This window comes from Citrobacter sp. SX206 (assembly GCF_024181025.1).
Classification (GTDB): domain Bacteria; phylum Pseudomonadota; class Gammaproteobacteria; order Enterobacterales; family Enterobacteriaceae; genus Citrobacter; species Citrobacter youngae.
On the sequence record NZ_CP049738.1, the window covers coordinates 1324874 to 1555559 of the forward strand.

General features: G+C 52.8%; 210 protein-coding genes, 8 tRNA genes and 3 pseudogenes (2 of these 221 cut by a window edge). 134 read left to right on the forward strand and 87 right to left on the reverse strand.

The features are described from left to right. The 8 genes in view from eutG to eutR are tightly spaced (at most 48 nt apart) and all read left to right on the forward strand, a layout consistent with a single transcriptional unit that may run on beyond the window. On the forward strand, positions 1–224 hold the 3' portion of the coding sequence (gene eutG, locus G8S19_RS06385; RefSeq protein WP_253686337.1) for an ethanolamine utilization ethanol dehydrogenase EutG. Its footprint begins 964 nt before the window's first position; the window shows 224 of its 1188 coding nt (coding positions 965–1188); its start codon lies off the left edge, out of view; it ends in the stop codon at positions 222–224. Between the two features lie 27 nt (positions 225–251). Next, a complete protein-coding gene (gene eutH, locus G8S19_RS06390; protein WP_003038023.1) occupies positions 252–1484 on the forward strand; it encodes an ethanolamine utilization protein EutH in 1233 nt (410 codons plus the stop codon). Continuing rightward, the gene (eutA, locus tag G8S19_RS06395; protein WP_101742255.1) at positions 1481–2884 is read left to right on the forward strand and encodes an ethanolamine ammonia-lyase reactivating factor EutA; all 1404 of its coding nucleotides are present in this window, start codon (positions 1481–1483) and stop codon (positions 2882–2884) included. Before eutH ends, eutA begins: the two co-directional genes overlap by 4 nt. Before the next feature lie 11 nt (positions 2885–2895). Further along, positions 2896–4257 carry an ethanolamine ammonia-lyase subunit alpha gene (gene eutB, locus G8S19_RS06400; RefSeq protein WP_005121914.1) on the forward strand — a complete coding sequence of 454 codons (1362 nt, stop codon included), beginning with the start codon at positions 2896–2898 and terminating at the stop codon, positions 4255–4257. A gap of 20 nt (positions 4258–4277) precedes the next feature. Then, on the forward strand, positions 4278–5174 hold the full coding sequence (gene eutC, locus G8S19_RS06405) for an ethanolamine ammonia-lyase subunit EutC (protein WP_048210968.1): 897 nt from the start codon (positions 4278–4280) through the stop codon (positions 5172–5174). A gap of 9 nt (positions 5175–5183) precedes the next feature. After that, the gene (eutL, locus tag G8S19_RS06410; RefSeq protein ID WP_040233508.1) at positions 5184–5843 is read left to right on the forward strand and encodes an ethanolamine utilization microcompartment protein EutL; all 660 of its coding nucleotides are present in this window, start codon (positions 5184–5186) and stop codon (positions 5841–5843) included. Positions 5844–5854: 11 nt separating this feature from the next. After that, positions 5855–6385, forward strand: a complete 531-nt coding sequence (gene eutK / locus G8S19_RS06415; protein WP_048210969.1) for an ethanolamine utilization microcompartment protein EutK — start codon at positions 5855–5857, stop codon at positions 6383–6385. Positions 6386–6433: 48 nt separating this feature from the next. Then, positions 6434–7486 (forward strand): HTH-type transcriptional regulator EutR, encoded by a 1053-nt coding sequence (gene eutR / locus G8S19_RS06420; protein WP_061068308.1) that lies wholly within the window; start codon positions 6434–6436, stop codon positions 7484–7486. A 74-nt stretch (positions 7487–7560) separates the two neighbouring features. Here eutR and hemF read toward each other — a convergent pair whose 3' ends face one another. Further along, entirely contained in the window at positions 7561–8460 is a 900-nt protein-coding gene (gene hemF / locus G8S19_RS06425; protein ID WP_253686339.1) for an oxygen-dependent coproporphyrinogen oxidase, read from the reverse strand. Between the two features lie 2 nt (positions 8461–8462). After that, positions 8463–9332 carry an N-acetylmuramoyl-L-alanine amidase AmiA gene (gene amiA, locus G8S19_RS06430; RefSeq protein ID WP_005121924.1) on the reverse strand — a complete coding sequence of 290 codons (870 nt, stop codon included), beginning with the start codon at positions 9330–9332 and terminating at the stop codon, positions 8463–8465. A gap of 212 nt (positions 9333–9544) precedes the next feature. Between amiA and G8S19_RS06435 the strand changes: the two genes are divergently transcribed. From G8S19_RS06435 to cysM, 10 genes are all read left to right on the forward strand, one after another. Beyond that, on the forward strand, positions 9545–9970 hold the full coding sequence (locus G8S19_RS06435) for a GNAT family acetyltransferase (protein ID WP_048210972.1): 426 nt from the start codon (positions 9545–9547) through the stop codon (positions 9968–9970). Beyond that, positions 9957–10406 carry a DUF2919 domain-containing protein gene (locus G8S19_RS06440; protein ID WP_253686341.1) on the forward strand — a complete coding sequence of 150 codons (450 nt, stop codon included), beginning with the start codon at positions 9957–9959 and terminating at the stop codon, positions 10404–10406. The genes G8S19_RS06435 and G8S19_RS06440 overlap by 14 nt, the downstream gene beginning before the upstream one ends. Before the next feature lie 59 nt (positions 10407–10465). Further along, a complete protein-coding gene (locus G8S19_RS06445; RefSeq protein ID WP_253686343.1) occupies positions 10466–11041 on the forward strand; it encodes an RpoE-regulated lipoprotein in 576 nt (191 codons plus the stop codon). 92 nt (positions 11042–11133) lie between these two features. After that, the gene (gene yfeX, locus G8S19_RS06450; protein WP_048210975.1) at positions 11134–12033 is read left to right on the forward strand and encodes a porphyrinogen peroxidase; all 900 of its coding nucleotides are present in this window, start codon (positions 11134–11136) and stop codon (positions 12031–12033) included. A 205-nt stretch (positions 12034–12238) separates the two neighbouring features. After that, complete coding sequence (ucpA, locus tag G8S19_RS06455; protein ID WP_048210976.1) at positions 12239–13030, forward strand: SDR family oxidoreductase UcpA; 792 nt, start codon at positions 12239–12241, stop codon at positions 13028–13030. 159 nt (positions 13031–13189) lie between these two features. Beyond that, positions 13190–14206 (forward strand): thiosulfate/sulfate ABC transporter substrate-binding protein CysP, encoded by a 1017-nt coding sequence (gene cysP / locus G8S19_RS06460; protein WP_061068304.1) that lies wholly within the window; start codon positions 13190–13192, stop codon positions 14204–14206. Further along, positions 14207–15040, forward strand: coding sequence for a sulfate/thiosulfate ABC transporter permease CysT (gene cysT / locus G8S19_RS06465; RefSeq protein ID WP_003038061.1), 834 nt, complete (start codon positions 14207–14209; stop codon positions 15038–15040). It begins immediately after the preceding gene. Continuing rightward, positions 15040–15915 carry a sulfate/thiosulfate ABC transporter permease CysW gene (gene cysW / locus G8S19_RS06470; RefSeq protein WP_048210978.1) on the forward strand — a complete coding sequence of 292 codons (876 nt, stop codon included), beginning with the start codon at positions 15040–15042 and terminating at the stop codon, positions 15913–15915. The genes cysT and cysW overlap by 1 nt, the downstream gene beginning before the upstream one ends. Continuing rightward, on the forward strand, positions 15905–17002 hold the full coding sequence (cysA, locus tag G8S19_RS06475; protein ID WP_085049690.1) for a sulfate/thiosulfate ABC transporter ATP-binding protein CysA: 1098 nt from the start codon (positions 15905–15907) through the stop codon (positions 17000–17002). Before cysW ends, cysA begins: the two co-directional genes overlap by 11 nt. A 119-nt stretch (positions 17003–17121) precedes the next feature. Beyond that, complete coding sequence (gene cysM, locus G8S19_RS06480; protein ID WP_253686345.1) at positions 17122–18033, forward strand: cysteine synthase CysM; 912 nt, start codon at positions 17122–17124, stop codon at positions 18031–18033. Between the two features lie 91 nt (positions 18034–18124). Here the strand turns inward: cysM and G8S19_RS06485 are convergent, their stop codons facing one another. Then, positions 18125–18841, reverse strand: a complete 717-nt coding sequence (locus G8S19_RS06485; RefSeq protein ID WP_048210981.1) for a type 1 glutamine amidotransferase — start codon at positions 18839–18841, stop codon at positions 18125–18127. A gap of 13 nt (positions 18842–18854) precedes the next feature. After that, complete coding sequence (gene ptsJ, locus G8S19_RS06490; RefSeq protein WP_253686347.1) at positions 18855–20147, reverse strand: transcriptional regulator PtsJ; 1293 nt, start codon at positions 20145–20147, stop codon at positions 18855–18857. A gap of 82 nt (positions 20148–20229) precedes the next feature. Here ptsJ and pdxK point away from each other — a divergent pair, with 82 nt between their 5' ends. Both pdxK and G8S19_RS06500 read left to right on the forward strand, forming a co-directional pair. Continuing rightward, entirely contained in the window at positions 20230–21096 is an 867-nt protein-coding gene (gene pdxK, locus G8S19_RS06495; RefSeq protein WP_061068300.1) for a pyridoxine/pyridoxal/pyridoxamine kinase, read from the forward strand. Next, positions 21093–21332: a cytoplasmic protein gene (locus G8S19_RS06500; RefSeq protein WP_101742264.1), complete on the forward strand. Its 240-nt coding sequence runs from the start codon at positions 21093–21095 to the stop codon at positions 21330–21332. Before pdxK ends, G8S19_RS06500 begins: the two co-directional genes overlap by 4 nt. Positions 21333–21393: 61 nt before the next feature. Here the strand turns inward: G8S19_RS06500 and crr are convergent, their stop codons facing one another. From crr to cysZ, 5 genes are all read right to left on the reverse strand, one after another. Then, complete coding sequence (gene crr, locus G8S19_RS06505) at positions 21394–21903, reverse strand: PTS glucose transporter subunit IIA (RefSeq protein ID WP_000522253.1); 510 nt, start codon at positions 21901–21903, stop codon at positions 21394–21396. A gap of 40 nt (positions 21904–21943) precedes the next feature. Further along, the gene (gene ptsI / locus G8S19_RS06510; RefSeq protein WP_005121951.1) at positions 21944–23671 is read right to left on the reverse strand and encodes a phosphoenolpyruvate-protein phosphotransferase PtsI; all 1728 of its coding nucleotides are present in this window, start codon (positions 23669–23671) and stop codon (positions 21944–21946) included. 45 nt (positions 23672–23716) lie between these two features. Then, positions 23717–23974 (reverse strand): phosphocarrier protein Hpr, encoded by a 258-nt coding sequence (gene ptsH, locus G8S19_RS06515; RefSeq protein WP_002913505.1) that lies wholly within the window; start codon positions 23972–23974, stop codon positions 23717–23719. 383 nt (positions 23975–24357) lie between these two features. After that, on the reverse strand, positions 24358–25329 hold the full coding sequence (cysK, locus tag G8S19_RS06520; RefSeq protein ID WP_253686349.1) for a cysteine synthase A: 972 nt from the start codon (positions 25327–25329) through the stop codon (positions 24358–24360). Between the two features lie 163 nt (positions 25330–25492). Further along, a complete protein-coding gene (gene cysZ, locus G8S19_RS06525) occupies positions 25493–26254 on the reverse strand; it encodes a sulfate transporter CysZ (RefSeq protein WP_086523404.1) in 762 nt (253 codons plus the stop codon). A 230-nt stretch (positions 26255–26484) separates the two neighbouring features. On the opposite strand from cysZ, the gene zipA reads away from it, so the two are divergent. The 3 genes from zipA (at position 26485) to G8S19_RS06540 (ending at position 29778) form a co-directional block, all read left to right on the forward strand. Then, positions 26485–27471: a cell division protein ZipA gene (gene zipA / locus G8S19_RS06530; protein WP_253686351.1), complete on the forward strand. Its 987-nt coding sequence runs from the start codon at positions 26485–26487 to the stop codon at positions 27469–27471. Positions 27472–27542: 71 nt separating this feature from the next. Continuing rightward, positions 27543–29558 (forward strand): NAD-dependent DNA ligase LigA, encoded by a 2016-nt coding sequence (gene ligA / locus G8S19_RS06535; RefSeq protein WP_253686353.1) that lies wholly within the window; start codon positions 27543–27545, stop codon positions 29556–29558. Between the two features lies 1 nt (position 29559). Then, the gene (locus tag G8S19_RS06540) at positions 29560–29778 is read left to right on the forward strand and encodes a DUF3820 family protein (RefSeq protein WP_048210989.1); all 219 of its coding nucleotides are present in this window, start codon (positions 29560–29562) and stop codon (positions 29776–29778) included. Here G8S19_RS06540 and G8S19_RS06545 read toward each other — a convergent pair. Next, positions 29775–30773, reverse strand: coding sequence for a bile acid:sodium symporter family protein (locus tag G8S19_RS06545; RefSeq protein ID WP_061068297.1), 999 nt, complete (start codon positions 30771–30773; stop codon positions 29775–29777). The genes G8S19_RS06540 and G8S19_RS06545 overlap by 4 nt on opposite strands. Before the next feature lie 89 nt (positions 30774–30862). On the opposite strand from G8S19_RS06545, the gene G8S19_RS06550 reads away from it, so the two are divergent. Beyond that, positions 30863–31789 carry a LysR family transcriptional regulator gene (locus tag G8S19_RS06550; protein WP_253686355.1) on the forward strand — a complete coding sequence of 309 codons (927 nt, stop codon included), beginning with the start codon at positions 30863–30865 and terminating at the stop codon, positions 31787–31789. On the opposite strand, the gene G8S19_RS06555 is transcribed toward G8S19_RS06550, so the two are convergent. After that, positions 31780–32118: a FlxA-like family protein gene (locus G8S19_RS06555; protein WP_048210992.1), complete on the reverse strand. Its 339-nt coding sequence runs from the start codon at positions 32116–32118 to the stop codon at positions 31780–31782. The genes G8S19_RS06550 and G8S19_RS06555 overlap by 10 nt on opposite strands. 291 nt (positions 32119–32409) lie before the next feature. On the opposite strand from G8S19_RS06555, the gene xapA reads away from it, so the two are divergent. The 3 genes from xapA (at position 32410) to G8S19_RS06570 (ending at position 35540) form a co-directional block, all read left to right on the forward strand. After that, positions 32410–33243, forward strand: a complete 834-nt coding sequence (gene xapA, locus G8S19_RS06560) for a xanthosine phosphorylase (protein ID WP_253686357.1) — start codon at positions 32410–32412, stop codon at positions 33241–33243. A 57-nt stretch (positions 33244–33300) separates the two neighbouring features. Further along, positions 33301–34557 (forward strand): nucleoside permease, encoded by a 1257-nt coding sequence (locus G8S19_RS06565; protein ID WP_115643120.1) that lies wholly within the window; start codon positions 33301–33303, stop codon positions 34555–34557. A gap of 98 nt (positions 34558–34655) precedes the next feature. After that, on the forward strand, positions 34656–35540 hold the full coding sequence (locus G8S19_RS06570; RefSeq protein ID WP_115643121.1) for a LysR family transcriptional regulator: 885 nt from the start codon (positions 34656–34658) through the stop codon (positions 35538–35540). A gap of 152 nt (positions 35541–35692) precedes the next feature. Here G8S19_RS06570 and G8S19_RS06575 read toward each other — a convergent pair. From G8S19_RS06575 to G8S19_RS06590, 4 genes are all read right to left on the reverse strand, one after another. Next, positions 35693–35768 (reverse strand) — tRNA-Lys (locus G8S19_RS06575). A 4-nt stretch (positions 35769–35772) separates the two neighbouring features. Continuing rightward, positions 35773–35848: transfer RNA gene (locus tag G8S19_RS06580), tRNA-Val, on the reverse strand. A gap of 46 nt (positions 35849–35894) precedes the next feature. Further along, a tRNA-Val gene (locus tag G8S19_RS06585) sits at positions 35895–35970 on the reverse strand. 46 nt (positions 35971–36016) lie between these two features. After that, a tRNA-Val gene (locus G8S19_RS06590) sits at positions 36017–36092 on the reverse strand. A gap of 258 nt (positions 36093–36350) precedes the next feature. Between G8S19_RS06590 and gltX the strand changes: the two genes are divergently transcribed. Next, positions 36351–37766, forward strand: coding sequence for a glutamate--tRNA ligase (gene gltX, locus G8S19_RS06595; RefSeq protein ID WP_048210996.1), 1416 nt, complete (start codon positions 36351–36353; stop codon positions 37764–37766). A 56-nt stretch (positions 37767–37822) separates the two neighbouring features. Here the strand turns inward: gltX and G8S19_RS06600 are convergent, their stop codons facing one another. Continuing rightward, positions 37823–38215, reverse strand: a complete 393-nt coding sequence (locus G8S19_RS06600; RefSeq protein ID WP_061068253.1) for a YfeC-like transcriptional regulator — start codon at positions 38213–38215, stop codon at positions 37823–37825. Between the two features lies 1 nt (position 38216). Then, entirely contained in the window at positions 38217–38579 is a 363-nt protein-coding gene (locus G8S19_RS06605) for a YfeC-like transcriptional regulator (protein WP_003028277.1), read from the reverse strand. A 221-nt stretch (positions 38580–38800) separates the two neighbouring features. Here G8S19_RS06605 and G8S19_RS06610 point away from each other — a divergent pair. Together G8S19_RS06610 and G8S19_RS06615 are read left to right on the forward strand one after the other, a co-directional pair. Then, positions 38801–38876, forward strand: a tRNA-Ala gene (locus tag G8S19_RS06610). A 38-nt stretch (positions 38877–38914) separates the two neighbouring features. Next, positions 38915–38990: transfer RNA gene (locus G8S19_RS06615), tRNA-Ala, on the forward strand. Positions 38991–39137: 147 nt separating this feature from the next. Here G8S19_RS06615 and nupC read toward each other — a convergent pair. Next, positions 39138–40340 carry a nucleoside permease NupC gene (nupC, locus tag G8S19_RS06620; protein WP_048210997.1) on the reverse strand — a complete coding sequence of 401 codons (1203 nt, stop codon included), beginning with the start codon at positions 40338–40340 and terminating at the stop codon, positions 39138–39140. Between the two features lie 344 nt (positions 40341–40684). Between nupC and G8S19_RS06625 the strand changes: the two genes are divergently transcribed. After that, positions 40685–41923: an Nramp family divalent metal transporter gene (locus G8S19_RS06625; RefSeq protein WP_253686359.1), complete on the forward strand. Its 1239-nt coding sequence runs from the start codon at positions 40685–40687 to the stop codon at positions 41921–41923. A gap of 51 nt (positions 41924–41974) precedes the next feature. Here G8S19_RS06625 and G8S19_RS06630 read toward each other — a convergent pair whose 3' ends face one another. From G8S19_RS06630 to mgrA, 6 genes are all read right to left on the reverse strand, one after another. Then, a complete protein-coding gene (locus G8S19_RS06630; protein ID WP_061068251.1) occupies positions 41975–42967 on the reverse strand; it encodes an ABC transporter permease in 993 nt (330 codons plus the stop codon). Positions 42968–42980: 13 nt separating this feature from the next. Beyond that, on the reverse strand, positions 42981–44507 hold the full coding sequence (locus G8S19_RS06635; protein WP_124021357.1) for a sugar ABC transporter ATP-binding protein: 1527 nt from the start codon (positions 44505–44507) through the stop codon (positions 42981–42983). 73 nt (positions 44508–44580) lie between these two features. Further along, on the reverse strand, positions 44581–45543 hold the full coding sequence (locus G8S19_RS06640) for a sugar ABC transporter substrate-binding protein (protein ID WP_101742351.1): 963 nt from the start codon (positions 45541–45543) through the stop codon (positions 44581–44583). Between the two features lie 44 nt (positions 45544–45587). After that, positions 45588–46793: a PfkB family carbohydrate kinase gene (locus G8S19_RS06645; protein ID WP_048211002.1), complete on the reverse strand. Its 1206-nt coding sequence runs from the start codon at positions 46791–46793 to the stop codon at positions 45588–45590. 277 nt (positions 46794–47070) lie between these two features. Continuing rightward, positions 47071–47397, reverse strand: coding sequence for a DUF2502 domain-containing protein YpeC (gene ypeC / locus G8S19_RS06650; protein WP_048211003.1), 327 nt, complete (start codon positions 47395–47397; stop codon positions 47071–47073). A gap of 137 nt (positions 47398–47534) precedes the next feature. Next, the gene (gene mgrA / locus G8S19_RS06655) at positions 47535–48524 is read right to left on the reverse strand and encodes an L-glyceraldehyde 3-phosphate reductase (protein WP_048211004.1); all 990 of its coding nucleotides are present in this window, start codon (positions 48522–48524) and stop codon (positions 47535–47537) included. 183 nt (positions 48525–48707) lie between these two features. Here mgrA and G8S19_RS06660 point away from each other — a divergent pair, with 183 nt between their 5' ends. Further along, on the forward strand, positions 48708–50360 hold the full coding sequence (locus tag G8S19_RS06660) for an alpha-keto acid decarboxylase family protein (RefSeq protein WP_121584864.1): 1653 nt from the start codon (positions 48708–48710) through the stop codon (positions 50358–50360). On the opposite strand, the gene G8S19_RS06665 is transcribed toward G8S19_RS06660, so the two are convergent. Continuing rightward, positions 50361–51596, reverse strand: a complete 1236-nt coding sequence (locus G8S19_RS06665) for an ion channel protein (RefSeq protein ID WP_124021361.1) — start codon at positions 51594–51596, stop codon at positions 50361–50363. 204 nt (positions 51597–51800) lie between these two features. On the opposite strand from G8S19_RS06665, the gene glk reads away from it, so the two are divergent. Beyond that, positions 51801–52766, forward strand: a complete 966-nt coding sequence (glk, locus tag G8S19_RS06670; protein WP_137345529.1) for a glucokinase — start codon at positions 51801–51803, stop codon at positions 52764–52766. Between the two features lie 108 nt (positions 52767–52874). On the opposite strand, the gene G8S19_RS06675 is transcribed toward glk, so the two are convergent. The 3 genes from G8S19_RS06675 to G8S19_RS06685 form a co-directional block, all read right to left on the reverse strand. After that, on the reverse strand, positions 52875–53075 hold the full coding sequence (locus G8S19_RS06675) for a hypothetical protein (RefSeq protein ID WP_075551355.1): 201 nt from the start codon (positions 53073–53075) through the stop codon (positions 52875–52877). Positions 53076–53157: 82 nt separating this feature from the next. Then, positions 53158–53892 carry a two-component system response regulator YpdB gene (ypdB, locus tag G8S19_RS06680; RefSeq protein ID WP_048211008.1) on the reverse strand — a complete coding sequence of 245 codons (735 nt, stop codon included), beginning with the start codon at positions 53890–53892 and terminating at the stop codon, positions 53158–53160. Positions 53893–53906: 14 nt separating this feature from the next. Continuing rightward, on the reverse strand, positions 53907–55604 hold the full coding sequence (locus G8S19_RS06685; RefSeq protein ID WP_086523807.1) for a sensor histidine kinase: 1698 nt from the start codon (positions 55602–55604) through the stop codon (positions 53907–53909). Positions 55605–55991: 387 nt separating this feature from the next. On the opposite strand from G8S19_RS06685, the gene alaC reads away from it, so the two are divergent. Then, entirely contained in the window at positions 55992–57230 is a 1239-nt protein-coding gene (gene alaC, locus G8S19_RS06690) for an alanine transaminase (RefSeq protein ID WP_061068244.1), read from the forward strand. Between the two features lie 65 nt (positions 57231–57295). Here alaC and ypdK read toward each other — a convergent pair whose 3' ends face one another. After that, positions 57296–57367, reverse strand: a complete 72-nt coding sequence (ypdK, locus tag G8S19_RS06695; protein WP_010723117.1) for a membrane protein YpdK — start codon at positions 57365–57367, stop codon at positions 57296–57298. Between the two features lie 344 nt (positions 57368–57711). On the opposite strand from ypdK, the gene G8S19_RS06700 reads away from it, so the two are divergent. Beyond that, positions 57712–58329 carry a lysozyme inhibitor LprI family protein gene (locus G8S19_RS06700; RefSeq protein ID WP_061068243.1) on the forward strand — a complete coding sequence of 206 codons (618 nt, stop codon included), beginning with the start codon at positions 57712–57714 and terminating at the stop codon, positions 58327–58329. Positions 58330–58370: 41 nt separating this feature from the next. Here G8S19_RS06700 and lpxP read toward each other — a convergent pair whose 3' ends face one another. Next, positions 58371–59291, reverse strand: a complete 921-nt coding sequence (gene lpxP, locus G8S19_RS06705) for a kdo(2)-lipid IV(A) palmitoleoyltransferase (protein ID WP_124021364.1) — start codon at positions 59289–59291, stop codon at positions 58371–58373. Between the two features lie 440 nt (positions 59292–59731). On the opposite strand from lpxP, the gene G8S19_RS06710 reads away from it, so the two are divergent. Continuing rightward, complete coding sequence (locus tag G8S19_RS06710) at positions 59732–59974, forward strand: YfdY family protein (RefSeq protein WP_048211012.1); 243 nt, start codon at positions 59732–59734, stop codon at positions 59972–59974. 115 nt (positions 59975–60089) lie between these two features. On the opposite strand, the gene pgtP is transcribed toward G8S19_RS06710, so the two are convergent. After that, the gene (gene pgtP, locus G8S19_RS06715) at positions 60090–61481 is read right to left on the reverse strand and encodes a phosphoglycerate transporter PgtP (RefSeq protein WP_040231431.1); all 1392 of its coding nucleotides are present in this window, start codon (positions 61479–61481) and stop codon (positions 60090–60092) included. A gap of 415 nt (positions 61482–61896) precedes the next feature. Between pgtP and pgtC the strand changes: the two genes are divergently transcribed. Genes pgtC through pgtA form a run of 3 tightly spaced genes read left to right on the forward strand, consistent with a single transcriptional unit; the run spans position 61897 to position 66339 of the window. Further along, positions 61897–63096 (forward strand): phosphoglycerate transport regulator PgtC, encoded by a 1200-nt coding sequence (gene pgtC / locus G8S19_RS06720; protein ID WP_105242214.1) that lies wholly within the window; start codon positions 61897–61899, stop codon positions 63094–63096. Then, positions 63093–65102, forward strand: coding sequence for a two-component system sensor histidine kinase PgtB (gene pgtB / locus G8S19_RS06725; protein ID WP_101742343.1), 2010 nt, complete (start codon positions 63093–63095; stop codon positions 65100–65102). The genes pgtC and pgtB overlap by 4 nt, the downstream gene beginning before the upstream one ends. After that, positions 65092–66339 (forward strand): two-component system response regulator PgtA, encoded by a 1248-nt coding sequence (gene pgtA, locus G8S19_RS06730; RefSeq protein WP_061068241.1) that lies wholly within the window; start codon positions 65092–65094, stop codon positions 66337–66339. The genes pgtB and pgtA overlap by 11 nt, the downstream gene beginning before the upstream one ends. Before the next feature lie 100 nt (positions 66340–66439). Here the strand turns inward: pgtA and G8S19_RS06735 are convergent, their stop codons facing one another. From G8S19_RS06735 to G8S19_RS06745, 3 genes are all read right to left on the reverse strand, one after another. Continuing rightward, positions 66440–66979: a DUF2058 domain-containing protein gene (locus G8S19_RS06735; protein WP_061068240.1), complete on the reverse strand. Its 540-nt coding sequence runs from the start codon at positions 66977–66979 to the stop codon at positions 66440–66442. Between the two features lie 206 nt (positions 66980–67185). Further along, positions 67186–67260 (reverse strand) — tRNA-Arg (locus G8S19_RS06740). A 75-nt stretch (positions 67261–67335) separates the two neighbouring features. Further along, positions 67336–68277, reverse strand: coding sequence for a formate/nitrite transporter family protein (locus tag G8S19_RS06745; protein WP_061068239.1), 942 nt, complete (start codon positions 68275–68277; stop codon positions 67336–67338). A gap of 286 nt (positions 68278–68563) precedes the next feature. Here G8S19_RS06745 and mlaA point away from each other — a divergent pair, with 286 nt between their 5' ends. Then, complete coding sequence (gene mlaA, locus G8S19_RS06750; RefSeq protein ID WP_124022178.1) at positions 68564–69319, forward strand: phospholipid-binding lipoprotein MlaA; 756 nt, start codon at positions 68564–68566, stop codon at positions 69317–69319. A gap of 60 nt (positions 69320–69379) precedes the next feature. On the opposite strand, the gene fadL is transcribed toward mlaA, so the two are convergent. Further along, on the reverse strand, positions 69380–70711 hold the full coding sequence (fadL, locus tag G8S19_RS06755; protein ID WP_061068238.1) for a long-chain fatty acid transporter FadL: 1332 nt from the start codon (positions 70709–70711) through the stop codon (positions 69380–69382). A gap of 371 nt (positions 70712–71082) precedes the next feature. Here fadL and G8S19_RS06760 point away from each other — a divergent pair, with 371 nt between their 5' ends. The 4 genes from G8S19_RS06760 (at position 71083) to sixA (ending at position 75695) form a co-directional block, all read left to right on the forward strand. Continuing rightward, positions 71083–71367, forward strand: coding sequence for a YfcZ/YiiS family protein (locus G8S19_RS06760; RefSeq protein WP_005129756.1), 285 nt, complete (start codon positions 71083–71085; stop codon positions 71365–71367). Positions 71368–71543: 176 nt separating this feature from the next. After that, entirely contained in the window at positions 71544–72854 is a 1311-nt protein-coding gene (gene fadI, locus G8S19_RS06765; protein WP_124022179.1) for an acetyl-CoA C-acyltransferase FadI, read from the forward strand. Next, complete coding sequence (gene fadJ / locus G8S19_RS06770) at positions 72854–75001, forward strand: fatty acid oxidation complex subunit alpha FadJ (RefSeq protein WP_253686362.1); 2148 nt, start codon at positions 72854–72856, stop codon at positions 74999–75001. Before fadI ends, fadJ begins: the two co-directional genes overlap by 1 nt. Before the next feature lie 208 nt (positions 75002–75209). Then, positions 75210–75695: a phosphohistidine phosphatase SixA gene (gene sixA / locus G8S19_RS06775; protein ID WP_101742328.1), complete on the forward strand. Its 486-nt coding sequence runs from the start codon at positions 75210–75212 to the stop codon at positions 75693–75695. Positions 75696–75788: 93 nt separating this feature from the next. On the opposite strand, the gene smrB is transcribed toward sixA, so the two are convergent. Beyond that, positions 75789–76340, reverse strand: a complete 552-nt coding sequence (gene smrB / locus G8S19_RS06780) for an endonuclease SmrB (protein WP_048211042.1) — start codon at positions 76338–76340, stop codon at positions 75789–75791. Between the two features lie 166 nt (positions 76341–76506). Between smrB and prmB the strand changes: the two genes are divergently transcribed. Genes prmB through G8S19_RS06810 form a run of 6 tightly spaced genes read left to right on the forward strand, consistent with a single transcriptional unit; the run spans position 76507 to position 81056 of the window. After that, on the forward strand, positions 76507–77439 hold the full coding sequence (gene prmB / locus G8S19_RS06785; protein WP_003028173.1) for a 50S ribosomal protein L3 N(5)-glutamine methyltransferase: 933 nt from the start codon (positions 76507–76509) through the stop codon (positions 77437–77439). Positions 77440–77478: 39 nt separating this feature from the next. Next, entirely contained in the window at positions 77479–78564 is a 1086-nt protein-coding gene (gene aroC, locus G8S19_RS06790; RefSeq protein ID WP_124021818.1) for a chorismate synthase, read from the forward strand. A 2-nt stretch (positions 78565–78566) separates the two neighbouring features. Beyond that, complete coding sequence (gene mepA / locus G8S19_RS06795) at positions 78567–79391, forward strand: penicillin-insensitive murein endopeptidase (protein ID WP_061068236.1); 825 nt, start codon at positions 78567–78569, stop codon at positions 79389–79391. Next, entirely contained in the window at positions 79391–80200 is an 810-nt protein-coding gene (locus G8S19_RS06800; protein ID WP_048211044.1) for a sulfite exporter TauE/SafE family protein, read from the forward strand. The genes mepA and G8S19_RS06800 overlap by 1 nt, the downstream gene beginning before the upstream one ends. Further along, positions 80200–80748, forward strand: coding sequence for an elongation factor P hydroxylase (locus G8S19_RS06805; RefSeq protein ID WP_003834819.1), 549 nt, complete (start codon positions 80200–80202; stop codon positions 80746–80748). Before G8S19_RS06800 ends, G8S19_RS06805 begins: the two co-directional genes overlap by 1 nt. A gap of 32 nt (positions 80749–80780) precedes the next feature. Continuing rightward, complete coding sequence (locus G8S19_RS06810) at positions 80781–81056, forward strand: YfcL family protein (RefSeq protein WP_003028163.1); 276 nt, start codon at positions 80781–80783, stop codon at positions 81054–81056. Positions 81057–81170: 114 nt separating this feature from the next. Here G8S19_RS06810 and mnmC read toward each other — a convergent pair whose 3' ends face one another. Beyond that, on the reverse strand, positions 81171–83171 hold the full coding sequence (mnmC, locus tag G8S19_RS06815) for a bifunctional tRNA (5-methylaminomethyl-2-thiouridine)(34)-methyltransferase MnmD/FAD-dependent 5-carboxymethylaminomethyl-2-thiouridine(34) oxidoreductase MnmC (protein ID WP_253686364.1): 2001 nt from the start codon (positions 83169–83171) through the stop codon (positions 81171–81173). A 159-nt stretch (positions 83172–83330) separates the two neighbouring features. Between mnmC and fabB the strand changes: the two genes are divergently transcribed. Then, positions 83331–84545 (forward strand): beta-ketoacyl-ACP synthase I, encoded by a 1215-nt coding sequence (gene fabB, locus G8S19_RS06820; protein ID WP_003834815.1) that lies wholly within the window; start codon positions 83331–83333, stop codon positions 84543–84545. Positions 84546–84595: 50 nt separating this feature from the next. On the opposite strand, the gene G8S19_RS06825 is transcribed toward fabB, so the two are convergent. The 3 genes from G8S19_RS06825 to G8S19_RS06835 form a co-directional block, all read right to left on the reverse strand. Continuing rightward, on the reverse strand, positions 84596–85114 hold the full coding sequence (locus G8S19_RS06825; RefSeq protein ID WP_048218340.1) for a YbjP/YqhG family protein: 519 nt from the start codon (positions 85112–85114) through the stop codon (positions 84596–84598). Further along, the gene (locus tag G8S19_RS06830; RefSeq protein WP_048218339.1) at positions 85114–85482 is read right to left on the reverse strand and encodes a hypothetical protein; all 369 of its coding nucleotides are present in this window, start codon (positions 85480–85482) and stop codon (positions 85114–85116) included. The genes G8S19_RS06825 and G8S19_RS06830 overlap by 1 nt, the downstream gene beginning before the upstream one ends. A gap of 150 nt (positions 85483–85632) precedes the next feature. Beyond that, the gene (locus tag G8S19_RS06835) at positions 85633–85890 is read right to left on the reverse strand and encodes a helix-turn-helix domain-containing protein (protein ID WP_003028153.1); all 258 of its coding nucleotides are present in this window, start codon (positions 85888–85890) and stop codon (positions 85633–85635) included. A gap of 171 nt (positions 85891–86061) precedes the next feature. Here G8S19_RS06835 and G8S19_RS06840 point away from each other — a divergent pair, with 171 nt between their 5' ends. Together G8S19_RS06840 and G8S19_RS06845 are read left to right on the forward strand one after the other, a co-directional pair. Continuing rightward, complete coding sequence (locus tag G8S19_RS06840; RefSeq protein ID WP_032949704.1) at positions 86062–86436, forward strand: hypothetical protein; 375 nt, start codon at positions 86062–86064, stop codon at positions 86434–86436. A gap of 179 nt (positions 86437–86615) precedes the next feature. After that, positions 86616–87794, forward strand: a complete 1179-nt coding sequence (locus G8S19_RS06845) for an MFS transporter (protein WP_253686366.1) — start codon at positions 86616–86618, stop codon at positions 87792–87794. Here G8S19_RS06845 and flk read toward each other — a convergent pair. Beyond that, positions 87791–88798, reverse strand: a complete 1008-nt coding sequence (flk, locus tag G8S19_RS06850; RefSeq protein ID WP_253686612.1) for a flagella biosynthesis regulator Flk — start codon at positions 88796–88798, stop codon at positions 87791–87793. The genes G8S19_RS06845 and flk overlap by 4 nt on opposite strands. Before the next feature lie 108 nt (positions 88799–88906). On the opposite strand from flk, the gene pdxB reads away from it, so the two are divergent. From pdxB to hisP, 15 genes are all read left to right on the forward strand, one after another. Then, positions 88907–90043 (forward strand): 4-phosphoerythronate dehydrogenase PdxB, encoded by a 1137-nt coding sequence (pdxB, locus tag G8S19_RS06855; protein ID WP_101742322.1) that lies wholly within the window; start codon positions 88907–88909, stop codon positions 90041–90043. Between the two features lie 68 nt (positions 90044–90111). Next, positions 90112–91125 carry an aspartate-semialdehyde dehydrogenase gene (locus tag G8S19_RS06860; RefSeq protein WP_101742321.1) on the forward strand — a complete coding sequence of 338 codons (1014 nt, stop codon included), beginning with the start codon at positions 90112–90114 and terminating at the stop codon, positions 91123–91125. Continuing rightward, positions 91125–91937: a tRNA pseudouridine(38-40) synthase TruA gene (truA, locus tag G8S19_RS06865; RefSeq protein ID WP_003028142.1), complete on the forward strand. Its 813-nt coding sequence runs from the start codon at positions 91125–91127 to the stop codon at positions 91935–91937. Before G8S19_RS06860 ends, truA begins: the two co-directional genes overlap by 1 nt. A gap of 24 nt (positions 91938–91961) precedes the next feature. Then, the gene (locus tag G8S19_RS06870) at positions 91962–92621 is read left to right on the forward strand and encodes a DedA family protein (protein ID WP_003028140.1); all 660 of its coding nucleotides are present in this window, start codon (positions 91962–91964) and stop codon (positions 92619–92621) included. 149 nt (positions 92622–92770) lie between these two features. Next, positions 92771–93685: an acetyl-CoA carboxylase, carboxyltransferase subunit beta gene (accD, locus tag G8S19_RS06875; RefSeq protein WP_115601722.1), complete on the forward strand. Its 915-nt coding sequence runs from the start codon at positions 92771–92773 to the stop codon at positions 93683–93685. Positions 93686–93754: 69 nt separating this feature from the next. Then, positions 93755–95023 carry a bifunctional tetrahydrofolate synthase/dihydrofolate synthase gene (folC, locus tag G8S19_RS06880; protein WP_124021812.1) on the forward strand — a complete coding sequence of 423 codons (1269 nt, stop codon included), beginning with the start codon at positions 93755–93757 and terminating at the stop codon, positions 95021–95023. After that, on the forward strand, positions 95013–95681 hold the full coding sequence (gene dedD, locus G8S19_RS06885) for a cell division protein DedD (RefSeq protein ID WP_061068227.1): 669 nt from the start codon (positions 95013–95015) through the stop codon (positions 95679–95681). Before folC ends, dedD begins: the two co-directional genes overlap by 11 nt. Before the next feature lie 220 nt (positions 95682–95901). After that, entirely contained in the window at positions 95902–96390 is a 489-nt protein-coding gene (cvpA, locus tag G8S19_RS06890) for a colicin V production protein (RefSeq protein ID WP_005129678.1), read from the forward strand. 33 nt (positions 96391–96423) lie between these two features. Then, positions 96424–97941, forward strand: coding sequence for an amidophosphoribosyltransferase (gene purF / locus G8S19_RS06895; RefSeq protein ID WP_005129677.1), 1518 nt, complete (start codon positions 96424–96426; stop codon positions 97939–97941). 96 nt (positions 97942–98037) lie between these two features. After that, on the forward strand, positions 98038–98607 hold the full coding sequence (locus G8S19_RS06900) for a UbiX family flavin prenyltransferase (RefSeq protein WP_101742317.1): 570 nt from the start codon (positions 98038–98040) through the stop codon (positions 98605–98607). Positions 98608–98894: 287 nt separating this feature from the next. Next, the gene (argT, locus tag G8S19_RS06905) at positions 98895–99677 is read left to right on the forward strand and encodes a lysine/arginine/ornithine ABC transporter substrate-binding protein ArgT (RefSeq protein ID WP_003028123.1); all 783 of its coding nucleotides are present in this window, start codon (positions 98895–98897) and stop codon (positions 99675–99677) included. A 247-nt stretch (positions 99678–99924) separates the two neighbouring features. Beyond that, complete coding sequence (gene hisJ / locus G8S19_RS06910) at positions 99925–100707, forward strand: histidine ABC transporter substrate-binding protein HisJ (RefSeq protein ID WP_253686368.1); 783 nt, start codon at positions 99925–99927, stop codon at positions 100705–100707. Positions 100708–100893: 186 nt separating this feature from the next. Next, on the forward strand, positions 100894–101580 hold the full coding sequence (locus G8S19_RS06915; protein ID WP_003028118.1) for a histidine ABC transporter permease HisQ: 687 nt from the start codon (positions 100894–100896) through the stop codon (positions 101578–101580). After that, positions 101577–102284 carry a histidine ABC transporter permease HisM gene (gene hisM / locus G8S19_RS06920; protein WP_003028116.1) on the forward strand — a complete coding sequence of 236 codons (708 nt, stop codon included), beginning with the start codon at positions 101577–101579 and terminating at the stop codon, positions 102282–102284. Before G8S19_RS06915 ends, hisM begins: the two co-directional genes overlap by 4 nt. Positions 102285–102297: 13 nt before the next feature. Continuing rightward, a complete protein-coding gene (gene hisP / locus G8S19_RS06925; protein WP_061068225.1) occupies positions 102298–103071 on the forward strand; it encodes a histidine ABC transporter ATP-binding protein HisP in 774 nt (257 codons plus the stop codon). 33 nt (positions 103072–103104) lie between these two features. Here the strand turns inward: hisP and G8S19_RS06930 are convergent, their stop codons facing one another. The 4 genes from G8S19_RS06930 to yfcG all read right to left on the reverse strand — a co-directional run bounded on the left by G8S19_RS06930 (position 103105) and on the right by yfcG (position 105657). Next, entirely contained in the window at positions 103105–103620 is a 516-nt protein-coding gene (locus tag G8S19_RS06930) for a GNAT family N-acetyltransferase (protein ID WP_071887365.1), read from the reverse strand. Between the two features lie 71 nt (positions 103621–103691). Continuing rightward, positions 103692–104585 (reverse strand): TIGR01777 family oxidoreductase, encoded by an 894-nt coding sequence (locus tag G8S19_RS06935; RefSeq protein WP_124021811.1) that lies wholly within the window; start codon positions 104583–104585, stop codon positions 103692–103694. 19 nt (positions 104586–104604) lie between these two features. Continuing rightward, the gene (folX, locus tag G8S19_RS06940; RefSeq protein ID WP_005129505.1) at positions 104605–104967 is read right to left on the reverse strand and encodes a dihydroneopterin triphosphate 2'-epimerase; all 363 of its coding nucleotides are present in this window, start codon (positions 104965–104967) and stop codon (positions 104605–104607) included. Positions 104968–105021: 54 nt separating this feature from the next. After that, positions 105022–105657, reverse strand: a complete 636-nt coding sequence (gene yfcG, locus G8S19_RS06945; protein WP_048211061.1) for a GSH-dependent disulfide bond oxidoreductase — start codon at positions 105655–105657, stop codon at positions 105022–105024. 133 nt (positions 105658–105790) lie between these two features. Between yfcG and yfcF the strand changes: the two genes are divergently transcribed. The 3 genes from yfcF to yfcD are packed head-to-tail and all read left to right on the forward strand — an operon-like array spanning position 105791 to position 107653. Then, positions 105791–106435, forward strand: coding sequence for a glutathione transferase (yfcF, locus tag G8S19_RS06950; RefSeq protein ID WP_048211062.1), 645 nt, complete (start codon positions 105791–105793; stop codon positions 106433–106435). Positions 106436–106490: 55 nt separating this feature from the next. After that, complete coding sequence (gene yfcE, locus G8S19_RS06955; protein ID WP_124021810.1) at positions 106491–107042, forward strand: phosphodiesterase; 552 nt, start codon at positions 106491–106493, stop codon at positions 107040–107042. Between the two features lie 56 nt (positions 107043–107098). Beyond that, positions 107099–107653, forward strand: coding sequence for an NUDIX hydrolase YfcD (gene yfcD, locus G8S19_RS06960; protein ID WP_048211064.1), 555 nt, complete (start codon positions 107099–107101; stop codon positions 107651–107653). Positions 107654–107739: 86 nt separating this feature from the next. On the opposite strand, the gene yfcC is transcribed toward yfcD, so the two are convergent. From yfcC to ackA, 3 genes are all read right to left on the reverse strand, one after another. Then, the gene (gene yfcC / locus G8S19_RS06965; RefSeq protein ID WP_253686370.1) at positions 107740–109260 is read right to left on the reverse strand and encodes a putative basic amino acid antiporter YfcC; all 1521 of its coding nucleotides are present in this window, start codon (positions 109258–109260) and stop codon (positions 107740–107742) included. A 201-nt stretch (positions 109261–109461) separates the two neighbouring features. After that, the gene (gene pta / locus G8S19_RS06970) at positions 109462–111606 is read right to left on the reverse strand and encodes a phosphate acetyltransferase (RefSeq protein ID WP_101742312.1); all 2145 of its coding nucleotides are present in this window, start codon (positions 111604–111606) and stop codon (positions 109462–109464) included. 75 nt (positions 111607–111681) lie between these two features. Further along, entirely contained in the window at positions 111682–112884 is a 1203-nt protein-coding gene (ackA, locus tag G8S19_RS06975; RefSeq protein WP_048211067.1) for an acetate kinase, read from the reverse strand. Between the two features lie 339 nt (positions 112885–113223). On the opposite strand from ackA, the gene yfbV reads away from it, so the two are divergent. The 4 genes from yfbV (at position 113224) to G8S19_RS06995 (ending at position 116837) form a co-directional block, all read left to right on the forward strand. Beyond that, positions 113224–113679 carry a terminus macrodomain insulation protein YfbV gene (gene yfbV, locus G8S19_RS06980; protein WP_003028087.1) on the forward strand — a complete coding sequence of 152 codons (456 nt, stop codon included), beginning with the start codon at positions 113224–113226 and terminating at the stop codon, positions 113677–113679. 83 nt (positions 113680–113762) lie between these two features. Beyond that, positions 113763–114257 (forward strand): YfbU family protein, encoded by a 495-nt coding sequence (locus G8S19_RS06985; RefSeq protein ID WP_003028086.1) that lies wholly within the window; start codon positions 113763–113765, stop codon positions 114255–114257. Further along, positions 114250–114927, forward strand: coding sequence for a sugar phosphatase (locus G8S19_RS06990; protein WP_086523398.1), 678 nt, complete (start codon positions 114250–114252; stop codon positions 114925–114927). Before G8S19_RS06985 ends, G8S19_RS06990 begins: the two co-directional genes overlap by 8 nt. A gap of 77 nt (positions 114928–115004) precedes the next feature. Next, complete coding sequence (locus G8S19_RS06995; RefSeq protein ID WP_048211069.1) at positions 115005–116837, forward strand: SLC13 family permease; 1833 nt, start codon at positions 115005–115007, stop codon at positions 116835–116837. Positions 116838–116939: 102 nt separating this feature from the next. Here G8S19_RS06995 and yfbR read toward each other — a convergent pair whose 3' ends face one another. Then, positions 116940–117539, reverse strand: a complete 600-nt coding sequence (gene yfbR, locus G8S19_RS07000; protein WP_061068221.1) for a 5'-deoxynucleotidase — start codon at positions 117537–117539, stop codon at positions 116940–116942. Between the two features lie 97 nt (positions 117540–117636). Beyond that, entirely contained in the window at positions 117637–118854 is a 1218-nt protein-coding gene (gene alaA, locus G8S19_RS07005) for an alanine transaminase AlaA (protein WP_005129483.1), read from the reverse strand. Between the two features lie 926 nt (positions 118855–119780). On the opposite strand from alaA, the pseudogene G8S19_RS07010 reads away from it, so the two are divergent. From G8S19_RS07010 to nuoN, 14 genes and pseudogenes are all read left to right on the forward strand, one after another. Beyond that, a pseudogene (locus G8S19_RS07010) lies at positions 119781–119978 on the forward strand (LysR family transcriptional regulator); the annotation flags it as partial. A 697-nt stretch (positions 119979–120675) separates the two neighbouring features. Then, positions 120676–121119 carry an NADH-quinone oxidoreductase subunit NuoA gene (gene nuoA / locus G8S19_RS07015; protein WP_040230134.1) on the forward strand — a complete coding sequence of 148 codons (444 nt, stop codon included), beginning with the start codon at positions 120676–120678 and terminating at the stop codon, positions 121117–121119. Positions 121120–121134: 15 nt separating this feature from the next. Next, positions 121135–121797: an NADH-quinone oxidoreductase subunit NuoB gene (nuoB, locus tag G8S19_RS07020; RefSeq protein WP_003028075.1), complete on the forward strand. Its 663-nt coding sequence runs from the start codon at positions 121135–121137 to the stop codon at positions 121795–121797. An 85-nt stretch (positions 121798–121882) separates the two neighbouring features. After that, positions 121883–123685, forward strand: coding sequence for an NADH-quinone oxidoreductase subunit C/D (gene nuoC, locus G8S19_RS07025; protein WP_075551358.1), 1803 nt, complete (start codon positions 121883–121885; stop codon positions 123683–123685). Positions 123686–123687: 2 nt separating this feature from the next. After that, a complete protein-coding gene (gene nuoE / locus G8S19_RS07030; RefSeq protein WP_003028069.1) occupies positions 123688–124188 on the forward strand; it encodes an NADH-quinone oxidoreductase subunit NuoE in 501 nt (166 codons plus the stop codon). Then, complete coding sequence (gene nuoF, locus G8S19_RS07035) at positions 124185–125522, forward strand: NADH-quinone oxidoreductase subunit NuoF (protein WP_005129472.1); 1338 nt, start codon at positions 124185–124187, stop codon at positions 125520–125522. Before nuoE ends, nuoF begins: the two co-directional genes overlap by 4 nt. Before the next feature lie 81 nt (positions 125523–125603). Beyond that, the gene (nuoG, locus tag G8S19_RS07040; protein ID WP_253686372.1) at positions 125604–128330 is read left to right on the forward strand and encodes an NADH-quinone oxidoreductase subunit NuoG; all 2727 of its coding nucleotides are present in this window, start codon (positions 125604–125606) and stop codon (positions 128328–128330) included. Further along, positions 128327–129304, forward strand: coding sequence for an NADH-quinone oxidoreductase subunit NuoH (gene nuoH / locus G8S19_RS07045; RefSeq protein ID WP_003028063.1), 978 nt, complete (start codon positions 128327–128329; stop codon positions 129302–129304). The genes nuoG and nuoH overlap by 4 nt, the downstream gene beginning before the upstream one ends. Positions 129305–129318: 14 nt before the next feature. Further along, entirely contained in the window at positions 129319–129861 is a 543-nt protein-coding gene (gene nuoI, locus G8S19_RS07050) for an NADH-quinone oxidoreductase subunit NuoI (RefSeq protein ID WP_003028062.1), read from the forward strand. Positions 129862–129872: 11 nt separating this feature from the next. Next, positions 129873–130427, forward strand: coding sequence for an NADH-quinone oxidoreductase subunit J (gene nuoJ, locus G8S19_RS07055; RefSeq protein ID WP_137379134.1), 555 nt, complete (start codon positions 129873–129875; stop codon positions 130425–130427). Beyond that, complete coding sequence (gene nuoK / locus G8S19_RS07060; RefSeq protein ID WP_000612644.1) at positions 130424–130726, forward strand: NADH-quinone oxidoreductase subunit NuoK; 303 nt, start codon at positions 130424–130426, stop codon at positions 130724–130726. The genes nuoJ and nuoK overlap by 4 nt, the downstream gene beginning before the upstream one ends. Further along, positions 130723–132564, forward strand: coding sequence for an NADH-quinone oxidoreductase subunit L (gene nuoL / locus G8S19_RS07065; protein ID WP_253686373.1), 1842 nt, complete (start codon positions 130723–130725; stop codon positions 132562–132564). Before nuoK ends, nuoL begins: the two co-directional genes overlap by 4 nt. Positions 132565–132815: 251 nt before the next feature. Next, positions 132816–134345 carry an NADH-quinone oxidoreductase subunit M gene (gene nuoM / locus G8S19_RS07070; protein ID WP_253686375.1) on the forward strand — a complete coding sequence of 510 codons (1530 nt, stop codon included), beginning with the start codon at positions 132816–132818 and terminating at the stop codon, positions 134343–134345. A gap of 6 nt (positions 134346–134351) precedes the next feature. Further along, the gene (gene nuoN, locus G8S19_RS07075; protein WP_048211072.1) at positions 134352–135809 is read left to right on the forward strand and encodes an NADH-quinone oxidoreductase subunit NuoN; all 1458 of its coding nucleotides are present in this window, start codon (positions 134352–134354) and stop codon (positions 135807–135809) included. A gap of 58 nt (positions 135810–135867) precedes the next feature. Here nuoN and G8S19_RS07080 read toward each other — a convergent pair whose 3' ends face one another. Next, complete coding sequence (locus G8S19_RS07080; RefSeq protein WP_048211073.1) at positions 135868–136872, reverse strand: chemotaxis protein; 1005 nt, start codon at positions 136870–136872, stop codon at positions 135868–135870. A gap of 64 nt (positions 136873–136936) precedes the next feature. Beyond that, positions 136937–137854, reverse strand: coding sequence for a ribonuclease BN (rbn, locus tag G8S19_RS07085; RefSeq protein ID WP_115601729.1), 918 nt, complete (start codon positions 137852–137854; stop codon positions 136937–136939). A gap of 67 nt (positions 137855–137921) precedes the next feature. Here rbn and G8S19_RS07090 point away from each other — a divergent pair, with 67 nt between their 5' ends. The 9 genes from G8S19_RS07090 (at position 137922) to pmrD (ending at position 146279) form a co-directional block, all read left to right on the forward strand. Continuing rightward, positions 137922–138383: a GNAT family N-acetyltransferase gene (locus G8S19_RS07090; protein WP_048211075.1), complete on the forward strand. Its 462-nt coding sequence runs from the start codon at positions 137922–137924 to the stop codon at positions 138381–138383. A 53-nt stretch (positions 138384–138436) separates the two neighbouring features. Then, positions 138437–138742, forward strand: a complete 306-nt coding sequence (gene elaB, locus G8S19_RS07095; RefSeq protein ID WP_005129450.1) for a stress response protein ElaB — start codon at positions 138437–138439, stop codon at positions 138740–138742. 94 nt (positions 138743–138836) lie between these two features. Beyond that, positions 138837–140135, forward strand: coding sequence for an isochorismate synthase MenF (menF, locus tag G8S19_RS07100; protein WP_061068216.1), 1299 nt, complete (start codon positions 138837–138839; stop codon positions 140133–140135). A gap of 87 nt (positions 140136–140222) precedes the next feature. Further along, positions 140223–141893 carry a 2-succinyl-5-enolpyruvyl-6-hydroxy-3-cyclohexene-1-carboxylic-acid synthase gene (gene menD, locus G8S19_RS07105; RefSeq protein ID WP_124021806.1) on the forward strand — a complete coding sequence of 557 codons (1671 nt, stop codon included), beginning with the start codon at positions 140223–140225 and terminating at the stop codon, positions 141891–141893. Beyond that, a complete protein-coding gene (menH, locus tag G8S19_RS07110) occupies positions 141890–142648 on the forward strand; it encodes a 2-succinyl-6-hydroxy-2,4-cyclohexadiene-1-carboxylate synthase (RefSeq protein ID WP_124021805.1) in 759 nt (252 codons plus the stop codon). The genes menD and menH overlap by 4 nt, the downstream gene beginning before the upstream one ends. Before the next feature lie 14 nt (positions 142649–142662). Continuing rightward, positions 142663–143520 carry a 1,4-dihydroxy-2-naphthoyl-CoA synthase gene (gene menB, locus G8S19_RS07115; RefSeq protein WP_124021804.1) on the forward strand — a complete coding sequence of 286 codons (858 nt, stop codon included), beginning with the start codon at positions 142663–142665 and terminating at the stop codon, positions 143518–143520. Continuing rightward, positions 143520–144482 carry an o-succinylbenzoate synthase gene (menC, locus tag G8S19_RS07120; RefSeq protein WP_124021803.1) on the forward strand — a complete coding sequence of 321 codons (963 nt, stop codon included), beginning with the start codon at positions 143520–143522 and terminating at the stop codon, positions 144480–144482. The genes menB and menC overlap by 1 nt, the downstream gene beginning before the upstream one ends. After that, the gene (gene menE, locus G8S19_RS07125; protein ID WP_253686378.1) at positions 144479–145909 is read left to right on the forward strand and encodes an o-succinylbenzoate--CoA ligase; all 1431 of its coding nucleotides are present in this window, start codon (positions 144479–144481) and stop codon (positions 145907–145909) included. The genes menC and menE overlap by 4 nt, the downstream gene beginning before the upstream one ends. 106 nt (positions 145910–146015) lie before the next feature. Then, positions 146016–146279 carry a signal transduction protein PmrD gene (gene pmrD / locus G8S19_RS07130; RefSeq protein ID WP_101741524.1) on the forward strand — a complete coding sequence of 88 codons (264 nt, stop codon included), beginning with the start codon at positions 146016–146018 and terminating at the stop codon, positions 146277–146279. Between the two features lie 2 nt (positions 146280–146281). Here pmrD and arnF read toward each other — a convergent pair whose 3' ends face one another. From arnF to nudI, 8 genes are all read right to left on the reverse strand, one after another. Further along, entirely contained in the window at positions 146282–146668 is a 387-nt protein-coding gene (arnF, locus tag G8S19_RS07135; protein ID WP_048211084.1) for a 4-amino-4-deoxy-L-arabinose-phosphoundecaprenol flippase subunit ArnF, read from the reverse strand. Then, positions 146668–147003, reverse strand: a complete 336-nt coding sequence (gene arnE, locus G8S19_RS07140) for a 4-amino-4-deoxy-L-arabinose-phosphoundecaprenol flippase subunit ArnE (RefSeq protein WP_048211085.1) — start codon at positions 147001–147003, stop codon at positions 146668–146670. Before arnE ends, arnF begins: the two co-directional genes overlap by 1 nt. Beyond that, positions 147000–148655 (reverse strand): lipid IV(A) 4-amino-4-deoxy-L-arabinosyltransferase, encoded by a 1656-nt coding sequence (arnT, locus tag G8S19_RS07145; protein ID WP_101741525.1) that lies wholly within the window; start codon positions 148653–148655, stop codon positions 147000–147002. The genes arnE and arnT overlap by 4 nt, the downstream gene beginning before the upstream one ends. After that, on the reverse strand, positions 148652–149554 hold the full coding sequence (gene arnD / locus G8S19_RS07150; RefSeq protein WP_253686380.1) for a 4-deoxy-4-formamido-L-arabinose-phosphoundecaprenol deformylase: 903 nt from the start codon (positions 149552–149554) through the stop codon (positions 148652–148654). Before arnD ends, arnT begins: the two co-directional genes overlap by 4 nt. Beyond that, complete coding sequence (arnA, locus tag G8S19_RS07155) at positions 149551–151533, reverse strand: bifunctional UDP-4-amino-4-deoxy-L-arabinose formyltransferase/UDP-glucuronic acid oxidase ArnA (protein WP_124021801.1); 1983 nt, start codon at positions 151531–151533, stop codon at positions 149551–149553. The genes arnD and arnA overlap by 4 nt, the downstream gene beginning before the upstream one ends. Next, positions 151530–152513, reverse strand: coding sequence for an undecaprenyl-phosphate 4-deoxy-4-formamido-L-arabinose transferase (gene arnC, locus G8S19_RS07160; protein ID WP_101741528.1), 984 nt, complete (start codon positions 152511–152513; stop codon positions 151530–151532). The genes arnA and arnC overlap by 4 nt, the downstream gene beginning before the upstream one ends. 5 nt (positions 152514–152518) lie before the next feature. After that, positions 152519–153655, reverse strand: coding sequence for a UDP-4-amino-4-deoxy-L-arabinose aminotransferase (arnB, locus tag G8S19_RS07165; protein ID WP_253686382.1), 1137 nt, complete (start codon positions 153653–153655; stop codon positions 152519–152521). Between the two features lie 284 nt (positions 153656–153939). Then, complete coding sequence (gene nudI, locus G8S19_RS07170; RefSeq protein WP_101741530.1) at positions 153940–154365, reverse strand: nucleoside triphosphatase NudI; 426 nt, start codon at positions 154363–154365, stop codon at positions 153940–153942. 318 nt (positions 154366–154683) lie between these two features. Here nudI and G8S19_RS07175 point away from each other — a divergent pair, with 318 nt between their 5' ends. Continuing rightward, the gene (locus G8S19_RS07175) at positions 154684–155226 is read left to right on the forward strand and encodes a YfaZ family protein (RefSeq protein ID WP_048211092.1); all 543 of its coding nucleotides are present in this window, start codon (positions 154684–154686) and stop codon (positions 155224–155226) included. A 79-nt stretch (positions 155227–155305) separates the two neighbouring features. Beyond that, positions 155306–156502 carry a nicotinamide mononucleotide deamidase-related protein YfaY gene (locus G8S19_RS07180; RefSeq protein ID WP_048211093.1) on the forward strand — a complete coding sequence of 399 codons (1197 nt, stop codon included), beginning with the start codon at positions 155306–155308 and terminating at the stop codon, positions 156500–156502. Between the two features lie 38 nt (positions 156503–156540). Here G8S19_RS07180 and G8S19_RS07185 read toward each other — a convergent pair whose 3' ends face one another. From G8S19_RS07185 to glpA, 4 genes are all read right to left on the reverse strand, one after another. Next, complete coding sequence (locus G8S19_RS07185; protein WP_124021798.1) at positions 156541–157458, reverse strand: Rpn family recombination-promoting nuclease/putative transposase; 918 nt, start codon at positions 157456–157458, stop codon at positions 156541–156543. Between the two features lie 183 nt (positions 157459–157641). After that, a complete protein-coding gene (gene glpC, locus G8S19_RS07190; protein WP_048211095.1) occupies positions 157642–158832 on the reverse strand; it encodes an anaerobic glycerol-3-phosphate dehydrogenase subunit GlpC in 1191 nt (396 codons plus the stop codon). Continuing rightward, complete coding sequence (gene glpB / locus G8S19_RS07195) at positions 158829–160088, reverse strand: glycerol-3-phosphate dehydrogenase subunit GlpB (protein ID WP_253686384.1); 1260 nt, start codon at positions 160086–160088, stop codon at positions 158829–158831. The genes glpC and glpB overlap by 4 nt, the downstream gene beginning before the upstream one ends. Further along, a complete protein-coding gene (glpA, locus tag G8S19_RS07200; protein WP_124021796.1) occupies positions 160078–161706 on the reverse strand; it encodes an anaerobic glycerol-3-phosphate dehydrogenase subunit A in 1629 nt (542 codons plus the stop codon). The genes glpB and glpA overlap by 11 nt, the downstream gene beginning before the upstream one ends. 272 nt (positions 161707–161978) lie before the next feature. Here glpA and glpT point away from each other — a divergent pair, with 272 nt between their 5' ends. Then, positions 161979–163337, forward strand: coding sequence for a glycerol-3-phosphate transporter (gene glpT, locus G8S19_RS07205; RefSeq protein ID WP_115643141.1), 1359 nt, complete (start codon positions 161979–161981; stop codon positions 163335–163337). 3 nt (positions 163338–163340) lie between these two features. Further along, positions 163341–164408: a glycerophosphodiester phosphodiesterase gene (gene glpQ / locus G8S19_RS07210; protein WP_061068203.1), complete on the forward strand. Its 1068-nt coding sequence runs from the start codon at positions 163341–163343 to the stop codon at positions 164406–164408. Positions 164409–164470: 62 nt separating this feature from the next. On the opposite strand, the gene G8S19_RS07215 is transcribed toward glpQ, so the two are convergent. Then, positions 164471–165349: a LysR family transcriptional regulator gene (locus G8S19_RS07215; RefSeq protein ID WP_101741533.1), complete on the reverse strand. Its 879-nt coding sequence runs from the start codon at positions 165347–165349 to the stop codon at positions 164471–164473. Positions 165350–165511: 162 nt separating this feature from the next. Here G8S19_RS07215 and G8S19_RS07220 point away from each other — a divergent pair, with 162 nt between their 5' ends. Then, positions 165512–166702: an MFS transporter gene (locus G8S19_RS07220; protein WP_253686386.1), complete on the forward strand. Its 1191-nt coding sequence runs from the start codon at positions 165512–165514 to the stop codon at positions 166700–166702. A 3-nt stretch (positions 166703–166705) separates the two neighbouring features. On the opposite strand, the gene yfaE is transcribed toward G8S19_RS07220, so the two are convergent. From yfaE to ubiG, 4 genes are all read right to left on the reverse strand, one after another. Beyond that, entirely contained in the window at positions 166706–166960 is a 255-nt protein-coding gene (yfaE, locus tag G8S19_RS07225; RefSeq protein ID WP_115643144.1) for a ferredoxin-like diferric-tyrosyl radical cofactor maintenance protein YfaE, read from the reverse strand. Continuing rightward, positions 166960–168090 (reverse strand): class Ia ribonucleoside-diphosphate reductase subunit beta, encoded by a 1131-nt coding sequence (nrdB, locus tag G8S19_RS07230; RefSeq protein ID WP_003834668.1) that lies wholly within the window; start codon positions 168088–168090, stop codon positions 166960–166962. Before nrdB ends, yfaE begins: the two co-directional genes overlap by 1 nt. A gap of 110 nt (positions 168091–168200) precedes the next feature. Next, on the reverse strand, positions 168201–170486 hold the full coding sequence (gene nrdA / locus G8S19_RS07235) for a class 1a ribonucleoside-diphosphate reductase subunit alpha (RefSeq protein ID WP_048211103.1): 2286 nt from the start codon (positions 170484–170486) through the stop codon (positions 168201–168203). 487 nt (positions 170487–170973) lie between these two features. Further along, the gene (gene ubiG, locus G8S19_RS07240; protein WP_048211104.1) at positions 170974–171702 is read right to left on the reverse strand and encodes a bifunctional 2-polyprenyl-6-hydroxyphenol methylase/3-demethylubiquinol 3-O-methyltransferase UbiG; all 729 of its coding nucleotides are present in this window, start codon (positions 171700–171702) and stop codon (positions 170974–170976) included. Positions 171703–171860: 158 nt separating this feature from the next. Here ubiG and gyrA point away from each other — a divergent pair, with 158 nt between their 5' ends. Further along, positions 171861–174497: a DNA topoisomerase (ATP-hydrolyzing) subunit A gene (gyrA, locus tag G8S19_RS07245; RefSeq protein ID WP_048211105.1), complete on the forward strand. Its 2637-nt coding sequence runs from the start codon at positions 171861–171863 to the stop codon at positions 174495–174497. A gap of 43 nt (positions 174498–174540) precedes the next feature. Here the strand turns inward: gyrA and G8S19_RS07250 are convergent, their stop codons facing one another. The 6 genes from G8S19_RS07250 to atoS form a co-directional block, all read right to left on the reverse strand. Further along, positions 174541–175725: an acetyl-CoA C-acetyltransferase gene (locus tag G8S19_RS07250; protein ID WP_137364524.1), complete on the reverse strand. Its 1185-nt coding sequence runs from the start codon at positions 175723–175725 to the stop codon at positions 174541–174543. Between the two features lie 30 nt (positions 175726–175755). After that, entirely contained in the window at positions 175756–177078 is a 1323-nt protein-coding gene (locus tag G8S19_RS07255) for a TIGR00366 family protein (protein WP_048211107.1), read from the reverse strand. Beyond that, positions 177075–177725 (reverse strand): 3-oxoacid CoA-transferase subunit B, encoded by a 651-nt coding sequence (locus G8S19_RS07260; protein WP_253686388.1) that lies wholly within the window; start codon positions 177723–177725, stop codon positions 177075–177077. The genes G8S19_RS07255 and G8S19_RS07260 overlap by 4 nt, the downstream gene beginning before the upstream one ends. A 2-nt stretch (positions 177726–177727) precedes the next feature. Further along, positions 177728–178387, reverse strand: coding sequence for an acetate CoA-transferase subunit alpha (atoD, locus tag G8S19_RS07265; RefSeq protein WP_121584838.1), 660 nt, complete (start codon positions 178385–178387; stop codon positions 177728–177730). 196 nt (positions 178388–178583) lie between these two features. After that, on the reverse strand, positions 178584–179969 hold the full coding sequence (gene atoC / locus G8S19_RS07270; protein ID WP_048211110.1) for an acetoacetate metabolism transcriptional regulator AtoC: 1386 nt from the start codon (positions 179967–179969) through the stop codon (positions 178584–178586). Continuing rightward, positions 179966–181804 (reverse strand): two-component system sensor histidine kinase AtoS, encoded by a 1839-nt coding sequence (atoS, locus tag G8S19_RS07275; RefSeq protein ID WP_048211111.1) that lies wholly within the window; start codon positions 181802–181804, stop codon positions 179966–179968. Before atoS ends, atoC begins: the two co-directional genes overlap by 4 nt. Before the next feature lie 168 nt (positions 181805–181972). Here atoS and rcsC point away from each other — a divergent pair, with 168 nt between their 5' ends. After that, positions 181973–184819 (forward strand): two-component system sensor histidine kinase RcsC, encoded by a 2847-nt coding sequence (gene rcsC, locus G8S19_RS07280; protein WP_253686390.1) that lies wholly within the window; start codon positions 181973–181975, stop codon positions 184817–184819. Between the two features lie 112 nt (positions 184820–184931). Here rcsC and rcsB read toward each other — a convergent pair whose 3' ends face one another. Both rcsB and rcsD read right to left on the reverse strand, forming a co-directional pair. Next, positions 184932–185582 (reverse strand): response regulator transcription factor RcsB, encoded by a 651-nt coding sequence (rcsB, locus tag G8S19_RS07285; RefSeq protein WP_003027592.1) that lies wholly within the window; start codon positions 185580–185582, stop codon positions 184932–184934. 16 nt (positions 185583–185598) lie between these two features. Further along, positions 185599–188268, reverse strand: coding sequence for a phosphotransferase RcsD (gene rcsD / locus G8S19_RS07290; protein ID WP_101741539.1), 2670 nt, complete (start codon positions 188266–188268; stop codon positions 185599–185601). A 741-nt stretch (positions 188269–189009) separates the two neighbouring features. Between rcsD and G8S19_RS07295 the strand changes: the two genes are divergently transcribed. The 6 genes from G8S19_RS07295 to mgtE all read left to right on the forward strand — a co-directional run bounded on the left by G8S19_RS07295 (position 189010) and on the right by mgtE (position 196336). Continuing rightward, a complete protein-coding gene (locus G8S19_RS07295) occupies positions 189010–190110 on the forward strand; it encodes a porin OmpC (RefSeq protein WP_005129375.1) in 1101 nt (366 codons plus the stop codon). A gap of 115 nt (positions 190111–190225) precedes the next feature. After that, positions 190226–191281 carry an FAD:protein FMN transferase ApbE gene (apbE, locus tag G8S19_RS07300; protein WP_253686392.1) on the forward strand — a complete coding sequence of 352 codons (1056 nt, stop codon included), beginning with the start codon at positions 190226–190228 and terminating at the stop codon, positions 191279–191281. A gap of 79 nt (positions 191282–191360) precedes the next feature. Beyond that, positions 191361–192425: a bifunctional DNA-binding transcriptional regulator/O6-methylguanine-DNA methyltransferase Ada gene (gene ada, locus G8S19_RS07305; protein ID WP_048211116.1), complete on the forward strand. Its 1065-nt coding sequence runs from the start codon at positions 191361–191363 to the stop codon at positions 192423–192425. After that, positions 192425–193075: a DNA oxidative demethylase AlkB gene (gene alkB / locus G8S19_RS07310; RefSeq protein ID WP_124021790.1), complete on the forward strand. Its 651-nt coding sequence runs from the start codon at positions 192425–192427 to the stop codon at positions 193073–193075. Before ada ends, alkB begins: the two co-directional genes overlap by 1 nt. 75 nt (positions 193076–193150) lie before the next feature. Continuing rightward, positions 193151–194794, forward strand: coding sequence for a multidrug ABC transporter permease/ATP-binding protein (locus tag G8S19_RS07315; RefSeq protein WP_199985781.1), 1644 nt, complete (start codon positions 193151–193153; stop codon positions 194792–194794). Positions 194795–194899: 105 nt separating this feature from the next. Beyond that, complete coding sequence (gene mgtE / locus G8S19_RS07320; protein WP_048211119.1) at positions 194900–196336, forward strand: magnesium transporter; 1437 nt, start codon at positions 194900–194902, stop codon at positions 196334–196336. On the opposite strand, the gene G8S19_RS07325 is transcribed toward mgtE, so the two are convergent. Further along, positions 196299–197546, reverse strand: coding sequence for a SulP family inorganic anion transporter (locus G8S19_RS07325; protein WP_253686394.1), 1248 nt, complete (start codon positions 197544–197546; stop codon positions 196299–196301). The genes mgtE and G8S19_RS07325 overlap by 38 nt on opposite strands. A 278-nt stretch (positions 197547–197824) precedes the next feature. On the opposite strand from G8S19_RS07325, the gene mqo reads away from it, so the two are divergent. Then, on the forward strand, positions 197825–199486 hold the full coding sequence (gene mqo, locus G8S19_RS07330) for a malate dehydrogenase (quinone) (RefSeq protein ID WP_101741544.1): 1662 nt from the start codon (positions 197825–197827) through the stop codon (positions 199484–199486). 148 nt (positions 199487–199634) lie between these two features. Here the strand turns inward: mqo and eco are convergent, their stop codons facing one another. Continuing rightward, entirely contained in the window at positions 199635–200132 is a 498-nt protein-coding gene (eco, locus tag G8S19_RS07335; protein WP_048212557.1) for a serine protease inhibitor ecotin, read from the reverse strand. Positions 200133–200545: 413 nt separating this feature from the next. Here eco and napF point away from each other — a divergent pair, with 413 nt between their 5' ends. From napF to G8S19_RS07410, 15 genes are all read left to right on the forward strand, one after another. Next, positions 200546–201037 carry a ferredoxin-type protein NapF gene (napF, locus tag G8S19_RS07340; protein ID WP_219351686.1) on the forward strand — a complete coding sequence of 164 codons (492 nt, stop codon included), beginning with the start codon at positions 200546–200548 and terminating at the stop codon, positions 201035–201037. Further along, positions 201027–201290: a chaperone NapD gene (gene napD / locus G8S19_RS07345; protein WP_048211123.1), complete on the forward strand. Its 264-nt coding sequence runs from the start codon at positions 201027–201029 to the stop codon at positions 201288–201290. Before napF ends, napD begins: the two co-directional genes overlap by 11 nt. Beyond that, positions 201287–203773, forward strand: a complete 2487-nt coding sequence (gene napA, locus G8S19_RS07350) for a nitrate reductase catalytic subunit NapA (protein ID WP_048211124.1) — start codon at positions 201287–201289, stop codon at positions 203771–203773. The genes napD and napA overlap by 4 nt, the downstream gene beginning before the upstream one ends. 6 nt (positions 203774–203779) lie before the next feature. Next, on the forward strand, positions 203780–204475 hold the full coding sequence (napG, locus tag G8S19_RS07355) for a ferredoxin-type protein NapG (protein WP_048211125.1): 696 nt from the start codon (positions 203780–203782) through the stop codon (positions 204473–204475). Then, positions 204462–205313 (forward strand): quinol dehydrogenase ferredoxin subunit NapH, encoded by an 852-nt coding sequence (gene napH / locus G8S19_RS07360; protein ID WP_048211126.1) that lies wholly within the window; start codon positions 204462–204464, stop codon positions 205311–205313. The genes napG and napH overlap by 14 nt, the downstream gene beginning before the upstream one ends. Before the next feature lie 132 nt (positions 205314–205445). Next, positions 205446–205895, forward strand: coding sequence for a nitrate reductase cytochrome c-type subunit (gene napB, locus G8S19_RS07365; protein ID WP_048212558.1), 450 nt, complete (start codon positions 205446–205448; stop codon positions 205893–205895). 9 nt (positions 205896–205904) lie between these two features. Next, positions 205905–206507: a cytochrome c-type protein NapC gene (gene napC, locus G8S19_RS07370; protein WP_005129332.1), complete on the forward strand. Its 603-nt coding sequence runs from the start codon at positions 205905–205907 to the stop codon at positions 206505–206507. A 13-nt stretch (positions 206508–206520) separates the two neighbouring features. Beyond that, entirely contained in the window at positions 206521–207138 is a 618-nt protein-coding gene (ccmA, locus tag G8S19_RS07375; RefSeq protein WP_101741546.1) for a cytochrome c biogenesis heme-transporting ATPase CcmA, read from the forward strand. Next, entirely contained in the window at positions 207135–207794 is a 660-nt protein-coding gene (gene ccmB / locus G8S19_RS07380; RefSeq protein WP_005129323.1) for a heme exporter protein CcmB, read from the forward strand. The genes ccmA and ccmB overlap by 4 nt, the downstream gene beginning before the upstream one ends. Before the next feature lie 86 nt (positions 207795–207880). After that, entirely contained in the window at positions 207881–208618 is a 738-nt protein-coding gene (locus G8S19_RS07385) for a heme ABC transporter permease (RefSeq protein ID WP_061068190.1), read from the forward strand. Then, a complete protein-coding gene (gene ccmD, locus G8S19_RS07390) occupies positions 208615–208827 on the forward strand; it encodes a heme exporter protein CcmD (protein WP_005129320.1) in 213 nt (70 codons plus the stop codon). Before G8S19_RS07385 ends, ccmD begins: the two co-directional genes overlap by 4 nt. Then, positions 208824–209303 carry a cytochrome c maturation protein CcmE gene (gene ccmE, locus G8S19_RS07395; protein ID WP_005129319.1) on the forward strand — a complete coding sequence of 160 codons (480 nt, stop codon included), beginning with the start codon at positions 208824–208826 and terminating at the stop codon, positions 209301–209303. Before ccmD ends, ccmE begins: the two co-directional genes overlap by 4 nt. Then, the gene (locus tag G8S19_RS07400) at positions 209300–211255 is read left to right on the forward strand and encodes a heme lyase CcmF/NrfE family subunit (protein WP_253686396.1); all 1956 of its coding nucleotides are present in this window, start codon (positions 209300–209302) and stop codon (positions 211253–211255) included. Before ccmE ends, G8S19_RS07400 begins: the two co-directional genes overlap by 4 nt. Then, positions 211252–211809: a thiol:disulfide interchange protein DsbE gene (dsbE, locus tag G8S19_RS07405; RefSeq protein WP_121584831.1), complete on the forward strand. Its 558-nt coding sequence runs from the start codon at positions 211252–211254 to the stop codon at positions 211807–211809. Before G8S19_RS07400 ends, dsbE begins: the two co-directional genes overlap by 4 nt. Beyond that, positions 211806–212855, forward strand: coding sequence for a cytochrome c-type biogenesis protein CcmH (locus tag G8S19_RS07410; protein ID WP_061068187.1), 1050 nt, complete (start codon positions 211806–211808; stop codon positions 212853–212855). Before dsbE ends, G8S19_RS07410 begins: the two co-directional genes overlap by 4 nt. A 101-nt stretch (positions 212856–212956) precedes the next feature. Here the strand turns inward: G8S19_RS07410 and narP are convergent, their stop codons facing one another. After that, entirely contained in the window at positions 212957–213604 is a 648-nt protein-coding gene (narP, locus tag G8S19_RS07415; RefSeq protein WP_124021785.1) for a nitrate/nitrite response regulator protein NarP, read from the reverse strand. A gap of 593 nt (positions 213605–214197) precedes the next feature. Here narP and G8S19_RS07420 point away from each other — a divergent pair. The 3 genes and pseudogenes from G8S19_RS07420 to G8S19_RS07430 form a co-directional block, all read left to right on the forward strand. Further along, a pseudogene (locus G8S19_RS07420) lies at positions 214198–215715 on the forward strand (ShlB/FhaC/HecB family hemolysin secretion/activation protein); the annotation flags it as partial. A gap of 11 nt (positions 215716–215726) precedes the next feature. Then, a pseudogene (locus G8S19_RS07425) lies at positions 215727–219362 on the forward strand (hemagglutinin repeat-containing protein); the annotation flags it as partial. Further along, positions 219359–219577 carry a hypothetical protein gene (locus G8S19_RS07430; protein WP_253686398.1) on the forward strand — a complete coding sequence of 73 codons (219 nt, stop codon included), beginning with the start codon at positions 219359–219361 and terminating at the stop codon, positions 219575–219577. The pseudogene G8S19_RS07425 and the gene G8S19_RS07430, both read left to right, overlap by 4 nt. Before the next feature lie 275 nt (positions 219578–219852). Here G8S19_RS07430 and G8S19_RS07435 read toward each other — a convergent pair. From G8S19_RS07435 to G8S19_RS07445, 3 genes are all read right to left on the reverse strand, one after another. Beyond that, positions 219853–219929: transfer RNA gene (locus G8S19_RS07435), tRNA-Pro, on the reverse strand. Between the two features lie 75 nt (positions 219930–220004). Continuing rightward, positions 220005–221765 (reverse strand): LPS biosynthesis-modulating metalloenzyme YejM, encoded by a 1761-nt coding sequence (gene yejM, locus G8S19_RS07440; protein ID WP_061068183.1) that lies wholly within the window; start codon positions 221763–221765, stop codon positions 220005–220007. A 31-nt stretch (positions 221766–221796) separates the two neighbouring features. After that, positions 221797–222024 carry a YejL family protein gene (locus G8S19_RS07445; protein ID WP_003027506.1) on the reverse strand — a complete coding sequence of 76 codons (228 nt, stop codon included), beginning with the start codon at positions 222022–222024 and terminating at the stop codon, positions 221797–221799. A 134-nt stretch (positions 222025–222158) separates the two neighbouring features. On the opposite strand from G8S19_RS07445, the gene yejK reads away from it, so the two are divergent. Beyond that, on the forward strand, positions 222159–223166 hold the full coding sequence (gene yejK / locus G8S19_RS07450) for a nucleoid-associated protein YejK (RefSeq protein WP_005129293.1): 1008 nt from the start codon (positions 222159–222161) through the stop codon (positions 223164–223166). A gap of 120 nt (positions 223167–223286) precedes the next feature. Here the strand turns inward: yejK and rplY are convergent, their stop codons facing one another. Together rplY and G8S19_RS07460 are read right to left on the reverse strand one after the other, a co-directional pair. Next, positions 223287–223571 (reverse strand): 50S ribosomal protein L25, encoded by a 285-nt coding sequence (gene rplY, locus G8S19_RS07455; RefSeq protein ID WP_003027502.1) that lies wholly within the window; start codon positions 223569–223571, stop codon positions 223287–223289. 124 nt (positions 223572–223695) lie between these two features. Then, the gene (locus G8S19_RS07460) at positions 223696–225456 is read right to left on the reverse strand and encodes a DEAD/DEAH box helicase (RefSeq protein WP_061068182.1); all 1761 of its coding nucleotides are present in this window, start codon (positions 225454–225456) and stop codon (positions 223696–223698) included. 151 nt (positions 225457–225607) lie between these two features. Between G8S19_RS07460 and rsuA the strand changes: the two genes are divergently transcribed. From rsuA to G8S19_RS07475, 3 genes are all read left to right on the forward strand, one after another. Continuing rightward, a complete protein-coding gene (gene rsuA, locus G8S19_RS07465; RefSeq protein ID WP_061068181.1) occupies positions 225608–226315 on the forward strand; it encodes a 16S rRNA pseudouridine(516) synthase RsuA in 708 nt (235 codons plus the stop codon). A 15-nt stretch (positions 226316–226330) separates the two neighbouring features. Continuing rightward, positions 226331–227521, forward strand: coding sequence for a Bcr/CflA family multidrug efflux MFS transporter (locus G8S19_RS07470; RefSeq protein ID WP_253686400.1), 1191 nt, complete (start codon positions 226331–226333; stop codon positions 227519–227521). A 333-nt stretch (positions 227522–227854) separates the two neighbouring features. Continuing rightward, positions 227855–228199: a YejG family protein gene (locus G8S19_RS07475; protein ID WP_086523392.1), complete on the forward strand. Its 345-nt coding sequence runs from the start codon at positions 227855–227857 to the stop codon at positions 228197–228199. 3 nt (positions 228200–228202) lie between these two features. Here G8S19_RS07475 and yejF read toward each other — a convergent pair whose 3' ends face one another. Beyond that, positions 228203–229792 (reverse strand): microcin C ABC transporter ATP-binding protein YejF, encoded by a 1590-nt coding sequence (gene yejF, locus G8S19_RS07480; protein ID WP_048211140.1) that lies wholly within the window; start codon positions 229790–229792, stop codon positions 228203–228205. A gap of 1 nt (position 229793) precedes the next feature. Next, a protein-coding gene (locus G8S19_RS07485; RefSeq protein WP_048211141.1) for an ABC transporter permease crosses the window boundary here: on the reverse strand, positions 229794–230686 show its 3' portion. The gene runs 133 nt beyond the window's last position; only the last 893 of its 1026 coding nucleotides appear in the window; its start codon lies beyond the right edge, outside the window; the stop codon is at positions 229794–229796.

A 230686-nucleotide genomic window follows, 5' to 3' on the forward strand; every position in this document is an offset into this window, starting at 1 on the left:
GCAGGGCGTTAACCAATAAGAAATCAGACGATCGTGACGCCATCAGCGCGGTCAGCGAGCTGATCGCCGAAGTGGGCCAGACCAAACGGCTCGCTGACGTTGGGGCAAAACCCGAGCATTACAGCGCATGGGCACACGCCGCGCTGGAGGATATTTGTATTCGCAGTAACCCACGCACCGCCACGCAGGCCGAAATTATCGCGTTGTATGCGGCGGCACAATAAATACACATATGACAGGGAGTGAAGGCTATGGGAATTAACGAAATCATCATGTACATCATGATGTTCTTTATGCTGATTGCCGCCGTGGACAGGATCCTGTCGCAGTTCGGCGGTTCGGCGCGCTTCCTCGGTAAGTTCGGTAAGAGCATTGAGGGATCGGGCGGTCAGTTTGAAGAAGGCTTTATGGCAATGGGCGCGCTGGGCCTGGCGATGGTCGGTATGACCGCGCTGGCGCCGGTGCTGGCGCATGTGCTCGGGCCGGTAATTATTCCGCTGTATGAAATGCTGGGCGCGAACCCGTCGATGTTTGCCGGAACGCTGCTGGCGTGTGATATGGGCGGCTTCTTCCTGGCGAAAGAACTGGCGGGCGGCGACGTGGCGGCATGGTTGTACTCTGGCCTGATCCTTGGCGCGATGATGGGACCGACGCTGGTCTTCTCCATTCCGGTTGCGCTGGGAATTATTGAACCGTCTGACCGTCGTTATCTGGCGTTGGGCGTGCTGGCTGGTATCGTCACCATTCCGATTGGCTGTATTGCGGGTGGTCTGGTCGCGATGTACTCCGGCGTGGAAATCAACGGTCAGCCGGTGGAGTTCACCTTTGCGCTGATCCTGATGAACATGATCCCGGTGCTGATCGTGGCCGTGCTGGTGGCGCTGGGACTGAAATTCATCCCGGAAAAAATGATCAACGGCTTCCAGATCTTCGCCAAGTTCCTGGTAGCGCTGATCACCCTCGGTCTGGCTGCGGCAGTCATCAAGTTCCTGCTCGGCTGGGAGCTGATCCCAGGTCTTGATCCTATTTTCATGGCGCCAGGCGACAAGCCGGGTGAAGTGATGCGCGCCATCGAAGTTATCGGTTCTATCTCCTGTGTGCTGCTGGGTGCCTACCCAATGGTGCTGCTGCTGACCCGCTGGTTTGAAAAACCGCTGATGAGCGTCGGCAACCTGTTAAAAGTCAATAACATTGCGGCTGCGGGTATGGTGGCAACGCTTGCCAACAACATCCCAATGTTCGGCATGATGAAAAACATGGATACCCGCGGCAAAGTGATCAACTGCGCGTTCGCGGTCTCAGCGGCCTTCGCGCTGGGTGACCACTTAGGCTTCGCCGCTGCCAACATGAACGCCATGATCTTCCCGATGATTGTCGGCAAGCTGATTGGCGGCGTGACGGCGATTGGCGTGGCTATGCTGTTAGTACCGAAAGACGAAGATGTTCCGGCACCAGCAGAAACCAATCCGGAGGCGCAATCGTGAATACTCGCCAGCTACTGAGCGTCGGTATCGATATCGGCACCACCACCACTCAGGTGATCTTCTCGCGCCTTGAGCTGGTTAACCGTGCGGCAGTGTCGCAGGTGCCGCGCTACGAATTCATCAAACGCGAAATTAGCTGGCAAAGCCCGGTGTTCTTTACCCCCGTTGATAAGCAGGGCGGGTTGAAAGAGGCCGAACTGAAAGCCCTGATCCTCGCCCAGTATCAGGCGGCGGGGATTGCGCCAGAGACCGTCGATTCCGGCGCGATCATCATTACCGGGGAAAGTGCCAAAACGCGCAACGCGCGCCCGGCGGTGATGGCGCTCTCCCAGTCGCTGGGGGATTTCGTGGTTGCCAGCGCCGGTCCGCATCTGGAATCGGTGATTGCCGGTCACGGTGCGGGGGCGCAAACCCTGTCCGAACAGAAATTGTGCCGCGTACTGAATATCGACATCGGCGGCGGTACGTCGAATTACGTCCTGTTCGACGCGGGAAAAGTCAGCGGCTCGGCCTGCCTGAACGTCGGCGGGCGGCTACTGGAAACGGACGGCCAGGGGCGCGTAGTACATGCGCATCAGCCGGGGCAGATGATTGTTGATGACGTATTTGGTCCAGGCACTGATGCCCGAACCCTCAATGCGGCGCAGCTTGTTCAGGTGGCCCGACGGATGGCGGCGCTGATTGTGGAGGTGATTGACGGCACGCTTTCACCGCTGGCGCAGGCGCTGATGCAAACCGGTCTGCTGCCTGTTGGCGTGAAGCCTGAAGTGATTACGTTGTCCGGTGGGGTGGGCGAGTGCTACCGCAACCAACCTGCCGATCCGTTCTGTTTTTCCGACATTGGGCCGCTGTTAGCAACGGCGCTGCATGAACATCCGCGCCTGCGTGAGATGAACGTGCAGTTTCCGGCGCAAACCGTGCGCGCCACGGTGATTGGTGCCGGGGCGCATACGCTGTCGCTTTCGGGCAGCACCATCTGGCTGGAGGGTGTGGCGCTTCCGCTGCGCAATCTGCCGGTGGCGATTCCGGTTGATGAGGCTGATCTGGTGGCCGCCTGGCAGCAGGCGCTGCTGCAGCTCGACCTTGATCCGAAAACCGACGCCTACGTGCTGGCGCTGCCCGGTTCGCTACCGGTGCGCTACGCCGCGCTGTTAACGGTGATTGATGCGCTGCTGGCCTTTGTCGCGCGCTATCCGAATCCGCATCCCCTGCTGGTGGTAGCCGAGCAGGATTTTGGTAAAGCCCTGGGCATGCTGTTACGCCCACAGTTACAGCAACACCCGCTGGCGGTCATCGATGAGGTGGTTGTCCGGGCGGGGGACTATATCGACATTGGTACGCCTCTTTTTGGCGGATCGGTTGTGCCGGTGACGGTGAAATCACTCGCATTTCCTTCCTGAGGGAACGACTTATGAAACTAAAGACCACATTGTTCGGCAATGTTTATCAGTTTAAGGATGTAAAAGAGGTGCTGGCAAAAGCCAACGAACTGCGTTCGGGGGATGTGCTGGCAGGGGTAGCTGCAACCAGTTCGCAGGAGCGCGTGGCGGCCAAACAGGTGTTGTCGGAAATGACGGTGGCGGATATTCGCAACAACCCGGTGATTTCCTATGAAGAGGACTGCGTCACGCGTCTGATTCAGGATGACGTCAACGAAACGGCCTATAACCGCATCAAAAACTGGAGCATCAGTGAGCTGCGCGAGTACGTGTTGAGTGATGAAACCTCTGTCGATGACATTGCGTTTATGCGCAAAGGGTTAACGTCAGAAGTGGTCGCAGGCGTGGCTAAAATTTGCTCGAACGCGGATCTGATCTACGGTGGCAAAAAAATGCCGGTGATCAAAAAAGCTAACACCACCATCGGTTTGCCGGGCACCTTCAGCTGTCGTTTACAGCCGAACGACACCCGTGATGACGTGCAGAGTATTGCTGCACAAATCTATGAAGGGCTGTCCTTCGGTGCGGGCGATGCGGTAATTGGCGTCAACCCGGTCACGGATGACGTGGAAAACTTAAGCCGCGTGCTCGATACCGTGTATGGCGTTATCGACAAGTTCAATATTCCGACCCAGGGCTGTGTACTGGCGCACGTGACCACCCAGATCGAAGCGATTCGTCGCGGCGCACCGGGCGGGCTGATTTTCCAGAGTATCTGCGGCAGTGAGAAAGGTTTAAAAGAGTTTGGCGTTGAGCTGGCGATGCTGGATGAGGCGCGTGCAGTGGGCGCGGAGTTCAACCGCATCGCCGGGGAAAACTGCCTGTACTTTGAAACCGGGCAAGGGTCTGCGCTCTCCGCTGGCGCTAACTTTGGTGCCGATCAGGTGACGATGGAAGCGCGTAACTACGGGCTGGCGCGTCACTACGATCCGTTCCTGGTGAACACCGTGGTGGGCTTTATCGGGCCGGAATATCTCTACAACGACCGTCAGATTATTCGCGCGGGCTTAGAAGATCACTTCATGGGCAAGCTGAGCGGCATCTCAATGGGTTGCGACTGCTGTTACACCAACCATGCTGATGCTGACCAGAACCTCAACGAAAACCTGATGATTCTGCTCGCTACCGCTGGCTGCAACTACATCATGGGCATGCCGCTCGGTGACGACATCATGCTCAACTACCAGACCACCGCCTTCCACGACACCGCGACCGTGCGTCAGTTGCTGAACCTGCGCCCGTCGCCGGAGTTTGAACGCTGGCTGGAAACCATGGGCATTATGGCAAACGGTCGCCTGACCAAACGGGCGGGCGATCCGTCACTGTTCTTCTGATGACGCGGAGATGACATACGATGGATCAAAAACAGATTGAAGAAATTGTACGCAGTGTAATGGCGTCAATGGGGGAGTCACAGCCGCAGGCTCAAGCGCCGTCACCAGAAGCGAAATGCAGCACTACGCAGTGCGCCGCACCAACGGGTGAAAGCTGTGCGATGGACTTAGGTTCAGCCGAAGCGAAAGCGTGGATTGGCGTTGAGAACCCGCATCGTGCAGAAGTGCTGACCGAGCTGCGCCGCAGCACCGCCGCGCGTGTATGTACCGGTCGTGCCGGTCCGCGTCCGCGCACTCAGGCGCTACTGCGCTTCCTGGCCGACCACTCGCGTTCAAAAGACACAGTGTTGAAAGAAGTCCCGGAAGAGTGGGTGAAAGCGCAAGGCTTGCTGGAAGTGCGCTCGGAAATCAGCGACAAAAACCTGTATCTGACGCGCCCGGACATGGGGCGTCGTCTGAGCGCAGAAGCCATTGAAGCGCTGAAATCACAGTGTGTAATGAACCCGGATGTGCAGGTGATTATCTCTGATGGCCTGTCTACCGACGCCATCACCGCTAACTACGAAGAGATCCTGCCGCCGCTGTTGTCAGGCTTAAAACAGGCCGGATTAAAAGTCGGGACACCGTTCTTTGTTCGCTATGGCCGTGTGAAAATCGAAGATCAGATCGGTGAACTGCTCGGCGCGAAAGCGGTGATCCTGCTGGTTGGGGAACGTCCGGGCCTCGGCCAGTCGGAAAGTCTTTCTTGCTATGCCGTCTATTCGCCACGCGTGGCGACAACCGTTGAAGCTGACCGTACCTGTATCTCGAATATTCACCAGGGCGGTACGCCACCGGTTGAAGCGGCGGCGGTGATTGTGGATTTGGCCAAGCGCATGCTGGAGCAAAAAGCGTCCGGCATCAATATGACCCGTTAAGGAGGCATCATGCCAGCATTAGATTTGATTAGACCTTCAGTCACCGCAATGCGCGTGATTGCCTCGGTAAATGACGGTTTTGCCCGTGAACTTAAATTACCGCCACATATACGTAGTCTCGGACTCATCACAGCAGATTCTGATGACGTGGCGTATATTGCTGCAGACGAAGCGACAAAACAGGCGATGGTGGAAGTGGTTTATGGCCGCTCGCTGTATGCCGGCGCGGCGCACAGTCCCTCTCCAACCTCGGGCGAAGTGCTGATCATGCTCGGTGGACCTAACCCGGCCGAAGTCCGCGCCGGCCTGGACGCGATGGTCGCCAATATCGAAAGCGGCGCGGCGTTCCAGTGGGCCAATGACGCAGAAGATACCGCCTTCCTTGCGCACGTGGTTTCGCGTACCGGTTCGTATCTCTCGGCGACCGCAGGATGCCGACTTGGCGATCCGATGGCGTATCTGGTGGCTCCGCCGCTGGAAGCAACGTTTGGTATTGATGCTGCGCTCAAATCTGCCGATGTACAGATTGTCACCTACGTGCCGCCGCCGTCAGAAACCAACTACTCAGCGGCGTTTTTAACTGGTAGCCAGGCTGCCTGTAAAGCTGCCTGTAATGCTTTCGCTGATGCTGTTCTGGATATTGCCCGAAATCCGGTACAACGCGCGTAAGAGAGGTTGTGATGATCAATGCACTGGGATTACTGGAAGTGGATGGCATGGTGGCTGCCGTAGACGCGGCAGATGCCATGCTGAAAGCCGCGAACGTGCGTCTGCTCAGTCACCAGGTGCTGGATCCTGGCAGGCTGACTCTGGTGGTGGAAGGCGATCTGGCCGCGTGTCGTGCAGCGCTGGATGCCGGAAGCGCTGCTGCAGCGCGTACAGGACGTGTTGTCAGCCGCAAGGAGATAGGGCGGCCGGATGATGACACCCAGTGGCTGATCGGCGGTTTTACGCGCCAGCCGAAGAAACCCGCACCGAAGCCAGAAATGATGCCAGAAGACAAAGCGGAAAAGACGCAGGACACGCCTGTGACATCTGAATCTTCTGATGAACTCCTGGCGTTGTTGGCATCAACCCGTCAAGGAATGACGGCAGGGGAAGTGGCCGCGCACTTTGGCTGGTCACTTGATGAAGCCAGAAAGGCGCTGGAACAGCTCTTTTCTGACGGAGCGTTGCGTAAACGCAGTAGTCGCTATCGCTTAAAAAATTAACCTGTCGGAGGGCCGGGGGCTTCGTTGAAGCTTCCGGCTTAAAAGATCATGAAAAAGACCCGTACTGCAAACCTGCACCATCTTTATCATGAAGCATTACCCGAAGACGTTAAACTTACGCCGAAGGTCGAGGTGGACAACGTTCACCAACGGCGAACAACAGATGTGTATGAGCATGCCCTGACGATTACCGCCTGGCAGCAGATTTACGATCAACTGCATCCGGGAAAATTTCATGGCGAGTTCACGGAAATCCTGCTTGATGATATTCAGGTGTTCCGTGAATACACCGGTCTTGCGCTGCGCCAGTCATGCCTGGTCTGGCCGAACTCGTTCTGGTTTGGTATTCCGGCCACCCGCGGCGAGCAGGGATTTATTGGTACGCAATGCCTTGGCAGTGCTGAAATTGCGACCCGCCCAGGCGGAACGGAGTTTGAGCTGAGTACACCCGATGATTACACCATTCTTGGGGTCGTTATCTCTGAAGACACCATTGCGCGTCAGGCTAACTTCCTGCATAACCCGGAAAGGGTGCTGCATATGCTGCGCAACCAGTCGGCGCTGGAGGTAAAAGAACAGCATAAAGCCGCGCTATGGGGCTTTGTGCAACAGGCGCTGGCGACGTTTAGCGAGAATCCTGAGAACCTTCATCAGCCGGCGGTGCGCAAAGTGTTGGGTGATAACCTGCTGCTGGCGATGGGCACCATGCTGGAAGACGCTCAGCCGATTATGACCGCTGAAAGCATCAGCCATCAGAGCTATCGCCGCCTGCTGTCGCGGGCGCGCGAATATGTGCTGGAAAATATGTCAGAGCCGCTGACCGTACTCGACTTGTGCAACCAGCTACATGTGAGTCGTCGCACGCTGCAAAACGCGTTTCACGCAATCCTCGGTATCGGCCCCAATGCCTGGTTGAAACGTATTCGCCTGAACGCCGTGCGCCGGGAGCTTATTAGCCCGTGGTCGCAAAGTGCGACGGTGAAAGACGCTGCGATGCAGTGGGGATTCTGGCATTTAGGGCAGTTTGCTACCGATTACCAGCAGTTGTTTGCGGAGAAACCGTCGCTGACGCTGCATCAGCGCATGCGTCAGTGGGCGTGATGAGATTATTGTGCCGGATGCGACGCTAACACGTCTTATCCGGCCTACGGGTTTTGCCGTTGCTTATCCGGCCATTACACCCAGTCGCGGACCTGAATAAATTCGCTAAGGGCGGCTTCCGGGCTGTTCGCTTCCGGCTGCCAGCCATATTCCCAGCGTACCAGCGGCGGCATCGACATCAAAATCGATTCCGTGCGCCCGCCGGTCTGTAAACCGAATAACGTGCCGCGATCCCACACCAGGTTAAATTCCACATAGCGTCCGCGACGATAAAGCTGGAAGTTTCGCTCGCGCTCGCCCCAGCTCATCGCTTTGCGGCGTTCGACGATTGGCAGATACGCTTCGGTGTAACCTTGCCCGACCGCCTGCATAAAGGCGAAGCAGTGGTCGAAATCTGGCGTATTTAAATCATCGAAAAACAGTCCGCCGATGCCGCGCTGCTCGTTACGGTGCTTGAGAAAGAAGTAGTCATCGCACCACTTCTTGTAACGTGGGTAAACGTCATTGCCGAACGGCTGGCACAGATCACGCGCGGTGCGATGCCAGTGAATCGCATCCTCATCAAAGCCGTAGTAGGGCGTTAAATCAAAGCCGCCGCCAAACCACCACACCGGGTCGGCGCCCGGTTTTTCCGCGATAAAAAACCGTACGTTGGCATGGCTGGTCGGAATGTAAGGATTCTGCGGATGCACCACCAGCGAGACACCCATCGCCTCAAAGCTGCGCCCGGCAAGCTCCGGGCGATGTGCAGTAGCCGATGCTGGCATTGCATCGCCGTGGACGTGGGAGAAGTTGACGCCCGCTTGCTCGAAAATACCACCGTTACGCAGCACCCGGCTACGACCGCCGCCGCCCGCTTCACGCTGCCAGTTATCTTCAACAAACTCTGCGCCATCGACGGCGGATAACTGCTGGCAAATATTATCCTGCAGACTAAGCAGGAACTGTTTTACGCGCTGTGCATCGGGCTTCATGATTAACGTTTCTTCGAGTGTGCTTTCTGGTTATCAAACCAGTGGAAATAGCTAATGATGCCATTGGCGATAGCGGTAGCGATTTTTTGACGAAACGCCGTCGTGCCCAGCAGTCGCTCTTCTTCCGGGTTAGTAATGAACGAGGTTTCGACCAGTACCGACGGAATTGATGGTGATTTTAGCACCACGAAGGCGGCCTGTTCCGTGCTACGACTGTGCAGACGATGTACTGGCTTGATCTTCTTGAGAATATGCGAGCCTAAGGTCAGGCTGTTTTTAATGGTGTCGGTTTGCACCAGATCGAACAATACCTGCTGCAGCAAATGGTCTTTATCGGTGGTTTTCTTCCCGGCGACTTCATCGGCCCGGTTTTCACGGTCGGACAGATATTTCGCCATGGCGCTACTGGCACCGCGGTTAGACAGCGCAAAGACCGACGCACCTGCGGCGCTCGGATTGGTGAAACCGTCGGCGTGAATCGACATGAACAGATCGGCGCCATGCTTATGGGCTATCTCGACACGATCGTACAGTGGAATAAACGTATCGCCGGAGCGGGTCAGGCGTGCATCAATCCCCTGGTTGCGTAGAATCGAGCGCACGTTTTTGGCAATCGCCAGCACCACGTGCTTCTCCTTTGAACCGTTGCGACCAATGGCGCCGGTATCAATCCCGCCGTGACCCGGATCGAGGACAACTACGCGCTTAGCGCCGGCTTTTTTCGCTTTCGGTTTGCTGTGACCATTGCTGGTCTTAAGCGCTTCTTCTTTAGCGATGGCTTGCGACATGCCTGACAGCGTCAGGGCGGCCAGCCCGGCTTTCAACACCTGGCGGCGCGATGTGAGTGTTTTTAGTGGTTTAAAAGTGCTCATACGGCCTGAGTTGTAAAAAAAAGGTTCTAAACGTTATATCGTATCGCGTTGTCCGTTGCGACGGATCGGGATAAGAATTGTTTTACTTTTCATTTCAATACGTGACAATTCCGTATTATGCCATTTTTTCCGTCGCTTCGCGTCAGATATTGGCTAAATCAGTGGTTCGCGCCATAATCGCTTTTTAACGTCCTGAAAAGGAAACCAATACCATGGAAATACGCGTATTTCGCCAGGAAGATTTCGAAGAGGTGATCACCCTCTGGGAGCGCTGTGATCTGCTGCGTCCATGGAATGACCCGGAAATGGACATTGAACGCAAGGTCAATCATGACGTCAGCTTGTTTCTGGTCGCAGAAGTGAACGGCGAGGTGGTCGGCACAGTGATGGGGGGCTATGACGGTCATCGTGGCTCCGCCTATTACCTTGGCGTGCATCCTGAGTTCAGGGGGCGCGGTATTGCTAATGCGCTGCTGAACCGACTGGAGAAAAAGCTCATTGCCCGTGGTTGTCCAAAGATTCAAATCATGGTGCGTGACGATAATGACGTTGTGCTGGGTATGTATGAGCGTCTGGGCTATGAACATACCGATGTACTCCATCTGGGTAAACGTTTAATCGAAGATGAAGAGTACTGAGTTCCATCCCGCCGACTATGACGGTCATGGGCGTCTGCGCTTGCCTTTTCTCTTCTGGTGCGTACTGCTGTTGCAGGCACGCACCTGGGTTTTGTTTGTGATTGCCGGTTCTTCCCGTGAGCAGGGCAACACGTTGCTGAATCTGTTTTATCCCGATCATGACGCGTTCTGGCTGGGGTTACTTCCCGGTGTTCCGGCCGTGCTGGCGTTTTTACTCAGCGGGCGGCGTTTTGCGTTCCCCGTTTTGTGGCACAGGCTGCGCGGATTACTGATTCTGGCTCAACTGGCGCTGCTCTGCTGGCAGCCGATGCTGTGGTTGGGGGGCGATCCGGTCAACGGCGTTGGTCTGGCGCTGCTGGTGGCGGATATTGTCGCGCTGGTCTGGCTGTTAACCAATCAACGTCTGCGCGTCTGTTTTTCCCTTGAGAAAGAATAACGGCACTTTTTGGGGAAACCGGACTCCAAGCAACGTTGATAAATAAGGAAGGAAGTGAAATGAAATCACTGCGTTTGACTTTATGCGCGATGCCGCTGCTACTGACCGGGTGTTCAACGTTGTCCTCGGTGAACTGGTCTGCCGCCAATCCGTGGAACTGGTTTGGTTCTTCAACGCAGGTCACAGAGCAGGGCGTCGGAGCGTTAACGGGCACTACGCCGCTGGATGAAAAAGCCATTGCTGATGCGCTGGACGGTGATTACCGCCTGCGTAGCGGGATGAAGACTGATAACGGAAATGTGGTGCGCTTCTATGAAGCGATGAAAGACGACAAGCTGGCGATAGTCATCAATGGTAGCCAGGGAACCATCAGTCGTATTGATGTGTTAGACCACGATATTTCATCAGTCGCGGGTGTCGAAATCGGTACACCGTTTAGCGACCTTTACACTAAAGCTTTTGGTCATTGCCAGAAAGCAACCGGTGATGACAGCGCGGGCGTTGAGTGTAAAGCCGAAGGAAGTCAGCATATTAGCTATATTTTTTCCGGTGACTGGAGCGGCCCTGAAGGCATAATGCCGTCTGACGATACGCTACAAGAGTGGAAAGTAAGCAAAATTATCTGGCGGCGTTAATTTGCGTCTGAACAAATCGACTTACTAAAAAAACAGGTAGAATAACGCCCAGCAATGCCACGATGTCGTGGCAGCTTTTTTCAGGAGGAACAATGTCTCAGGTTCAGAGTGGCATTTTGCCAGAACATTGCCGTGCGGCGATTTGGATTGAAGCCAATGTAAAAGGTGATGTTGAGGCCCTGCGTGCGGCCAGCAAAACGTTTGCCGATAAGCTGGCGACCTTTGAAGCGAAATTTCCGGATGCGCATCTGGGCGCGGTAGTCGCTTTTGGCAACAACACCTGGCGCACACTGAGCGGCGGCGTGGGCGCGGAAGAGCTGAAGGACTTCATCCCTTACGGTAAAGGTCTGGCTCCGGCGACCCAGTATGACGTACTGATCCATATTCTCTCGCTGCGCCATGACGTGAATTTCTCCGTTGCGCAGGCGGCAATGGAAGCATTTGGCGATTGCATTGAGGTTAAAGAAGAGATCCACGGTTTCCGCTGGGTGGAAGAGCGTGACCTCAGCGGCTTTGTTGATGGCACTGAAAACCCGGCAGGCGAAGAAACGCGCCGTGAAGTCGCTGTTATTAAAGATGGCGTCGATGCTGGCGGCAGCTATGTATTCGTGCAGCGTTGGGAACATAACCTGAAGCAGCTTAACCGCATGAGCATTCACGACCAGGAAATGATGATTGGCCGTACCAAGGAAGCCAACGAAGAGATCGACGGTGACGACCGTCCGGTCACCTCTCACCTGAGCCGTGTGGATCTGAAAGAAGATGGCAAGGGGCTGAAAATTGTGCGCCAGAGCCTGCCATACGGTACAGCCAGCGGTACGCATGGTCTCTATTTCTGCGCGTACTGCGCGCGTCTGCACAATATTGAGCAGCAACTGCTGAGCATGTTTGGTGATACCGACGGTAAACGTGACGCGATGCTGCGCTTCACTAAACCGGTCACCGGTGGCTATTACTTTGCACCGTCGCTGGATCGACTGATGGCGCTGTAACCCCGGTGTTGCCTGGTAGCGCTCACGCTTACCAGGCCTACCGCGTTCTTATCTGTCATGAAATTGAAAATCCCCGCCCCGACGGGGATTTTTTTTACCTGAAATTAACCTGATTTAGTGAGCTATTCCTCAGCATGAATTTGTTAATGCTGTATCTTCTGCGTGAATGAAGTGAAGGCTTCATATTCAAAAGGAGAATATTGAAATGGGAAAACTCACGGGCAAAACAGCATTGATTACGGGCGCATCTCAGGGTATTGGCGAGGGGATCGCCAGAACGTTTGCCCGCCATGGCGCGAACTTAATCCTGCTGGATATCTCCGATGAGATTGAAAAGCTGGCGGATGAACTGGCAGGGCGCGGGCATCGCTGCACAGCGGTTCACGCAGACGTCAGAGATTTTGCGTCGGTTACGGAAGCGGTAAAACGCGCGAAGAAAATTGAAGGCAAAATCGACATTCTGGTCAACAATGCAGGCGTATGCCGCCTTGGCAACTTCCTTGAAATGAGCGATGAAGATCGCGACTTCCACATTGATGTCAACATTAAAGGCGTCTGGAACGTGACGAAGGCCGTTCTGCCGGAGATGATTGCGCGCAAAGACGGGCGCATCGTGATGATGTCATCGGTAACTGGCGATCTGGTGGCCGACCCGGGTGAAACGGCGTATGCGTTGTCGAAAGCCGCTATTATCGGCTTAACCAAGTCCCTGGCGGTTGAGTACGCGCAATCGGGGATTCGTGTAAATGCCATTTGCCCGGGCTACGTTCGTACGCCAATGGCGGAAAATATTGCACGTCAGTCTAACCCGGACGATCCTGAATCGGTATTAGTCGACATGGCGAAAGCGATCCCGATGCGCCGTCTGGCCTGTCCGCTTGAAGTGGGTGAACTGGCGGCGTTCCTGGCGTCGGATGAATCCAGCTACTTAACTGGCACGCAAAACGTGATTGATGGCGGCAGCACCCTGCCTGAAAGCGTCAGCGTCGGCATCTGATTGATGCCAGTCTCCTCCCCGGTGAACCTGGGGAGGGGTTTCCCCTTATTCTCTTTTCAACTTTCAAATCATCAAACGGTATATAAAACCGTTACTCCTTTAGTGCCGGTTATAAATATGATGACCATAAGAAAGTCATTAAATTTATAAGGGTGCGCAATGGCCGTTAACTTACTGAAAAAAAGAACTCTGACGCTGGCGGCGCTGCTGTTGCTGGTGGGTCAGGCGCAGGCAACGGAACTGCTGAACAGTTCATACGATGTTTCCCGTGAGCTGTTTGCCGCCCTTAATCCGCCGTTTGAACAGCAATGGGCGAAGGATAACGGCGGTGACAAACTGACGATAAAACAATCTCATGCCGGGTCATCAAAACAGGCGCTGGCGATTCTGCAAGGGCTGAAAGCCGATGTGGTAACCTATAACCAGGTCACCGATGTACAGATCCTGCACGACAAAGGCAAGCTGATCCCGGCCGACTGGCAATCTCGTCTGCCGAACAACAGTTCACCGTTCTATTCCACAATGGGATTCCTGGTGCGTAAAGGAAACCCTAAAAATATTCACGACTGGAATGACCTTGTGCGTTCTGATGTGAAACTGATTTTCCCGAACCCAAAAACCTCCGGTAACGCGCGCTATACCTATCTGGCGGCGTGGGGTGCTGCGGATAAAGCTGATGGTGGTGATAAAACCAAAACCGAACAGTTCATGACCCAGTTTCTGAAAAACGTCGAAGTGTTTGATACCGGCGGTCGCGGTGCTACCACCACCTTTGCAGAGCGCGGTCTGGGTGACGTATTGATCAGCTTCGAGTCAGAAGTGAATAACATTCGCAAGCAGTATGAAGCGCAGGGTTTTGAGGTTGTTATTCCGAAAACCAATATTCTTGCCGAGTTCCCGGTGGCCTGGGTAGATAAGAATGTGCAGGCCAACGGGACAGAGAAAGCGGCTAAAGCGTATCTGAACTGGCTGTACAGCCCGCAGGCGCAAACCATCATCACCGACTATTACTACCGTGTGAATAACCCCCAGGTGATGGACAAGCTGCAAGATAAATTCCCTCAGACTGAATTGTTCCGCGTAGAAGACAAGTTCGGCTCCTGGCCTGAAGTGATGAAAACACACTTTGTCAGCGGTGGTGAGCTGGACAAGTTGTTGGCGGCGGGGCGCAAGTAAATGTTTGCTGTTTCTTCCCGACGCGTACTGCCCGGCTTCACCTTAAGCCTGGGCACCAGCTTACTGTTTGTGTGCCTGATATTGCTGTTACCGCTCAGTGCGTTGGTAATGCAACTGGCGCAAATGAGCTGGGCGCAATACTGGGATGTGATTACCAATCCGCAGGTCGTGGCGGCCTATAAAGTCACGCTGCTGTCGGCGTTTGTGGCATCGATTTTTAACGGCGTTTTTGGTCTGTTAATGGCGTGGATCTTAACCCGCTATCGTTTTCCGGGCCGCACGCTGCTGGATGCGCTGATGGACCTGCCATTTGCGCTGCCTACGGCGGTAGCGGGTCTGACGCTGGCGTCGCTGTTTTCGGTTAATGGCTTCTACGGCGAGTGGCTGGCGAAGCTGGATATCAAGGTGACCTACACCTGGCTTGGTATCGCGGTGGCGATGGCGTTTACCAGCATTCCGTTTGTGGTACGTACCGTACAGCCGGTGCTGGAAGAGTTAGGTCCGGAGTATGAAGAAGCCGCAGAAACGCTCGGTGCCACGCGCTGGCAGAGTTTTCGTAAAGTGGTGCTGCCGGAGTTGTCTCCCGCGCTGGTGGCGGGCGTTGCGCTCTCGTTTACCCGAAGCCTCGGTGAGTTTGGCGCGGTTATCTTTATCGCTGGGAACATCGCATGGAAAACGGAAGTGACTTCGCTGATGATTTTTGTTCGCTTGCAGGAGTTTGACTATCCGGCTGCCAGTGCGATTGCCTCTGTGATCCTCGGGGCTTCGTTGTTGCTGCTGTTTTCAATTAACACCCTGCAAAGTCGCTTTGGTCGACGTGTGGTAGGTCACTGATGGCAGAGATTACCCAATTGAAACGCTATGGCGCGCCCCGCATTAACTGGGGGAAATGGTTTCTGATCGGCACAGGCATGCTGGTCTCCGCGTTTATTTTGCTGGTGCCGATGATTTACATCTTCGTGCAGGCGTTCAGCAAGGGATTAATGCCGGTATTACAGAACCTGGCCGACCCGGACATGCTGCATGCCATCTGGCTGACGGTGCTGATTGCGCTGATTGCGGTGCCGGTGAACCTGGTGTTTGGTGTGTTGCTGGCCTGGCTGGTAACCCGTTTTAACTTCCCTGGACGCCAGCTGTTGCTGACGTTACTGGATATTCCGTTTGCCGTCTCGCCGGTGGTCGCCGGCCTGGTTTATCTGCTGTTTTACGGCTCTAACGGTCCGCTGGGTGGATGGCTGGATGAGCATAACCTGCAAATTATGTTTGCCTGGCCGGGGATGGTGCTGGTGACGGTATTCGTCACCTGTCCGTTTGTGGTGCGTGAGCTGGTGCCAGTGATGTTAAGCCAGGGCAGCAATGAAGATGAAGCGGCTGTGTTGCTGGGCGCGTCCGGCTGGCAGATGTTCCGCCGCGTTACGCTGCCGAATATCCGTTGGGCGTTGCTGTACGGCGTGGTGCTGACTAACGCCCGTGCTATTGGCGAGTTTGGCGCGGTGTCGGTGGTTTCCGGCTCGATTCGCGGCGAAACCCTATCGCTACCGCTACAAATTGAATTACTGGAGCAGGACTACAACACGGTCGGCTCCTTTACCGCCGCGGCGCTATTAACGCTGATGGCGATTATTACCCTGTTTTTGAAGAGCATGTTGCAATGGCGTCTGGAGAACCAGGAGAAACGCGCGCAGCAGGAGGAAAATCATGAGCATTGAGATTGCCAATATTAAGAAGTCTTTTGGTCGCACCCAGGTGCTGAACGATATCTCGCTGGATATTCCTTCAGGTCAGATGGTCGCGCTGCTGGGGCCATCCGGCTCGGGCAAAACCACGCTGCTGCGCATTATTGCCGGGCTGGAGCATCAGTCCAGCGGGCATATCCGTTTTCACGGCACCGACGTCAGCCGTTTGCATGCTCGCGACCGTAAAGTGGGATTTGTATTCCAGCACTATGCGCTGTTTCGTCATATGACCGTTTTCGACAATATCGCCTTTGGCCTGACGGTTTTGCCACGGCGGGAGCGTCCGAATGCGGCGGCCATCAAAGCGAAAGTCACCAAATTGCTGGAGATGGTGCAGCTTGCCCATCTGGCGGATCGCTTTCCGGCGCAGCTTTCCGGTGGACAAAAACAGCGTGTGGCGTTGGCGCGTGCGCTGGCGGTAGAGCCGCAGATCCTGCTGCTCGATGAGCCATTTGGCGCGCTCGATGCGCAGGTGCGTAAAGAGCTGCGTCGCTGGCTGCGTCAGTTGCATGAAGAACTGAAATTCACCAGCGTGTTTGTTACCCACGATCAGGAAGAGGCGACAGAAGTGGCCGATCGCGTGGTGGTGATGAGTCAGGGTCATATCGAACAAGCCGATGCGCCGGACCAGGTCTGGCGTGAACCGGCTACCCGTTTTGTCCTGGAATTTATGGGGGAGGTTAACCGCCTGCAGGGGACGATTCGCGGCGGCCAATTCCACGTGGGCGCACACCGCTGGCCACTGGGTTATACGCCTGGTTATCAGGGGCCGGTGGATCTGTTTCTGCGTCCGTGGGAAGTGGATGTGAGCCGTCGTACCAGCCTGGATTCCCCGTTGCCGGTACAGGTGCTGGAAGCCAGCCCGAAAGGACACTACACCCAATTAGTTGTGCAACCGCTGGGGTGGTATAACGAACCGCTGACGGTCATCATGCAGGGCGATGATTCCCCAAACCGCGGCGAGCGGCTGTTTGTCGGGCTGCAAAATGCGCGTCTGTATAACGGTGACCAGCGTATTGAAACGCGTGAAGAGGAACTTGCTCTGGCGCAAAGTGCCTGATAGGTTAATTTGCAGGTTTATCGCCCGGTGGCGCTATGCTTACCGGGCCTACCGCATATGCCGTGATTTTGTAGGCCGGGTAAGCGCAGCGCCACCCGGCTTTTTATTGGACAGCACTCATGAACACATTAGAACAAACAATTGGCAATACGCCTCTGGTGAAATTACAACGTCTGACGCCGGATAACGGTAGTGAAATTTGGGTTAAGCTGGAAGGCAATAATCCCGCGGGTTCGGTGAAAGACCGGGCCGCGCTGTCGATGATTGTCGAAGCGGAAAAACGTGGAGAAATTAAGCTTGGTGATGTGTTGATCGAGGCAACCAGCGGTAATACCGGGATTGCGCTGGCGATGATCGCCGCGCTGAAAGGCTATCACATGAAGCTGCTGATGCCAGACAACATGAGTCAGGAACGCCGTGCGGCGATGCGGGCTTACGGGGCTGAACTGATACTGGTGACCAAAGAGCAGGGAATGGAAGGCGCGCGCGATTTAGCGCTGGAAATGGCGCAGCGCGGAGAAGGTAAACTTCTCGACCAATTTAATAATCCGGATAACCCGTACGCGCATTACACCACCACCGGACCGGAAATCTGGCAGCAGACGTCGGGTCGTATTACCCATTTTGTCTCCAGCATGGGCACGACCGGCACCATTACCGGCGTATCTCGTTTTCTGCGCGAGCAGGAAAAAGCGGTTACCATCGTTGGCCTGCAGCCGGAAGAGGGCAGCAGTATTCCGGGGATTCGTCGTTGGCCTGCGGAGTATATGCCGGGCATTTTTAACGCCTCGCTGGTGGATGAGGTGCTGGATATTCATCAGAATGATGCAGAAAACATCATGCGCGCGCTGGCGGTGAAAGAGGGTGTGTTTTGCGGCGTCAGTTCCGGCGGCGCGGTAGCCGGAGCGATTCGCGTGGCCGAACAAAATCCGGGAGCGGTGGTGGTGGCGATCATCTGCGATCGCGGCGATCGCTACCTTTCGACCGGCGTGTTTGGCGAAGAACACTTTAACCAGGGATTAGGGATTTAGTTTGTAGGCCTGATAAGCATAGCGCCATCAGGCAAACGTACGGCACGATCGCCGGATGACGACGTAAAGCGTCTTATCCGGCCTGCCATAATCAATCGTTACGTTTTTCCACAAGCTTATCCAGGAACTGCCACAGCTTCTCATTCATCTGCTGATAATCCCATGCGCGCATCTCTTCAACAGAACGGATGAAACGCTTCCCTTTGGCTTCGGCTAACTCCTGCTCAGAGTGCTGAATTAATCCTTCGACCGCTTCGGCGGTAAACTCCATATGGCACTGAAAGCCATAGACAAAATTACCGTATTGTACGATTTGTCGTGGGCAGCCAACGCTTGTGGCAAGAATTGTCGCCTGGTCGGTTAATCCTGGCATATCGTTGTGCCAGTGACCGACCATCAGCGGCGATCCAAAGTGGGCGATCAGCGGGTGCGCTTTACCTGCTTCAGTCAGTGTAATGGGAAAATGACCAATCTCTTTTTCCGGGCTTTGACATACTTTCGCGCCCAGCGCTTCGCCAATGAGCTGTGAACCTAAGCAGATCCCCACCACAATTTTGCGTGCCGCAATCGCCTGGTTGATCAGGTGCTGTTCGGCCTGAGAGTCAAAATACGGGCACTCCGCCAGCGTGGTGCGTGGAGACTGCGGACCGCCAAAGACGACCAGCATATCGAAGCCATCGGCATTGGCGGGAACCGATTCTCCGGCGTAAACCCGTGACCAGCTGATGGTATAGCCACGTGATTCGGCCCACGGCAGATACGCGCCAGCAGATTCAAAAGACTCATGAATAACAAAATGAACTCGCACTTTTTCTCTCCTGTTAGCGCTTTTGCGCCTGATGAATATCAGCCGCCAGCTTATGAATATCGTTGTCGTTTAAGGTCGACAGCGTAATGCGCAGACCGTGCGATGGTGTATTCACACCAAATACCTCGCCTTCGCGTACCAGCCAACCGGATTTTGCCAGGGCAAAAGCAAGTGATTGACTGTGGTGCGCCAGAGGCAGCCACAGATTCAGACCATCAGCGACGGGCAGATCAATGCCATATCCTCTGAGAGCGGTGGTCAGTTTTTGCTGCTGTGTTGCGTAAAACTGCTGAGTCTGCACCAGCTTATGTCGATACTCTTCGTCGCTCAGGCAGGCGCAGGCTAAATCCTGAAGCAGATGGCTGACCCACTGGCTACCGGAGTTGAGTCGTAACCGCAGTTTCGCTGAAGTGACCGGATCGCTGGCCACAATGGCCAGGCGTAAGTCCGGACCTAATGTTTTCGACATTGAACGGACGACTGCCCAGTGCGTGGTTTCCTTCGCAATCACCGGATACCAGTGGCAAGCAGATAGCAGCGCAAAGTGGTCGTCGACGATCACCAGCGTCTGCGGATAGCGGGCCAGAATTTCCTGCAATTGCGCCGCGCGTGGGGCACTCAGGCTACATCCCGTTGGGTTGTGAGCCCGCGGCGTCAGGATCACCGCCCGCGCACCTCTTTGTAACGCAGCCTCCAGCATGTCGGGTTGCATGCCTTCGTTGTCTACGGTGACCGGGCTCGCTGAGAATCCGGCATACCGCAGCATATTGATACTGCTCAAAAAGCACGGGTCTTCTACGACTACGCTATCGCCAGGCAGTAAATGGGCGCACAGCAGTCGCTCAATGGCGTCAATGGCGCCGCTGGTGATATCGATTTCTCCCTTGCCTGGCACTGCTTCTTGCATCCATTGCGCGGCCCACGCCTTAAGATCGGGTGATACGGCGGCATCGCCGTATAAACGCGGATTCTTATTTATTTGCACGAAATAACGGCTGAGGTCTGGAAGACGCGAAGGCGCTGGATTGCCGCTGGAAAGATCGACAAGCGCGGTATCCGGATTGCCACCTTCCAGCGCAACGGGGGCAGAAATTTCTTTGATCACCGTGCCATTGCGTCCGAGGCTCTGCGCCAGTCCGGAGGTGACCAGGCGTTTATAAGCCACCGCGACAGTATTACGGTTAACGTTCAATGCTGTTGCCAGTTCACGCACCGGTGGCAACGTTTCTCCTGCTGCCAACGTGCCTGTAGCGACATGTTGACGAATACTGTCAAAAATTTCGTTAGCGGTTTTTCCGTCGATCATTATTGACCTATGACAAAATGAATTTTAGCATATGACGATAATAGTGAGGCGTTAGCCCGCTGTCCAGCGAGAGGAGAGATTTATGGAGCAGGGGAGTGATATTCAGTCAGTGCTCTTCGACGACAAGCATCGGGCGTTACAAACCGATATTGTCGCCGTCCAGTCACAGGTGGTGTATGGCAGCGTAGGCAACAGTATCGCCGTCCCAGCTATCAAAGCGCAGGGATTACGCGTCACCGCGATCCCAACGGTGCTGTTCAGTAATACACCGCATTATGAGACCTTTTATGGTGGTGTTATCCCGGCCGACTGGTTTAGCGGCTATCTTCGCGCCTTAAATGAGCGCGATGCGTTACGTGAGCTAAAAGCGGTGACCACGGGGTATATGGGCAGTGCGGAACAAATCGCTCTGTTGGCACAGTGGCTGGAGACCGTTCGGGCTACCCACCCGGATCTGTGTATTCTGGTCGATCCGGTGATTGGCGATACGGACAGCGGCATGTACGTAAAGGCTGAAATACCGCAGGCGTATCGCAAACATCTGTTACCGCTGGCACAGGGACTGACGCCAAACGTGTTTGAGCTGCAGATATTGAGCGGTAAACCGTGTCGCACGCTGGATGAAGCGATATCGGCAGCCAAATCGCTGCTCACTGATACGCTGAAATGGGTGGTGATCACCAGCGCACCGGGAGAAACCGAGGAGGTCATTCAGGTTGCCGTTGTGACAGCTGAAACGGTTGAGGTGCTAGCCCATCCGCGGGTGAAAACGGACCTGAAGGGCACCGGCGATCTGTTCTGCGCCGAACTGGTGAGCGGTATCGTGCTGGGGAAACCACTCACTGCTGCCACGCATGACGCTGCACAGCGCGTACTGGACGTGATGACGTGGACGCACCAGTGCGGTTGTGATGAATTAATTCTGCCACCGGCAGGGGAGTCGCGATGAAGAGTTACCGGCTGGTGGTTCGCCAGAATGGGCGTATGGTTGGACATTTTGACACCAGCGGGAAAGAAGCGCTGGAAGATATCTGCGTGGCGCGGGCCATGTTTGGCATTGCGGGTGGTTACGACTGTGAGTTGTTGGTGGCGGATTCGGAACGACGGATGCTGGAAAGCGGGCCGGAGGGCATGAAAATCCTGATGCGCGAAGCGTATTATCGACCGATGACCGCGCACATTTAATGGCGGATGAAGTGTATAAAAAAATGGCGCCAATCGGCGCCATTTTTCTCTGCGGCAAGAATTACTTCTTGATGCGGATAACCGGGGTTTCACCCACGGTCACGCTACCGGACAGTTTGATCAGTTCTTTGATTTCGTCCATGTTGGAGATAACAACCGGAGTCAGGGTAGACTTGGCTTTTTCTTCCAGCAGCGGCAGATCGAATTCAATAACCGGGTCGCCCACTTTCACGCGCTGACCTTCTTCAGCGATACGCTTGAAACCTTCGCCTTTCAGTTCAACGGTATCAATACCGAAGTGAACAAACAGCTCAATGCCGCTATCAGATTCGATAGAGAACGCATGGTTGGTTTCAAAGATTTTGCCGATGGTGCCATCTACAGGAGCAACCATTTTGTTACCGGTTGGTTTGATAGCAATACCATCACCAACGATTTTTTCAGCAAAAACTACATCCGGCACGTCTTCGATGTTGACGATCTCGCCAGAGAGCGGAGCAACAATCTCAATAGTTCCGGTGTCTTTCTTATCATCAGAAACCAGAGATTTCAGTTTATCGAACAAACCCATGATCTTCTCCTAAGCAGTAAATTGGGCCGCATCTCGTGGATTAGCAGATTGTTTTTTCTTCAATGAACTTGTTAACCAGCGTCATTAACTCGTCCGTTGTCGGTTGAGCAAGAGCCTGCTCTGCTAACACCTTCGCATCTTCGAAGTTCGTGTTACGGATAATCTTCTTAATGCGCGGGATAGAAATGGCGCTCATAGAGAATTCGTCCAGACCCATCCCCAGCAACAGAAGTGTAGCACGTTCGTCGCCTGCAAGCTCACCACACATGCCGGTCCATTTGCCTTCAGCATGAGAAGCATCAATAACTTGCTTGATCAGCGTCAGAACAGATGGCGACATCGGTTGGTAAAGGTGTGAAATCATATCATTACCACGGTCAACTGCCAGGGTGTACTGCGTTAAATCATTGGTACCGATACTAAAGAAATCAACTTCTTTGGCTAAATGACGCGCAATGGTTGCCGCAGCCGGTGTTTCCACCATCACGCCAATCTCAATGCTTTCGTCGAATGCTTTACCTTCGTCGCGCAGTTCCTGTTTGTAGATTTCGATCTCTTTGCGCAGTGCGCGCACTTCTTCAACAGAGATAATCATCGGGAACATGATGCGCAGTTTGCCGAAAGCAGAGGCACGCAGAATAGCGCGAACCTGGTCACGCAGGATCTCTTTACGATCCATCGCGATACGCACGGCACGCCAGCCCAGGAACGGGTTCTCTTCTTTCGGGAAATTCATGTACGGCAGTTCTTTATCGCCGCCAATGTCCATGGTACGGACGATAACCGCCTGAGAGCCACACGCTTCAGCAACGGCTTTATACGCAGCAAACTGTTCTTCTTCAGTTGGCAGCGATTCACGGTCCATGAACAGGAATTCGGTACGATACAGACCCACGCCTTCAGCGCCATTACGCTCAGCGCCTTCAACGTCACGAACGGTACCAATGTTGGCACACACTTCAACCTGATGTCCGTCCAGCGTGATAGCCGGCAGATCTTTCAGCTTAGCGAGTTCCGCTTTCTCGGTAGCAACCTGCTCCTGAACGGCACGCAGTTGTTCGATAACGTCGTTAGTTGGGTTGACGTAAACCTGATTGTTTACGGCATCCAGAATCAGATAGTCGTCGTTTTTCACCTGAGAGGTGACGCTACCAGTACCGACGATGGCAGGCAGTTCCAAAGAACGCGCCATGATTGAGGTATGAGAGGTACGTCCACCTGCATCAGTGATGAAACCCAGCACCTTCTCGAGGTTCAGCTGTGCAGTTTCTGACGGGGTCAAGTCAGCGGCAACCAGGATAACTTCCTCCTGGATAGCGCTCAGGTCGATAATTGCCAGACCCAGGATGTTACGCAGCAGGCGTTTACCGATGTCACGTACGTCAGCCGCACGTTCTTTCAGGTATTCATCATCCAGCTCTTCCAGGGCTGTGGCCTGACCTTCGATAATCTCATGCGCAGCGGCGTCAGCCGTCATGTGCTTATCTTTAATCAGGGCTATGATTTCCTGCTCCAGCTCCTCATCTTCGAGCAGCATAATATGCCCTTCAAAGATGGCTTCTTTTTCTTCACCGAATGTTTCACCAGCTTTGGTTTTGATCGCTTCCAGTTGCGCAGATGCCTTGGCACGACCGCTCAGAAAACGTTCAACTTCCTGATCAACCTTGTCGGCAGAAATTTTTTTCCGGTCAATGACGATTTCGTCTTCTTTCAGCAGCAGTGCCTTGCCGAAAGCGATACCCGGGGATGCTAAAATGCCTGAAATCATAACCCTACCTTACTTGTGACTGATATTTAAAAGAACTCGTTGAACTTACTCGAGTTCAGCCATCAGTTTAACCAGATGCTCAACTGCTTTCTGCTCGTCTTCGCCTTCTGCGGAAAGGGTAACAACGGTGCCCTGAGTCAGGCCCAGAGTCTGCAGCTTAAACAGGCTTTTTGCGCTAGCGCTTTTGCCGTTGGAAGTCACAGTGATTTCAGACGTAAAGCCTTTTGCTTCTTTAACAAATTGAGCAGCAGGGCGAGTATGCAGACCGTTCGGAGCGGTAATGGTAACTTCTTGCTGGAACATTATATTTCCCCAACTTATAGGTTTAGTGTTGTGGAACTAAAGTCTAGCCTGGCGGTTCAACTTTAGCCTGTATTGTTAGCGTCGACGTAAACAGGACGCGACACAAAAGGAGTTCGGTGCAATCCGTTGCTGGCAACTTCTTGCCGCTGACGTTTCGTTCGTCATTAAACATTATGCCGCGAAAGGAAGAGTTGAACCAAATCATAAAATCGATTCAGCTAGCGCTTTTCCTGTAACGATTAATTTCGCGCATCAAAATAATTAGTTTGGTTAAATACCAGTTCCGGCGGGCTGAATCAATGCCAGGTGGGTTGAAACTTTGAAGCAGGCCACAAAAAAGCACCCAAAAGGGTGCTTTTTTACGCGTTTTTAACATGCTGGCATTACTGTTGCAGTTCTTTCTCAGTGAAGAGATCGGCAAACAGTGCGGTGCTCAGATAACGCTCACCCGATGACGGTAGAATAACCACTATATTCTTATTGGTAAAGGTTTCATCTTCCTGCAGCTTAAGCGCGGCAGCAACGGCAGCACCTGAAGAGATACCTGCCAGAATACCTTCTTCTTCCATCAGGCGACGCGCAGTAGAGATTGCTTCATCATTGGTGATGGCGACGACTTTATCGATAAGTTTCAGATCAAGGTTGCCTGGAATGAAGCCTGCACCGATGCCCTGAATTTTATGTGGACCTGGTTTAAGTTCTTCACCCGCCAGCGCCTGGGCGATAACTGGAGAGTCTGTCGGCTCAACGGCAACGGTGATGAGGTCCGTTTTGCCCTTGGTCCCTTTAATGTAGCGAGTCACCCCGGTCAGCGTACCGCCGGTACCTACGCCAGAGATAAACACATCAACCTGACCATCGGTATCTTCCCAGATTTCCGGGCCGGTAGTTTTCTCGTGGATTTCCGGGTTAGCCGGGTTGCTGAATTGCTGAAGCAGCAGGAATTTTTCTGGGGCGCTGGCAACAATCTCTTCTGCCTTTTGAATCGCGCCCTTCATGCCTTTCGCGCCTTCGGTCAGCACCAGGTTTGCACCCAATGCCTTCAGCAATTTGCGACGCTCAATGCTCATGGTTTCTGGCATCGTCAGGGTGAGTTTGTAACCACGGGCGGCAGCAACGTAGGCCAACGCGATCCCGGTGTTGCCGCTGGTTGGTTCGACCAACTCAACGCCCGGCTTCAGTACACCACGTTTTTCGGCATCCCAAATCATATTGGCACCGATACGGCATTTGACGCTGAAGCTCGGGTTACGTGACTCCACCTTCGCCAGAATGCGTCCGTTACCGATACGGTTCAGTCGAACCAGCGGCGTATGACCGATAGTCAGCGAGTTGTCTTCAAAAATCTTACTCATGGCCTGTCCTTAACTGTATGAAATTGGGATACCGCTTCAGCATACCTGTTGAGAAAGTATGGGGAAGTAAGGATTTAGCATATCTATATTCAGAAAGGAAATATTCGACGTCAGTATGGAATAAGGGACGGCATAAGCCCCCCCTGTTTTACACATTTTTGCATTACTTCCATAACGCGTGTTTAGCACGATAGCAGTCTACCCACATCGCTGTGGCACCACAAACCGCAACCGGCATGATGAACAGATTGAGCACCGGGATCATCGTAAACAGACTGGTTAGCGCACCGAACTGCATGTTGGTGACTTTGCGTGTGCGCAGGGCGATACGCATCTCTTTAAAGGGCACTTTGTGGTTGTCGAACGGATAATCACAATATTGAATAGCCAGCATCCACGCACTGAACAGGAACCACAGTACCGGGGCAACGGTCTGCCCCACGCCGGGGATAAAATAGAGGAGCAGTAACACAAAGGCGCGCGGGAGATACCACGCCAGCTTTTGCCATTCGCGCTTCATAATACGGGGCACATCTTTCATGATGCCAAGAACGCCAGTGTCAGGCGGTGTTGCACCTGTCAGGCGGGCTTCGAGTTGTTCCGCCAACAAGCCGTTAAACGGTGCGGCAATCCAGTTGGCGATGGTAGAGAACAGGTAGCCAAACACCAGTAGCACGGAGATCGTGACAATCGGCCATAGCAAATAGCTAAGCCACTGTAGCCAGTTCGGGACGTGGCTCATCAGCGCAGGGATCCAACTGTCCAGTTGCGTAAACAGCCACCAGAATGCGCCGCCCATTAGCAGAATATTCACCAGTAAAGGCAGGATAACAAAGCGACGAATTCCCGGTTGAGTGATGAGTTTCCATCCCTGAGAAAAGTAATAAAAACCGCTGCGAGGTACAACTGCAGATGATGAAACCATGGTCAGGACATACTCCTTGTTATATGAGCTCTGGTAAACTTTGCGTATCTTACCGGGTTGTTGAGCGTTAGGCTGTTCAGAAATGTTCGAAAAAACAGCAAAAAGCACGTTTTTATTCATCTTTATGCCGTGAAAGCCAAGAGTGCACTTGCACTTGGCGTAATCGGCAAATACTCTTAGTGAGTAAATGTTTGCCGTGGTGGCAAGGTGTTAGAACAACAGAGAATATAATGATGCAGGATTTGCGTCTGATATTAATCATTGTTGGCGCGATCGCCATAATCGCTTTACTGGTACATGGTTTCTGGACTAGCCGTAAAGAACGGTCTTCTATATTCCGCGATCGCCCACTGAAACGCATGAAGTCTAAACGTGATGACGAGGATTCCTACGACGACAACGTCGAGGAAGACGAAGGCGTGGGCGAAGTCCGCGTGCATCGTGTGAATCATGCTCCCGGCAGCGCTCAGGAACATGGTGTTCCTCCTCAGTCGCCGCAACACCAGTACCAGCCGCCTTATGCGTCTGCTCAGCCGCGTCAACACGCGCAGCAGCCTGCACAAGCGCCTGTACCGCCGCCGCATGTTCAGCAGCAGCCGCAGCCGGTGCAACATCAGCCTGTTCAGCAGCAACCTGCGCAGCAGCCGATGCAACATCAGCCCGTTGCGCCGCAGGTTCAGCAGCCCGCGCCACAACCTGCGCCACAGACCTTCCAGCCAGCAGAGCCTGTTGTTGAACAGCAACCGCAGCCTGAACCGGTTGTTGAAGAAGCGCCCGTTGCTGAAAAACCGCAGCGTAAAGAAGCGGTCATCATTATGAACGTTGCGGCGCATCACGGCAGCGAGCTCAACGGTGAAGTGTTGCTCAACAGCATTCAGCAGGCTGGTTTTAAATTTGGCGATATGAATATTTTCCATCGTCATCTCAGCCCGGATGGTAGTGGCCCGTCGCTGTTCAGTCTTGCCAATATGGTTAACCCAGGGACGTTTGACCCTGAGATGACCGGCGATTTCAGCACGCCGGGCGTCACTATCTTTATGCAGGTTCCGTCCTATGGTGACGAGCTGCAAAACTTCAAGCTGATGCTGCAGTCCGCACAGCACATTGCCGATGAAGTGGGCGGTGTGGTGCTCGACGATCAACGTCGCATGATGACGCCGCAGAAACTGCGCGAGTATCAGGACCGCATCCGCGAAGTTAAAGAATCTCACGCCTGATTTTCCTCTGGCGTGACCTCTCCTTTCTGAACCCCCGCCTGTCGGGGGTTTTTTATCATTGATGGTGCGATATGGAATCAATCGAACAACAACTGACAGAACTGCGAACCACGCTTCGCCATCATGAGTATCTCTACCATGTGATGGATGCGCCGGAAATTCCTGATGCGGAATACGATCGTCTGCTGCGCGAACTGCGTGAACTGGAAGCGCAGCATCCTGAACTTGTCACGCCCGATTCACCCACCCAGCGCGTAGGTGCCGCACCACTGGCGGCATTCAGCCAGATCCGTCATGAAGTGCCGATGCTGTCGCTGGATAACGTGTTTGATGAGGAGAGTTTTCTCGCTTTCAATAAGCGCGTTCAGGACAGACTGAAGAGCACGGATAAACTGACCTGGTGCTGCGAGCTTAAGCTGGACGGCCTGGCGGTCAGTATCCTGTATGAAAACGGTGTGCTGGTCAGCGCGGCAACGCGTGGTGATGGTACGACTGGCGAGGACATTACCTCGAACGTGCGCACCATCCGCGCGATCCCGTTAAAACTGCGTGGCGATAATATTCCGGCTCGCCTGGAAGTGCGCGGTGAAGTGTTTTTGCCGCAGGCCGGGTTTGAAAAAATCAACGAAGAAGCCCGCCGCACTGGCAACAAAGTGTTTGCTAACCCGCGTAACGCGGCGGCTGGGTCACTGCGTCAGCTCGATCCACGTATTACAGCGAAGCGACCGCTTACTTTCTTCTGCTATGGCGTCGGCGTGCTGGAAGGCGGCGAACTGCCCGATACCCATCTGGGTCGCCTGCTGCAGTTTAAAGCGTGGGGCCTCCCGGTCAGCAACAGGGTAACGTTGTGCGACTCTCCGGAGGAAGTACTCGCTTACTATCATAAGGTTGAAGAAGACCGGCCGACGCTTGGATTCGATATTGACGGCGTGGTTGTCAAAGTCGACTCCATGGCGCTGCAGGAGCAACTGGGCTTTGTTGCCCGCGCACCGCGCTGGGCGGTAGCTTTTAAGTTCCCGGCGCAGGAACAGATGACTTTTGTTCGCGACGTTGAGTTTCAGGTCGGTCGTACCGGCGCGATTACGCCTGTCGCTCGCCTCGAGCCAGTGCAGGTGGCTGGTGTGCTGGTGAGTAACGCAACGCTGCATAACGCTGACGAAATCGAGCGGCTGGGTTTGCGTATTGGCGACAAAGTTGTTATTCGCCGTGCGGGCGATGTCATCCCACAGGTGGTGAACGTCGTACTCTCCGAACGCCCGGAAGATACGCGCGAAATCGAGTTTCCCACCCACTGTCCGGTATGCAACTCTGACGTTGAGCGTGTGGAAGGAGAAGCGGTTACTCGTTGTACCGGAGGTTTAATCTGCGGGGCACAGCGGAAGGAATCATTGAAACACTTCGTTTCCCGCCGTGCGCTGGATGTTGACGGTATGGGCGACAAAATTATCGATCAACTGGTCGAGAAAGAGTACGTGCACACACCAGCGGATCTGTTCACGCTGACCGCCGGTAAGCTGACCGGCCTCGATCGTATGGGGCCGAAGTCTGCGCAAAACGTGGTGAATGCGCTGGAAAAAGCGAAAGAGACCACGTTTGCCCGTTTCCTCTACGCGCTGGGTATTCGTGAAGTCGGCGAAGCGACGGCTGCGGGTCTGGCCGCGTATTTCGGTACGCTGGATGCGCTGGAGGCGGCTTCCATTGAAGAGCTGCAAAAAGTACCGGATGTGGGCATTGTGGTGGCCACTCACGTGTTTAACTTCTTTGCCGAAGAGAGTAACCGCGAGGTGATCGTGCAACTTCTGGCGCAGGGGATCCACTGGCCAGCGCCGGTGGTTATCAACGCTGAAGAAATCGACAGCCCGTTTGCCGGTAAAACGATTGTGCTGACCGGTAGCCTGAGCCTGATGTCACGCGATGACGCCAAATCGCGTCTGACCGAGCTGGGCGCAAAAGTGGCGGGGAGCGTGTCGAAGAAAACCGATCTGGTGATTGCGGGGGAAGCGGCGGGCTCTAAACTGGCAAAAGCGCAGGAGTTGGGCATTGCCGTTATCGACGAAGCTGAAATGATCCGCTTGCTGGGTGCCTGAGATGGAAAAAGAGCAGCTGATAGAGATCGCCAATACCGTCATGCCCTTTGGCAAATATAAAGGGCGTCGGCTGATTGACGTTCCGGAAGAGTATCTGCTGTGGTTTGCCCGTAAGGATGAATTTCCGCCGGGCAAACTGGGTGAGCTGATGCAAATCACGCTGCTGATTAAAACTGAGGGGCTGACGCAGCTGGTTCAGCCCCTGAAACGCCCGCTTTAGGCCTTCGCGGCGCGGCTCTTCTGCTGCGCCTGCAGCGCGTCCGTCTGTTGTTTGTAGCGACGCGCCAGCACGGCGCACACCATCAGCTGAATTTGGTGGAAAATCATCAATGGCAGCACCATCATACCAATTACCGATGTCGGAAACAGGATGTTTGCCATGGGGATCCCGTTGGCCAGACTTTTCTTCGATCCGCAGAAGACAATAGTGATTTCATCAGCTTTGCTGAAACCGCATTTCCTCGCGACAAAGACGTTGATAGCAATCACGATTGCCAGCAATATGATGCTAACAACCACGATAAACAGCAGTGAACCGACCCCCACTTTGTGCCAGATCCCATTAACCACGGCCTCACTGAAGGCGGAGTAAACCACCAGTAAAATGGAAGATTGATCCGTTTTTGCGATCCATTTTTTATGTTTTGACACCCAGTTGCCAATCCACGGTCGGGAGAGATGCCCCAGCACGAACGGCAGCAGCAGCTGCAGCATGATTTTCCCCACCTGTTCCAGGCTGCCTTCTGCGCCATGCATATTCATGACCAGGCCTACCAGCAGCGGCGAAAGAAAGATACCCAACAGGCTGGAGGCCGAAGCGGAACACACGGCGGCGGCAACGTTACCGCCTGCCATTGAGGTAAAGGCGATAGCCGACTGCACCGTGGCGGGCAAAATACACAGGTACAGGAATCCGGTGTACAGCATCGGGTCAACGTTGACGGGCGCCCACCAGGCGAACAGGACGCCCAGCACCGGGAAGACAACGAACGTGCTGCACATCACCCACAGATGCAAACGCCAGTGGCTACCGCCGGCAATAATCGCCTCACGAGAGAGTTTGGCGCCGTGCATAAAAAACAGCAGCGCAATGGCGGCGGTGGTTAAGCCTTCAAAGAAAGGCACAAAGCCACCTTCGGCCGGGAAAAACGACGCCAATAAAACAACGGTAATCAGCGTTATCGTGAACGGATCAAGAATACGAAAAAGTTTCATAAAGACTCCTGAAATTCGGTAGCAACATTTTGCGTTTTTCCATTTGAGAAATAAAATTGATTTATTGCATCTATATATGAATAGAATCGATGAATTATTCTTTGCGTCAATTACGTATCTTTGTCACCGTCGCTCAGGCCAAAAGTTTTAGCCGGGCGGGGGATATCATCGGCTTAAGCCAGTCGGCGGTTAGTCATAGTGTAAAAGAGCTGGAAGGGCAGACGGGTGTCCGGCTACTGGATCGTACAACGCGCGAGGTGGTGCTGACGGAAGCCGGACACCAGTTGGCGGCACGGCTGGAACGCATTCTGGATGAACTGCATAGTACGCTGCGTGAAGCCGGGCAGGTGGGTACGCAGTTAACCGGTACGGTGCGGGTTGCTGCCAGCCAGACGATTTCCGCGCATCTCATTCCGCAGTGTATTGCGCAGAGCAACCTGCTTTATCCGGCAATCGATTTTGTCCTGCACGACAGGCCACAACAATGGGTACTGGAGAGTATTCGTCAGGGAGAGGTGGATTTTGGCATTGTGATTGACCCAGGCGCCGTGACCGATCTGCAGTGTGAAGCCGTACTGTCCGAACCGTTCCTGCTGCTGTGTCGCCATGATCATCCGTTAGCCCAACGTGAGTGGGTAAACTGGCAGGATTTGTACCACGAACGTCTGGTGTTACAGGATTACGCTTCCGGCAGCCGACCGCTTATCGATGCGGCGTTGGCCCATTTTTCCATTGATGCCAATATTGTTCAGGAGATTGGACACCCGGCAACGCTGTTCCCGATGGTGGAAGCGGGGATTGGCATCAGCGTGCTGCCCGCACTGGCGCTCCCCTTACCGCAGGGTAGCCACTTGCAGGTTAAGCGCCTGACGCCTGTTGTGGAACGACAACTGATGTTGGCGCGGCGCAAAAATCGCGCTCTCTCAACCGCCGCTCAGGCATTGTGGGACGTGGTGCGAATGCAGGCCAGTGAATTAACCGCCGGTCGTGCCCGCGATCCGTTGTATCAGATATAAATATCGACCTGATGTTGGTCGGAAGCCGTGTTGATGCCTTCAGCTTTTCTCTGATCGGCGCTTTGCTTTTGCTGCGACTCCTCGGCCTGCCGACGCAACAATTGATCCAACTGGGCTTGTAACATCTTGATTTGGGTCTGAATAAGTTCCTGCTGCTCGCGTTTCTGCTCAATAGTGCCACTGCTGTTGGGGATATCTTTGAGCTGCTGGGTTAGCTTGGTTATCTTTTGGGTGATTTGCGCAATCTGTGCGGAGATATCATTCCCGGCTGGTGCTTTTCCGCCGCTACTGCTTTGAACAGTTGGGGTGGAAACGTTGATAGTTGTCATACGGATTCCTCACGCCATAAAACATGAGTATCGGCATTAGTGAACAGAACTTCAGCGACAATACGGCCGAGCAGAGTTTAATAATAAAAATCCCAAATCTGCATGTATCTCTATTTCTGTGCCATTTCTGGCCCGAAAAAAATGTGATTTCAGGCTGGTTTAGTGCGACTCATCCATACCGATTTACTATCGGTTGTCGGGATAAACGGTATTGGTAATCGATTGCGTAGTCTCGCTATAACAGTGCGGTACGCGACATTATTTTCGACTACTCAGTATTAAGGACATCTCATGAGTCACTCTCTTTTCTCGCAAAATCCCTGGTACAGCGCCGACATCATTCGTAGTTGCAAACCCGATTTCACGCCGCGCGTAGCCTTTATTCTTGGCTCAGGCCTCGGCGCGTTGGCGGATCAAATCGAGGATGCAGTGGCCATCTCTTACGAGAAATTGCCGGGATTCCCTGTCAGTACCGTACATGGTCATGCCGGTGAGGTGGTGCTGGGAAATCTGGCCGGTATTCCAGTGGCCTGTATGAAAGGGCGTGGGCATTTTTATGAAGGTCGCGGCATGACGGTGATGACCGATGCCATTCGCACACTGAAGCTGCTGGGCTGTGAACTGTTATTTTGTACCAATGCCGCAGGCTCCCTCCGCCCTGAAGTTGGGCCGGGTAGTCTGGTTGCGCTTAGCGATCACATCAATACGATGCCGGGTACACCGATGGTGGGACTTAACGATGAGCGTTTTGGCGAGCGATTCTTTTCGCTGGCGAATGCCTATGATGCTGACTATCGTGCAATCCTGCAAACCGTTGCCGCAGAAGAAGGTTTCCCGCTGAGCGAAGGCGTATTTGTCTCTTATCCGGGGCCAAACTTTGAAACCGCGGCAGAAATCCGCATGATGCAAATCATTGGTGGCGATGTGGTGGGGATGTCGGTGGTGCCTGAGGTTATCTCTGCGCGCCACTGCGGTCTGAAAGTGGTTGCGGTGGCTGCCATCACCAACCTGGCGGAAGGTTTGGGGGATGTGAAGTTATCTCACGCGCAGACGCTGGCGGCAGCGGAACTCTCACAGCAGAATTTTATCAATCTGATCTGCGGCTTTTTGCGCAAACTGGCCTGAATAATTAAAACATGACCCCGCTTGCGGGGTCTTACTTTTTTGGCAAGGAACGGAAAAATGGGTATCGCATCTCGCTTAAAGCTCATGTCGTTTTTGCAATATTTTATCTGGGGTAGCTGGCTGGTTACCCTGGGTTCTTACATGATTAACACCCTGGATTTTACCGGCGCGAATGTGGGTATGGTCTACAGCTCGAAAGGGCTGGCAGCGATTATTATGCCGGGCATTATGGGGATCATCGCCGATAAGTGGCTGCGTGCCGAGCGCGCCTACATGCTGTGCCATCTGGTGTGTGCTGGCGTGCTGTTGTACGCCACAACCGTTACCGATCCCCAGACCATGTTCTGGGTGATGTTGGTTAACGCGATGGCGTATATGCCGACGATTGCGTTATCGAACAGCGTCTCATATTCATGCCTTGCGCAGGCGGGTCAGGATCCGGTCACCGCGTTCCCGCCAATTCGTGTATTTGGCACGATTGGCTTTATTGTGGCGATGTGGACGGTCAGCTTAATGGGGCTGGAGCTGAGCAGCGCGCAGCTGTATATCGCTTCAGGCGCATCGCTGCTGCTGGCTCTGTATGCGCTGACGTTGCCGAAAATACCGGTTGCGGAGAAAAAAGAATCCGCCACGCTGGCCAGTAAGCTGGGGCTGGATGCGTTTGTTTTGTTTAAAAATCCGCGCATGGCAATTTTCTTTTTGTTTGCCATGATGCTGGGGGCGGTGCTGCAAATTACCAACGTCTTTGGTAATCCGTTCCTGCATGATTTCGCCCGTAACCCTGAGTTTGCCAACAGCTTTGTGGTGAAATATCCCTCCATTTTGCTGTCGGTTTCTCAGATGGCGGAAGTGGGCTTTATCCTCACTATCCCGTTCTTCCTCAAACGTTTTGGCATCAAAACGGTGATGCTGATGAGCATGCTGGCGTGGACGCTGCGCTTTGGCTTCTTTGCCTTTGGCGATCCGTCCCCGTTTGGCTTTGTGTTGCTGCTTATGTCGATGATCGTTTACGGCTGCGCGTTTGATTTCTTCAACATCTCCGGGTCGGTATTTGTCGAGCAGGAAGTTGACTCAAGCATTCGCGCCAGCGCCCAGGGGCTGTTTATGACGATGGTAAATGGCATTGGCGCGTGGGTGGGTTCAATCCTGAGCGGGATGGCAGTGGACTACTTTTCTGTCGATGGCGTCAAGGATTGGCAAACTATCTGGCTGGTGTTTGCCGCTTACGCGCTGGTCCTGGCGGTTATTTTTGCATTGTTCTTTAAATATAAGCATGAGCCTGAACGACTGGCGCAGAAATCACCGGCACATTAATGCTCCTTTAGCGGCGGGGTCTGATACCCGCCGTTTCATTTTCTGCGATGCAATGTGGTAACTTTGCGCATTATTCTTCACTCAGGAGCGCATTATCCATGGAACGCACGCACCGCATCGATCTGAAGCTACTGCGTTATTTTCTTGCCGTCGCAGAAGAACTGCATTTTGGACGCGCTGCTGCTCGCCTGAATATGTCGCAACCGCCGCTCAGTACGCATATCAAAGAGCTGGAACAGCAGCTCGGCACGTTGCTATTTATCCGTCATTCCCGCAGCGTGGCGTTAACCCACGCCGGAAAAATTTTGATGGAAGAATCGCGCAGACTGTTATCCAGTGCTAATCAGGCGCTGGCACGAGTGGAACAGATTGGTCGCGGTGAGGCAGGGCGAATTGAGCTTGGCGTCATTGGTACCGCAATGTGGGGAAAAATGCGTCCGGTGATGCGGCGTTTTCTGAAGGAAAATCCCAACGTTGAGGTGCAGTTTCGCGAGAACATGCCTGCCATGCAGATGACGATGCTGGAAAGACGTGAACTGGATGCGGGAATTTGGCGCATGGCTACTGAACCTTCTCCCGGATTTACCAGCCTGCGCTTACATGAATCCTCATTTTTGGTGGCCATGCCGGAAGAACATGCTCTTACCGCCTGTGAATCCGTACCGCTGGAAGCGTTGAGAAATGAATATTTTGTCACGATGCCCTCCATTCATACCGACTGGGCATTTTTACAGCGCGTTTGCCTGAGCGCCGGATTTTCACCGATGATTATTCGTGAGGTGAGGGAGCCGCAAACGGTGCTGGCGATGATTAGCATGGGGATTGGGATTACGCTGATTGCCGATAGCTATGCCCAGATGAGCTGGCCTGGCGTGGTATTCCGGCCGTTAGAAGAACGTATTCCGGCGGATTTGTATATTGTCTATGAACAGCAGCAGGCCACGCCAGCGCTGGAAAAACTGGTGGCGGCTTTGACGGTATGATGTCTGTGCCGGATGACTCGCTTCGCTCGCCCTTCGGGCCGTCGCCGTAAACGGCTCCGTTGTTTCGCTGCGCTCAACACCGAACCTGCGGCAGATTCGAATCTTATAAATCGCAGATAGCAAAAAAGCGCCTTTAGGGCGCTTTTTTACATTGGTGGGTCGTGCAGGATTCGAACCTGCGACCAATTGATTAAAAGTCAACTGCTCTACCAACTGAGCTAACGACCCGAAGTGGTGGGTGATGACGGGATCGAACCGCCGACCCCCTCCTTGTAAGGGAGGTGCTCTCCCAGCTGAGCTAATCACCCACTTCGGTACTTCACATTTTAACAAGAAATCCAGCTGGCGAGAAAGTGGTGGGTGATGACGGGATCGAACCGCCGACCCCCTCCTTGTAAGGGAGGTGCTCTCCCAGCTGAGCTAATCACCCACTTCTCAATTTCTTGTTCTACACGGCGGAGACTACGTAAAGTAGTTGGTGGGTGATGACGGGTTCGAACCGCCGACCCCCTCCTTGTAAGGGAGGTGCTCTCCCAGCTGAGCTAATCACCCCCGCTGTGTGGAGTCGCATTATAGGGAGAGTTGAAAATGAGTCAACGCATTTTCTAAAGAAATTGTTCGTTCGTCGTAAATTTAAACAAAACGATCGCAAAACAATCCATGTCGCATGATTTGTATACGAAAATGGCAAAGCGTGATGTTCCAACCCGATGAACATTGAGGAATCAGACCACAGTGATAGAATACCAGCCTGATAATCTTCCCTGGATTTGCCGGTTGTCGGCATCTTTATAAACGTAAGGCCATTTCATGAAAATCAAAACTCGCTTCGCGCCAAGCCCGACAGGTTACCTGCACGTCGGCGGTGCGCGTACTGCTCTTTATTCCTGGCTTTTTGCACGTAACCATGGCGGTGAGTTTGTGCTGCGTATTGAAGACACCGATCTCGAACGCTCCACGCCGGAAGCTATTGAAGCCATTATGGATGGCATGAACTGGCTGAATCTGGAGTGGGATGAAGGCCCGTATTTCCAGACTAAACGTTTTGACCGTTACAATGCTGTCATCGATGAGATGCTGGAAGCGGGGACGGCATATAAATGCTACTGCTCCAAAGAGCGTCTGGAACAGCTGCGTGAAGAACAGATGGCAAAAGGTGAAAAACCACGTTACGACGGTCGCTGCCGTCACGGTCACGAACATCACGCTGCTGATGAACCTTGCGTGGTGCGTTTTGCTAACCCGCAGGATGGGTCCGTTATTTTTGATGATCAGATCCGTGGGCCGATCGAATTCAGCAACCAGGAGCTGGACGACCTGATTATCCGCCGTACAGATGGTTCCCCGACCTATAACTTCTGCGTCGTTGTTGATGACTGGGATATGGAAATCACCCACGTCATTCGTGGTGAAGACCATATCAACAACACCCCGCGTCAGATCAACATCCTGAAAGCGCTGAACGCGCCGGTGCCGGTTTACGCGCACGTGTCGATGATCAACGGCGACGACGGCAAAAAACTCTCTAAACGTCACGGTGCGGTCAGCGTGATGCAGTATCGCGACGACGGCTACCTGCCGGAAGCGTTGCTGAACTATCTGGTACGTCTGGGTTGGTCCAGCGGCGATCAGGAGATCTTCACCCGTGAAGAAATGATCAAGCTGTTCTCTCTTGGTGCGGTGAGCAAGTCTGCGAGCGCATTTAACACTGAAAAACTGCAGTGGCTGAACCACCACTACATTAATGCACTGGCGCCAGAATATGTGGCGACGCATCTGCAGTGGCACATTGAGCAGGAAAATATCGATACGCGCGTCGGCCCGCAGTTGTCTGAGCTGGTAAAACTGCTGGGTGAACGCTGCAAGACTCTGAAAGAGATGGCGCAGAGCTGCCGCTATTTCTATGAAGACTTTGCTGAGTTCGATGCCGATGCGGCGAAGAAACACCTGCGTCCGGTTGCGCGTCAGCCACTGGAAGTGGTTCGCGACAAACTGGCTGCTATCAGTGAATGGACCGCGGAAAACGTGCACCACGCGATTCAGGCAACCGCTGATGAGCTGGAAGTGGGCATGGGTAAAGTCGGGATGCCGCTGCGCGTAGCCGTAACCGGTGCGGGTCAGTCTCCGGCGTTAGACGTTACGGTGCATGCGATTGGTAAATCTCGCAGCATTGAACGTATTAACAAGGCGCTCGCGTTTATTGCTGAGCGTGAAAGTCAGCAGTAAGGCAGAGTGATCGATAAAAAAACGGCAGGAGTGCATCCTGCCGTTTTTTTTGCCTGTTATTCAGACTCATCAATGCCCAGACGGGTCAGGAAAGTGCGAATACCTTCGCGCGAAATATACATCGCCAGCTTTTCCTGTTCCGTTGGCGACATGTTATCCAGTGCGCTGATTATCTGACGGCAGGCGTGACTGCGAACCACGTGTGTATACTCGGCAAGCGGTTCTTCTGCCTGATAAAATTCCGGTGCCTTGCGAAAAGCTGGAATATTGAGAAGAAACTCTCGGACGCCGGCATCAATATGAATAAGCCTTGCGCGACCACCTTTAACACCGGGAAACTTTTCGGTTGTCCAGTTTTGCTCTCTGATCCAACGATTGACGGTTTGTTTGGCGACACCGAGACATTCAGCCAGCTCTTCGGTGGTCATTTTACTGCGTAATTTTTTCATATTATTTGTTGTCGCGAATCCCTAAGCGTTGTAACAAACCCGTAATGCCTTCACGCAGGATCAGCGACGTAAACATTTTCTGTTCTGATGGCGTCATTTCTTTGGCGAGTCTTATCAGTAGAGCTTCGATGGAGGTGTCACCGGATAAAGATAAATTATCTGATAAGCCTTCCGCTGAACGCTCAGCGCTGCGAATGTATTCACGAACTTGTTCGGTAACATGAACCAGACGGGCTTTACCGCCCTGAACACCGGGTTTGGGTGAGGTAGCCCAACCTTCCTTGCGCACCCATTTATTGATGGTCTGTCGGCTGTATCCGGTCAGATTAGCAAGTTCTTCTGGCGTCATCCGTTCCTTGAACATAACGATTCCCTGAATGGTCGTGGGGTTAATTAGTGGCTCATTTTATAGCACCATTTTAGTAGAAACCGTGACGCGTTTAACTACTGAATGCGAGTTGTTGCGCAATGTTCTCCATTTGCCTGCTTTTTCAGCGATTGAATTCTATGAGTTAATTTTGCCGTTGACACACGCGAAGGGAATTCATATGATGCCGCCCGTCAACTCGACAAGCTTTACGTGACGGGGCTATAGCTCAGCTGGGAGAGCGCTTGCATGGCATGCAAGAGGTCAGCGGTTCGATCCCGCTTAGCTCCACCAAATTTAATCCCAATGAATTTGGTACGTAAACGCATCGTGGGGCTATAGCTCAGCTGGGAGAGCGCTTGCATGGCATGCAAGAGGTCAGCGGTTCGATCCCGCTTAGCTCCACCAAAATTGAAACCCTCGCTGAAAAGCGGGGGTTTTTTGCATTTGATTCCTGCCTGCGTTTCTCGTTTATTTGCTTATATTGCTGGATAACAGACATAAAAAAACCGGGGAGAATCTCCCCGGTTTGGTAACGGCTGTATTGATGTCGTCTTACAGCACCAGTGCTGCAATGGAAGCAGACAGTACGCTGACCAGCGTAGAACCGTATACCAGTTTCAGACCAAAGCGGGAAACCACGTTACCTTGCTCTTCGTTCAGGCCTTTAATTGCGCCTGCAATGATACCGATAGAAGAGAAGTTCGCGAAGGAAACCAGGAACACAGAGATAATGCCTTCAGCGCGCGGAGAGAGCGTAGAGGCGATTTTCTGTAGGTCCATCATTGCGACGAATTCGTTGGAAACCAGTTTGGTTGCCATGATACTGCCCACCTGCAGTGCTTCGCTGGACGGCACACCCATCACCCACGCAATCGGGTAGAAGATGTAACCCAGGATGCCCTGGAAGGAGATGCTGTAGCCAAACCAACCGGTCACGGTAGCGAACAGGGCGTTCAGGGCAGCGATCAGCGCGATGAAACCAATCAGCATTGCTGCAACGATAATCGCAACTTTAAAGCCTGCCAGAATGTATTCGCCCAACATTTCGAAGAAGCTCTGACCTTCGTGCAGATTGGACATCTGAATATTTTCTTCGCTGGCATCAACGGTATAAGGGTTGATCAGTGACAGAACGATAAAGGTGCTGAACATGTTCAGAACCAGCGCAGCAACAACGTATTTTGGTTCCAGCATGGTCATGTACGCGCCGACGATAGACATGGAAACGGTAGACATCGCCGTTGCTGCCATGGTGTACATGCGGTTGCGAGACATTTTACCGAGGATATCTTTATAGGCGATAAAGTTCTCGGATTGACCCAGGATCAGGGAGCTGACGGCGTTGAAGGATTCCAGCTTGCCCATACCGTTCACTTTGGATAACAGGAAACCAATCGCGCGGATGATAACCGGCAGAACACGGATATGCTGCAAAATACCGATCAGGGCGGAGATAAAGACGATAGGGCACAGCACTTTCAGGAAGAAGAATGCCAGGCCTTTATCGTTCATGCTGCCGAAGACAAAGTTAGTCCCTTCATTAGCGAATCCGAGCAGTTTCTCAAACATCTCGGAGAAGCCTCTTACAAAGCCCAGGCCGACATCAGAGTTCAGGAAGAACCATGCCAGTAACACTTCGATAACAAGCAATTGAATAACATAACGAATGCGGATTTTTTTACGGTCACTGCTTACCAGCAGTGCGAGTACCGCAACCACGGCAAGGGCCAGGACAAAGTGAAGAACGCGGTCCATATTTGCTCCAAATTTGAGGCAGATTTAGTTTTCGTGCACATTCTATGTAACAACAGTAAAGAAAACGAGATCAAACACACACTATAATAAGGACCTGTGACGAGATTCAAAATTAGTGATCGATGATACACTTCTGTTATGTTTAGTATGGAAGTGAAAAGTTATGTCACTGTGCTAATCTCATAACAATAATCAAACATCTTACCGGCATTTCTAAATTTCTTACCGTTCCATAGACAAACGCTATCAGAGAAATCAACTTCACCCATTAAAATGAATTTGATAATCATTCTCAATAGGCGTAGCTTGAAACATAGCAAAGGCTATGTTTCTGAGGCACTAAAATGACTAACGATCGCGTTGAGAGTAGCAGTGGGCGGGCAGCGCGCAAGTTGAAGCTCGCATTAATGGGACCTGCGTTCATCGCGGCGATCGGCTATATCGATCCAGGTAACTTTGCTACCAATATCCAGGCAGGGGCTAGCTTTGGCTACAAACTGTTGTGGGTTGTGGTCTGGGCAAACCTGATGGCGATGCTGATTCAGGTGCTATCGGCCAAGCTTGGCATTGCCACCGGCAAAAATCTGGCGGAACAGATCCGTGATCATTATCCTCGTCCAGTGGTTTGGTTTTACTGGGTACAGGCCGAAATTATTGCGATGGCGACCGATCTTGCAGAATTTATTGGCGCTGCGATTGGCTTTAAACTCATCCTTGGCGTTTCGCTGCTGCAGGGGGCTGCGCTCACGGGTATTGCGACATTTTTAATTCTGATGCTGCAGCGCCGCGGGCAGAAACCCCTGGAAAAAGTGATCGGCGGTTTGTTGTTGTTCGTGGCTGCGGCATATATTGTCGAGCTGATCTTTTCCCAACCGAACCTTGCGCAGCTGAGCAAAGGGATGGTTATACCGAGCCTGCCTAATTCTGAAGCGGTGTTCCTGGCGGCCGGTGTGCTTGGCGCCACCATCATGCCGCACGTCATTTATCTGCACTCCTCCTTAACCCAGCATTTGCATGGTGGTACGCGCCTGCAGCGTTACGCAGCGACGAAATGGGATGTGGCTATCGCCATGACGATTGCCGGATTTGTCAATCTGGCGATGATGGCGACTGCAGCAGCCGCGTTTCACTTTAGCGGGCATACTGGTATCGCAGACCTGGACCAGGCCTATCTGACGCTTGAACCGCTGTTAAGTCATGCTGCGGCAACCGTGTTTGGTTTAAGTCTGGTGGCGGCAGGGCTTTCCTCTACCGTGGTTGGCACGCTGGCGGGGCAGGTGGTTATGCAAGGGTTTATCCGCTTTCATATCCCGCTCTGGGTGCGCCGTAGCGTCACCATGATGCCGTCATTTATTGTGATTTTAATGGGGCTTGATCCCACCCGGATACTGGTGATGAGTCAGGTATTACTCAGTTTTGGTATCGCTCTGGCGCTGGTACCGCTACTGATTTTTACCAGCAATAGCCAACTGATGGGGGATTTAGTTAATAGCCGTTGGGTGAAACAGGTTGGCTGGGTGATTGTGGTGCTGGTCGTGGCACTGAATATCTGGTTGCTGGTCGGGACCGCGCTCGGATTGTAGCAGGGCTTTCATCCGCTGTGGTTACCCGGTCAAGCCGGGTAACCCTCATGATTATTTTTTATTTAAGTGGCTACGGTAGGTATCAAGTACCACTGCAACGATTATCACGGCTCCTGTTATAAAACGTTTTGTCGGTTCGCTTGCGCCAACTTGCGCCAGTCCCGCAGCCAGAACGGAAATGATCAGCGCGCCAAGAAACGTACAGATAATAGAGCCACGTCCTCCCATCAGGCTTGTGCCACCAATCACAACTGCGGCAATCACCTGTAGTTCCATGCCAACGCCGCTATTGGGGTCGGCGGCTTCAAGGCGGGCAACCTGAAACAGCGAGGCCAGACCGGATAATCCCCCCATCAAGGCAAAGACTGCAATCTTATAGGGACCTGGATTTATACCTGATAATCGAACGGCTTCTTCATTGGTGCCAATACCGATCAAATGGCGACCAAATACGGTTCGCGTCAGCACCAGATGCCCGGCAACAATGACAACGATCGCGATAATAAAAGAAGGGGAGACGCCAAAGAGAATGGGGTCGGCTAAATAATCATAAATAGAACCGAGATACGCGGTCCGCGAGTCAGTTAACTGATACGCTGCTCCGCGGGCCATTTCCAGAACGCCCAGTGAGACGATAAACGCCGGAATACGCCAGGCAACGGTAATCAGGCCCGTTAGCGCCCCAACGAATGTGGCGAGTGCTACGCCTGAAAGTGCGGCCAGCCAGGGCGTCCAATGAAAATTTAAATAGGTGACGCTGACGACTGCAGCAGCAAGCGCCAGCAACGATCCAACGGAAAGATCGATGCCGGCAATGATTAAGATAAATGTCATCCCCACCGACATGACGATTAAATCGGGGATCTGATTTGCAATAGTGCTGAAAGTGTTCATGCTCCAGAAATGAGAACTGAGGCATGAAAATAGGACGATCATTGCGGCTAACGCCCCGAGCAACCCGATATAGCTACTTAGGCCTTTCCATGACGTCGGTGTATTTCTTTTCTCTGCTGCCGCTTGTTTTGTCGCAAAATTGTTTTTCATTTTTTATCCCCGGCTACTCGCTGACAGTCTCTTCTGAATGCTGATAGGCCGAAAATGCAGCCGCTAAAATGCGATCCTGGCTCCAGTTATCACGTGTAAATGTGTTCACTAACTTGCCATCGGAAATGACCGCAATACGATCGCAAACCAGCATCAGTTCGCGTAGGTCACTGGAAACGACAACAACGCCTTTTCCCTTAGCCGTTAACGTATTCAGCAATTGATAAATATCTTGCTTGGCACCCACATCAATACCGCGAGTCGGCTCATCAAATAAGACGACTTCACAGTCTCGTTCCAGCCACCGGCTAATGAGAACTTTCTGCTGATTACCACCTGACAGGCTTTCCACGGCCTGTGAAGTGTTCGTTGTACGAACGCCTAAGCTTTTAATGTGTTTATTCGCTAATGTGGTTTCACTCAATGTGTTAACGACCGACAAATGGCTAATTTTGTCGCTGTTACCCAACGAGATATTTGCGGCAACCGACTGTGGTAACAGAAGCCCTTCACCTTTACGATCCTCCGTGACTAATGCAATACCATGTCGGATAGCCTGTGCAGGCGAACGGATCACCACCGGTTTAAGTGGCGTACCAATCAGTAATGTGCCACTGTCTATTTTGTCTGCGCCAAAAATAGCGCGTAGCAGCTCTGTCCTGCCAGAGCCGACAAGGCCACTAATGCCGAGCACTTCGCCACTGTGCAAGGTAAACGACGTGTCCCGAATGATTTTTCCACGCTTAAAATTTTCCACTTTCAGAATGGGTTGACCTGCCTGGCGTCCACTTAAATCAAATGAACTTTCTAAATCGCGGCCGACCATCAACGAAACAAGTTGATCGCGGGTATAGCGTTTAATATCGTCCACGCAAACCAAATGACCATCACGTAGCACCGCGATGTCATCAGCAATCATCGCAAGCTCATCCAGTCGGTGAGAAATATAAATTATTGAAACGCCCCGGGCTTTGAAGAGCGCTATTTGTTTAAACAGCAGTTCGACCTCACGGCTACTGAGCATGGCTGTCGGTTCATCCAGAATCAGTACCCGGCTTTCACCAATCAGGTTTCTGGCGATTTCGATCATCTGTTGGTGACCAATACCCAATTCGCCCACCAGCGTAGTTGGATCGACCGATTGCAGCCCAACCATTGCCATCACCGGACGGGCCATTTCTGCTAGCTTTTTTCGATCGATCCAGCCGAATCGATGCGGAAGTTGTTCGAGAAATAAGTTTTCTGCAACCGACAACGTAGGCAGTAAATTGAGTTCTTGCATAACCATACGAACACCCAGCGTTTCCGCCTCTTTTCGGTTCGCAGGTGCGTAAGGCTGCCCCTGATAAACCATTTTTCCGGTCGTTGCGTTGGTTAACCCGCCAATAATTTTTGATAACGTACTTTTCCCGGCACCGTTTTCTCCCGTCAGGGCCAGTACTTTTCCTGGATATAATGCTAGCGTTACATCCACCAGAACAGGTTCACTGTAGGTTTTACCTACCCCCTGTATTGAGAGGATTTCTTGCCCACTTTTCATATTCTGGCCTTATCCGGTAAGCCGCTCTGATACTCAATTGATGGCAGTACCACAGCGGCGCACTGTTTTCCGCTTATTGTTTGACGATCAGTTTTATTGGTGTTTCTACGTTGCTAGAGAGCTCATTCTGTTTTTTGCCATTTTTTAAGGCATCAAGGGCGGCATCAATACCAAATACAGCTTGTTGAGAGGCAAATTGGTCCGCAGTTGCTAAAACACGACCGTCATTTAACATGGGCTTAATCGCTTCGATATTGTCATAGCCGACAACCAGAACCTGTCCTTTTTTCCCGGCAGAGCGGATGGCAGAAACGGCACCTAATGCCATATTATCGTTATCGGCTAACAGTGCTTTGATATCAGGATACTCACTTAACATTGCCGCCGCGACCGCATTGGCGTTGTTAATTTCCCATTGGCCAGATTGCACAGAAACGACTTTCATGCCGCCCTGCGCCATTGCATTTTGGAAGCCCAGCGTACGTTGCTGAGAGTTGCTGGAGGTAGGGATGCCTTCAATAATACCAACTTGATCACCGGCCTTAAGATGCTTCGCTAAATAATCGCCAATTTCTTTTGCACCTTTTTGGTTATCCGGGCCAACAAAAGGAATATTCAGGTTTTTATCTTTAAGCACACTGTCATCAAATTTGTTATCAATGTTGATGACAATAATACCTGCATCAATTGCTTTCTTAATGACCGGTACAAGGGCTTTCGAGTCTGATGGCGCAATGATAATCGCGTCGGCTTTCGAGACAATCATTTGTTCAACGATCTGGATTTGATTTGCCGTATCCGTTTCGTTTTTGATGCCGTTAGAAATCAAATCAAACTTGTCGGCATTTTTTTTCTGATACTCTTTTGCTCCGGTTTCCATGGTCAGGAAAAACTCATTTGCCAGTGACTTCATCACCAGCGCGACTTTAGGTTTATGCGTCTGAGTATCGGCGGCAAAAGCGGGGACGGTGAAAGTGGCGGAAAGCGCTAAACCGACTGTGGCACCGATAACACGATAAAACATTTTATTTTTCATGAAATTATCCTATAGGTGTAGGGGCTGAATGATGCTCTAAACAGCTACTGCATACGATGATAAACGAGTGAATTGTTGGGCATATTTGATGCACCTTTACGTTCAACTTTCAACGAGGCAAACGCAGAAGCGTACTGCGCTGCATTGATGAGTCCTTTACCGTTTGCAATGCATGCAGCCAGTGCCCCGGTAAAGGCATCGCCTGCTCCACTGGTATCGACGACGGCTGATTTATAGGCAGGAATATGAGTGAAAACTGTGCCATCAAAGATCAGACAACCGTCGCTACCTAACGTGATAATGACGCATTTTGCGCCTTGCACATAAATGCTCCTGGCGGCATTTTTGGCCGAATAGATATCAACAATGTTGATACCAGATAACGCTTCAGCTTCAATTTTGTTCGGCGTAATAATGTCAATTAAATGCAATATTTCTTTGATCTCTGAAACATAAGGTGCCGGATTCAGGACAACCAGCGATTTTCCGAGTTTTGCCTGCATGATAGCGAAACGTGTGATCGGAAAATTATTCTCCAGCTGAGTTAAAAAAACTTTGCAATTACGAATGGTATCAATATCCAATAGAATATCTTCCTGGGTAAATGTTTCATTGGCCCCAAGATCGATACTGATCATATTGTCACCTGTGGCACCTGAAACCCATACCATTGCAATGCCCGTGGATGACATTTCATTTTCAAAAAAAGAAAAAGAAGAAATTTCAGTATTGGTTAAATATCTTTTGGCTTTTTTTGAAAACTCATCGGCTCCTAACTTAACGGTAAGATGAACATTATTATTGATTTTAGCTGCGGCAACTGCCTGGTTTGTGCCTTTGCCTCCGGCATAAAAACGGGTTGCAGACGCTCGGATAGTCTGGCCAATCTGAGGAAATGTCGTCGTTTCAGAAACAATATCTATATTAAATGAACCAAGTATGTAAATGCTATCATCAATATAGCTATTTTGCTTGGCATGAGCAGAAACCGATGTAATTTCTTTGTGGCTTTTGAACCCATTCAATATGGTGTTGGTGAAAGACTGCTCAAATAATGATTCATCAGGTGCGCTTTTTATTTGTGCACCACCATGAAATAACGAGAAAAGACTATTCTGACTTAATTCATTTAAGTCATTACGGATCGTGCGAGTTGTGACAGATAATTCCTTTGCTAATTCGCTAACATAAACCTTCTTATCGGTTACTAACTTAACCCGAATGGCCTTTTGTCTTTCTTGTTTTTTCATTAGCGCTCACCCCAGGTTTTATAATATTAAATTAATGTTAATATTTATCGCGCAAAGTTCAAAAAAAACACGATAAATCGGAATTTTTTTTTCCGATTTTGCGAATTTGTGAAATGAACAGGAAATTTACGGGAAAACAGGGGGGAGCGGATGTGACTGCTCGTCATCTGGCGATTGGCGAAGCGTGATGCAAAAAGGGCCTGGGTATAGACACAGGCCCTGGGTAACTCGATGATTTTTGTGAGCAGTACTCCCCGCATGATGGGGATTTGTTACATTAATGGCGGTGCCCGTGGCCATGTCCACGCCCGCGATGGTCATCGCGATCGTTCCAGCCTTCACGATAGCCACGCTCATAAGCTTTGCGCTTATCCCAGCCGCGATGATAGCCGTTGTCATGACGCCACCAACGATTTTTACGCCATTCATAATTATGGTGCCAGTAATCCCGGTCACGCCAGCGCCCACCGTCCCAGTAGTTGCCGTAGTTATCGCGATCGCCAATTTGTAATTTAATCGACGGCAGCAGGGTGATTTCGCCAGCGTTTGCGGCCAGCGGTGCAAAAGCCAATAACACTGCCGCCAGAATCAGTGACCTGAACATTCTTTCTCTCCTTCACGATCGAGCCGTAGCCGGCCTGTTAACGCAATATTACGGGGCAGTAAAGCCCCGTTTCATCGCCTTAACTCTTAAATCGTCAGAGAGCGCACTTTTTGTTAATAAATGTGTCTTTATTTCCATCAACCCAGGATGGCGTCGATCTCCGCACACTCTTCGGGAGATAAATGACGGTTTGCCAGCATGCCAACGGCATCTTCAATTTGCGCAGGTTTGCTGGCACCAATCAGTACTGACGTCACCTTATCATCGCGGAGAACCCAGGCTAACGCCATTTGGGACAGCTTTTGTCCCCGGCGCTCGGCCAGCGCATTAAGAGCACGGACTTTTTCCAGTTTTTGTGGGGTGATTTGGTCTGGGTTGAGAAAACGACTGGCGCTCGCTGCCCGGGAATCCGCCGGAATACCGTTCAGATAGCGGTCAGTTAATTGCCCGCCAGCCAGCGGGGAAAAGGCGATACTGCCCACACCTTTCTCCTGTAAGAGTGATAGCAGTCCCCTCTCAACCTCGCGCTCAAACATGGAATATTTCGGCTGGTGGATGAGACATGGCGTCCCTAAATCATCGAGTATTTCGATCGCCTGTCTGGCGAGATCAGTCGGATAGTTAGAGAGTCCTACGTACAACGCTTTCCCCTGACGCACAATATGATCCAGCGCGTTCATGGTTTCTCTGAGCGGAGTTTGGGGATCAGGGCGGTGATGATAGAAGATATCAACATACTCCAGTCCCATACGTTTCAGGCTTTGATCGAGGCTGGCAATCAGGTACTTGCGCGATCCCCAATCACCGTAGGGACCTTCCCACATGGTATAGCCCGCTTTGGTCGAGATTATCAGTTCATCCCGGTACGATAAAAAATCTTCCTGCAGGATGCGGCCGAAGTTTCGTTCAGCAGAACCCGGCGGCGGGCCGTAATTATTCGCCAGATCAAAATGGCTGATCCCCAGATCGAAGGCGCGCTGTAATAAGGTCCGGCTGTTTTCGACCTGAGTGGTATCACCAAAATTGTGCCACAAACCCAGAGAGACAATCGGCAGTTTGAGCCCGCTCTGACCGCAGCGGCGGTATTCCATTGTGTGATAGCGATTTTCGTTAGCCTGATAAACCATGTCGCCTCCTTCCAGAACATATGTGTCTTTCAGTGTATACGGTTACACAATCGATTCTTCAAGGAAATTTAAATCGCCAAAACTGTACATCCTGCTTTCCACCTCCTTCGCAGCGACATTCCTGGACAGTCATCGCAGTTCTTCGATACTCAACATGAGGTTACCGTCAGAAGGATAGCTGTCATGCAAACCCCGTATTCCGTTGCTGATTATCTGCTGGACAGGCTGGCAGGCTGTGGCATTGACCATCTGTTTGGTGTGCCGGGCGATTACAATTTACAGTTTCTTGACCACGTCATTGAGCACTCAAGCGTGCGTTGGGTCGGGTGTGCGAATGAATTGAATGCGGCGTATGCCGCGGATGGCTATGCCCGGGTAGTCGGAGCGGGAGCGCTGCTTACCACTTTTGGTGTGGGCGAGTTAAGCGCAATTAATGGTATTGCAGGAAGTTACGCGGAATACGTTCCTGTCCTGCATATTGTCGGGGCCCCATGTCGCAGCGCTCAGCGTCGTGGCGAGTTAATGCATCACACTCTCGGCGACGGTGACTTTCAGCATTTCTACCGTATGCAACAGTCAGTGACGGTCGCCAGTGCAGTGCTGGATGAACAAAATGCCTGCTATGAAATTGACCGCGTGTTGCAAGCGATGTTAACCGAAAGACGACCGGGTTACCTGATGCTACCTGCTGATGTTGCGAAACAACCTGCTACACCACCGAGTGACATACTCATTGTTCCCTTGAGCGAGCCGGAAAGTAGTGTAGCTGCTGCGTTTCGCTATCATGCACGTGAGCAGTTGCTGGACAGTTCACGCGTGTCGCTATTAGCCGATTTTCTCGCGCTACGATTTGGCTTGCAGCCCGTTTTACAACGCTGGATGACGGAAACGCCGATGGCTCATGCCACGCTGTTGATGGGCAAAGGATTGTTTGATGAGCGGCATCCTGCGTTTGTGGGCACATACAGTGCGGGGGCCAGCAGTGATTATGTGCGTAAGGCGATAGAAGATGCTGATACGATTATTTGCGTCGGTACCCGGTTTGTTGACACGCTGACCGCCGGGTTTACGCAAAACTTACCTCGCGAGCGCACTATTGAGGTTCAACCCCATGCGTCGCGGGTTGGGGGAAGCTGGTTTAACATCCCGATGGAACAGGCGGTTACTACGCTACGGGAACTGTGCCTGGAAATGTCGTTTTCGCTTCCGCCTGAACGTCCTTGTGCCGGGCGTCTGCAGGTTGAGAAAGGCCCTCTGACGCAGGAAAATTTCTGGCATACGGTGCAACAGTATCTGGCCCCCGACGACATTATCCTTGTCGATCAGGGGACCGCAGCATTTGGCGCAGCTGCGCTGTCACTTCCTGCCGGGGCGGAGGTTCTGGTCCAGCCGCTATGGGGGTCAATCGGTTACGCTTTGCCTGCTGCATTTGGGGCGCAAACAGCCTTCCCGCACCGTAGGGTGATCCTGATTATTGGCGATGGTGCGGCACAGCTCACCATTCAGGAATTGGGAACCATGCTTAGAGACGGGCAAACTCCTGTTATTTTACTGCTCAATAATGACGGTTATACCGTGGAACGTGCCATTCATGGTGCGAACCAGCGATACAATGATATAGCCGGATGGAGCTGGACGCTGGTGCCACAGGCGCTAAGTCGTGAATGTCAGGCGGAATGCTGGCGCGTGAAGCAGGCTGTCCAACTGGAAGAGGTTCTGGCTCGTCTGGCAAAACCGCAACGCCTCTCGTTGATAGAAGTGGTGTTGCCGAAGGCTGACCTTCCAGAACTCTTGCGCACGGTGACCCGTGCGCTGGAATCCCGCAACGGGGGATAGCTACTTATCGGGGTGGTCAGCAATCATCATTGGTTTTCCGGCTAAGAGCAGCCAGGCCGGAAGCATAACGATGCACAACAGCGGTAGTAGGGTGGTGTCCGGCACCACCACTGCCGCCATAAACAGGCTCAGCCATGCATCACGAGTGACGACCAGTACCAATCCCAGAATGGCGCAGGAGACCGTAATCGCGGCAGGAACGGCTTCGACATGGGCGTGCAGCATCAGCCCCAGCGCGACGCCAACGAATACCGCAGGGAAAATCCGCCCACCGCGAAAACCACTCGCTGCAGCCACAACCAGTGCAGCCAGCTTTATCACCGCCAGCATGAAATAGTCCGAGGCTCCCAGTGTCTGGCTAAATGCCATTTGCTGCATCTCATCCAGGCCCTTAAACAGGGTTAGTGGTCCTCCGATAACACCCAGAATACCGAGGATAAAGCCTCCAACGCCGAGGATCAGCACCGGGTGTTTCAGGCGATGCATCAGATGGTGCAAACGAGGCAGGCACCACACGGCCACCATCCCCGCCGCGATAGCAATGGCAGCAACGACCGCGCCGCTGAAGATATCGACCAGATGCATCTGCGTATAGTGCGCGATAGGCAATGAAAAGTGGGGATGAAAGAACAGGCTGGTGGTGAGTGAACCTGCCGCGGCGGCCATTAACGGTGCGAACAGACGATCCCATAGGGGGACATCGTTGGAGCTGTTCAGCGTTTGCGAAAAGACCAGCGCAGCGGCAACCGGGGTACCAAATAGCGCCCCGATGGTGCCAGCAGAGGCGAGGATGGTCCAGTCCAGCTTTGCAATTCGCGGAAACATGCGGCTACCAATCGCCACTGCCAGCGCAATGTTAACGGTCATGATGGGGTGCTCTGGACCCAAACTGACGCCACCCGCGAGGCCAATTATCAGGGCGACCAGCAGTCCGGGCAATGCAGACGTCGAAACGGGCATACCGATTAAGGGTTCGCAGGCTGGGTCAGGGCCAGCATGACCATGACTGTAGCGGATGATGAGCCCGACCATCACCCCGGTAAGCGTCAGCATAGTAATAATCCAGAATGGAGAATCCTGGGCAATACCGATGCTTATGGGCAGACGTTCCCACAAAAATTGCTGTAAAACGGAAGCCACTTTCATCACAGCAATCAGCACCAGGCTGGACGCTACACCAATCAGCAACGCAGGCGTTGATAGCAAGAGCATCGTTCTGGCTCGCGGATGGAGCATTTTCTATTCCTTAATGCAGAGTCATAGACGTAGTTTGCACAGCCTGCCCAACGGCATCGCTGCAAAAGGTGCTGAAACGATAAAGTAATTCTGTGACCTGGATCGATATTCCACGGGCATCAGCCTTCAGGGCGTTGTTGTTATGCCCCCATGAATTTACAGTGTGACAAAGATGTATTCTGACTTTAGCGGAGCCGTGGAAGAATGACAAAATATGCTTTAGTGGGTGATGTTGGCGGCACCAATGCGCGTCTTGCTCTGTGCGATATTGCCAGTGGCGAGATTTCGCAGGCGAAAACCTATTCCGGGCTGGATTACCCAAGCCTTGAAGCCGTTGTGCGCGTGTACCTGGATGAGCATAGCGTTAGCGTCAAAGATGGCTGTATCGCTATTGCCTGCCCAATAACCGGCGACTGGGTGGCCATGACCAACCATACCTGGGCATTTTCTATTGCCGAGATGAAAAAGAGTCTGGGTTTTAGCCATCTGGAAATCATCAATGATTTCACAGCCGTATCAATGGCAATCCCAATGCTGAAAAAAGAGCATTTGATCCAGTTTGGCGGCGCTGAGCCTGTCGAGGGCAAACCTATTGCGGTCTATGGCGCAGGCACCGGTCTCGGCGTGGCGCATCTGGTTCATGTGGATAAACGCTGGGTGAGCCTGCCAGGCGAGGGGGGGCATGTAGATTTTGCGCCGAACAGCGAGGAAGAAGCGATTATCCTGGAAGTGCTGCGGGCTGAGATTGGTCACGTTTCTGCGGAGCGCGTGCTTTCTGGTCCTGGGCTGGTAAATCTGTATCGTGCGATTGTGAAATCCGACGGACGTTTGCCGGAAAATCTGCAACCGAAAGACATTACGGAACGCGCCCTGGCCGACTCCTGTATTGACTGTCGCCGTGCACTGTCGCTGTTTTGCGTCATCATGGGCCGGTTTGGCGGCGATCTGGCATTAACGCTGGGGACGTTTGGCGGGGTGTACATTGCCGGAGGCATAGTGCCGCGCTTCCTGGAATTCTTTAAAGCGTCGGGTTTTCGCGGTGGTTTTGAGGATAAAGGGCGTTTTAAAGCCTATGTGCAGGATATCCCGGTATATCTGATTGTGCATGATAATCCAGGTCTGCTTGGTTCCGGCGCGCACTTACGCCAGACGCTGGGGCACATTCTGTAAGACTCGTGCCGGAAGGTTGCTCTTAGTTAATTCAGTTTAGCCTGTAGCATGCTCTGTACGCGAAGTGGTCGCGAGTTAATGGTTTAGTTAGCTCGCGACCTGTTATTGTCAGTGAGATGTCGTGCTTGTTGCGTTTTGTATCGGCAGTTTCCCGGCTCTCAGTAGCACCATCTCTTGCTTGCACAGCAGTACGACAGCCTGACGAGCCTTCATTCGACGGGAGGTGAGGGCTTTTTTCACCGTACGGCGATCCGCACCCATTTCCAGCATCTGAAAACATAACTGGGATAGCGCATGTCTGTATTTCATTGAAAATTCACTTTATTACGTTTTATAGCACCGGCAGTAGATCGCCATTTTACAACGATCCGCACGATCATGACTAATCGCACTATAAATGCATTAATTGCCTGAATTCTTTTACTTTGCTCCGGCTAACCGGGATTTCAAATTCCAGATCTTTTAATCGCAAAATATAGGTGTTGTTAAACCACGGTTCGATCTCGCGGATTTTGTTCAGGTTTACGCAGAATGAGCGGTGGCAGCGGAAAAAATGTGAAGCAGGCAGTTTGCTGCAAAATTCGGTGATGTTCATCGGCATGACATACGATTCGCGTCGCGTGTAGACGAAGGTCATCTTTTCATGGGCTTCAGCGTAGTAAATATCGTTGATTGGCGTAACGATGATCCGCTCGTCTTTGATCAGGTTGATCGTATCGTTTTCACGCATCACCGGGCTGGTAAGGGGGGTTCCTGTTTGCTGTTGCTGCCAGGCTGCCTCCAGTTTTTGCAACATGCCGACAATCCGTGATTCCTGGTACGGTTTCAGAATGTAGTCAAACGCTTCCAGTTCAAAGGCTTCAACAGCGTGTTCTTTCCAGGCAGTAATAAACACAATAAAGGGTTTATGCGCGAACTGACTGATGTTTTGCGCCAGCAGCACACCATCCAGTGACGGAATATTAATATCCAGAAAAATAGCGTCAACGCGGTTGTGCTGTAGGTATTTAAGCACATCCAGACCGTCGTCAAATGTGCCGACAATCTCCATCTGGCTGTGCTCTTTTATCAGCCAACTAAGTTCCTGTTGGGCCAGGAATTCATCTTCAACAATGATGACTTTCACAACTTAACTCCTGGTTAAAGCAATAATGTGGCCGGGGCTGCTGCAGGTGAGTGCTGGTTTGGCACGTAAAAAGCAATCTCTGTGCCAGGCTCAAGACGGCGGATATGTAGCCCTTCGCCGTACAGGAGTTTAACGCGGTGATGCACATTCAACAGGCCAATTTTATTGCCCGGCATTTCATTGGACTCAACGCGTTCAATGACTTTTGGATCGATACCATGACCGGTATCTCTGACGGCAATGCGCACCCGATTACCACATTCCGCCACGCTGATAGTGACCACACCTTTCCCTTTGCAGGGTTGGATCCCATGAACGATGGCATTTTCAACCAATGGCTGAATCAGCAGGCTGGGAATAAAACAGCTGACCTCTTCATCAATATCATAAATAACCGTCAACTTATCGCCAAAACGGGCCTGCTCAATGGCAATGTAATCCTTAATTTGATACAGCTCTTTCTTGATGTCGATCTGCTCATCATCTTTTAATTCAATATTATAGCGAAGATAGCGAGATAAATTAAAAATGAGCTGGCGTGCAGTGTCCGGGTTAAGCCGCACTGACGATGAGATCGCGTTTAACGCATTAAACAGGAAATGGGGATTTATTTTACTTTGTAGTGCCCGCAACTCTGCCTTATTTGCCATTTCACGTAGCTGCTCGGCACGGGAAACCTCAAGCTGAGTTGAGATAATTTGTGACAGGCCGATAGCCATTTCTTGTAATGAGGAGGTGATCTGGTGGGCATGGCAGTAGTAGATTTTCAGCGTACCGGTGACCACACCTTTTTCCCACAACGGTATTACCAGCATGGAGTGTATTTCCGGTGTGCGATGTGCTTCATCATTGTTCTTGATGATGATTTTTCCGTAATTTATCGCCTGCTGGGTGGTAGGGCTAACGAAATCATCGTTATCGCGGTAGTTCAGTTCGCCCACGCCGACATAGGCCAGAACGTGCTGGGTATTGGTGATCGCGACGGCATCTGCATGAATATCATGGCGAATAATCTCGCACACCTGGCGTAGCGACTCGCTATTGACCTGACGAAAAAGCGGCAGGGTTTTGTTAGCGATATCCAGCGCCAGTTTAGCCTGTTTTGCCGCACTGGCTTCTTTCTCTCCTTCCACGCTTTGTACCAGCATGACGATAAAGCCGATACAGACGCTGCCAAGGATCATTGGGATACCGATTTTCGAGACAATATCCAGCCCCAGTTCGGTAGTGGGGGCCCAGGCGACCACCAGAATCATGGTCAATGACTCGCAAAGCATCCCGCCTAAAATACCGGCGCGCCAGTGTTGCGCCTTAGGGATTTTTCGGTTGATCCAACCTGCAATACAGCCAGCAAGGATACTGGTAATAAAACAGGGAAGGGCGGTAACACCTCCAATATCAATCAGATAACGGTGTGTACCCGCGATGAGTCCGGTAATGATACCGACCCATGGGCCGAACAGAATTCCTCCTGACATCACGGCAATAATACGCACGTTCACCAGTGAGCCTTCTACCGGTACACCAGACCAGGTGCTGAACAGTGCAAACATGGAGAAAATGGCAGTAACGGCGAGCAGCTCTTTCACCGAGTGGGCTGACTTGTGCAACAGTTCGCGGAACAGGCGGATACGAATCAGGAAAAACAGACAGAACAGCATCAGCGCTGCCCGATCAAAGACCGCCAGCAGCATATTGAATATTTCGTGCACAGGTGACTCTTGCGAAGGGGTTAAACCTCTATGATAGGTAACCTGAGGCAGGATGACCAGCATCCCTGTCAGCATGGACTAATGAGGAAAAACCACAATATTAAAAGGGGATTGTTGCATGATTGTTGTATTTACAATATCTCGCCAGAGAAGGTGGACCTCAACGTAATGTATTTAACAACAAAATGTTAATAATTGGTGATTTCATAAGGGTTGGATATTCATGAATTTCCCGTTTTAGAAATGTTGTTCCTCTTTTATGCCGATAAAAAATATTTTGCTGTACCTCTCGACAGAAGGAAATTAATCAGGCTATTTTCTAAACGTGCCACCATCGTGGCAGCGTCGCTCGGACGGTCCGGGCGCTAACGTACATCTGAGGATATTATGGCTGATTCCCGCCCTGAACGTCGTTTTACGCGTATTGATCGTCTTCCCCCTTACGTTTTTAACATTACCGCTGAACTGAAGATGGCTGCGCGTCGGCGCGGCGAAGATATTATCGATTTCAGCATGGGGAACCCGGATGGGGCCACGCCTCCTCATATTGTCGAAAAATTGTGTACCGTGGCGCAGCGCCCGGATACCCACGGTTATTCAACATCGCGCGGTATTCCTCGTTTACGTCGGGCGATTTCTCGCTGGTATCAGGAACGCTATGACGTCGAGATCGATCCTGAATCCGAAGCTATTGTAACAATTGGCTCCAAAGAGGGGCTGGCTCACCTGATGTTGGCTACATTGGATCACGGCGACACGGTTCTGGTGCCTAATCCCAGTTACCCCATCCATATTTATGGTGCCGTTATCGCCGGAGCACAGGTGCGTTCCGTGCCGCTGGTGGAAGGGGTCGACTTCTTTAATGAACTGGAGCGCGCGATTCGCGAAAGCTACCCGAAACCGAAGATGATGATCTTAGGCTTCCCGTCCAACCCGACGGCGCAGTGTGTCGAGCTGGAGTTTTTCGAAAAGGTCGTCGCACTGGCTAAACGCTACGACGTGCTGGTGGTTCATGACCTGGCCTATGCCGATATTGTCTACGACGGCTGGAAAGCGCCATCGATTATGCAGGTTCCGGGGGCCCGTGATGTTGCCGTTGAATTTTTCACCTTGTCGAAAAGCTATAACATGGCGGGGTGGCGCATTGGCTTTATGGTTGGCAATAAAACGCTGGTAAACGCACTGGCGCGCATTAAGAGCTATCACGATTACGGAACGTTTACACCGCTGCAGGTAGCCGCTATTGCCGCGCTGGAAGGCGATCAGCAGTGCGTACGGGATATCGCTGAGCAATATAAGCGTCGTCGCGATGTGCTGGTCAAAGGGCTGCATGAAGCGGGCTGGATGGTTGAAATGCCAAAAGCGTCGATGTACGTGTGGGCGAAAATTCCAGAGCAATACGCCGCAATGGGGTCGCTTGAATTTGCCAAAAAATTGCTGAATGAGGCGAAGGTTTGTGTTTCGCCGGGGATTGGCTTTGGGGACTATGGTGATACACACGTGCGCTTTGCGTTGATTGAAAACCGTGACCGTACCCGCCAGGCAATTCGCGGCATCAAAGCAATGTTTCGCGCGGATGGTTTGCTGCCTGCCAGTGCGAAATCGACCACGGAAAGTACCGACTGATAACACGATTCCCCAAACGCAAACAGGAGCCAAATGGCTCCTGTTTTTTTGCTGCGTCTTTTTATTTAGATCATCAGGGCGAAAGTACCGGCCCAAACGATGACCATAAAAGAAATGCCCATAAAGAAATATTTCACTTTTCATCTCTCCGCGTACCTGGGGTACGTCTCAATGAACATATGCTTACCTGACAGAGAGCTGATGCGAGCATAAACGAAAGGGAGAATACCCCGCGCTTACTTGGCTGCATCACCTCAGAATTCTGAGCTTTAATGCTCCAGACGGCGCTAATGTACGCCTAAAAATGAGGTGAAACAAGAGGCATTTTTTTATTTAATTTTAGTAACTTACAAGTGTCGTGATTCGGCGACAGTTTAATTTCTGACGGTAATAAATTGCTATTGAGCGACGTGACTGTTACTCAGAGAATTCTCATATCACCTTGAGGTTAATGCGGTTAATTTTTTCGCGGAATTTGATAATGAAAAGGTTAAAAATGACCAGATTAATGATGTTAGCACTTGTTCTTGCGCCATTGACGTCAATGGCGGCTGCACCGCAAGCGTTCAATTTCAGCTGCGCAAGTATTGGTGGTGTGAATAGTGATGGTAAAGGCAATGTATGGATTAATGGCGCAAAAGCGACCATTAAAAGCTTCAATGAAAATTACTGGGAGGCGAAGAGCGGTAAAAATACCGTCTCAATTTCCAGAAAAGATGACGGAAACCCGGAAGTATCCTGGGCTGGCCCAAACCGCAAGCATGGGATTTGTCAGCCTGAGGATAATGTTGATTATTCTCCAGCGAAAAAATCGGCCAACGCCGGTCCGTCTTACTCTTGCTCTGCGGTTCAAAAGGGAAGTGCGGAAGATATTATTTGCCAGAGCCCGTCGCTTTCTGCAATGGACATGAAATTGAACGGGATTTTTAAACAGGCACTGGCTAAATCGAAGAATGACCCGATGCTTAAAGCGGAACAGCGCGGGTGGATCAAAGGACGCAACGAGTGCTGGAAGGAGAAGGATGATGAGCCAGCCTGCATTGCCCGAAGCTATAATGAGCGAATGACTGAACTCCAGAACAAGTGGGGCGTTAAGTAATTTAGCCGTAGAAAAGAAGAAAGGCCTTGCGGCCTTTCTTTTTAGATATACAACGAGGCTTCACCCATCGGGCGCGTTTTGAAGCGACGGTGGATCCAGAGATACTGCTCGGGGGCGCGCATGATCTCTTTTTCGATAATTTTGTTCATATAGGCCGCGGCCAGGTTTTCATCTTCCGGGTAACCTTCCATTTCTGGCGTGATAAACAGACGGTAGCCGGAGTTATCAGATTTTCTCACCATGGTGACGGTCAGCATTTTCGCCCCCGACAAACGTGACAGCACGTAGGTACCGTTGGTTGTCGCAACATCTTTGACGGCGAAGAATGGCGCAAATGAACTGCCTTTACGGCCATAATCCTGATCGGGCGCAAACCATACGGCTTCCCCTTTTTTCAGTGCGCCGACAATGCCGCGCAGATTATTTCTGCCGATCATGGCTTTGTTCGAGCGCATACGGCCGCGGGTTTGTATCCACTCCATTAATTTGTTGTTGTGCGGGCGGTAGGTTGCCATCATTGGCTGGCAAAGCCCCATCACGCGGCCCCCCAGTTCCAGCGACATAAAATGCACGCCTACTACCATTACGCCACGGTTATGCGCCTGAGCGCGTTGCAGGTTGTCCAGACCTTCAACATCAAACCATTTACGCACCCGGCGATCTGGCCAGAACCAGGCCATACCGGTTTCAAGCAGTGCCATGCCGAGTGAGCGGAAGTTTTCGTCGACCAGTTTGTTCCTTTCTTCTTGCGACAGATTCGGGAAACAGAGTTCGAGATTTTTATGGGCAATGGATTCCCGGCGCTTTAAAAATGGGCGCGCCAGCGTACCTGTACGGGTGCCCAGAAAACATAAAACAGGATAAGGGAGTTGCACCAGTAACCAGAGCACACCGACACCGAACCATGTGAGCCAGTAGCGCGGATGCAAAAACGCGCGCGAAAATTTACATTGGGGGAACATAAGCACCTGTTGTTGGTACGAAAATAATGTATCGCGAAGATTCTTTGTCTACAGCGTTACTCTCTGTCACTGAACAGTTAGGTCACTATGAGCGACAATGGTTCCTGTAAAGAGTGTAAAACTGAGTCAGGACAAACCACGAGGGGTATGAATGATCGGACGCACAATGTACACCCGAAGATTAATGTCATCCAGAAATAATTCCTCAAGTTTCGTAAATGTTTTTTGGTCGATAAAAAGCAAGAATAGACTTATAGATAATATGTTGTTTTTATGACGATTAAATAAAGGTCAATGGAGAATGCCCGGTTCAGAAAATGAACAGTTATTGTAGCGAAAATGTTGCTCGAATTGCGAACGGATAGGAATTGTCTTAGACTATAAACTCAAGGATGTGTAAGGACTTACGTCGATTTTTACGGCAGACAGGAGGTAACGCTATGTTCTATTTTTGGACTTTCCTCGCATTGAGCATTCTGTGCGTTAGTTGCTATATTTGGCAGGTAATGGGCGCTGCCGCGTCAATTAGTTCTTTTTTCGGCATGGCTATCCTTACGGCATTAATTTATTTCTTTACCATACGGTTGACTGACGGAAACGAAATGGTAACGGGACTGTTTCTTTTTCTTGCCCCGACATGCGGATTGATCATTCGCTTTATGGTGGGGGACAATAAGCATTAAATCGCAGGTTCATAACTGAAAACGCAATTGTGTACCACATTGACTGATTTTCTGGCTTCCATTTGAGCAAACTAAAGTGCCAGCATCGCTGGCACTTTTTTCTCTCTAAAGCCGATTACCTGGCATCAGCAAGCTGCAACTCCGTGTCCTGTTGTTGGGCATTTTTTCGTTGTTGTTCGAGTTCCAGCGCCCCGCGGTGAGACAGATAGCAGAACAGAATGCAGCAGACAATCCCGCCCATCAACAGATAGAAACCGCCATGCCATCCCATTTTATCGACCATGACACCAAACAGACTGGTTCCCAGCGATGCACCAAAAATGTAGCTCATAAAACCGCGTAATCCGACCGCCGAACCGACAGCAAAGCTGGGGACGATTTCCATGGTCTGAACAGACGCAAGGAACTGGGGCACATAGATCAGGCACCCGACGATGGCGGCAAAAATAGTGACCATCAGCAGGGATTCACTTTTCCAGTAACCGATCAGGCAGACGAAGATCAGCGCCATACAAATCATGGCCAACGGCATGCGACGACCTTTAAACAGTTTATCGGTCAGCCAGCCCGCCAGCAGTGTGGATGGAATTGCGGCCCATTCGAAAAACAGGAACGCCACACTCATTTGTTCTTTCGAGAAATGTTTTTCAGTTAACAGATAAATCGGTAACCAACTGATCATGCCAAAACGCACCATATAGACAAAAACATCTACCAATGAAACATACCAGGCATTTTTGTTACGCAGCACGTAGGTGCAAAAAATTTGAAAGGCGCTCATGTTTTCCGGTGCCTGGGTTACGTGCCGGGCATTTAACACGACTTTTTCTTCCGGCATCATCTGTTCCAGAGCAGGCAAGCCTTCTTCGCGCGGTGAGCCTTTGCCCAACATCAGAACAATAAAAGCAAACAGCACCGCGACACAGGCTGGGACAATATAGCTGGCGCTTTGCCAGTGTTCGCTGCCGAGAATGGCAAAAGCGGCGCCAACAATGGGGGCTACAATACCGCCACCGACGTTGTGTGAGATATTCCAGAATGCGCCAACGCGTCCGCGCTCTTTGCGTGGGAACCAGTTGGCGATGGTAATAAACGAGGGACCGACGCCCATCCCCTGGAACAGTCCGTTGAAGACGACCAGTGCGGCAAAAATCCAGAATCCGGTGCTGAACCCTAAGCCAACGTTGACAATGGCGCACAGGATCAGGCCGCAAGCCATAAAGACTTTCGGGCTGGCTTTGTCTGCCAGGCTACTCATGATGCCTTTACTGATCCCATAGGCAATTAGCATACAACTGCTGAGTAAACCAATCTGTGTTGCGCTGAGATCCAGATGTTCTTTCAGGTACGGGGTAGAGAGGGTGAAGTTATTGCGTACAATATAATACGCAAGATAGCCAAGAAATACGCTAAGTAACGCCTGAATGCGGTATCGACCATAAGTCTCCTGAATTTTCTCTTCCGGGACTTTATTTGCCGATGGCCCTGTCTTAAATATTGATAACATATCATCACCTAAATTTATATTGATGTGAATATCAGGATTTTTCGCAGTGAAGAGTGAAATAGATGGCTAAGAAATTCAAATTGAAGAAATGTGTCACTATTGACTCAATTTGCTGAAAGTGGGACTGATTTTGACCTTTTTGAATTGTGGTGAGGCCAGAGCTATTATTCTTAATGCATTTTTATCATCAGCATGTGCGGGTATTAACAAATTCAAACGACATTTTCAGGTATTCTTTATCTCTGTTATCGCATTCCGTCTGGTTATTTTGATAGCAGTTTTATCTTTTCCATGTGTCGTGATAAACGGGTAAATTTTGTCTCAATATTATTTTTCGAAGATGTTGGTATTTATGAGCAGGATCACAAACAGACTTTTCTGTCGGGGTAGTTTGTTGGCGCTCTCACTGTGTTTTATGTCGCTGTCGGCGACCTGTCTGGCACAGGGGAAGGAGCTGGTGATGGCGACGACGTTTTCCCCGGGGGCAACGGCCTGGATTATTCAGCGCTGGCAAACGGAGCCGGGGTCAGTGATGATCCGCACGCTAAACCGGACCAGTTCTTCTCTCGAACAACTGCTCGATACCGCGAATGCGGAGAACGTTGACCTGATTTTGACCTCTTCGCCGATGCTACTGCAGCATCTTCAGGAGCATCAGAAACTTGCTCCTTTTGATAATGCATTGCCGGAAAGCCAGCGTCTGGTGCCAGAGTCAATACGGTCGACGTCTGTAGCCGTGGCTCTCTCGGGATTTGGTCTGCTGATTAATCGTTCAGCACTGACGGCGCGACATCTGCCACCACCGACGGACTGGGGTGATTTAACGCATCCTAAATATCAAAATGCCCTGCTGATGAGTAGCCCATCGCGCTCCGATACCAATCACCTGATGGTTGAATCACTGCTGCAACAAAAAGGGTGGCAAGAAGGTTGGGCGACATTGCTGGCCAGTGCCGGGAACCTGGTGACCATCTCATCACGCAGCTTTGGTGTTGCGGACAAAATTAAGAGCGGATTGGGCGTTGCGGGACCGGTTATTGATAACTATGCCAATCTGCTGCTCAATGACCCCAATCTGACTTTTACTTACTTCCCACACTCGGCGGTCTCGCCGACCTACGTAGCCGTGCTGAAAAACAGCCCGCGTGCCAATGAAGCACAACGTTTTATCCGCTATTTATTGAGCCCGGAAGGGCAGCGGATCCTTGCAGATGCGAATACCGGTAAATATCCGGTAACGTCGCTGGCAGCAGATAACCCGCGTGCAGCCCAACAGGCCATTTTGATGAAACAGCCACCGCTTAATTACCGTCTGATCCTGAAGCGTCAACAACTGGTCCAGAGGATGTTTGATACGGCCATCAGTTTCCGCCTCGCGCAGCTTAAGGATGCCTGGCGAGCGCTGTACAGTGCGGAAGCTCGTCTGAAACACCCGTTACCCGAAATCAGAGCGCTGTTAACCCAGGTCCCAATCGACGCCAGGAACAGCGAAGATGAAGCCTGGCTTGCTCAATTCGATAATAAAAGCTTTGCTGAACAGCAAATGATGGAGTGGCAACTCTGGTTTCTTAAAAACCAGCGCCTGGCGATATCAAAACTGGAAGAACTACAATGAAAGGCGGTTCGCTATGGCAACGTCTTCGTCAGCTCAGCATCAGCAGCAGTTTGCGGGGGGCTTTTTTGACGGGGGCTTTACTGACGCTGAGCGTGAGCTGTGTCAGTTTGTATTCCTGGCATGAGCAAAGCTCGCAAATCCGCTATTCGCTCGATGACTATTTCCCGCGCGTACATTCCGCTTTTTTGATTGAAGGGAATCTTAACCTGGTTGTCGATCAGCTTAATGAATTCCTGCTTGCCCCCAATACGACCGTACGGCTGCAACTGCGCAATCAGATCATCGAACATCTGGACAAAATTGAACTGCTGAGCCGGGGATTGCAACCCGCGGAACAGCAACAGCTGGCGGTGATTTTGCAAGATAGCCGGGCATTGATGACCGAGCTGGACAGGGTGCTCTACAACATGTTCCTGGTACGCGAAAAAGTCAGCGAACTTTCCGCGCGAATCGACTGGTTACATGATGATTTCACGACCGAACTGAACTCTCTGGTGCAGGATTTCACCTGGCAGCAGGGAACGTTGTTGGATCAAATTGAAGCGAAAAATGGCGACGCGGCGTTGTACCTGAAACGCGCCAGGGAGGTGCAGAATGAGCAGCAACAGGTGTACACGCTGGCAAGAATTGAAAACCAGATTGTCGATGATTTACGCGACAGGTTGAATGAACTGAAGTCAGGTAGCGACGACGGCATGCTGGTCGAGAACCATATTCGCTATCTGGAAAATCTGAAGAAAACGGCGGATGAAAATATTCGTACCCTGGACGACTGGCCCAGTACTATCACGTTGCGGCAAACCATCGACGAATTGCTGGAAATCGGGATGATGAAAAATAAAATGCCCGATACGATGCGCGATTATGTCGCGGCGCAAAAAGCGCTGGTTGATGCCAGTCATGCCAGAGAAGCTACACTTGGTCGTTTTCGAACATTGCTTGAGGCTCAGTTGGGAAGTAGCCATCAACAAATGCAGATGTTTAACCAGCGACTGGAGCAGATTGTTCGCGTTAGCGGCGGGCTTATTTTGCTGGCGACGCTGTTGGCGCTGCTTCTTGCCTGGGGACTAAACCACTACTTTATCCGTTCACGGTTGGTGAAGCGTTTTACCGCGCTCAACCAGGCCGTGGTGCAAATTGGTCTTGGCAGAACCGATGCCTCGATCCCGGTTTATGGTCGTGATGAGCTAGGGCGCATTGCGGGGTTACTGCGCCATACGCTGGGTCAGCTCAATACGCAAAAAAGTCAGCTTGAACAGGAAGTGGCAGAGCGTAAGGAGATTGAAGCCGATCTGCGAGCGACCCAGGGCGAATTGATTCAGACGGCGAAACTGGCGGTGGTCGGACAGACCATGACCACGCTGGCCCACGAAATCAATCAACCACTGAATGCATTGTCGATGTATCTGTTTACTGCGGGCAGGGCAATTGAACAGGAGCAGTTGGCGCAGGCCAGAAGCACGTTAACCAAAGCCGAAGGACTCATTACCCGTATCGATGCCATTATCCGCTCATTGCGACAGTTTGCGCGCCGGGCCGAGCCGGGGGCACCGCTGCATCCGGTCGATTTACGGCAAACCTTCAGCGCGGCCTGGGAGTTATTGTCTATGCGGCATAAACCGCAGCAGGGTACGCTTTCGCTGCCGGTTGAGCGCGTGTGGGTTATGGGCGATGAGGTGAGAATTCAGCAAGTTCTGGTAAACATACTGGCAAATGCGCTGGATGCCTGTCCGGTTGCCGCGAAGATTGACGTTCACTGGCAGGTCGAGGGCCGCACGGTGTGTGTATTTGTCAGCGATAATGGCCCCGGCTGGCCTGGTGCGCTGCTACCGTCGCTATTAAAACCGTTTACCACCAGTAAGGATGTTGGTCTCGGTATTGGGCTATCAATTTGTGTCTCGTTAATGACGCAGATGAACGGCGAGCTACGCCTGGCATCGACACTGGGGCGCAATGCCTGCGTGGTACTGCAATTCAACCTGACGGATGTAGAAGATGTTGAGTGATGAATATTCTGTTCTGCTGATTGATGATGATGCCGATGTCCTTGATGCTTACACCTTGTTGCTTGAGCAGGCAGGCTATCGGGTATGCGCGTGCAATAACCCCTACGATGCCCGAAATTGGCTACAGGCTGACTGGCCCGGTATCGTCCTGAGTGACGTGTGTATGCCCGGCTGTAACGGTATCGAACTGATGGCTCTTTTTCATCAGGATGATAACCAACTGCCGATCCTGCTGATTACCGGACATGGTGATGTGCCGATGGCGGTGGATGCGGTGAAAAAAGGGGCATGGGATTTTCTGCAAAAACCGGTCGATCCCGGTAAGCTGCTGTTGCTGGTTGCACAGGCGTTGCAGCAGCGAAAATCTGTGATTGCCCGTCGTCATTACTGCCAGCAAAAGCTGCAGGTTGAACTGGTTGGCTACAGCGACTGGATAAATCAGTACCGTCAACGGCTGCAGCAACTGGCAGAAACGGATCTTGCCGTCTGGTTTTATGGGGAACCCGGGACGGGACGTATGACGGGAGCCCGTTATTTGCATCAGTTGGGGCGTAGCGCCCAGGGGCCGTTTATCCGCGCAGAACTCACCGCCGGGAACACCGCTCAGCTCGGTGAGCTGATTGCTCAAGCGCAAGGTGGGACGCTGGTATTAAGCCATATAGCGTGTCTGACGCGCGAGCAGCAGCACCATTTGGTTCACCTGCAAAGTCAGGAGCGGCGCCCTTTTCGGCTAATTGGTGTTGGCACGACATCGCTGGTGGAACTGGCGGCAACAAACCAGATCGTGGCCGAACTCTATTACTGTTTCGCCATGACGCAAATCGCCTGCCAGCCTCTATCCCTGCGCCCGGACGATATTGAACCGCTATTTCGCCATTACCTGCAAAAAGCCTGTCTGCGTCTGAACCACCCCATTCCGGAGGTCGACGGGGAATTGCTAAAAGGGATGCGACGTCGTGTGTGGTTAAGTAATGTGCGAGAGCTGGCAAACGCCGCAGAGCTTTTTGCCGTTGGGTTGCTGCCATTGGCGGAAACCGCTAATCCGCAGTTGCATATGCCGGAACCGACACCGTTGGATCGCCGGGTTGAAGAGTATGAGCGGCAAATCATTACCGAAGCGCTAAATATTCATCAAGGGCGTATTAATGAAGTAGCAGAATATCTGCAAATCCCGCGCAAAAAACTGTATTTGCGGATGAGAAAATACGGGCTAAGTAAAGAGCATTATAAGTTCTAGAGAGAAGATGTGCGGTTATGATAAGGGCAATTGAATGAACATCTGAGTCGTCACCTCATTATTAGAAAAAATGCCGGACTCATTATCCGGCATTTTTCACTTACCACATTAAATCGTCAGGTACGACGAAGTCAGCATACGGATCGTCTTCGTCTTTCGCTTCCTGACTCAGCTCGCAATTTAAGACGATGTAGCTGTCGTCGCGCTGCGCAATTTTATCGGCAACTACGGCCGGGATAATAGCATATTCGCTGTCACGCTCGCTTTCAGCAGTCAGCCGGGCAATAGCCAGACGTCCTTTAATCAATTGCGCCTGTGTCACCTTATCCACGTAGATTTTTTTAATCAGATTATTATCGGTGAAGTTATACCCAATATCACCTTTGGAAATGGTGATTTTGTTCATTTCAATAAGCTGCTTAATCTGCGCTTTGTATTCTTTCGATAGCGTCGCTTGTTTCTGTTGATCGCTTAACTGCTTATCCCGTTCAATTTGTGCTTTTTTATTCTCTTCAACCGCTTCTCTGGCTTCACGGGCCTGAACGCGTGATTTTTTCGCCGTTCTCTGCACTTTCGCCATTTTTTTGCTGGAAACTAAGCCAGCTTTCAGCATCTGTTCTTGTAGGGTGAGTTTTGTCATTTTTGCATCTGATCCAATAAAATCGTTGTCAGGATTATAACCTTAACGTCCAACGGGATGCCAGAATACGGGGTTTGCCAAACCGGTCTGGCTCCTGTCTGGCATCGCGAAATGCTCAGGCGCTAAACGGCGGAGGAGAAACTGTGTGGAGCTATGGCAAGTACCGTGATGGTGAAATAAAACAGAGCGTTGCGTTCTAGATGTGATGGTGTCCCCTGCAGGAATCGAACCTGCAACTAGCCCTTAGGAGGGGCTCGTTATATCCATTTAACTAAGGGGACGAAGCGGCATGAGTATAGCGTTTTTTACTCTCAACGGTAAGTCTCAGGCTGCCTGACTGCTCAAACAGTCGCCATTCAGGTCTGTTTTTTCTGGTTTTTCTGCGGTTGTGCTTCCCGCTTTGCTTGCAACCTGGCTTCTTCCTTGCGTTTATTGCTCATATCGTTGCGGATCTGCGCGTGGCTCATCAGCGCGAAGATAAACGTCCCGCCACAGATATTCCCGGCCAGTGTCGGTAAGGCAAAAGGCCAGAAAAAGTCGCCCCAGTGCAGTGTGCCAGTAAAGACCAGATAGAGAATTTCAACGGAACCCACGACGATATGTGTGGTATCGCCTAAGGCAATCAGCCAGGTCATCAGGACAATGACGACAATCTTTGCGGCTCCGGCGGCGGGAAACATCCAGACCATCGTGGCAATCAACCAGCCGGAGATAATGGCATTGGCAAACATCTCCGTCGGGCTATTTTTCATTACATCCATGCCTATTTTGACGAAGGCGTCGCGGGTCGCCTCATCAAAAATCGGCATGTATTCAAACGCCCATGCCGCAACCCCGGTGCCCAGAATATTACCCAGTAGTACTACGCTCCACAGACGCATCAACAAACCAAAATTGCCGAGGGTAGGGTTTTGCATAACGGGTAAGACGGCGGTGACGGTATTTTCCGTAAAGAGCTGTTGGCGGGCCATAATCACAATAATAAAGCCGAAGGTATAACCGAGATTCTCCAGCAAAAATCCGCCGGGAACCCCCTCCAGTTGTACGTGAAAAATTCCCTTTGCCAACAACGATGCTCCCATTGACAGTCCGGCTGCGATGGCTGACCACAATAGCGCCATCGCGTCGCGTTCCATCTCTTTTTCTCCGTCCTGGCGGATATGCTCGTGGATCGCCATTGCACGTGAGGGGAGCCTGTCCTCATTGAGCTCTATCTTTTTTCCGCTCCGCTTTTCTTCGCTTTCCACCTGGAGCTCGTCGCTGTGGCGATCAATCTTCTCTTTTTCGATGTCATTCATACCAGGATCCTGAATAAGCACGTATTGCTAAAGCGTAGCGGTTTTTATTTGAAGGCTGGTGGATAAAGTCTGAAATCGCAAAAATGGTAACGCATGTTTTTATTGGCTTCGTTAAAATGAACCATCACTGTGTCTGTATTACCAGGCTATGATCAAATCAGTAAGTTAGGGCATATAGACATCGATTGACGTGCTGTTACAATCGCTCACATCTAATCAGGCGGATACATCATCGTTCCGTCATGGATGGCAATCAGCGATAGCCATAATACACAGGGAGACACTTATGAAGCTTCGCCTGTCGGCGCTTGCGCTGGGAACCACACTTTTGGTGGGGTGTGCGAGCTCCGGTACTGAACAGCAGGGGCGTTCGGACCCATTTGAAGGGTTCAACCGTACCATGTACAACTTCAACTTTAATGTGTTGGATCCATACGTTGTTCGCCCGGTGGCTGTAGCCTGGCGTGATTATGTTCCGCAGCCGGCCCGTAATGGTTTGAGCAACTTTACTGGCAACCTTGAAGAACCGGCTGTCATGGTTAACTATTTCCTGCAAGGCGACCCCTATCAGGGGATGGTGCATTTTACCCGTTTCTTCCTCAACACCTTGTTAGGTATGGGCGGGTTTATTGATGTGGCGGGGATGGCGAATCCGAAGTTGCAGCGTGTTGAACCACACCGCTTCGGCAGCACATTAGGCCATTATGATGTCGGTTACGGTCCATATGTGCAGCTTCCGTTCTACGGCAGTTTCACGCTGCGTGATGATGGCGGCGATATGGTGGATACGCTGTATCCGGTTCTCTCCTGGTTAACCTGGCCGTTGTCGATAGGTAAATGGACGGTTGAAGGAATTGAAACGCGTGCGCAACTGCTCGATTCTGACGGTCTGCTGCGTCAATCTTCAGATCCTTACATCATGGTGCGTGAAGCTTACTTCCAGCGTCATGACTTTATTGCGAATGGCGGTAAACTCAAACCAGAAGAAAACCCGAACGCAAAAGATATTCAGGATGAGTTAAAAGAGATCGATTCTGAGTAAGGAATTGAGGCAAATAAAAAGGTGAGCTAAAAAGCTCACCTTTTTTACGTCTGATGGAAATCAGAATGCGTAGTTCAGATTCATGCCGTACAGCCAGGCTTTCCCTTCTGATTCGAAGGAGTACGGGCCTTCTTCGAATTTCACTTTCTGACCGTGCATATAAGAAATGCCGACATCCAATGAAGCATCCTTATTAAACGCATAGGTTGTACCCGCACTCAGCCAGAAGCGATCCTGATCCGGAATAGAGATGGAACGGCGGTTAGCTGGAACTGGGCTATCATCGAAGGCGATACCAGTACGGAAGGTCCAGGTATCATCGTAGTAGTAGGTCGTACCCAGCGCGATGCGGTAAGAATCTTTGAAACCTTCTTCTTTATAGAACAGAGTCTGGCCGTTGTTGCCTTTCGCTTTAAGCTCCTGGAACTGACTCCAACTGGTATATGCCATGCTGTAGTGAACCGCCCACTGTGGCGCAACGCGGTTATAACCTGAGAACTCCCACATTTCTGGCAGATTCAGATCAAGTGATCCGTCGATTGTGTTGCCGTTAGTGCCAGCAGGCAGGCTGGCAAACACCGGGCGCAACTGCGCGGGAATACGGTCCATTGATGGCAGGCTGCTGCGGTAATCACCGTCGAAGTCAACTTTTACTTCCGAACGGTAGGTGAAACCGTAACGGTTATCTTTATCCACTTCATAAAGAATACCGGCGTTCCAGCCGAAGCCCCATTCGTCACCCTTCAGGCGCGCAATCTGCGTATCTGCCGGGTATTGTGCGGCCAGGGCGGGAGGAACCCTGCCACCAGAGCCTGCAACGATCTGCTGCGGCAGATCGCCTGCATAACGCTCAAGCTTCGCTTTGGCATAGACGGCGTTAAAACCGAGACCGAAGCTAAAATGATTATTCAGACGGTAGGCGCCGCTCAGGTTTAAGTTCAGCGTTTCCAGATCGGTTTTTCCGCCCATCGAGCCGGCTGCGTAATTATTGTTAAACTCCGTTGCCAGACCATAATTAGAGGTAACTGACGCCCCCCAACCAAACTGATCGTTAATCGGGGCAACAAAATGCACGTTCGGTATCCAGGCGGTTGGGGCGATATTATCCTGGCTGGCGTCATTACCAATGCGCGAACGTCCGGAAATATCGACATCCGGGTCAACGAAAATCGCACCCGCAGAGAAAGTAGGGCGATCAAACATCATGATCAGCGCGGGGTTACGACTGGCGTTACCAGCATCATCTGCAATAGCGCCTTCACCCGAATATGCCCGGCCAAGGCCAGAGGAAGAAAATTCGTTTAACTGAAAGCCTGCAGACCAGGCCTGTGTGGAGATAATTGCCACTGCGACTGCGAGAGCAGACTTTGTAAACAGGGTTTTCTGGCTCATGACCATAACCTCATAGATTTATTTTTATACAAACTATGTTACATGCCGTAACAGGAGCGCGAAGTGTAGGGTCTGAGGTACCACATAGAAATCAGACCAGTGGCGAGAGTATAGGTCTGACCAGCTGGAATGTTGCAAGTATGTTTATAAATATTTTCAATTCTGATCTAAGAAACGCGATCCAGCTGGCAAAATTGCAGGTGCGCGCACTCACCTGTTTGGGCGATTTTTGTTTTAGATCATTTTTAAGTGTGATTTCGGTCACTTATCGCATTTCGCACAATTAACGACTGGAGAGGCGAATAATGGGAGCGTAAAATGTCCCTATCGTTTATCTGGCACCTCGGGTGCGAATACAGAGGAAATCTACAATGAGTAAATGCAGTGCTGATGAAACCCCGGTTTGCTGCTGTATGGATGTTGGCACCATCATGGACAACTCCGATTGCACCGCTTCCTACAGCCGCGTGTTCGCGAATCGCGCAGAGGCAGAAGAAACGCTGGCCGCTCTGACTGAGAAGGCACGTAGCGTAGAGTCTGAACCTTGCAAAATCACCCCGACTTTCACTGAAGAGTCAGAGGGTGTGCGTCTGGATATCGATTTTGTTTTTGCCTGTGAAGCTGAAACGCTGATTTTCCAGCTGGGCCTGCGTTAATCCCTTCTGCTCATGCCCTTGCCACCCGGTGGCAAGGGCATTTTCGTAACAGTCAGTGACTATTCACTGTGTCATAGCTCTCACTTTCTTTTCTCCCCGCTTGGCTAAATGTAAAAAATTGGTTAAGACTGTGATCAGGTCAGACCACTTATTTTTATTTTTTACAGGGGAGTGTTATGAGTCAGGCTTTATCGCTGGTTACCCGCCAGGGCGACCGTATCGCCATCGTGAGCGGATTGCGTACGCCATTTGCCCGTCAGGCTACCGCGTTTCATGGCATTCCCGCCGTTGATTTGGGAAAAATGGTTGTTGGTGAATTGCTGGCCCGCAGCGAAATACCTGCTGATGTGATTGAACAGCTGGTTTTTGGCCAGGTGGTGCAAATGCCAGAAGCCCCCAACATTGCTCGGGAAATCGTTCTGGGAACCGGAATGAATGTGCATACAGATGCTTACAGCGTAAGCCGGGCTTGTGCAACCAGCTTTCAGGCCGTGGCAAATGTCGCGGAAAGCCTGATGGCCGGAACTATTCGTGCTGGGATTGCCGGTGGTGCAGACTCCTCTTCCGTTCTGCCTATTGGTGTCAGCAAAAAGCTGGCGCGAGTACTGGTGGATGTTAATAAAGCCCGCACAACCGGGCAACGTCTGAAGCTCTTTTCCCGACTACGCTTGCGAGACCTGATGCCTGTGCCACCTGCAGTGGCTGAATATTCCACTGGTTTACGCATGGGAGATACCGCCGAGCAAATGGCCAAAACCTATGGCATCACGCGTGAGCAGCAGGATGCGCTGGCGCACCGCTCTCATCAGCGCGCAGCTCAGGCCTGGTCTGAAGGAAAACTCGCAGATGAGGTGATGACGACCTACACTCCCCCCTTTAAAGATCCTTTTTCAGAAGATAACAATATTCGCGGTAACTCGACGATGGCGGATTACGCGAGGTTGCGTCCGGCATTTGACAGAAAACACGGTACCGTTACGGCGGCTAACAGCACTCCGCTGACGGATGGCGCAGCCGCCGTGATTATGATGACGGAGTCGCGTGCGCAAGAGTTAGGGCTGGTACCGCTGGGATATCTGCGTAGTTTTGCCTTTACCGCCATTGATGTCTGGCAGGACATGCTGTTGGGGCCGGCGTGGTCAACGCCGCTTGCCCTGGAGCGTGCAGGCTTAACCATGGCGGATTTAACGCTTATTGATATGCATGAAGCCTTTGCCGCACAAACGCTGGCGAACCTCCAGTTGCTGGGCAGCGAGCGTTTTGCCCGCGAAGTGCTGGGGCGCTCCCACGCCACTGGCGAAGTCGATGACAGTAAATTTAACGTGCTGGGTGGCTCAATTGCCTATGGGCACCCCTTCGCCGCCACCGGTGCACGTATGATCACCCAAACCCTCCATGAACTACGCCGCCGTGGCGGTGGGTTTGGTTTAGTCACCGCATGTGCGGCAGGTGGTCTGGGTGCGGCAATGGTTCTGGAGGCAGAATAATGGAAATGACATCGGCTTTTACGCTCAACGTGCGTCTGGATAACGTCGCCGTTGTCTCCATTGATGTGCCCGGAGAGAAAATGAACACCCTGAAAGCGGAGTTCGCTTCTCAGGTGAGGGCCATTCTGAAACAAATCCGCGATAACAAAGCATTGCGTGGTGTGGTGTTTATTTCGGCTAAACCCGATAACTTCATTGCCGGGGCGGATATCAACATGATTGGTAGCTGTCGCAGCGCGCAGGAAGCCGAAACGCTGGCCCGTCAGGGGCAGCAGATCATGGCGGAAATTAATGCATTGCCGATCCCGGTTGTTGCCGCTATTCATGGTGCCTGTTTGGGCGGTGGGCTGGAGATGGCGCTGGCGTGCCACAACCGTATTTGTACCGATGATGCTAAAACCGTACTGGGGTTGCCGGAAGTACAGTTGGGCCTGCTTCCGGGCTCCGGGGGCACCCAGCGATTGCCCCGTCTTATTGGTGTCAGTACTGCGCTGGATATGATCCTGACAGGAAAACAGCTCCGGGCAAAACAGGCGCTAAAAGTGGGGTTGGTGGATGAAGTTGTACCACAGACCATTTTGCTGGAAGCCGCGGTTGAACTGGCCAAAAAAGACAGCTCGGCACACCGGGTTCTGCCCGTACGTGAACGCGTGCTGGCGGGGCCGCTGGGACGTGCGCTGCTGTTTCGTATGGTCAGCAAAAAGACGGCGCAAAAAACGCAGGGCAACTACCCTGCGACGGACCGCATTCTTGAGGTGAACGAAACCGGTCTCGCGCAGGGCAGCAGCAGCGGCTATGAGGCGGAAGCCCGCGCGTTTGGCGAGCTGGCGATGACTTCGCAGTCTAAGGCGCTACGGAACATCTTTTTTGCCAATACCGATGTAAAAAAAGATCCCGGTAGTGAAGCGAAGCCCGGCCCGCTGAATAGCGTCGGTATTTTGGGCGGTGGCCTGATGGGCGGCGGTATTGCTTACGTCACAGCCTGTAAAGGTGGCTTGCCGGTGCGCATCAAAGATATTAATGCTAAGGGAATCAACCACGCGCTGAAGTACAGTTGGGAGCAGCTTGAAACGAAGGTTCGCCGCCGTCATATCAAAGCCAGCGAGCGTGATAAACAGCTGGCGTTGATTTCGGGAACCACCGATTATCGCGGTTTTGCGCATCGCGATCTGATTATTGAAGCGGTATTCGAAGATCTGTCGTTAAAACAACAGATGGTGGCAGAAGTTGAGCAGAATTGTGCCCCTCATACTATTTTTGCGTCAAACACCTCATCTTTACCGATTGGCGATATTGCGGCTAATGCTACCAGACCTGAACAGGTAATTGGTCTGCACTTCTTTAGCCCGGTAGAAAAAATGCCACTGGTGGAAGTGATTCCGCATGCAACAACCTCTGAGCAGACGATTGCCACAACCGTTAAGTTAGCGAAAAAGCAGGGCAAAACGCCGATTGTTGTCCAGGATAAGGCTGGCTTTTACGTTAACCGTATTTTAGCGCCTTACATCAACGAAGCGATTCGTATGCTGACCGAAGGCGAGCGCGTCGAGACGATTGATGCCGCGCTGGTTAAGTTTGGTTTTCCGGTAGGGCCAATCCAACTTTTGGATGAGGTCGGAATTGATACGGGCACTAAAATTATACCAGTGCTTGAGGCCGCCTATGGAGAACGTTTTAGCGCACCTGCAAATGTTGTTGCTTCAATTTTGAATGATGATCGCAAAGGTAGAAAAAATGGTCGGGGTTTCTATCTTTATGGCGCGAAAGGGCGTAAAAGCAAAAAACAGGTCGACCCTGCAATTTATACGCTTATTGGCGTCCAGGGTCAGGGCCAACTCACAGCCCCGCAAATTGCAGAGCGGTGTGTCATGTTAATGCTTAACGAAGCAGCACGCTGTTTTGGTGAGCAGGTCGTCCGTAGCGCACGTGATGGCGATATCGGCGCTGTATTTGGTATTGGTTTTCCGCCATTCCTCGGCGGCCCGTTCCGGTATATGGATTCTCTCGGTACGGGTGAAGTGGTTGCGGTTCTGCAACGACTGTCCACGCAATATGGTTCACGGTTTACGCCGTGTGAACAGTTATTGCAGATGGCGGAACGTGGTGAAAGATTCTGGAATATCGGGGAAACTGACCTGAATTCATGAGGTCAAAGGTAGGATGAATCCGCACCGAATGTATGGGTCGCGCTCAAAATGTAAACAGAGATTGACTATACTTACGCCGTTGAGGTAAAAAACAGCGTTTCATTCGGTGAATGGATAAGGCACAATGCCGGCCACCACATCGTTACCACGGTCAATAGGGGCGGTGAATAAAGGTGTTGGTGATCCTGGTTAACAAAAGCGGTGCAATATGCAAGTTTTTATCATGCGTCACGGCGACGCGGCCCTCGATGCCGCCAGTGATTCGGTTCGTCCTTTAACCTCTTGTGGTTGTGACGAATCTCGCCTGATGGCGAACTGGCTTAAAGGTCAAAAAGTGGATATCGAACGTGTTCTGGTGAGCCCGTTCCTACGAGCCGAACAGACGCTGGATGTGGTGGGAGAGTGTATGAACCTGCCAGCCGGTGTGGATGTTTTGCCGGAGCTGACTCCCTGCGGCGATGTCGGTCTGGTCAGCGCCTATTTACAGGCTCTGGCCAATGAAGGTATCGCCACGGCACTGGTAATTTCTCACTTACCGTTAGTGGGATATCTGGTGTCTGAGCTTTGCCCGGGTGAAACGCCGCCGATGTTTACCACATCTGCGATTGCCAGCGTAACGCTTGATGAGAGCGGAAAGGGCATTTTCAACTGGCAGATAAGCCCGTGTAATTTGAAAATGGCAAAGGCGATTTAATCGAACCCGTGCCACGTTTCATCGTCCGGATAAGGCACAGCCGCTATCCGGAAAATCAAAGAGCCGCAAATGCGGCTCTTTCTGTTTTCTGCATCAGGGAAGTTCGGGCGGCAGCCACTCTTCCACTTCAATCAGCACCAGCAGCGCGGCGTCACCACCGTACTCTTTCGGCGCCTGATGAAAGGCCATCACATGCGGATGTTGTGCCAGCCAGAGCGGCGTTTGCTGCTTAAGAATATGCTTCCCGTGGCCATGCATCACGCAGGCGCAAAACACATGCTCACGACGGCAGGCGGCGATCAGCGCGCCTAACTCCTGTTTGGCCTGCTGCTGGGTCAGCCCGTGCAGATCGAGAAACAGCTCCGGGGAGTAATCGCCACGGCGCATTTTCTTCAGTTCGAAATGGCTGACGTCGGCACGCAGGTATCTTACCGGGCCGTCCGTATTCAGTAGCGGCTGAAATTCGTCCGAGAAATAGTGGCTGGCATCCGCCTGTTCCTGCAGCAGCTTTTTAACCGGAACCTCGGTGATTTTTTTACGTGGCGGTCGGTGAACAATGGTGTCCTGTTTAATTTTACGCGTGCCGGTCATCAGCTGGCGAAACAGCGTCTGATCCTCCTCGCTGAGCGATGTTTTCTTTTTCATTCGAGCATCTCATCTTTTAATTTCCGTTAGTTTAACCCGACTCGGCGGGTATCCGATCGCTTAAAACGCAATTTTCGCGCTCAGGCTCCGCGTGAATGCTGATTTATCGCCGTCTTCGTGGCAAACTAGCCGCCGAAATTAATACGAGCATGCCCTGGAGAAATACGTGGATAAAATTTTCGTCGATGAAGCCGTGAGTGAACTGCATACCATTCAGGACATGTTGCGTTGGGCGGTCAGCCGTTTTAGCGCGGCGAATATCTGGTATGGCCATGGCACGGATAACCCATGGGACGAGGCCGTACAGCTGGTGCTGCCGTCGCTTTATTTGCCGCTGGATATCCCAGAAGATATGCGCACTGCGCGTCTGACTTCCAGCGAACGCCATCGTATTGTTGAACGCGTGATTCGCCGCGTCAACGAGCGCATTCCGGTGGCTTATCTGACTAACAAAGCCTGGTTCTGCGGGCATGAATTTTATGTCGATGAACGCGTGCTGGTTCCACGTTCACCGATCGGCGAGCTTATCAATAACCGCTTTGCGGGCCTGATTAATGAGCAGCCGCAGCATATCCTCGATATGTGTACCGGCAGCGGCTGTATTGCCATTGCCTGCGCGTATGCCTTCCCGGAAGCCGAAGTCGATGCGGTGGACATTTCCACTGATGCGCTGGCGGTGACCGAGCACAACATTGAAGAGCACGGCCTGATCCATCATGTTACGCCGATCCGCTCCGATCTGTTCCGCGATCTGCTGAAGGTTCAGTATGACCTGATTGTGACCAATCCGCCGTATGTCGATGCAGAAGATATGTCCGATCTGCCAAACGAATACCGCCATGAGCCTGAGCTGGGCCTGGCCTCCGGTAGCGATGGGCTGAAACTTACCCGCCGCATTCTGGGTAACGCCCCGGACTACCTGTCAGATAACGGTATTCTGATTTGTGAAGTCGGAAACAGCATGGTACATCTGATAGAGCAATATCCGGATGTACCGTTCACCTGGCTGGAGTTCGACAACGGCGGTGACGGCGTATTCATGCTGACCAAAGAGCAGTTAGTTGCTGCTCGTGAGCACTTCAGCATTTATAAAGACTAATTACACGCGCACATACACAACACTCATAACGGAGCCGTGATGGCAGGAAATACAATTGGGCAACTCTTTCGCGTAACCACTTTCGGCGAATCACACGGGCTGGCGCTCGGTTGTATTGTCGATGGTGTTCCGCCGGGCATTTCTCTGACAGAAGCTGACCTGCAGCACGATCTCGACAGACGGCGTCCGGGCACATCGCGCTACACTACGCAGCGTCGTGAGCCGGATCAGGTGAAAATCCTCTCCGGGGTGTTCGAGGGCGTTACCACTGGCACCAGCATTGGCCTGCTGATCGAAAATACCGATCAGCGTTCACAGGATTATGGCGCGATCAAGGATGTTTTCCGTCCAGGACACGCCGACTATACCTATGAGCAGAAATATGGCCTGCGCGATTACCGTGGCGGCGGACGTTCATCCGCACGTGAAACGGCGATGCGCGTTGCGGCTGGCGCGATTGCCAAAAAATATCTGGCGGAAAAATTCGGCGTCGGAATTCGCGGTTGCCTGACGCAGATGGGTGATATTCCGCTGGAGATCAAGGACTGGTCTCAGGTCGAATTGAATCCCTTCTTTTGCCCGGACCCGGATAAAATTGAAGCGCTGGATGAACTGATGCGCGGGCTGAAGAAAGAGGGCGACTCCATCGGGGCGAAAGTAACCGTTGTTGCAAGCGGCGTACCTGCGGGTCTCGGCGAACCTGTATTCGACCGTCTGGATGCCGACATCGCCCATGCGCTGATGAGCATAAATGCCGTTAAGGGCGTTGAGATTGGCGACGGATTTGACGTTGTAGCGCTGCGCGGCAGTCAGAACCGCGATGAAATCACCAAAGACGGTTTTCAGAGCAACCATGCGGGCGGCATTTTGGGCGGGATCAGCAGCGGGCAACAAATTATTGCCCATATGGCGCTGAAACCGACGTCCAGTATTACCGTACCAGGGCGTACCATTAATCGCTTTGGTGAAGAAGTCGACATGATCACTAAAGGTCGTCACGATCCGTGCGTTGGGATCCGCGCAGTGCCGATCGCTGAAGCAATGCTGGCGATCGTGTTGATGGATCACTTGCTGCGTCAGCGGGCGCAAAATGCGGATGTGAAGACCGATATTCCACGCTGGTAAAAATGAAAAAAACGGCACTTGCGGCGCTGGCTCTGTTTGCCAGTACCGCCTGTCTGGCGGCGACGCCCTGGCAGAAAATTACCCATCCGGTTGCAGGCAGCGCGCAGTCTATCGGCGCGTTTTCCAATGGCTGTATAGTTGGCGCAGAGACGCTGCCTGTACAGTCAGAACACTATCAGGTAATGCGCACCGATCAGCGTCGTTACTTTGGCCATCCGGATCTGGTGAGGTTTATCCAGCGTCTGAGTAATCAGGCTAATAGTCAGGGGCTGGGCACGGTGTTAATCGGTGATATGGGCATGCCGGCCGGTGGGCGATTTAATGGCGGTCATGCCAGTCACCAGACCGGGCTGGATGTGGATATTTTCCTGCAACTGCCGAAAACGCGCTGGACCCAGTCACAACTGCTGCGGCCACAGGCGTTAGATCTGGTCTCGCAGGATGGTAAACGTGTTGTACCGTCCCTGTGGAAGCCGGAGATTTTCAGCCTGGTAAGGCTGGCTGCAAAAGATAATGAAGTAACGCGTATTTTCGTGAATCCGGCGATTAAGCAACAACTTTGTCTGGATGCAGGGACCGACAGGGACTGGTTGCGTAAAGTGCGGCCATGGTTCCAGCACCGTGCGCATATGCACGTCCGGTTACGTTGCCCTGCCGACAGCCTTGAGTGCGAAGATCAACCGTTACCGCCACCGGGTGACGGCTGCGGCGCGGAGCTGCAAAGCTGGTTCGAACCTCCGAAACCTGGAACCACCAAGCCTGAGAAGAAGACACCGCCGCCGTTGCCGCCTTCCTGCCAGGCGCTACTGGACGAGCATGTACTCTAATGGATCATTTTGCCTCTCTGTTTATGGTGACGCCACTGCTGTTAGGTGTGCTTTTTTTTGTGGCGATGCTGGCAGGTTTTATTGATTCTTTGGCCGGAGGCGGTGGTTTACTCACCATCCCGGCATTGATGGCGGCCGGGATGCCACCTGCGCAAGCTCTGGCCACCAATAAATTGCAGGCCTGCGGGGGATCTATCTCTTCCTCCCTCTATTTTATTCGTCGTGGCGTGGTTAATCTGGCGGATCAGAAGCTCAATATCTTCATGACCTTTATCGGCTCAATGAGCGGCGCGCTGCTGGTTCAGCATGTGCAGTCAGACATTTTGCGCCAGATCCTGCCGGTTCTGGTTATCTGTATTGGCCTTTACTTTCTGTTAATGCCGAAAGTAGGGGAAGAGGACCGGCAGCGTCGATTGCACGGGCTGCCTTTCGCGCTGGTGGCCGGAGGCTGCGTCGGTTTTTACGATGGCTTTTTTGGCCCGGCGGCGGGGTCGTTCTACGCGCTGGCCTTTGTCATGCTGTGCGGCTACAACCTGGCGAAATCGACGGCCCACGCCAAAGTATTAAATGCCACCTCGAATATCGGTGGGCTGCTGTTGTTTGCCCTCGGCGGTAAAGTGATTTGGGCGACCGGATTTGTGATGCTTATTGGCCAGTTTATTGGCGCACGGATGGGCTCTCGACTGGTGCTCAGCAAAGGACAAAAACTCATTCGGCCAATGATTGTCATCGTCTCCGCCGTGATGAGCGCCAAGCTACTTTATGATAATCATGGACAGGAGATTCTCCACTGGCTGGGGATGAACTAATGAATAATACGCATCACTACGAACAGTTAATTGAGATTTTTAACGGCTGCTTTGCCGATGAATTTAATACCCGTCTGATTAAAGGCGACGACGAACCGATCTATCTTCCTGCGGATGCGGAATTACCGTATCACCGTATCGTTTTTGCGCATGGTTATTACGCCAGTGCGTTACACGAAATTTCACACTGGTGCATCGCCGGTAAAGCCCGTCGTGAGCTGGTCGATTTTGGTTACTGGTACTGCCCGGACGGACGCGACGCGAAGACACAATGCCAGTTTGAAGATGTGGAAGTGAAGCCGCAGGCGTTTGACTGGTTGTTTTGCATGGCGGCGGGGTACCCGTTTAACGTCAGTTGCGACAACCTCGAAGGGGACTTTGAACCGGACCGCGTGGTATTCCAGCGCCGTGTTCATGCTCAGGTAATGGAGTACCTGGAAAAGGGGATCCCTGAACGTCCAGCGCGTTTTATTAACGCGTTACAGAATTATTATCACACGCCTGAACTTACGGCGGAACAATTCCCGTGGCCCGAAGCGCTCAACTGAAGCCGCTGCCACGTTTACAATGAGGAAAGAAGATGATCGCGGAGTTTGAATCACGCATTCTGGCATTAATCGACGATATGGTAGAGCACGCCAGCGATGATGAGTTGTTTGCCAGTGGTTATTTGCGTGGGCACCTGACGCTGGCTGTGGCTGAGCTGGATGCTGGCGAGGACCATTCCGCTGAGGCATTGTACGCCAATGTGACCAGCAGCCTGGAAAAAGCCATCAGCGCTGGCGAACTCTCGCCGCGTGACCAGGCGTTAGTGAAAGAGATGTGGGACACTTTATTTCAAAAGGCAACGCAATAATAATTGCAGTGGATTGTGCCGGATGGCGACGCGAAGGCGTCTTATCCGGCCTACGTGGACGGGGATTGTTGGCCTGATAAGCGTAGCGCCATCAGGCAATGATGAGATGGTATCTTATTTCACCGCTTTACCCTTCAATAACTTCCTTACCCACAGACGATTCGGATTCAGCGCAGCCAGCGTGCTGGCATCCATAGGGATAGGTTCATCGCTCATTTGCGATGCCAGAATTTCTGCACATAGCGGGGCAGTACACAGCCCGCGCGAGCCCAGCGCACCCAACATAAATAAATCGGAATAAACCGGGGCGTTTACGGCGTGCTCTCTGTCTTCGGCAAGAGTGGCATACTGGCTGAGCGTGGCGTCATAATCCGCGACGTTGCCGACCATTGGCATGTGATCGCGCGTGGCGCAGCGCACGCCACAACGGGCGGCATTGCCACTAACGTCTACTTCTTTTGCCCACGCGGCATTCGGGAAACAATCTATTAAGCGCTGACGGTTTTGCTGCTGATCGTCAGCGCGATACACCGTTTCTTCACTTCCGCGATGATAGCTGGCGCCAATGCAGTGCTGCTGGTTTTGCGGGTTGTGCGGCGTGAGGTAGCCGTCATAGCACAGCACCTGACGCAGCGCTGAAAGCGAAGGCGTAGCAGGAATGTGACTCACCTGACCGCCTACGGAGTACACCGGTAGCGACTGCGTTTGTTCAACGCTGTTAATGCGATGCCCGTTAGCCAGAACTACCGCAGCGTGAGTGGCGGTTGCTCCACTGGCAAACGCCAATTTCCAGTTTTCTGTCTGTCGAGACAGTGAGGCCAGCGTATGTTGATACCGGGTGCGTAATCCCAGCGTTGCGGCATAGTCGAATACGGCGGCGGTTAACTGTGCCGGACATAGCCATCCTCCGGCGGGGTACTGAATCCCGCCGCATCCGGTTTTTACGCCTGTCGTTTGTAAAACCTGCTCTGCGTCAACCCCGACGGCGAGCGCATCGGGCAATTCAAGGGACAACATTTGGTCGATTTTTTGCTGGCTTTTCTCATCCCACGCCAGTTGCGTCACGCCGCACCAGTCATGCGCGAACTCAACGGGGAGGGCGTCATACAGCCGGCGGGCGAAAGTAAACGCGGTGGGGAAAAAGAGATTAATGGCCGCGTCATGCTTGCTCAGTAGCGGATAAAGAGCGCCCTGGCGATTGCCGGATGCACCCCCGGCTGGGTTGTCGTCGGCGCAATAGAGCGTGACCTGCCAGCCGCGGCGTAGTAACGCCAACGACAGCAATGCGCTGGCAACCCCCCCGCCAATAATGGCGGCTTCGCGTTTATCTGTTCCGGTACGTGCAAACCAGGGTGCCGAGGAGGGGAGCGCCAGCGTCTTATCCATTACGCCACAAAGCATTTCTCGTTTGCGACCAAAGCCTTTGCATTTTTGCATCGTAAATCCGGCTTCCTGCAATCCCCGACGCACAAAGCCTGCTGAGGTGAAGGTCGCCAGCGTGCCGCCGGGGCGAGCCAGACGGGCCATTGCGTTAAACAGCGTTGGCGTCCACATATCCGGATTTTTTGCCGGCGCGAAACCGTCCAGAAACCAGGCATCCACTTTTTGATTCAGGGAGTCATCCAGCTTGCTGGTCAGTTCATTAATATCACCAAACCACAGATCCAGCGTGACGCGTCCTTCATCAAGGAGCAGGCGATGGCATCCCGCTAACGGCAGCGGCCATTGCTCTTGTAGCGCCGTGGCCCACGGGGCAAGTTCTGGCCAGTGCTGATGGGCTAAGGTCAGATCTTCACGCGTCAGCGGAAATTTTTCAAAACTGATGAAATGTAATCTTTCCAGGGTAGCGTCAGGGTGGGTATCGCGGAATTCGGCAAATGCCTGCCAGAGTGTCAGGAAGTTAAGTCCGGTGCCAAACCCGCTTTCTGCCACCACGAAGAGGGGACGTGAATGTGCAGGGAATCGCTGGGCGAGATGATTCCCGCCGAGAAAGACGTAACGTGTCTCTTCCAGCCCGTTATCATTAGAAAAATAGACATCGTCAAAATCTCGGGAAACAGGTGTACCCTCAGCGTTGAATTCAAGGTTGGCAGGTTGTATAGCGTATTGTTTCACGTAAGTTACTCGTCTGGCAGGCTGTGCCCCGATCTTAGCGATGAGTGCCTGGCTGCGCAAATTTCCACATTAAATGGCTGATCGGACTTGTTCGGCGTACAAGTGTACGCTATTGTGCCACTCGAAACTTTAAAATAGTGCGACTTACAGAGGTATTGAATGAAACGTGCAGTGATTACTGGCTTGGGCATCGTTTCCAGCATCGGTAATAACCAGCAGGAAGTCCTGGCATCTCTGCGTGAAGGACGTTCAGGGATCACTTTCTCTCAGGAGCTGAAGGACTCCGGCATGCGTAGCCACGTATGGGGCAACGTAAAACTGGATACCACTGGCCTCATTGACCGCAAAGTAGTGCGCTTCATGAGCGACGCATCCATCTATGCATTCCTTTCTATGGAACAGGCTGTGGCTGATGCCGGCCTTGCAGCAGAAGATTACCAGAATAACCCGCGCGTTGGCCTGATTGCAGGTTCCGGCGGCGGCTCCCCGCGTTTTCAGGTGTTCGGTGCTGACGCAATGCGTAGCCCGCGTGGCCTGAAAGCGGTTGGCCCGTATGTGGTCACCAAAGCGATGGCGTCCGGCGTTTCTGCCTGCCTCGCAACGCCGTTCAAAATCCACGGCGTAAACTACTCTATCAGCTCTGCCTGTGCGACATCTGCGCACTGTATCGGCAACGCAGTAGAACAAATTCAGCTGGGCAAACAAGACATCGTTTTCGCTGGCGGCGGCGAAGAGCTGTGCTGGGAAATGGCGTGTGAATTCGACGCCATGGGCGCGCTGTCTACCAAATATAACGACGATCCATCCAAAGCTTCCCGTACCTATGACGCACACCGTGACGGTTTCGTTATTGCTGGCGGCGGTGGTATGGTCGTGGTCGAAGAGCTGGAACACGCTCTGGCACGTGGCGCGCACATCTATGCGGAAATCGTCGGTTACGGCGCAACGTCCGATGGCGCAGACATGGTTGCTCCGTCTGGCGAAGGCGCAGTACGTTGCATGCAGATGGCGATGCACGGCGTAGACACGCCGATCGACTACCTGAACTCCCACGGTACTTCTACTCCGGTAGGCGACGTGAAAGAGCTGGGTGCGATTCGTGAAGTGTTTGGCGACAACAGCCCGGCAATCTCCGCAACCAAAGCCATGACCGGTCACTCACTGGGCGCGGCTGGCGTTCAGGAAGCTATCTACTCTCTGCTGATGCTGGAACACGGCTTTATCGCGCCAAGCATCAACATTGAAGAACTGGACGAGCAGGCGGCAGGTCTGAACATCGTGACCAAACCGACCGAGCAGGCGCTGACGACTGTTATGTCTAACAGCTTCGGTTTTGGCGGCACCAACGCTACGCTGGTTATGCGTAAGCTGTAAGCGTAAGACTGAAAGATTATGCAAGAGGGGAGCCTGATGGCTCCCTTTTTTTATCTGTTCATCTTTTCGTATTCCGGCGCGATTTGTGCGGACCAGGTTTTAGCGCGTGCAATATCACCGGCGCTGTAGATAGGGTGTTCAAATTGATTGTCCAGATCCCGTACGCGGTAAATTTTCCAGCGTCCTTCTTCCCAACGCGTATACACCTCCAGCTGTATGGGGGCTTCTCCCCTCGGCCCGCCTAATTGTACTTCCACCGTTTCGCCACCGAGAAACGGCTGAGCGGGTTTAACCCGTAACAGCGGGATCCACTCCGGATCGTAATCCTGAACGTACATAAAGTAGTCCGAATTCAGTATTTCCTGCTCGTAAAGGCTGTCAATCAGAGCCAGACGATTGATAACGTCTTTCGCCACATAGCGTTGCATGAGTGCGGATGTATCCCGCTCTTGTGTGTAAGCGGACATCCATGCGAGATAGAATAGTTTTACATCCCGGGAGCTGTCGTGGCGCGCCGCAGAGCAGCCGCAAAGTAACAAAACCAGAGCAACCAGCGAGAGCGATTTCATTATGGTTTCCTGTAAATAGTAAATGACGGTTTTGCCGCCCGATAGCCAGGTCCGGCCCACATATCACGTTGTCTAAAATCGGAGTACCACGCCTGACCGTCAAATATCGCCATATGCCCGCTTGGGTTTCCTCCCTCATAAGGCTGAATGATGATGACATCTCCTGCCCGGGGCTGTTCAAATGTGCCGATGGGGCTGAAACCGGCACTTCTTAGCATGGGGCCATAATCTTTGGCATGATAAGTATGCCCAAGAGTGATGCCTCCTGCCTGAATGGCTTTGCGGGTATATTCCGCACAGCGTCCTTGAGAATGTGACCCCGCGTGTGATTTAGCGTGATTAACTGCTGTTGTTTTATTCCAGCTCATCGATGTTCCTGTTAATTGATTATGTAATAACAACGTGTATTTCTTTAACAGGATTCAAACTGATAAAAATGACCGATAATGCTATTAATATCTTTAATACATTAGCCTTTAATATAAAATAATTGGTTGAATGAATTTTTATTAATTTATTTATAATTGATGGTTATTTTTTTTTGGGGTTTGTTTCTCTGATTTAGAGAGATAGCGTGATGGCCAAATTACGTCCGGCGTAGTTTCAAGCGCCTGCGCGATGATCAGCTCCGCCCGAGGCCAACTGCGGGTAAATACATTGCGTAAAGAGTCGGGAGATAACCCCGCTGAACGCGAAAGCTCTCTGAGCGTAATACCTCTTTTTTCCAGTGCACTTTTAATATCTGCACGATGCCAGTCTTGGCTTTTGTGTTCCATTCTGTAATCCTAAGAAGATGTGTTATCGGCACCGATATTTTTCAGGTTATAAATTAGAAAGACAAAAGAACGTTACTTTCTTTTTATCGTAGGAATATTGCCAGAATTAATTTGAAATTTCGCGAAAAAGAAAAAATATTTTTATTTCATCAGCAGAAAGGAAAGAAACTGATGGTAAAAGAGTGGTTCACGGTGAAGGAGTGTCTTGAATTGCCAGGGTTTCCGAGAAGCGCACCCGCTGTACGCTTGCGCTTAAATACCTACAGTGAAGGAAAAGCGGGTGTCAAACGTAAGCGCGCGAAGTCTAAGGCCGAGGAATTTCATATTTCAGTGTTTCCGCTGTATGTACGCTCGTATCTGAATGAAAATGAGAACACAGTAGCACCAGACCACAATATCGCGCAGGAAGCCGAACCTAAAGAGATTTGGGATATGATGTTCCGACTCCTGACGCCGCATCAACGTGAGCAGGTAACCGGGAAGTTCAGAGCGAAAGGCATTGATGCGGTATTTCCCTTTTTGTTTGTAGAGAAGTCAGCATTTTGATATACGCACCTGTGCTTTCACAGTTGACAGTCGGGGGCACTCGCAGGCAGACTCCAGCTTCAACATTATCCTCTTGATAATGCGTAAGCGTTTAACGTTATCCAACGCACCTTAATCCTGATAGTCAGGTAGAGGGGGCGTGGGCATTCCTCGCCTTACTCTGCATTTTGGAGTAACGCATGACAGCTGTAACCCAACAAGAAAAAACACCTTCGGCGAACGTTTCGCTGTTTCGCATCGCTTTTGCGGTTTTCCTGACCTATATGACGGTCGGTTTACCTTTGCCCGTCATTCCTCTGTTTGTGCACCAGGAGCTGGGCTATGGCAATACCATGGTCGGCATCGCCGTCGGCGTACAGTTTCTGGCGACGGTATTAACACGCGGCTACGCCGGGCGGTTAGCCGATCAATATGGTGCCAAACGCTCGGCGCTACAGGGGATGTTTGCCTGTGGGCTGGCGGGTGCGGCGTGGCTTTTAGCCGCGCTATTACCTGTTTCTGTTCCCGTAAAATTTGCGTTGCTAATCGTCGGTCGTTTGATCCTCGGTTTTGGCGAAAGTCAGTTGCTCACCGGAACGCTGACCTGGGGGCTGGGGCTGGTTGGGCCAACGCGTTCCGGCAAGGTGATGTCGTGGAACGGGATGGCGATTTACGGCGCGCTGGCCGCGGGGGCGCCGCTGGGGCTTTTGATCCACAGCCACTTTGGCTTTGCGGCGCTGGCAGGTACCACGATGGTATTACCGCTGCTGGCATGGGCATTCAATGGCACCGTGCGCAAAGTGCCTGCACATGCAGGAGAGCGTCCTTCGTTATGGAGTGTGGTAGGGCTTATCTGGAAACCGGGTCTGGGCCTGGCGCTGCAGGGCGTGGGTTTTGCGGTAATCGGTACCTTTATTTCGCTCTATTTTGTCAGCAACGGCTGGACGATGGCGGGTTTCACCCTGACCGCATTTGGCGGGGCGTTTGTGCTGATGCGTATTCTGTTTGGCTGGATGCCGGACCGGTTTGGCGGCGTGAAGGTTGCCGTTGTTTCGTTGCTGGTTGAAACCGCGGGTCTGATTTTGCTGTGGCAGGCGCCATCGGCCTGGGTTGCACTGCTTGGAGCGGCATTAACCGGGGCCGGGTGTTCGCTTATCTTCCCGGCCTTGGGCGTCGAGGTGGTGAAGCGAGTACCCGCGCAGGTTCGCGGTACGGCGCTGGGCGGTTACGCCGCGTTTCAGGATATCTCCTACGGCATAAGCGGTCCGGTCGCCGGGGTGCTGGCCACTGCGTACGGTTATTCCTCAGTGTTCCTTGCCGGGGCGATATCCGCTGTGGTGGGGATTATTGTAACGTTGCTTACGCTGCGTAAAGGTTAAGCGACCAGCCAGAAAATGGCTAACGCAATCATCAATGCAACAAACAACAGTCCCGGTCGTGCCGACAGAGATTTAACCGTTTCAATCACTGGTGCGAACGGGCTGAAAATGGGTTGAAGATGACGCGGATCGTTTAATTCCTGCTCCCGGTCACGTTCCACGCGGCGCAGGAAGATTTGATTGAGCAAGTCCAGCACCTGCACCGTGGTCAGAATCGATTGTGGTTGGATCTGATACGTCTGCTGTGCATACTCTTTTATTGCCGTCAGCTCATTCGGCTCTAATGGCAGTTTTAGCGCCGCCTGGAGCGTTTGTAGCGTCGGGGCGCTTTGCAGGCTGAGCGTCTGGCGCGCCTGCAACCATGTCACCAGATGCGTAAATTGTTTGGCGGGGATCAGCTCGCCGCTTTTTACGCCAGACAGCTCCAGCATTGACTGCCAGATCATTTTCCCCGACTCTCCCGTGGCGGCCGCCAGCTTAGTGACCAACTGGTTCAGCGTATTGTGCTCGGCGGGTAATAAAGGGCGATCGGTTGCCGGCCGCTGTTGTGGCTGCGGAATTGAAAGCTGCCCTTGCTGCAATAGCGTGAGCACGTTCTTCAACTGCTCTGGCGTGAGCTGGCTGAGCGCTGTCTGCCCGTACTGTTGACGGATGAAATCACTCACCGCCTGGCGATTATTTCCCTGACTCAGTAATTCAGTGAGCTGCGACAGAACCTGACGGTTAGCATGATTCTGCTGAGCAACCCCCAGACGCTGATTCAGGTTTTGTTCTGCTGCGGGGAAGTGACGTGACTGCAGCGGTGTATCGTTTTTAACGCCCAAATCGTGCTTCATTCCAGCCCACACCTCAGCGCTTTGCTGTTGGGTAAGCGAAATCAAACGGGTAATCAGTCGTTCCAGTACGGTACGTTGTTGTGTGGATAACGGTTGTTCACCCGCAGCGGAAGGGGCATTTTGGCCTTCGCCGGGAGGGCGGGCGGGCGTACCTGAAATGGGCTGCATCATCTCTGTTCCTTAAATCTGTGCTGACCAGGTCTCGCAGTATGCCTGGCGGCGAGATTATGGCACACTTGCCCGGTTAACTCTCGTTCTCAAACAGGTGCGAAAGACGTGAAAATCCTCGTTGATGAAAATATGCCCTATGCCCGCGAACTGTTCAGTCGTTTGGGGGAGGTCAAAGCGGTTCCTGGTCGTCCGATTCCCGTTGCCGAACTGGATGATGCGGATGCGTTAATGGTGCGTTCGGTGACGAAAGTAAATGAATCACTGCTTAGTGGAAAACCGGTTAAATTTGTCGGTACGGCAACCGCTGGTACAGACCATGTGGATGACGCCTGGCTTGCGCAGGCGGGGATCGGTTTTTCCGCCGCGCCCGGTTGTAACGCGATAGCGGTCGTAGAATATGTTTTTTCAGCGTTGCTGATGCTGGCGGAGCGTGATGGGTTTGCGTTACGCGATCGCACCGTAGGCATTGTGGGGGTGGGCAACGTGGGTGGGCGTTTGCAGGCGCGCCTGGAAGCATTAGGGATCCGCACGCTGCTGTGCGATCCACCGCGTGCCGATCGGGGCGACGAGGGCGATTTCCGCTCGCTGGACGAACTGGTAGAGCAAGCTGATGTGCTGACTTTCCATACGCCGCTGTTCAAAGATGGACCCTACAAAACGCTGCATCTGGCGGATGAGGCGCTGATTAGCCGTCTGAAACCGGGCACCATTCTGATTAATGCCTGCCGCGGACCTGTCGTGGATAATTCCGCCTTACTGAACCGACTCAACGCCGGGCAGCCGCTGAGCGTTGTGCTGGATGTCTGGGAAGGAGAGCCGGATCTCAATGTGGCGTTGCTGGAGAAAGCCGATATCGGCACGGCGCACATTGCCGGGTATACCCTCGAAGGAAAAGCGCGTGGCACCACGCAGGTCTTTGAGGCCTATAGTAAGTTTATTGGTCACGAGCAGCACGTTGCGCTCAGTACCCTGTTACCCGCACCGGAATTTGGTCGTATCACCCTGCATGGCCCGTTAGATCAGCCAACGCTGAAAAGGTTGGTTCATTTAGTGTATGATGTGCGCCGCGATGATGCGCCGCTGCGCAAAGTCGCTGGAATTCCGGGTGAATTTGATAAACTGCGCAAGAATTATCTTGAGCGGCGTGAATGGTCGTCTTTATATGTGATGTGTGACGACGCAGCCGCTGCTGCCCTGCTGTGTAAGCTGGGTTTTAACGCCGTTCATCATCCGGCACATTAATGTCTTCTTAATGCTCCCTGTCGAATAATGCGACAGGGACGCTTACGTATTTCTTGGAGTAAATCACCATGTCTGAAGGCTGGAATATTGCCATTCTGGGCGCAACGGGCGCCGTAGGCGAAGCCCTGCTCGATACGCTGGCTGAACGCCAGTTCCCGGTCGGTGAAATCTATGCGCTGGCGCGTAATGAAAGCGCCGGTGAGCATCTGCGTTTTAACGGTAAATCGGTCATAGTGCAGGACGTTGCAGACTTTGACTGGACGCAGGCACAGCTGGCATTTTTTGTTGCGGGCACTGAAGCCACCGCGGCATGGGCTGAAGAAGCAACCAATGCCGGTTGTCTGGTTATTGACAGCAGTGGTCTGTTTGCGCTCGAGCCTGACGTTCCGCTGGTCGTCCCGGACGTTAACCCATTTGTACTGGCGGATTACCGCAATCGTAATGTTATCGCGGTGCCAAACAGCCTGACCAGCCAGCTGCTTTCCGCGCTGAAACCGCTGATCGATGACGGTGGTCTTTCGCGTATTACGGTGACCAATATTATTTCGGCTTCCGCTCACGGTAAAAAAGCGGTGGATGCGCTGGCCGGACAGAGTGCGAAACTGCTTAACGGCATCCCGATTGACGAAGATGATTTCTTTGGCCGTCAGTTGGCATTCAACATGCTGCCGTTGTTGCCCGATCGTGAAGGTAGCGTGCGTGAAGAGCGTCGTATCGTCGATGAAGTGCGAAAAATTATGCAGGATGATGGTCTGCTCATCTCAGCCAGCATCGTGCAGTCCCCGGTATTTTATGGCCACGCGCAGATGGTGAATTTTGAGGCTCTGCGTCCGTTGGCGGCGGAAGAAGCACGCGACGCGTTTTCGCGCGGTGAAGACGTGGTGTTGTCGGAAGAGACCGACTTCCCGACCCAGGTTGGCGATGCATCGGGCACGCCGCACCTTTCTATTGGCTGCGTGCATAACGATTACGGTATGCCGGAGCAAGTTCAGTTCTGGTCTGTGGCAGACAACGTGCGCTTTGGCGGCGCGTTAATGGCGGTGAAAATTGCGGAAAAACTGGTGCAGGAGTACCTGTACTAATGTCTGACCAGCAACAGCCGTCAACCCATAAAATTGCGCTGGGCATTGAGTATGACGGCAGCAAATATTATGGCTGGCAGCGCCAGAACGAAGTGCGTAGCGTTCAGGAAAAACTGGAAAAAGCGCTCTCTCAGGTGGCGAATGAACGCATTAATGTCTTTTGTGCGGGACGCACGGATGCGGGCGTTCATGGCACAGGGCAGGTTGTTCACTTTGAAACGACGGCACAGCGTAAAGATGCGGCCTGGACACTGGGGGTAAATGCGAATTTACCTGGTGACATCGCCGTGCGCTGGGTGAAAGCTGTACCTGATGATTTTCATGCCCGATTTAGCGCCACGGCTCGCCGTTATCGCTACATCATCTACAATCATCGGTTGCGCCCTGCGGTTTTGGGTAAAGGGGTAACCCATTACTATGAACCACTGGACGCTGAGCGTATGCATCGTGCAGCCCAGTGTCTGATTGGCGAAAATGATTTTACCTCGTTCCGGGCGGTACAGTGCCAGTCGCGCACACCGTGGCGTAACGTGATGCACATTAACGTCGAACGTTTCGGTGCATATGTGGTGGTGGATATTAAAGCGAATGCCTTTGTACATCATATGGTCAGGAATATTGTCGGCAGCCTGATGGAAGTTGGCGCCAACAACCAGCCGGAGAGCTGGATAGCAGAACTGTTAGCGGCAAAGGACAGAACGCTGGCAGCGGCAACGGCGAAAGCGGAAGGACTGTATCTGGTTGCAGTAGATTACCCGGACCGGTTCGACCTGCCAAAACCGCCTATGGGCCCGCTATTTCTGGCGGACTAATTTGAGTCGTATAAAGGCAAAACTATGGACCTGATTTACTTTCTTATCGATTTTATCCTGCACATTGATGTGCACCTGGCGGAGCTGGTTGCGGAATACGGTATCTGGGTATACGCCATTCTGTTTCTGATCCTGTTCTGTGAAACCGGGCTGGTGGTGACACCATTCCTGCCAGGGGACTCACTGCTGTTTGTTGCTGGTGCGCTTTCTGCGCTGCCGACCAATGATCTCAATGTTCATCTGATGGTGGCACTGATGATTGTGGCGGCGATTGTGGGCGATGCAGTGAACTACACGATTGGCCGATTGTTCGGGGAAAAACTTTTCAGTAATCCGAATTCCAAAATTTTCCGCCGCAGCTACCTGGATAAAACCCATGCGTTCTACGAGCGTCATGGCGGTAAGACGATTATCCTGGCGCGTTTCGTGCCTATCGTGCGTACATTTGCGCCGTTTGTTGCCGGTATGGGACATATGTCCTACCGTCACTTTGCGATGTATAACGTCGTAGGTGCATTGCTGTGGGTATTGTTGTTCACCTACGCAGGCTACCTGTTCGGCGATCTGCCGATCGTCCAGGAAAACCTGAAATTATTGATTGTGGCGATTATCGTCCTTTCCGTATTGCCGGGGGTGATTGAAGTAATTCGCCATAAGCGTGCTGCGTCACGGGCTGCAAAATAGAAAGTAACTCAGCGGTTCGACCACTTTTTTATCCAAAGTTTCGGGCTGTTATGTTTTAATGTGCAACATTCATGGTCTGTTAGGGGCAAAAATGGCATTATGCGCCCCTTATAACAAAGCTGACTAGGGTTCAGGCAGAAAGGTCACCAATGAGCTGGATTGAACGAATTAAAAGCAACATTACTCCCACCCGCAAGGCAAGCATTCCTGAAGGGGTGTGGACCAAGTGTGATAGCTGCGGTCAGGTTTTATACCGTGCTGAGCTGGAACGTAATCTTGAGGTCTGTCCGAAGTGTGACCATCACATGCGCATGTCGGCGCGTAATCGCCTGCATAGCCTGTTAGATGAAGGTTCTCTCGTGGAACTGGGTAGCGAGCTTGAGCCGAAAGACGTGCTGAAGTTTCGTGATTCCAAAAAATACAAAGACAGACTGGCTTCTGCGCAAAAAGAAACCGGCGAGAAAGATGCGCTGGTGGTGATGAAAGGCACGCTGCATGGTATGCCGGTCGTTGCTGCAGCATTCGAGTTCGCGTTTATGGGCGGCTCCATGGGCTCTGTGGTCGGCGCGCGTTTTGTCCGTGCCGTCGAACAGGCGCTGGAAGATAACTGTCCGCTGATCTGCTTCTCCGCTTCTGGCGGGGCGCGAATGCAGGAAGCGCTGATGTCTCTGATGCAGATGGCGAAAACCTCTGCCGCACTGGCGAAAATGCAGGAACGTGGTTTACCGTACATTTCCGTACTGACTGACCCTACCATGGGTGGTGTTTCTGCAAGCTTCGCGATGCTGGGCGATCTCAACATTGCTGAGCCGAAAGCACTGATCGGCTTTGCAGGTCCGCGCGTTATCGAGCAAACCGTACGTGAGAAACTGCCGCCGGGATTCCAGCGCAGCGAGTTCCTGATTGAAAAAGGCGCTATCGATATGATTGTCCGCCGTCCGGAAATGCGCCTGAAACTGGCAAGCATCCTGGCGAAGCTGATGAATCTTCCTGCGCCGAATCCGGATGAGCCGCGTGAAGGCGAGGTGGTGCCTCCGGTACCCGATCAGGAATCAGAGGCCTGATAGCTGATAAGGGTAGGGCCACTGGCTCTGCCCTTTTGCTTTTCTCTACGTCATAAAATTACAGGCATCATGGACAATAAACGTATTCCTCAAGCCGCGTCGCCCCTGGCGTCGTGGCTTTCTTATCTGGAAAACCTGCACAGTAAAACCATCGATCTTGGCCTTGAACGTGTAAGCCAGGTGGCGCGCAAACTGGGTGTGTTGAAACCCGCGCCATTTGTGTTTACGGTGGCAGGAACCAACGGAAAAGGCACGACATGTCGTACGCTGGAATCGGTGCTGGCCGCAGCAGGCTATAAAGTCGGAGTGTACAGTTCACCGCATCTGGTGCGCTACACGGAGCGCGTACGCGTGCAGGGGAGTGAACTGCCGGAGTCAGCGCATACCGCATCGTTTGCTGAGATCGAAGACGCGCGTGGCGACATTTCTCTGACCTATTTTGAATACGGTACGTTATCGGCGCTCTGGCTGTTTAAACAGGCGCAGATGGATGTCGTTATTCTGGAAGTGGGGCTGGGCGGGCGCCTTGACGCCACCAATATCGTTGATGCTGATGTGGCGGTGATCACCAGTATTGCGCTTGATCATACCGACTGGCTGGGCCCGGATCGTGAAAGCATTGGTCGTGAGAAAGCGGGCATTTTCCGCGCTGAGAAACCGGCTATCGTCGGCGAACCTGAAATGCCTTACACCATCGCGGATGTCGCGCAAGAGTGCGGGGCAATTTTGCAACGCTGCGGCGTGGACTGGCGCTATGCGGTCACCGAGAACGACTGGTCATTTACGGACGCTCACGGAACGTTGGCGCATCTGCCGTTGCCGCAGGTTCCACAACCTAACGCTGCTACCGCACTGGCCGCGCTGCGTGCAAGCGGGCTGAACGTTAGCGAGCAGGCCATTCGTGACGGCATCGAACACGCGATTTTGCCGGGACGCTTCCAGATTGTGAGCGAGTCGCCGCGAGTTATTTTCGATGTTGCCCATAACCCGCATGCGGCAGAATATCTGACCGGACGTCTGAAAAAGTTAGTGAAAAGCGGGCGTGTACTTGCGGTTATCGGTATGCTACATGATAAAGACATTGCCGGTACGTTAGCCTGGTTAAAAAGCGTGGTTGACGTCTGGTACTGTGCGCCCCTGGAAGGGCCGCGTGGCGCAACGGCAGAACAATTGCTGGAGCATCTGGGCAAAGGCGACGCCTACGATAGCGTGGCGCAGGCATGGTCTGCGGCACTGGCTGAGGCGAAGCCAGAAGATACCGTGTTGGTGTGTGGATCGTTTCACACTGTCGCACATGTCATGGAAGTAATAGACGTGGGGAGAAGCGGTGGCGAGTAAGTTTCAGAATCGATTAGTCGGCACAATTGTGCTGGTCGCGCTGGGGGTGATTGTGCTCCCTGGGCTGCTTGACGGGCAGAAAAAACATTATCAGGATGAGTTTGCGGCGATCCCTCTGGTGCCGAAACCCGGCGATCGCGATGAACCAGATATGATGCCAGCGGCAACGCAGGCGCTGCCGACCCAGCCGCCGGAAGGGGCGGCAGAAGAGGTGCGTGCGGGAGATGCTGCCGCGCCATCGTTGGATCCTTCACGTTTGACGACGGCAAACAGCGCGGAGTTAGATCCTGTCCCAGCGCCCGTAGAGCAGCCGAAACCCAAACCGAAGCCGCAGCCTGTTGCCGTCGCTCCGACGCCTGCTCCTGCGCCAGCCCCAGCGCCTAAACCGGCTGCTGAGGAACCGCCAGCGCCGACCGGCAAAGCGTACGTTGTACAGCTCGGTGCGCTGAAAAATGCGGATAAGGTCAATGAGATCGTGGGTAAACTTCGTGGCGCGGGCTTCCGGGTATATACTTCTCCGTCAACGCCGGTGCAGGGTAAAATAACCCGCATTCTCGTGGGGCCGGACGCCTCCAAAGATAAGCTGAAAAACTCGCTGGGCGAGCTGCAGAAGATCTCTGGTCTGAGTGGCGTCGTGATGGGGTACACCCCTAATTAAGGGATTGCGCTGTTTACGGCGCAGCTCTGATTCAGGCCGGATACGGTGTTTTTACCGCTATCCGGCAGTGCCCGAAGAGGCATAAAACGGTATGGCGTTGAAGATTTTTTCAGCGCCATTTTTATTTACGCGTGGAAAGGAAATCCCTACGCAAACGTTTTCTTTTTCTGTTAGAATGCGCCCCGAACAGGACGACAGGGCGTAAAATCGTGGGACACATATGGTCTGGATTGATTACGCCATTATCGCGGTGATTGGTTTTTCCTGTCTGGTTAGCCTGATCCGTGGCTTTGTTCGTGAAGCATTATCGTTGGTGACTTGGGGTTGTGCTTTCTTTGTCGCCAGCCATTACTACACTTACCTGTCTGTCTGGTTTACGGGCTTTGAAGACGAACTGGTTCGAAATGGGATTGCTATCGCGATACTGTTCATCGCGACACTTATCGTCGGCGCTATCGTTAACTTTGTGATAGGCCAGCTGGTAGAGAAAACAGGCCTGTCGGGTACCGACAGGGTGTTGGGGATTTGCTTCGGAGCTCTGAGAGGGGCGCTGATCGTCGCCGCCATCTTGTTCTTTCTCGATACATTTACCGGTCTGTCGAAAAGTGAAGACTGGAGTAAGTCGCAGCTGATCCCGCAGTTCAGTTTCATCATCAGATGGTTCTTTGACTATCTGCAAAGCTCGTCAAGTTTCTTGCCCAAAGTATAAACTTTGGGTTGTTGCTGAACGAGGAAAAGACGTATGTGCGGTATTGTCGGTATCGCCGGTGTTATGCCGGTAAACCAGTCGATTTATGACGCGTTAACGGTGCTCCAGCATCGTGGCCAGGATGCCGCTGGCATCATCACCATTGATGCCAACAACTGCTTCCGCTTGCGTAAAGCGAACGGAATGGTGAGCGACATTTTTGAAGCGCGCCACATGCAGCGTTTGCAGGGCAACATGGGCATTGGTCATGTGCGTTACCCAACGGCCGGCAGCTCCAGCGCCTCTGAGGCCCAACCTTTCTACGTCAACTCACCGTATGGCATCACGCTTGCCCACAATGGCAACCTGACCAACGCGCATGAGCTGCGTAAAAAGCTGTTTGAAGAAAAGCGCCGCCACATCAATACCACTTCAGATTCTGAAATTCTGCTGAATATTTTCGCCAGCGAGCTGGATAATTTCCGCCACTATCCGCTGGAAGCCGACAATATTTTTGCTGCTATTGCCGCAACCAACCGCCAGATCCGCGGCGCCTATGCCTGCGTGGCGATGATTATCGGCCATGGTATGGTTGCTTTCCGCGATCCGAACGGCATCCGCCCGCTGGTGCTGGGTAAACGTGATATCGGCGATGGTCGTACCGAATACATGGTGGCCTCCGAGAGCGTAGCGCTGGATACGCTGGGCTTTGAATTCCTGCGCGACGTTGCCCCTGGCGAAGCGGTTTATATCACCGAAAAAGGTCAGTTGTTTACCCGCCAGTGTGCCGATAACCCGGTCAGCAATCCGTGCCTGTTTGAATATGTCTACTTCGCACGTCCTGACTCCTTTATCGACAAGATTTCCGTCTACAGCGCCCGCGTAAACATGGGTACCAAGCTTGGCGAAAAAATTGCTCGTGAATGGGAAGATCTGGACATTGACGTGGTGATCCCGATTCCGGAAACCTCCTGTGATATCGCGCTGGAAATTGCCCGTATTCTCGGTAAGCCGTACCGTCAGGGTTTTGTGAAAAACCGCTACGTGGGCCGTACCTTTATCATGCCAGGCCAGCAGCTGCGCCGTAAATCCGTGCGCCGTAAACTGAACGCCAACCGTGCGGAATTCCGTGATAAAAACGTGTTGCTGGTGGATGACTCCATCGTGCGCGGTACGACCTCAGAACAGATTATCGAGATGGCGCGTGAGGCAGGAGCGAAGAAGGTGTATCTGGCCTCTGCTGCCCCGGAAATTCGCTTCCCGAACGTTTATGGTATCGATATGCCTACGGCGACGGAGCTGATTGCTCATGGTCGCGAAGTGGACGAGATTCGCCAGATAATTGGCGCAGATGGTCTTATCTTCCAGGATCTGAACGATCTGATTGAAGCCGTCCGTGCTGAGAACCCGGATATTCAGCAGTTTGAATGTTCCGTGTTTAACGGCGTGTACGTCACCAAAGACGTCGACCAGCAATATCTCGATTTCCTCGACTCCCTGCGTAATGACGACGCCAAAGCGATTTTGCGTCAGAACGAAGCGGAAAACCTTGAGATGCACAACGAAGGTTAATGTTTGCTCGCAAGCAAGGGCGCAACCTGCACCCTTGCTTGCAACTCACCGTAATTTCCTGCAAAGTCGGCCCTGAGCAAGTAAGGGCGATTACACATGAAACGACTCATCATTGGTATTTCTGGCGCAAGCGGGGCAATTTACGGCGTGCGCCTGCTGCAGGTTTTGCGTGACGTTACCGATGTGGAAACCCATCTGGTGATGAGTGCCGCTGCCCGGCAGACGCTGGCGCTGGAAACGGACCTCACCGTGCGTGACGTACAGGCGCTGGCGAATGTGACTCACGATACGCGCGATATCGCCGCCAGTATCTCTTCCGGCTCTTTTCAGACCGCCGGAATGGTTATCCTGCCGTGTTCCATTAAAACGCTTTCCGGCATCGTCCACAGCTATACCGATGGGCTGCTGACCCGTGCGGCAGATGTGGTGTTGAAAGAACGCCGCCCGCTGGTGCTGTGCGTGCGCGAAACGCCGCTGCATTTGGGGCATCTGCGCCTCATGACCCAGGCGGCAGAAATTGGCGCAGTGATTATGCCGCCTGTCCCGGCGTTCTATCATCGCCCGCAAACGCTCGATGATGTGATTAATCAAACGGTTAACCGCGTGCTTGACCAGTTTGATATTACCCTTCCGCAGGACCTGTTCACCCGCTGGCAAGGGGCCTAAGCCGTTCCATCAGCGTGCAAAGAAACATCTGTTGCCCTGTTTCAGGGCAATTTTGTAACCGCGATCATATCCTCAACATTTAATTCGTTAAAACTCAACGAAACGCTGCGGTTCAACCGTCAGACCTGCTATCTTCAAAATCAGGACATTATTGCAACGTTTTATTAACATATTTAACGTCGAATATCCTCATCGACGCGAAAATGGCATAAGACCTGCATGAAAAAGTCTGCAAACACACAACACAACGTAAAACATAATAAAATTACGCCACTTGAGGGTTATGTATGAAGAAGACGGTTCTTGCTTTGTCTTTGCTGGTAGGACTCTCCGCCACCGCGGCCAGCTACGCAGCACTTCCGCAGACGGTTCGTATTGGTACAGATACAACGTACGCACCTTTTTCCTCTAAAGATGCCAAAGGCGACTTCGTCGGCTTTGATATCGATCTGGGAAACGAGATGTGTAAGCGCATGCAGATCAAATGTACCTGGGTTGCCAGCGACTTTGATGCTCTGATCCCGTCGCTGAAAGCGAAAAAAATTGACGCCATTATCTCCTCGCTTTCTATCACCGAGAAGCGTCAGCAAGAGATTGCGTTCTCAGACAAACTTTACGCAGCAGACTCACGTCTGATCGCCGCGAAAGGTTCCCCAATTAAACCGACTCTGGATTCCCTCAAGGGTAAACACGTTGGCGTGCTGCAAGGCTCTACTCAGGAAGCCTATGCCAATGACAACTGGCGTAGCAAAGGCGTGGATGTGGTGGCCTATGCGAACCAGGATCTCATTTATTCTGACCTGACGGCGGGTCGTCTCGACGCGGCGTTGCAGGATGAAGTCGCGGCCAGCGAAGGCTTCCTGAAGCAGCCTGCCGGTAAGGACTACGACTTTGCAGGTCCTTCGGTAAAAGATAAAAAATACTTTGGCGACGGAACCGGGATTGGTTTGCGCAAAGATGACACCGAGCTGAAAGCCGCTTTTGATAAAGCGCTGGGTGAACTGCGCAAAGACGGCACTTACGACAAAATGGCGAGTAAGTATTTTAACTTCAATGTCTACGGCGATTAATACGCCGCAGCGGGGAATTGACTGCACCATTGCGGGTAACCATTACGGTGCATAATACATTCAGTGCACTTTTTTGGTGCTTTTGTCGTTGGCTTAATAAGCATGAGTGCATACTTAAGCGCTTTTCATGCAAATAAATACCGCCGACAGGGTAGAATGCTTTGCCTTGTCGGCCTGATTAATGGCACGATAACTGCACCTGGTCCTGTAAAGATCCCCTATAAAAGACAGTCTGTTGAGGATAGTTATGAAAAAACTGGTGTTGTCTCTTTCTCTGGTTCTGGCTTTCTCCAGTGCTACCGCAGCATTTGCCGCCATTCCGCAAAAAATTCGTATCGGTACCGATCCTACTTATGCGCCGTTCGAATCGAAAAATGCGCAGGGTGAATTAGTCGGTTTTGATATCGATCTGGCTAAAGAGCTGTGCAAACGTATCAATACGCAATGTACCTTCGTGGAAAACCCGCTGGACGCGCTGATCCCTTCGCTAAAAGCGAAAAAAATCGATGCGATCATGTCCTCGCTTTCCATTACTGAAAAACGTCAGCAGGAAATTGCCTTTACCGACAAGCTTTATGCAGCCGACTCGCGTCTGGTTGTCGCTAAAAATTCTGCTATTCAGCCGACTATTGAGTCGCTGAAAGGTAAACGTGTCGGCGTGCTGCAGGGCACGACTCAGGAAACGTTCGGTAACGAGCACTGGGCGCCAAAAGGCATTGAAATTGTCTCCTATCAGGGACAAGACAATATCTATTCTGACCTGACTGCCGGGCGTATTGACGCCGCATTCCAGGATGAAGTCGCGGCCAGCGAAGGCTTCCTGAAACAGCCGGTCGGTAAAGATTACAAATTCGGCGGCCCGTCTGTGAAAGACGAGAAGTTATTCGGCGTGGGTACCGGTATGGGGCTGCGCAAAGACGATAACGAGCTGCGCGAAGCGCTGAACAAAGCCTTTGCTGAAATGCGCGCTGACGGGACTTACGAGAAGCTGGCGAAAAAGTATTTCGATTTTGATGTTTACGGCGGTTAATCACCGCAGGTGCTGATAAAGCCCGTAGATTTTTGACGCGTTGAATTTATGCCTGATGGCGCTGCGCTTATCAGGCCTACGGTGATTTTGTAGGCCGGATAAGGCAAAGCCGCCATCCGGTATTTAACGGTTAGTCTGAAATCAAAAGAGGCTTACTACTCCACCACACACGACAGGACAGGCAGCATGTTGTATGGCTTTTCAGGTGTTATTTTACAGGGCGCAATTGTTACGCTGGAGCTGGCACTCAGCTCGGTGGTACTGGCGGTTCTGATAGGTCTTGTCGGCGCGGCAGCTAAGCTGTCGCAAAGCCGGGCAATGGGGCTTATTTTCGAAGGGTACACAACGCTTATCCGCGGGGTTCCCGATCTCGTCTTAATGCTGCTCATTTTCTACGGGTTACAAATTGCGCTGAATACCATTACCGATGCCATCGGTATCGGCCAGATTGATATCGATCCGATGGTCGCGGGTATAATTACGCTTGGGTTTATCTACGGCGCCTATTTTACCGAAACGTTCCGTGGTGCGTTCATGGCTGTGCCAAAAGGTCATATTGAGGCCGCGACGGCATTCGGTTTTACCAGCTCACAAATATTTCGCCGCATTATGTTCCCGGCGATGATGCGCTATGCCTTACCGGGAATAGGCAACAACTGGCAGGTCATTCTTAAGGCCACGGCGCTGGTGTCACTGCTTGGACTTGAAGACGTGGTGAAAGCCACTCAGCTTGCCGGGAAGAGTACCTGGGAGCCGTTCTATTTTGCCGTGGTGTGCGGGGTCATCTATCTGGTGTTTACCACTGTTTCTAATGGTGTGCTGCTGTACCTTGAGCGCCGCTATTCCGTGGGTGTGAAGAGGGCTGACCTGTGATCGAGATTATTCAGGAATACTGGAAGTCCCTGCTGTGGACCGACGGATATCGCTACACTGGCGTCGCTATCACCCTGTGGCTTTTGATTTCGTCAGTAGTGATGGGCGGAATACTGGCGCTGTTTTTGGCGATTGGCCGCGTTTCCAGTAATAAATTTATCCAGTTCCCTATCTGGCTGTTCACCTATATTTTTCGTGGGACGCCGCTGTACGTTCAGCTACTGGTGTTTTATTCCGGGATGTATACGCTGGAGATAGTCAAAGGCACGGACTTCCTTAACGCATTTTTCCGCAGTGGGCTGAATTGTACCGTGCTGGCATTGACGCTGAATACCTGTGCCTACACGACGGAGATTTTCGCCGGGGCTATTCGTTCCGTACCCCATGGTGAGATTGAAGCCGCGCGCGCATACGGTTTCTCGTCATTCAAACTGTATCGCTGCATTATTTTACCTTCCGCGCTGCGTATTGCGCTGCCGGCTTACAGCAATGAAGTCATTTTAATGCTGCACTCCACGGCGCTGGCATTTACCGCCACGGTGCCTGATTTGTTGAAGATCGCCCGCGATATCAACTCGGCAACGTATCAGCCGTTTACCGCCTTCGGTATTGCCGCTGTACTGTATTTGATAATTTCATATGTCCTGATCAGTCTGTTCCGTAAAGCGGAAAAACGCTGGTTGCAGCATGTATCCTCTAAATGATTCGAGTAACACGATGTCTGAAAATAAATTAAACGTTATCGATTTACATAAGCACTACGGCGAACATGAAGTGCTGAAAGGGGTATCGCTGCAGGCCAATGCGGGTGATGTTATCAGTATTATTGGTTCGTCAGGTTCGGGTAAAAGTACCTTCCTGCGCTGCATTAACTTTCTGGAAAAGCCGAGTGCCGGAACGATTGTGGTTAGCGGTCAGAATATTGGCCTGGTGCGCGACAAAGACGGTCAGTTGAAGGTTGCAGATAAAAATCAGCTGCGTCTGCTACGCACGCGACTGACGATGGTCTTTCAGCACTTCAACCTGTGGAGCCACATGACGGTGCTGGAAAACGTGATGGAAGCGCCGATTCAGGTGCTGGGGCTGAGCAAGCAGGAAGCCCGCGAACGTGCGGTGAAGTATCTGGCCAAAGTCGGTATTGATGAGCGCGCGCAGGGCAAATATCCGGTACATCTGTCCGGTGGTCAGCAGCAGCGCGTCTCTATTGCGCGTGCGTTGGCGATGGAACCGGAAGTGTTGCTGTTTGATGAACCCACATCGGCGCTTGACCCAGAACTTGTGGGCGAGGTGTTGCGTATTATGCAACAGCTGGCCGAAGAGGGTAAAACCATGGTGGTCGTGACCCACGAAATGGGATTCGCTCGACATGTCTCCACGCACGTGATTTTCCTGCATCAGGGGAAAATTGAGGAAGAGGGCGACCCGGAGCAGGTATTCGGTAATCCGCAAAGCCCGCGTTTGCAGCAGTTTCTCAAGGGCTCGCTGAAATAAGTAAGTTGCCCGGAGGCGTTACGCTTTCCGGGCCTACCGCTTTAACGCGCTGTACTCCAGACGATAAACCCAGTCGTCATACGCTATGCCGTTCACTTCATAGGCTTTTTCAAGCACCTGAGTGCGTATAAATCCTGTTTTTTCCAGAATGCGTATCGACCCGGTATTTCCGGCTAATACATAGGCATTTATCGCCGTTACGCCAGCCTGTTGAAAGGCATAATCGCACACGGCACGTACGGCTTCGCTGGCAATCCCTTTTCCCTGCGCCCGCGGCGTGATGGCATAGCCAATATCAGCTTCCTGAGGATAAAGATGGCTTATCTGTAAGCCAATATCGCCCAGTTGCGCCGTGTTGTTGTGCTCCCGGATAACAAAGGTATGTCGAGCGGAAAGGCGTCTGGCGAAGAGCAGGCGAGTATCTTTGGTTGGGGCGATATCACCCATGAAACGCATGACGTCCGGATTTTCTCGTAGCCGCTGGAAAAAAGGCCAGTCAGCGAGTTGGTATAAAGAGAGAGTAAGTCGGGGTGTTGATATTATCGCCATAACGTCGCCATTGTGGTATTTGGTTTTTTAACCATACCACCACAATGGCAACAGTGAAGGGATATCAGACATTATAGGATGACATCGGCCAGCGCTTCTTCCAAATCGTACCAACGAAACGCAAAACCTGCCCCCTCCAGTCGCTTGGGCAACGCGCGCTGCCCCCCGAGGACCAGCACCGAGGATTCGCCCATCAGCAGCCGTATAGCGGCTGCCGGAACGCGCAGGATCGCCGGGCGGTTTAGGGCATGACCCAGCGCATGGGCGAACTGTTCATTGCGAACCGGGTATGGCGAAACCATATTGAAGGGACCGCGCAGATCGTTATCCAGCAGCCAGATAATCCCGTTGACCATATCGTCAATATGGATCCAGGCCAGGTATTGACGCCCATTGCCGATAGGACCGCCAAGCCCCAGACGAAACGGTGGAACCATCTTTGCGAGGATCCCGCCTGTAGAGGCCAATACAACGCCAGTACGCAGCAAACATACGCGGGTTTTGTCGCTTTGCGCAGCGCTGGCGATCTGTTCCCAGCGGGCGCACAACTTATGGGTGAATTCATTATGTGGCGGTTCTTCTTCCGTCACAACGACCTCACCCAGATCGCCGTAGTATCCCGTAGCGGAACCAGAGATGAGTACGGCAGGCGGCGTGTTGCTGACTTTGATTAAATCGACCAGTTTCTGCGTAATCCCCCAGCGGCTCTGGCACAAACGCTCTTTTTGCTCAGCGCTCCAGCGTTTGTCGGCGATAGGCTCTCCGGCAAGATTGATGACAGCATCAACGCCATCGAGGTTTTGCTGCTCTTCCAGCCCTTTCCATAGCGTGACCCGGGAGTCCAGAATCTGACGAGCCTTATCAGGAGTACGTGTCACTACGGTAATCTGATGCCCCAGTTCCAGCAGGCGGGGGATCAAATGACGTCCAATCAGGCCAGTACCGCCGGTAATCAGAATCTGCATGTCGCCTCCCGGGTTACGTTTAGCGCTGCCAGCTCAATGTCATGGAAACGGAGTCGGCGTAACGCAATGCGTGAAGTTTATCGATCTCCACTTCAGCATAAGTGACCCAGTGATGTTCGCGTGCGATATCGAGCACATCTTGCGTTAATTTTTCCAACAATGAGAAGCGGTTACTCTCAACGTGCGAAATGATGCTCTTGGTGATGGTGCGATAATTCAGCGCATCGTTGATATCTTCACTGGTCCGGGCTTTGTCTGCTGGATAGTGGATGGCAATATTGATGACGATATCCTGTCGGTTCAGAATCTCTTCTTCTTTAATGCCGATAAAAGTGCGCAGACGAAGGTTTTTTATACGAATAATTGCGTCAGGTTGTGACATTGCAGGTTTCCTCCATGTATGAACCTTTTCATGATACACGAGAACCGAATCGCGTTAACTTTTCTCGCTCTGCGCTTGCTGCATCGCCCGTTCTGTTGCAGGACGAGTACGGATACGTTCGTACCAGTTATTGACCGCCGGATAGTTGTCGAGGTCGATACGCTGGCGCTGGTGGAGATTAATCCACGGCCAGCAGGCAATGTCGGCAATGCTGTAATGATCGCCACCCAGCCAGGGTGATATTTCCAGGCGTTTATTCATGACGTTGTACAGTCGCTGGGTTTCCACCTGATACCGTTCAATGGCGTAGGGGATAGTCTGCGGTGCGAAGTGGCTGAAGTGATGATTTTGTCCCAGCATTGGCCCAAGTCCGCTAACCTGCCAGAAGAGCCACTGCAGCGTGGTGTGGCGCTCGCGTAATTCGCCGCTGAGTAGCTTACCGCTCTTTTCCGCCAGGTAGAGTAAAATCTCGCCAGACTCAAACAGGCTAATGGGTTTTCCGCCATCCTCCGGGGCGCAGTCGATGATGGCCGGAATTTTATTATTCGGTGAAATCAGCAAAAAGTCAGGGCGGAACTGGCTGCCTCTGCTGATATCTACATGAATCAGACGGTATTTTAACTGCGCCTCTTCGAGAAACAGTGTGATTTTGTGCCCGTTTGGCGATGGAGTGTAGTAAAGGTCGATCATTTTCAGCGTCCGTTTTGTCATGAACCGGTCACTACAAGTATAGAAGCTGCCGACGTGCGTGAGTTTTCATCAAGTGACAGCGAGAGAAAGACTCTATATTTTGAAAGAAAGCCAATACACTTCAGAGGACATTATGAGCAAACCTGCAATTACGCTGTGGTCAGATGCCAACTTTTTCTCCCCTTATGTACTGTCTGTTTATGTCGCTCTGCAAGAGAAAGGGCTGCCTTTTACGCTGAAAACTGTCAACCTCAATAGTGGCGAACACTTGCAACCTTCATGGCAAGGGTATGCGCTGACGCGGCGCGTACCGGTTCTTGACATTGACGGTTTTGAACTGAGTGAATCCTCGGCGATTGCCGAGTTCCTGGAAGAGCGTTTCGCTCCACCACAATGGGAGCGCATTTATCCGCACGATCTACAAAAACGGGCTCGCGCCCGCCAGGTTCAGGCCTGGCTCCGTAGCGATCTGATGCCTATCCGGGAAGAGCGTTCGACGGATGTGGTTTTTGCTGGCGTGAAGAAAGGTCCGTTGACGGAAGCAGGAAGGGCCAGTGCGGAAAAATTGTTTGCCACGGCGGGCAGTTTACTGGCGCACGGTAAGCAGAATTTGTTTGGTGAATGGTGTATCGCAGACAGCGATTTAGCGCTAATGCTTAATCGACTGGTTCTGAATGGCGATGATGTACCAGAACAGCTCGCAGAGTATGCCACCTTCCAGTGGCAACGCGCTTCGGTACAACGTTTTATCGCGCTTTCAGCGAAGCGTTCCTGCTGAAAGTAGGGACGTAATCCAGTATCATTGAAAGGTATTTTTCAACGAGGGGTGAGTGATGAAACTGATGTTCGCATCGGACATTCATGGTTCGTTGCCGGCTACGGAATGCGTACTTGAACGGTTTGCCCAAAGCGGTGCGCAATGGCTGGTGATACTGGGCGATGTATTGAACCATGGGCCGCGTAATGCGCTGCCAGAGGGCTACGCGCCAGCGCAGGTCGCCGAGCGTTTGAATGAGCAGGCGTCGCGGATAATTGCGGTACGTGGTAATTGCGACAGCGAAGTGGATCAGATGCTTCTGCATTTTCCAATAACCGCGCCGTGGCAGCAAATTCTGACTGACAGCCAGCGACTCTTTCTGACGCACGGACATCTTTTTGGTCCGGATAACTTACCACCGCTCAACACCGGCGATGTGCTGGTTTATGGACATACGCATCTGCCGGTGGCAGAGCGACGTGGGGATATCTACCAGTTTAACCCGGGTTCGGTAAGCATCCCGAAAGGGGGATTTACGGCAAGCTACGGGATTCTGGATGATAATGTTCTCAGCGTGATGGCACTCAATGATCAAAGTATTATTGCGCAGGTCGAGATTAATCCGTAAGTTACCCCACAAACGTAAACGCGCCGTAAGAGCGCTAGAAAAAAGAAGGTTTCCTGATGGTGGAACAGCGTCGTTTGGCAAGTACTGAATGGGTGGATATTGTGAATGAAGACAATGAAGTCATCGCACAATCCAGCCGGGAACAAATGCGGGCACAATGCTTGCGCCACCGTGCAACGTATATCGTTGTACACGATGGTATGGGTAAAATTCTGGTTCAGCGTCGCACTGAGACAAAGGACTTTATGCCCGGTATGCTGGATGCTACCGCGGGGGGGGTTGTTCAGGCTGATGAGCAGCTTCTGGACTCCGCGCGTCGTGAAGCTGAAGAAGAATTGGGCATTGCCGGTGTCCCGTTTGCCGAGCACGGTCAGTTTTATTTTGAAGACCAGAACTGTCGCGTCTGGGGCGGGCTGTTTAGCTGCGTTTCTCACGGACCGTTTGCGCTGCAGGAAGAAGAAATTAGTGAAGTGTGCTGGCTGACGCCGGAAGAAATTACCGCGCGCTGTGATGAATTTACACCGGACTCACTGAAGGCACTGGCGCTGTGGATGACCCGCAACGCCAAGAATGAAAGTGCGAAAGCCGAAAAACACGAAGAAGCTGAGTAAATTCAGCACCGCCGATCCTGGGTGACGGGATCGGGCGTCGTTGTAGGCCGGATAAGCCGCTGATGCGCATTATCCGGCCTTGTTGTTTAATGGTAGCCCATTATCTGCGCGCCAATCACCACCACGCTGGACATAATAAACAGCAGTCCCAACAGCGTGGCGCCTACCTTCAGCCAGTTACGAAAATCCACCCGACAAACGCCTAACGTTGCCATCAGTGATGCCGACGTAGGATAGATAATATGACTGAATCCGTCACCAAACTGGAATGCCAGAACGGTGACCTGACGGTTGACGCCAACCAGATCGCCCAACGGTGCCAGCAGCGGCATGGTCAACGCAGCCTGACCGGAGCCGGAGGTAACGAAGAAATTAAATACCGCCTGGAACAGCAGCATAAACCACGCCGCAATGGCGTTATCCAGACCGCTAATGCCGTTGGCGATGCTGTGCAGCAGGGTATTCAGTACGCTGGCATCGCCCGCTTCACCATTGCCTACCAGCAGCAATATCCCCTTGGCAAAACCAACCAGCAGGGCAGGGGCAATCATCATACGCGCACCCTCAGTAAATGAGGACGCCATGATGTTAACCGTCATGCCGTTGAGCCGAAAGACGACGCCAATAATGCCAATCACCAACCCCATAGTGAAGAACTGGCTGGCAATCTCCGGGATAAACCACGCGTGGACGATAACGCCCCAAATGACCCACACGATCACTCCCGTCAGCACCATCAGTACCAGCCAGTCGCCGAGCGTGAAGCGGCGCTCAATGACCTCGTCCTGCTGCTCGCGAAAGAAGCGGTCGGATTCATGTACCCGGGACAAAAGCGGATTCTTTTTGATGCGTGCCGCATAGGCCAGCGTGAAGGCTAGTCCTATTAGCGTAGCGACCACCCAGACCACGATGCGCAGACCCGAACCAGAGAGCACTGGCACCCCCGCAATACCTTGCGCGACCACCACGCAAAATGGGTTCATCCATGAGCTGGCAAAACCAATCTGGGTGGCGATATAGGTGACCAGCACGGTGGTGATACTGTCGTAACCCAAACGCACCATCAGCGGCGCGATGATTATCGCAAAGGCGACGGCCTCTTCCCCCATGCCAAACACTGCGCCACCTAAAGAGAAGAGAATAAACAGCACCGGGATAAAGAGGACCTCGTTGCCCCGCGTATGGCGGATGAGCGCCAGGATGCCGTTATCAATGGTGCCGGTACGCATAACGATGCCAAATGCGCCGCCAATGACCAGCATAAACATAATGATGCCGACCGCAGTGCCGAATTTAGAGCCGGAGGTTAACCCTTCAAACGGGAAGTTCATCAGACCAGGACTTTCGTCACCGGTGGTAAAGAACTTAACCGGGTGATACTGCTCTTCACCGGCTTCATTGGTCAGAATACGGAATGAGTGGGGATCAACAACCTTGCGGGTCTTGGTTTGCCCATCAACCTGATACTGCACTTCCTGACTGTCGAACATCCCGACGGGAACAACCCAGGTCGCCAGACTGGTTAAAATGGCGACGAAAAAAATTATCACCAGCGTGTCGGGCATCGCCCACTTTTTGGCTGGACGTGTTTCTGTTACTGCTGACATGAAAGACTATCCCTGTTGCAATGCAAAAGAGGGTAAGTATGCAAACAGGAGAATAGTTATTCATTGATGCAGCGCATCCTGATAAATGTTTCAGATTATGCAAATGGGAAAAACAGATATAAAAAAACCGGAAATATTAGCTATTTCCGGTTTGATAAGCAGGATGTGTTGCCGGATAAAGCATCCGGCACACGCAGCAAATTACTGCTGCTGCTGGGAAGACTGGATCGCGGTCAGAGCGATGGTGTAGACGATATCGTCTACCAGCGCGCCACGAGACAGGTCGTTCACCGGCTTGCGCATACCCTGCAGCATCGGCCCGATGGAGATCAGGTCGGCAGAACGCTGTACCGCTTTGTAGGTGGTGTTACCGGTGTTCAGATCCGGGAAGATGAACACGGTAGCGCGACCGGCAACCGGAGAGTTCGGCGCTTTGGATTTTGCTACATCAGCCATAACGGCGGCGTCATACTGCAGCGGGCCGTCGATCATCAGGTCAGGACGTTTTTCCTGTGCCAGACGAGTCGCTTCACGTACTTTCTCTACGTCGCTACCTGCACCAGAAGTACCGGTGGAGTAGGAGAGCATTGCTACGCGCGGTTCGATACCGAAGGCAATCGCGGATTCAGCGGACTGAATCGCGATTTCTGCCAGCTGTTCTGCGGTTGGATCCGGGTTGATCGCGCAGTCGCCGTAAACGTAAACCTGATCCGGCAGCAGCATGAAGAACACAGAAGACACCAGGGAACTACCCGGTGCAGTTTTGATCAGCTGCAGCGGTGGACGAATGGTATTCGCGGTAGTGTGAACGGCACCGGAAACCAGTCCATCAACGTCGTCCTGTTCCAGCATCAGGGTACCGAGAACGACGTTGTCTTCCAGCTGTTCGCGGGCAACGGTTTCGGTCATACCTTTGTTTTTACGCAGCTCGACCAGGCGTGCAACGTAGCTTTCGCGAACCACTTCCGGGTCAACGATTTCAACGCCAGCGCCCAGTTCAACGCCCTGAGACGCCGCAACGCGGGTGATCTCATCCGGGTTACCCAGCAGAACGCAGGTTGCGATACCGCGTTCAGCACAGATAGCGGCCGCTTTAACGGTACGCGGTTCGTCGCCTTCCGGCAGAACAACGCGTTTGCCCGCTTTACGCGCCAGTTCGGTCAACTGGTAGCGGAACGCTGGTGGAGACAGACGACGGCTGCGCTCAGACGTTGCGGTCAGAGATTCAACCCAGTCGGCGTTGATGTAGTTAGCAACGTATTCCTGAACTTTCTCAATACGCTCGTGATCGTCAACCGGAACTTCCAGGTTGAAGCTCTGCAGGCTCAGAGAGGTCTGCCAGGTATTGGTGTTGACCATGAATACCGGCAGGCCGGTTTCGAATGCACGTTCGCACAGCTTAGTGATGCGCGCGTCCATTTCATAGCCGCCAGTCAGCAGCAGGGCGCCGATTTCCACGCCGTTCATGGCCGCCAGGCATGCTGCAACCAGCACGTCCGGACGGTCAGCGGAAGTCACCAGCAGTGAACCTGCGCGGAAGTGTTCCAGCATGTGCGGAATGCTGCGTGCGCAGAAAGTCACAGACTTCACGCGACGGGTATTGATATCGCCTTCGTTCACGATGGTGGCGTTCAGGTGACGCGCCATATCGATTGCACGGGTGGCGATCAGATCGAAGCTCCACGGCACCGCGCCCAGAACCGGCAGCGGGCTGGACTCCTGCAGTTTAGCCGGATCAACTTTGATCACTTTCGCTTTGGAAGAGTCGTCGAAAATCTCAGACAGATCCGGGCGAGTACGGCCCTGCTCATCAACCGGTGCGTTCAGTTTGTTAACGATTACGCCGGTGATGTTGGTGTTTTTCGCGCCGCCGAAGCTGCTGCGAGTCAGTTCAATACGCTCGTTCAGCTGTTCCGGGGTATCGGTACCCTGAGACATGACGAAGACGATTTCCGCGTTCAGCGTTTTCGCGATTTCGTAGTTCAGAGACTGCGCGAACTGATGTTTACGGGTTGGGACCAGGCCTTCAACCAGGACAACTTCAGCGTCTTTAGTGTTCGCGTGATAGTTCGCGATAATCTCTTCCATCAGCACATCTTTCTGATTGCTGGACAGCAGAGATTCAACGTGGCTCATCTTCAGCGGCTCAGCGGCTGGCAGAGAAGAGTTAGCACGCACGATGCTGGTAGTCTGGTCAGGCGCATCGCCACCGGCACGAGGCTGAGCGATAGGCTTAAAGACGCTCAGACGAACGCCTTTGCGTTCCATAGCACGGATCACGCCAAGGCTGACGCTGGTCAGGCCGACGCTGGTTCCGGTAGGGATCAGCATAATAATACGGGACACGGTTTATCCTCTTTCGTTACCGCCAATTTAGACGGGTTACAAAACAGCACCGCCAGCTAGGCTGGCGGTGTGAAATCAGGCAGTCAGACGGCTCGCGTCTTGCGCGATAACCAGTTCTTCGTTGGTTGGGATAACCACCGCAGGACGGGTACCTTCTTTGTTGATGAAACCAGATTTGCCGAAACGTGCGGCCAGGTTACGTTCGTGGTCAACTTCGAAGCCCAGAACGCCCAGTTTGCCCAGAGACAGTTCACGAACCATCGCGGCGTTTTCACCAATGCCACCGGTGAAGACAACCGCATCCAGACGACCATCCATCAGCGCGGTGTAGGAACCGATGTATTTCGCCAGACGGTGGCAGTAAACGTCCATTGCACGTTTAGCGTCTTCTTTGGTGGTGTAGTTGTCTTCAACATAACGGCAGTCGCTGGTGACTTCAGTCAGACCCAGCAGGCCAGACTCTTTGGTCAGCATTTTGTTGATCTGGTCAACGCTCATGCCCAGGGTGTCGTGCAGGTGGAAGATGATCGCCGGGTCGATGTCACCGGAACGCGTACCCATCACCAGACCTTCCAGCGGGGTCAGACCCATGGAGGTATCAACACATTTACCGTTACGGATTGCAGAAACAGAACCGCCGTTGCCCAGGTGGCAAGTGATGATGTTCAGTTCATCAACCGGTTTGTTCAGCATTTTTGCCGCTTCCTGAGTCACGAAGAAGTGGCTGGTACCGTGCGCGCCGTAACGACGAACGCCATGCTCTTTGTACAGGCTGTACGGCAGGGCATAGAGGTAAGATTCTTCCGGCATAGTCTGATGGAACGCGGTGTCGAATACGGCCACGTTTTTGTCTTTCAGATTCGGGAAGGATTTCAGCGCTTCAGCGATACCGATCAGGTGTGCAGGGTTGTGCAACGGTGCAAAAGAGGCTGCATCTTTGATACCCTGAATAACGGAATCGTCGATAACTACAGAGCCGGTGTATTTTTCGCCGCCGTGAACAACACGGTGACCAATCGCAGTCAGCTGAGCAGACAGTTCTGGTTTTTGTGCCAGAATAGTATTAACGATAAAATTCAGCGCTTCACTGTGAGCGGCGCCTGCACCTAAAGCCGCTTCTTGTTTACCGCCATCCATTTTCCATTTGATACGTGCTTCTGGGAGATGGAAACATTCGGCTAAACCAGAAAGGTATTCTTCACCGTTTACTGCATCGATGATGGCAAATTTCAGTGAGGAGCTACCGCAGTTCAGAACCAGTACTAACTTACTCGACATGGAAGTACCTATTTATGATACGTGGCTAAAAAAACGTCAGGGAGTCATAGAGCGTAGCGCATGATGACACCGACGTTTATGATTAACATCATGCGCCATGGTCTTTTTGGGCACGATGGAATAAATACCTTTGAGTCTATGTCATTTTGCGTATTTTTCAGCCAATGGCATACTATGTGTCAATTTGACGACTCAATGATTTTGGACTAAAGGCCTTACAGGCCGGCACAGGATACCTGAATGTGGGTATCAAAGACAAAATGTTTTGAACGATGTCCTTCGTAGTTGTTGTTTTGCACAAATTTTTTAATTTTTATATGTGAAGTTGAGGTAACCGCCATGTCGACACCGGATAATCGTTCCGTCAATTTTTTTAGCTTGTTTCGCCGGGGGCAGCACTACGCGAAGACGTGGCCAATGGAAAAGCGTCTCGCGCCCGTGTTTGTAGAGAACCGCGTGATCCGTATGACGCGTTACGCAATCCGTTTTATGCCGCCTATCGCCGTCTTCACCTTATGCTGGCAAATCGCGCTAGGGGGGCAGTTGGGACCGGCCGTGGCGACCGCGCTGTTTGCGCTAAGCCTGCCGATGCAGGGCATGTGGTGGTTGGGAAAACGTTCCGTGACGCCGCTGCCGCCTTCAATACTCAACTGGTTCTACGAAGTTCGGGGTAAATTGCAGGAAGCCGGACAGGCGCTCTCTCCGGTCGAAGGAAAGCCTGATTATCAGGCGCTGGCTGACACGCTTAAGCGTGCCTTCAAACAACTGGATAAAACTTTCCTCGATGATTTGTAATTGACCCCTGATTACGCATATAAAAGAAGGCACAAGATGCCTTCTTTTTTTTCATCGTAGTAGCAGTGATACAGGAGTCCCAAATGGAAATGACCAACGCTCAACGTCTGATTTTGTCGAATCAGTACAAAATGATGACTATGCTCGATCCCACTAACGCCGAGCGTTATCGTCGTTTGCAGACGATTATTGAACGCGGTTACGGTTTGCAGATGCGCGAGCTGGATCGTGAGTTTGGTGAGCTGACGGAAGAAACCTGCCGTACGATTATCGATATTATGGAGATGTATCACGCATTACATGTGTCCTGGACTAATCTTAAGGATGCACAGGCCATTGATGAGCGCCGCGTGACCTTCCTCGGTTTTGACGCCGCAACGGAAGCCCGTTTCCTCGGATACGTTCGCTTTATGGTCAATGTGGAAGGTCGCTATACCCACTTTGATGCGGGTACGCATGGCTTCAACGCCCAGACCCCGATGTGGGAAAAATATCAGCGTATGTTGAACGTCTGGCACTCTTGCCCGCGCCAGTATCACCTGAGCGCGAATGAAATTAACCAAATCATTAATGCCTGAGGGGGCGAGCGTGCAGTGCAAAGGTTTTCTGTTTGATCTGGATGGAACGCTGGTCGATTCCTTACCCGCAGTAGAACGCGCGTGGTGCAACTGGGCCGATCGTTTTGGCCTCGATCACGACGAGGTGCTCGGCTTTATTCATGGCAAGCAGGCCATTACCTCTCTGCGACACTTTATGGTGGGCAAATCTGAGGCTGAGATCGCTGCGGAGTTCACCCGTCTTGAGCAGATCGAAGCGACGGAAACCGCTGGGATCACCGCGCTGCCGGGGGCTGTTGAGTTGCTCAACCACCTCAATAAAGCGGGTATTCCTTGGGCGATTGTGACCTCCGGTTCTATGCCAGTCGCACGAGCGCGCCATCGTGTCGCGGGGCTTCCCGCGCCTGAAGTGTTTGTTACAGCTGAGCGGGTAAAAAGAGGGAAACCAGAACCAGACGCTTATCTGTTAGGCGCTCAACTGCTGGGTCTCGCACCGCAAGAGTGTACCGTGGTTGAAGATGCGCCCGCTGGGGTGCTTTCAGGACTGGCGGCTGGGTGTCATGTGATCGCGGTCAATGCGCCTGCGGACACGCCGCGTCTGGATGAGGTCGACTTTTCGTTGACCAGTCTGGAACAGATTTCCGTGACCAAGCAACCCAACGGAAATGTGGTCGTAGTAAGAAATACCTGATCATGATTTAGCCCCAGATTGTTGGGGCTTTTTTATGGCAGAATCGACTCATCCCTCTCATTTAACAAGGATATGTTGTGAACGGTGAATTGATATGGGTTCTCTCATTGCTGGCGATTGCCGTCGTTTTGTTTGCCACTGGCAGAGTGCGTATGGATGCAGTTGCTCTGTTGGTCATCATTGCCTTTGTTCTGAGTGGAACACTGAGCATCTCAGAGGCTTTTTCGGGTTTCAGCGATCCTAACGTTATTTTGATTGCGGCTTTATTTATCATTGGTGACGGCCTGGTGCGTACCGGGGTGGCAACGGTGATGGGGGCATGGCTGGTGAAGGTGGCCGGCAGTAGTGAAGTCAAAATGCTGGTTTTGCTGATGATCACCGTCGCCGGGCTCGGTGCCTTTATGAGTTCCACTGGCGTAGTCGCGATTTTTATTCCTGTTGTTTTAAGCGTATCTATGCGCATGCAAACCTCGCCCTCGCGTCTGATGATGCCGCTTAGCTTCGCGGGGCTTATCAGCGGCATGATGACGCTGGTGGCGACGCCGCCCAACCTGGTCGTCAACAGTGAGTTACTGCGCGAGGGACTCAACGGTTTCAGCTTTTTCAGCGTGACCCCGCTTGGGCTGGTTGTTCTGGTGCTCGGCATCATTTACATGCTGCTGATGCGTTTTATGCTCAAAGGTGAGGACTCCGGGCAACAGGGGGATGGCTGGAAACGCCGGACCTTTCGCGATCTTATCAAAGAGTATCGTCTGACGGGGCGCGCCCGCCGCCTGGCTATTCGTCCCGGCTCGCCGATGATTGGCCAGCGTCTTGACGACCTGAAGCTGCGTGAGCGCTACGGGGCGAACGTGATTGGTGTTGAGCGCTGGCGTCGCTTTCGGCGCGTGATTGTGGACGTTAATGGGGTCTCTGAGTTCCGTGCCCGTGACGTTTTGCTCATTGATATGTCCGCCGCTGATGTCGATCTGCGCGAATTCTGCAGTGAACAATTGCTGGAGCCGATGGTGCTGCGCGGCGAGTATTTTTCCGAACAGGCGCTTGATGTGGGGATGGCTGAGATTTCGTTGATCCCGGAATCAGAATTAATCGGTAAAACGGTAAGGGAAATCGCGTTTCGTACGCGTTACGGCCTGAATGTCGTCGGGGTGAAGCGTGATGGTACGGCGATGGACGGCGCGGTAGTGGATGAACCGTTGCTGATGGGCGATATCATTCTGGTCGTGGGTAACTGGAAACTTATCACATCGTTGGGTAAAAAAGGCCGCGACTTTGTGGTGTTGAACATGCCGGTCGAAGTCAGTGAAGCGTCTCCGGCGCACAGCCAGGCACCGCACGCGATTTTCTGCCTGGTTCTGATGGTTGCGTTAATGCTGACGGATGAAATACCCAATACGGTGGCCGCAATTATCGCCTGCCTGCTGATGGGGAAATTCCGGTGTATTGATGCAGAGAGCGCCTATAAGGCGATCCACTGGCCAAGCATTATCTTGATCGTCGGGATGATGCCTTTTGCGCTGGCTTTACAAAAGACCGGCGGTGTCGATCTGGTGGTAAAAGGACTCATGGACGTCGGTGGGGGATATGGCCCGTACATGATGCTGGGTTGTCTGTTTGTCCTGTGTGCGACCATTGGTTTATTTATCTCGAATACCGCAACAGCGGTGCTGATGGCACCGATTGCGCTGGCGGCGGCAAAGTCGATGGGCGTTTCGCCGTATCCTTTTGCGATGGTGATTGCGATGGCGGCTTCCGCCGCCTTTATGACGCCGGTGTCTTCACCTGTTAACACGCTGGTGTTGGGGCCGGGTAACTACAGCTTTAGCGACTTCGTGAAGATTGGCGTACCGTTTACGGTGATTGTCATGGCAGTGTGCGTGGTGATGATCCCGATGCTGTTCCCGTTTTGACCGCCGCAGTAAACGCCTGATGGCGATGCGCTTATCAGGCCTACGGATATCACGCCTACCTGTAGGCCGGATAAGGCGTTAGCCGCCATCCGGCAAAATCGTTTAAAGTGGTGAATCCTGACTGATTTCATCTAATGAGAGGTGAAAGCTTGGGACAAACATGTCCATAAAGTAGTCCATCTCTTCGCTGCGTCGTGACTCCAGCGTTTTTTCCAGACGTGTTTTCGCCAGCAGAAACTCGTTGTTACCGGCTGAGAGTTCTTCCAGGCACTTCAGATACGCGCACAGGGCATCGGCCTGTTTAACAATCGATCTTTCTTCTTCACTTAAGGCATGTTCATCAATGAGCGGTGCAAAAATATCGCGCAACTCATCGGGAACCATATCGACCAGTTTTTGCTGGGCAATTTTCTCTATCGCTTTATATTCCTGAGCAATCTGCGAGTTGAAATATTTCACTGGGGTAGGGAGATCGCCGGTTAACACCTCTGACGCATCGTGATACATCGCCAGCAGGGCAATACGCTCAGCATTTACCTGACCACCAAATTTACGGTTTTTGATCGCGGCCAGCGCATGAGCAACCATGGCAACCTGCAGACTGTGTTCAGACACGTTTTCGGTGCGCACGTTGCGCATCAGCGGCCAGCGGTTAATGAGCTTCAGACGGGATAGGTGGGCAAAAAAATGGCTCTGCTTCATAACGACCCTTATATGATGGCAACCTAAGAGTCATTGTGCGCAGAGAAGGCTGTCAGATGCAAATACTCGTCATACTGGTCCGACAGCCTTTGTTTAATTACAACTGGTGATAGCCTGACAGGAAGCGCTCGAATTTACTTAGCGACATTTCGATATCGTCAATACGCGGCAGTGTGACGATACGGAAATGATCCGGCCACGGCCAGTTGAAAGCCGTTCCCTGAACCAGCAGGACTTTTTCCTGCAGCAGAAAGTCGAGAACCATCTTCTGGTCGTCGTGAATATTGAAGCGTTTGGCATCAATTTTCGGGAACATATACAGCGCGCCGCGTGGCTTCACGCAGGAGACGCCCGGAATATCATTAAGTAATTCCCAGGCCCGGTTGCGCTGTTCATACAAACGTCCGCCTGGCATGATAAATTCGCTGATGCTCTGGTATCCACCCAGCGCGGTTTGAATGGCGTGTTGCGCTGGAACGTTGGCGCATAAACGCATGGAGGCCAACATTTCAAGACCTTCAATATACCCTTTGGCATGTTTCTTCGGCCCGTTCAGTACCATCCAACCCTGGCGGAACCCCGCAACACGATAAGTTTTTGACAGGCCATTGAAGGTAATAGTCAGCAGATCCGGGGCCATTGCCGCAATTGAGTGATGCTCGGCATCATCATAGAGAATTTTGTCATAAATCTCGTCAGCAAAGATAATGAGGTTGTTCTGGCGAGCAATCTCAACAATCTCCATCAGCAGCTCTTTAGAGTAAACGGCGCCGGTAGGGTTGTTTGGGTTAATGATGACGATCCCACGTGTGCGCGGGGTGATTTTTGCCCGAATATCATCAAGGTCCGGGAACCAGTCTGACGATTCATCACACAGGTAGTGCACGGCATTACCGCCAGAGAGCGATACTGCCGCTGTCCACAGCGGGTAATCAGGTGCAGGAACCAGCATTTCGTCCCCACTGTTCAGCAACGCCTGCATCGCCTGAACGATTAATTCAGAAACGCCATTACCGATATAAATGTCCTCCACGGTAACATCGCGCATCCCGCGGGCCTGGTAATGCTGCATGATCGCTTTGCGGGCTGAATAAAGACCTTTTGAATCGCAATACCCTTGTGCGGTAGGCAAATTGCGGATCACATCGACCAGAATTTCATCTGGTGCTTCAAACCCGAATGGCGCAGGGTTGCCGATGTTGAGTTTCAGAACTTTATTGCCTTCTTCTTCCAGGCGCTTTGCTTCCTTCAGAACCGGGCCACGAATGTCATAACAGACATTTTCTAATTTGCTGGATTTTTCAATGGGGGACATGAATCTTGACCTTTTTAGCTGTGAATGCCACTCCCTGCCGTGGAAGTCAGCACAGAACAATGTACTCCCCCGACGGTGAGTTTTGAAGGGTCTTTAGTAGAAGATTTCGAAAGTTGCGATGTTATAATTAACTGTTAATAACTAAATAATGAAATTAATATAGAATTATAATCTTGATATTTTTGATTTTGTGGTTATATGTTTCGAGGTGGCGGCTCGGGTATGGTGATTTGTTTTGGTAAAAATAGTGAGATGTGCAAAACGGGGCGCGGTCGGGAGTATCTGCTGTATTGCGCAATTCGAAAATACTGAGGTTTGAGCCTGACAAACTGTTATCGGCCTGATCTGACAACGACGCGGTGTGAATCTATTGTTAAGTATAATTAATGAATGGTGGCATTCTTAATTAATTATTATTTAATATTTAAACAGTATTTATTGAACGCGTTAATAATACGAAAACTGCCAGTCTGAGTTATCACCTTTTTGCTTCGATTAATTCGCGATAACACTTATAAATATAGTGGTTTTAGGTTAAGATAAGTCCCATGAAATGGTACGCAACTTGTGTTTTGCGATAATTCTAATGTTAGTTAAGAGTTTCTAACATACTGAAAAGTTAGTTTTTAATGTGTAAATTAGTGTTCGTTAACTATTTTTCAAATTTACAAAATTTACATGTTTTCCATTAGTCAGAATCATCCAACAGCTAAAAAAATGACTCTTTCTCGTTGCTATATTCCGATGAGTGTCACGGGTATTATATAGCGCTGAAAGGGAATTGTTTCGTTTGTTAAAGCAAATACATCCTTATTTTCACCTGGTTACACCTGGTGAAACTGCGAGGGAGGCCCATTACAAATGGAGTTGTTTGTTTCTGAATGCACAGCATTAACCCGGTATGACCCGCGAGTAAGTGAAAAATTATGATAAATGCAAATCGTCCGATAATTAACCTCGATCTCGATCTGCTGAGAACCTTCGTTGCCGTTGCCGATCTGAATACCTTCGCGGCTGCGGCAGCTGCGGTATGTCGCACTCAGTCTGCGGTGAGTCAGCAAATGCAACGTCTCGAACAACTTGTGGGGAAAGAGTTGTTCGCGCGCCATGGACGTAACAAACTCCCTGGCAATACAACCAGTTTACCCCTGAAGGGGGAGACGATTCGCTGATTGTCGAAGGCGACTTTGAGTGATGTACCATAAATAATCGTTATAAAATGTAAGTGCAAAAAAGAGTCGCTGGTGATGAAAAAACATCCAGTGGCTCTTTTTTTATGCAAATAATGGTCGGAGATGGCATTTTGTATACCAAAACTTAACAAAATCAGTAGGTAAAAAAATCACCTACAAATAGTGCAAAAAACAATCACTCGAGGCGCTATTCATTTTCATGTTAAAAAACTAGAGAAATTGTTGCTGTTTTTTATGGTGAATTAACAAAAGCGTGTCACAGATCAAGAAAATACTCCCATTTAGGGGGAGGCATCTGTGTGAATTCCTGTCAAAATAGACGGGTATCATTTTTTTACTTCACTACGGACACGATTCAACAACATTAAAAATGACCGATGACGCGATCGAAATGGGTCTAAATAGCACTTTATGTTAATGGTGTTGGAGTTGTGTAAAATAATGTGAGGAAACTTTTGTTAAAGTTGACAAAAGGTTATAGAAAGGAGTAAAAAACCCCATCAATTAGCTGTCTAAAATGATTTTTCACAGTGATTGTAAGGTTTTTTTTATTCCTCCCCATGAATCGATGTGGCGTTCATCTGCCGAAAAGAGCAGAGAATTTGGCGCTACTTTTGATGAGTAAGCAATGAGTATGTCAACATCCACTGAAGTCATCGCTCATCACTGGGCATTCGCTATCTTTCTTATTGTCGCCATTGGCCTGTGCTGCCTGATGCTCGTCGGCGGCTGGTTTTTAGGTGGTCGCGCACGCGCGAGATCTAAAAACGTGCCGTTTGAATCAGGTATCGACTCGGTCGGCACCGCCCGCTTGCGCCTGTCTGCCAAGTTTTATCTGGTAGCCATGTTCTTCGTTATCTTCGACGTTGAAGCGCTGTATCTGTTCGCATGGTCAACCTCTATCCGTGAAAGCGGTTGGATTGGCTTTGTGGAAGCTGCAATTTTTATTTTTGTGTTACTGGCAGGTCTGGTTTATCTGGTGCGTATTGGCGCGCTGGACTGGACGCCCGCGCGTTCACGCCGCGAGCGTATGAACCCGGAAACGAACAGTATCGCTAATCGTCAACGCTAACCGCGAGGCATTAAGATGGATTATACGCTCACCCGCATAGATCCTAACGGTGAGAACGACCGTTACCCCCTGCAAAAACAGGAGATCGTAACCGACCCCCTGGAGCAGGAAGTTAACAAAAACGTGTTCATGGGCAAGCTGCATGACATGGTTAACTGGGGCCGTAAAAACTCAATTTGGCCATATAACTTTGGCCTTTCCTGCTGCTACGTAGAGATGGTGACCTCGTTTACCGCCGTGCATGACGTGGCCCGTTTTGGTGCAGAAGTATTGCGTGCATCGCCGCGTCAGGCTGACCTGATGGTCGTAGCCGGAACCTGCTTTACCAAAATGGCCCCGGTTATTCAGCGCCTCTACGATCAGATGCTGGAACCGAAATGGGTTATTTCCATGGGCGCCTGCGCCAACTCCGGCGGTATGTACGATATCTACTCGGTAGTGCAGGGCGTTGATAAATTTATTCCGGTCGATGTGTACATCCCGGGATGCCCGCCGCGTCCAGAAGCGTACATGCAGGCACTGATGCTGCTGCAAGATTCCATTGGCAAAGAACGCCGTCCGCTCTCCTGGGTGGTTGGCGATCAGGGCGTTTATCGCGCCAATATGCAGTCAGAACGCGAGCGTAAACGCGGCGAACGTATTGCTGTAACGAATCTTCGTACACCAGACGAGATTTAATTTGCGCCTGTCGGCAGCAGCACTTCCTTCGCTTACCACTACATAAATAGCGCGAAGCACTGCCGACCACCACGGACCATTTGCAATGGTGAACAATATGACCGACTTAACCGCGCAAGACGCCGTATGGCAAACACGGGATCACCTTGATGACCCGGTCATTGGCGAACTGCGCAACCGTTTTGGGCCGGATGCCTTTACCGTTCAGGCTACTCGCACTGGGGTACCCGTTGTCTGGGTCAAGCGTGAACAGTTACTCGAAGTTGGCGATTTCTTAAAGAGACTGCCGAAACCTTACGTCATGCTGTTTGACTTACACGGCATGGACGAACGTCTGCGTACGCACCGCGAAGGGTTACCCGCCGCGGATTTTTCCGTTTTCTATCACCTGATCTCCATTGAACGCAATCGCGATATCATGCTCAAGGTGGCTTTGTCCGAAAACGATCTGCGCGTACCGACTTTCACCAAACTGTTCCCGAACGCCAACTGGTATGAGCGTGAAACCTGGGAAATGTTTGGCATCGACATCGAAGGTCACCCGCACCTGACGCGTCTGCTGATGCCGCATACCTGGGAAGGCCATCCGCTGCGTAAAGACTACCCGGCGCGTGCGACCGAATTTGACCCGTTTGAGCTGACTAAAGCCAAACAGGATCTGGAAATGGAAGCGCTGACCTTCAAACCTGAAGACTGGGGCATGAAGCGTAGCACCGAAAACGAGGACTTTATGTTCCTCAACCTCGGTCCTAACCACCCGTCTTCCCATGGTGCGTTCCGTATTGTCCTGCAGCTTGATGGCGAAGAAATCGTCGACTGCGTACCTGACATCGGCTACCACCACCGTGGCGCTGAAAAGATGGGCGAACGTCAGTCCTGGCACAGCTATATTCCGTACACTGACCGTATCGAGTACCTCGGTGGCTGCGTGAACGAAATGCCGTACGTGCTGGCAGTCGAAAAGCTGGCGGGTATTACCGTACCGGATCGCGTCAACGTGATTCGCGTCATGCTCTCTGAACTGTTCCGTATCAACAGCCACCTGCTGTACATCTCCACGTTCATTCAGGACGTCGGCGCAATGACTCCGGTATTTTTCGCCTTTACCGACCGTCAGAAAATCTACGACGTCGTGGAAGCGATCACCGGTTTCCGTATGCACCCGGCCTGGTTCCGTATCGGCGGTGTGGCACACGATCTGCCGCGCGGTTGGGACAAACTGCTGCGTGATTTCCTCGACTGGATGCCAAAACGTCTGGATTCTTACGAGAAAGCCGCGCTGCGTAACACCATCCTGAAAGGCCGTTCGCAGGGCGTTGCCGCTTACGGCAAGAAAGAAGCGCTGGACTGGGGCTGTACCGGTGCTGCGCTGCGTGCGACCGGTATTGATTTCGACGTGCGTAAAGCGCGTCCGTACTCTGGCTACGAAAACTTTGACTTTGAAGTCCCGGTTGGCGGCGGTGTGTCCGACTGCTATACCCGCGTGATGCTAAAAGTTGAAGAGCTGCGCCAGAGTCTGCGCATCCTTGAGCAGTGCCTCAATAACATGCCGGAAGGCCCGTTCAAAGCGGATCACCCGCTGACGACGCCGCCGCCGAAAGAGCGCACGCTGCAACATATCGAAACCCTTATCACCCACTTCCTGCAGGTTTCGTGGGGTCCGGTTATGCCGGCAAACGAGTCCTTCCAGATGGTGGAAGCGACCAAGGGTATTAACAGTTACTACCTGACCAGCGATGGCAGCACCATGAGTTATCGTACCCGTATCCGTACCCCGAGCTATGCGCACCTGCAGCAGATCCCGGTAGCGGTACGTGGCAGCCTGGTGTCCGACCTGATCGTCCATCTGGGTAGTATCGATTTTGTTATGTCAGATGTGGACCGCTAATTATGCACGAGAATCAACAACCACAAACCGAGGCTTTTGAGCTGAGTGCGGCTGAGCGTGAAGCGATTGAGCACGAGAAGCACCACTACGAAGACCCGCGTGCGGCGTCCATTGAAGCGCTGAAAATCGTTCAGAAGCAGCGTGGCTGGGTGCCGGATGGGGCGATCTACGCGATCGCTGACGTGCTGGGTATCCCGGCAAGCGACGTCGAAGGTGTTGCGACATTCTACAGCCAGATCTTCCGTCAGCCGGTCGGTCGCCACGTGATCCGCTATTGCGACAGCGTCGTGTGCCATATCAATGGCTACCAGGGGATCCAGGCTGCGCTTGAGAAAAAACTCAACATCAAGCCGGGGCAGACGACCTTTGATGGTCGCTTTACGCTGCTGCCGACCTGTTGCCTGGGGAACTGCGACAAGGGGCCGAATATGATGATCGATGAAGATACTCATGCTCACCTGACCCCGGAAGGCATTCCCGAACTGTTGGAGCGGTATAAATGAAAGACATTATCCGTACTCCCGAAACGCATCCGCTGACCTGGCGTCTGCGTGATGACAAACAGCCTGTATGGCTGGACGAATATCGTAGCAAGAACGGTTATGAAGGTGCGCGTAAGGCCCTGACCGGGCTGTCACCGGATGAAATCGTCAACCAGGTAAAAGACGCTGGCCTGAAAGGGCGCGGTGGCGCAGGCTTTTCCACCGGTCTGAAGTGGAGCCTGATGCCGAAAGACGAATCCATGAACATCCGTTACCTGCTGTGTAACGCCGATGAAATGGAACCCGGCACCTATAAAGACCGCTTGTTGATGGAACAGCTGCCGCACCTGCTGGTGGAAGGCATGCTGATCTCCGCGTTTGCGCTGAAAGCGTACCGTGGTTACATCTTCCTGCGCGGTGAATATATCGAAGCGGCTGTGCATCTGCGCCGCGCGATTGCCGAAGCGACCGAAGCCGGTCTGCTTGGCAAAAACATCATGGGCACCGGTTTCGATTTCGAACTGTTTGTGCACACCGGGGCGGGGCGTTACATCTGTGGTGAAGAAACCGCGCTGATCAACTCCCTCGAAGGTCGCCGTGCTAACCCACGCTCCAAGCCGCCGTTCCCGGCAAGCTCTGGTGCATGGGGTAAACCGACCTGCGTTAACAACGTCGAAACCCTGTGTAACGTACCGGCTATCCTCGCAAACGGCGTGGAGTGGTACCAGAACATTTCGAAGAGCAAAGACGCGGGCACCAAACTGATGGGCTTCTCTGGTCGCGTGAAGAATCCGGGACTGTGGGAGCTGCCGTTCGGCACTACTGCGCGTGAAATCCTCGAAGATTACGCGGGCGGCATGCGCGATGGCCTGAAGTTCAAAGCCTGGCAGCCGGGCGGCGCGGGGACTGACTTCCTGACTGAAGCACATCTCGACCTGCCGATGGAATTCGAAAGCATTGGTAAAGCCGGTAGCCGTCTGGGTACCGCGCTGGCGATGGCGGTTGACCACGAGATTGGCATGGTTGGGCTGGTGCGTAACCTCGAAGAGTTCTTTGCCCGCGAGTCCTGTGGCTGGTGTACGCCGTGCCGTGATGGTCTGCCGTGGAGTGTGAAAATTCTGCGTGCGCTAGAGCGTGGCGAAGGCCAGCCTGGGGATATCGAGACACTTGAGCAACTGTGTCGTTTCCTCGGCCCGGGTAAAACCTTCTGTGCACACGCACCGGGTGCGGTGGAACCGCTACAGAGCGCCATTAAATATTTCCGCGAAGAATTCGAAGCTGGCATTAAGCAGACCTTCAGCAATACCCACGCTATTGGTGGTATTCAGCCGAACCTGCTGAAAGAGCGCTGGTGATCACAGGGTTAGCCCTGTGTCGCGATAAGAAATTCGATTAACGCTTGGTCACTGACCGAGCCAACTGGAAGCATGCTGACTATGGCTACGATTCATGTAGACGGCAAAGAATATGAGGTCAATGGAGCGGACAACCTGCTGGAAGCTTGTCTGTCTCTCGGCCTTGATATTCCATACTTTTGCTGGCACCCGGCGCTGGGCAGCGTCGGTGCTTGCCGCCAGTGTGCGGTGAAGCAATATCAGAACGCGGAAGACACGCGTGGTCGCCTGGTGATGTCTTGTATGACACCGGCCACCGAAGGTACCTTTATTTCTATTGATGACGAAGAAGCGAAGCAGTTCCGCGAAAGCGTCGTCGAGTGGTTGATGACCAACCACCCGCACGACTGCCCGGTCTGCGAAGAGGGCGGTAACTGCCACCTTCAGGATATGACCGTCATGACTGGTCATAGCTTCCGTCGCTACCGCTTCACGAAGCGTACACACCGCAACCAGGATTTGGGGCCGTTCATCTCTCACGAAATGAACCGCTGCATCGCCTGCTATCGCTGCGTACGTTACTACAAAGATTACGCCGATGGCACGGATCTGGGCGTGTATGGCGCACATGACAACGTCTACTTCGGTCGTCCGGAAGACGGTACGCTTGAGAGCGAATTCTCCGGTAACCTGGTAGAAATTTGTCCGACCGGCGTGTTTACCGACAAAACGCACTCCGAGCGTTATAACCGTAAATGGGATATGCAGTTTGCCCCGAGCATCTGCCAGCAGTGTTCCATTGGCTGTAACACCAGCCCGGGTGAGCGTTACGGCGAACTGCGTCGTATCGAAAACCGCTACAACGGTACCGTTAACCACTACTTCCTCTGCGACCGTGGTCGTTTTGGCTATGGTTACGTGAACCTGAAAGACCGTCCGCGTCAGCCGGTACAGCGTCGTGGCGATGATCTGATCACCCTGAACGCTGAGCAGGCGATGCAGGGGGCGGCAGATATTCTGCGTCAGTCGAAGAAAGTGATCGGTATCGGCTCTCCGCGCGCCAGCGTTGAAAGTAACTTCGCGCTGCGTGAACTGGTCGGTGCGGATAACTTCTATACCGGTATAGCCCAGGGCGAGCAGGAACGTCTGCAACTGGCACTGAGCGTGCTGCGTGACGGCGGGATTCATACTCCGGCACTGCGCGAAATCGAATCTTATGATGCGGTTCTGGTGCTGGGCGAAGATGTCACCCAGACCGGCGCACGCGTTGCGCTGGCGGTGCGTCAGGCGGTGAAAGGTAAAGCGCGTGAAATGGCGGCGGCACAGAAAGTGGCTGACTGGCAGATCGCAGCAATCCTTAACATCGGCCAGCGTGCTAAGCATCCGCTGTTCGTCACCAACGTCGATAACACCCGCCTGGATGATATCGCCGCTTGGACCTATCGTGCACCGGTTGAAGATCAGGCGCGTTTAGGTTTCGCTATCGCTCATGCGCTGGATAACAACGCGCCGGCGGTTGACGGTATCGACCGTGACCTGCAGAACAAAATTGACGTTATCGTTCAGGCACTGGCCGGGGCGAAGAAACCACTGATTATTTCCGGCACTAACGCCGGTAGCGCTGAGGTGATTCAGGCTGCTGCCAACGTGGCGAAAGCGCTGAAAGGCCGTGGTGCAGACGTCGGCATCACCATGATTGCTCGCTCGGTTAACAGCATGGGCCTCGGCATGATTGGAGGTGGTTCCCTTGACGATGCGCTGACCGAGCTGGAAACAGGCCGCGCTGACGCCGTTGTGGTGCTGGAAAATGACCTGCATCGCCATGCTTCAGCCGCCCGCGTTGATGCCGCGCTGGCGAAAGCGCCGCTGGTACTGGTTGTTGACCATCAGCGCACCGCGATTATGGAAAACGCCCATCTGGTGCTTTCCGCTGCAAGCTTCGCCGAAAGCGATGGTACGGTGATTAACAACGAAGGTCGCGCCCAGCGCTTCTTCCAGGTCTATGACCCGTCCTATTACGACAGCAGCACCGTGATGCTGGAAAGCTGGCGCTGGCTGCACTCGCTGCACAGCACCGTGCAGAGCCGCGAAGTGGACTGGACGCAGCTCGACCACGTTATCGACGCGGTCGTTGAGAAGTTGCCGCAGCTGGCGGGCATTAAAGATGCCGCACCGGACGCAAGCTTCCGTATCCGTGGACAGAAGCTGGCGCGTGAACCGCACCGCTACAGTGGGCGTACCGCAATGCGCGCCAACATCAGCGTACACGAACCGCGCCAGCCGCAGGACAAAGACACCATGTTCGCTTTCTCGATGGAAGGTAACAACCAGCCGTCTGCGCCGCGTTCACAAATTCCGTTTGCCTGGGCTCCGGGCTGGAACTCCCCACAGGCGTGGAACAAGTTCCAGGATGAAGTGGGCGGTAAACTGCGTCATGGCGATCCGGGCGTGCGTCTGATCGAAGCTTCTGCGGATGGTATGGATTACTTCACTACCGTTCCGGCGAGCTTCCAGGCTCAGGATGGTCAGTGGCGTATCGCGCCGTACTACCATCTGTTTGGCAGTGACGAAATGTCCCAGCGTGCGCCGGTCTTCCAGACCCGTATGCCGCAGCCGTACATCAAACTCAACCCGGCTGATGCCGCGAAGTTGGGTGTTAATGCCGGTACGCGCGTTTCTTTCAGCTACGATGGCAACACGGTTACGCTGCCGGTTGAAATCGCTGAAGGATTAACGGCAGGGCAGGTTGGTTTGCCGATGGGCATGCCTGGCATCGCGCCGGTTCTGGCAGGTGCGCGTCTTGAGGATCTGCAGGAGGCACAACAATGAGTTGGATTACACCCGATCTGATTGAGATCCTGCTGAGCATTCTCAAAGCGGTGGTGATCCTGCTGGTGGTGGTCACCTGCGGGGCATTCATGAGCTTTGGCGAACGTCGTCTGCTGGGTCTGTTCCAGAACCGTTACGGACCGAACCGTGTTGGCTGGGGCGGTTCGCTCCAGCTGGTTGCGGACATGATCAAGATGTTCTTTAAAGAAGACTGGATCCCGAAATTCTCGGATCGCGTCATCTTTACCCTGGCACCGATGATCGCCTTCACCTCGCTGCTGCTGGCTTTCGCCATCGTGCCGGTGAGTCCGAACTGGGTAGTGGCCGACCTGAACATCGGGATCCTGTTCTTCCTGATGATGGCGGGCCTCGCGGTATACGCGGTGCTGTTCGCCGGCTGGTCCAGTAACAACAAATACTCCCTGCTCGGTGCGATGCGTGCGTCTGCGCAGACGCTGAGCTACGAAGTGTTCCTCGGACTTTCCCTGATGGGCGTGGTGGCGCAGGCCGGTTCATTTAACATGACCGACATCGTCAACAACCAGGCTGATATCTGGAACGTTATTCCGCAGTTCTTTGGTTTTGTCACCTTTGCCATCGCGGGCGTGGCGGTGTGTCACCGTCACCCGTTTGACCAGCCAGAAGCCGAGCAGGAACTGGCCGACGGTTACCACATTGAATATTCCGGTATGAAATTCGGTCTGTTCTTCGTGGGTGAGTACATCGGTATCGTCACCATTTCTGCGCTGATGGTTACCCTGTTCTTCGGTGGCTGGCATGGCCCGTTCTTACCACCATTCGTCTGGTTCGCGCTGAAAACCGCGTTCTTCATGATGATGTTCATTTTGATTCGTGCGTCGTTACCGCGTCCTCGTTATGACCAGGTAATGTCCTTCGGCTGGAAAGTCTGTCTGCCGCTGACGCTCGTCAACTTGCTGGTAACGGCGGCTGTCATTCTCTGGCAGGCGCAATAAGGGACACAAAGACCATGACCTTAAAAGAATTGTTCGTAGGTTTCGGCACTCAGGTACGCAGTATCTGGATGATCGGCCTGCATGCGTTCGCGAAACGCGAAACGCAGATGTACCCGGAAGAGCCGGTCTATCTACCGCCCCGTTTTCGTGGTCGTATCGTTCTGACACGTGATCCTGACGGTGAAGAGCGCTGCGTTGCCTGTAACCTGTGTGCGGTAGCGTGTCCGGTAGGCTGTATCTCTTTGCAAAAAGCAGAGACCAAAGATGGCCGCTGGTATCCGGAGTTTTTCCGCATTAACTTCTCACGCTGCATTTTCTGCGGCCTGTGTGAAGAAGCCTGTCCGACAACGGCTATTCAGCTGACTCCAGATTTCGAGCTGGGTGAGTACAAGCGCCAGGACCTGGTTTACGAGAAAGAGGATCTGCTGATCTCCGGTCCGGGCAAATACCCGGAATATAACTTCTACCGGATGGCAGGTATGGCAATCGACGGCAAAGATAAGGGCGAAGCAGAGAACGAAGCTAAGCCTATCGACGTCAAGAGCCTGTTACCGTAAGGAGAGGGGCAATGGAGTTCGCTTTTTATATCTGTGGCCTGATAGCCATTCTCGCAACCTTGCGGGTGATCACCCACACCAATCCGGTACACGCACTGCTGTATCTGATTATTTCGCTGCTGGCGATTTCCGGGGTGTTCTTCTCGTTAGGCGCTTACTTCGCGGGTGCGCTGGAAATTATCGTCTACGCGGGCGCCATCATGGTGCTGTTCGTATTCGTGGTAATGATGCTCAACCTCGGTGGTTCTGAAATTGAACAGGAACGCCAGTGGCTGAAACCTCAGGTGTGGATTGGACCGGCGATTCTGTCGGCCATCATGCTGGTGGTTATTGTTTACGCCATTCTGGGCGTTAACGATCAGGGCATCGACGGGACACCAATCAGCGCGAAAGCAGTCGGTATTTCCCTGTTCGGACCGTATGTACTGGCGGTCGAACTGGCTTCGATGCTGCTGCTGGCGGGTCTGGTTGTGGCCTTCCACGTGGGGCGCGAAGAGCGTTTAGGTGAGGTGCTGAGCAATCGCACCGATGACCGCGCGAAAAGAAAAACGGAGGAGCACGCATGATCCCCTTACAACATGGACTGATCCTCGCTGCGATTTTATTCGTCCTGGGTTTGACCGGTCTGGTTATCCGCCGCAATCTGCTGTTTATGCTGATCGGGCTGGAAATCATGATTAACGCCTCTGCGCTGGCCTTTGTGGTCGCCGGAAGCTACTGGGGCCAGACCGATGGTCAGGTGATGTACATTCTCGCCATCAGCCTTGCGGCTGCGGAAGCGAGCATTGGACTTGCGCTGCTGCTGCAACTTCATCGCCGTCGCCAGAACCTGAACATCGATTCAGTAAGTGAGATGCGTGGATGAACATGCTTGCCTTAACCATTATTCTGCCATTTATTGGCTTTGTATTACTGGCGTTTTCTCGTGGTCGTTGGTCAGAAAATCTGTCCGCGACCGTGGGTGTCGGGTCGATTGGCCTGGCCGCGCTGGTGACTGCGTTTGTTGGCGTTGATTTTTTTGCCAATGGCCAGCAGGCTTACAGCCAGCCGCTGTGGACCTGGATGTCAGTTGGCGACTTCAACATCGGTTTTAACCTGGTGCTGGACGGCCTGTCGCTGACCATGCTCTCCGTGGTGACCGGCGTCGGTTTCCTGATCCACATGTTCGCCTCCTGGTATATGCGCGGAGAAGAGGGCTATTCTCGTTTCTTCGCCTACACCAACCTGTTTATCGCCAGCATGGTGGTTCTGGTGCTGGCGGATAACCTGCTGCTGATGTACCTCGGCTGGGAAGGCGTGGGCCTGTGCTCCTATCTGCTGATTGGTTTCTACTATACCGATCCGAAGAATGGCGCTGCGGCAATGAAAGCCTTCGTGGTAACCCGTGTTGGTGACGTATTCCTGGCGTTCGCACTGTTCATTCTCTACAACGAGCTGGGCACGCTGAACTTCCGCGAAATGGTGGAACTGGCGCCTGCGCACTTTGCAGACGGTAACAACATGCTGATGTGGGCAACCCTGATGCTGCTGGGCGGTGCGGTCGGTAAATCTGCACAGCTGCCGTTGCAAACATGGCTTGCTGATGCGATGGCAGGCCCGACGCCTGTCTCTGCGCTGATCCACGCTGCGACGATGGTTACCGCCGGTGTCTACCTGATTGCACGTACGCACGGCCTGTTCCTGATGACCCCGGAAATCCTGCATCTGGTGGGGATTATCGGTGCTATCACGCTGGTACTGGCGGGTTTTGCTGCGCTGGTACAGACCGACATCAAACGCGTTCTCGCTTACTCCACGATGAGCCAGATTGGCTACATGTTCCTGGCGCTTGGCGTTCAGGCGTGGGATGCGGCGATTTTCCACCTGATGACGCACGCCTTCTTTAAAGCGCTGCTGTTCCTGGCATCCGGCTCGGTTATCCTGGCTTGCCACCACGAACAGAACATCTTCAAGATGGGCGGCCTGCGTAAGTCTATTCCGCTGGTGTATCTCTGCTTCCTGATTGGTGGCGCGGCGCTGTCGGCTCTGCCGCTGATTACCGCTGGCTTCTTCAGTAAGGATGTGATTCTTGCCGGTGCGATGGCGAACGGTCATATCAATCTGATGGTTGCAGGTCTGGTCGGTGCGTTCATGACCTCGCTGTATACCTTCCGTATGATTTTCATCGTGTTCCACGGTAAAGAACAAATTCACGCTCACGCCGGGAAGGGGATTACCCATCATCTGCCGCTGATTGTGCTGATGATCCTGTCCACCTTTGTTGGCGCGCTGATTGTGCCGCCACTGCATGGCGTACTGCCTGCGACGACCGAGCTTGAGCATGGTCGCGTTATGACGCTGGAAATTACCTCCGGTATCGTAGCGATTGCGGGCATCCTGATCGCAGCATGGCTGTGGCTGGGTAAACGCCAGCTTGTGACATCGATTGCCAACAGTGCGCCGGGCCGCCTTCTGGGTACCTGGTGGTATAACGCCTGGGGCTTCGACTGGCTGTACGACAAAGTGTTCGTCAAGCCGTTCCTGGGTGTTGCCTGGTTGCTGAAACGCGATCCGCTCAACTCAATGATGAACATTCCGGCGATCCTTTCCCGCTTTGCAGGTAAAGGCCTGCTGTTGAGCGAGAACGGTTATCTGCGCTGGTATGTCGCATCAATGAGCATCGGCGCCGTTGTTGTGCTGGCACTGTTGATGGTACTGCGTTGAGTTTGTTGGCTGGATGAACGACTGCCGGATGGCGCTGCGCTTATCCGGCCTACAAACCCAAAAATAATTTTTAGAATTCGTTGAAAATCTGTTCCTGAAGTACAGGCGTCATCGGCGAAGTCAGACCGAATACCGCCAGCGCAGAGCAACCGGAGCGTACTGAAGTACGTGAGGATTGCGAGCACTGCCGGGATTTGGGCTGATGAGTGAGATAGCCTGAGCAGGAGTAAATATAAGGGACATACTTAGCTATGTTATTACCCTGGTTGATATTAATCCCCTTTATCGGTGGCTTCCTGTGCTGGCAGACCGAACGCTTTGGCGTGAAGGTGCCGCGCTGGATAGCGCTGATTACCATGGGACTGACGCTGGCGCTTGGCTTGCAACTGTGGTTGCAGGGCGGCTATTCACTGACGCAATCCGCTGGCATTCCGCAGTGGCAGTCTGAGTTTGTCCTGCCGTGGATCCCACGTTTTGGCATCTCTATTCATTTAGCCATCGACGGTTTGTCGCTGCTGATGGTGGTGCTAACCGGTCTGCTCGGTGTTCTGGCGGTACTGTGCTCCTGGAATGAAATCGAAAAATACCAGGGCTTCTTCCACCTGAACCTGATGTGGATCTTAGGCGGCGTAATCGGCGTATTCCTTGCCATCGACATGTTCCTGTTCTTCTTCTTCTGGGAAATGATGTTGGTGCCGATGTACTTCCTGATCGCGTTGTGGGGGCATAAAGCCTCTGACGGTAAAACGCGTATCACGGCGGCCACCAAGTTCTTCATCTATACCCAGGCAAGCGGTCTGGTGATGTTGATTGCCATCCTGGCGCTGGTGTTTGTGCACTACAAAGCGACCGGCGTGTGGACCTTCAACTATGAAGAACTGCTGAATACCCCGATGTCCCACGGCGCGGAATATCTGCTGATGCTGGGCTTCTTCATCGCGTTTGCGGTGAAAATGCCGGTGGTTCCGCTGCACGGCTGGTTGCCGGATGCGCACTCCCAGGCACCGACCGCAGGTTCCGTTGACCTGGCGGGGATTCTGCTGAAAACGGCGGCCTACGGTCTGCTGCGTTTCTCCCTGCCGCTGTTCCCGAACGCGTCGGCGGAGTTTGCACCTATCGCTATGTGGCTTGGCGTAATCGGCATCTTCTACGGCGCGTGGATGGCCTTTAATCAGTACGATATCAAACGTCTGATTGCCTACACCTCTGTATCGCACATGGGCTTCGTGCTGATTGCTATCTACACCGGCAGCCAGCTGGCGTACCAGGGTGCGGTTATCCAGATGATTGCGCACGGTCTGTCCGCTGCCGGTCTGTTCATCCTGTGTGGTCAGCTGTACGAACGTCTGCACACGCGTGATATGCGTATGATGGGCGGCCTGTGGGGCAAAATGAAATGGTTGCCTGCGCTGTCAATGTTCTTTGCAGTGTGTACGCTGGGTATGCCGGGTACCGGTAACTTCGTTGGCGAATTCATGATTCTGTTCGGCAGCTATCAGGTGGTTCCGGTCATTACCGTGATCTCAACCTTTGGTCTGGTGTTTGCCTCTGTTTACTCGCTGGCGATGCTGCATCGCGCTTACTTCGGTAAGGCGAAAAGCCAGATTGCCAGTGTTGAACTGCCAGGGATGTCGCTGCGTGAGCTGTTTATCATCCTGTTGCTGGTCGTGCTTCTGGTACTGCTTGGCTTCTATCCGCAGCCGATTCTGGATACCTCGCATTCTGCGATGAGCAACATCCAGCAGTGGTTTGTTAATTCCGTTACTACTACAAGGCCGTAAATCGCCATGACAATAACTCCACAACACCTGATTGCGCTGCTACCGCTGCTGATCGTCGGCTTGACGGTGGTGGTTGTGATGCTCTCCATTGCGTGGCGACGCAATCACTTCCTCAATGCCACGTTGTCAGTCATTGGGCTTAACGCCGCGCTGGTTTCGCTCTGGTTTGTTGGCCAGGCGGGCGCCATGGACGTCACCCCGCTGATGCGGGTTGACGGTTTCGCCATGCTCTACACCGGGCTGGTGCTGCTGGCGAGTCTTGCCACCTGTACCTTCGCTTACCCGTGGCTGGAAGGCTACGACGACAACCGGGAAGAGTTCTACCTGCTGGTGCTGATTGCTGCGCTCGGCGGTATTCTGCTGGCTAACGCTAACCATCTGGCGGCGCTGTTCCTTGGTATTGAGCTTATCTCTCTGCCGCTGTTTGGCCTGGTCGGCTATGCGTTCCGTCAGAAACGTTCGCTGGAAGCCAGTATCAAATACACCATTCTGTCTGCCGCAGCGTCTTCCTTCCTGCTGTTCGGTATGGCGCTGGTGTACGCGCAGTCTGGGAATCTGTCGTTTGTCGCGCTCGGTAAGAGCCTCGGCGACGGCATGCTGAGCGAACCGCTGCTGCTGGCGGGCTTCGGTCTGATGATTGTTGGCCTCGGCTTCAAACTCTCGCTGGTTCCGTTCCACCTGTGGACGCCAGACGTCTACCAGGGTGCTCCGGCTCCGGTTTCCACCTTCCTGGCGACGGCGAGCAAAATCGCTATCTTCGGCGTGGTGATGCGTCTGTTCCTGTACGCGCCGGTTGGCGACAGCGAAGCGGTACGTATCGTGCTGGGCGTGATTGCCTTTGCTTCCATCATCTTTGGTAACCTGATGGCGCTGAGTCAGACCAATATCAAACGTCTGCTCGGTTACTCTTCCATCTCTCACCTCGGTTATCTGCTGGTGGCGCTGATTGCCCTGCAGAGCGGCGAGATGTCGATGGAAGCCGTTGGCGTTTATCTGGCTGGTTATCTGTTCAGCAGCCTTGGCGCGTTCGGTGTGGTCAGTCTGATGTCCAGCCCGTACCGTGGTCCGGATGCGGATTCTCTGTTCTCCTATCGCGGCCTGTTCTGGCATCGTCCGATCCTCGCGGCAGTGATGACAGTGATGATGCTGTCTCTGGCGGGTATCCCGATGACGCTGGGCTTTATCGGTAAATTCTACGTACTGGCTGTCGGTGTGCAGGCTAACCTGTGGTGGCTGGTTGCTGCCGTGGTGGTCGGTTCGGCGATTGGTTTGTACTACTACCTGCGCGTTGCTGTGAGCCTGTATCTGAGCGCACCGCAGCAACTGAACCGTGATGCGCCGTCTAACTGGCAGTACAGCGCGGGCGGTATCGTAGTGCTGATCTCTGCACTGCTGGTGCTGGTGCTGGGTATCTACCCGCAACCGCTGATCAGTATCGTGCAACTGGCGGCGCCGCTGATGTAAGCGACACGTTGGAATAAAAAAACCCGCCTCGGCGGGTTTTTTTATGGGGGCAAGGCTATCAGGCGGAAAGCTGACGGCTCACCAAAGGACCACTAACATCTTTTGCTGCGCGCTCCATCACTTCCTGAATCACAGAAGATAATTCGTTGACCTCGAATTTTGCCACGTAACCATCGGCCTTAACCCGGCGGACGTGATCTTCGTTGGCGCTACCGGAAAGTGAAGAGTGGATGACGACCGGGATCTTCTTCAGACGTTCGTCGGTTTTTATCTTACGGGTCAGCGTAAAACCATCCATCTCCGGCATTTCCAGATCGGTAAGCACCAGGGCAATCTTCTCGCTGATTGGCTTACCTTCCGCTTGCGCTTCTTCAGATAGCTGCTGAATTTTTTCCCATGCATCTTTGCCGGTGACATGCATCAGATGCGGAATTTCCATGGCGTTAAGTCCTTTCTCCAGCATCGCCCTGGCAACTTTGGAGTCTTCCGCAACAATGGCCACCGCACCCGGCGTGATAGTGAATTTGCTGGTTTTTAGGTCGGTTGCACGTAAATCGTGGTTGGACGGCACAATGTCATACAGGATCTGTTCGACATCAAGCACCAGCGCCAAATTGTTGGTTTCTTTGTCGTCGTCCAGACAAGCAATACTGGTGATGTAGCGACCATTAACAGCTTTCTCAGCAGTGTGCACCTGTTGCCAGTCGAGACGCATAATGTTCTCTACTGACTCCACCGCAAAGGCCTGTACGCTGCGGGCGTACTCTGTGATCAACAGGATATTAAGCCCGGTTTCGGGTTTACACCCGGCGACAGCAGGCAGGTCGATCACCGGGATCACCTGGTCCCGGATATTCACCATGCCTAACAACGGAGCCTTCATGCCGGCAGGGCGTGTAAAGGTCGGCATCGGTACGATTTCACGCAGTTTGAATACGTTGATGCCAAACAGCTCTGATTTCTGCTCCTCAACGGATTTGCCAAGGCGAAACAGCAGCAGTTCAAAACGGTTAGACAGGGTTAGGTTTGTCCTGTCATCAATATCTTTCTGGAAATTGTTCATCCTGTCCTCAGTGTGAAAGCCAGCCTTTCCACTGTTATCGGCACTGAGGCGGAAAAATGGAGCACTAAACGGTGAAAATGGCGAAATCGTGAGCCAGTTCCGTGTCTGGAAAAATCGCTCTGCACTCTTCAAGTAACCGCTGGCAGCCTTTTGCATCGTAGCGTGAGCTGACGTGGGTCATGATGAGTCTGCCCACACCGGCGTCCCGTGCCAGCTGTGCGGCCTGCCGGGTGGAGCTATGCCCGCGGCTGTTGGCTTTTTCCTCCATTGAGGCGTCCAGCGTGGTTTCATGTACCATCACGTCCACCCCTTTTGCCAATTTGATAGCGCTCGCACAGGGCCCGGTATCACCGAAAATAGCCACGGATTTCCCTCGGGTTGCCGGGGAGAGGAAATCGGCACCGTTAATCGCGCGACCGTCTTCCAGTACGATGGTTTTCCCGGCTTTCAAATCCTGAAACCACGGGCCCGCTTTAACGCCTGCCGCCTTCAGGGCGCTGGCATTAAGCGCGCCGGGTTTGTCGTGTTCTTCAACACGAAAACCGTAGCACTCCAGTGGATGTTCCAGTCGAAACGCAGTCACTTTGCGCAGGCCGTCATCCACAACCTCACCGGCGGTAATTTCTACAATATCCAGCGGGTAATCGGTCCAGGAGCCGCTCAGACGTAAAGCGGTTTCGGTAAACTCTCGCAACCCCTTGGGTCCGTAGAGCGTTAGCGGCTGGACGTTCCCGGCCATTGAACGACTGCACAGTAGCCCCGGTAAACCAAACAGGTGGTCGCCGTGTAAATGGCTGATAAAAATACGATCGAGTTTTCCCGGATTAAATGGCGTGCTAAGCATTTGATGCTGCGTCCCTTCGCCGCAATCAAAAAGCCACAAACCTGCCTGAGTCGGGTGTTGCAGATTCAGTAATATTGCCGTTACATTGCGAGAGCGTGTGGGAACTCCCGCTGACGTACCTAAAAATAGTAATTCCATCTTTACGTTACACTTTTCGCCATCAATGAGGCAGGGTGTTCAGGTTATCACAACAAAGGGGCAGACAATGATCCACTGGCAAGATCTCCATCATGCAAAGCTGAGTGTTCAGGAGCTGTATGCCATTCTTCAGCTTCGCTGTTCGGTATTCGTTGTTGAGCAACAATGTCCGTATCAGGACGTGGATGGCGACGACTTAGTCGGCGAAAACCGTCACATTCTGGGATGGCATAACGATGAACTGGTGGCGTATGCGAGGATTCTGAAAAGTGACGATGATCTGGAGCCGGTAGTAATTGGCCGGGTGATTGTCAGCGAAGCGCTGCGCGGTGAAAAACTGGGGCAGCAGTTAATGACGCAAACACTGGCATCCTGTGCGCAGCATTGGCCGCATAAGGCGTTATACCTGGGGGCTCAGGCACATCTGCAATCGTTTTATGCGAGATTTGGGTTTGTTCCAGTCACGGAAGTCTATGACGAAGACGGGATTCCACACATCGGCATGGCGCGTGAGGGGCATCAAGCGTAAACAGCCCCTGTCGTCTATAGTTAGCGGGTACGTCAATAGAAAGGGAGAATACAATGTCTTTTCATTCTTACGAGTCACGTATTGATGACGATTTGGAATTGTTGAGCGAAACGCTGGAAGAAGTGCTACGTTCTTCCGGCGATCCTGCCGACCAAAAATACCTTGAGTTGAAAGCGCGGGCTGAGCAGGCGTTAGAAGAGGTGAGAAATCGCGTTAGTCACGCCTCTGACAGTTACTATTATCGTGCAAAGCAGGCTGTTTGCCGGGCAGATGACTACGTACACGAAAAACCCTGGCGTGGGATCGGCGTGGGGGCGACAGTCGGTTTAGTGATGGGATTATTGCTGGCACGGCGATAAATACAGCGCTGTCATCGCACTCCCTATACGGGGGTACTGCTTTTTCTGCTCAGTACCCCGTATAATGTGAGGTTTTTAACAGGGAGAGGTCCGCGTGCATTCAATCACTACTGCGCTGGAAAGTTTGATGCGTCATTTGTCGCAAGAGATACCAGCCGCACCTGGAATTCGTATTTACGATATACCTTTCCCTCTGAATGATGCGTTTGACGCTTTAGGATGGCTGGCCAGCCAGCCCGTCTGGCCTCAGTTTTACTGGCAGCAACGTAACGGTGACGAAGAGGCTGCCGTACTGGGAGCCGTCGCCGCATTTTCCTCACTGGAATCTGCCCAACGGTTTTTACGCCAACATGATAATTACCCCGAACTGCGCGTCTGGGGCCTGAATGCGTTTGAGCCGCAGCGCGGTAATTTATTACTGCCGCGACTGGAATGGCGACGCTGTGCCGGGGTTGCGACCTTACGACTACACCTGTATAGCGACGTGTCGTTGCGTGAAGATGCCGCGCAGGCCGCTGCGTTTATTTCAGCGCTGGCGCAGGTAAAACCGCTTCCCGCACTGCGCCTGAATTTAACCGGTGAACAACACTGGCCAGATAAAGCAGGCTGGACGCGCCTTATTGAGCTTGCCACGCAAACTATTGCCGGGGAAGAACTCGACAAAGTGGTGCTGGCGCGTGCGACCGATTTACAGTTTTCTCAGCCAGTTAATGCCGCGGCGGTTATGGCCTCCAGCCGTCGTTTAAATCTCAACTGTTACCACTTCTATATGGCGTTTTCCGCCGAATCTGCTTTTCTTGGCTCTTCCCCTGAACGTCTGTATCGGCGGCGTGACACGGCACTGCGCACTGAGGCGCTGGCCGGAACCGTTGCCAATCACCCTGACGATCATCGCGCCTGGCAGTTGGGTGAATGGCTGATGAAGGACGATAAAAATCAGCGTGAGAACATGTTGGTAGTGGAAGATATTTGCCAACGGCTGCAGAACTGTACGCAAACCCTAGATGTCCTGCCGCCGCAGGTACTCAGGCTGCGCAAAGTACAGCATCTGCGCCGCTGTATCTGGACTGCGCTCAATCAGGCGGATGATACGCTCTGTCTGGTACAGCTACAGCCTACTGCGGCCGTAGCGGGTATTCCACGCGAGCTGGCGCGCGAATTTATCCAACATAATGAACCCTTTGAACGTGAGTGGTATGCCGGTTCTGCGGGTTATCTTTCACTGCGTCAGAGCGAGTTTTGCGTGTCATTACGTTCAGCGAAAATTAGCGCAAATGTCGTCCGTCTGTATGCCGGGGCGGGGATCGTGCGCGGTTCCGATCCTGAGCAAGAATGGCAAGAAATAGATAATAAAGCGGCAGGGTTACGTACTTTATTACAGATGGAAGGATAATGATTTCGTGTATATTCCCGATTCATATCAAAAATCCATTTATTCGATTCTTTATACTGTGTCGCAATATTGATACCGGACAATCTCATGTCAGTAAGCGCATTTAACCGACGCTGGGCGGCGGTCATTCTGGAAGCTCTCACTCGCCACGGCGTCAGGCATGTCTGTATTGCCCCTGGCTCTCGTTCGACGCCGTTGACTTTAGCGGCAGCGGAAAACCCCGCTTTTATCCACCATACTCATTTTGATGAGCGTGGGCTTGGGCATCTGGCCTTAGGTCTGGCAAAAGTCAGCAGGCAACCTGTTGCCGTGATTGTGACGTCCGGTACAGCGGTGGCGAATTTGTATCCCGCGTTGATTGAAGCGGGCCTGACCGGTGAAAAACTGATTTTACTCACGGCTGACCGACCGCCTGAGCTTATCGATTGTGGCGCTAACCAGGCGATTCGTCAGGCCGGTATGTTTGCCTCGCATCCGTCGCAAACGCTCTCTTTACCGCGTCCGACGCAGGACATTCCCGCAAGCTGGCTGGTGTCTACCATCGATAACGCCTTAGCCGCGCTACATAGCGGGGCGGTGCATATCAATTGCCCATTTGCGGAACCGCTGTATGGTGACATGGATGAAACAGGGGTTGCCTGGCAGCAGCGTCTTGGTGACTGGTGGCAGGATGACAAGCCCTGGCTGCGTGAAGCGCGTCGGCTGGAAAGCGACAAACAGCGTGACTGGTTTTTCTGGCGGCAAAAACGTGGCGTGGTACTTGCCGGGCGCATGAGCGCCGAAGACGGCAAGAAAGTTGCGCTCTGGGCGCAGACGTTAGGTTGGCCGTTGATTGGCGATGTTCTGTCGCAAACCGGACAACCGTTGCCGTGTGCCGATTTGTGGCTCGGGAATTCGAAAGCGGTGGCAGAGTTACAGCAGGCGCAGATTGTGGTGCAGCTTGGCAGCAGCCTGACCGGAAAACGACTCCTGCAATGGCAGGCCAGCTGCGATCCGCAGGAATACTGGATCGTTGATAATATCGAAGGCCGCCTCGATCCGGCTCACCATCGTGGACGCAGGCTGGTCGCCAAGGTTGGCGACTGGCTGGAGCTGCATCCGGCGGAGAAACGCCAGCCCTGGTGTGTGGAGATCCCGCGGCTGGCGAAACAGGCATGGCAGGCGGTAGAAGCCCGCCGTGATACGTTTGGCGAAGCACAGCTGGCACACCGTATTCACGAGTATCTGCCAGAGCAGGGACAGCTGTTTGTGGGCAACAGCCTGGTGGTGCGCCTGATTGATGCGTTGTCGCAGCTTCCGGCTGGTTACCCGGTCTATAGCAATCGTGGCGCGAGCGGCATTGACGGCCTGCTGTCAACCGCAGCTGGCGTACAGCGCGCCAGCGCAAAATCGACGCTGGCTATCGTCGGCGATTTATCTGCATTGTATGACCTGAATGCGCTGGCATTATTGCGTCAGGTTTCCGCACCGTTTGTCCTGATCGTGGTTAATAATAACGGCGGACAAATTTTTTCCCTGCTGCCGACGCCAGCAAGCGAACGTGAACGGTTCTACCTGATGCCGCAGAACGTCCATTTTGAGCATGCTGCCGCCATGTTTGACCTCAAATATCACCGCCCGGAGAACTGGGCGCAACTGGAGAGCGCGCTGACGAATGCCTGGCGTACTCCGGTGGCAACGGTGATTGAGCTGGTAGTGAATGAAACTGACGGGGCGCAAACCCTGCAGCAATTGCTGGCGCAGGTAAGTCATCTATGATCCTGCACGCGCAGGCGAACACGGGTCAGGTGGATTTTCCCTGGCTGGTTTTCCTGCACGGATTTTCCGGTGATTGCCGGGAATGGCAGGCGGTCGGTGAAGCATTCCCGGAGTTTTCGCGGTTGTATATCGACCTGCCTGGCCACGGCGGTTCTGCTGACATCAGCGTGAGCGGATTCGATGACGTCAGCGATTTGTTGCGTAATACGCTGCTTAGTTACAACATACTTAACTATTGGCTGGTGGGATACTCTTTAGGCGGCAGAGTCGCGATGATGGCTGCCTGTCAGGCGTTGCCCGGACTGTGTGGTCTGGTGGTTGAAGGTGGGCATCCAGGGCTGCAAAGTGAAAATGAACGCACCCAGCGTCGTCTCTCGGATGGCCGCTGGGCCGCGCGTTTTCGTACTGAGCCGCTGCGCGAGGTGTTTAATGACTGGTATCAACAGCCGGTCTTTTCCTCACTGAATGTCGCGCAAAGAGAGGCGCTGGTCGATATGCGTAGCCAGAATAACGGGCAAACGCTGGCGGCAATGCTGGAGGCCACCTCGCTTGCCGTACAACCTGATTTACGTGCGCAACTCACTACGCGCACATTTCCGTTTTATTATTTATGTGGTGAACGTGACGATAAATTCCGCGCTCTGGCGGCGGAAATATCCGTACCGAACCATGTGATTCGTAACGCCGGACACAACGCGCATCGGGAGAATCCCGCTGGCGTGGTGGACTGTCTGGCTCAGATTCTGCGTCGCTGACTATAGGACATTTTATGATCTATCCTGATGAAACAATGCTTTACGCACCGGTAGAATGGAACGATTGCTCTGAAGGCTACACCGACATTCGCTATGAGAAATCCACCGACGGTATCGCAAAAATCACCATTAATCGTCCGCAGGTACGCAATGCCTTCCGTCCGGTCACCGTGAAAGAGATGATCCAGGCGCTGGCGGATGCGCGCTATGACGACAATATCGGCGTGATTATTCTGACCGGTGCGGGCGATAAAGCGTTCTGTGCAGGCGGCGATCAGAAGGTACGTGGCGATTACGGCGGATACCAGGATGACTCCGGCGTGCATCATCTGAACGTACTGGACTTCCAACGCCAGATTCGTACCTGTCCGAAACCGGTCGTGGCGATGGTGGCAGGGTATTCCATCGGCGGTGGTCATGTGCTGCACATGATGTGTGACCTGACCATTGCGGCTGAAAACGCCATCTTTGGTCAGACCGGGCCGAAAGTCGGTTCCTTCGACGGCGGGTGGGGCGCGTCCTACATGGCGCGCATCGTCGGTCAGAAAAAAGCACGTGAAATCTGGTTCCTGTGCCGTCAGTACGATGCAAAACAAGCGCTGGATATGGGCCTGGTAAACACTGTCGTTCCGCTGGTCGATCTGGAAAAAGAGACCGTGCGCTGGTGTCGTGAAATGCTGCAAAACAGCCCGATGGCGCTGCGCTGCCTGAAAGCTGCGCTGAACGCCGACTGCGATGGTCAGGCGGGTCTGCAGGAGCTGGCGGGTAACGCCACGATGCTGTTCTACATGACGGAAGAAGGTCAGGAAGGCCGTAACGCCTTTAACCAGAAACGCCAGCCTGACTTCAGCAAATTCAAACGGAATCCGTAATGCGTAGCGCGCAGGTATACCGCTGGCAGATCCCCATGGACGCGGGGGTGATTCTGCGCGACAGGCGGTTAAAAACGCGTGACGGGCTGTACGTTTGTCTTCGTGACGGCGAGCGCGAAGGGTGGGGAGAGATCTCCCCGCTGCCGGGCTTCAGTCAGGAAAGCTGGGAAGAGGCGCAAACTGAGCTGCTGGCCTGGGTGAAGGGTTGGCTACAGGGCGATGCTTCCTTACCGCAAATGCCTTCGGTCGCCTTTGGCGCAAGCTGCGCGCTGGCCGAACTGGCAGGCACTCTGCCAGAGGCGGCGGACTACCGTGCTGCGCCGCTGTGTACGGGCGATCCTGACGATCTGGTGCTGCAACTGGCGGACATGCCGGGCGAAAAAGTGGCGAAGATTAAGGTCGGTCTGTATGAAGCGGTTCGCGACGGCATGGTAGCCAATCTGTTACTGGAGGCGATCCCGGAACTGCACCTGCGGCTTGATGCCAATCGTGCCTGGACGCCGCTGAAAGCCCAGCAGTTTGCGAAATATGTCAATCCTGAGTATCGCGGGCGCATTGCCTTCCTCGAAGAGCCGTGTAAAACCCGTGATGATTCCCGCGCGTTCTCGCGTGAAACAGGGATTGCCATTGCCTGGGATGAAAGTCTGCGTGAAGCGGATTTCACCTTCGAAGCCGAAGAGGGCGTGAAGGCAGTCGTCATCAAGCCTACGCTGACGGGTAGCCTCGACAAGGTGCGTGAGCAGGTTGCCGCCGCACACGCGATAGGTCTCACCGCCGTGATCAGCTCCTCTATCGAATCGAGCCTGGGCTTAACCCAGCTGGCGCGCATTGCTGCCTGGTTGACGCCACAGACTATCCCTGGTCTGGATACGCTCAGCCTGATGCAGTGCCAGCAGGTACGCGCGTGGCCTGGCAGTACGTTGCCGTGCATTGAGATTGATGCGCTGGAACGCCTGCTATGACCCAGCGGGAAATGCCCGATGGCGCAAGCGCATCGGGCCTGGAACGGTTGTCCGATACGCCTGATTTTACTGACTGGCCGTGGCGTCACTGGCGACAGGCTCGTACTGACGCGCCAGCCTTACGCCTCAACGATGAGGTGTTACGCTGGAGCGAACTCTGTACGCGAGTCGATCGTCTGGCAAGCGGCTTTGCGGCTCAAGGGGTGGGAGAGGGCGATGGCATATTGCTCCGCGCCTGGAATCATCCCCGTCCGCTGCTGGCATGGCTGGCACTGTTGCAGTGTGGGGCGCGGGTTTTACCTGTGAACCCACAGTTGCCTCAGTCGCTGCTTGATGCGCTGGTCCCGGAGTTAACGCTGCGTTTTGCGCTGGATCTGGAAGGCGAAAGTCCGCTCCCGGGGTTGGCACCGCTGCGGATGCTGGAACAGTCTGGCGAGCATGCTGCCGTCTGGTTGCCTCAGCGCTTGAGCACAATGACGTTAACTTCCGGCTCAACCGGACTGCCTAAAGCAGCGGTACATACCTGTCAGGCGCATTTGGCGAGTGCGCAGGGTGTGCTGTCACTGATGCCATTTGGCGAAGACGATGACTGGCTGCTCTCGCTACCGTTATTTCACGTTTCCGGCCAGGGGATTATGTGGCGCTGGTTGTTTGCGGGCGCGCGTATGACCGTGCGCGATAAGCAGCCGTTAGAGCAGATGCTGGCGGGTTGTACCCATGCTTCGCTGGTTCCCACGCAGCTTTGGCGACTGTTGGTCAATCACACACCGGTATCGCTAAAGGCCGTGTTGCTGGGCGGTGCCGCGATTCCTGTTGAATTGACTGAACAAGCGCGTGAGCAGGGTATTCGCTGCTGGTGTGGTTACGGGTTAACGGAATTTGCCTCCACGGTGTGTGCGAAAGAGGCCGATGGTAAGGCGGATGTCGGCTCTGCACTACCAGGCAGAGAAGTCAGGATTGTTGATGATGAAGTCTGGCTTCGTGCCGCCAGCATGGCGCAAGGGTACTGGCGCAACGGACAGCTTTATCCACTGGTTAATGCGCAAGGCTGGTTTGCCACCCGCGATCGCGGCGTGTTAAAGGATGGCAAGCTAACCATAGTCGGGCGTATGGACAATCTGTTCTTTAGCGGTGGAGAAGGGATCCAACCGGAAGAGGTGGAGCGCGTTATTGTATCGCATCCCCATGTTCTGCAAGCTTTTATTGTTCCAATAGAAGATGAAGAGTTTGGCCACCGCCCCGTTGCGGTTGTGGAGTACGATACTGAAGCCGGAAGAATTGATCTGGCAGAATGGGTGAAAGATAAGCTGGCACGTTTCCAGCAACCCGTTCGTTGGCTAACCTTACCCGCAGAATTAAAAAGCGGTGGTATTAAGGTTTCTCGCCGGGCGCTGCTGGAGTGGGTCCGTACCCGCGGTAAAGCTTAAGAAAACATTAAATTTATCTCGCATAATTGCCATTCCCTGGCCATTGTCCTTTGGTTTATCTGCTAAAGTGTAACCTGGTGTGAAAATCATTAGCAAAAGGTGCGCTATGGAATGGCATGTGAAGAAGTCTTGCTGTAACCAAAAAGCAGGGAGGCTCTATATTATACTTTGTGATAGCGGTGGTTCGTTGAAAATGTTGGCTGAAGCGCAAGCCAGCGAGCGTGTAAAAGCAGGCGATCTCCTGTCACCGTTAAAAGATGCCCAGTATTGTATTAACCGTGACGCATCGCGAGTGATTAAAATCATTGATGCCAGACAGTATCTCGCCGAAGAATGGGAGCGTCTGCGACAACTGTCTGACGATAAATGATCTCAGGGCGTGTGTTGGCGGGCAGGTAAGAATATGGTCATTAATCCCGCCATAATACACAGCACACCCACCAGGGCTTTTACTGAAAAGGTTCCTTGCCAGCCCGGTAAAATCATTGATGCGATCCACACCAGCACATAGCTGAGGCTGAGCAAGGCATAGGCTTTGCTCAGCGCGAGTTGATGCAGGGCTTTATGCCAGCACATCACTGACAGTAAATAACCTACCAGCCCACCATATAAGGCGAATGCGCTGCTGCTGGTTGCAAAAACGGCGGAGATAAACGCCAGCGGTTGCAGCATGGGCGGCAGATTATCCATCGCGTAACCCAGACTTAGCTGAGCAACCGACGTAATAATCACGCTACACAGCCCCCAAAAAATGCCCATTACACCGCGCTCCCAAGAATAAAGATGCCGGTGATGAGTAGCCCAACCCCCAGCCAGTGACGTGTTGTGACAGGTTCACGCCAGATTTTCCATGCCGCCAGCGTGACCCATACAAAGTTCAGGCTTAGCATCGGGTAGGCGATGCCGACGGGAATATTCTGCAATACTGCCAGCCAGAGCAGCATGGCCAGTCCCAGACAGGCCAGCGCCAGACCAATCCACTGCGCGATATAGCGTGTTCGCGCGTGGGCGGGTACCGGGCGGGTGGCCTGCTTCTGGCACAATTGCCCACAGACGCTGAGCAGGCTGGCAAAGACTAAGGTTAGCCAGATCATTTAGGCCTGTACTGAATCAAGACCAGGCGCCCCTGATTGTCGATATAGTCAGCGGGAGGAATGGCAAGCTGATTAATATCCTCATCCTTCGAAATTGACAGCACAAGCGTAATGATCCCTTCCTGACGATGTTGCGCCAACCAGCCGGCAAAGTCATCCCGGCTGACGAAGCGTCCCTGGGCATCCGGATAATTAAGGCCGTATTTTAACTCACCTGTTTGCCCGTACATGTTGATGTCATCGCGTTTCAGGCTCCAGGCCAGGCCAGCGGCAACGCCAACACTGTCGGTGAAAATATAACGGCTCGACTCCAGCGACTCTTTGGTCATCTCGACAAAAAACTGTGGCTGTTTGGATTCCATTACCCGGTCAGGTACTGAGAAGCCGAACAACAGCGCCAGTCCCAGCGGGCAGAGCGCTGCTAATTTCCAGTTTTTTTCACTGTTGTTAAGCGTATACCAGCCAAATAGCGTCCAGGTGATAAAGATACCCCATGAGCAAAACACTTTATACGTTTCGATATGCGACCAGACCGGTGTCTTCAACGGTCCGAGCGTGGACACGATAAATGTGGCGACAATACCAATAACACCGAACAGAATGTTGATCCAACCGTTGACGCGCAGGGCTGCAGAACCTTTTTCAGCAGCCTGCAAGCCAAACCGCGCGGTAAGGATTGCCAGCGGTGCGAAGCAGGAAAGAATATAGGTTGGCAACTTCCCTTTGGCGATACTGAAAAACAGGATCGGCATAATAATCCAGCTCAGCAGGTATAAGGCGCTACGTGGTACATCCCGTTCATGCCAGCCGGTTCGCAATGCGCCCGGTAGTAGCCCGAGCCAGGGTAAGGCGCCCGCCACGAAAACCGGTATGTAGTACCAGAATGGCGCTTTATGCTGGGCATCATCCTGCGCAAAACGCTGAATATGCTCAATCCAGAAAAAGTAGTGCCAGAAGTCGGGTTCGCGTTGCGCAATCGCCAGCCCCCACGGCAGGACAATGGCAATACAGCTGATAATCGACAGCAGGCCGTAAATAAAGATCTCTTTCCAGCGCTTTTGCACGAAAACCCATGGCAACACGCTGAGGACGGGGACAGCGAGCGCGAGAAAGCCTTTGGTCATCACGCCCATGCCGCAGGTAAATCCTAACAGCAAAAAGGCGACAATTTTACGTGTTCTGGTGGTGGCTTGCATTCCCTCCCAAAAACAGCACATACCTGCCATCAGCCACAGCGCGATAATGGGATCAAGTACCGCATAGGTTCCGATACTGTAAACAGAGAAAAACGTTAGAAAGATGACGGCAGAGAGTAGGGCAGTACGTTTATCACGCCATAGCCGCATTGCCAGCCAGGCGACCAGGAGTGCAGTCAGTAGGGTTGCAAAAATAGCCCCCGCTCTGACGCCAAAGTTGTTTGCGCCAAATAACCATTGCCCGATACTGTTTAACCAGTATCCCGCGATAGGTTTTTCAAAATAGCGTAGTCCTAAAAAATGTGGGACGATCCAGTCGCCAGACGTCAGCATTTCCCGGCTGATTTCAGCATAGCGCGTTTCGTCGGGCTGCCAGAGCAGGCGGCTATTGATGGGTAAAATAAAATACAGTGCAATAAATGCGACAAATGCCAGGGCGTAACGTGCGGATTTCATGGTGTCACACTCGCGGGTTGCTGGCAGCCGAGCCATCCCTCTCTGCCGGGTATTTTGCCACGAACGATCTGGCCCGTTGGCAGTGTACTGATATCGTCTGGTAACAGTTCGCCCAGTGGACAAAACGTAATCCCGGCGTCGGCGGCACGAATGAGCAGTTCGTCAAATTGCTGCTGAAAAGCAATGCCTTCCACCTCTGCGTGAATCGTGTAGACCGGGGTGCCTTTGTCCCTCTGAATGCGGGAGAGAATATAGTCGTTGAAGTCCGCTGCCTGCACCTCCTGACCAACTACTTCATCCCATGTCGGTAGCGTGACCGGAATTTGTGGTGTCCCTATTTCTCCCGTTTCAAGTACAGGACGGAATAACGATGTCCCCCTGCAATCGCTGTTATAGCGCAGATGGAATGTTTCTTTCGCCTCGACGACGCGCGAGTCGGCACGCCAGCCAGCGACGGCAGAGCAGGTAACGGGTTGGCCGATGATTGTTTCGAGTGCATTAATACCCCGCGAAATATCATCAATCAGCTGTTTATCGTTCCAGTTGCCACTTCGTGATTGCCAGGCATGATGATCCCAGGCGTGTAAGCCTGTTTCGTGATACCGGGCAGCTTGCGAAATGATGGCCGCATTAGCCAGGCCAATTTCTTTTCCAGGCCAGGCGGTGCCGGCCAGTAAAATGTCCCACCCGTAGAGTGAGGCTGCGTTTGAGCGCAGCATCTTCCACAAAAATTGCGGCTTCACCAGACGCCAGAGATGGCGTCCCATGTTGTCGGGCCCGACGCTAAAAAAGAAACTAGCCCGAACGTTATGCCGGTTCAATGTCTCCAGCAGGCGGGGCACGCCTTCGCGTGTCCCCCTGAATGTATCGACATCTATGCGCAAGCCCACTTTGGTCATGATGTGTGTTCCGTGATGTCCACACTGCGTAAGAAGAAGTCCAGCGTCTCTTCAACCGTTTCTTGCATATCGATTGTTGGTTCCCAGTTCAGGCAACGTTTGGCGTTACGAATACTGGGTTTGCGGTGCTCAACGTCCTGGTAGCCTTTACCATAGTAGCTGCTACTCTCAACGTCGCGGAAACCAGCAAACGGCGGAAAGTGTTGGCGCAACGGATGTTTTTCGAAGCAGGAAAGGAGCATTTCAGCCAGTTCCTGAATACTTGCTTCGTTATCCGGGTTACCGATATTGATGATCTCGCCATCACAGCGCCCGCCGTCGTTTTCAATGATACGGAACAGGGCTTCGATACCGTCACGAATGTCGGTAAAGCAACGCTTCTGCTTGCCGCCTTCAATCAGCTTGATGGGGGAGCCTTCCACCAGATTCAGGATCAGTTGGGTAATGGCGCGTGAGCTGCCGATACGTGCGGCGTTCAGGCTGTCCAGACGCGGTCCCATCCAGTTAAATGGACGGAATAAGGTGAAACGCAGCCCTTCTTTTTCACCGTATGCCCAAATAACGCGATCCAGCAGTTGTTTAGAGACCGAGTAGATCCAGCGCGGTTTATTAACCGGGCCGACGATCAGGTTGGAGCTGTCTTCATCGAAGTCTTTATCGGTACACATACCGTAGACTTCAGATGTTGACGGGAAAATGATGCGTTTGCGGTACTTGACACAGTAACGAATAATTTTCAGGTTTTCTTCAAAATCGAGTTCGAAGACGCGCAGCGGGTTGCGGGTATATTCAATCGGTGTGGCAATGGCGACCAGTGGCAGCACGACGTCGCATTTTTTCACATGATATTCAATCCATTCGGAGTGAATGCTGATATCACCTTCCACAAAATGGAATCGTGGGTGTTGCAGAAAACGCTCAATCGCATCGCTGCCAATATCAAGCCCGTAGATTTCGTAGTTATCTTCGCGTAGCAGGCGTTCGGTCAGGTGGTTGCCAATAAAACCGTTAACGCCAAGGATCAACACGCGGGTACGACGTTTGCTGGCGGAAACGGGCTGGCTGTTGAGGCGAGAACCGGCAACCAGACCCAAAACTTGTGCCAGCTGTGAGCCCTGCATGGTAATGCCATCACCCGCTTGCCCGGTAATGATTTCGAGTGCGCCATCGGCACAGGCAATCAGCAATGGCGATACGGAGATAACCGTTCCCGGCAGCGCTGCAGATGTATTTGCACTCTGGCGCGATGACCAGATGGTGAATTTTTGCGTACCGGCATAGCTAAATGCACCTGGCCATGGATCGGACACGGCGCGAACCATGTTATGCAGTTGTGCGCAGGGTTTGTTCCAGTCGAGGAAACTGTCTTCCGGCGTACGGCGACCAAAACAGGTGGCGTCGGCTTCCTGTTGTGGGTACTCCTGAAAATCACCGGCTTTGATGGCTGGCAGCGCCTGTGCCAGTACCTCACGGGCAGACTGGCATAATTTATGATGCAGGGTTAACGCTACGTCATCGGGGGAAATGGTAATGCGTTGTTGGGCGACGATGGCACCGGCATCTGCGCGCTTGACCATGCGGTGCAGCGTCACGCCTGTTTCGGTTTCGCCATTGACTAATACCCAGTTCAGCGGTGCACGGCCACGATATTTGGGCAGTAATGAGCCGTGCAGATTAAAGGCTCCCGCAGGTGCAAGACGCAGGATCTCATCGCTGAGTAAATGGCGATAGTAGAATGAGAAGATCACATCGGGGGCGAGCTGGGCGATCCGCTCGATCCACAGCGGATGATTGACCTCGTCCGGAGCGTACACCGGAATACCTGCGCTGGCAGCGAGGCGGGAAACTGAGCCAAAAAACGCTTTTTCACCTGGGTTATCGGCGTGCGTAAAAATAGCAGCGATGTCATAACCTGCATCCAACAGGGCCTGAACCCCCTGACATCCCATATCGTGATAGGCAAATACGACGGCTTTCATGCGCGGTTTTCCTCAGTTGACTGCGTGGTTTGTGGACGGATAACGTGTTGAACAAAATAGCGAGGGCGTGCGCGGACATCGTTATAGATGCGACCGATATATTCGCCGAGTAATCCCATGCCAATGAATTGCGCGCCGATAAAGGTAAACAGCACGGCAAACAGCATAAACACACCTTCTGCCGCCCACTGCGGGCCGAGCGTCAGGCGAAGAACAACAAGCAGGACCGACAGGGTAAAGCCTGTGGCGGCAATGATGCTGCCCAGCAGGCTCAACATACGCAATGGCGTGGTGGTCAGGCAGGTTACCAGGTCATACATCAGGTTTATCAGACGCATGAAACTGTACTTAGAGTCGCCAAATTCACGTTCGGCATGGTGTACCGGGATTTCCGTGGCGCGGCGGGCAAAGATGTTAGCCAGGATCGGAATAAAGGTGCTACGCTCCTGGCAATGCAACATGGCATCGACGATGTGACGGCGATAGGCGCGCAGCATGCAGCCATAATCGCCCATGGCTTTACCGGTCGTGCGCTGAATCAGATGGTTGATCATCCGTGAGGCGGTCTTACGAAAGCGGCTGTCCTGGCGGTTCTGACGCACCGTTCCGACGACATCGAAGCCTTCTTTTGCCGTGGCAACCAGCCGCGGGATCTCCTCTGGCGGGTTTTGTAAATCAGCATCTAACGTGATGATCAGGTCGCCCGTGACGTGGCTGAAACCGGCCATAATCGCCGAGTGTTGCCCATAGTTTCGATTCAACAGAATAGAGACAATATGGCTGTTCGGTGCCTGGGAGGCGTCCATCATCAGTTGAGCCGAATTGTCACTGCTACCGTCGTCAATGAGCAGGATTTCATATTCAGTATCCAGTTTTTCGCAGGCGGCGCTGGTGCGCCTGATTAATTCTGGCAGGCTTTCCTGTTCGTTAAAAACGGGAATGACCACCGAGACTTTACTAATCGGTGTGGCTTCAAACATGCTTATTATCCTGCAATCTGGCGAAGTGCCGTAATGACGCGTTGTGTGTCATCGTCGGTCATGTCGGGAAATAGCGGCAGTGAACATATGCGTGCGCTATTCCATTCGGTATTAGGCAAAGAAAGATCGGTGAAACGTTCGCGATAATATTTCTGCGTGTGGGCCGCGCGAAAATGCAGGCCTGTGCCAATATTTCTGGCCTTTAGTGCTTCCATCAGAGCATCTCTGCTCAGCCCGCAGCGGGCTTCATCCACGCGAATGATGAACAAATGCCAGGCGTGCACATGTGACCACTGAGGCAGGGTGAGCGGTTGAAACGGCGTATCGGCCAGCGCCTGTTGATACTGCTGCGCAATTTGCGCACGGCGTGCGTTCAGACGAGCCAGCTTGTTCAACTGTACCAGGGCGATGGCAGCGTTGATATCAGTCAGGTTGTACTTATATCCCGGCGCGAGAACTTCAGCTTGCGGCGCGCGGCCATAGGTTTGACGGTCATACGCATCTACACCCAGGCCGTGAAATTTGAGGCTGCGAAGCCGTTGAGCGAGCTGGCTGTCGTCAGTAACAATCAGTCCACCCTCAGCACAGGTCACATTCTTGATAGCGTGAAAGGAAAATATTGCGGTACCACGAGCACCGACATGACGACCCTTGTATAACGTTCCGACGGCGTGTGCTGCGTCTTCAATAACAGGGATTCCATAGCGTTCACCGATGGCGTAAATGGCATCAAGATCGGCTGGGACCCCGGCATAATGCACGGGAATAATAGCTTTGGTTCGTGGTGTGATAGCGGCTTCAATTTGTTCGGGGGTCACCATCAGCGTATCGCGGTCAACATCGATCATAACCGGTGTGGCGCCCAGCAGGACAATCATGTTGAGTGTAGATACCCACGTCATCGACGGGGTGATCACTTCATCGCCTTCACCCACACCCAGCGCCATTAGCGTAATGTGCATACCTGCCGTCGCGGAACAGACGGCAACGGCGTTTTGGTTTCCTGTGAGCTGGCAGAAAGCGTCTTCCAACTGCTGATTTTTAGGACCCGTGGTTATCCACCCTGAATCCAGAACCGCCTTAACTGCGGCAAGTTCTTCATCACCCATTGCCGGACGGGAGAAAGGCAAAAAGTCAGACATCATTATTCCTTCAAGCCATTTAACGCCACCGCAGTTTTATTTTTAGTGATAAACAGGGGCATCGTTAATTATTTCATCAGGCCACAAAGGTTAAAGACTGAAGGTTAATTTATCCTTAAGAGTTTAAGGTTTGGGGTATAAAGATAAAAACAGGGAGGGGTGATTTATTTATTTGAATATAAAGTATTTTTAGTCGTTATGGCGGCGTTGGTCTCTGTTGCTGAATGCAGAGAACAATACCGCTATTGTGAACATCGTTTATATTACGTTTAAACTCGTGGGATTTACAGTAACCCTTTCAAGGTCAACGTTTTACGCGTGGCGATATTTAAGTCGTAGGTGCCAAGATCTTCCGCTTTAACCCAGGCGAAGTCCTGGAACTCTTCGTTAATGTTCACTTCACGATTAGCCGCCACACAATCGAAGATGAGATAAATCATATAAATATCTTCCTGACTGCCATCGGCATAGGTTTTGGTCCGAATATCATCGCTGAAGGTCCACGGAGTAATTTCTGATAATACCAGTTGTTCACCCAACTCTTCCCTCACTTCCCGACGCAAAGCCTCTTCGATGCGCTCACCTGGCTCAACGCCGCCGCCAGACAGCGCCCACTGACCAGGGAAAACACCGCGATCGTCGGCCATTTTGCACAGTAAAAAACAGCCTTCATTTTGAATGAGTGGGCAAACAATCGTTCTTTGACGCATAAGTCTGTTCCTTGTAGGGGAGGGGCGGAGGAGTCCATTGTTAACACATCTTACCTTTTGCAGGCGACAGAAAAAACGCTTCATTGCTGTTTAAGCCAGCTTTGCCGGGGAAGATGACGTTGTCTGTTGAAAACGGCAATCAGGTGCCTTTTATCGTCTATTTCGGGTAAGAACTTAACCTTACTGAAACATTGCGGGTAGTATTTAGTTACAATATGTCATTGCATCGCTTTTTTAGCTCATTGATTCCTCGCCATCTGGCAGTACAATCCAGCGGTTTTGGGGCTATGTTTTGATTCTTGCTGGAAAGGATAGAAAATGAAAAAAAGTTTATTACTGGGTTTTGCCGGAATGCTGTTTGTTTCTGCGTCGGCGAATGCGATTAGCATTAGCGGTCAGGCAGGCGAAGATTACACCAACCTCGGTTTCGGTATGGGTACTGAGTCCACTGGACTGGCTGTTAGCGGCAACTGGATGCATAACGATGACGACGGTGATGTTGCAGGGCTTGGCCTTGGTCTGAATATCCCTCTGGGTCCGTTGCTGGCAACAGTCGGTGGGAAAGGTATCTATACCAACCCGAAAGACGGTGATGAAGGCTACGCGGCAGCTGTCGGTGGTGGTTTACAGTGGCCGATTGGCGACAGTTTCCGTCTGTTTGGTGAATACTACTACTCCCCGGATTCACTCTCCAGCGGGATCGACAGCTACGAAGAAGCAAATGCCGGTGCGCGCCTGACGATTATGCGTCCGCTGAGTATTGAAGCAGGTTACCGTTACCTGAATCTGGCGGGTAAAGATGGCAACCGCGATAACGCGATTGCTGACGGCCCATACATCGGGGTAAACGCCAGTTTCTAATCGACCAGGCGCGGCGTTCAGTCGCGCCTTCCCCCCTCCATGCGTTATAGTGTTTTCATCATAAAAGCAGGAGAACACGATGTTAAACGTGGAGATGCTATCCACCGGGGATGAAGTGTTGCACGGACAAATCGTCGACACTAATGCCGCCTGGCTGGCCGATTTTTTCTTTAATCAGGGATTACCGTTAACACGCCGCAATACAGTTGGCGACAATCTGAACGATTTGGTCGCTATTCTGCGTGAGCGTAGCGAACATGCTGATGTGCTGATCGTCAATGGCGGCTTAGGGCCGACCAGCGATGATTTGAGCGCACTGGCGGCGGCAACCGCAAAAGGTGAAGGGCTGGTGCTGCATGAAGCGTGGCTGGCCGAAATGGCGCGTTTTTTCCGTGAGCGGGGACGCGTCATGGCGCCGAGCAATCGCAAACAGGCTGAGCTTCCGGCCAGTGCGGAGTTTATTAATAATCCGGTCGGAACTGCCTGCGGGTTCGCCGTAAAGCTTAATCGCTGCCTGATGTTCTTTACGCCGGGTGTGCCGTCAGAATTTAAAGTCATGGTTGAACATGAGATCCTGCCGCGCCTGCGTGAGCGTTTTTCTCTCTCTCAACCCCCGCTATGCCTGCGCTTAACGACCTTTGGTCGTTCTGAAAGCGATCTGGCGCAGAGCCTGGATCCTTTGGTTTTACCGCCCGGGGTGACAATGGGCTATCGCTCGTCGATGCCGATTATCGAGCTGAAGTTAACCGGACCCGATTCCCAACGTGAAGCGATGCTGGCGCTATGGCCAGAGGTGAAACGCGTTGCTGGCCAGAATATGATTTTTGAAGGTACCGAAGGGTTACCTGCGCAAATTGCCCGTAAGCTCCAGGAGCGCCAGTACAGTCTGACGCTGAGCGAGCAATTTACCGGAGGCTTAATTGCCCTGCAGCTGTCTCGCGCCAGTGCCCCGTTGTTAGCGAGCGAGGTAGTGCCATCTCAGGAAGAAACGCTGGCGCAAACGGCACACTGGATAACCGAGCGACGCGGCAATCATTATGCCGAACTGGCGCTGGCGGTATCGGGTTTCGAAAACGAACATATTAACTTCGCACTGGCAACACCTGACGGCACGCATGCCTTGCGGGTGCGACTCAATGCAAATCGCTATAGTTTGGCTGTTCGTCAGGAGGTTTGCGCAATGATGGCGCTTAATATGCTGCGGCGTTGGCTAAATGGTCAGGATATCGCCGGGGAACACGGCTGGATCGATGTGGTGGAATTCCTGACGGTTTGATTAGTGGCAGGGAAGGTTACAAACCTTCCCTGTCTGACTCACGCTGTGACATCGTCTGGCAACAACCCGGTAATTAACTGAACCAAATCACGATCAATTCCTTGTTCCAGCATCATGCGAGCGATCCGTATTGCTTCTTCTTGCGTACCTTTTTGTACTCCTTGTTCCAACCCTTGTTGCAGCCCATCGTGGTGGCCTTCTTGTCTGAGTCTCTCTGCGATTGTCATCAGCCTCTCCTTGTTATGAGGGGAACGTTCGGCAACTTTATGGATAAATTCGTTGACGTGAGAAACGTCGCCGTACTGTAGCAGATAATTAAATAGCGTCTGTAGCTGGCTGTCATTAGCGGTGCTTGTAACTAATAACGAGACCAGTCGGTCTACTAATCCCATCAAATCGCGATCGCGGATATGTTTTTGCATCAATTCAAGCAACGCAACACGCCGATGTTGCGCGATTTCATCGTCAGGAATCACGGTAATGTCGACCAGCGGAAAAGCTTCTGAATAAAGTTGTCGCGCCAGTTGTGGGTTGTCAAATTCATCCAGCCAGTTGAGTGACCAGGGATAGGGACTTTGTTGACCGTGATAAAACAACATGGGGATCACCAGCGGCAGCGTTTTATTCCCGGCATCAAGATGATGCTGCATCGCAGCGGTGGCATAGCGCATCAGGCGGAATGCCATGTGCTGCACAGCTGTACTCTGATGTTCGATGACACAATAGATATAGCCATCACCTTCGTGGGTCTTTAGCGACCACAATATGTCGGAGTAGTACGCGCGGAGATCCTGTTCGATAAAACTGGTGGACTCCAGCTTCAGCGTTTGCAAATTGCAAATCTCACGTAATGTGACGGGGAGGTGAATCTCCAGAAAATCCCGGGCCATCTCAGGATAAGAAATGATCTTTTTAAAAACCGCATCATGCGGTGTGGATGTGGTGGGTTTAGCCATGGTAGTCCGTCACCAGAAAGAGAAGATGGCGTGACGGTATCCACTTTTCGCAAGCGCTGCATATGAGAAATTGATTCTTTGCGTGGGTGAATCAGAGATAAATACGCCCGACTGCAACGTATTCAAATAAGCGGAACTGGATGCACAAAAATGCCCGGTAGCAAACATCACCGGGCAACTGAGTTACCCCAACGCTTTGGCAAGCAGGGTGATAGGATGTTCGCAACGCTTACTTGTCGACATCTCAATCTGCCATTTACACGTTTCGCAGTCGGTCACGACGATATCCGCGCCGCTTTCTTCAATCTGGCGGAATAGCGGTGCGCCAATTGACTGTGACGTCGGATAGTTTTCCTTTTTGAATCCGTAAGTTCCGGCGATCCCGCAGCACTGTGAATCCAGCACGGTCAGTTCAAGTCCCGGAATTTGTCGCAGCAGTTCCAGCGTATAGAGTGTCCAGCCCATTTTCTCCATATGACATGGTGTGTGATAGACCACTTTTAGCGGCAACGTTTTCAGCGGCAACGTTTTCCCTTCGTCCAGCTTGCGCCACAGCCAGCGTGTAGCCAGTTCAATATGTTCGCGTAGCCCTGAGTTGTCGACATCCAGCACTTCAGGGTATTCATCGCGTAGCGCAAAGGTACAGGTTGAAGAGGTGGCAATAACCGGGATGCCTTTTCCGTCAATCGCTTCTCGCAGTGAAGCCACATTACTTACCGCCTGCTTACGTGCTTTATCGGTGAAACCGTTGGCGATCAGTGGTACGCCACAGCATTTCTCTTTACTCAGCAGTTGTACGCCAGTACCCATCGCGTTCAGCACTTTTATCAGATCTTTACCGAGTTGCGGATGGTTGTAGTTCACAAAGCAACCGTGGAAAAATGCAACTTGATCCTGATACTGCGCCTGCTGTGCGGCTATGCTGCGATACCAGCGGCGGAAGGTACCGAAGGAGTACTTCGGCAGCGTACGGCGATGATCGATTTTTAGTGCATAATCAAGAAGCTGGCGCACCGGTTTCAGTGAAGTCGCGGTGTTCACGATGGGTGCGAACGGCGTAGAAACACTGCCCATCAAATCGGTATGGCTTAAGACAAAGTTACGTATCGACGGACGTGTCGTGTCGTATTTGGCACGCGCGCGCTGGATGATATCGCCAATTTTGACATCCGAAGGGCAGGCCACTTCACAGCGTTTGCAGTTGATGCAATATTTCAGCGCATCGTCATATAACGCACCATCTTTCAAACGCAGACGTTCACCGTCAGGGCCGGCTTGTTTAGGGCCTGGGTAACCTGGGTTGACACGGCTTACCGGGCAGGCAGTGGTGCACACTGTGCATTTGATACAACTTTCAAAACGTGTGTCGCTCATTGCTGGCCTCCTGCACGTTTCGCAATATGATGTGCGGCGTGTAAAGCGCTCACTGCGCACACTCCGCCTCCGCAACCCTGGGCGATAGGGTCAAAACCGCCAAGTACCGATCCGATGGCAAACATATTCTCTACTGTTTTTCCTGCAAGCGATGGACGCAGTTCAGCATCGGTGGTTACGCCAAACTGTTGCCACGGTTGCGGATCAAAGACGTCACGCTGATACCACTGCGCACGTGTGGCGGTTTGGTGCACATCCAGACCGAGAATCGGCTCATGAACGGCTTCGCGCGTGGCGACCAGTCCGCTGCTAAAGAAACTACCGCTGGCGAGTACGGCGAAGCGTGGGCGCAATGGAATATCGGCATGGTTGCGGGTCCAGATTTCGCTGACAACGCCATCCTGACAGGTGATTTTTTTCACTTCATCACCGGGCATCCACACTCCACCCTGGCGTACAAACTGGCGCTGCAATTTGTTATGCAGGCGCATGCCCAGCACTGACGGCGGTAAAGTTGGTAATAACATCAGTGAGCAGGGCAGGCGGTCATTGAGCCACTTCCATAGCCGATCGTCAGCCAGGCCGAAACAGGCTGGCATAATTATCATGTCGCAGGTTTTCGCGATTGGTAACAGGGCGTCATAGAGCAGCGACCATTTATCTTCGTTATCTAACAGACGTGCAATGTTGACGGCGCGAAATTCGGTTGGGTTATCACGCAGGACATCCAGTTCTGGCAAATCGATTTCAGCCGTTTCGACGCTGAGGTTACGCTGGCGCAGTGAGGCCGCGGCAAGGTGCGCCTGGAAATCCAGTAAGCCGCTAATTCCCACCACACAGACACGTTGTGCGGATAGCGGCCAGACCGGCACTTCCGGGGAACTTAACCAGGTTGAGCGCAGGGTTCCCAACGGTGTTACACGTTGATGAGCCTGATGAAGCTTACCGTGCAAATGCGTTCCGCACTCTTCCAGCAGATTTTGCGCCTGTTGAGCCAGTTCCAGAACGTTGTGCGTTCCTATGGTGCTATACGGATGTGCGGGGGCCTGAGTGCGCAGCGCATCCAAACCCGCTTCTATATCGGTCACCGGTTGGCCATCGGGTAAGTTGCTGAGCAAATCCAGTGAGCCGGAGGAAAAATGCAGGGCGCTTTGGCCGCGGGTAACAATCGTACAGCGCAACCCGCTTTTTTGCAGTTGTAGGCCACACAGCAACCCGGCGAGGCCGCCGCCGATAATGACGGTATCAAATTTCATCCTGGTGCTCCTTTTCCAGACCACACAATCCCTGATAGACCCAGCGCGTGAATTCGCTTTCGCGCAGCGCATCTCCCCACGCGATAGGCTGCACGCCTTTCCAGCGTTCGTTGAGGAATTCAGAAAGCTGGGTGATAGATTGTGCGGCGGTGGTGACATTAAAACGTTGTAGCAAACCTGCAGCGCGGCAGGCACACAATTCGCCCTGGCAGGTCCCCATTCCAACACGGGTGCGACGACGTAAATCGAGCAAACTGTTGACGGTTAAATTTTCAACGGCATATTGCACTTCGCCTGCGGTGACGGCTTCACATTCACAGACCAGGCTGCGGTGCTGACGGCCTTCGCTAAGCCACGCCGGGGTGCGGTCGCCATGGCGGTAGACCGCCGAGCCGCGCAGTGGCGCTGGCAAAGAGATAACGCGTTTAAGCGTGTGTTCGGTCGACTCCTGTGAGCCTGGCAGAGCTGTCTCTGCGGTTGTACAAGGGCGAGTATTGCCCAGTTTGCGGCATACTGCGTCGGTGGCCCATTCCGCCATCAGGCGGTAGGTCATCAGTTTGCCACCGGTAATGGTGATAAATCCGTCCAGTCCGTCGCGCGTTGCGTGATCGAATAACACAATACCGCGGCTGACGTTACGACCGGTCGGATCGTCGTCGCTGGCCACCAGCGGACGCACACCGGAGTAAGCACGCAGGATGCGAGTTTTCGCCATAATTGGCGCCAGCTTCTCACCCTCACGCAGCAGAATATCCACCTCTTCTGCGGTGACGCGGTTGCTGTCGATATCGTCGTAATCAATGTGTTGTGAGGTTGTACCGATCAGCGAAATGGTATCGCCAGGCACCAGAATATCGGCATCAGATGGCTTACGGCAGCGGTTGATAACATGCTGATTTATGCGATGATCCATGATCAACAGAGAACCTTTCGCCGGGAACATACGGATGCTCAGATCGGCATATTCCGCAATGCGCTGGCCCCAGATCCCGGCGGCATTCACGACCACCGGCGCATGCAGAGATTGCATCTCGCCCGTCAGATGGTTGCGTACGTTCACCCCGCACACCGTCGCACCTTCACGAATCAGCCCCGTCACTTCATGGGCCGTTAAGATAATCGCACCGTGCTCTCGTGCATCCAGCATGTTGGCGGCGGTTAAGCGGAAAGGATCAACGGTACCGTCTGGTACTTTCACTGCGCCAATCAGCTGTGGATTCACGGAAGGTTCGATAATACGCGCCTGTTGTGGATCAATCGCTTCTGCGCGGATGCCCGCGTCTTCACAGGCACGAATAAAGGTTGCCTGGAAAGAGAGTTCATCTTCCGGCAGCGTAATAAACAGACCGTCCGTTGGCTCAACGCAATGGCGGGCGATACGTTTCAGAATTTGGTTTTCGCTAATGCATTCGCGGGCAGATTCAGCGTCAGTAACGGCGTAACGTGCTCCGCTGTGCAGCAGACCGTGGTTACGGCCCGTCGCGCCTGTCGCGATATCGTGGCGTTCTACTAAGATGACGCGCAATCCGCGCAGGGCACAGTCGCGTGCGATCCCTGCACCTGTTGCTCCTCCACCAATGATAATCACGTCACTTGTTTGCGAGTCGCGAGTTTTCATTGTTTTTCCTCACAGTTCGTTTTTTATCATTTAGCCACATAAAAAACATGGATTGTTTGATTTCGCGCATAATCGCTCATAATTCGAAAATGAAACGTGATTTCGTGCGCTTTTATGAACATTTGTCATAAATGTGTAACAATCTGTGCTGTAATTCACATTATTGCCCGGAATGTTTCCTTAACATCGCGGCCACACTGGGAGCGGTAGGGTTGTTACGGCAATCTGCAGTGTTTCCTTCGAATGAAAGACGGCCACGGAGGCTACTATATATGTTGAGCATTTTTAAACCTGCGCCACACAAAGCGCGTTTAGCTGCAGCGGAGATCGATCCGACTTATCGTCGATTGCGCTGGCAGATTTTCCTGGGAATATTTTTCGGTTATGCCGCGTACTATCTGGTACGTAAGAACTTTGCTCTGGCCATGCCGTATCTGGTTGAACAGGGTTTCTCGCGTGGCGATCTGGGTTTTGCGTTGTCCGGTATCTCCATTGCATACGGATTTTCGAAATTCATCATGGGATCCGTCTCAGATCGCTCGAATCCGCGCGTTTTCCTGCCCGCGGGTCTGATTCTGGCTGCTGCGGTGATGCTGTTCATGGGCTTCGTGCCGTGGGCGACATCCAGCATTGCAGTCATGTTTGTGCTGCTGTTCCTCTGCGGTTGGTTCCAGGGGATGGGGTGGCCGCCGTGTGGTCGTACTATGGTGCACTGGTGGTCGCAGAAAGAGCGTGGCGGTATCGTTTCTGTCTGGAACTGTGCGCATAACGTAGGTGGCGGTCTGCCTCCGCTGCTGTTCCTGCTGGGTATGGCCTGGTTTAACGACTGGAAAGCGGCGCTGTACATGCCTGCCTTTGGTGCGATAGTCGTTGCGTTGTTTGCTTTTGCGATGATGCGAGATACGCCGCAGTCCTGTGGCCTGCCGCCTATCGAAGAGTACAAGAACGACTATCCGGATGATTACAACGAAAAAGCGGAAGAAGAGCTGACTGCGAAGCAGATCTTCATGCAATACGTACTACCGAATAAACTGTTGTGGTACATCGCTATCGCCAACGTGTTTGTGTATCTGCTGCGCTACGGCATCCTCGACTGGTCACCGACCTATCTGAAAGAAGTGAAGCATTTTGCACTGGATAAATCGTCCTGGGCCTACTTCCTGTACGAGTATGCCGGTATCCCGGGTACGCTGCTGTGCGGCTGGATGTCAGATAAAGTCTTCCGCGGTAACCGTGGTGCCACCGGCGTGTTCTTTATGACGCTGGTTACCATCGCGACGGTCGTTTACTGGATGAACCCGGCAGGCAATCCGAACGTGGATATGGCTTGTATGATTATCATCGGCTTCCTGATCTACGGCCCGGTCATGTTGATCGGTCTGCATGCGCTGGAACTGGCACCGAAAAAAGCGGCGGGGACGGCGGCAGGCTTCACTGGACTGTTCGGTTACCTGGGCGGTTCTGTCGCGGCGAGCGCCATTGTCGGCTACACCGTCGACTTCTTCGGTTGGGACGGCGGCTTTATGGTGATGATTGGCGGTAGCGTGCTGGCGGTGATTCTGCTGGTAGTCGTCATGATTGGTGAAAAACGCCATCATGAAGAGATGCTGCTCAAGCGTAACGGGGGCTAATAGATGAAAACCACATTGAAAAGTCTTAGCGTGGCGCTGATGCTGGCAGGTATGGTTGTGAGCAGTGCGGCGGTTGCCGCAGATAAAATTGTCATTGCGCACCGTGGCGCCAGCGGATATTTACCGGAGCATACGTTACCTGCGAAAGCGATGGCTTATGCTCAGGGCGCGGATTTTCTGGAGCAGGATTTGGTGATGACTAAAGACGACCATCTGGTCGTCCTGCATGACCACTATCTTGACCGCGTCACCGATGTTGCTGATCGCTTCCCGGATCGTGCGCGTAAAGATGGGCGTTACTATGCCATCGACTTTACGCTGGATGAGATCAAATCGCTGAAATTTACCGAAGGTTTCGATATCGAAAATGGCAAAAAGGTACAGACATATCCAGGGCGTTTCCCGATGGGTAAATCTGATTTCCGTGTGCACACTTTCGAAGAAGAAATTGAATTTGTTCAGGGATTAAATCATTCAACCGGCAAAAATATCGGTATTTACCCGGAAATGAAAGCGCCGTGGTTCCATCATCAGGAAGGGAAGGACATTGCGGCTAAAACGCTGGAAGTACTGAAAAAGTACGGGTACACCGGTAAACAAGACAATGTCTATCTGCAGTGCTTTGATGTTGCGGAGTTAAAACGCATTAAGAATGAACTGGAACCGAAGATGGGGATGGATCTCAATCTGGTGCAGTTGATTGCGTACACTGACTGGAATGAAACTCAGGAGAAAAAGCCAGACGGCAGTTGGGTGAATTACAACTACGACTGGATGTTTAAACCGGGTGCCATGAAGCAGGTTGCGCAGTATGCGGACGGCATTGGGCCGGACTACCATATGCTGGTTGATGAGAAGTCCAGTAAGGGCAACATCTCATTGACGGGTATGGTACAGGACGCGCACCAGAACAAGATGGTGGTGCATCCTTATACTGTTCGTGCCGATCAGTTGCCGGATTATGCAACGGATGTAAACCAGCTGTATGACGTGTTGTACAACAAGGCGGGCGTTGACGGGCTGTTCACCGACTTCCCCGACAAAGCGGTGAAATTCCTGCATAAAGAGTAAGGGCAGAAGGCCTGCGATGAACGTATTTCCGCAGGCCTTATTTGTGAAGCGTGAGCAGATTGCTAGATGAGGCCGTCAGCAGTCAACGATTCCATATATGCCTGCAGTAGAAATAAAGGGCTGCCGTCTACCGGCGGCTCTTTTGCCAATAACGATATTTGTCGATAAAACGTTGGCTCCAGCGCCACTGAGCGAATTTCCCCGCCAACCGCCTTCAGCGTGAGTTCCGGTAATAATGCAATCCCCAGCCCCTGGCGAATAAAGCTCATTGCGGTATCCGGGTGGTTAAATTCGTATTTAATAATTGGCTCGATCCCTTTTTCTTTAAACAACGTCATGATGCTTAATTCATAGCGGCCTTTACTGATAATCAGCGGTTCTCCCATCAGTTCTTCCAGCGAAATAGTGGTGTTGGCTGCCAGTGGGTGGCTTTCGGGGACCACTACGGTAAATTTATCGCGGTAGACCGGTACGCAGTACATGCCATTGACCGGGAAATGCACAAATCCAGCATTGATATCCCCGCTGCGCAGGGAATCAACGATCGCCGGGCTGTTCTCTTCGAAGGGGATAATTTTGATGTGCGGATGCTGCTGTTCAAAGTGGCGGATAATGCCAGGTAAAATGCAGGCGCAGGCGCTGGGAAAACAGCCGATACGCAGGGTTCGGGCTGGGTTTTGTCGTTCCTGCTCGGCAATTTCTTTCACCGCGTTGGTTTCTGACACGATGGCTCGCAGGCGTGGCACGATCCGGTGTCCCGCCGGGGTGAGCCTGATGTCTTTGCGACGTTCGCGGATTAAAATATCAACGCCCAGCTCTTCTTCTAATGCTGAAATTGCCTGACTCACGGCGGACTGGGTCATATACAGCCGCTTGCTGGCTTCGGTAAAACCGCCGTACTCGAGCACGGCAAGCAAAGCGTGGATCTGTGTTAGTGTCATTAGTTCCTTCTAATTAATAATATTAAAACGATTAATTTCTCTAATATCATGAGCCTATTTATACTGGCGTTCTGGTGTTTAACTCACATTTTGACGCACTTGTCCGTCGTTCAGTTGTGCTGAGCGTTGCCTGCGTGCGCCGTCTGGACAAGGTTGTCGAATATGAAAGAAAAACTGTGGACGAAGGATTTCTGGGCAATAACGATTATCAGCTTTATTATCTTTTTTGTTTTTTATGTCCTGCTGACCCTGCTTCCGATCTATATTTCGGATCGCCTGCATGCTACTCCTGATAAGGCCGGTTTATTAGTCACGTTCTTTTTGGGCTCTGCCATTCTTGTTCGTCCTTTTGCCGGGCAGTGGGTGGGGAAATATTCGAATAAAACGATTCTGGCGCTCTCTTCTCTGGCCTTTTTGGTGGTCACTGCGCTGTATCCGGTTTGCCATTCAATTGAATCACTCCTGCTGATTCGGGTGCTTCATGGTGTAACGTTTGGCGTTATAACCACGGTAAAAGGAACGATTTCCGCGCGGTTGATACCGGCCTCCCGACGTGGGGAGGGCATCAGTTTTTTCTCTTTAGCCATGGGACTGGCAATGGTTGTGGGGCCATGGGTAGGGCTGAACATGGCGCGCTGGGAAGCCTACACTGCTGCATTCTGGTTGTGCACGGTTGTGGCGGCGTTGGGGATTGTGCTGTCACTGATTGTCGCCGTACCGCCAGTGATTTGCCACGCTGATGGTTCCAAACCGAATCTGGGCTTTGCCGCCATGTTTGACCGCGCCGCGCTGCCTTTCGCGATGGTGACATTCTTTATGACCTTTTCCTATGCGGGTGTTTCAGCCTTCCTGGCACTGTATGCCCGCGAATTGGATTTGATGGCAGCCGCCAGTAATTTCCTGCTGTGCTACGCTATTTGCCTGATGGTCTGCCGAACCTTTACCGGCAATATCTGTGATAGAAAAGGGCCGAAATACGTGGTTTATCCGTGCTTACTGGCCTTCACCGTTGGGTTGGTGGCGCTGGGTTACACCAACGGGAGTATCATGATGATTCTGGCAGGAGGATTAATTGGTATTGGTTATGGCTCAGTGACGCCTGTGTTTCAGACGCAAATTATTAGCTCGGTGGAGCCGCACAAAATCGGTGTTGCCAATTCGCTGTTTTTCAATGCAATGGACGCGGGAATGGCGATTGGTGCGTTCATTATGGGGATGATGGTTGAAGGCGTGGGGTATCGGGCGATTTACCTGGTCGGGGCTTTGCTGGTGGTGCTGGCCGGGGCGTTGTATATCATGCAGATGAAAAAACGCCCAGACGTGGTATTGGTCTCCACGCATGAAGTCCACTAAGCACTACATTTCAATCTCAATATCCCCGTTTGCCCGGCAACAGCAGGGCAATATCTCACCCGGCTGAATAAAGGCCAGAGGTTCTGCAATCCAGTCAACCTGTCCCGCCACCAGGCGGGTACGGCAGGAACCGCAGTAACCTTCACGGCACTGATACTCGACTTCGACGTTGTGCGATTCGAGCGCGGCGAGCAGGGAAGGATGTTCATCCTGGCACAGCAGTTGTGTGCCAGAGATGCGCAGAGTAACGCGACCCATCAGAGCTGGAAGTTACTCAGGTCGTCGGTATCAACTTCGGCGTCGATTTGGCCGACCAGGTAAGAGCTGACTTCGACTTCCTGCGGTGCAACCTGGACGTTATCGGATACCAGCCAGGTATTGATCCACGGGATCGGGTTAGAGCGTGTCTGGAATGGCAAGTCAAGGCCAACAGCCTGCATACGGATATTGGTGATGTACTCAACGTACTGGCACAGGATATCTTTGTTCAGACCGATCATCGAACCGTCACGGAACAGATAATCCGCCCACTCTTTTTCCTGCAGCGCGGCCTGTACAAACAGGTCATAGCACTCTTGTTTACACTCTTCGGCGATTTCCGCCATTTCCGGATCGTCCACGCCGCTGCGCAACAGGTTCAGCATATGCTGGGTGCCGGTCAGATGCAGGGCTTCATCACGGGCAATCAGACGAATGATTTTTGCATTACCTTCCATCAGTTCGCGTTCTGCAAAAGCGAAAGAGCAGGCAAAGCTGACGTAGAAGCGAATCGCTTCCAGCGCGTTAACGCTCATCAGGCACAGATACAGTTTTTTCTTCAGTTCACGCAGGTTGACGACAACCGTTTTACCATTGACTGTATGGGTGCCTTCGCCCAGCAGATGCCAGTAGCTGGTCATCTCGATCAACTCATCGTAGTAGCTGGAAATGCCTTCCGCGCGTTTCTGGATCTGTTCGTTGGTGACGATATCGTCGAACACCACCGCAGGATCGTTCACGATGTTACGAATGATGTGGGTGTAGGAGCGGGAATGGATCGTTTCAGAAAACGCCCACGTTTCCACCCAGGTTTCCAGCTCAGGGATAGAAATCAGCGGCAGCAGCGCCACGTTCGGGCTACGTCCCTGAATAGAGTCCAGCAGCGTCTGATACTTCAGGTTGCTGATGAAGATATGTTTTTCATGTTCCGGCAGTGCCTGGAAGTCAATGCGGTCACGTGAAACGTCGACTTCTTCCGGACGCCAGAAGAAAGAGAGCTGCTTTTCGATCAGTTTTTCGAAGATGTCATATTTTTGCTGATCGTAGCGGGCGACGTTCACCGGCTGGCCGAAAAACATCGGTTCCAGAAGCTGGTCATTTTTCGTCTGTGAAAAAGTGGTGTATGCCATTGATGTGAATCCTTTGTGGGATGAGCGCCGGAGGCGGTGCAAGCACCTTGTCCGGCCTACAAACCGTGCAATCGTGGCCGGGTAAGCGTAGCGTCACCCGGCATCATTCATCAGATCTTACATGCGCCGCTTTCGCAGCCATCATCCTGAATGGATGGCACCAGATCGTCCTGAGAATCTTCCGCACCGTCGCGGGTGTTCTGATAATACAGCGTTTTGACACCAAATTTGTAGGCGGTGAGCAGGTCTTTCAGCAACTGCTGCATCGGCACTTTTCCTGATGGGAAGCGCGACGGATCGTAGTTGGTGTTGGCAGAAATCGACTGATCGATAAATTTCTGCATGATACCTACCAGCTGCAGATAGCCGTCGTTGTTCGGCATCTCCCACAGCAGTTCGTACGCGTCGTGCAGGTGTTCGTAGTCCGGCACAACCTGGCGCAGAATGCCATCTTTCGATGCTTTAATGCTCACGTAGCCGCGCGGCGGTTCAATGCCGTTAGTGGCGTTGGAGATCTGCGAAGAGGTCTCCGACGGCATCAGCGCGGACAGCGTGGAGTTACGCAGACCGTGGGTCTTAATGGACTCACGCAGTTGCTCCCAGTCAAGGTGCAACGGCTCGTTGGCAATGGCATCGAGGTCTTTCTTATAGGTATCGATCGGCAAAATACCCTGCGCATAGGTGGTTTCGTTGAACCATGGGCATGCGCCTTGCTCTTTTGCCAGTTCGTTAGAGGCTTTCAGCAGGTAATACTGAATGGCTTCAAAGGTTTTGTGGGTCAGGTTATTCGCGCTGCCGTCAGAGTAACGCTTACCGTTTTTCGCCAGCCAGTAGGCGTAGTTGATTACGCCAATACCCAGCGTACGACGGCCCATGGCGCCACGTTTAGCGGCCGGAATTGGATAATCCTGGTAATCGAGCAGCGCATCGAGAGCACGCACAGCCAGTACGGCCAGCTCTTCCAGCTCGCTCAGATCTTTGATTGCCCCCAGGTTGAATGCGGACAACGTACACAGCGCGATTTCACCGTTCTCGTCGTTCACATCGGTCAACGGTTTGGTCGGCAGGGCGATTTCCAGACACAGGTTGGACTGGCGTACCGGTGCGACAGCCGGATCAAACGGGCTGTGGGTGTTGCAGTGGTCAACGTTCTGAATGTAGATGCGACCAGTAGAAGCACGTTCCTGCATCATCAGCGAGAACAGCTCAACCGCTTTCACGCGCTGTTTGCGGATGCTGTCGTCGTTTTCATATTTTGTGTACAGGCGTTCAAACTCGTCCTGATCGGCGAAGAATGCGTCGTACAGACCCGGAACATCGGACGGGCTGAACAGGGTGATGTCACCGCCTTTCAGCAGGCGGGTATACATCAGCTTGTTGATTTGTACACCGTAGTCCATGTGACGCACGCGGTTGCCTTCGACGCCGCGGTTGTTTTTCAGCACCAGCAGGCTTTCAACTTCCAGATGCCACATCGGGTAGAACAACGTGGCAGCACCGCCGCGAACGCCGCCCTGGGAGCAGGATTTCACCGCCGTCTGGAAGTGCTTGTAGAACGGAATACAGCCGGTGTGGAACGCTTCACCGCCGCGAATCGGGCTACCCAGCGCACGGATGCGACCCGCGTTGATACCAATGCCAGCACGCTGAGAAACGTATTTTACAATCGCGCTGGACGTGGCGTTAATCGAATCCAGGCTGTCGCCACACTCGATCAGTACACAGGAACTGAACTGACGGGTTGGGGTGCGCACGCCGGACATGATGGGGGTTGGCAGCGAAATTTTAAACGTAGAAACGGCGTCGTAGAAACGTTTAACGTATTCCAGACGGGTTTCACGCGGGTAGTTAGAAAACAGGCAGGCAGCGACCAGAATGTAGAGGAACTGTGCACTTTCATAAATCTCACCGGTAACACGGTTTTGCACCAGATATTTGCCCTCTAACTGCTTCACTGCAGCATAAGAGAAGGTCATATCACGGTCGTGCACGATGAACGAGTCCATCTGCTTGAACTCTTCTTCCGTGTAGTCTTCCAGCAGATGATTGTCGTATTTGCCCATTTCAACCATTTTGACCACATGGTCGAACAGTTTTGGCGGCTCAAACTCGCCGTAGGCTTTTTTACGCAGGTGGAAAATTGCCAGGCGAGCAGCCAGGTACTGATAATCCGGCGCGTCGCGGGAGATCAGGTCTGCAGCTGCTTTGATGATTGTTTCATGGATATCGGAAGTCTTGATACCGTCATAAAACTGAATGTGGGAGCGCAACTCGACCTGTGAAATCGATACGTTATTCAGTCCTTCTGCCGCCCAATCCAGAACTCGATGGATTTTGTCGAGATTGATGCGCTCTGTACTACCATCACGCTTTGTCACCAGCAGACTCTGATTCATGTGGTTTTTACCTGTCCGTGAAAGAAAAAATATCCCCCATATTATCCACAGTGCCACGTTGTGACTAAGTCTGTGGATAAATACTATATGTAGGGGTTGTTTGATAAAATAGACGCTATATGGTGAGTATTCTAGTAGGGATTCTTTTCAGCACAAGAGTTGATTTTGAGGTTAAATTGAGGTTGCAAAAGGGTAAGAATCGCTAAGTGCGCGTCTTATAAGGCCTGGCGGGGATGTCAATAATTGAGAAAAAAAATAGAAAATTTGATCGAGTGCTGATTTCTTCATCTAAGGCAAAGAAAGTTCTTATGATCTGGCACAAAAATTGCCCTGAGACGCCTACTCAGGATCAGTAGGCGATGCCTAATCACGTAGGCCTGATAAGCGAAGCGCCATCAGGCGTTAAAGCCCGGAGTCGTGCCGGATGGCGGCGCTGGCGCGCTTTATCCGGCCTACAATCCAGCGTCATCAGGCCATGAGAGCCGGTTTATTCGCTTTTGGCGGTGGTATGCACCATATAGTTCACATCCACGCCGGGGCCCAGTTTAAAGGTGTTGGTAATGGGGTTGTAGTGCAGGCCGGTCATATGACGCTCTTTCAGTACGGTCTGGTCAACCCACTCTAACAGTTCAGCGGGCTTAATAAATTTTTTCACATCGTGCGTACCTTTCGGCACCATGCGCAGAATATATTCCGCGCCGACCACCGCCATCAGCCAGGATTTGCCGTTGCGGTTAAGCGTGGAGAAAAAGACTTCGCCGCCCGGTTTAACCAGTCTGGCACAGGCCCTGACAACCGACTGCGGGTCTGGTACGTGTTCCAGCATTTCCATACAGGTGACGACGTCATACTGGTGCGCATATTTCTCGGCGTGTTCTTCGACTGTCTCCTGCACATACTCAACATGAATGCCACTTTCCAGCGCATGCAGTTTTGCCACCTGTAAGGGTTCAAACCCCATATCCAGGCCGGTGACTGTTGCGCCTTCACGCGCCATGCTTTCTGCCAGAATCCCGCCGCCGCAGCCGACGTCGAGTACCTTTTTACCAAACAGACCACCTGACCGTTCGGCGATATAGCCCAGACGCAGCGGATTTATGCGGTGCAGAGGCTTAAATTCACCCTCAAGATCCCACCAGCGCGACGCGACTGCTTCAAATTTGGCAATTTCTTCATGGTCAACGTTGTGAGTTACCGGGGGTTTTTCGGCATTCATTGGGGCTTCTACTCCTAAATTTGCGATGCAAACGAGTATATCAGCCTGACGGGATGAATAAAGCCTCTGTCTGGGGGAATCCATTTACCTGAATCTTCACGTATGTGTTATAATTTGCGACCTTTGAATCCGGGATACAGTAGAGGGATAGCGGTTAGATGAGCGACCTTGCGAGAGAAATTACACCGGTCAACATTGAGGAAGAGCTGAAGAGCTCCTATCTGGATTATGCGATGTCGGTCATTGTTGGCCGTGCGCTGCCGGACGTCCGAGATGGCCTGAAGCCGGTACACCGTCGCGTACTTTACGCCATGAACGTATTGGGCAACGACTGGAATAAAGCCTATAAAAAATCTGCCCGTGTCGTTGGTGACGTAATCGGTAAATACCACCCTCATGGTGATACCGCCGTTTACGACACCATTGTTCGTATGGCGCAGCCATTCTCCTTGCGTTACATGCTGGTGGATGGTCAGGGTAACTTTGGTTCTGTCGATGGCGACTCCGCAGCTGCGATGCGTTATACGGAAATCCGTATGTCGAAAATCGCCCACGAGCTGATGGCTGACCTGGAAAAAGAAACGGTTGATTTCGTCGATAACTACGACGGCACCGAACGCATTCCAGACGTTATGCCAACCAAAATTCCTAACCTGCTGGTGAACGGTTCGTCCGGTATCGCGGTAGGTATGGCAACCAATATTCCGCCGCACAACCTGACGGAAGTGGTCAACGGCTGTCTGGCATATATTGACGATGAAGACATCAGCATTGAAGGGCTGATGGAACATATTCCGGGTCCGGACTTCCCGACCGCAGCGATCATCAATGGTCGTCGTGGTATCGAAGAAGCTTACCGTACCGGTCGCGGCAAGGTATACATTCGCGCACGTGCAGAAGTCGAAGCTGACGCGAAAACTGGCCGCGAAACCATCATCGTGCATGAAATTCCGTATCAGGTGAACAAAGCACGCCTGATCGAGAAAATCGCCGAGCTGGTAAAAGATAAACGCGTTGAAGGCATCAGCGCGCTGCGTGACGAGTCTGACAAAGACGGTATGCGCATCGTGATTGAAGTGAAACGCGATGCGGTCGGGGAAGTGGTGCTGAACAACCTCTACTCCCAGACCCAACTGCAGGTTTCTTTCGGTATCAACATGGTTGCGCTGCACCATGGTCAGCCGAAGATCATGAACCTGAAAGAGATTATCGCTGCATTTGTTCGTCACCGTCGTGAAGTGGTTACTCGCCGTACTATTTTTGAACTGCGTAAAGCCCGCGACCGTGCGCACATCCTCGAAGCGCTGGCGATTGCTCTTGCCAACATCGATCCGATCATCGAACTGATCCGTCGTGCGCCGACCCCGGCAGAAGCGAAAGCGGCGCTGGTTGCGCGCTCCTGGGAACTGGGGAACGTCTCTGCCATGCTGGAACGTGCGGGTGATGACGCTGCGCGTCCTGAGTGGCTGGAACCTGAGTTTGGCGTGCGTGATGGTCAGTACTACCTGACTGAACAGCAGGCCCAGGCGATTCTGGATCTGCGTCTGCAGAAACTGACCGGCCTTGAGCATGAAAAACTGCTCGACGAATACAAAGAGCTGCTGGAGCAGATCGCCGAACTGTTGCACATTCTGGGCAGTGCCGATCGTCTGATGGAAGTTATCCGTGAAGAGATGGAGCTGGTTCGCGAGCAGTTCGGCGACGCGCGTCGTACCGAAATCACCGCGAACAGCGCTGACATCAACATCGAAGATCTGATTAGCCAGGAAGATGTTGTCGTGACCTTGTCTCATCAGGGCTACGTGAAATATCAGCCGTTAACCGACTACGAAGCACAGCGTCGTGGCGGGAAAGGTAAATCAGCAGCACGCATTAAAGAAGAAGACTTTATCGACCGCCTGCTGGTGGCCAACACCCATGACACGATCCTCTGCTTCTCCAGCCGCGGTCGTTTGTACTGGATGAAGGTTTATCAGTTGCCAGAAGCCAGCCGTGGCGCGCGTGGACGTCCAATCGTCAACCTGCTGCCGCTGGAAGCTAACGAGCGTATCACCGCGATTCTGCCAGTACGCGAGTACGAAGAGGGCGTTAACGTCTTCATGGCGACCGCCAGCGGTACCGTGAAGAAAACGGCGCTGACCGAGTTCAGCCGTCCGCGTTCAGCCGGTATCATTGCGGTTAATCTGAACGAAGGCGACGAACTGATTGGCGTTGACCTGACGTCCGGTTCCGATGAAGTCATGCTGTTCTCTGCTGCCGGTAAAGTGGTGCGCTTCAAAGAAGACGCCGTTCGTGCTATGGGGCGTACCGCGACCGGTGTACGTGGTATCAAGCTGGCCGGGGAAGATAAAGTTGTTTCTCTGATTGTTCCGCGCGGTGAAGGTGCCATCCTGACCGTGACGCAGAACGGCTACGGTAAGCGTACCGCAGCGGAAGAGTATCCGACGAAGTCTCGTGCGACGCAGGGCGTTATCTCCATCAAAGTCACCGAACGCAACGGCTCTGTTGTTGGCGCGGTACAGGTTGAAGATACTGACCAGATCATGATGATCACCGATGCCGGTACGCTGGTGCGTACACGCGTGTCGGAAATCAGCGTGGTAGGGCGTAACACCCAGGGCGTGATCCTCATCCGTACTGCGGAAGATGAAAACGTTGTGGGCCTGCAACGTGTTGCTGAACCGGTTGATGATGAAGAGCTCGACTCCATCGACGGCAGCGCTGCGGAAGGGGACGAGGATATCGCTCCTGAAGCTGAAAGCGACGATGATGCGGCAGACGACGCAGAAGAGTAATTAAGTTGTGATGAGAAGGGCCGGAGAAATCCGGCCCTTTTTTTTAGTTCATGCGCTCCACGATCATCGCAATACCCTGGCCGCCGCCGATACACAGCGTTGCCAGACCGAGCGTTTTATCCCGTGCCTGTAACGCGTGCAGCAATGTGACCAGAATACGCGCGCCGCTGGCGCCAATAGGGTGACCCAGCGCAATCGCACCACCGTTAACGTTGACCTTTTGTGCATCAAACCCCAGTGTTTTACCCACCGCAAGAAACTGCGCGGCAAAGGCTTCGTTAGCTTCGATAAGATCGATATCCGACAGTTGCAGCCCGCTCCGTTGTAGCGCTTTTTGCGTGGCAGGAACGGGTCCCATGCCCATCATCGCCGGGGCGACGCCGCCGCTGGCCCAGGCTTTGATCCGCGCCAGCGGTTTTAGCCCAGCCGCCAGTGCTGCCGACTCTTCCATTACCACCAGAGCGGCAGCACCGTCGTTAATCCCCGAGGCGTTGCCAGCGGTAACAGTACCTGCTTTGTCGAAGGCCGGACGCAATGCGGCAAGACCTTCCGCCGTGGAGTCTGCCTTGGGAAACTCATCGCGTTCAAAAATGAGGGTTTTCTTACGTGATTGCACGCTGACAGGGACGATTTCGGCCTGGAAAGCGCCGGACTCTATTGCGGCAATGGCTTTCTGCTGTGATAACAGTGCCAGTTCATCCTGCATTTCGCGGCTGATACCGTACTCTTTAGCGACGTTCTCGGCGGTAATCCCCATATGATAGCCATGTTCGGCGCAGATCAGCCCATCGCGCAGAATGACGTCTGCCAATTGCCCGTCACCGAGGCGATACCCCCAACGGGCTTTCGCGTCTAACAGGTAGGGGGCCAGGCTCATGTTTTCCATCCCCCCCGCGACGATCGCCTGGGCTTGTCCTGCTTTGATTGCCTGGGCGGCAAGCGCCACGCTTTTCAGGCCGGATCCGCACACTTTGTTGACGGTGAAGCCGCAAACGGTGTCGGAAAGACCGCTTCTTAGCAATGCCTGACGCGCCGGATTCTGTCCCAGGCCGGCCTGCAGTACGTTACCCATAATCACTTCTTCAACCTGCTGCGGATCAAGATGAGCGCGCTCGATTGCCGCTTTTATCACGGTTGATCCCAACTCGATAGCACTGGTGGTCGCCAGTGCGCCATTAAAGCTACCGATTGCGGTACGTGCCGCGCTGACAATGACACAGTTTTTCATTTTTCTGTTCCTTTATGTAAGTAATGGCTGTCAGAACAAGGTCAATCCAATGACAAAAATGACGCCTGAGAAGAGCAGGGCGGTGATGCAGTACCCCATGATGTCGCGCACCCCCAATCCGGCGATAGCCAATGCAGGTAGCGCCCAGAACGGCTGCGCCATGTTCATCCACTGCTCGCCATAGGCGATAGCCATCACTGACTTACCAAGATCGGCACCAAGCGCCTGAGCGGCGGGCATGACGAACGGTCCCTGAATAACCCAATGGCCGCCGCCGGATGGCACAGCAAAGTTAATCAGTGCTGAACTGAAGAAGGTCATCAGCGGGAAGGTGTCTTTGTTGGCGACGTTGATGAAGAACTCGGTAATCAATCCGCCGAGACCAGAGTGCTCCATCATCAGCTGAATACCGGCGTAGAAGGGGAACTGCACCAGGATGCCGGCGGTGCTCCGTGCGGCAGCGCTAACGGCACGCATATAGGCCATCGGCGTTTTATGCAGCAGCAGACCGGCAATCATAAACATCAGATTGACGGTGTTGATGGTGATGTTGAAGCCTTTCTCGGTGAAATAGAGGGCCAGATAAGCAATCCCTAATGCCCCGATGATCAGGGCCAGAATGCGGCTCTCTTCCAGTTTTTCCGATGGTGGAGCGTCGGGTGGCAGTTTTTTCTGGAAATCAGCTTCTTCCAGTAACAGCTTCGGATCGATGCTTACCACATCGGAAGGTTTTGGCGTCATCATGCGTGTGATGAACGGCATTACGACGATCAGTGCCACGGTGATGAAGATGTTGAAACCGGTAAATAGCGTGTCTGCGACCGGAATTAACCCTGCGACGTGCTCAACCGGGTTGCCTGGCGTTGCCGCCAGCAATGGCATTGAACCGGAGAAGCCACCCCCCCAGGTGAGAAAACCGATGTAGGCACAAGCAATCAGCAGGGGATAGTCGGAGCCGGGTACCCGGCGTGCGACTTCACGGGCAAACATCGCCCCCACTACCAGACCAAAACCCCAGTTGATGACGCAGGCGACTGAACCGAAAAACGTCACCAGCATGACACCCTGAGCGGGGGTTTTGGCGGCAGACGCCGCCGTACGCAGCAGGCTTTTCACCGGCCCGGAACTGGCTAACGCATGGCCTGTGACGATGATCAGCGCCATCTGCATACCAAACGCCAGCAGGTTCCAGAAACCATCACCCCAGAATCTCACCATGCTGACTGGCGTTTGTGGCGTCAGCCACAGCGCGATGCCGAAGGTCAACAGCGTTAGCAGCATGGCGAAAATTAGCGGATCAGGCAGCCAGCGGCTGACCACGCGCGTCATAAAACGAGCAATGCGGCCGATCATGCATCACCTCGCAGGATAATCAGCTCGGCGGCGACATCAAACTGCGCTTCGGTTTTTTCACGCAGCGTGGCGATATCGCATCCTTCCGCGATTTCCGTAAGCCACATTTTGCCGTCAATGAAGCGGAAAACGGCGAGTTCGGTGACCAGCATATGCACCGCATGTTGTGCCGTCAGCGGCATGGTGCAATGTCGGAGGATCTTCGCTGAGCCGTCTTTTGCGCAATGCTCCATGGCGATAATGACTTTACGCGCACCGGTTACCAGATCCATTGCGCCACCCATGCCGGGTACCATTTTTCCGGGAACGACCCAGTTAGCGAGGTTGGCCTGCTCATCGACCTGTAACCCACCGAGCACGCAGGCATCGACATGGCCCCCACGAATTAACGCAAACGACATGGCGCTATCAAACATGGCCGCGCCTGGCAAAATACCGCACGGTTGCCCACCAGCGTTTACCAGGTCGGGATTCGCAGTTGTGACCGGACCCAGACCGAGAAAACCATTTTCTGACTGCAATGTGATATGAATGTCAGCGGGCAGGTAGTTGGCAACCATCGTCGGCAGACCAATCCCCAGGTTGACGACATCCCCATCGTGAAGCTCAAGCGCCACACGGCGCGCAATACGTTGTTTAGCATCCATGATTAGCTCTCCTGTGGAATGACGATATGGTCGATAACGGCACCAGGGGTGACGATCTGGTCTGGCTGGAGTTCACCCATCTCGACCATTTCATCCGGTTCTACCAGTGTGATGTCGGCGGCAAGGGCAATCAGTGGGTTAAAATTACGGGCGCTAAGTTGATAGGTCAGGTTGCCAAGCGTGTCTGCGCGGTGTGCGCGGATCAGCGCCAGATCGGCACGTAATGGACGTTCGAGCAACCAGACTCTGCCATCGAGCGTCATGGTCTGCTTGCCATCTTCTACTACGGTGCCGACACCGGTTGGCGTCAGGAAACCGCCAAGGCCTGCGCCACCGCAGCGAATTTGCTCAATCAGAGTGCCTTGCGGCACCAGTTGTACGTCCATTTCGCCGGCAATCATGCGGCGACCGGTTTCAGGGTTGGTGCCAATGTGCGAGGCAATCACTTTGCTCACGCGACCGTTGACGATTAAGGGGCCGATACCGGTATCGACAAATGCGGTATCGTTGGCAATTAACGTCAAATCTCTGACGCCAGATTCAAGTAAGGCTTCGACAAGGCGAGGTGGCGTGCCAACCCCCATAAAACCGCCGACCATGATGGTCATGCCGTCACGAAAGAAGCTCGCTGCGTCTTGTAAAGTAATCAGTTTTGTTTTCATTATGTTTCCCTTTTGCATACTCCATTTTGGGTACGCTCAGGGAATTGCAAGCCGGGTGCCAGAATGATAAATGGTAAAATTATTTTTTAATTATTTGAATTTTATGGTTTATTTTTTATTGTCTGGCGAGAGGAAGGTGGAGTTGCTATGCAGAGTTTTGCGCAGTGTGCAAAATTCTGCATAGCAAATTTAGGTATCAGGAGCCTGACGGGTCAATGCCATACTCTTGCAATTTGTACATCAGAGCGCGCCGACTGATCCCCAGCATTAGCGCGGTGCGGGTGCGGTTGCCATCCTGATTGTCCAGCACCTCAAGGATGATGCGTTTTTCCTCACGCTTAATTTCTTCCTTCAGATTGCGTTCTCCGGTCTGAACTGCTTTTACTTCTGTTACGGTACTGACAGGTGATCGGAACTGCGCAGGCAGGTCTTCGGCAAAAATCACCGCGCCGGTATTCATGACCACTGCACGTTCGATGACGTTAGACAGTTCACGAATGTTTCCTGGCCATGGCCAGGCTGTAAGCATGGACATCGCCGTTGGATCGATCTCAATGATATCCCGCTGATTTTCTGAGCTAAATTTTTGTAAAAAGTGATTCGCTAACAGAGCGATGTCTTCGCGGCGTTCGCGTAACGGGGGAAGGGTCAGATGAATCACGTTGAGCCGGTAAAACAGGTCTTCACGGAACGTTCCTTCCTTCACCATTGTTTGCAGGCAGCGATTGGTGGCGGCAACAATACGGATATCGACGCGAATAGTTTGGTGTCCGCCGATGCGCTCGAACTCTCTTTCCTGCAAAATACGCAGCAGTTTGGCCTGCAGAACCAGCGGCATTTCACCAATCTCGTCGAGCAGAAGCGTTCCCTGATGCGCACGTTCGAACAGTCCCTGGCGTAGGGTTTGTGCACCGGTAAATGCCCCCTTTTCGTGACCAAACAGTTCGCTTTCCAGTAATGATTCCGGTAAGGCCGCACAGTTGATTTTGATAAAGGGACCGTTGGCGCGTCTGCTGTTGTAGTGGATGGCGCGGGCAATCAGCTCTTTTCCTGTGCCACTTTCACCGCTAATCAGTACGTTCGCCTGTGAGAGGGCGATTTTTGCCGTGTCTTTACAAATATCCATCATCACCGGGCTGTTAGTCAGGATATGCCCCCATTGCCAGCTGGTGCTTAGCGCCTGATGTAGATTGCGGATCTCCTGCTTCATTGCCTGAAGCTGTAGTGCGCGCTGAATGACCAGATTGAGCTCATCCAAATCAAAGGGTTTAATCACATAGTCAAACGCGCCGCTACGGAGAGCCTCCACTGCGGTCTCCACTTCGGCGTAGGCCGTCATCAGAATAACGGGGATCCGCGGCTGCTGGGCGCGCATGACTTTCAAAGCATCAATACCGTCCATCTCTGGCATGCGGATGTCCATCAGTACCACGTCAGGATGCGTATCAGCAAACAGAGTCAGCGCGGCTTTTCCATCGCTGGCGCAGTGCGTCTCATGCCCTTGCAGGGAAAACGCAGTGGCAAGCATACGGCGAACATTTTCTTCGTCATCAACGATGAGAATACGGTAGGTCGTTTTCATTCTGACGGATTTCCCTGCGGGTTAAGAGGTAAAATCAGGGTGAAGGTTGCGCCGCAGCCCGGCATACTTGTCACGTGGATATCCCCCTGATGCGCGTTGATAATGCGCTGGCTTAGCGCCAGTCCAAGACCCGTACCTGATGCTTTGGTCGTAAAGAAGGGGTCGAATATTTTCTTCTGAATGGCAATATCGATACCGTTGCCATTATCTTCAATCATCACCGCCTGCTGTGAGGCCGAGTATTGCCAGGTGCGGATTCGAATTTCGCCCCGTGCGGCTATCGCCTGCACCGCATTGATTAAAATATTGAGGATCACCTGCTTGAGGAGTTCGCGATCGGCGACGATGGCTGGCAGGCTGGTATCTAATTCCGTGGTAAACGTGATTCGAGCCTGTAGGCCCGCGGTTTGCACGAGGATCAGCGTTTCTTCAATCAACGCATTGAGCTGTACCTGCTGCCACTGGCTTTGTCGCGGGCGTGAGAAATCCAACAGTTGTTGGATGACTTTATTGATTGAGTCAATTTCGTTCAGCACAACGGATAAATATTCCTGATGTTCTGGTAAAGATGTTTGTTGGCGGATGATCTGTACATAGCCACGGATTGCCGTCAGCGGGTTACGTACCTCATGCGCCACTCCAGCCATCAACTCGCCGAGCGTCGCGAGCCTTTCCGTTTGTGCCAGCCGGCGCTGTGTCTCTTTGCGGGCCGTTAAATCAGAGAAGATCACCAGAGCTCCGATTAGTTCGCCATGCGCGTTATGGATCCTGCTGGTGGTGACGCTTATTTCAATAGTGCGGTCGCGGCCAGGAAAACTCACCTCCTGGGCGACATGTTCGGTGCCGTGCTCCAGCGTATCCAGTACCGGGCTGGAGAACTGAGTATCGGCAAAGAGGGTTGCATAGGGTTGCCCGACCAGTTCATGCAACTGATAGCCAGTGATTTGCTCTGCCGCCGGATTCATGGTGGTGACATCACCCTGTCTGTCGATGGCAATGACGCCGTCTGCTGCGTTCTCAATTATCAGGTCGTTAAGGGTTTTGGTTTCCCGAAGCGTTTGTGCCAGCGCATTGACGCTGCGGCTGATTTGCCCCAGTTCGCCGGGCAGTTCAGGCAGGCGGGCTGGTGTTTTTTGCGCCAGCGTGGAGAGGCCGTCGGTGATAATATCGATATTCGCACTGAGACGGCGAGAGAAAAGCACAATCAACAGCAGGCTACTGATGAGTCCGGCAGCCAGTACGGCAATGATCCTGACGTCCATTTTCCAGGCTTGCTGGCGGATATCTTCCGTTAGTTCATTCGCCCAGATATAGCCAATGACTTCACCTTGCCGTTCGATGGGGATCATGGAGTTGAGGATGTCGCCACGAACCTGTCGTCCGGAAAAAACCACAGGTGCGTTGCTGCGCATCACTTCGCGACCGGGGTGATCCTCGGTGATGGTGATACCGACATTACTTTGGTACAACGCAGAGGGGGCGTAGGTGATGATTGCATCCAGTGCTTTGTTGTAATACCCCGCACCTATGCCAGGAAATGCCTGGGTGATCCGTTCGGTGATGGGCCCCAACTCAAGATTCAGCGCCCGAATGCGCGCTTCACGCGGTAAATCCGCGTAGTGGCTAAAGCGATCGCCCAGCGCGCCGTTAAGCAGAGTGAGCACCGATGACAGTTTTTTCTCTTTTTCAGATAAGACTGCTGACCGGCCTTCGGTTTCTACGATATAACCAATAGAAATCGTCGGCACAATGACCATCAGAATGGCCATCATGATCATTTGGTTGCGTAAACGTCGCGGGTATAAACGACGCGTCAGCCATCTCAGCTTGCGCATTCTCACATCCGTGCAGTGTTTTTTAGGCAAACGACGATTATCAGGGGTTAAGACAACGGTGTCAGAGCGGTGTATCATATTCCCGTAAAGAGAGGGCATTGCGACGTCGGACATTTACCGCTACCTTAACCACACTCTATTGATATCCTGAGGCGGAGCTTCGCCCCTTTGAAATACCTTGCTTCCATTCATTCAACTCTAAAAGTCTCACGCTACCTGTTCAGAGCGCTGGCCTTACTGGTCTGGTGTCTGATTGCTTTTGCGTCGGTGTTCTACATTGTGAATGCGTTGCACCAGCGAGAGTCTGAGATCCGCCAGGAGTTTAATCTCAGCTCCGACCAGGCTCAACGCTACATTCAGCGTACTTCTGACGTGATAAAAGAGCTGAAATATATTGCTGAAAACCGATTAACGGCAGAAAACGGCGTGATGTCATTGCGGGCACGGGATGATAAAACCGTGGTGCCGAATTTTGAACCGCTGTTTGCCGATTCCGACTGTGCGGTGATGGGTAATGCCTGGCGTGGCTCGCTGGAGTCATTGGCGTGGTTTATGCGCTACTGGCGCGACAATTTCTCAGCGGCTTATGATTTGAACCGTGTGTTCCTGATCGGCAGCGATAACCTCTGTATGGCCAATTTTGGTCTGCGGGATATGCCTGTCGAACGTGACGAGGCGCTGAAAGCACTGCATGAGCGCATCATTAAGTATCGCAATGCGCCGCAGGAAGAAAACGGCAATAACCTGTTCTGGATAAGCCAGGGACCGCGTCCGGGCGTGGGGTATTTTTATGCGCTGACGCCGGTCTATCTTGCCAATCGTCTGCAGGCGTTGCTGGGTGTGGAACAGCCGATTCGTATGGAGAACTTCTTCACGCCGGGCAGTTTGCCGATGGGGGTGACAATCCTTGATGAAAATGGTCATGCGCTGATTTCACTCACCGGTCCTGAAGGCAATATTCAGTCTGAACCGCGCTGGATGCAGGAGCGCTCGTGGTTTGGCTACACGCCGGGTTTTCGCAATCTGGTGTTGAAGAAAAACCTGCCGCCATCATCGCTCAGTATTGTGTACTCCGTGCCGGTCGATCTGGTGCTGGAGCGGATACGCATGATGATCCTGAATGCGGTTCTGCTGAATGTGCTGGTAGGTGCGGCGTTGTTTATGCTGACGCGCATGTATGAGCGGCGTATTTTTATTCCAGCGGAAAGCGATGCCCAGCGCCTGGAAGAGCATGAACAGTTTAACCGTAAAATTGTGGCTTCTGCGCCGGTCGGTATTTGTATTCTGCGCACAATTGATGGCATTAACATTCTGAGCAACGAGCTGGCGCATACCTATCTCAACATGCTGACGCATGAAGACAGGCAACGGTTGACGCAAATTATCTGCGGCCAGCAGGTTAATTTCGTCGATGTGTTGACCAGCAATAATACCAATCTGCAAATCAGCTTTGTGCATTCACGTTATCGCAATGAGAACGTAGCCATATGCGTCCTGGTCGATGTGAGTGCGCGTGTGAAAATGGAAGAGTCGTTACAGGAGATGGCGCAGGCGGCGGAACAGGCCAGCCAGTCAAAATCAATGTTCCTTGCGACGGTGAGTCATGAACTACGCACGCCGCTGTATGGCATTATCGGCAACCTTGACTTGCTGCAAACGAAAGAACTGCCCAGCGGAGTGGATCGCCTGGTGACGGCGATGAATAACTCCTCCAGCCTGTTGTTGAAGATTATCAGCGATATTCTTGATTTCTCGAAAATTGAATCCGAACAGTTGAAGATTGAACCGCGCGAATTTTCACCGCGGGAAGTGATGAGCCATATTACGGCCAACTATCTGCCGCTGGTGGTACGCAAGCAACTGGGATTGTACTGTTTCATTGAGCCGGATGTGCCTGTGGCATTAAATGGCGATCCGATGCGCTTGCAGCAGGTCATTTCTAACCTGTTGAGTAATGCTATTAAATTCACCGATACCGGCTGTATTGTGCTGCACGTTCAGTGCAGCGGCGACTACCTCAGCATTCGTGTGCGTGATACTGGCGTGGGGATCCCGGCCAAAGAAGTCGTTCGTCTGTTCGATCCCTTCTTCCAGGTGGGGACGGGCGTGCAGCGTAATTTCCAGGGGACCGGGTTAGGTCTGGCTATCTGTGAAAAACTGATCAGCATGATGGACGGGGATATTTCCGTTGATTCTGAACCGGGGATGGGGAGCCAGTTTACGCTGCGGATACCGCTGTATGGAGCCCAGTATCCACAGAATAAAAGTGTGGACGGTCTTGCCAGTACCCGCTGCTGGCTGGCGGTGCGAAACGCGTCACTCTATCACTTTATCGAATCCAGCCTCACGCGTACCGGGATGACGGTGCTGCGTTATGAGGGGCAGCAACCTGATGCAAATGATGTATTGATTGCTGATGATGTGTTGGATCAGGCGTGGCAGGGACGAGCCACGGTGATTTTCTGTCGTCGCCACATTGGTATTCCGCTGGAAAGAACGCCTGGCGAGTGGGTGCACAGTGTGGCATCACCGCACGAGTTGCCAGCGCTGCTGGCGCATATCTACAGCGTTGAACTGGGCAGTGAAGCGCTTTCCACCGCACTGCCAGCTCCGGACAAAGTGGGAGCCACAAACGATGACATGATGATTCTGGTGGTTGACGATCATCCGATTAACCGTCGTTTACTGGCCGATCAGTTGGGATCGTTGGGGTATCAGTGTAAAACCGCCAACGACGGTGTGGACGCGCTCAATGTGTTGAGTAAAAACCATATTGATATCGTGCTTAGCGACGTCAACATGCCGAATATGGATGGTTATCGCTTGACGCAGCGTATTCGCCAACTGGGGTTAACGCTGCCGGTGATTGGTGTGACGGCCAATGCTCTGGCGGAAGAGAAGCAGCGTTGTCTGGAGTCGGGAATGGACAGTTGCTTATCCAAGCCAGTGACGCTAGACGTGCTGAAGCAGACGCTAACGGTCTATGCGGATCGCGTAAGAAAAACGCGGGGATAAAAGAGGCAGGGTAGCGGTGTTTGCCTTATCCGGCCTACAGAACATACACAACACTGTATTGTTCGTAGGCCAGATAAACACGGTGCCATCAGGCAGATGATATGAAACCGAATTACTCTTTGTCTGACGGGCTTAACGTCACGGATGACAGGTAATTCAGCAGGGCGATATCGTTTTCCACGCCGAGCTTCATCATTGCAGACTTTTTCTGGCTACTGATGGTTTTAATACTGCGATTGAGTTTTTTAGCGATTTCAGTCACCAGGAAGCCTTCGGCAAACAGGCGCAGAACTTCACTTTCTTTCGGTGACAGGCGTTTGTCGCCATAACCGCTGGCGCTGATTTTTTCCAGCAGGCGAGAGACGCTTTCCGGGGTGAATTTCTTACCTTTTTGCAGCGCCGCCAGCGCCTTCGGCAGGTCAGTTGGCGCACCTTGTTTCAGCACGATCCCTTCAATGTCGAGATCCAGTACCGCGCTCAGGATGGCCGGGTTGTTGTTCATGGTCAAAACGATGATCGACAGGCTCGGGAAATGGCGTTTGATATATTTAATTAACGTGATCCCATCACCATATTTATCTCCCGGCATTGAGAGATCGGTAATCAACACATGAGCATCTAATTTAGGCAAATTGTTGATCAGTGCAGTGGAGTCTTCAAATTCGCCGACAACGTTCACCCATTCGATTTGTTCAAGTGATTTACGAATACCGAACAGTACAATCGGATGGTCATCGGCAATAATTACGTTCATAGTGTTCATGTATTGGGCTACCTTGCTACAGCAAGCTCTTGACGTAAACGTCAATGTCGCTGATGTACTTTTCTATACCTGGAGCATCTTTCTCTTGAATAAGATGTTCCAGCGCTTCACATAACTGCTTGCCGGGTACCAGATTAAGCATGGCAAACACGCCTTTCAGGCGATGGGCCGTTTGGGCTAACGCAGCGAAATCGCTGGTTGCTGCCTCAGTATACAACCTCTTAACATCATCCGGTACTGTGTCTACAAAGAGTGCATAGTAACCACTGGCATGAAGTTCGGCGTTTTCATCACCGCCGAGGGGGAGTTCCTGGATCTCTTCTTGCGCCAGTTGTTCTTCTATTAGCTCCAGGACAGCTTCCTGCATAGCATTGCTCATATTAAAGTTGACGCGCAGCTGACCGGGGCCAATTTTTCGCACGCCAGACTCATCATCGCTTAAAAGCAAGCCCGAGGCAGTAAGATTAGACGGATTATCAGTGATAAAGAGATCATATTCTTGACTATTCAGTCGCTCATCGGGCGTGATGCAGGTTGCTCCCCAGTTTTCCAGCTGACGCAATACAATGCTGCGTACGTCATTCGAGGTGACGTCAACCATCACGCAGACGTCATCTAACAGCCGTTCTTCATTATCAGCATGTTGGTCATGCAGCGGCATCTTAACATGGACGATATAACGCGTTCCAAGTTCTTCCCGCGCTTTAATATTCAGATGTCCACCCAGTTTGCGCGCTAGCTGATCGCACAACCAGAACGTGAGTGGATTCGCTTTGCCATATCGATCGCTCTGCGTGTCATTGCTGAACGGAAAGTGCAGATTATCAATTTCATTCAGCGCGACGCCTTCCCCGGTATCCAGAATACGGAAGGTCAGACGCTCTGCCTCCGACTCATCCTGGTCGACGTCCAGCGTAATTTTGCCAATCTGCGTTGTGGTCACGGCATATTGGATGAGTAGCAGCAAAATACGACGCAGGGCATCGCGGTCGCCGCGGCGCTCATCATTGGCGCTCAGGTGATTTTTAATCAGCAGCTGTAACCCCTTACGCTTGATGGCGGGTAGTACTTCAGGCACTACGTCGTCAATTAACGCCTGCACGGAAAACAGCGTTGATTCACTTTTCCAGTCATCGCTTTCCAGAAGATTGGCCAACTGAATCTCATCGACCATACGTACCAGAACGTCTGCCTGGTTTGCCAGTTTGTGGCTGTCGGGCGTATTGAGTGCGGCAGCATTGGTGGCCAGCGTTTTGGCGGGATCTTTCAGTGCGCGACCAATGTTTTGCATAAAGGCGGCGCGAGCCTGTTGGTTTTTCTCATACAGTCGCTGCGCTTGTTTCAGCTTTTTATTTACCAGCACTTCGCGGTCCTGGTCGCGAATGATAAAGATCTGCGTGCGGGCTGAGATCTGGCTGCGGAACAGCCTGATCTCATACAATTCATTATTGATTGTGGCCTGGATTACCCCCTGATGCTGCTCCGCCATGCTGGTGATATTTTGCAGATTTAAATGTGGCAGCAGGTGGTCGGCAATTTTATTGCTGATAACCGTGCGGTTGGATTCCTGGTCGTGTACCAATAACCCCAGCGGCAGCAGCGAAACAATTTCTTCATTGATTGCACGAAGCACCCGGAGTTCATTATTTGCGGCAAGGTTTGGCGCCACTTCGTTTGAGCGGGCAGGGAGGTGGCGGAAAGTGGTATAGCCAAACAGCGCCAGCGCCAGCAGAGCGATATTCAGTAACAGCGGCAGCAGAATGCTTTGCAGCGTATCAAGCAGTAATGAACCAAAGGGAACCTGCCAGACCAGTCGCATATCCGTTGAATTTAGCGCTGAAGAGATCTCAATCTTGCTATTGTTAAAGTTGATGCTGACGCTGTCAGGCGACTCTTTTTCACTGAGATGTTCAGCCGTAGACGTGGCATCGGGCTCCAGGTGAAAGCTGTCCAACTGCATGCCCGGGGGGATCAAATCATTAATCGGCAGGTCAAACGCGACCACGGTTGCCAGATGCCCTGGCTGATTAAAGGTTGTGCGTAACGTGAAGTAATGACCGTTTTGCCAGACCAGCCGGCGAAGGGACGAGAAGCTTTCACGCTCATCGAGCGCATTGGCCTGTTGTAACATCTCAGCGCGGCGCGAGTCGACAATGTTGCCAATTGTCGATTCTTTAAAGCCGGAGGTGAGATCTTTCAGCGGCAATGTTGAGATAAGAATCAGGCTATTGTCCTGACCATTCAGATAATACATAGACCATGGGACATTCTCCGCGCCCCACAGTGTATCCAGATAGGTTGAGATCCGCTGGGTCATTTCCAGCGTAGAACTGTCATGCGAGCCGAAAATCAGCGCTTCAGTCTTTCTACGGGGTTTTTCAAGATAGTAGACATCTTGCTTGAGTCGGGTTTCCTGTAACCCGTCGGCAGTCGATGAGTTGGTTGTCGCTGCAATATTGTCATAGATTTGCCAGGTCACGTATCGCCAGGTATCTACCCTTTTATGAATAGCGTGGGTGATATCGACAATCTGATAGCTCTTATCTTTAAGCCAGGTGTTGACCGCGCTCTGGACCATCACGCCCATCATCACCAACAGCACCACGATCAGTAATAAGAAGAAACGGGTAATACTTCCCGGAAGCAGGGAGAATCGGGTAGAAGCCGTTGTGTCAGACTGACTCATTCGTGTTTATGACCTGTTAAAACGACGCTATAGATGAAGGGGCAGTATAAAGGGTAATGTATGAATTGCCATACTTACGCAACATCTGCGGAGCTGCGTTTTTTATTGCTGTGTATCGTTGCCAGGCAGGCAATGCAAACGTGTACAGCCGGTCACTATCAGTACAAATAAAGGTATGAAACCTACAGATTTAGCATTAAATAACAAGAAATTATTTACCTGATTTATATGCGATGGTGAACAGGTGAGATAGTTAATAGTCGTTATAGTTTTTCATCGGTAGCACAGAACCGCGATGTTTGTGTAAAGAAGGGTAAAAAAAAACCGAACGCAGAGCATTCGGTTGAAATAGGGGTAAACAGACATTCATGAATGAATGACGGTAATAAATAAAGTTAATGATGATAGCGAGTCTATTTTAGTTGCGAGTGAAGATTTTGTTTTATCATTCAGTGCTATGGCTGCTCTTTGTGTAATTTATTGATTTATATATATTTTGTAATAGTTCTTGACTATTCGTGCTTATTCTCTCCATTTTCTTAATTAAAAAAAGTTCCCTTTTGTTAATGTTTTGAAACATCTACATAGATAAATGAAACATCTTTAAAGTATTAGTATCATATTCGTGTTGGATTATTCTGTGTTTTTGCGGAGAATGAAGTTGCCGACTGGTTAATGAGGGTTAGCCAGTGAGCAGTGGCATAAAAAAGCAATAAAGGCATATAACAGAGGGTTAATAACATGAAAGTTAAAGTACTGTCCCTCCTGGTACCGGCTCTGCTGGTAGCAGGCGCAGCAAATGCGGCTGAAATTTACAACAAAGACGGCAACAAATTAGATCTGTACGGTAAAGTCGACGGTCTGCACTATTTCTCTGATGACTCTACTAAAGATGGTGATCAGACCTATATGCGTATCGGCTTCAAAGGTGAAACCCAGGTTAACGACCAACTGACCGGTTACGGCCAGTGGGAATACCAGATCATGGGTAACTCCTCTGAAAACGAAAACAACGCCTGGACGCGTGTCGCGTTTGCCGGTCTGAAATTCGCTGATGCAGGTTCTTTCGACTACGGTCGTAACTACGGCGTGGTTTATGACGTCACGTCCTGGACCGACGTTCTGCCGGAATTCGGCGGCGATACCTACGGTTCTGACAACTTCATGCAGCAGCGTGGTAACGGCTTTGCAACCTACCGTAACACCGATTTCTTCGGTCTGGTTGATGGTCTGAACTTTGCCCTGCAGTACCAGGGTAAAAACGGTAGTCCGGAAGGTGAAGGCATGACCGGCGTGACTGGCAACGGTCGTGACGCACTGAATCAGAACGGTGACGGCGTCGGCGGATCTATCACTTATGATATCGGTGAAGGCTTCTCCCTGGGTACCGCGGTCACCAGCTCCAAACGTACTGATGAGCAGAACAAGCTGAACTTCGGTACCGGCGATCGTGCTGAAACCTACACTGGCGGTCTGAAATACGACGCGAACAATGTGTACCTGGCAGCACAGTACACCCAGACCTACAACGCAACGCGTGCAGGTAAACTGGGCTGGGCTAACAAAGCACAGAACGTTGAAGCTGTTGCGCAGTACCAGTTCGACTTCGGTCTGCGTCCGTCCGTGGCTTACCTGCAGTCAAAAGGTAAAGATCTGGACAACGGCTACGGCGACCAGGATATCCTGAAATATGTTGATGTTGGCGCGACCTACTACTTCAACAAAAACATGTCTACCTATGTTGATTACAAAATCAACCTGCTGGATGACAACCAGTTCACCCGTAATGCAGGTATCTCTACCGATGATATCGTAGCACTGGGTCTGGTTTACCAGTTCTAATCTGTATCTATTTCTATCAAAGGCCCTACGGGGCCTTTTTTAATGCCGTTTTTCTGACGTACAAACACTCTTTTTTGGTGTACTCTTGCGCCCGTTTTCATAAGGGTAATCACGTATGGATATGATTTTTTGTCGTGCAGCGCTCCTGGCTGTAACACTCTTTTTTGTCGGGTGCGATGAGGCCCCGAAATCAACCCAGACCCCGTCCTCAACCGCGACAGTCCTGGAAGGCAAAACCATGGGTACTTTCTGGCGGGTCAGTGTGGTTGGCGTGGATGCCAAACGTGCCGGGGAGTTGCAGGTGAAGATCCAGACTCAGCTCGATGCTGATGATCAACTGCTTTCTACCTATAAGAATGATTCTGCGCTGATGCGTTTTAACCTGTCAAACAGCCTGTCACCGTGGCCGGTGAATGATGCGCTGGCGGATATTGTGACATCGGCGTTACGTATTGGCGCAAAAACCGACGGCGCGATGGACATCACCGTCGGTCCGTTGGTCAACCTGTGGGGCTTTGGTCCACAGCAGCAACCGCTGCATACTCCTGTGCAGGCAAGAATTGATGCGGCAAAAGCGCAAACCGGGCTTTCACATCTGAAGGTTGTTAATAAGGCGCACCAGAATTATCTGCAGAAAGATCTGCCGGCACTGTACGTTGATCTCTCCACCGTGGGGGAAGGGTATGCGGCTGACCATCTGGCGCGATTGATGGAACAGGAAGGGATCGCCCGCTATCTGGTTTCTGTTGGCGGCGCGCTGAATAGCCGTGGAATGAATGCCGAGGGGCAACCGTGGCGTGTGGCAATACAGAAACCGACCGATCGTGAAAACGCGGTCCAGGCGATTGTCGATATCAATGGGCATGGTATCAGCACCTCCGGTAGCTATCGCAACTATTACGAACTGGATGGCAAGCGTCTTTCCCATGTCATCGATCCGCAAACCGGCCGTCCGATTGAACACAATCTGGTCTCTGTGACGGTGATTGCACCCACGGCGCTGGAGGCTGATGGTTGGGATACCGGGCTAATGGTGCTTGGCCCGCAAAAAGCCAAAGAGGTTGTGCGTCGCGAAGGGTTAGCGGTGTATATGATTGTTAAAGAAGGCGAAGGGTTTAGCACCTGGATGTCGCCGCAGTTTAAAAGCTTCCTGGTCAGCGAAAAAAATTAAAAAGCAAGATTGCGGGTTTTTATAACCCGCAATGCGGACACACTGAGGCTAAGCGCTATGCTTAACAAAGGAGTCCATCATGACAAATCTCTTACACATCACTGATGATGAACGCTGGCAGTCTGTGCTGGATCGTGACGCCAGGGCTGACGGTCAGTTTGTTTTTGCTGTTCAGACTACAGGCATTTTTTGTCGACCGTCCTGTCGGGCAAAACATGCGCTGCGCAAAAATGTCAGTTTCTTCGCGGATGCCGAGCAGGCACAGGCGGCAGGGTTTCGTCCCTGCAAACGCTGCCGGCCGGACAAAGATAGCGCGCAACAGCAGCGGCTGGACAAAATAGCCCACGCCTGTCAGTTACTGGAGCAGGAGTCCCCCCTCACACTGGAGGCTCTTGCGCAGCATGTTGCGATGAGCCCGTTTCACCTGCATCGCCTGTTCAAAGCCACCACCGGGATGACCCCCAAAGCCTGGCAACAGTCGTGGCGTGCCCGTCGCCTGCGTGACGCGCTGGCAAAAGGCGCACCGGTCACGCAGGCGATTCTTGACGCCGGATTCCCCGACAGCAGCAGCTATTACCGCAAAGCGGATCAGGCGTTAGGCATGACCGCCAGGCAATTTCGTCAAGGCGGCGGTAATGTTTCTGTGCGCTATACCCTCACAGATTGCGCCCTCGGCCGTTGCCTGGTGGCGGAAAGTGAACGGGGTATCTGCGCGATCTTGCTGGGCGACGACGATGCTACGCTGATAGCAGAATTGCATGAACTGTTTCCGACGGCACGTGACGAGCCCGCCGATACGGAGTTTCAACAACATGTGCGTGAGGTGATCGCCGTGATTAACACGCGCAATACCGCACTGTCACTGCCGCTGGATATTCAGGGAACCGCCTTTCAGCAGCAGGTATGGCAAGCGCTGCGGGCAATCCCCTGTGGTGAGACGGTGAGTTATCAGCAACTTGCCAGCACTATCGGCAAGCCGAAGGCGGTGCGTGCCGTAGCCAGCGCCTGCGCGGCGAACAAGCTGGCGATTGTGATCCCGTGTCACCGCGTAATCCGCGGTGATGGCGCGCTTTCTGGCTATCGTTGGGGAATAACGCGCAAGGCGCAACTGTTGCAACGTGAAGCCACCCGCGAGGAAACGTAATGCTCGATCTCTTTGCAGATGAGAAACCCTGGCACGAGCCGCTGGCGTCAGGTGCGGTGATTTTGCGGCGCTTTGCATTTGAATCCGCCCCCGCTTTACTGCGGGCAATCGCGGCGACAGCCAGACAGTCGCCGTTTCGCCAGATGGTCACCCCTGGCGGTTATACGATGTCGGTAGCCATGACGAATTGCGGCCATCTGGGCTGGACAACGGATCAACATGGCTACCTCTATTCACCGGTCGATCCATTAACCGGCGTTCACTGGCCGCCATTACCCGAGGTCTTTGCTGAGCTGTGCCAACAGGCGGCAACGGCCGCAGGCTATCCTGATTTTCAACCGGATGCTTGCCTTATTAATCGCTATACGCCGGGGGCAAAACTGTCTTTACATCAGGATAAAGATGAGCCTGACCTGCGAGCGCCTATCGTCTCTGTATCGCTGGGCCTGCCGGCGATTTTTCAGTTTGGCGGCTTACGGCGCAACGATCCCTTAAAGCGAGTATTGCTGGAGCATGGTGATGTGGTGGTATGGGGGGGAAACTCGCGGCTGTTTTATCATGGCGTCCAGCCGCTTAAGACGGGGTATCATCCATTGACGGGAGATTGTCGTTATAACCTTACGTTTCGCCAGGCAGGTAAAAAAGAATAAAAATAAGAATTATTATTGCTGTCAGCGAAGAGATGTTTAAACTGCGGGCTGTTATTACTTGTCCGGGTTGTTTGCATGGAACTTTTACTTCTTGTCTGGCGGCAGTATCGCTGGCCATTTATCAGCGTCATGGCGCTCAGCCTTGTCAGTGCCGCGCTGGGGATTGGGCTGATTGCGTTTATTAATCAGCGCCTGATTGAAACGGTTGACACCACGCTGATGGTGCTACCGGAGTTTCTTGGCCTGCTGCTGTTACTGATGGTCGTCACCCTCGGTTCACAGCTGGCGCTCACCACGCTGGGGCACCACTTTGTCTACCGTCTGCGTAGCGAATTTATCAAACGAATTCTGGACACCCACGTCGAGCGTATCGAGCAAATCGGTAGCGCCTCGTTACTGGCCGGTTTAACCAGCGATATCCGTAACATTACCATTGCCTTTGTCCGCCTGCCTGAGCTGGTACAGGGGATTATTTTGACCGTGGGGTCGGCGGCGTATCTGGCGATGCTGTCGACTAAAATGCTGCTGGTGACGGCAATCTGGATGGCAATCACCATCTGGGGCGGATTTGTGCTGGTGGCGCGGGTGTATAAACACATGGCCACCCTGCGCGAAACTGAAGATAAGTTGTACAACGATTATCAAACGGTGCTGGAAGGGCGCAAAGAGCTGACGCTCAACCGGGAACGTGCTGAGTATATCTTTAACCAGCTGTACGTCCCGGATGCCAAAGAGTACCGTCATCATATTATCCGTGCCGATACCTTCCACCTGAGCGCGGTCAACTGGTCGAACATTATGATGCTGGGCGCTATTGGCCTGGTGTTCTGGATGGCCAACAGTCTGGGCTGGGCGGATACCGCCGTGGCGGCGACCTATTCGCTGACGCTGCTATTCCTGCGCACGCCGCTGCTCTCTGCCGTCGGCGCGCTGCCAACGCTGCTGACTGCACAGGTGGCGTTCAACAAGCTGAATAAGTTCTCCCTGGCCCCCTTCAGGGCTGAATTCCCACGGCCAACCGCATTTCCGGACTGGCAAACGCTGGAGTTGCGCGACGTGGTTTTCCGCTATCAGGATAATGTGTTCGCCGTTGGGCCAGTGAATCTGACCATTCGTCGTGGTGAACTGATCTTCCTGATTGGCGGTAACGGCAGTGGGAAATCTACGCTGGCGATGTTGCTGACCGGGCTATACCAGCCGCAGTCTGGTGAGATTTTACTGGATGGCAAGGCGGTTGCTGTCGAAAAACCGGAGGACTACCGCAAGCTGTTCTCCGCGGTGTTTACCGACGTCTGGCTGTTTGACAAATTGCTGGGACCTGAAGGCAGAGACGCTTCTCCGGCGCTGGTAGCGAAGTGGCTGGATCATCTGCAAATGGCGCACAAGCTGGAACTGAACGACGGGCGCATTCTCAACCTGAAGCTGTCGAAAGGGCAGAAAAAGCGTGTGGCGCTGTTGCTGGCCTTAGCAGAGGAGCGCGACATCATTCTGCTGGATGAATGGGCCGCCGATCAGGATCCGCATTTCCGCCGGGAGTTTTATCAGGTCCTGTTACCGCTGATGCAGGAAATGGGTAAAACCATCTTCGCCATTAGTCATGACGATCACTACTTTATTCATGCCGACCGTTTGCTGGAAATGCGTAATGGGCAATTGAGTGAACTGCTGGGCGATGAACGCGATGCGGCTTCGCGCGATGCGGTGGCTCGCACAGCATAATCCCACATGCCGCCGGTTTTTTATCCACCCGGCGGCCTCGTTTATTGTTATTTACATAATTCGGCATCATGATTGATGATATTTCATATCATGGATTTATGATTAATGTCCGCAATAAACAAAAACAGCGCCAGGCTACGTGATGAAGAGCGTGCGCGTCTAATCTGGCTGCTGACCACTGATAAAGCCATTATTTCAACACTGTTGGGCAAGCTTACCCTGGCTGAGCAATATGACGTCGGCACGTTAGCCGACGATATTGCTGAGGTAGGGGCTCTGGTGGCGCATCTGCCGCCACCCGATCTGGCCGATACCCTTGAAGCACTGCCCTCCGAAGAGCGTCACGCCCTGTGGCGACTGGTCGAAAGTGAAAAACGCGGCAACGTCCTGCTTGAAGCATCAGAAAATGTGTGGGATGACCTGATCGACGAGATGAGCGACCGCGAGCTACTGGATGCGCTGCAATATCTCGATATCGACGAACAGATTTATCTGGTACAGCATTTACCCCGTAACCTTACCGGTCGACTGCTGGCATCATTGCCTGCTGAAGAGCGTGCGCGCGTACGTCAGGTGCTGCACTACGAGAAGAATCGCGTCGGTGCGATCATGGAGTTCGAAGTCATCACCGTACGTCCGGACGTGACGCTGGAAGTGGTGCAGCGGTACTTGCGGCGGCTGGGAAAAATGCCGGAGAACACCGATAAACTCTTCGTAACCGATCGCAATAAAGTGCTGGTGGGTGAACTGACGCTAACCTGTATTCTGCTCAATGACGTGCAGCGTAAAGTCAGCGAAGTGATGGAGGATGATCCGCTCACATTTTCTCCGGAAGATATCGCCGAGAATGCTGCGCGTACGTTTGAACGTGACAACCTGGTCAGTGCTGCGGTGGTTGATCCCTCAGGCAAACTGATGGGACGCTTAACCATCGATGAGATCGTCGACGTGGTTTATGAAGAAACCGATACCGATCTGCGTCGAATGGGGGGCTTAAGTGCCGAAGAGGATGTATTCGCTCCGGTTACTAAAGCGGTAAAAACCCGTTGGGCGTGGCTGGCAATTAATCTCTGTACCGCTTTTATCGCCTCGCGGGTAATCGACGGTTTCGAGCACACCATTTCACAACTGGTGGCGCTGGCCTCGCTGATGCCGATTGTGGCAGGGATTGGCGGTAATACGGGTAATCAGACCATCACCATGATTGTCCGGGCGCTGGCGTTGCAGAATATTCAGCCCGGCAACCTGACGTTTCTGATCCTGCGTGAGATGGGGGTAGCGCTGATCAACGGCCTTGTCTGGGGCGGCATCATGGGCGGCATCACCTGGTGGCTGTACGATGATATGGCGCTGGGCGGCGTGATGACCCTGGCAATGATGCTCAATCTGCTGATGGCGGCGCTGATGGGCGTTATCATTCCGATGACGATGGTGAAGCTCGGGCGCGATCCGGCGGTCGGCTCCAGCGTCATGATTACCGCTATCACCGACACCGGCGGATTCTTTATTTTTCTGGGTCTGGCGACGCTGTTTTTGATGTAGACGCCCGTTTCCTACTGACGATGCGCGGCAGTATCAACATCGTGATCACGCCGGCAACCACGCCAATCGCCAGGTTGCCGGTAGAGACTGTCGCGGCGACGGTAACCAACATTGCCAGCGTTTCGGTGACCGGCATGTTGGTCAGCGTCGCGGGTCGGATGCTGTGCCAGCTAAACGTTTTTACCGCCACAATCACCATAATTCCCGCCAGTACTGACATTGGTATCTTTGCCATCACCTCGCTGAGTGCGGTGACGAGCAGCAGCAAGACCAGGCTGGCGGCAAACGTGGAAACGCGGCTGCGAGCTTTCCCCATCTCAACGTTGACAATCGTTTGACCAATCATCGCACACCCGGCGATGCCGCCATAAAATCCGGCCAGAATATTGGCTATCCCCAGCCCGGCACTCTCGCGATTCTTATTCGACGGCGTCACCGTCAGGTCATCCACCAGACGGGCAGTTAACAGCGACTCCATCAAACCAACAAAAGCGATGCTCAGCGCGCAGGGCCAGATAATCGCCAGCGTTTGCAGGTTGAGCGGAACCAACAACTGGGTGAAACCCGGCAGACCGCCGCTCATTGAACCTTCGTCACCGACGGTCGGTAACAGTTGCCCGCTGGTGACAGTGAACACCGTCAGCAGCACGATAGCGATCAGCGGCGCGGGGATGGCTTTGATAAACCGCGGAACCCACAGCACAATCAGCAGCGTCAGGACGAACAGCCCCCAGATGAGCGGGCTTTTCCCCCAGAAATGCGGGACCTGGGCAAAGAAAATCAAAATACCCAGCGCGTTGACAAATCCTGTCATCACGGCCGTAGGGATGAACCGCATCAAACGCGCCATTCCTGACACACCAAACAGGATCTGAATAATCCCGGCCAGCACTACCGCAGGCAGGATGTACTGCACGCCGTGTTGATGCACCATCGGGCCAATGACTAATGCAACCGATCCTGCAGCGGCGGTAACCATTGCCGGACGCCCACCTAAAAAGGACATCGCCAGGCACAGTACGACCGAGGCTATCAGGCTGACTTTCGGATCGACGCCAGCAATAACGGAAAAAGAGATCACTTCCGGGATCAGCGCCAGGGCGGTTACCACACCGGCCAGCGTTTCACGAACCAGCAGGCGGGGGTGGCGTAACACGGTGTGGGTGGTGTGTTCTGCCACCGCGGCAGGGGAAGAGTGTGTTGCAGACATAGTTACTCTCAGGTCAGAAAAGGCCTGATGACAGCAGACCGACAGGCATCCGTGCGGTGAATAGCAAAGCGCAGCATAGTACCCGTCTGACGGGGAGGTTTCCAGAAATGATTGTCAATAACCATATAAAGAATAAACGTATTAATAACATTTTTAAAATTTAAATATAATTTATAAACAATATTTAATTATTTTTACTTAAGTGTTACCGTTGTTACCGCTCGATTTTCACCTGCATAAAAAGCAAAAAGCGATACTAAAAGTAAGGCATTAACATTATGAAAAAAGTGACTGCCATGCTCTTCACCATGGCTGTAGGGCTGAATGTTGTCTCGATGGCAGCAAAAGCGAAAGCGGCGGAAGAGCAGGAAACGGATGTACTGTTGATTGGCGGCGGCATCATGAGCGCCACACTGGGAACCTATTTACAGGAGCTGGAGCCGCAATGGTCAATGACCATGGTAGAGCGACTGGATGGCGTTGCTCAGGAGAGTTCAAACGGCTGGAACAACGCCGGAACAGGCCACTCCGCACTGATGGAACTGAACTACACGCCCAAAAAGGCTGACGGTAGCATCAGTATTGAAAAGGCAGTCGAAATTAACGAAGCCTTCCAGATTTCCCGCCAGTTCTGGGCGTATCAGGTCAACAACGGCGTGATGCATGAACCCCGCTCGTTTATCACCACTGTTCCCCATATGAGCTTTGTCTGGGGCGACGAGAACGTGAATTTCCTGCGTGCCCGTTACACGGCACTCCAGCAAAGCACCCTGTTCCGCGGTATGCGCTACTCTGAAGATCACGCGCAGATTAAAGAATGGGCGCCTTTGGTTATGGAAGGTCGCGATCCGAAACAGAAAGTTGCGGCAACGCGTACCGAGATCGGTACTGACGTGAACTACGGTGAAATTACGCGCCAGCTGATTGCATCGTTGCAGAAAAAACCTAATTTTGCGCTGCAACTGAGCACCGAAGTTCGCGGCTTTAAGCGTAACGCGGATAATAGCTGGACCGTCACGGTTGCTGATCTGAAAAACAATGAAGCGGAACACGCTATTAAGGCGAAGTTTGTCTTTATCGGTGCCGGTGGCGCTGCCCTGAAGCTGTTGCAGGAAACCGACATTCCGGAAGCGAAAGGCTATGCCGGATTCCCGGTTGGCGGGCAGTTCCTGGTGGCGGAAAACCCTGATGTGGTCAATCGTCATCTGGCGAAAGTGTATGGTCAGGCCTCCGTTGGTGCGCCGCCGATGTCCGTACCGCACATCGATACCCGTATTCTGGATGGTAAACGCGTAGTGCTGTTTGGGCCGTTCGCAACCTTCTCCACTAAGTTCCTGAAAAACGGTTCATTGTGGGATCTGCTCAGTTCTACCACCACGTCGAACTTTATGCCGATGGTCAACGTGGGTCTGGATAACTTCGATCTGGTCAAATATCTGGTGAGCCAGGTGATGCTCAGCGACGACGACCGTTTTGCTGCGCTGCAAGAGTACTATCCGCAGGCGAAAAAAGAAGACTGGCGTTTATGGCAGGCGGGCCAGCGTGTGCAGATTATCAAAAGTGATGCGGAGAAAGGCGGCGTTCTGCGTCTGGGAACCGAAGTGGTCAGCGATAAAGAAGGCACCATTGCTGCGCTGCTGGGTGCATCACCGGGGGCATCAACCGCGGCACCGATCATGCTGCATCTGATGGAAAAAGTGTTTAAAGATAAAGTTGCCAGCCCGGAATGGCAGGCGAAGCTGAAAACGATTATTCCGTCTTATGGCACGAAGCTGAACGGCAACGTTGAGGCTACGGAGCAAGAGCTGCAATACACCAGCGAAGTACTGGGTCTGAAGTACGATAAACCGCAGGTTGCTGATGAAGCGCCGAAACCACAGCTAAAACCTCAGGCGCAACCGCAGCCTGAGCAGAAAGCCGTGGCGGATATCGCGCTGTAAAAAAAGGCCGGATGGCGCTGCGCTTATCCGGCCTACTTCTACTTCATGCGTCTGTATGCCGGATGGCGCTGCGCTTATCCGGCCTACTTCTACTTCATGCGTCTGTATGCCGGATAAGGCGGTACGCCGCCATCCGGCACATTCTCACTTATCGCACGACGGCGTCCTGAATTTTATCTTCTGCTTTCCAGATGCGGTATTTCACCTCCACGTTTTCCGGGGTGTAAACCACAATCGGTAATTTGCTGTTGTAACGCAGCATACCGTCTTCACCCAGATACGCGGTGATGAATTTCTTCTCTTTCTTGCCGTCCGGGCAGGCCATCATGGTTGAAACCGGAGACGTAACTTTGTCGAATACATAGTAGTCATAACCCCAACCTTCCAGCGTTTTGCTGTCCAGTTCTCCGCCAAGGCGATGTTTGTTGCAATCAACTTCCAGCGTTTGTCCGATCAGCAGTTCTACTTTCAGAGTAGATTCATCTTTCTCAGGAGTAAGCTGAATAACCTGACGCTTCATTCCCTTGTCCGCTTTAGGATAAGGGGCGACTTTTTCCAGCGGCTGAGCGCTGGCATCGGTGGTTGTCGCCCACACAGAGGTGCTGGCGAAGGCGGCAAGGAGTACGGCAGGGACAATTGTCTTCATCTTATTGTTCACAGTGTTTCCTTTCTTCTGTCTTATGAACGTATCAAGGGCAGGTTAGCATATTCATATCGTCTATTAATCTAAATTTACTTATATTTTAAGTGCATTAATTAAAGGTTTATAATTTGAGTAGCGATAAACACCAGGAATTATCTTAATTGTGAGATTATTCTCTGCTTCATGTTTTCGTTATATAATTGATTATATAACTCATTGAAATGTGAGCAAAAGCGCACTTTTTCCCGCCAACTCAACACTCTTTTGATCCGGCAACAGCATTTACCCCAATTGGGGTATGCACCTCAAACACATCCTGAAATATCTTACGGCTAAAAATAACTACTCATAAATAGTGCGTTTTTTATTGTCGTTCAACCCGCCGAGGGAGAGCGTCATTATGGAAGGACAATGTCATGGTTGATTTATCCCGTCGAGGCATGTTGACAGGCAGTTGGCGTAAAGCCAGCAATGGGATCCGTCCGCCGTGGAGCAAGGAAGACTCTCACTTTCTGGCCCATTGCCTCCGTTGTGACGCCTGCATCCAGGCGTGCGAAACCGACATCCTGCAGCGAGGCCAGGGCGGTTATCCAGACGTAAATTTCAAACACGGCGAATGCAGCTTTTGTTACGCCTGCGCAGAGGCCTGTCCCGAATCACTTTTTCTTCCGCGCCACACCAGGGCATGGGATCTGAATTTTTCGATCGGTGACAACTGTCTCGCGCATCAGTCCGTTGAATGCCATCGCTGTCAGGATAGCTGTGAACCCATGGCCATAACCTTTCGTCCCACGCTGTCCGGTATTTATCAGCCACAGCTCGACAATCAGGCATGTAACGGATGCGGCGCGTGTGTCGCTATCTGTCCGGTATCAGCCATTAATGCGGAGCACAACCATGGACACTAACTGGCAGGTCTGCAGCCTGGTCGTTCAGGCCAAAAGTCAGCACATCAGTGATATCGCTACGCAGTTACGTTCGTTTCCGGGTTGCGAAGTTGCTCTCAGCGATGTGGAAAGCGGTCAACTGATTGTGGTGGTGGAAGCAGAGCACAGTGAAACGCTAATGAAAACAATTGAGTCAGTGCGCAACGTTGCGGGCGTGCTGGCGGTGTCGCTGGTTTATCACCAGCAGGATGAGCAAGGTGAGGAAACACCATGAAACTCAGTCGTCGTAGCTTTATGAAAGCTAACGCCGTTGCGGCCGCTGCGGCGGCTGCCGGGTTAAGCGTGCCGGGCGTAGCCCGTGCGGTAGTCGGTCAGCAAGAAGCGATCAAATGGGATAAAGCCCCGTGCCGTTTTTGCGGTACCGGTTGTGGCGTATTGGTAGGCACTCAACAAGGGCGTGTTGTGGCATGTCAGGGTGACCCGGATGCGCCGGTTAACCGTGGGCTCAACTGCATCAAAGGTTACTTCCTGCCGAAAATCATGTACGGAAAAGACCGTTTAACGCAGCCGATGCTGCGCATGAAAGACGGCAAATATCACAAAGAAGGCGAATTCACCCCGATTAGCTGGGACCAGGCCTTTGATGTGATGGAAGAGAAATTTAAAACCTCTCTGAAAGAGAAAGGGCCAGACGCTATTGGTATGTTTGGCTCCGGTCAGTGGACCATCTGGGAAGGCTACGCTGCCGCAAAACTGTTCAAAGCCGGTTTCCGTTCGAACAACATCGATCCGAACGCGCGTCACTGCATGGCGTCAGCCGTTGTGGGCTTTATGCGTACCTTTGGTATGGATGAGCCGATGGGCTGTTATGACGATATCGAGCATGCGGATGCTTTCGTCCTGTGGGGCGCAAATATGGCGGAAATGCACCCGATCCTGTGGTCGCGCATCACCAACCGTCGTCTGTCCGATCCTAACGTCAACGTCGCCGTTCTCTCTACCTTCCAGCATCGTAGCTTTGAGCTGGCGGATAACGGCATCGTCTTTACGCCGCAAAGCGACCTGGTGATCCTCAACTACATCGCAAACTATATCATTCAAAACAATGCGATAAACCAGGACTTCTTTAGCAAGCACGTTAACCTGCGTAAAGGGGCGACGGATATCGGCTACGGTCTGCGTCCAACCCATCCGCTGGAAAAAGCGGCGAAAAACCCGGGTTCCGATGCCTCGGAACCGATCAGTTTTGAAGAGTACAAAGCGTTTGTTGCGGAGTATACGCTGGATAAAACTGCAGAAATGACCGGCGTGCCAAAAGATCAGCTGGAACAGCTGGCGCAGTTGTATGCCGATCCTAAGAAGAAAGTCATCTCCTACTGGACGATGGGCTTTAACCAGCATACCCGTGGTGTATGGGCTAACAACCTTGTCTATAACCTGCACCTGCTGACCGGTAAAATTTCTCAGCCAGGCTGCGGCCCATTCTCGCTGACGGGTCAGCCTTCCGCTTGTGGTACCGCGCGTGAAGTCGGGACCTTCTCTCACCGTCTGCCTGCGGATATGGTGGTGACGAACGAGAAACACCGCGATATCTGTGAAAAACACTGGAATATTCCGGCGGGGACCATTCCGGCGAAAATCGGTCTGCATGCTGTGGCGCAGGACCGCGCACTGAAAGATGGCAAGCTCAATGTCTACTGGGTGATGTGTAACAACAACATGCAGGCTGGGCCGAACATCAACGAAGAGCGTATGCCTGGCTGGCGCGATCCGCGCAACTTTATCATCGTTTCCGATCCGTACCCGACGGTCAGTGCTCTGGCTGCCGACCTGATCCTGCCAACAGCGATGTGGGTAGAGAAAGAAGGGGCTTACGGTAACGCCGAGCGCCGTACTCAGTTCTGGCGCCAGCAGATTAAAGCACCGGGTGAAGCGAAATCTGACCTGTGGCAGATGGTGCAGTTTGCCCGCCGATTCAAAACGGAAGACGTCTGGCCGGAGGAACTGCTGGCGAAGAAACCCGAGCTACGCGGTAAGACGTTGTATGACGTGCTGTTCGCCACGCCAGCAGTAACGAAATTCCCGGTCAGCGAACTGGCTGAAGATCAACTGAACGATGAATCTCGCGAACTCGGTTTCTACCTGCAAAAAGGTCTGTTCGAAGAGTACGCCTGGTTTGGTCGCGGACACGGACACGATCTTGCACCGTTCGATGATTACCACAAGGCGCGCGGGTTACGCTGGCCAGTGGTCGATGGTAAGGAGACTCAGTGGCGCTACAGCGAAGGCAACGATCCGTACGTGAAGGCTGGAGAAAGCTACAAGTTCTACGGCAAACCGGATGGGAAAGCCGTTATCTTCGCGCTGCCATTTGAACCGGCGGCTGAAGCACCGGATAAAGAATACGATCTGTGGCTCTCCACCGGTCGCGTACTGGAGCACTGGCATACCGGCAGCATGACGCGCCGCGTGCCGGAACTGCACCGTGCGTTCCCGGAGGCGGTACTGTTTATCCATCCGCTGGATGCAAAAGCGCGCGATCTTCGTCGTGGCGACAAGGTCAAAGTGGTATCCCGTCGTGGTGAAGTGATTTCGATTGTTGAAACACGCGGCCGCAACCGTCCGCCTCAGGGGCTGGTGTACATGCCGTTCTTCGACGCCGCACAGCTGGTGAACAACCTGACGCTGGATGCGACGGATCCGCTCTCTAAAGAGACGGATTTCAAGAAGTGCGCTGTGAAACTGGCGAAGGTGTAACGCGTTATGTCCCGGTCAGCAAAACCCCAAAATGGCCGCCGCCGCTTCCTGCGCGATATGGTTCGCGCAGCGGGCGGGCTGGCTGTCGTTGGCGTGGCGCTGGGGTTGCAACAGCAAACCGCACGCGCAACCGGCGTGCGGCTGCGCCCGCCTGGGGCTCTGAGTGAAGACGCATTTGCCAGCGCCTGTGTGCGCTGTGGCCAGTGCGTCCAGGCCTGCCCGTATGACACGCTGAAACTGGCAACGCTGGCCTCCGGGCTGGCGGCCGGAACACCCTATTTTGTCGCTCGCGACATCCCCTGCGAAATGTGTGAGGACATTCCGTGCGCCAAAGTCTGCCCCAGCGGCGCGTTGGACAGGGAAATTGCATCCATTGACGATTCGCGTATGGGACTGGCGGTTCTGCTGGATCACGAAAACTGCCTCAACTATCAGGGGCTACGCTGCGACGTTTGCTATCGCGAGTGCCCGAAAATCGATGAGGCTATCACCCTGGAGCTGGACCGCAACATGCGTACTGGTAAGCATGCGCGGTTTATTCCGACCGTGCACAGCGATGCCTGTACTGGCTGTGGGAAATGCGAAAAAGTCTGCGTACTGGAGCAGCCGGCAATAAAAGTGCTGCCGCTGTCGCTGGCGAAAGGGGAGTTAGGACACCATTACCGCTTCGGTTGGCTGGAGGGGAACAATGGCAAATCGTAAACGTGATGCGGGGCGTGAAGCACAAGCGAAAAAAGGGTGGTGGAAGAGCCATCGCTGGCTGGTGTTGCGTCGCCTGAGCCAGTTCCTGGTTCTGGCGATGTTCCTCAGCGGTCCGTGGCTTGGCGTGTGGATCCTGCATGGTAATTACAGTAGCAGCCTGTTGCTGGATACCATTCCGTTGACCGACCCACTCATTACCCTGCAAAGCCTGGCCAGCGGGCACCTGCCAGCAACAGTCGCGTTAACAGGGGCCGCCATTATTACGGTTCTGTATGCCCTTGCAGGTAAGCGACTGTTTTGCAGTTGGGTCTGCCCGATGAATCCGGTGACTGATTTGGCGAGCTGGCTGCGCAGAAGGTTTGACCTGAATCAGTCTGCGACCCTGCCGCGCCATATACGGTACGTCCTGCTGGTGGTTATCCTGGTCGGTTCTGCCCTGACAGGAACGCTGCTGTGGGAGTGGATAAACCCGGTTTCTTTGCTGGGACGTAGCCTGGTCATGGGCTTTGGCAGCGGTGCGCTGCTTATTCTCGCGCTGTTTTTATTTGATTTACTGGTCGTTGAGCATGGCTGGTGCGGACATCTCTGCCCCCTGGGTGCGCTGTATGGCGCATTGGGCAGTAAAGGTGCAATAACCGTATCAGCAAAAGAACGTAAGAGATGTAACCGCTGTATGGATTGTTTTCATGTTTGCCCGGAACCGCATGTGCTACGTGCGCCGGTGCTGGATGAGCAAAGCCCGGTGCAGGTGACCAGTCGTGATTGCATGGCCTGCGGTCGCTGTGTGGATGTCTGTTCTGAGGATGTTTTTACAATAACGATACACAAAATCATTTGAGATGCATCGCGGCGGCAAGCGAGAAATTCCCCAGGAGCATAGTAACTATGTGACTGGGGTTTCGGAGCGCAGCCAACAAAGAGGCAGCTTAAAGGATGAAGTGTAAATGCGATGGAGTTCGGGAGCGAAACAATGAAAAGCCATGACCTGATTAAAGCGCTGAGTCAATGGACAGCCGCGCTGGCCCTGGTAGTCAGTGGGGCCGTTTGGGCTGCAAACGGAGTGGATCTGAGCCAGTCACCGGAGGTCTCAGGGACACAGGAAGGGGCGATTCGCATGCCGAAAGAGCAGGAGCGTATGCCGCTGAATTATGTGAATCAGCCACCGATGGTTCCGCACAGTGTTGACGGTTACCAGGTGACGACCAATACCAACCGTTGCCTGCAGTGTCACGGTGTTGAAAGCTACCGCACCACCGGTGCACCGCGCATCAGCCCGACGCACTTTATGGACAGCAACGGCAAGGTATTGGCTGAAGTCGCCCCGCGTCGTTACTTCTGTCTGCAGTGTCATGTCCCGCAGGCTGACGCCGCGCCGATTGTTGAAAATACCTTCACCCCCTCGAAAGGTTACGGGAAATAAGAGGTCATTATGGAAAATTCTAACCGTAAACCAGGCTGGATTAAGCGCGTCTGGCAATGGTGGCGTCGCCCCAGCCGTCTGGCGCTCGGCACGCTGTTGTTAATCGGCTTTGTGGGCGGCATTATTTTCTGGGGCGGCTTTAATACCGGTATGGAAAAGGCCAATACTGAAGAGTTCTGCATTAGCTGTCACGAAATGCGCAACACGGTATACCAGGAATACATGGAAACCGTACACTACAACAACCGCAGCGGTGTGCGCGCGACTTGCCCTGATTGCCACGTCCCTCATGAGTGGGGGCCGAAAATGATCCGCAAAATCAAGGCCAGCAAGGAGCTGTACGCGAAAGCTCTGGGGTTAATAGATACACCGCAAAAATTTGAAGACCACCGTTTATCGATGGCGCAAAATGAATGGCGGCGTATGAAAGACAATAATTCGCAAGAGTGTCGGAACTGTCACAACTTCGAGTTTATGGATTTAACCGCCCAGAAAGGCGTAGCGGCTAAAATGCATGATCAGGCCGTGAAAGAAGGGCAAACCTGTATTGACTGCCATAAAGGGATAGCGCACAAACTGCCTGATATGCGCGAAGTCAAACCGGGCTTTTAACAGGATGTAAATAATCAGGATGCTTGAGGCCAGAGAACTGCTCTGCGAGCGAGATGACAGAATACTGTTTAGCGATCTGTCATTTCGCGTCAATGCAGGGGAATGGGTACAAATTACCGGGAGCAATGGCGCAGGGAAAACCACCCTGCTGCGGTTGCTTACCGGGCTGGCTCGTCCTGACGCCGGAGAGGTTTGCTGGCAAGGGAAATCGCTGCACCAGGTGCGGGACAGCTACCATCAGGAACTACTGTGGATCGGACATCAGCCGGGGATAAAAACCCGGCTTTCGGCGTTGGAGAATCTGCGATTTTTCCATCACGATGGCGACTGTCTGGCGGCACTGGCGCAGGCAGGGCTTGCCGGATATGAAGATATTCCTGTTAATCAACTCTCCGCCGGACAACAGCGGCGCGTGGCACTGGCTCGCCTCTGGCTGACCCGCGCCAGGCTGTGGATCCTCGATGAACCCTTTACCGCTATTGATGTGCACGGCGTTAAGCGACTGACTCAGCGCATGGCACAGCATACAGAGCAGGGTGGTATTGTGATCCTTACAACGCACCAGCCTCTGGGTGTTGAGACCGATAAAGTTCGACGTATTGCGCTGACCAGCGAGAGGGCCGCGCAATGATGTGGCAAATCTTCCGTTTAGAACTGCGGGTTGCGTTCCGTCATAGTGCAGAGATCGCCAATCCGTTATGGTTTTTCCTGATCGTTATCACGTTGTTCCCTCTGAGCATTGGGCCGGAGCCACAGCTGCTGGCGCGCATCGCACCGGGCATTATCTGGGTTGCCGCATTGCTGGCCTCATTACTGGCGCTGGAACGTTTATTCCGGGATGACTTACAGGATGGCAGCCTCGAACAATTGATGCTGCTGCCATTGCCGCTACCGGCCGTGGTGCTGGCGAAGGTGATGGCGCACTGGGTTGTAACCGGTTTGCCGCTGCTGATCCTCTCGCCGCTGGTGGCATTGCTGCTGGGAATGGATATGTACGGTTGGCAAATTATGGCGCTGACGTTGCTGCTTGGAACGCCGACGCTGGGTTTTCTCGGCGCACCGGGCGTGGGATTGACGGTGGGGTTAAAACGCGGTGGCGTGCTGTTGAGCGTGCTGGTACTCCCGCTAACCATTCCATTGTTGATTTTTGCGACCGCTGCGATGGACGCCGCCTCGATGCACTTACCCGTTGAAGGGTACATGGCGATTCTTGGCGCGTTGCTGGTAGGAAGCGCCACGTTAAGTCCCTTTGCGACGGCGGCGGCGTTACGTATCAGCGTGCAATAGCGCAGATATGACTTGTGCCGGACAAGGCGAAGCCGCCCTCCGGTAAAACGGAAATTTACTAATTTATTGAGTCTGGTGACTGAACTATGTGGAAAACACTTCATCAACTGGCGATGCCCCCACGTCTCTATCAGGTCTGTGGCTGGTTTATTCCATGGCTGGCGATTGCCAGCGCAGTGGTACTGGTAACAGGATGGGTTTGGGGATTTGGCTTCGCGCCAGCGGATTATCAGCAGGGGCAGAGCTATCGCATTATCTATCTGCACGTCCCGGCGGCAATCTGGTCGATGGGCATTTACGCATCAATGGCGGTTGCCGCATTTATCGGCCTGGTCTGGCAGATGAAAATGGCCAATCTGGCGCTGGCGGCGATGGCGCCAGTTGGCGCAGTGTTTACCTTTATTGCACTGGTGACAGGTTCCGCATGGGGCAAACCGATGTGGGGGACCTGGTGGGTCTGGGATGCCCGACTCACCTCTGAACTGGTGCTGCTGTTTCTCTACGTTGGCGCCATTGCGCTGTGGCATGCCTTTGACGACCGCCGTCTGGCAGGTCGTGCCGCCGGTATTCTGGTGCTGATTGGTGTCGTGAACTTACCGATTATTCACTACTCGGTTGAGTGGTGGAACACGCTGCATCAGGGGTCGACCCGCATGCAGCAAAGTATTGATCCGGCGATGCGTACGCCACTGCGCCTGGCGATCGTCGGCTATCTGCTCCTGTTTGTCACGCTGGCGCTGATGCGCATGCGTAATCTGATTTTATTGATGGAAAAACGCCGCCCGTGGGTGAGTGAACTGATCTTAAAAAGAGGCCGCCAATGACCCCTGCATTTGCATCATGGAGTGATTTTTTCGCGATGGGCGGTTACGCCTTATATGTCTGGCTGGCCGTGGCCATGAGTGTAATTCCGTTGCTGGTGCTGGTGCTGCATTCTGCACTACAGCATCGCGCAATCTTACGCGGTGTGGCGCAGCAGCGGGCGAGAGAAGCGCGTATGCGTGCAGCGCAAGTGCAACGGGAGGCGGCGTGAATATTCGACGTAAAAATCGGCTATGGATAGCCTGTGCGGTGCTGGCGGGCCTGGCTTTGACCATCACGCTGGTGCTCTATGCGCTGCGTTCCAATATCGATCTGTTCTATACGCCGGGAGAAATACTCTACGGCAAGCGCGAAACTCAGCAGATGCCGGAAGTCGGTCAACGCCTGCGCGTTGGCGGTATGGTTATGCCGGGCAGTGTGAAGCGCGACCCGCAGTCGCTGAAAGTTAACTTCAGCATCTATGACGCCGAAGGCGTGGTGGATGTGACCTATGAAGGTATCCTGCCGGATCTGTTCCGTGAAGGGCAGGGCGTCGTTGTTCAGGGAGAACTGGATCAGGGAAATCATGTGCAGGCCAAAGAGGTCCTTGCCAAGCATGATGAAAATTACACCCCGCCGGAAGTCGAAAAAGCGATGCAGGAAAACCATCGTCGTCCGGAAAGTGTTTATAAGGATAAAACGTCATGATGCCTGAAATTGGCAACGCGCTGTTGTGCCTTGCGCTTGGCGTTGCACTGTTGCTGTCGGTTTATCCGCTGTGGGGCGTTGCGCGTGGCGATGTCCGGATGATGGCCTCTGCGCGACCCTTTGCCTGGGTGTTGTTTATCTGTGTGATGGGTGCGTTTCTGGTGCTGGTAAACGCCTTCGTGGTTAATGACTTTACCGTGATCTATGTCGCCAGCAACTCCAATACCCAGCTTCCGGTCTGGTATCGGGTCGCCGCGACATGGGGCGCGCATGAAGGCTCTCTGCTGCTGTGGGTGCTGCTGATGAGCGGCTGGACGTTCGCTGTGGCGCTGTTCAGCCAGCGGATGCCGCTGGATATCGTCGCCCGCGTACTGGCGGTGATGGGCATGGTCAGCGTTGGCTTCCTGCTGTTTATCCTGTTTACTTCCAATCCGTTTGCCCGCACGTTGCCAGATTTTCCTATTGAAGGCCGCGACCTGAATCCGCTGTTGCAGGATCCTGGGCTTATTTTCCACCCACCATTGCTGTACATGGGCTATGTCGGTTTCTCCGTGGCGTTTGCCTTTGCGATTGCCGCACTGATGAGCGGGCGTCTGGATAGCACCTTTGCCCGTTTTTCGCGTCCGTGGACGCTGGCTGCATGGGTGTTTCTGACGCTGGGTATTGTGCTCGGGTCTGCGTGGGCCTATTACGAACTGGGCTGGGGCGGTTGGTGGTTCTGGGACCCGGTAGAGAACGCGTCGTTTATGCCGTGGCTGGTGGGGACTGCGCTGATGCACTCGCTGTCAGTGACCGAACAGCGCGCCAGCTTTAAAGCCTGGACGTTGCTGCTGTCAATCTGCGCCTTCTCGCTTTGCCTGTTAGGGACGTTCCTGGTGCGCTCTGGCGTGCTGGTGTCGGTGCATGCCTTCGCCTCCGATCCGTCACGCGGGATGTTTATTCTGGCCTTCATGGTGCTGGTTATCGGCGGCTCCCTGCTGCTGTTTGCTGTGCGCGGTCACAAGGTCCGCTCACGGGTTAATAACGCGCTGTGGTCGCGTGAATCGCTGTTGCTGGGTAATAACGTGCTGCTGATTGCTGCCATGCTGGTGGTGCTCCTGGGCACGCTGTTGCCATTGGTGCACAAACAGCTTGGACTGGGCAGTATTTCGATTGGCGAGCCGTTCTTCAACACCATGTTTACCTGGCTGATGGCGCCGTTTGCGCTGTTGCTGGGAATAGGGCCATTAGTGCGTTGGGGCCGTGACAGACCGCGCAAGCTGAAAACGCTACTGATTGTCGCGTTTGTCACCACGCTGGTACTGTCGCTGCTGCTGCCGTGGCTGTTTGAGGATCGCATCGCCGCTATGACGGTGGTGGGTCTGGCGATGGCATGCTGGATATTCGTGCTGGCGATGTCCGAGGCGTTCCTGCGTATTTCGCGCGGCACGAAGCTGACGCTGAGCTACTGGGGCATGGTTTCAGGTCACATAGGACTGGCTGTTACCATCGTCGGTATTGCCTTTAGCCAGAATTACAGTGTTGAACGCGATGTGCGCATGAAGGCAGGTGATAGCGTCAGTATCCATAACTATCAGTTCACGTTCCGCGAAGTGAAAGATATTACCGGACCTAACTACCGGGGCGGTGTCGCCATTATTGGCGTTACCCGAGATGGTAAACCAGAAGCCACGCTGCATGCGGAAAAACGCTTCTATAACAGCACCAGTTCGATGATGACCGAAGCGGCAATTGACGGCGGATTCACACGCGATCTGTACGCTGCGCTGGGTGAAGAACTGGATAACGGCGCATGGGCTGTGCGTCTGTACTACAAACCGTTTATTCGCTGGATTTGGGCCGGAGGATTGCTGATGGCGCTGGGTGGATTGTTCTGCCTGTTTGATCCACGCTATCGCCAGCGCACGCGTCCTCGCGCCGCGGTGCAAAAAAATGCGTCGGAGGCTGTATGAAGCGCAACGCACTGTTAATTCCGTTTATTATTTTTCTGATCATTGCGGCGGCGCTGCTGTGGCAGCTGGCGCGTAACGCTCAGGGGGACGATCCCACTAATCTGGAGTCGGCGCTGATCGGCAAACCCGTTCCGACATTCCGCCTGGAGTCGCTGGAAAATCCGGGTCAGCATTATCAGGCCGATGTGCTGACCCAGGGCAAACCGGTACTGCTGAACGTCTGGGCGACCTGGTGTCCGACCTGTCGCGCCGAACATCAGTACCTGAATCAGCTGTCTGCGCAGGGCGTACGGGTAGTGGGTCTGAACTATAAAGACGATCGTCAGAAAGCCATTGTCTGGCTGAAAGAGCTGGGCAATCCATATGCGCTGAGCCTGTTTGACGGCGACGGGATGCTTGGTCTGGATCTTGGCGTGTACGGCGCGCCGGAAACATTCCTGATCGACGGTAAAGGCATTATTCGCTATCGCCATGCCGGCGACTTAAACGCCAGGGTGTGGGAGAGTGAGATCAAACCATTGTGGGATAAATACAGTAAGGAGGCTACGCAATGAGGTTCTTTCTGGGCCTGCTGATGCTGGTTATCTCGGGATCGGCGCTGGCCACTATTGACGTGATGCAGTTCAAAGATGAGGCGCAGGAACAGCAGTTCCGTCAGCTCACTGAACAGTTACGCTGCCCAAAGTGCCAGAACAACAGCATTGCTGACTCTAACTCAATGATTGCCACCGATCTGCGTCAGAAGGTTTACGAACTGATGCAGGAAGGGAAAAGCCAGAAAGAAATTGTCGATTACATGGTGGCGCGCTACGGCAACTTCGTGACTTACGATCCGCCGTTGACGCCGCTGACCGTGCTGCTGTGGGTGATGCCGGTGGTCGCGATTGGTCTGGGCGGCTGGATTATTTTCGCCCGTACTCGCCGACGTGTCCGGGTGAAACAGGAAGCGTTTCCTGATGACGTTATCCCGGATGGCAAGCGCGGTGGGTTCGGGTTGTTTGTGCCCGGCATCGTGGTAGCGCTGGGGGTTGGTGCAGTGAGCTATTATGAAACCGGCAACTATAAGCAGGTTCAGGTCTGGCAGCAGGCGACTGCACAGGCCCCGGCGCTGCTGGAGCGGGCGTTAGATCCAAAGGCTGAACCGTTGAATGAAGAGGATATGGCGCGCCTGGCGCTGGGATTACGCACCCGGCTGCAAACCGATGCCGGAAACGTTGAAGGCTGGATTATGCTTGGTCGCATAGGCATGGTTCTCGGTAATGCCAGTACGGCGACTGAAGCGTATGCCAATGCGTACCGACTGGATCCTAAAAATAGCGATGCTGCGCTGGGCTATGCGGAAGCGTTGACCCGTTCTTCCGATCCAGACGATAACCGTCGGGGAGGGGAGCTGCTACGCCAGTTGGTACGCGGCGAACATGCCAACGTGCGGGTTCTCAGCATGTATGCGTTTAACGCTTTTGAACAGCAGCGCTTTGGCGAGGCGGTTGCGGCGTGGGAGATGATGCTGAAATTATTGCCCGCCAATGATACCCGTCGGGCGGTAATTGAGCGCAGCATCAAACAGGCGATGGAGCAGCTAACGCCGCAGGAGAAGTAAGAGTGGAAGATGCCGGATGGCGACGCAAAGCGTCTTTTCCGGCCTACTGATGCACGTGACTTGTAGGCCCGATAAGCGTAGCGCCATCGGGCAATATCTGATTACTGCATGCCGCGTGTTTGTAAAAACAGGATGGTGGCGGCAACGCGAGAGCGGACGTTAAGTTTTCGCAGCAGGTTGCGGATATGCACTTTCACCGTTTGCTCGGAAATATTCAGTACGGATGCAATCTGTTTGTTCGACAGCCCCTGAGCAAGTTCATGTAATACATCCAGTTCGCGTTCGGTGAGAATGCTGAATGGGTCTTCCTGAGCGCCAAACAGGTCGCGCTCGCGCAAATATTCGCTGACGCGGGTACTAAAGGCTTTACCACCTTTGGCACCACTGCGAATAGCCTCCAGCAGGACTTCAGGATCGCTGTCTTTGAGCAAATAGCCATCCGCGCCGGCATCAATTAAGGCATACACATCGCTGGCGGCATCCGATACGGTAAGAATAATAATTTGCGCGGTGACGCCGTCCCGACGCAGCGCATTCAGGGTATCCAGTCCGCTCATGCCTTTCATATTGAGATCCAGCAGGATCACATCAAGATCCAGACGGTTTGCCAGATCGATAGCGCTTGCGCCATCGCCGGCTTCGGCAACTACGTCAAATGCGCTATCCAGCTGCAGTAATTGACTGATTCCTCGCCGCATGAGTGGGTGGTCGTCAACAATCATCACCTTAAAAGGTGTTAATTCAGGCATCTTCTTCTCCTGAGCACTCTTAATTTCGTTATATTCCGGGGCATGGGATAATCCTGATTTATCACGTAGATGATAAGGCAACGTGACCTTACTTTTTACAGGTGCAAATAGTATATCCTGACTCAAAAAGCTCTCATTGGAATTTTTACAAAGAATACTCTTTATGATTTGAATCAAGGTGCTGGCGGTTTGCGAGACGAAAGTATTCTCGATTTGCTGTTTGACAACATTAATTAAATATCAACATTAATAAGTGGCAATAATAAGCAATGTTGATATTAAGGGTGCGAGCAGTTGGAAGAAAACTTCGCAGACGTCACCCATGCGGCACGACGTGCGCGACATACTCATCCCCGCGATCTTCCTGCAAATGGGCGACTAGCTATGGGATTGGGCCAATAGAGTAATTTAACTTAAGAATATAAAAAATCCTGAAATGCAATAGGAATAAAGTGAAAACGCATTTATTGCCTTTACTTTTGTTTGCATTTTGTGCTTTTTTGGCAAGAGTCGTACAGCCAGGTTCGGTTTCGTACTTTTTGGGGGGTAGGGTGAAGTTCAGGGATGAAAGAAAGTTGGCATTACTGATTGGGATGTTAGTTTTGCCGTTCACAACGGTTTCTGCCGCACTACTCTCTCCTGCGGATCGTAATACCATTCAGCAGCAACAACAGCAGCTACTTAATGAAAACCAGCGCCAGCGTGAAGAGCTGGAGCGTAGCGTTACGCTGCCCGAAGCCGTCACGCCGGAAACGCCAGCCCGGACTGAAGGACCATGTTTTATGATTTCGCGCATTGATATTGACGGCGCAACGAAGTTGTCCGTCGCTGCCTCGGCAAAGCTTACCGAGCCGTGGGTGAATCAATGCCTGGATATTCCTCGCCTGACGGAACTGACAAATGCAATTTCCGACTGGTATATCAGCCGAGGTTACATCACCAGTCGTGCCTTTTTAACCGAACAGGATCTCTCCTCTGGGGTGCTGCACATTGCGGTGCTTGAGGGAAAATTGCAGCAAATACGTCTGGAAGGTGTCCCATCGCGCACGCTGAAAATGATCTTTCCTGGGCTGGAAGGAAAGATTCTCAATCTGCGTGACATTGAACAGGGTATGGAGCAGTTGAACCGGGTTCGCCAGACGCCGGTGGAAATTGAAATTTTGCCGGGCAGCCAGCAGGGGTTATCAATAGTTAATCTGAGCGCCACGCCTGAATTCCCCGTTAACGGCTCCGTCAGTTTTGATAACAGCGGACAAAAGAGTACCGGAACCGGACAACTAAGCGGGGCATTATTTTTCAATAATATGCTTGGGCTGGCGGATAAATGGTTTATCAGCGGCGGGCGTAGCAGCGATTTTTCGAGCAGTAAAGATGCGCAGAACGTTGCTGCTGGTGTGAGTGTTCCTTACGGCTACGGATTGCTGGATTACAGCTACAGCTGGAGTAACTATCTCAGCACCATTAATAACAATGGCTATGCCTGGCGCTCCACTGGTGACAGTGAAACCCATCGTCTGACCGGCTCCTGGGTTTTGTTTCGCAACGGTGATATCAAAACCGCAGCATCGCTGGGTCTCACGCATCGAATCAACCGTAACAGATTGAACGATGTGCTGCTGGAAACCAGTAGCCGCAAGCTTTCCAGCGTTTCGCTGGGTATCAACCATACGCAAAAAATTGCGTCCGGCGTTGCGACGTTTAACCCCACATTCACCCAGGGCGTGCCGTGGTTTGGCGCAGAGGATGACAATGATAAACAGGGTGATGTGCCAAAGGCAGAATTTCGCAAATGGAGCGTCAGCGGCAGTTTTCAGCGCCCGCTGACAGAAAAACTGTGGTGGCTGAGCAGCCTCTATTTTCAATGGTCACCGGACCGCCTTTACGGCAGCGAACGCCTGACGCTGGGCGGTGAAACATCGGTACGCGGCTATAAAGAACAATACATTTCAGGAGATAACGGCGGCTACTGGCGCAACGAAGTGAATTACTCGCTTTTTACGCTGCCGGTGTTGGGACAGATTGGCGCGATAGCGGCATTCGACGGCGGCTGGCTGAAACAAGATAGCGTTGACAGGTATGCCTCTGGCACGTTGTGGGGGGCCGCACCGGGCTTTCCCGTACCACCGTCTCAGCGGGTGACAATCTGGTGTTAAAAGCGGGTCAGGATATTAATTCTCACGCGGCCGGGCTGGCAGCGGAAAATGATGTGGGTCTGCTGGCCGGGCGTGATGTCAACCTGCTGGCTGAAGCAACAACCGACGGCGACAGCTATCGTGCGAAGAAGAAAACCGTGGTCAATGACGCCGTACGCCAGCAGGGGACGGAAGTTGCCAGCGGCGGCGACACCGTCATTATCGCCGGGCGCGATGTGAGTGCGCAGGCAGCGGATGTTACGGCGCAGGGCGATATCGGCGTCACGGCAGGCCGGGATGTGAATCTCACGACCGCCACAGAGAGCGATTATCACTACCAGGAAACCACGAAAACCAAAAAAGGATTCCTCAGTAAAAAGACTACCCATACGATTGAAGAAGACAGTGCTACGCGGGAAAAAGGCGCGTTGCTGAGCGGGGACAATGTGACTGTCGCCGCCGGGAATAACATTCTGGTACAGGGCTCAGCCGTTGCCGGTGACGGCAATGTGGCGCTGGGGGCTGGCAACAATGTGGATATTGTTGCGGCCACCAATACGGATACCTCATGGCGCTTTAAAGAGACGAAAAAGAGCGGGCTGATGGGGTCGGGCGGGATCGGCTTCACCATCGGTAGCAGTAAAACGACGCACGATCTGCGCGAAAAAGGCACCACCCAAAGCGAGAGCTTCAGTACGGTCGGTTCTACGGGGGGCAACGTCAGTATCACCGCAGGCCAGCAGGCACATATCGGCGGCGCGGATATCATCGCCCAGAAAGATATTGCTGTTCGCGGCGATAGTGTACTTATTGAACCGGGACACGACAAACGCACCCGTGATGAGAAGTTTGAGCAGAAAACCAGCGGACTGACGGTGGCGTTGTCAGGGGCTGTGGGCAGTGCGGTGAACAGCGCGGTTTCAGCAGCGCAGGATGCGAAAGATGAGAGTGACGATCGTCTTGCGGCTCTGAAGGCAACGAAAGCGGCGCTTTCCGGCGTGCAGGCTGCGCAGGGGGTTGCAGTTGCTCAGGCTGGCGGCGATCCGAATAACGGTATAGGCGTCAGCATTTCTCTGACTTCCCAGAAATCAAAGTCTGAGCAGCATGCCCGGAGTGATACTGTGGCAGGCAGCACCCTGAATGCAGGCAACAATCTGGCTATTACGGCGACGGGTAAAGGTCAGAGCGGGAACAGCGGCGATATTCTGATCGGCGGCAGCCAGATAAAGGCGGGTGGGGACACCACGCTTGCAGCAGCGAATGATATCGTACTGAGCGGTGCGGCAAACACTCAACAGACAACCGGGAAAAATAGCAGCAGCGGCGGCGGTGTAGGGGTCAGCATTGGCGGAGGAACCAATGGCTATGGTATCAGCGTCTTCGCCAACGTGAATGCGGCAAAAGGACATGAGAAGGGTAACGGCACGGCGTGGACGGAGACCACGCTGGACAGCGGTGGCATTGTATCGATGACCAGTGGTCGCGATGCCCTTCTGAATGGCGCGCAGGTCAGCGGCGATAAAGTGGTCGCGGATATTGGTCGCGACCTGTGGATGAGCAGCCAGCAGGACAGCAACGACTACAAATCGAAGCAGAACAGCGTAGCGGCAGGCGGCAGTTTTACCTTCGGTAGCATGACCGGTTCGGGCTATATCAGCGCCAGCCAGGACAAGATGAAAAGTACTTATGACTCGGTTCAGGAGCAGACAGGGCTTTTTGCCGGCGATGGCGGATTTGATGTGACGGTGGGACGTCACACGCAACTGGATGGCGCGGTAATCGCTTCGACGGCAACGGGGGACAAAAACAGCCTGGATACCGGAACGCTGGGGTTCAGGGACATTCATAACGAAGCGGATTTTAAGGTCAGTCATTCAGGCGTCAGCCTGAGCGGCGGCGGTTCTTTGGGCGGCGACGCGTTCAAAGGCAATATGCCGGGTGGAATGATTTCAGCGGGTGGCAACAGCGGGCATGCGGAAGGAACTACGCAGGCGGCGGTAGCGGAAGGAACAATTACGGTTCGTGATACAGCGAACCAGCAGCAGGATGTATCCGGTCTGAGCCGTGATACGGAACATGCGAACGACAGCATCAGCCCGATTTTTGACAAAGAGAAAGAGCAGAAGCGGCTGCAGACGGTAAGTCTCATCGGTGATATTGGCGGTCAGGCAGCGGATATTGCCAGAACACAGGGAGAGATAAATGCGCTGAAAGAGGCGCGCAGGGACAATCCGAATCTGCCTGCGGATAAGCTGAAAGATACGCCGAAGTATAAGGAAGAACTGGCGAAGTATGGCACGGGCAGCGATATTCAGCGGGGGATTCAGGCGGCAACGGCGGCGCTTCAGGGGCTGGCTGGCGGTGATATGGGGGCCGCGCTGGCGGGGGCGTCGGCACCGGAGCTGGCGCATCTGCTTAAATCGACAGAGGGCAATACTGCGGTAAATGTCATTGCCCACGCGATATTGGGCGGCGCAGTGGCGGCGATGCAGGGCAACAGCGCGGCGGCGGGCGCAGCGGGTGCGGCAACGGGTGAACTTGCGGCCCGGGCGATTGCAGGTATGCTGTATCCTGATGTGACTGACCTGTCGCAACTGAGTGAGGATCAGAAGCAGACCATCAGCACGCTGGCAACGATATCAGCAGGGATGGCCGGTGGTCTGTCGGGCGATAGCACGGCGTCGGCGGCTGCCGGGGCGCAGGCCGGGAAAAATGCGATTGAGAATAACTATCTGAGCTACGACGAGGCTCATGCTTTTGACAGAGAAATGACTGCCTGTCGTAAAGCCGGTCGTGAATGCGGAGATATTCAGAACAAGTATGCTGTAATTAGTGCTGATAACCGGCTGAAATTGCATATTGATTTGGCTGCCGACCCTCTGACGGCGCTGTCCGGGGAAGATAAATGGAATATTGAGGGCGGACTTAGCGCGGCAGGTCGGCCTGGCTGGCTGTATGGTTCGCTGGAAAACCCGGATGTGAAGGACTACGTCATTGAGGGTAACCGCTACGACTTAAACTATCTGAATAGCAATACGTCACAGGGTGATAGAGCTCTGGCTTTCTTCGGTGAGCCAGAAAATTATTGGGGTACGGTTGCCGGAGCGGGTTCGTTGTTAACGTCATCAGCCACGCTGACGGAAAAATTTGTTAGTGCCGGGTTGAGTTACGGAGCAAATGGGGCTGTCCAGGTTGCAACCGGCAATACCGGTGAGAAGTTCGATTACCTCAGTTTCATGATGTCAGGCTTAACTGGTGTAGGTACAGCCAGGAAAGGATATTACGCTAACCAGTTGTTAGGGGCCGGTAGCGCTTACATGAGCAGTCAGATTGAAGGCCAGGACAGTACCGCATCAGTAGTGGGCAGTATGGCCGGTACAGGTTTTGGCTATAATATTGGTGCTTCAATTACTAATAAGTTTGAATCACAGTATATAAAAAATCAGCTAGGAATGAATGCCAGTAAGTATTCACTGAAATATTCGGAAAAATCTATCGGATACGGTATATATCAGGGCGGTCAAATGAGCCCATACCCTGGTATACTGGGTGGTTTTGGTGGTTCTGTAATCTCAGAATGGACTGGCAATGTGACGCAAAAAGAAGCTAATGGAGATAGTAAATGAAACATCCTCTATTAGAACTTATTAAGTTGGTGTTTATACTGGCAGTTACGTTCTCTATTGGAATGGTTGCTAGTACCTGGCTGATCAGTAAAGGAGATGTTCCCTTTTCGGAATATATCTTAGCTGGAAAAATTGGTGCAATTATTGGTGTGTGGGGAGGGGCAGGAGTTTGGCTACTGCTCTATTTACAAGTGCTAAAATATAATCGTAAGTAGTTGTTGTTGAGAATAATTTCCTTTGTGCAACATCTTCAGACAAACTTGATAAGGCCGTTGAGAAAATTAAGAACGGTGATAAGTCATTAGCAACTGCTAATGACTTATCAAGCTGGAGAATGCCGATAAACGTAGCGATGCACTGGTTCCTAAATTCACCAAAGATCCTTCACATATGCGCCGGGGTTTTTCCCCGATAATTCCCCATTGCTTCCCCATACAGAAAACAGGCATAAAAAAACCAACCGTAGAAGGTTGGTTTTTTTGGGGAATTTTGGTCGGCACGAGAGGATTTGAACCTCCGACCCCCGACACCCCATGACGGTGCGCTACCAGGCTGCGCTACGTGCCGACACTTATGGCTGCTAATACTACTGCTTTCCACCACGAATGCAAGAGGATGGACTGCTAACTGATTTATAATTAATCAGTTAGCGATAAATCGTTTCTCATCCGTCAGCACTTGCAGCAGCAAACTTAGCTGCGGTTTCTGATCTTTAATTTTCTCGCCGCGTAAATTATAGGTCTGGTAATTACCGTTGTTATTAAGCACCAGCGTCATCTCTGGTGTGGTAATGGCCATGGTGCTGCTGTCAGCTGCCGTGACCCAGTAATGGCGGCGTGTTGCATTAAACAAATCCTGACCCTGTGAGTACTCGCTTGCTGGGGTACTGACGTGGAGCAGGCGCTGCATCAGTGTTGTCATCAGGTCAGTATGATCGGTCAGGCTATTAATACGCTGCGCAGGTGTTCCCGGCCAGTGAATAACCAGAGGCACCTGTAGATGGCCACGCGACCAGGCAAAGTTATTCTCTTCCTGCGTCAACGGCACGCCCCGGCCCGCGGTAATAATGACCACCGTGTTGTTCAGTTTGCCGGAGTCACGCAGGGCGCTGAGTATACGGTTGATGTTGGCATCCACATCTTGCGCCGCGCTGGCGTAGCGTTTGGCAAAATTCTTCTGGTTGCTGTCATCAAGGTTCGTTCCGTTAAAGGAAACCCATGAGAACCAACGGTTATCATCTTGCGCATAGCGGCCCAGCCAGTTAATCCACTGGCTTGCAGTTTGTTGATCAGATTGCGTTTGCACGTTTGGCATCGAAAAGTCTGACAGCAATGCCTGGCGATACAGTGGGCTAGTGAAGCCATCAGAGGAGAACAATCCCAACTGATAGCCTTGTTGATTCAGCGCAGAGATTAGCGCGGCAGGCGTTCGGGTCGACAAAATGCCGTCCATGTAGCTTGGTGAAACGCCATAAAACAGGCCAAAAATCCCGTTGTCGGCAGTATTTCCCGAACTCATGTGGCGCGTAAAGGAGATATTCTGCCCGGCAAATTCTGCCAGAGCAGGCATTTGCTGTTCAAAGCGCGAGTAGTTCAGACCGTCAACGGTGATCAGCAGGACATTCTGACCCGTTCCCATATCACGGTAACGCAGCTCACTGAGCGGATACTGGACGGAGACCGCTTCCGGATTACCCTGTTCAATCAGGCGGCGTTGATACTCTTGCGCATCCAACAGACCATGTTTTTCCAGAAACTTACGCGCCGTCATCGGGTAAGAGAGCGGCAGGTTTGCGCGCTGCATGGTAATCGGGCGATAGAAGTTGGCATCAGCCCAGATGTACACCACGTGCGAGGCGATAAAGCAAATGAAGAAGAATGCGGCTAACGGTTTGGCAAAATGGCGGCGACGCGTCAGGCTGCGCAGTTTCTGCCAGCTCCAGGTCGCAAACAGCATTTCGATTAGCAGAATGATTGGCACACTGATAAACATCAGTTGCCAGTCACGCGCCGCTTCATTCTGGTCAGGGTTAATGACCAGCTCCCAGACGATGGGGTTGAGATGCAGGTGGAAGCGGGTGAACACTTCGCTGTCGATGAGCAACAGCGTCATACCTGCTGTCGCCAGAATGGCTGATAAGAATCGCATCAGCCTCTGGGACATGACGATAAACGTCAGAGGAAACAGGATTAGCAGATAGGTGGCAAACACCAGAAAACTAAAATGTCCGACCAGGCTTACATAGGAATAAACACGCCCTGCAAGCGTTGTCGGCCAGTCGGCGACAAACAGGTAACGGCTACCGAGTACCATGGCCAACAGAATGTTGAACAAGGCAAACCAGTGCCCCCAGCTAACCATCTGGGAGACTTTCTCACGGTAGCGCTGACGATGAGTTACCATAAACTGTTGTTCGTTTCCCCGGAGCAGGCTCTTAATGCGCTTGGTCGTCGTTTACCGAAGACTGCAATGCGCGGGCAAAAGAGTTGGCAATCGCCTGGCGCTGGGCCGGTGCGATGCTTGTATTGATAAGGTTAGTCACCATATTTCCCAATACCATCAGGGAAAGATCGGTTGGCGCCTTATGTTTTTCCAGTACGTTGAGCATCTCATTCAGCAGTTGTTCAACGTGTTCGTCACTATAGCGGGAAATTTGTGGCATAAATCGAAATCAGTCTGTTCATGAAAGGGCAACATATTACCGTACAGACAGTTTTTTTTCTGCTTTTTTATCTTCTATTGCGTCACTGCCCGGCAGGTGGTTGAATACCGCCCGGTCTAAAAGGAGAGTTTATCATGAGTCTGGATATCAACCAGATTGCCCTGCACCAGCTTATCAAACGTGACGAGCAGAACCTTGAGCTGGTCTTGCGCGATTCATTACTGGAACCGACAGCGACGGTTGTCGAGATGATGGCTGAGCTGCACCGGGTGTATAGCGCCAAGAATAAAGCCTATGGCCTGTTTAGCGAAGAGAGTGAACTGGCGCAAACGCTGCGTTTACAGCGTCAGGGTGAAGAGGATTTTCTGGCATTTAGTCGTGCCGCGACCGGACGCTTGCGGGACGAGCTGGCGAAATATCCTTTTGCCGACGGCGGTATTGTCCTGTTCTGCCATTACCGTTATCTGGCGGTAGAGTATCTGTTGGTCGCCGTGCTGAACAATTTAAGTAGCATGCGCGTCAATGAAAATCTGGATATCAATCCGACGCACTATCTGGACATCAATCATGCGGATATCGTGGCGCGTATTGATTTAACCGAGTGGGAAACCAATCCGGAGTCCACGCGCTATCTGACGTTCCTGAAAGGGCGGGTAGGGCGCAAAGTCGCCGATTTCTTTATGGATTTCCTCGGTGCCAGCGAAGGTCTGAATGCCAAAGCGCAAAACCGTGGCCTGCTGCAGGCAGTGGACGACTTTACTGCCGAGGCGCAGCTCGATAAAGCTGAACGCCAGAACGTGCGTCAGCAGGTGTACAGCTACTGCAACGAACAGCTACAAGCCGGTGAAGAGATCGAGCTGGAGTCGCTGTCCAAAGAGCTTTCCGGCGTCAGTGAAGTCAGCTTCAGCGAATTTACCGCAGATAAAGGCTACGAGCTGGAAGAGAGCTTTCCGGCGGATCGCAGTACGCTGCGTCAGTTAACCAAATTTGCCGGAAGCGGCGGTGGGTTAACCATCAACTTCGACGCCATGTTACTGGGTGAACGTATTTTCTGGGATCCGGCTACAGATACTTTGACCATCAAAGGTACGCCGCCGAACCTGCGCGATCAGCTCCAGCGTCGCACGTCGGGCGGGAAATAAAACCGTTTGCCGGGTGAGAGCGTATACGCCTTATCCGGTCGACGAGAACCATCAGTATCGATTACAAAATCCCATAAAAAAACCCCGCCTTGGCGGGGTTTTTCTTCAACTTGTTTGCGATTACGCGCGAACGAAGTCGATGTGAGACAGCTTCGGCTTGAACGGGTGACGCTGTACAGCCTGAGCTTTAACTTTAACTTCTTTACCGTCAACAACGATGGTCAGAACTTCGCTGTAGAATTCAGCTTTAGCTTGCATGTTCATAACTGCATCGTGATCCAGTTCGATAGCAATCGGGGCTTCTGCGCCACCGTAGATGATTGCCGGGAACTTGTTAGCGGCACGCAGGCGGCGGCTCGCACCCTTACCCTGCTCTTTACGTACTTCAGCGTTGATAGTAAACATTTAAATCTCTCTTTAATAATTCCTGCTACAGGCGACCCAGCAACAGGTAAGTGATCTGCTTTGCGTATGCAAAAGCGGGCGAGATTCTATACTCAAACGGCTGGTACATCAATCAAAAGTACGATTAACCGCGTAATTCATGTGCCCGACGAAAGCGTCCTTCATAATCGAAGACCTTTTCACGGACCTGCCAGTACTGACCTTTCATGCGCGCCACCACGAAATCAGGATGACGTAACAGCGCCTGCTGGGCGAGGATATCGGCGGCGGTTATCCAGCGTAAGGGAATGCCGGGCGTTCGGGTGTGCGGGCGAATAAACAGTTGCTCGAAGGCTGTACGCTGCGCGGGAGTATGCAGGCGAAAGCGTTCGCTGACGTCGGCGCCATCTTCATCGTAATAGGTAATTTTCAGCCATTCGCCTTTTTCATCCTGCCCATTTTGTAGCGCCATCCCGCTGCAGCGCAGAACCAGCGCATCTTTAAGCCTGAGCGCGGCTTTCAGCATGTCATCCGGGTCAACCAGTACCGTGTCGCACTCCCGACAACGGCGGGCGGCGATGTCATTTTCCGCGTTGCACTGCGGGCAGTTTTTAAAACGGAAACGAAAATCGCACTGTTCGCGATGGCCGTCATCATCTTCAAACCATCCCTGACAGCGGCGGCCAAAGTGCTCAATCAGCGTGCCGTCGGCCGTTGTTTTGCCCCAGAAGGTGTTGGCAAATCCGCAGGCAGGACAGAACACCTGTACCGGAACGTTGTCACTTTTCCCTTTGGGCGCACCCACTTCCGGGGCGTACAGATCGTGCGGATTCCCGGCGTAATCAAGGATCAGACAGTCGGTTTTCCCCGGCGCCAGGCGCAACCCACGACCGACAATTTGTTGATACAGGCTAACTGACTCGGTCGGGCGCAGAATGGCGATAAGGTCGACGTGCGGGGCATCGAAGCCAGTGGTCAGGACCGACACATTCACCAGATAGCGAAAACGTTGGGCTTTGAACTCTTCAATCAACACGTCGCGTTCAGCGCCAGGCGTGTCCCCGGTGATAAGCGCCGCATCATCAGCAGGCAGCAGGCCGACTATCTCTTTGGCGTGCTCAACGGTAGCGGCGAAAATCATTACCCCTTTGCGTGTCTGAGCAAACTCGACAATCTGGCTGATGATATGCGGCGTTATTCGCTGCTGCTTTTTCAGTTCCTGATTCAGGTCCGCTTCGCTAAACAGGCCGTTACTTTGCGCCTGCAGGCGGCTGAAATCATATTGTACGACCGGCATGTCGAGGCGTTCTGGCGGCGTCAGGTAGCCATGTTTAATCATGTAGCGCAGCGGTAATTCATAAATGCAGTCGCGAAACAGTGCTTTTTCATCGCCGCGCACCATTCCGTGATAATGAAAATGATAAATCCAGCCTTTGCCCAAACGAAAAGGCGTGGCGGTAAGCCCGAGCAGGCGTAAGTGAGGGTTTACGTTGGTCAGGTGTGTCAGGATTTGTTGATACTGGCTCTCTTCATCATCACCAATGCGATGGCATTCATCGACGATGAGCAGGGAGAATTCTCCCTGAAAGGCGTCCAGATTGCGCGCCACCGACTGTACGCTGCCAAATACCACTTTCCCGTGACTCTCTTTACGCTTCAGACCTGCGGCAAAAATATCGGCTTCCAGCCCCAGCGCGCAATATTTCGCGTGGTTTTGCGCGACCAGCTCTTTGACGTGCGCCAGTACCAGTACGCGACCGCGCGCCACGCGGGCCAGCTCGGCAATCACCAGGCTTTTGCCTGCGCCTGTGGGGAGGACGATAACTGCCGGAGTACGGTGATGGCGAAAATGGTTGAGCGTGGCATCCACGGCTTCTTTTTGGTAAGGACGAAGAGTAAAAATCATGGGCTCACAATATGTAACAGTCTCGCGTATAGTATGCCACGAATCTTTTTCCCTTGAGGGAAGTTGTTAGCTCGTTATACTGAGCGGAAAACGGCTCCACTTTTCGGGCATAACGCCCGATTTCCGTATTGTTACAGGCAAAATCACACTCATGCGACTTGATAAATTTATCGCTCAGCAACTCGGCGTCAGCCGCGCTATTGCCGGGCGTGAGATCCGTGGTAACCGTGTTACCGTCGACGGCGAAATCGTCAGAAATAGCGCTTTTAAGCTGCTGCCAGAGCACGACGTAGAATATGACGGTAATTCCCTGGTTCAACAAAATGGCCCGCGCTATTTTATGCTGAATAAGCCCCAGGGTTATGTTTGCTCAACGGATGACCCGGATCACCCGACTGTGCTCTATTTCCTTGATGAACCTGTCGCGCACAAACTACATGCGGCAGGGCGTCTGGATATCGATACCACCGGACTGGTGTTAATGACCGACGACGGACAGTGGTCTCATCGCATCACTTCGCCTCGCCACCATTGTGAGAAAACCTATCTGGTGACACTGGAGTCGCCAGTGGCAGATGATACCGCCGAACTGTTTGCCCGTGGCGTACAGTTGCACAATGAGAAAGACCTGACCAAACCCGCCGTGCTGGAAGTGATTACGCCGACTCAGGTACGTTTGACCATCAGTGAAGGGCGCTATCATCAGGTTAAACGTATGTTTGCCGCCGTGGGAAACCACGTTGTGGAACTGCATCGTGAACGCATCGGTGCCATCAAGCTTGATGAGGATCTGGCGCCCGGAGAATACCGTCCATTGACCGAAGAAGAAATCGCCAGCGTTAACTTAACCCCGCGTTAATTTCAGGAGCTAAATGTGACCACCCGGCAGAACTCTTCAATTGCCATTGTTTTTATCCTTGGCTTATTGGCCATGTTGATGCCGTTGTCGATCGATATGTATCTTCCGGCACTGCCGGTGATCTCTGCTCAATTTGGCGTGCCGGCAGGCAGCGCGCAAATGACCCTCAGTACCTATATTCTGGGGTTCGCGGTTGGGCAGTTGATCTATGGTCCGATGGCCGACAGCATCGGGCGTAAACCGGTGATACTGGGCGGGACTCTGGTGTTTGCGGCAGCAGCGGTCGCCTGTGCGTTGGCGCAAACTATCGATCAGTTGATCACTATGCGTTTCTTCCATGGTCTGGCAGCTGCGGCGGCAAGCGTGGTCATCAATGCCCTGATGCGCGACATCTATCCGAAAGAAGAATTCTCGCGCATGATGTCATTTGTCATGCTGGTGACGACGATTGCGCCACTGATGGCACCTATTGTGGGCGGTTGGGTGCTGGTATGGCTGAGTTGGCACTATATCTTCTGGATCCTCGCTGTGGTGGCGATTCTGGCCTCGGTGATGATCTTTACGCTGATCAAAGAGACCTTGCCCGTAGAGCGTCGCCAGCCGTTTCGCTTGCGCACGACTCTGGGCAACTTTGCCTCGCTGTTTCGCCACAAGCGCGTCCTGAGTTACATGCTGGCCAGTGGGTTTAGCTTTGCCGGGATGTTTTCTTTCCTGAGCGCCGGACCTTTTGTCTACATTGAGATCAACCACGTTTCACCGCAGAATTTCGGCTATTACTTCGCGCTGAATATTGTGTTCCTGTTCGTGATGACCATCATCAACAGCCGCTTTGTTCGGCGGGTTGGTGCACTAAATATGTTCCGTACCGGGCTGTGGATCCAGTTTGTGATGGCGGGCTGGATGGTATTCAGCGCGCTGTTCGGCGTTGGATTCTGGGCACTGGTTGTCGGTGTTGCGGCGTTTGTAGGTTGTGTGTCTATGGTGTCATCAAATGCGATGGCGGTCATTCTGGATGAGTTTCCACACATGGCCGGGACGGCCTCATCGTTGGCGGGGACGTTTCGTTTTGGCATCGGCGCGATTGTTGGCGCGCTGTTATCTCTGGCAACCTTTAACTCGGCCTGGCCAATGATATGGTCGATAGCGTTTTGCGCCACCAGCTCAATTCTCTTCTATCTCTACGCCAGTCGCGCCAAAAAACGGTGATCTATTACACAACCTGGGGGTCATAAGGCCTCCAGAGTTGATGTACATCAACCGCAAATCTATCATTTCCCCCGCTTATGTTTATTTTATGTAAAATCAATTTATGTAAAAAGTCACATCATTGTAGTTAAAAAGGTTGAGTTAGATCGCAGAAACGAGTACATATAGCGCGGAAACATGCCTGAACCGTTGAATAAATTTAAATAGTGGGTTCGGAAAGCGGCATAAAGACTGGGTGTAAACGTTTACCAACTGTCTAAAGACGTATTGTCAATGATGTGTTAATATTGATGTAAAATAATTGTGAAGTGATTGTACTTCCAGGGAAAGAAAGTGATGACATTACAACTCTCAATCGTTCATCGTCTGCCGCAGTGCTATCGTTGGTCGGTGGGTTTCGCAGGTTCAAAGGTTGAACCGATTCCGCACAACGGTCAGAACAATGAGAACAGCCTGGTGGCCCTCAAATTGCTTAGTCCTGATGGTGACAGCGCATGGTCAGTCATGCATAAACTTAGCCAGGCTCTCAGCGACATTGAGGTACCTTGTTCCGTGCTGGAATGTGAAGGGGAACCGTGCCTGTTTGTGAATCGCCAGGATGAGTTTGCCGCGACCTGCAGACTGAAAAATTTCGGCGTGGCTATCGCAGAACCGTTTTCAAACAACAATCCGTTTTGAGCGTCAGCTTAGCGCGAGCAGCTGACGCGTATAGGCCTGTTGTGGCGCGTTAAATACGTGCTCGCATTGCCCCTGTTCCACGACTTCTCCCTGCCGCAACACAATTACCTGATGGCATAACGCACGTACAACATGCAAATCATGGCTGATAAAAATATAAGCCAGACGATGCTTTTCCTGTAAGGACTTTAACAGCGTGAGGATTTGCGCCTGTACGGTTCTGTCGAGCGAGGATGTCGGCTCATCCAGAATGATCAGCGAGGGTTTGAGAATCAATGCCCTGGCAATGGCTATGCGCTGGCGTTGACCGCCAGAAAACTCTGCAGGATAACGATGGCGGGTTTCGCTATCGAGTCCGACTTCAGCCATCACTGCTTTTACCTGCGCTTCACGCTGTTCAGCGGAAAGCGTTGGCTGGTGAACGCGCAATCCCTCTTCAATAATTTGTAATACGCTCAAACGCGGATTCAGTGAAGAGTTGGGGTCCTGAAAGACCACCTGAATGCGGTGACGTACTGGCAACAGTTGGCGGCGATTTAAGGTATGCAGCGCCAGACCATCGAACACAATACTGCCTTGCGATGTGATTAATCGCAGTAGCGCCAGACCAGTGGTACTTTTCCCGGAGCCTGATTCACCCACCAGTCCCAGTGTTTCACCGGGTCTGAGGGTAAAACTGACGTTGTTAACCACGACATTATGATCCACCACGCGCTTGAGGATACCCTTGCGTACGGGAAAGGCGACCCTGAGCCCATTCACTTCCAGCAATGGCGGTTGTCCGGCGGCTAAAGGGACTGGATCGCCGGAGGGTTCGCTATTTAACAGTTTCTGTGTGTAGGAATGGGTTGGCGCGGCAAGCAGTGGCTCGGCACGGTTTTGTTCAACGCATTGACCGTTCTGCATGACGGCAATGGAATCGGCTAGCTTTCTCACGATGCTGAGATTATGAGTGATGAACAGCAATCCCATGTTCAGCTCACGCTGCAACTCCCGCAGCAGTTGCAAAATTTGCGCTTGCACAGAGACATCCAGCGCGGTGGTTGGTTCATCAGCAATTAGCAGCTCCGGGCGGGTTAACAGCGCCATAGCAATCATTACGCGCTGGCGCTCACCGCCGGAAAGCTGGTGCGGATAATCTGTAAGGCGTTTCGCTGCATGGCGAATGCCTACACGATCCAGACAGGTCAGAATTTCTGCCCGTGCGGCTTCCCGACGCATTCCCCGATGCAGCGACAGCACTTCATAAAGCTGCTTTTCCAGGTTGTGGAGTGGATTTAGCGACACCATTGGTTCCTGGAAAATCATGGCGATTTTATTTCCCCGCACACCGCGAAGCGTCTGCTCGTTAGCGTGAAGTAGTGATGCGCCGTGAAAGCGGATATCACCGGAGAGGTACACCGCAGGCGGCGTGGGCAACAGACGCAACACCGAAAGCGCGGTGACGCTTTTACCTGAGCCGGACTCGCCCACCAGCGCCAGCGTTTGTCCGGCATCAACGCGCAGTGACAGACTGTTGACCACGGTGCGCACGGTGTTCTGTTGGCGAAAACCTACCGATAAATTGTCAATAGCTAACAGAGGTTGTGTCATCTTAAATCGCCTTATTGGGATCAAATGCGTCGCGTACCGCTTCACCAATAAAAATCAGTAGCGATAATAAGAGGGCAACGGAGATGAACGCGGTGATGCCAAGCCACGGCGCCTGCAGGTTGTTTTTACCCTGCAACAGCAATTCTCCCAGTGATGGCGAGCCAAGCGGTAATCCGAACCCGAGAAAATCCAGCGAGGTGAGTGTGGTGATTGAGGCACATAAAATAAACGGTAAAAAGGTCAGGGCGGCAACCATCGCATTGGGTAGCATATGACGCAAAATAATACTGCGATCGCTAACCCCGAGCGCCTGAGCGGCACGAATATAATCAAAGTTTCGGGTGCGCAGAAATTCCGCGCGTACCACGCCCACCAGGCTCATCCAGCCAAACAGCACGGTGATCGCTAATAGCCACCAGAAGTTAGGCTGAACGACGCTGGATAGCAAAATAATCAGAAACAGCGTTGGCATACCGGACCACACTTCGATGAACCGTTGTCCCCACAGGTCTACCTTACCGCCATAATAGCCCTGTAGCGCGCCAGCCATCACCCCCATGACGCTGGAACACAGGGTCAGCATCAAGCCAAACAGAATTGAGATGCGGGTGCCGTAAAGGATACGCGCCAGCACGTCACCACCATTTGCGTCAGTACCCAGCCAGTTTTGCGCAGAGGGTGGAGAGGGGAAGGGCTTATCGGTGGCAAAGTTGATGCTGGTAGCACCGAACCGGATGGGGGCCCATAGTATCCAACCCTGTCTCTCCAGACGGTGTTGCAGCCACGGATCCTGATAATCAGCCTTTGTTGCTAACGGGCCGCCGAAATCGCTCTCACTGTAGTTTTTAACCAGAGGGAAATACCAGCTGCCGTCATAGCGTACCAACAGCGGCT

Bases quoted from the DNA above. Each gene is read 5' to 3' on its own strand.
- eutH (WP_003038023.1), top strand. From the start codon at position 252: ATGGGAATTAACGAAATCATCATGTACATCATGATGTTCTTTATGCTG.
- eutB (WP_005121914.1), top strand. From the start codon at position 2,896: ATGAAACTAAAGACCACATTGTTCGGCAATGTTTATCAGTTTAAGGAT.
- eutC (WP_048210968.1), top strand. From the start codon at position 4,278: ATGGATCAAAAACAGATTGAAGAAATTGTACGCAGTGTAATGGCGTCA.
- eutL (WP_040233508.1), top strand. From the start codon at position 5,184: ATGCCAGCATTAGATTTGATTAGACCTTCAGTCACCGCAATGCGCGTG.
- eutK (WP_048210969.1), top strand. From the start codon at position 5,855: ATGATCAATGCACTGGGATTACTGGAAGTGGATGGCATGGTGGCTGCC.
- eutR (WP_061068308.1), top strand. From the start codon at position 6,434: ATGAAAAAGACCCGTACTGCAAACCTGCACCATCTTTATCATGAAGCA.
- hemF (WP_253686339.1), bottom strand. From the start codon at position 8,460: ATGAAGCCCGATGCACAGCGCGTAAAACAGTTCCTGCTTAGTCTGCAG.
- amiA (WP_005121924.1), bottom strand. From the start codon at position 9,332: ATGAGCACTTTTAAACCACTAAAAACACTCACATCGCGCCGCCAGGTG.
- G8S19_RS06435 (WP_048210972.1), top strand. From the start codon at position 9,545: ATGGAAATACGCGTATTTCGCCAGGAAGATTTCGAAGAGGTGATCACC.
- G8S19_RS06440 (WP_253686341.1), top strand. From the start codon at position 9,957: ATGAAGAGTACTGAGTTCCATCCCGCCGACTATGACGGTCATGGGCGT.
- G8S19_RS06445 (WP_253686343.1), top strand. From the start codon at position 10,466: ATGAAATCACTGCGTTTGACTTTATGCGCGATGCCGCTGCTACTGACC.
- yfeX (WP_048210975.1), top strand. From the start codon at position 11,134: ATGTCTCAGGTTCAGAGTGGCATTTTGCCAGAACATTGCCGTGCGGCG.
- ucpA (WP_048210976.1), top strand. From the start codon at position 12,239: ATGGGAAAACTCACGGGCAAAACAGCATTGATTACGGGCGCATCTCAG.
- cysP (WP_061068304.1), top strand. From the start codon at position 13,190: ATGGCCGTTAACTTACTGAAAAAAAGAACTCTGACGCTGGCGGCGCTG.
- cysT (WP_003038061.1), top strand. From the start codon at position 14,207: ATGTTTGCTGTTTCTTCCCGACGCGTACTGCCCGGCTTCACCTTAAGC.
- cysW (WP_048210978.1), top strand. From the start codon at position 15,040: ATGGCAGAGATTACCCAATTGAAACGCTATGGCGCGCCCCGCATTAAC.
- cysA (WP_085049690.1), top strand. From the start codon at position 15,905: ATGAGCATTGAGATTGCCAATATTAAGAAGTCTTTTGGTCGCACCCAG.
- cysM (WP_253686345.1), top strand. From the start codon at position 17,122: ATGAACACATTAGAACAAACAATTGGCAATACGCCTCTGGTGAAATTA.
- ptsJ (WP_253686347.1), bottom strand. From the start codon at position 20,147: ATGATCGACGGAAAAACCGCTAACGAAATTTTTGACAGTATTCGTCAA.
- pdxK (WP_061068300.1), top strand. From the start codon at position 20,230: ATGGAGCAGGGGAGTGATATTCAGTCAGTGCTCTTCGACGACAAGCAT.
- G8S19_RS06500 (WP_101742264.1), top strand. From the start codon at position 21,093: ATGAAGAGTTACCGGCTGGTGGTTCGCCAGAATGGGCGTATGGTTGGA.
- crr (WP_000522253.1), bottom strand. From the start codon at position 21,903: ATGGGTTTGTTCGATAAACTGAAATCTCTGGTTTCTGATGATAAGAAA.
- ptsI (WP_005121951.1), bottom strand. From the start codon at position 23,671: ATGATTTCAGGCATTTTAGCATCCCCGGGTATCGCTTTCGGCAAGGCA.
- ptsH (WP_002913505.1), bottom strand. From the start codon at position 23,974: ATGTTCCAGCAAGAAGTTACCATTACCGCTCCGAACGGTCTGCATACT.
- cysK (WP_253686349.1), bottom strand. From the start codon at position 25,329: ATGAGTAAGATTTTTGAAGACAACTCGCTGACTATCGGTCATACGCCG.
- cysZ (WP_086523404.1), bottom strand. From the start codon at position 26,254: ATGGTTTCATCATCTGCAGTTGTACCTCGCAGCGGTTTTTATTACTTT.
- zipA (WP_253686351.1), top strand. From the start codon at position 26,485: ATGATGCAGGATTTGCGTCTGATATTAATCATTGTTGGCGCGATCGCC.
- ligA (WP_253686353.1), top strand. From the start codon at position 27,543: ATGGAATCAATCGAACAACAACTGACAGAACTGCGAACCACGCTTCGC.
- G8S19_RS06540 (WP_048210989.1), top strand. From the start codon at position 29,560: ATGGAAAAAGAGCAGCTGATAGAGATCGCCAATACCGTCATGCCCTTT.
- G8S19_RS06545 (WP_061068297.1), bottom strand. From the start codon at position 30,773: ATGAAACTTTTTCGTATTCTTGATCCGTTCACGATAACGCTGATTACC.
- G8S19_RS06550 (WP_253686355.1), top strand. From the start codon at position 30,863: ATGAATTATTCTTTGCGTCAATTACGTATCTTTGTCACCGTCGCTCAG.
- G8S19_RS06555 (WP_048210992.1), bottom strand. From the start codon at position 32,118: ATGACAACTATCAACGTTTCCACCCCAACTGTTCAAAGCAGTAGCGGC.
- xapA (WP_253686357.1), top strand. From the start codon at position 32,410: ATGAGTCACTCTCTTTTCTCGCAAAATCCCTGGTACAGCGCCGACATC.
- G8S19_RS06565 (WP_115643120.1), top strand. From the start codon at position 33,301: ATGGGTATCGCATCTCGCTTAAAGCTCATGTCGTTTTTGCAATATTTT.
- G8S19_RS06570 (WP_115643121.1), top strand. From the start codon at position 34,656: ATGGAACGCACGCACCGCATCGATCTGAAGCTACTGCGTTATTTTCTT.
- gltX (WP_048210996.1), top strand. From the start codon at position 36,351: ATGAAAATCAAAACTCGCTTCGCGCCAAGCCCGACAGGTTACCTGCAC.
- G8S19_RS06600 (WP_061068253.1), bottom strand. From the start codon at position 38,215: ATGAAAAAATTACGCAGTAAAATGACCACCGAAGAGCTGGCTGAATGT.
- G8S19_RS06605 (WP_003028277.1), bottom strand. From the start codon at position 38,579: ATGTTCAAGGAACGGATGACGCCAGAAGAACTTGCTAATCTGACCGGA.
- nupC (WP_048210997.1), bottom strand. From the start codon at position 40,340: ATGGACCGCGTTCTTCACTTTGTCCTGGCCCTTGCCGTGGTTGCGGTA.
- G8S19_RS06625 (WP_253686359.1), top strand. From the start codon at position 40,685: ATGACTAACGATCGCGTTGAGAGTAGCAGTGGGCGGGCAGCGCGCAAG.
- G8S19_RS06630 (WP_061068251.1), bottom strand. From the start codon at position 42,967: ATGAAAAACAATTTTGCGACAAAACAAGCGGCAGCAGAGAAAAGAAAT.
- G8S19_RS06635 (WP_124021357.1), bottom strand. From the start codon at position 44,507: ATGAAAAGTGGGCAAGAAATCCTCTCAATACAGGGGGTAGGTAAAACC.
- G8S19_RS06640 (WP_101742351.1), bottom strand. From the start codon at position 45,543: ATGAAAAATAAAATGTTTTATCGTGTTATCGGTGCCACAGTCGGTTTA.
- G8S19_RS06645 (WP_048211002.1), bottom strand. From the start codon at position 46,793: ATGAAAAAACAAGAAAGACAAAAGGCCATTCGGGTTAAGTTAGTAACC.
- ypeC (WP_048211003.1), bottom strand. From the start codon at position 47,397: ATGTTCAGGTCACTGATTCTGGCGGCAGTGTTATTGGCTTTTGCACCG.
- mgrA (WP_048211004.1), bottom strand. From the start codon at position 48,524: ATGGTTTATCAGGCTAACGAAAATCGCTATCACACAATGGAATACCGC.
- G8S19_RS06660 (WP_121584864.1), top strand. From the start codon at position 48,708: ATGCAAACCCCGTATTCCGTTGCTGATTATCTGCTGGACAGGCTGGCA.
- G8S19_RS06665 (WP_124021361.1), bottom strand. From the start codon at position 51,596: ATGCTCCATCCGCGAGCCAGAACGATGCTCTTGCTATCAACGCCTGCG.
- glk (WP_137345529.1), top strand. From the start codon at position 51,801: ATGACAAAATATGCTTTAGTGGGTGATGTTGGCGGCACCAATGCGCGT.
- G8S19_RS06675 (WP_075551355.1), bottom strand. From the start codon at position 53,075: ATGAAATACAGACATGCGCTATCCCAGTTATGTTTTCAGATGCTGGAA.
- alaC (WP_061068244.1), top strand. From the start codon at position 55,992: ATGGCTGATTCCCGCCCTGAACGTCGTTTTACGCGTATTGATCGTCTT.
- G8S19_RS06700 (WP_061068243.1), top strand. From the start codon at position 57,712: ATGAAAAGGTTAAAAATGACCAGATTAATGATGTTAGCACTTGTTCTT.
- lpxP (WP_124021364.1), bottom strand. From the start codon at position 59,291: ATGTTCCCCCAATGTAAATTTTCGCGCGCGTTTTTGCATCCGCGCTAC.
- G8S19_RS06710 (WP_048211012.1), top strand. From the start codon at position 59,732: ATGTTCTATTTTTGGACTTTCCTCGCATTGAGCATTCTGTGCGTTAGT.
- pgtP (WP_040231431.1), bottom strand. From the start codon at position 61,481: ATGTTATCAATATTTAAGACAGGGCCATCGGCAAATAAAGTCCCGGAA.
- pgtC (WP_105242214.1), top strand. From the start codon at position 61,897: ATGTCGCTGTCGGCGACCTGTCTGGCACAGGGGAAGGAGCTGGTGATG.
- pgtB (WP_101742343.1), top strand. From the start codon at position 63,093: ATGAAAGGCGGTTCGCTATGGCAACGTCTTCGTCAGCTCAGCATCAGC.
- pgtA (WP_061068241.1), top strand. From the start codon at position 65,092: ATGTTGAGTGATGAATATTCTGTTCTGCTGATTGATGATGATGCCGAT.
- G8S19_RS06735 (WP_061068240.1), bottom strand. From the start codon at position 66,979: ATGACAAAACTCACCCTACAAGAACAGATGCTGAAAGCTGGCTTAGTT.
- G8S19_RS06745 (WP_061068239.1), bottom strand. From the start codon at position 68,277: ATGAATGACATCGAAAAAGAGAAGATTGATCGCCACAGCGACGAGCTC.
- mlaA (WP_124022178.1), top strand. From the start codon at position 68,564: ATGAAGCTTCGCCTGTCGGCGCTTGCGCTGGGAACCACACTTTTGGTG.
- fadL (WP_061068238.1), bottom strand. From the start codon at position 70,711: ATGAGCCAGAAAACCCTGTTTACAAAGTCTGCTCTCGCAGTCGCAGTG.
- G8S19_RS06760 (WP_005129756.1), top strand. From the start codon at position 71,083: ATGAGTAAATGCAGTGCTGATGAAACCCCGGTTTGCTGCTGTATGGAT.
- fadI (WP_124022179.1), top strand. From the start codon at position 71,544: ATGAGTCAGGCTTTATCGCTGGTTACCCGCCAGGGCGACCGTATCGCC.
- fadJ (WP_253686362.1), top strand. From the start codon at position 72,854: ATGGAAATGACATCGGCTTTTACGCTCAACGTGCGTCTGGATAACGTC.
- sixA (WP_101742328.1), top strand. From the start codon at position 75,210: ATGCAAGTTTTTATCATGCGTCACGGCGACGCGGCCCTCGATGCCGCC.
- smrB (WP_048211042.1), bottom strand. From the start codon at position 76,340: ATGAAAAAGAAAACATCGCTCAGCGAGGAGGATCAGACGCTGTTTCGC.
- aroC (WP_124021818.1), top strand. From the start codon at position 77,479: ATGGCAGGAAATACAATTGGGCAACTCTTTCGCGTAACCACTTTCGGC.
- mepA (WP_061068236.1), top strand. From the start codon at position 78,567: ATGAAAAAAACGGCACTTGCGGCGCTGGCTCTGTTTGCCAGTACCGCC.
- G8S19_RS06800 (WP_048211044.1), top strand. From the start codon at position 79,391: ATGGATCATTTTGCCTCTCTGTTTATGGTGACGCCACTGCTGTTAGGT.
- G8S19_RS06805 (WP_003834819.1), top strand. From the start codon at position 80,200: ATGAATAATACGCATCACTACGAACAGTTAATTGAGATTTTTAACGGC.
- G8S19_RS06810 (WP_003028163.1), top strand. From the start codon at position 80,781: ATGATCGCGGAGTTTGAATCACGCATTCTGGCATTAATCGACGATATG.
- fabB (WP_003834815.1), top strand. From the start codon at position 83,331: ATGAAACGTGCAGTGATTACTGGCTTGGGCATCGTTTCCAGCATCGGT.
- G8S19_RS06825 (WP_048218340.1), bottom strand. From the start codon at position 85,114: ATGAAATCGCTCTCGCTGGTTGCTCTGGTTTTGTTACTTTGCGGCTGC.
- G8S19_RS06830 (WP_048218339.1), bottom strand. From the start codon at position 85,482: ATGAGCTGGAATAAAACAACAGCAGTTAATCACGCTAAATCACACGCG.
- G8S19_RS06835 (WP_003028153.1), bottom strand. From the start codon at position 85,890: ATGGAACACAAAAGCCAAGACTGGCATCGTGCAGATATTAAAAGTGCA.
- G8S19_RS06840 (WP_032949704.1), top strand. From the start codon at position 86,062: ATGGTAAAAGAGTGGTTCACGGTGAAGGAGTGTCTTGAATTGCCAGGG.
- G8S19_RS06845 (WP_253686366.1), top strand. From the start codon at position 86,616: ATGACAGCTGTAACCCAACAAGAAAAAACACCTTCGGCGAACGTTTCG.
- flk (WP_253686612.1), bottom strand. From the start codon at position 88,798: ATGCAGCCCATTTCAGGTACGCCCGCCCGCCCTCCCGGCGAAGGCCAA.
- G8S19_RS06860 (WP_101742321.1), top strand. From the start codon at position 90,112: ATGTCTGAAGGCTGGAATATTGCCATTCTGGGCGCAACGGGCGCCGTA.
- truA (WP_003028142.1), top strand. From the start codon at position 91,125: ATGTCTGACCAGCAACAGCCGTCAACCCATAAAATTGCGCTGGGCATT.
- G8S19_RS06870 (WP_003028140.1), top strand. From the start codon at position 91,962: ATGGACCTGATTTACTTTCTTATCGATTTTATCCTGCACATTGATGTG.
- accD (WP_115601722.1), top strand. From the start codon at position 92,771: ATGAGCTGGATTGAACGAATTAAAAGCAACATTACTCCCACCCGCAAG.
- folC (WP_124021812.1), top strand. From the start codon at position 93,755: ATGGACAATAAACGTATTCCTCAAGCCGCGTCGCCCCTGGCGTCGTGG.
- cvpA (WP_005129678.1), top strand. From the start codon at position 95,902: ATGGTCTGGATTGATTACGCCATTATCGCGGTGATTGGTTTTTCCTGT.
- purF (WP_005129677.1), top strand. From the start codon at position 96,424: ATGTGCGGTATTGTCGGTATCGCCGGTGTTATGCCGGTAAACCAGTCG.
- G8S19_RS06900 (WP_101742317.1), top strand. From the start codon at position 98,038: ATGAAACGACTCATCATTGGTATTTCTGGCGCAAGCGGGGCAATTTAC.
- argT (WP_003028123.1), top strand. From the start codon at position 98,895: ATGAAGAAGACGGTTCTTGCTTTGTCTTTGCTGGTAGGACTCTCCGCC.
- hisJ (WP_253686368.1), top strand. From the start codon at position 99,925: ATGAAAAAACTGGTGTTGTCTCTTTCTCTGGTTCTGGCTTTCTCCAGT.
- G8S19_RS06915 (WP_003028118.1), top strand. From the start codon at position 100,894: ATGTTGTATGGCTTTTCAGGTGTTATTTTACAGGGCGCAATTGTTACG.
- hisP (WP_061068225.1), top strand. From the start codon at position 102,298: ATGTCTGAAAATAAATTAAACGTTATCGATTTACATAAGCACTACGGC.
- G8S19_RS06930 (WP_071887365.1), bottom strand. From the start codon at position 103,620: ATGGCGATAATATCAACACCCCGACTTACTCTCTCTTTATACCAACTC.
- G8S19_RS06935 (WP_124021811.1), bottom strand. From the start codon at position 104,585: ATGCAGATTCTGATTACCGGCGGTACTGGCCTGATTGGACGTCATTTG.
- folX (WP_005129505.1), bottom strand. From the start codon at position 104,967: ATGTCACAACCTGACGCAATTATTCGTATAAAAAACCTTCGTCTGCGC.
- yfcG (WP_048211061.1), bottom strand. From the start codon at position 105,657: ATGATCGACCTTTACTACACTCCATCGCCAAACGGGCACAAAATCACA.
- yfcF (WP_048211062.1), top strand. From the start codon at position 105,791: ATGAGCAAACCTGCAATTACGCTGTGGTCAGATGCCAACTTTTTCTCC.
- yfcE (WP_124021810.1), top strand. From the start codon at position 106,491: ATGAAACTGATGTTCGCATCGGACATTCATGGTTCGTTGCCGGCTACG.
- yfcD (WP_048211064.1), top strand. From the start codon at position 107,099: ATGGTGGAACAGCGTCGTTTGGCAAGTACTGAATGGGTGGATATTGTG.
- yfcC (WP_253686370.1), bottom strand. From the start codon at position 109,260: ATGTCAGCAGTAACAGAAACACGTCCAGCCAAAAAGTGGGCGATGCCC.
- ackA (WP_048211067.1), bottom strand. From the start codon at position 112,884: ATGTCGAGTAAGTTAGTACTGGTTCTGAACTGCGGTAGCTCCTCACTG.
- yfbV (WP_003028087.1), top strand. From the start codon at position 113,224: ATGTCGACACCGGATAATCGTTCCGTCAATTTTTTTAGCTTGTTTCGC.
- G8S19_RS06985 (WP_003028086.1), top strand. From the start codon at position 113,763: ATGGAAATGACCAACGCTCAACGTCTGATTTTGTCGAATCAGTACAAA.
- G8S19_RS06990 (WP_086523398.1), top strand. From the start codon at position 114,250: ATGCCTGAGGGGGCGAGCGTGCAGTGCAAAGGTTTTCTGTTTGATCTG.
- yfbR (WP_061068221.1), bottom strand. From the start codon at position 117,539: ATGAAGCAGAGCCATTTTTTTGCCCACCTATCCCGTCTGAAGCTCATT.
- alaA (WP_005129483.1), bottom strand. From the start codon at position 118,854: ATGTCCCCCATTGAAAAATCCAGCAAATTAGAAAATGTCTGTTATGAC.
- nuoA (WP_040230134.1), top strand. From the start codon at position 120,676: ATGAGTATGTCAACATCCACTGAAGTCATCGCTCATCACTGGGCATTC.
- nuoB (WP_003028075.1), top strand. From the start codon at position 121,135: ATGGATTATACGCTCACCCGCATAGATCCTAACGGTGAGAACGACCGT.
- nuoC (WP_075551358.1), top strand. From the start codon at position 121,883: ATGGTGAACAATATGACCGACTTAACCGCGCAAGACGCCGTATGGCAA.
- nuoE (WP_003028069.1), top strand. From the start codon at position 123,688: ATGCACGAGAATCAACAACCACAAACCGAGGCTTTTGAGCTGAGTGCG.
- nuoF (WP_005129472.1), top strand. From the start codon at position 124,185: ATGAAAGACATTATCCGTACTCCCGAAACGCATCCGCTGACCTGGCGT.
- nuoG (WP_253686372.1), top strand. From the start codon at position 125,604: ATGGCTACGATTCATGTAGACGGCAAAGAATATGAGGTCAATGGAGCG.
- nuoH (WP_003028063.1), top strand. From the start codon at position 128,327: ATGAGTTGGATTACACCCGATCTGATTGAGATCCTGCTGAGCATTCTC.
- nuoI (WP_003028062.1), top strand. From the start codon at position 129,319: ATGACCTTAAAAGAATTGTTCGTAGGTTTCGGCACTCAGGTACGCAGT.
- nuoJ (WP_137379134.1), top strand. From the start codon at position 129,873: ATGGAGTTCGCTTTTTATATCTGTGGCCTGATAGCCATTCTCGCAACC.
- nuoK (WP_000612644.1), top strand. From the start codon at position 130,424: ATGATCCCCTTACAACATGGACTGATCCTCGCTGCGATTTTATTCGTC.
- nuoL (WP_253686373.1), top strand. From the start codon at position 130,723: ATGAACATGCTTGCCTTAACCATTATTCTGCCATTTATTGGCTTTGTA.
- nuoM (WP_253686375.1), top strand. From the start codon at position 132,816: ATGTTATTACCCTGGTTGATATTAATCCCCTTTATCGGTGGCTTCCTG.
- nuoN (WP_048211072.1), top strand. From the start codon at position 134,352: ATGACAATAACTCCACAACACCTGATTGCGCTGCTACCGCTGCTGATC.
- G8S19_RS07080 (WP_048211073.1), bottom strand. From the start codon at position 136,872: ATGAACAATTTCCAGAAAGATATTGATGACAGGACAAACCTAACCCTG.
- rbn (WP_115601729.1), bottom strand. From the start codon at position 137,854: ATGGAATTACTATTTTTAGGTACGTCAGCGGGAGTTCCCACACGCTCT.
- G8S19_RS07090 (WP_048211075.1), top strand. From the start codon at position 137,922: ATGATCCACTGGCAAGATCTCCATCATGCAAAGCTGAGTGTTCAGGAG.
- elaB (WP_005129450.1), top strand. From the start codon at position 138,437: ATGTCTTTTCATTCTTACGAGTCACGTATTGATGACGATTTGGAATTG.
- menD (WP_124021806.1), top strand. From the start codon at position 140,223: ATGTCAGTAAGCGCATTTAACCGACGCTGGGCGGCGGTCATTCTGGAA.
- menH (WP_124021805.1), top strand. From the start codon at position 141,890: ATGATCCTGCACGCGCAGGCGAACACGGGTCAGGTGGATTTTCCCTGG.
- menB (WP_124021804.1), top strand. From the start codon at position 142,663: ATGATCTATCCTGATGAAACAATGCTTTACGCACCGGTAGAATGGAAC.
- menC (WP_124021803.1), top strand. From the start codon at position 143,520: ATGCGTAGCGCGCAGGTATACCGCTGGCAGATCCCCATGGACGCGGGG.
- menE (WP_253686378.1), top strand. From the start codon at position 144,479: ATGACCCAGCGGGAAATGCCCGATGGCGCAAGCGCATCGGGCCTGGAA.
- pmrD (WP_101741524.1), top strand. From the start codon at position 146,016: ATGGAATGGCATGTGAAGAAGTCTTGCTGTAACCAAAAAGCAGGGAGG.
- arnF (WP_048211084.1), bottom strand. From the start codon at position 146,668: ATGGGCATTTTTTGGGGGCTGTGTAGCGTGATTATTACGTCGGTTGCT.
- arnE (WP_048211085.1), bottom strand. From the start codon at position 147,003: ATGATCTGGCTAACCTTAGTCTTTGCCAGCCTGCTCAGCGTCTGTGGG.
- arnT (WP_101741525.1), bottom strand. From the start codon at position 148,655: ATGAAATCCGCACGTTACGCCCTGGCATTTGTCGCATTTATTGCACTG.
- arnD (WP_253686380.1), bottom strand. From the start codon at position 149,554: ATGACCAAAGTGGGCTTGCGCATAGATGTCGATACATTCAGGGGGACA.
- arnA (WP_124021801.1), bottom strand. From the start codon at position 151,533: ATGAAAGCCGTCGTATTTGCCTATCACGATATGGGATGTCAGGGGGTT.
- arnC (WP_101741528.1), bottom strand. From the start codon at position 152,513: ATGTTTGAAGCCACACCGATTAGTAAAGTCTCGGTGGTCATTCCCGTT.
- arnB (WP_253686382.1), bottom strand. From the start codon at position 153,655: ATGTCTGACTTTTTGCCTTTCTCCCGTCCGGCAATGGGTGATGAAGAA.
- nudI (WP_101741530.1), bottom strand. From the start codon at position 154,365: ATGCGTCAAAGAACGATTGTTTGCCCACTCATTCAAAATGAAGGCTGT.
- G8S19_RS07175 (WP_048211092.1), top strand. From the start codon at position 154,684: ATGAAAAAAAGTTTATTACTGGGTTTTGCCGGAATGCTGTTTGTTTCT.
- G8S19_RS07180 (WP_048211093.1), top strand. From the start codon at position 155,306: ATGTTAAACGTGGAGATGCTATCCACCGGGGATGAAGTGTTGCACGGA.
- G8S19_RS07185 (WP_124021798.1), bottom strand. From the start codon at position 157,458: ATGGCTAAACCCACCACATCCACACCGCATGATGCGGTTTTTAAAAAG.
- glpC (WP_048211095.1), bottom strand. From the start codon at position 158,832: ATGAGCGACACACGTTTTGAAAGTTGTATCAAATGCACAGTGTGCACC.
- glpB (WP_253686384.1), bottom strand. From the start codon at position 160,088: ATGAAATTTGATACCGTCATTATCGGCGGCGGCCTCGCCGGGTTGCTG.
- glpA (WP_124021796.1), bottom strand. From the start codon at position 161,706: ATGAAAACTCGCGACTCGCAAACAAGTGACGTGATTATCATTGGTGGA.
- glpT (WP_115643141.1), top strand. From the start codon at position 161,979: ATGTTGAGCATTTTTAAACCTGCGCCACACAAAGCGCGTTTAGCTGCA.
- glpQ (WP_061068203.1), top strand. From the start codon at position 163,341: ATGAAAACCACATTGAAAAGTCTTAGCGTGGCGCTGATGCTGGCAGGT.
- G8S19_RS07215 (WP_101741533.1), bottom strand. From the start codon at position 165,349: ATGACACTAACACAGATCCACGCTTTGCTTGCCGTGCTCGAGTACGGC.
- G8S19_RS07220 (WP_253686386.1), top strand. From the start codon at position 165,512: ATGAAAGAAAAACTGTGGACGAAGGATTTCTGGGCAATAACGATTATC.
- yfaE (WP_115643144.1), bottom strand. From the start codon at position 166,960: ATGGGTCGCGTTACTCTGCGCATCTCTGGCACACAACTGCTGTGCCAG.
- nrdB (WP_003834668.1), bottom strand. From the start codon at position 168,090: ATGGCATACACCACTTTTTCACAGACGAAAAATGACCAGCTTCTGGAA.
- nrdA (WP_048211103.1), bottom strand. From the start codon at position 170,486: ATGAATCAGAGTCTGCTGGTGACAAAGCGTGATGGTAGTACAGAGCGC.
- ubiG (WP_048211104.1), bottom strand. From the start codon at position 171,702: ATGAATGCCGAAAAACCCCCGGTAACTCACAACGTTGACCATGAAGAA.
- gyrA (WP_048211105.1), top strand. From the start codon at position 171,861: ATGAGCGACCTTGCGAGAGAAATTACACCGGTCAACATTGAGGAAGAG.
- G8S19_RS07250 (WP_137364524.1), bottom strand. From the start codon at position 175,725: ATGAAAAACTGTGTCATTGTCAGCGCGGCACGTACCGCAATCGGTAGC.
- G8S19_RS07255 (WP_048211107.1), bottom strand. From the start codon at position 177,078: ATGATCGGCCGCATTGCTCGTTTTATGACGCGCGTGGTCAGCCGCTGG.
- G8S19_RS07260 (WP_253686388.1), bottom strand. From the start codon at position 177,725: ATGGATGCTAAACAACGTATTGCGCGCCGTGTGGCGCTTGAGCTTCAC.
- atoD (WP_121584838.1), bottom strand. From the start codon at position 178,387: ATGAAAACAAAACTGATTACTTTACAAGACGCAGCGAGCTTCTTTCGT.
- atoC (WP_048211110.1), bottom strand. From the start codon at position 179,969: ATGAAAACGACCTACCGTATTCTCATCGTTGATGACGAAGAAAATGTT.
- atoS (WP_048211111.1), bottom strand. From the start codon at position 181,804: ATGCGCAAGCTGAGATGGCTGACGCGTCGTTTATACCCGCGACGTTTA.
- rcsB (WP_003027592.1), bottom strand. From the start codon at position 185,582: ATGAACACTATGAACGTAATTATTGCCGATGACCATCCGATTGTACTG.
- rcsD (WP_101741539.1), bottom strand. From the start codon at position 188,268: ATGAGTCAGTCTGACACAACGGCTTCTACCCGATTCTCCCTGCTTCCG.
- G8S19_RS07295 (WP_005129375.1), top strand. From the start codon at position 189,010: ATGAAAGTTAAAGTACTGTCCCTCCTGGTACCGGCTCTGCTGGTAGCA.
- apbE (WP_253686392.1), top strand. From the start codon at position 190,226: ATGGATATGATTTTTTGTCGTGCAGCGCTCCTGGCTGTAACACTCTTT.
- ada (WP_048211116.1), top strand. From the start codon at position 191,361: ATGACAAATCTCTTACACATCACTGATGATGAACGCTGGCAGTCTGTG.
- alkB (WP_124021790.1), top strand. From the start codon at position 192,425: ATGCTCGATCTCTTTGCAGATGAGAAACCCTGGCACGAGCCGCTGGCG.
- G8S19_RS07315 (WP_199985781.1), top strand. From the start codon at position 193,151: ATGGAACTTTTACTTCTTGTCTGGCGGCAGTATCGCTGGCCATTTATC.
- mgtE (WP_048211119.1), top strand. From the start codon at position 194,900: ATGTCCGCAATAAACAAAAACAGCGCCAGGCTACGTGATGAAGAGCGT.
- G8S19_RS07325 (WP_253686394.1), bottom strand. From the start codon at position 197,546: ATGTCTGCAACACACTCTTCCCCTGCCGCGGTGGCAGAACACACCACC.
- mqo (WP_101741544.1), top strand. From the start codon at position 197,825: ATGAAAAAAGTGACTGCCATGCTCTTCACCATGGCTGTAGGGCTGAAT.
- eco (WP_048212557.1), bottom strand. From the start codon at position 200,132: ATGAAGACAATTGTCCCTGCCGTACTCCTTGCCGCCTTCGCCAGCACC.
- napF (WP_219351686.1), top strand. From the start codon at position 200,546: ATGGTTGATTTATCCCGTCGAGGCATGTTGACAGGCAGTTGGCGTAAA.
- napD (WP_048211123.1), top strand. From the start codon at position 201,027: ATGGACACTAACTGGCAGGTCTGCAGCCTGGTCGTTCAGGCCAAAAGT.
- napA (WP_048211124.1), top strand. From the start codon at position 201,287: ATGAAACTCAGTCGTCGTAGCTTTATGAAAGCTAACGCCGTTGCGGCC.
- napG (WP_048211125.1), top strand. From the start codon at position 203,780: ATGTCCCGGTCAGCAAAACCCCAAAATGGCCGCCGCCGCTTCCTGCGC.
- napH (WP_048211126.1), top strand. From the start codon at position 204,462: ATGGCAAATCGTAAACGTGATGCGGGGCGTGAAGCACAAGCGAAAAAA.
- napB (WP_048212558.1), top strand. From the start codon at position 205,446: ATGAAAAGCCATGACCTGATTAAAGCGCTGAGTCAATGGACAGCCGCG.
- napC (WP_005129332.1), top strand. From the start codon at position 205,905: ATGGAAAATTCTAACCGTAAACCAGGCTGGATTAAGCGCGTCTGGCAA.
- ccmB (WP_005129323.1), top strand. From the start codon at position 207,135: ATGATGTGGCAAATCTTCCGTTTAGAACTGCGGGTTGCGTTCCGTCAT.
- G8S19_RS07385 (WP_061068190.1), top strand. From the start codon at position 207,881: ATGTGGAAAACACTTCATCAACTGGCGATGCCCCCACGTCTCTATCAG.
- ccmD (WP_005129320.1), top strand. From the start codon at position 208,615: ATGACCCCTGCATTTGCATCATGGAGTGATTTTTTCGCGATGGGCGGT.
- G8S19_RS07400 (WP_253686396.1), top strand. From the start codon at position 209,300: ATGATGCCTGAAATTGGCAACGCGCTGTTGTGCCTTGCGCTTGGCGTT.
- dsbE (WP_121584831.1), top strand. From the start codon at position 211,252: ATGAAGCGCAACGCACTGTTAATTCCGTTTATTATTTTTCTGATCATT.
- G8S19_RS07410 (WP_061068187.1), top strand. From the start codon at position 211,806: ATGAGGTTCTTTCTGGGCCTGCTGATGCTGGTTATCTCGGGATCGGCG.
- narP (WP_124021785.1), bottom strand. From the start codon at position 213,604: ATGCCTGAATTAACACCTTTTAAGGTGATGATTGTTGACGACCACCCA.
- G8S19_RS07430 (WP_253686398.1), top strand. From the start codon at position 219,359: ATGAAACATCCTCTATTAGAACTTATTAAGTTGGTGTTTATACTGGCA.
- yejM (WP_061068183.1), bottom strand. From the start codon at position 221,765: ATGGTAACTCATCGTCAGCGCTACCGTGAGAAAGTCTCCCAGATGGTT.
- G8S19_RS07445 (WP_003027506.1), bottom strand. From the start codon at position 222,024: ATGCCACAAATTTCCCGCTATAGTGACGAACACGTTGAACAACTGCTG.
- yejK (WP_005129293.1), top strand. From the start codon at position 222,159: ATGAGTCTGGATATCAACCAGATTGCCCTGCACCAGCTTATCAAACGT.
- rplY (WP_003027502.1), bottom strand. From the start codon at position 223,571: ATGTTTACTATCAACGCTGAAGTACGTAAAGAGCAGGGTAAGGGTGCG.
- G8S19_RS07460 (WP_061068182.1), bottom strand. From the start codon at position 225,456: ATGATTTTTACTCTTCGTCCTTACCAAAAAGAAGCCGTGGATGCCACG.
- rsuA (WP_061068181.1), top strand. From the start codon at position 225,608: ATGCGACTTGATAAATTTATCGCTCAGCAACTCGGCGTCAGCCGCGCT.
- yejF (WP_048211140.1), bottom strand. From the start codon at position 229,792: ATGACACAACCTCTGTTAGCTATTGACAATTTATCGGTAGGTTTTCGC.